The sequence below is a fragment of the Lentzea rhizosphaerae genome, assembly GCF_042649515.1.
Lineage (GTDB): Bacteria > Actinomycetota > Actinomycetes > Mycobacteriales > Pseudonocardiaceae > Lentzea > Lentzea aerocolonigenes.
This window is the reverse complement of the sequence record NZ_JBHRZI010000019.1, coordinates 56,719-237,081: the sequence shown is the minus strand read 5'-3', so window position 1 is coordinate 237,081 and position 180,363 is coordinate 56,719. Positions and strand designations below refer to the sequence as shown.

Annotated in this window: 180 protein-coding genes and 4 pseudogenes (1 of these 184 only partly in view); 84 read left to right on the top strand and 100 right to left on the bottom strand. The window is 68.4% G+C overall.

Annotated elements, in window-relative coordinates:
• Positions 1–197: hypothetical protein (locus tag ACFOWZ_RS25175; protein ID WP_382376333.1), on the bottom strand; the 197-nt coding region annotated here is incomplete at its 3' end.
• Between the two features lie 297 nt (positions 198–494).
• Positions 495–1,769, bottom strand: a complete 1,275-nt coding sequence (gene tyrS / locus ACFOWZ_RS25170; protein WP_382376332.1) for a tyrosine--tRNA ligase — start codon at positions 1,767–1,769, stop codon at positions 495–497.
• 67 nt (positions 1,770–1,836) lie between these two features.
• Here tyrS and ACFOWZ_RS25165 point away from each other — a divergent pair, with 67 nt between their 5' ends.
• Entirely contained in the window at positions 1,837–2,274 is a 438-nt protein-coding gene (locus ACFOWZ_RS25165; RefSeq protein ID WP_382376331.1) for a hypothetical protein, read from the top strand.
• On the opposite strand, the gene ACFOWZ_RS25160 is transcribed toward ACFOWZ_RS25165, so the two are convergent.
• Complete coding sequence (locus ACFOWZ_RS25160) at positions 2,258–3,556, bottom strand: SMI1/KNR4 family protein (RefSeq protein WP_382376330.1); 1,299 nt, start codon at positions 3,554–3,556, stop codon at positions 2,258–2,260. The genes ACFOWZ_RS25165 and ACFOWZ_RS25160 overlap by 17 nt on opposite strands.
• A 38-nt stretch (positions 3,557–3,594) precedes the next feature.
• Here ACFOWZ_RS25160 and ACFOWZ_RS25155 point away from each other — a divergent pair, with 38 nt between their 5' ends.
• Entirely contained in the window at positions 3,595–4,635 is a 1,041-nt protein-coding gene (locus tag ACFOWZ_RS25155) for a toll/interleukin-1 receptor domain-containing protein (protein ID WP_382376329.1), read from the top strand.
• Here ACFOWZ_RS25155 and ACFOWZ_RS25150 read toward each other — a convergent pair.
• Genes ACFOWZ_RS25150 through argC form a run of 9 tightly spaced genes read right to left on the bottom strand, consistent with a single transcriptional unit; the run spans position 4,627 to position 12,495 of the window.
• Positions 4,627–5,229: a DNA-3-methyladenine glycosylase gene (locus ACFOWZ_RS25150; RefSeq protein WP_382376328.1), complete on the bottom strand. Its 603-nt coding sequence runs from the start codon at positions 5,227–5,229 to the stop codon at positions 4,627–4,629. The two genes, ACFOWZ_RS25155 and ACFOWZ_RS25150, sit on opposite strands and share 9 nt — an antisense overlap.
• Positions 5,219–6,610, bottom strand: coding sequence for an argininosuccinate lyase (gene argH, locus ACFOWZ_RS25145; protein ID WP_382376327.1), 1,392 nt, complete (start codon positions 6,608–6,610; stop codon positions 5,219–5,221). Before argH ends, ACFOWZ_RS25150 begins: the two co-directional genes overlap by 11 nt.
• Before the next feature lie 12 nt (positions 6,611–6,622).
• Positions 6,623–6,889, bottom strand: a complete 267-nt coding sequence (locus tag ACFOWZ_RS25140) for an argininosuccinate synthase (RefSeq protein WP_382376326.1) — start codon at positions 6,887–6,889, stop codon at positions 6,623–6,625.
• Positions 6,882–7,367: an arginine repressor gene (locus ACFOWZ_RS25135; protein ID WP_030474027.1), complete on the bottom strand. Its 486-nt coding sequence runs from the start codon at positions 7,365–7,367 to the stop codon at positions 6,882–6,884. The genes ACFOWZ_RS25140 and ACFOWZ_RS25135 overlap by 8 nt, the downstream gene beginning before the upstream one ends.
• Positions 7,364–8,296 (bottom strand): ornithine carbamoyltransferase, encoded by a 933-nt coding sequence (gene argF / locus ACFOWZ_RS25130; RefSeq protein ID WP_382376325.1) that lies wholly within the window; start codon positions 8,294–8,296, stop codon positions 7,364–7,366. Before argF ends, ACFOWZ_RS25135 begins: the two co-directional genes overlap by 4 nt.
• Entirely contained in the window at positions 8,293–9,450 is a 1,158-nt protein-coding gene (locus tag ACFOWZ_RS25125) for an acetylornithine transaminase (protein WP_382376324.1), read from the bottom strand. Before ACFOWZ_RS25125 ends, argF begins: the two co-directional genes overlap by 4 nt.
• Positions 9,447–10,316 (bottom strand): acetylglutamate kinase, encoded by an 870-nt coding sequence (argB, locus tag ACFOWZ_RS25120; RefSeq protein WP_382376323.1) that lies wholly within the window; start codon positions 10,314–10,316, stop codon positions 9,447–9,449. The genes ACFOWZ_RS25125 and argB overlap by 4 nt, the downstream gene beginning before the upstream one ends.
• Positions 10,313–11,485: a bifunctional glutamate N-acetyltransferase/amino-acid acetyltransferase ArgJ gene (argJ, locus tag ACFOWZ_RS25115; protein ID WP_382376322.1), complete on the bottom strand. Its 1,173-nt coding sequence runs from the start codon at positions 11,483–11,485 to the stop codon at positions 10,313–10,315. The genes argB and argJ overlap by 4 nt, the downstream gene beginning before the upstream one ends.
• Positions 11,482–12,495, bottom strand: a complete 1,014-nt coding sequence (gene argC / locus ACFOWZ_RS25110) for an N-acetyl-gamma-glutamyl-phosphate reductase (RefSeq protein WP_382376321.1) — start codon at positions 12,493–12,495, stop codon at positions 11,482–11,484. The genes argJ and argC overlap by 4 nt, the downstream gene beginning before the upstream one ends.
• 182 nt (positions 12,496–12,677) lie before the next feature.
• Between argC and ACFOWZ_RS25105 the strand changes: the two genes are divergently transcribed.
• The 3 genes from ACFOWZ_RS25105 to ACFOWZ_RS25095 are packed head-to-tail and all read left to right on the top strand — an operon-like array spanning position 12,678 to position 16,271.
• Positions 12,678–14,168 (top strand): sensor histidine kinase, encoded by a 1,491-nt coding sequence (locus ACFOWZ_RS25105; protein WP_382376320.1) that lies wholly within the window; start codon positions 12,678–12,680, stop codon positions 14,166–14,168.
• Positions 14,165–15,619, top strand: a complete 1,455-nt coding sequence (locus tag ACFOWZ_RS25100; RefSeq protein ID WP_382376319.1) for a histidine kinase — start codon at positions 14,165–14,167, stop codon at positions 15,617–15,619. The genes ACFOWZ_RS25105 and ACFOWZ_RS25100 overlap by 4 nt, the downstream gene beginning before the upstream one ends.
• Positions 15,620–15,629: 10 nt before the next feature.
• Complete coding sequence (locus tag ACFOWZ_RS25095) at positions 15,630–16,271, top strand: response regulator (RefSeq protein WP_382376318.1); 642 nt, start codon at positions 15,630–15,632, stop codon at positions 16,269–16,271.
• On the opposite strand, the gene sthA is transcribed toward ACFOWZ_RS25095, so the two are convergent.
• A complete protein-coding gene (gene sthA / locus ACFOWZ_RS25090) occupies positions 16,258–17,673 on the bottom strand; it encodes a Si-specific NAD(P)(+) transhydrogenase (protein WP_382376317.1) in 1,416 nt (471 codons plus the stop codon). The genes ACFOWZ_RS25095 and sthA overlap by 14 nt on opposite strands.
• A gap of 83 nt (positions 17,674–17,756) precedes the next feature.
• On the opposite strand from sthA, the gene ACFOWZ_RS25085 reads away from it, so the two are divergent.
• Positions 17,757–18,809 (top strand): 2-oxoglutarate and iron-dependent oxygenase domain-containing protein, encoded by a 1,053-nt coding sequence (locus ACFOWZ_RS25085; RefSeq protein ID WP_382376316.1) that lies wholly within the window; start codon positions 17,757–17,759, stop codon positions 18,807–18,809.
• On the opposite strand, the gene ACFOWZ_RS25080 is transcribed toward ACFOWZ_RS25085, so the two are convergent.
• Positions 18,766–19,770 (bottom strand): hypothetical protein, encoded by a 1,005-nt coding sequence (locus ACFOWZ_RS25080; RefSeq protein WP_382376315.1) that lies wholly within the window; start codon positions 19,768–19,770, stop codon positions 18,766–18,768. The two genes, ACFOWZ_RS25085 and ACFOWZ_RS25080, sit on opposite strands and share 44 nt — an antisense overlap.
• Before the next feature lie 150 nt (positions 19,771–19,920).
• Here ACFOWZ_RS25080 and ACFOWZ_RS25075 point away from each other — a divergent pair, with 150 nt between their 5' ends.
• Positions 19,921–20,586 carry a DNA alkylation repair protein gene (locus ACFOWZ_RS25075; RefSeq protein WP_382376314.1) on the top strand — a complete coding sequence of 222 codons (666 nt, stop codon included), beginning with the start codon at positions 19,921–19,923 and terminating at the stop codon, positions 20,584–20,586.
• Positions 20,587–20,859: 273 nt separating this feature from the next.
• Here the strand turns inward: ACFOWZ_RS25075 and ACFOWZ_RS25070 are convergent, their stop codons facing one another.
• The 3 genes from ACFOWZ_RS25070 to pheS form a co-directional block, all read right to left on the bottom strand.
• Positions 20,860–21,357, bottom strand: a complete 498-nt coding sequence (locus tag ACFOWZ_RS25070) for a hypothetical protein (protein ID WP_382376313.1) — start codon at positions 21,355–21,357, stop codon at positions 20,860–20,862.
• A 489-nt stretch (positions 21,358–21,846) separates the two neighbouring features.
• Positions 21,847–24,324: a phenylalanine--tRNA ligase subunit beta gene (pheT, locus tag ACFOWZ_RS25065; protein ID WP_382376312.1), complete on the bottom strand. Its 2,478-nt coding sequence runs from the start codon at positions 24,322–24,324 to the stop codon at positions 21,847–21,849.
• A gap of 4 nt (positions 24,325–24,328) precedes the next feature.
• On the bottom strand, positions 24,329–25,396 hold the full coding sequence (pheS, locus tag ACFOWZ_RS25060) for a phenylalanine--tRNA ligase subunit alpha (protein ID WP_382376311.1): 1,068 nt from the start codon (positions 25,394–25,396) through the stop codon (positions 24,329–24,331).
• A 135-nt stretch (positions 25,397–25,531) separates the two neighbouring features.
• Here pheS and ACFOWZ_RS25055 point away from each other — a divergent pair, with 135 nt between their 5' ends.
• Together ACFOWZ_RS25055 and ACFOWZ_RS25050 are read left to right on the top strand one after the other, a co-directional pair.
• Positions 25,532–27,289 (top strand): HSP90 family protein, encoded by a 1,758-nt coding sequence (locus tag ACFOWZ_RS25055; protein ID WP_382376310.1) that lies wholly within the window; start codon positions 25,532–25,534, stop codon positions 27,287–27,289.
• 1 nt (position 27,290) lies between these two features.
• Positions 27,291–29,993 (top strand): hypothetical protein, encoded by a 2,703-nt coding sequence (locus ACFOWZ_RS25050; RefSeq protein WP_382376309.1) that lies wholly within the window; start codon positions 27,291–27,293, stop codon positions 29,991–29,993.
• A 57-nt stretch (positions 29,994–30,050) separates the two neighbouring features.
• Here the strand turns inward: ACFOWZ_RS25050 and ACFOWZ_RS25045 are convergent, their stop codons facing one another.
• Entirely contained in the window at positions 30,051–30,998 is a 948-nt protein-coding gene (locus tag ACFOWZ_RS25045) for a S41 family peptidase (RefSeq protein ID WP_382376308.1), read from the bottom strand.
• Between the two features lie 59 nt (positions 30,999–31,057).
• Between ACFOWZ_RS25045 and ACFOWZ_RS25040 the strand changes: the two genes are divergently transcribed.
• A complete protein-coding gene (locus ACFOWZ_RS25040; protein WP_382376307.1) occupies positions 31,058–32,209 on the top strand; it encodes a cytochrome P450 in 1,152 nt (383 codons plus the stop codon).
• Here ACFOWZ_RS25040 and ACFOWZ_RS25035 read toward each other — a convergent pair.
• From ACFOWZ_RS25035 to infC, 4 genes are all read right to left on the bottom strand, one after another.
• Positions 32,197–33,036: a TrmH family RNA methyltransferase gene (locus ACFOWZ_RS25035; protein ID WP_382376338.1), complete on the bottom strand. Its 840-nt coding sequence runs from the start codon at positions 33,034–33,036 to the stop codon at positions 32,197–32,199. The genes ACFOWZ_RS25040 and ACFOWZ_RS25035 overlap by 13 nt on opposite strands.
• Positions 33,033–33,422 (bottom strand): 50S ribosomal protein L20, encoded by a 390-nt coding sequence (gene rplT / locus ACFOWZ_RS25030; RefSeq protein ID WP_030474134.1) that lies wholly within the window; start codon positions 33,420–33,422, stop codon positions 33,033–33,035. Before rplT ends, ACFOWZ_RS25035 begins: the two co-directional genes overlap by 4 nt.
• A gap of 70 nt (positions 33,423–33,492) precedes the next feature.
• Positions 33,493–33,687 carry a 50S ribosomal protein L35 gene (gene rpmI / locus ACFOWZ_RS25025; protein WP_030474133.1) on the bottom strand — a complete coding sequence of 65 codons (195 nt, stop codon included), beginning with the start codon at positions 33,685–33,687 and terminating at the stop codon, positions 33,493–33,495.
• Positions 33,688–33,736: 49 nt separating this feature from the next.
• Positions 33,737–34,342, bottom strand: coding sequence for a translation initiation factor IF-3 (gene infC, locus ACFOWZ_RS25020; RefSeq protein ID WP_382376306.1), 606 nt, complete (start codon positions 34,340–34,342; stop codon positions 33,737–33,739).
• A 277-nt stretch (positions 34,343–34,619) separates the two neighbouring features.
• Between infC and ACFOWZ_RS25015 the strand changes: the two genes are divergently transcribed.
• Positions 34,620–34,970, top strand: a complete 351-nt coding sequence (locus tag ACFOWZ_RS25015) for a DUF1844 domain-containing protein (RefSeq protein WP_030474131.1) — start codon at positions 34,620–34,622, stop codon at positions 34,968–34,970.
• Positions 34,971–35,046: 76 nt separating this feature from the next.
• Here the strand turns inward: ACFOWZ_RS25015 and ACFOWZ_RS25010 are convergent, their stop codons facing one another.
• From ACFOWZ_RS25010 to ACFOWZ_RS24985, 6 genes are all read right to left on the bottom strand, one after another.
• Positions 35,047–35,700: a hypothetical protein gene (locus tag ACFOWZ_RS25010; RefSeq protein WP_382376305.1), complete on the bottom strand. Its 654-nt coding sequence runs from the start codon at positions 35,698–35,700 to the stop codon at positions 35,047–35,049.
• Positions 35,697–36,287, bottom strand: a complete 591-nt coding sequence (locus ACFOWZ_RS25005) for a hypothetical protein (protein WP_382376304.1) — start codon at positions 36,285–36,287, stop codon at positions 35,697–35,699. Before ACFOWZ_RS25005 ends, ACFOWZ_RS25010 begins: the two co-directional genes overlap by 4 nt.
• A 44-nt stretch (positions 36,288–36,331) precedes the next feature.
• Positions 36,332–36,880 (bottom strand): hypothetical protein, encoded by a 549-nt coding sequence (locus ACFOWZ_RS25000; RefSeq protein WP_382376303.1) that lies wholly within the window; start codon positions 36,878–36,880, stop codon positions 36,332–36,334.
• Between the two features lie 86 nt (positions 36,881–36,966).
• Positions 36,967–37,347 carry a RidA family protein gene (locus ACFOWZ_RS24995; protein WP_030474127.1) on the bottom strand — a complete coding sequence of 127 codons (381 nt, stop codon included), beginning with the start codon at positions 37,345–37,347 and terminating at the stop codon, positions 36,967–36,969.
• Positions 37,348–37,358: 11 nt separating this feature from the next.
• The gene (locus ACFOWZ_RS24990; protein ID WP_382376302.1) at positions 37,359–38,105 is read right to left on the bottom strand and encodes an IclR family transcriptional regulator; all 747 of its coding nucleotides are present in this window, start codon (positions 38,103–38,105) and stop codon (positions 37,359–37,361) included.
• Positions 38,106–39,071: a sugar kinase gene (locus ACFOWZ_RS24985; RefSeq protein WP_382376301.1), complete on the bottom strand. Its 966-nt coding sequence runs from the start codon at positions 39,069–39,071 to the stop codon at positions 38,106–38,108.
• Positions 39,072–39,156: 85 nt separating this feature from the next.
• Between ACFOWZ_RS24985 and ACFOWZ_RS24980 the strand changes: the two genes are divergently transcribed.
• The 4 genes from ACFOWZ_RS24980 (at position 39,157) to ACFOWZ_RS24965 (ending at position 45,623) form a co-directional block, all read left to right on the top strand.
• Positions 39,157–40,449, top strand: a complete 1,293-nt coding sequence (locus ACFOWZ_RS24980; RefSeq protein ID WP_382376300.1) for an amino acid deaminase — start codon at positions 39,157–39,159, stop codon at positions 40,447–40,449.
• A gap of 13 nt (positions 40,450–40,462) precedes the next feature.
• Entirely contained in the window at positions 40,463–42,046 is a 1,584-nt protein-coding gene (locus tag ACFOWZ_RS24975) for an N-acyl-D-amino-acid deacylase family protein (RefSeq protein ID WP_382376299.1), read from the top strand.
• Positions 42,043–43,440, top strand: coding sequence for a GntP family permease (locus tag ACFOWZ_RS24970; RefSeq protein WP_382376298.1), 1,398 nt, complete (start codon positions 42,043–42,045; stop codon positions 43,438–43,440). Before ACFOWZ_RS24975 ends, ACFOWZ_RS24970 begins: the two co-directional genes overlap by 4 nt.
• Before the next feature lie 98 nt (positions 43,441–43,538).
• A complete protein-coding gene (locus ACFOWZ_RS24965; RefSeq protein ID WP_382376297.1) occupies positions 43,539–45,623 on the top strand; it encodes an alpha-galactosidase in 2,085 nt (694 codons plus the stop codon).
• Between the two features lie 61 nt (positions 45,624–45,684).
• Here ACFOWZ_RS24965 and ACFOWZ_RS24960 read toward each other — a convergent pair whose 3' ends face one another.
• Positions 45,685–46,836 carry a hypothetical protein gene (locus ACFOWZ_RS24960; RefSeq protein ID WP_382376296.1) on the bottom strand — a complete coding sequence of 384 codons (1,152 nt, stop codon included), beginning with the start codon at positions 46,834–46,836 and terminating at the stop codon, positions 45,685–45,687.
• Positions 46,837–46,906: 70 nt separating this feature from the next.
• Positions 46,907–48,082: an FAD-dependent oxidoreductase gene (locus tag ACFOWZ_RS24955; protein WP_382376295.1), complete on the bottom strand. Its 1,176-nt coding sequence runs from the start codon at positions 48,080–48,082 to the stop codon at positions 46,907–46,909.
• Between the two features lie 75 nt (positions 48,083–48,157).
• Here ACFOWZ_RS24955 and ACFOWZ_RS24950 point away from each other — a divergent pair, with 75 nt between their 5' ends.
• From ACFOWZ_RS24950 to ACFOWZ_RS24940, 3 genes are all read left to right on the top strand, one after another.
• Positions 48,158–48,754 carry a TetR/AcrR family transcriptional regulator gene (locus tag ACFOWZ_RS24950; RefSeq protein ID WP_382376294.1) on the top strand — a complete coding sequence of 199 codons (597 nt, stop codon included), beginning with the start codon at positions 48,158–48,160 and terminating at the stop codon, positions 48,752–48,754.
• A gap of 79 nt (positions 48,755–48,833) precedes the next feature.
• Positions 48,834–50,027, top strand: coding sequence for a hypothetical protein (locus ACFOWZ_RS24945; RefSeq protein WP_382376293.1), 1,194 nt, complete (start codon positions 48,834–48,836; stop codon positions 50,025–50,027).
• An 11-nt stretch (positions 50,028–50,038) separates the two neighbouring features.
• Complete coding sequence (locus ACFOWZ_RS24940) at positions 50,039–50,980, top strand: hypothetical protein (RefSeq protein WP_382376292.1); 942 nt, start codon at positions 50,039–50,041, stop codon at positions 50,978–50,980.
• A gap of 16 nt (positions 50,981–50,996) precedes the next feature.
• Here ACFOWZ_RS24940 and ACFOWZ_RS24935 read toward each other — a convergent pair whose 3' ends face one another.
• From ACFOWZ_RS24935 to uvrA, 3 genes are all read right to left on the bottom strand, one after another.
• On the bottom strand, positions 50,997–51,467 hold the full coding sequence (locus ACFOWZ_RS24935; protein ID WP_382376291.1) for an SRPBCC family protein: 471 nt from the start codon (positions 51,465–51,467) through the stop codon (positions 50,997–50,999).
• 130 nt (positions 51,468–51,597) lie between these two features.
• The gene (locus tag ACFOWZ_RS24930; RefSeq protein WP_382376290.1) at positions 51,598–51,780 is read right to left on the bottom strand and encodes a hypothetical protein; all 183 of its coding nucleotides are present in this window, start codon (positions 51,778–51,780) and stop codon (positions 51,598–51,600) included.
• Positions 51,780–54,659 carry an excinuclease ABC subunit UvrA gene (gene uvrA, locus ACFOWZ_RS24925; protein ID WP_382376289.1) on the bottom strand — a complete coding sequence of 960 codons (2,880 nt, stop codon included), beginning with the start codon at positions 54,657–54,659 and terminating at the stop codon, positions 51,780–51,782. The genes ACFOWZ_RS24930 and uvrA overlap by 1 nt, the downstream gene beginning before the upstream one ends.
• A 225-nt stretch (positions 54,660–54,884) precedes the next feature.
• Here uvrA and ACFOWZ_RS24920 point away from each other — a divergent pair, with 225 nt between their 5' ends.
• Positions 54,885–55,637, top strand: a complete 753-nt coding sequence (locus tag ACFOWZ_RS24920; RefSeq protein ID WP_382376288.1) for a maleylpyruvate isomerase family mycothiol-dependent enzyme — start codon at positions 54,885–54,887, stop codon at positions 55,635–55,637.
• A gap of 47 nt (positions 55,638–55,684) precedes the next feature.
• Here the strand turns inward: ACFOWZ_RS24920 and ACFOWZ_RS24915 are convergent.
• Positions 55,685–56,644 (bottom strand): annotated as a pseudogene (locus ACFOWZ_RS24915) (acyltransferase family protein); the annotation flags it as partial.
• Positions 56,645–56,782: 138 nt separating this feature from the next.
• On the opposite strand from ACFOWZ_RS24915, the gene ACFOWZ_RS24910 reads away from it, so the two are divergent.
• The 3 genes and pseudogenes from ACFOWZ_RS24910 to ACFOWZ_RS24900 form a co-directional block, all read left to right on the top strand.
• Positions 56,783–57,460, top strand: coding sequence for an MBL fold metallo-hydrolase (locus ACFOWZ_RS24910; protein ID WP_030466496.1), 678 nt, complete (start codon positions 56,783–56,785; stop codon positions 57,458–57,460).
• Between the two features lie 212 nt (positions 57,461–57,672).
• Positions 57,673–58,923 carry an ATP-binding protein gene (locus tag ACFOWZ_RS24905; protein WP_382376287.1) on the top strand — a complete coding sequence of 417 codons (1,251 nt, stop codon included), beginning with the start codon at positions 57,673–57,675 and terminating at the stop codon, positions 58,921–58,923.
• Positions 58,924–58,960: 37 nt separating this feature from the next.
• Positions 58,961–59,152: pseudogene (locus tag ACFOWZ_RS24900) on the top strand (MBL fold metallo-hydrolase); the annotation flags it as partial.
• A 38-nt stretch (positions 59,153–59,190) separates the two neighbouring features.
• Here the strand turns inward: ACFOWZ_RS24900 and ACFOWZ_RS24895 are convergent.
• A complete protein-coding gene (locus ACFOWZ_RS24895) occupies positions 59,191–60,324 on the bottom strand; it encodes an HIRAN domain-containing protein (RefSeq protein ID WP_382376286.1) in 1,134 nt (377 codons plus the stop codon).
• A gap of 321 nt (positions 60,325–60,645) precedes the next feature.
• On the opposite strand from ACFOWZ_RS24895, the gene ACFOWZ_RS24890 reads away from it, so the two are divergent.
• From ACFOWZ_RS24890 to ACFOWZ_RS24880, 3 genes and pseudogenes are all read left to right on the top strand, one after another.
• A complete protein-coding gene (locus ACFOWZ_RS24890; RefSeq protein ID WP_382376285.1) occupies positions 60,646–61,914 on the top strand; it encodes an ATP-binding protein in 1,269 nt (422 codons plus the stop codon).
• A 40-nt stretch (positions 61,915–61,954) separates the two neighbouring features.
• A pseudogene (locus tag ACFOWZ_RS24885) lies at positions 61,955–62,095 on the top strand (MBL fold metallo-hydrolase); the annotation flags it as partial.
• Between the two features lie 104 nt (positions 62,096–62,199).
• The gene (locus ACFOWZ_RS24880) at positions 62,200–63,294 is read left to right on the top strand and encodes a beta family protein (RefSeq protein WP_382376284.1); all 1,095 of its coding nucleotides are present in this window, start codon (positions 62,200–62,202) and stop codon (positions 63,292–63,294) included.
• Between the two features lie 17 nt (positions 63,295–63,311).
• On the opposite strand, the gene ACFOWZ_RS24875 is transcribed toward ACFOWZ_RS24880, so the two are convergent.
• Positions 63,312–63,890, bottom strand: coding sequence for a DUF7711 family protein (locus ACFOWZ_RS24875; RefSeq protein WP_382376283.1), 579 nt, complete (start codon positions 63,888–63,890; stop codon positions 63,312–63,314).
• 10 nt (positions 63,891–63,900) lie between these two features.
• On the opposite strand from ACFOWZ_RS24875, the gene ACFOWZ_RS24870 reads away from it, so the two are divergent.
• From ACFOWZ_RS24870 to rnhA, 4 genes and pseudogenes are all read left to right on the top strand, one after another.
• A complete protein-coding gene (locus ACFOWZ_RS24870) occupies positions 63,901–64,848 on the top strand; it encodes an amidase family protein (protein WP_382376282.1) in 948 nt (315 codons plus the stop codon).
• A complete protein-coding gene (locus ACFOWZ_RS24865) occupies positions 64,845–65,165 on the top strand; it encodes a hypothetical protein (RefSeq protein ID WP_382376281.1) in 321 nt (106 codons plus the stop codon). The genes ACFOWZ_RS24870 and ACFOWZ_RS24865 overlap by 4 nt, the downstream gene beginning before the upstream one ends.
• 259 nt (positions 65,166–65,424) lie before the next feature.
• A complete protein-coding gene (locus ACFOWZ_RS24860; RefSeq protein WP_382376280.1) occupies positions 65,425–65,910 on the top strand; it encodes a DUF1801 domain-containing protein in 486 nt (161 codons plus the stop codon).
• Between the two features lie 11 nt (positions 65,911–65,921).
• A pseudogene (rnhA, locus tag ACFOWZ_RS24855) lies at positions 65,922–66,365 on the top strand (ribonuclease HI); the annotation flags it as partial.
• 282 nt (positions 66,366–66,647) lie between these two features.
• On the opposite strand, the gene ACFOWZ_RS24850 reads toward rnhA, so the two are convergent.
• Complete coding sequence (locus ACFOWZ_RS24850) at positions 66,648–67,439, bottom strand: helix-turn-helix transcriptional regulator (RefSeq protein WP_382376337.1); 792 nt, start codon at positions 67,437–67,439, stop codon at positions 66,648–66,650.
• Positions 67,439–68,131, bottom strand: coding sequence for an SDR family NAD(P)-dependent oxidoreductase (locus ACFOWZ_RS24845; protein WP_382376279.1), 693 nt, complete (start codon positions 68,129–68,131; stop codon positions 67,439–67,441). The genes ACFOWZ_RS24850 and ACFOWZ_RS24845 overlap by 1 nt, the downstream gene beginning before the upstream one ends.
• Before the next feature lie 102 nt (positions 68,132–68,233).
• On the opposite strand from ACFOWZ_RS24845, the gene ACFOWZ_RS24840 reads away from it, so the two are divergent.
• The gene (locus tag ACFOWZ_RS24840; protein ID WP_382376278.1) at positions 68,234–68,656 is read left to right on the top strand and encodes a PPOX class F420-dependent oxidoreductase; all 423 of its coding nucleotides are present in this window, start codon (positions 68,234–68,236) and stop codon (positions 68,654–68,656) included.
• A gap of 153 nt (positions 68,657–68,809) precedes the next feature.
• Here ACFOWZ_RS24840 and ACFOWZ_RS24835 read toward each other — a convergent pair whose 3' ends face one another.
• Entirely contained in the window at positions 68,810–68,998 is a 189-nt protein-coding gene (locus ACFOWZ_RS24835; protein WP_382376277.1) for a hypothetical protein, read from the bottom strand.
• Positions 68,995–70,131, bottom strand: coding sequence for an aminotransferase-like domain-containing protein (locus ACFOWZ_RS24830; protein WP_382376276.1), 1,137 nt, complete (start codon positions 70,129–70,131; stop codon positions 68,995–68,997). The genes ACFOWZ_RS24835 and ACFOWZ_RS24830 overlap by 4 nt, the downstream gene beginning before the upstream one ends.
• Before the next feature lie 74 nt (positions 70,132–70,205).
• Between ACFOWZ_RS24830 and ACFOWZ_RS24825 the strand changes: the two genes are divergently transcribed.
• From ACFOWZ_RS24825 to ACFOWZ_RS24815, 3 genes are all read left to right on the top strand, one after another.
• Entirely contained in the window at positions 70,206–70,664 is a 459-nt protein-coding gene (locus ACFOWZ_RS24825; protein WP_382376275.1) for a GyrI-like domain-containing protein, read from the top strand.
• Between the two features lie 426 nt (positions 70,665–71,090).
• Positions 71,091–71,402, top strand: coding sequence for an ArsR/SmtB family transcription factor (locus tag ACFOWZ_RS24820; RefSeq protein WP_382376274.1), 312 nt, complete (start codon positions 71,091–71,093; stop codon positions 71,400–71,402).
• Positions 71,403–71,405: 3 nt separating this feature from the next.
• Entirely contained in the window at positions 71,406–72,287 is an 882-nt protein-coding gene (locus ACFOWZ_RS24815) for an SRPBCC family protein (protein ID WP_382376273.1), read from the top strand.
• A gap of 1 nt (position 72,288) precedes the next feature.
• Here the strand turns inward: ACFOWZ_RS24815 and ACFOWZ_RS24810 are convergent, their stop codons facing one another.
• The 4 genes from ACFOWZ_RS24810 to ACFOWZ_RS24795 all read right to left on the bottom strand — a co-directional run bounded on the left by ACFOWZ_RS24810 (position 72,289) and on the right by ACFOWZ_RS24795 (position 76,421).
• The gene (locus tag ACFOWZ_RS24810) at positions 72,289–73,881 is read right to left on the bottom strand and encodes a TIR domain-containing protein (RefSeq protein WP_382376272.1); all 1,593 of its coding nucleotides are present in this window, start codon (positions 73,879–73,881) and stop codon (positions 72,289–72,291) included.
• Positions 73,882–74,172: 291 nt separating this feature from the next.
• A complete protein-coding gene (locus ACFOWZ_RS24805; protein WP_382376271.1) occupies positions 74,173–75,027 on the bottom strand; it encodes a helix-turn-helix domain-containing protein in 855 nt (284 codons plus the stop codon).
• 221 nt (positions 75,028–75,248) lie between these two features.
• On the bottom strand, positions 75,249–75,434 hold the full coding sequence (locus ACFOWZ_RS24800) for a DUF397 domain-containing protein (protein WP_382376270.1): 186 nt from the start codon (positions 75,432–75,434) through the stop codon (positions 75,249–75,251).
• 159 nt (positions 75,435–75,593) lie between these two features.
• Positions 75,594–76,421 carry a hypothetical protein gene (locus ACFOWZ_RS24795; RefSeq protein ID WP_382376269.1) on the bottom strand — a complete coding sequence of 276 codons (828 nt, stop codon included), beginning with the start codon at positions 76,419–76,421 and terminating at the stop codon, positions 75,594–75,596.
• 51 nt (positions 76,422–76,472) lie between these two features.
• Here ACFOWZ_RS24795 and ACFOWZ_RS24790 point away from each other — a divergent pair, with 51 nt between their 5' ends.
• Complete coding sequence (locus tag ACFOWZ_RS24790) at positions 76,473–77,207, top strand: class I SAM-dependent methyltransferase (protein ID WP_382376268.1); 735 nt, start codon at positions 76,473–76,475, stop codon at positions 77,205–77,207.
• Positions 77,208–77,210: 3 nt separating this feature from the next.
• Here ACFOWZ_RS24790 and ACFOWZ_RS24785 read toward each other — a convergent pair whose 3' ends face one another.
• Together ACFOWZ_RS24785 and ACFOWZ_RS24780 are read right to left on the bottom strand one after the other, a co-directional pair.
• Positions 77,211–77,426, bottom strand: a complete 216-nt coding sequence (locus tag ACFOWZ_RS24785) for a hypothetical protein (RefSeq protein ID WP_382376267.1) — start codon at positions 77,424–77,426, stop codon at positions 77,211–77,213.
• 31 nt (positions 77,427–77,457) lie between these two features.
• A complete protein-coding gene (locus ACFOWZ_RS24780) occupies positions 77,458–78,516 on the bottom strand; it encodes a DNA polymerase IV (RefSeq protein WP_382376266.1) in 1,059 nt (352 codons plus the stop codon).
• 10 nt (positions 78,517–78,526) lie between these two features.
• Here ACFOWZ_RS24780 and ACFOWZ_RS24775 point away from each other — a divergent pair, with 10 nt between their 5' ends.
• Positions 78,527–78,973: an NUDIX domain-containing protein gene (locus tag ACFOWZ_RS24775; RefSeq protein WP_382376265.1), complete on the top strand. Its 447-nt coding sequence runs from the start codon at positions 78,527–78,529 to the stop codon at positions 78,971–78,973.
• Here the strand turns inward: ACFOWZ_RS24775 and ACFOWZ_RS24770 are convergent.
• The 3 genes from ACFOWZ_RS24770 to ACFOWZ_RS24760 form a co-directional block, all read right to left on the bottom strand.
• Positions 78,960–80,096: an endonuclease gene (locus ACFOWZ_RS24770; protein ID WP_382376264.1), complete on the bottom strand. Its 1,137-nt coding sequence runs from the start codon at positions 80,094–80,096 to the stop codon at positions 78,960–78,962. The two genes, ACFOWZ_RS24775 and ACFOWZ_RS24770, sit on opposite strands and share 14 nt — an antisense overlap.
• Positions 80,097–80,167: 71 nt before the next feature.
• A complete protein-coding gene (locus tag ACFOWZ_RS24765; RefSeq protein WP_382376263.1) occupies positions 80,168–81,079 on the bottom strand; it encodes an NADP-dependent oxidoreductase in 912 nt (303 codons plus the stop codon).
• 81 nt (positions 81,080–81,160) lie between these two features.
• Entirely contained in the window at positions 81,161–81,664 is a 504-nt protein-coding gene (locus ACFOWZ_RS24760; RefSeq protein WP_382376262.1) for a DinB family protein, read from the bottom strand.
• 56 nt (positions 81,665–81,720) lie between these two features.
• On the opposite strand from ACFOWZ_RS24760, the gene ACFOWZ_RS24755 reads away from it, so the two are divergent.
• Genes ACFOWZ_RS24755 through ACFOWZ_RS24740 form a run of 4 tightly spaced genes read left to right on the top strand, consistent with a single transcriptional unit; the run spans position 81,721 to position 85,297 of the window.
• Complete coding sequence (locus ACFOWZ_RS24755) at positions 81,721–82,863, top strand: GNAT family N-acetyltransferase (RefSeq protein ID WP_382376261.1); 1,143 nt, start codon at positions 81,721–81,723, stop codon at positions 82,861–82,863.
• 37 nt (positions 82,864–82,900) lie between these two features.
• A complete protein-coding gene (locus ACFOWZ_RS24750; RefSeq protein ID WP_382376260.1) occupies positions 82,901–83,566 on the top strand; it encodes a YqeB family protein in 666 nt (221 codons plus the stop codon).
• Entirely contained in the window at positions 83,554–84,150 is a 597-nt protein-coding gene (locus ACFOWZ_RS24745) for a TetR/AcrR family transcriptional regulator (RefSeq protein ID WP_382376259.1), read from the top strand. The genes ACFOWZ_RS24750 and ACFOWZ_RS24745 overlap by 13 nt, the downstream gene beginning before the upstream one ends.
• Before the next feature lie 4 nt (positions 84,151–84,154).
• Positions 84,155–85,297, top strand: coding sequence for a cysteine desulfurase-like protein (locus tag ACFOWZ_RS24740; protein WP_382376258.1), 1,143 nt, complete (start codon positions 84,155–84,157; stop codon positions 85,295–85,297).
• On the opposite strand, the gene ACFOWZ_RS24735 is transcribed toward ACFOWZ_RS24740, so the two are convergent.
• The gene (locus ACFOWZ_RS24735; RefSeq protein ID WP_382376257.1) at positions 85,290–86,891 is read right to left on the bottom strand and encodes a hypothetical protein; all 1,602 of its coding nucleotides are present in this window, start codon (positions 86,889–86,891) and stop codon (positions 85,290–85,292) included. The two genes, ACFOWZ_RS24740 and ACFOWZ_RS24735, sit on opposite strands and share 8 nt — an antisense overlap.
• A gap of 97 nt (positions 86,892–86,988) precedes the next feature.
• Between ACFOWZ_RS24735 and ACFOWZ_RS24730 the strand changes: the two genes are divergently transcribed.
• Together ACFOWZ_RS24730 and ACFOWZ_RS24725 are read left to right on the top strand one after the other, a co-directional pair.
• Entirely contained in the window at positions 86,989–87,174 is a 186-nt protein-coding gene (locus tag ACFOWZ_RS24730) for a hypothetical protein (RefSeq protein WP_030466527.1), read from the top strand.
• The gene (locus ACFOWZ_RS24725; RefSeq protein ID WP_382376256.1) at positions 87,161–88,081 is read left to right on the top strand and encodes a YihY/virulence factor BrkB family protein; all 921 of its coding nucleotides are present in this window, start codon (positions 87,161–87,163) and stop codon (positions 88,079–88,081) included. The genes ACFOWZ_RS24730 and ACFOWZ_RS24725 overlap by 14 nt, the downstream gene beginning before the upstream one ends.
• Here ACFOWZ_RS24725 and ACFOWZ_RS24720 read toward each other — a convergent pair.
• From ACFOWZ_RS24720 to ACFOWZ_RS24705, 4 genes are all read right to left on the bottom strand, one after another.
• Positions 88,052–88,417, bottom strand: a complete 366-nt coding sequence (locus ACFOWZ_RS24720) for a hypothetical protein (protein ID WP_382376255.1) — start codon at positions 88,415–88,417, stop codon at positions 88,052–88,054. The genes ACFOWZ_RS24725 and ACFOWZ_RS24720 overlap by 30 nt on opposite strands.
• Before the next feature lie 63 nt (positions 88,418–88,480).
• Positions 88,481–88,717, bottom strand: a complete 237-nt coding sequence (locus ACFOWZ_RS24715) for a hypothetical protein (protein ID WP_382376254.1) — start codon at positions 88,715–88,717, stop codon at positions 88,481–88,483.
• A gap of 23 nt (positions 88,718–88,740) precedes the next feature.
• Positions 88,741–88,902, bottom strand: a complete 162-nt coding sequence (locus ACFOWZ_RS24710) for a hypothetical protein (RefSeq protein WP_382376253.1) — start codon at positions 88,900–88,902, stop codon at positions 88,741–88,743.
• 85 nt (positions 88,903–88,987) lie between these two features.
• On the bottom strand, positions 88,988–90,286 hold the full coding sequence (locus tag ACFOWZ_RS24705) for a helix-turn-helix domain-containing protein (protein ID WP_382376252.1): 1,299 nt from the start codon (positions 90,284–90,286) through the stop codon (positions 88,988–88,990).
• A gap of 88 nt (positions 90,287–90,374) precedes the next feature.
• Here ACFOWZ_RS24705 and ACFOWZ_RS24700 point away from each other — a divergent pair, with 88 nt between their 5' ends.
• The gene (locus ACFOWZ_RS24700; RefSeq protein WP_382376251.1) at positions 90,375–91,127 is read left to right on the top strand and encodes an EI24 domain-containing protein; all 753 of its coding nucleotides are present in this window, start codon (positions 90,375–90,377) and stop codon (positions 91,125–91,127) included.
• A gap of 202 nt (positions 91,128–91,329) precedes the next feature.
• On the opposite strand, the gene ACFOWZ_RS24695 is transcribed toward ACFOWZ_RS24700, so the two are convergent.
• Together ACFOWZ_RS24695 and ACFOWZ_RS24690 are read right to left on the bottom strand one after the other, a co-directional pair.
• The gene (locus ACFOWZ_RS24695) at positions 91,330–93,285 is read right to left on the bottom strand and encodes a beta-propeller domain-containing protein (protein WP_382376250.1); all 1,956 of its coding nucleotides are present in this window, start codon (positions 93,283–93,285) and stop codon (positions 91,330–91,332) included.
• 72 nt (positions 93,286–93,357) lie between these two features.
• A complete protein-coding gene (locus tag ACFOWZ_RS24690) occupies positions 93,358–94,170 on the bottom strand; it encodes a S1 family peptidase (RefSeq protein ID WP_382376249.1) in 813 nt (270 codons plus the stop codon).
• Positions 94,171–94,339: 169 nt separating this feature from the next.
• On the opposite strand from ACFOWZ_RS24690, the gene ACFOWZ_RS24685 reads away from it, so the two are divergent.
• The 7 genes from ACFOWZ_RS24685 (at position 94,340) to ACFOWZ_RS24655 (ending at position 103,806) form a co-directional block, all read left to right on the top strand.
• Positions 94,340–94,714: an FKBP-type peptidyl-prolyl cis-trans isomerase gene (locus ACFOWZ_RS24685; RefSeq protein ID WP_089950373.1), complete on the top strand. Its 375-nt coding sequence runs from the start codon at positions 94,340–94,342 to the stop codon at positions 94,712–94,714.
• A 142-nt stretch (positions 94,715–94,856) separates the two neighbouring features.
• On the top strand, positions 94,857–95,384 hold the full coding sequence (locus tag ACFOWZ_RS24680) for a YbaB/EbfC family nucleoid-associated protein (RefSeq protein ID WP_382376248.1): 528 nt from the start codon (positions 94,857–94,859) through the stop codon (positions 95,382–95,384).
• 37 nt (positions 95,385–95,421) lie between these two features.
• Complete coding sequence (locus ACFOWZ_RS24675; protein ID WP_382376247.1) at positions 95,422–95,727, top strand: type VII secretion target; 306 nt, start codon at positions 95,422–95,424, stop codon at positions 95,725–95,727.
• Positions 95,727–100,394 (top strand): hypothetical protein, encoded by a 4,668-nt coding sequence (locus ACFOWZ_RS24670; RefSeq protein WP_382376246.1) that lies wholly within the window; start codon positions 95,727–95,729, stop codon positions 100,392–100,394. The genes ACFOWZ_RS24675 and ACFOWZ_RS24670 overlap by 1 nt, the downstream gene beginning before the upstream one ends.
• A gap of 7 nt (positions 100,395–100,401) precedes the next feature.
• Positions 100,402–101,262 carry an immunity 49 family protein gene (locus ACFOWZ_RS24665; protein ID WP_382376245.1) on the top strand — a complete coding sequence of 287 codons (861 nt, stop codon included), beginning with the start codon at positions 100,402–100,404 and terminating at the stop codon, positions 101,260–101,262.
• A 685-nt stretch (positions 101,263–101,947) separates the two neighbouring features.
• A complete protein-coding gene (locus ACFOWZ_RS24660; protein ID WP_382376244.1) occupies positions 101,948–102,799 on the top strand; it encodes an immunity 49 family protein in 852 nt (283 codons plus the stop codon).
• 110 nt (positions 102,800–102,909) lie between these two features.
• Positions 102,910–103,806: a hypothetical protein gene (locus ACFOWZ_RS24655; RefSeq protein WP_382376243.1), complete on the top strand. Its 897-nt coding sequence runs from the start codon at positions 102,910–102,912 to the stop codon at positions 103,804–103,806.
• On the opposite strand, the gene ACFOWZ_RS24650 is transcribed toward ACFOWZ_RS24655, so the two are convergent.
• Complete coding sequence (locus ACFOWZ_RS24650; RefSeq protein WP_382376242.1) at positions 103,803–104,327, bottom strand: hypothetical protein; 525 nt, start codon at positions 104,325–104,327, stop codon at positions 103,803–103,805. The two genes, ACFOWZ_RS24655 and ACFOWZ_RS24650, sit on opposite strands and share 4 nt — an antisense overlap.
• A gap of 17 nt (positions 104,328–104,344) precedes the next feature.
• Between ACFOWZ_RS24650 and ACFOWZ_RS24645 the strand changes: the two genes are divergently transcribed.
• The gene (locus ACFOWZ_RS24645) at positions 104,345–104,926 is read left to right on the top strand and encodes an HdeD family acid-resistance protein (RefSeq protein ID WP_382376241.1); all 582 of its coding nucleotides are present in this window, start codon (positions 104,345–104,347) and stop codon (positions 104,924–104,926) included.
• Here ACFOWZ_RS24645 and ACFOWZ_RS24640 read toward each other — a convergent pair.
• Positions 104,868–106,037, bottom strand: coding sequence for a glycosyltransferase 87 family protein (locus ACFOWZ_RS24640; RefSeq protein WP_382376240.1), 1,170 nt, complete (start codon positions 106,035–106,037; stop codon positions 104,868–104,870). The two genes, ACFOWZ_RS24645 and ACFOWZ_RS24640, sit on opposite strands and share 59 nt — an antisense overlap.
• Before the next feature lie 156 nt (positions 106,038–106,193).
• Between ACFOWZ_RS24640 and ACFOWZ_RS24635 the strand changes: the two genes are divergently transcribed.
• From ACFOWZ_RS24635 to ACFOWZ_RS24625, 3 genes are all read left to right on the top strand, one after another.
• Positions 106,194–106,778, top strand: a complete 585-nt coding sequence (locus ACFOWZ_RS24635) for a DNA-binding protein (protein ID WP_382376239.1) — start codon at positions 106,194–106,196, stop codon at positions 106,776–106,778.
• Positions 106,779–106,806: 28 nt separating this feature from the next.
• Positions 106,807–107,463, top strand: a complete 657-nt coding sequence (locus tag ACFOWZ_RS24630) for an RES family NAD+ phosphorylase (RefSeq protein ID WP_382376238.1) — start codon at positions 106,807–106,809, stop codon at positions 107,461–107,463.
• A 65-nt stretch (positions 107,464–107,528) separates the two neighbouring features.
• Complete coding sequence (locus tag ACFOWZ_RS24625) at positions 107,529–108,893, top strand: hypothetical protein (RefSeq protein ID WP_382376237.1); 1,365 nt, start codon at positions 107,529–107,531, stop codon at positions 108,891–108,893.
• Here ACFOWZ_RS24625 and ACFOWZ_RS24620 read toward each other — a convergent pair.
• A complete protein-coding gene (locus tag ACFOWZ_RS24620) occupies positions 108,883–110,748 on the bottom strand; it encodes a S9 family peptidase (protein ID WP_382376236.1) in 1,866 nt (621 codons plus the stop codon). The genes ACFOWZ_RS24625 and ACFOWZ_RS24620 overlap by 11 nt on opposite strands.
• Positions 110,749–110,837: 89 nt before the next feature.
• On the opposite strand from ACFOWZ_RS24620, the gene ACFOWZ_RS24615 reads away from it, so the two are divergent.
• Complete coding sequence (locus ACFOWZ_RS24615) at positions 110,838–112,046, top strand: metal-dependent hydrolase family protein (RefSeq protein WP_382376235.1); 1,209 nt, start codon at positions 110,838–110,840, stop codon at positions 112,044–112,046.
• Positions 112,047–112,115: 69 nt separating this feature from the next.
• Here the strand turns inward: ACFOWZ_RS24615 and ACFOWZ_RS24610 are convergent, their stop codons facing one another.
• Entirely contained in the window at positions 112,116–113,114 is a 999-nt protein-coding gene (locus tag ACFOWZ_RS24610; RefSeq protein WP_382376336.1) for a TerC family protein, read from the bottom strand.
• 359 nt (positions 113,115–113,473) lie between these two features.
• On the opposite strand from ACFOWZ_RS24610, the gene ACFOWZ_RS24605 reads away from it, so the two are divergent.
• From ACFOWZ_RS24605 to ACFOWZ_RS24595, 3 genes are read left to right on the top strand one after another with little or no spacing between them, the layout of a single operon-like run.
• Entirely contained in the window at positions 113,474–116,305 is a 2,832-nt protein-coding gene (locus tag ACFOWZ_RS24605; protein ID WP_382376234.1) for an alpha/beta fold hydrolase, read from the top strand.
• A complete protein-coding gene (locus tag ACFOWZ_RS24600) occupies positions 116,298–116,579 on the top strand; it encodes a hypothetical protein (protein WP_382376233.1) in 282 nt (93 codons plus the stop codon). The genes ACFOWZ_RS24605 and ACFOWZ_RS24600 overlap by 8 nt, the downstream gene beginning before the upstream one ends.
• Positions 116,576–117,502, top strand: coding sequence for an ABC transporter permease (locus ACFOWZ_RS24595; protein WP_382376232.1), 927 nt, complete (start codon positions 116,576–116,578; stop codon positions 117,500–117,502). The genes ACFOWZ_RS24600 and ACFOWZ_RS24595 overlap by 4 nt, the downstream gene beginning before the upstream one ends.
• Here ACFOWZ_RS24595 and ACFOWZ_RS24590 read toward each other — a convergent pair.
• Positions 117,499–117,891: a VOC family protein gene (locus tag ACFOWZ_RS24590; RefSeq protein WP_382376231.1), complete on the bottom strand. Its 393-nt coding sequence runs from the start codon at positions 117,889–117,891 to the stop codon at positions 117,499–117,501. The two genes, ACFOWZ_RS24595 and ACFOWZ_RS24590, sit on opposite strands and share 4 nt — an antisense overlap.
• Before the next feature lie 55 nt (positions 117,892–117,946).
• On the opposite strand from ACFOWZ_RS24590, the gene ACFOWZ_RS24585 reads away from it, so the two are divergent.
• Complete coding sequence (locus tag ACFOWZ_RS24585; RefSeq protein WP_382376230.1) at positions 117,947–118,327, top strand: VOC family protein; 381 nt, start codon at positions 117,947–117,949, stop codon at positions 118,325–118,327.
• Here the strand turns inward: ACFOWZ_RS24585 and ACFOWZ_RS24580 are convergent.
• The 4 genes from ACFOWZ_RS24580 to ACFOWZ_RS24565 all read right to left on the bottom strand — a co-directional run bounded on the left by ACFOWZ_RS24580 (position 118,324) and on the right by ACFOWZ_RS24565 (position 122,859).
• Complete coding sequence (locus ACFOWZ_RS24580; protein ID WP_382376229.1) at positions 118,324–118,671, bottom strand: MmcQ/YjbR family DNA-binding protein; 348 nt, start codon at positions 118,669–118,671, stop codon at positions 118,324–118,326. The two genes, ACFOWZ_RS24585 and ACFOWZ_RS24580, sit on opposite strands and share 4 nt — an antisense overlap.
• 7 nt (positions 118,672–118,678) lie before the next feature.
• Positions 118,679–119,122 (bottom strand): MarR family winged helix-turn-helix transcriptional regulator, encoded by a 444-nt coding sequence (locus ACFOWZ_RS24575; protein WP_382376228.1) that lies wholly within the window; start codon positions 119,120–119,122, stop codon positions 118,679–118,681.
• Between the two features lie 418 nt (positions 119,123–119,540).
• The gene (uvrB, locus tag ACFOWZ_RS24570) at positions 119,541–121,703 is read right to left on the bottom strand and encodes an excinuclease ABC subunit UvrB (protein ID WP_382376227.1); all 2,163 of its coding nucleotides are present in this window, start codon (positions 121,701–121,703) and stop codon (positions 119,541–119,543) included.
• 55 nt (positions 121,704–121,758) lie between these two features.
• Positions 121,759–122,859: a DUF5685 family protein gene (locus ACFOWZ_RS24565; protein ID WP_382376226.1), complete on the bottom strand. Its 1,101-nt coding sequence runs from the start codon at positions 122,857–122,859 to the stop codon at positions 121,759–121,761.
• A 50-nt stretch (positions 122,860–122,909) separates the two neighbouring features.
• Here ACFOWZ_RS24565 and ACFOWZ_RS24560 point away from each other — a divergent pair, with 50 nt between their 5' ends.
• Together ACFOWZ_RS24560 and ACFOWZ_RS24555 are read left to right on the top strand one after the other, a co-directional pair.
• Positions 122,910–123,419, top strand: coding sequence for a DUF402 domain-containing protein (locus ACFOWZ_RS24560; RefSeq protein ID WP_030466561.1), 510 nt, complete (start codon positions 122,910–122,912; stop codon positions 123,417–123,419).
• Between the two features lie 88 nt (positions 123,420–123,507).
• Positions 123,508–124,026, top strand: coding sequence for a DUF402 domain-containing protein (locus ACFOWZ_RS24555; protein WP_382376225.1), 519 nt, complete (start codon positions 123,508–123,510; stop codon positions 124,024–124,026).
• Here the strand turns inward: ACFOWZ_RS24555 and coaE are convergent.
• From coaE to rpsA, 4 genes are all read right to left on the bottom strand, one after another.
• The gene (gene coaE / locus ACFOWZ_RS24550; RefSeq protein ID WP_382376224.1) at positions 124,002–125,150 is read right to left on the bottom strand and encodes a dephospho-CoA kinase; all 1,149 of its coding nucleotides are present in this window, start codon (positions 125,148–125,150) and stop codon (positions 124,002–124,004) included. The two genes, ACFOWZ_RS24555 and coaE, sit on opposite strands and share 25 nt — an antisense overlap.
• A gap of 10 nt (positions 125,151–125,160) precedes the next feature.
• The gene (locus ACFOWZ_RS24545; protein ID WP_382376223.1) at positions 125,161–125,778 is read right to left on the bottom strand and encodes a hypothetical protein; all 618 of its coding nucleotides are present in this window, start codon (positions 125,776–125,778) and stop codon (positions 125,161–125,163) included.
• Positions 125,779–125,943: 165 nt separating this feature from the next.
• Complete coding sequence (locus tag ACFOWZ_RS24540; RefSeq protein ID WP_382376222.1) at positions 125,944–127,140, bottom strand: RNA-guided endonuclease InsQ/TnpB family protein; 1,197 nt, start codon at positions 127,138–127,140, stop codon at positions 125,944–125,946.
• A gap of 150 nt (positions 127,141–127,290) precedes the next feature.
• Positions 127,291–128,781, bottom strand: a complete 1,491-nt coding sequence (rpsA, locus tag ACFOWZ_RS24535) for a 30S ribosomal protein S1 (protein ID WP_030466565.1) — start codon at positions 128,779–128,781, stop codon at positions 127,291–127,293.
• A gap of 179 nt (positions 128,782–128,960) precedes the next feature.
• Here rpsA and ACFOWZ_RS24530 point away from each other — a divergent pair, with 179 nt between their 5' ends.
• The 5 genes from ACFOWZ_RS24530 (at position 128,961) to ACFOWZ_RS24510 (ending at position 133,928) form a co-directional block, all read left to right on the top strand.
• Positions 128,961–129,794: a class I SAM-dependent methyltransferase gene (locus tag ACFOWZ_RS24530; RefSeq protein ID WP_382376221.1), complete on the top strand. Its 834-nt coding sequence runs from the start codon at positions 128,961–128,963 to the stop codon at positions 129,792–129,794.
• 11 nt (positions 129,795–129,805) lie between these two features.
• Positions 129,806–130,726 carry a GNAT family N-acetyltransferase gene (locus tag ACFOWZ_RS24525; RefSeq protein ID WP_382376220.1) on the top strand — a complete coding sequence of 307 codons (921 nt, stop codon included), beginning with the start codon at positions 129,806–129,808 and terminating at the stop codon, positions 130,724–130,726.
• Between the two features lie 78 nt (positions 130,727–130,804).
• Positions 130,805–131,434, top strand: coding sequence for an ATP-binding cassette domain-containing protein (locus ACFOWZ_RS24520; protein WP_382376219.1), 630 nt, complete (start codon positions 130,805–130,807; stop codon positions 131,432–131,434).
• Entirely contained in the window at positions 131,431–133,356 is a 1,926-nt protein-coding gene (locus tag ACFOWZ_RS24515) for a YhgE/Pip family protein (RefSeq protein WP_382376218.1), read from the top strand. Before ACFOWZ_RS24520 ends, ACFOWZ_RS24515 begins: the two co-directional genes overlap by 4 nt.
• Complete coding sequence (locus ACFOWZ_RS24510) at positions 133,353–133,928, top strand: TetR/AcrR family transcriptional regulator (RefSeq protein ID WP_030466570.1); 576 nt, start codon at positions 133,353–133,355, stop codon at positions 133,926–133,928. Before ACFOWZ_RS24515 ends, ACFOWZ_RS24510 begins: the two co-directional genes overlap by 4 nt.
• On the opposite strand, the gene ACFOWZ_RS24505 is transcribed toward ACFOWZ_RS24510, so the two are convergent.
• Both ACFOWZ_RS24505 and ACFOWZ_RS24500 read right to left on the bottom strand, forming a co-directional pair.
• The gene (locus ACFOWZ_RS24505) at positions 133,891–134,574 is read right to left on the bottom strand and encodes a DUF4328 domain-containing protein (protein WP_382376217.1); all 684 of its coding nucleotides are present in this window, start codon (positions 134,572–134,574) and stop codon (positions 133,891–133,893) included. The two genes, ACFOWZ_RS24510 and ACFOWZ_RS24505, sit on opposite strands and share 38 nt — an antisense overlap.
• Complete coding sequence (locus ACFOWZ_RS24500) at positions 134,571–135,152, bottom strand: DUF4328 domain-containing protein (RefSeq protein WP_382376216.1); 582 nt, start codon at positions 135,150–135,152, stop codon at positions 134,571–134,573. Before ACFOWZ_RS24500 ends, ACFOWZ_RS24505 begins: the two co-directional genes overlap by 4 nt.
• A 123-nt stretch (positions 135,153–135,275) precedes the next feature.
• On the opposite strand from ACFOWZ_RS24500, the gene ACFOWZ_RS24495 reads away from it, so the two are divergent.
• Positions 135,276–135,719: a hypothetical protein gene (locus tag ACFOWZ_RS24495; protein WP_382376215.1), complete on the top strand. Its 444-nt coding sequence runs from the start codon at positions 135,276–135,278 to the stop codon at positions 135,717–135,719.
• A 3-nt stretch (positions 135,720–135,722) separates the two neighbouring features.
• Here ACFOWZ_RS24495 and ACFOWZ_RS24490 read toward each other — a convergent pair whose 3' ends face one another.
• The 10 genes from ACFOWZ_RS24490 to ACFOWZ_RS24445 all read right to left on the bottom strand — a co-directional run bounded on the left by ACFOWZ_RS24490 (position 135,723) and on the right by ACFOWZ_RS24445 (position 143,487).
• Complete coding sequence (locus tag ACFOWZ_RS24490) at positions 135,723–136,235, bottom strand: hypothetical protein (RefSeq protein WP_382376214.1); 513 nt, start codon at positions 136,233–136,235, stop codon at positions 135,723–135,725.
• Complete coding sequence (locus tag ACFOWZ_RS24485) at positions 136,232–136,804, bottom strand: AAA family ATPase (protein WP_382376213.1); 573 nt, start codon at positions 136,802–136,804, stop codon at positions 136,232–136,234. Before ACFOWZ_RS24485 ends, ACFOWZ_RS24490 begins: the two co-directional genes overlap by 4 nt.
• Before the next feature lie 84 nt (positions 136,805–136,888).
• The gene (locus ACFOWZ_RS24480; protein ID WP_030466576.1) at positions 136,889–137,092 is read right to left on the bottom strand and encodes a cold-shock protein; all 204 of its coding nucleotides are present in this window, start codon (positions 137,090–137,092) and stop codon (positions 136,889–136,891) included.
• Positions 137,093–137,229: 137 nt separating this feature from the next.
• Positions 137,230–137,745 carry a hypothetical protein gene (locus tag ACFOWZ_RS24475; RefSeq protein ID WP_382376212.1) on the bottom strand — a complete coding sequence of 172 codons (516 nt, stop codon included), beginning with the start codon at positions 137,743–137,745 and terminating at the stop codon, positions 137,230–137,232.
• Positions 137,746–137,782: 37 nt separating this feature from the next.
• On the bottom strand, positions 137,783–138,829 hold the full coding sequence (locus ACFOWZ_RS24470; RefSeq protein ID WP_382376211.1) for a Gfo/Idh/MocA family protein: 1,047 nt from the start codon (positions 138,827–138,829) through the stop codon (positions 137,783–137,785).
• 5 nt (positions 138,830–138,834) lie between these two features.
• On the bottom strand, positions 138,835–139,305 hold the full coding sequence (locus ACFOWZ_RS24465; protein ID WP_382376210.1) for a hypothetical protein: 471 nt from the start codon (positions 139,303–139,305) through the stop codon (positions 138,835–138,837).
• Complete coding sequence (locus ACFOWZ_RS24460; RefSeq protein ID WP_382376209.1) at positions 139,302–140,129, bottom strand: carbohydrate ABC transporter permease; 828 nt, start codon at positions 140,127–140,129, stop codon at positions 139,302–139,304. Before ACFOWZ_RS24460 ends, ACFOWZ_RS24465 begins: the two co-directional genes overlap by 4 nt.
• Entirely contained in the window at positions 140,126–140,941 is an 816-nt protein-coding gene (locus ACFOWZ_RS24455) for a carbohydrate ABC transporter permease (protein ID WP_382376208.1), read from the bottom strand. Before ACFOWZ_RS24455 ends, ACFOWZ_RS24460 begins: the two co-directional genes overlap by 4 nt.
• Positions 140,941–142,209 carry an ABC transporter substrate-binding protein gene (locus ACFOWZ_RS24450; protein ID WP_382376207.1) on the bottom strand — a complete coding sequence of 423 codons (1,269 nt, stop codon included), beginning with the start codon at positions 142,207–142,209 and terminating at the stop codon, positions 140,941–140,943. Before ACFOWZ_RS24450 ends, ACFOWZ_RS24455 begins: the two co-directional genes overlap by 1 nt.
• Positions 142,210–142,221: 12 nt before the next feature.
• Complete coding sequence (locus ACFOWZ_RS24445) at positions 142,222–143,487, bottom strand: Gfo/Idh/MocA family protein (RefSeq protein WP_382376206.1); 1,266 nt, start codon at positions 143,485–143,487, stop codon at positions 142,222–142,224.
• Positions 143,488–143,600: 113 nt separating this feature from the next.
• On the opposite strand from ACFOWZ_RS24445, the gene ACFOWZ_RS24440 reads away from it, so the two are divergent.
• Both ACFOWZ_RS24440 and ACFOWZ_RS24435 read left to right on the top strand, forming a co-directional pair.
• Positions 143,601–144,512, top strand: coding sequence for a nucleoside hydrolase (locus tag ACFOWZ_RS24440; RefSeq protein WP_382376205.1), 912 nt, complete (start codon positions 143,601–143,603; stop codon positions 144,510–144,512).
• Between the two features lie 56 nt (positions 144,513–144,568).
• On the top strand, positions 144,569–145,084 hold the full coding sequence (locus tag ACFOWZ_RS24435; RefSeq protein WP_382376204.1) for a hypothetical protein: 516 nt from the start codon (positions 144,569–144,571) through the stop codon (positions 145,082–145,084).
• A gap of 70 nt (positions 145,085–145,154) precedes the next feature.
• Here ACFOWZ_RS24435 and ACFOWZ_RS24430 read toward each other — a convergent pair whose 3' ends face one another.
• Complete coding sequence (locus tag ACFOWZ_RS24430; protein ID WP_382376203.1) at positions 145,155–146,621, bottom strand: hypothetical protein; 1,467 nt, start codon at positions 146,619–146,621, stop codon at positions 145,155–145,157.
• A gap of 103 nt (positions 146,622–146,724) precedes the next feature.
• Positions 146,725–147,258, bottom strand: coding sequence for a GNAT family N-acetyltransferase (locus ACFOWZ_RS24425; RefSeq protein WP_382376202.1), 534 nt, complete (start codon positions 147,256–147,258; stop codon positions 146,725–146,727).
• Positions 147,259–147,334: 76 nt separating this feature from the next.
• Between ACFOWZ_RS24425 and ACFOWZ_RS24420 the strand changes: the two genes are divergently transcribed.
• Entirely contained in the window at positions 147,335–147,781 is a 447-nt protein-coding gene (locus tag ACFOWZ_RS24420; protein WP_382376201.1) for a winged helix-turn-helix transcriptional regulator, read from the top strand.
• A gap of 3 nt (positions 147,782–147,784) precedes the next feature.
• Here the strand turns inward: ACFOWZ_RS24420 and ACFOWZ_RS24415 are convergent, their stop codons facing one another.
• Positions 147,785–148,696, bottom strand: a complete 912-nt coding sequence (locus tag ACFOWZ_RS24415; RefSeq protein WP_382376200.1) for an Lrp/AsnC family transcriptional regulator — start codon at positions 148,694–148,696, stop codon at positions 147,785–147,787.
• 85 nt (positions 148,697–148,781) lie between these two features.
• Here ACFOWZ_RS24415 and ACFOWZ_RS24410 point away from each other — a divergent pair, with 85 nt between their 5' ends.
• Positions 148,782–149,393 (top strand): class I SAM-dependent methyltransferase, encoded by a 612-nt coding sequence (locus ACFOWZ_RS24410; protein ID WP_382376199.1) that lies wholly within the window; start codon positions 148,782–148,784, stop codon positions 149,391–149,393.
• Here the strand turns inward: ACFOWZ_RS24410 and ACFOWZ_RS24405 are convergent.
• A complete protein-coding gene (locus ACFOWZ_RS24405; RefSeq protein ID WP_382376198.1) occupies positions 149,350–149,955 on the bottom strand; it encodes a TetR/AcrR family transcriptional regulator in 606 nt (201 codons plus the stop codon). The two genes, ACFOWZ_RS24410 and ACFOWZ_RS24405, sit on opposite strands and share 44 nt — an antisense overlap.
• A 63-nt stretch (positions 149,956–150,018) precedes the next feature.
• Here ACFOWZ_RS24405 and ACFOWZ_RS24400 point away from each other — a divergent pair, with 63 nt between their 5' ends.
• Positions 150,019–150,489 (top strand): DUF1453 domain-containing protein, encoded by a 471-nt coding sequence (locus tag ACFOWZ_RS24400; protein WP_382376197.1) that lies wholly within the window; start codon positions 150,019–150,021, stop codon positions 150,487–150,489.
• Positions 150,476–151,696, top strand: a complete 1,221-nt coding sequence (locus tag ACFOWZ_RS24395; protein WP_382376196.1) for an aminotransferase class V-fold PLP-dependent enzyme — start codon at positions 150,476–150,478, stop codon at positions 151,694–151,696. The genes ACFOWZ_RS24400 and ACFOWZ_RS24395 overlap by 14 nt, the downstream gene beginning before the upstream one ends.
• Here ACFOWZ_RS24395 and ACFOWZ_RS24390 read toward each other — a convergent pair.
• The 3 genes from ACFOWZ_RS24390 to polA form a co-directional block, all read right to left on the bottom strand.
• A complete protein-coding gene (locus ACFOWZ_RS24390; protein WP_382376195.1) occupies positions 151,686–152,732 on the bottom strand; it encodes an Hsp70 family protein in 1,047 nt (348 codons plus the stop codon). The two genes, ACFOWZ_RS24395 and ACFOWZ_RS24390, sit on opposite strands and share 11 nt — an antisense overlap.
• A gap of 42 nt (positions 152,733–152,774) precedes the next feature.
• The gene (locus ACFOWZ_RS24385) at positions 152,775–153,944 is read right to left on the bottom strand and encodes a glycosyltransferase (RefSeq protein WP_382376194.1); all 1,170 of its coding nucleotides are present in this window, start codon (positions 153,942–153,944) and stop codon (positions 152,775–152,777) included.
• A 311-nt stretch (positions 153,945–154,255) separates the two neighbouring features.
• Positions 154,256–156,880, bottom strand: coding sequence for a DNA polymerase I (gene polA / locus ACFOWZ_RS24380; RefSeq protein ID WP_382376335.1), 2,625 nt, complete (start codon positions 156,878–156,880; stop codon positions 154,256–154,258).
• Between the two features lie 154 nt (positions 156,881–157,034).
• Here polA and ACFOWZ_RS24375 point away from each other — a divergent pair, with 154 nt between their 5' ends.
• Entirely contained in the window at positions 157,035–157,394 is a 360-nt protein-coding gene (locus tag ACFOWZ_RS24375) for a hotdog fold thioesterase (protein WP_382376334.1), read from the top strand.
• A 704-nt stretch (positions 157,395–158,098) separates the two neighbouring features.
• Here ACFOWZ_RS24375 and ACFOWZ_RS24370 read toward each other — a convergent pair.
• The 5 genes from ACFOWZ_RS24370 to ACFOWZ_RS24350 form a co-directional block, all read right to left on the bottom strand.
• Positions 158,099–158,815 carry an ABC transporter ATP-binding protein gene (locus ACFOWZ_RS24370; RefSeq protein ID WP_382376193.1) on the bottom strand — a complete coding sequence of 239 codons (717 nt, stop codon included), beginning with the start codon at positions 158,813–158,815 and terminating at the stop codon, positions 158,099–158,101.
• Entirely contained in the window at positions 158,812–159,633 is an 822-nt protein-coding gene (locus ACFOWZ_RS24365; protein WP_382376192.1) for an ABC transporter ATP-binding protein, read from the bottom strand. The genes ACFOWZ_RS24370 and ACFOWZ_RS24365 overlap by 4 nt, the downstream gene beginning before the upstream one ends.
• Entirely contained in the window at positions 159,630–161,366 is a 1,737-nt protein-coding gene (locus ACFOWZ_RS24360) for a branched-chain amino acid ABC transporter permease (RefSeq protein ID WP_382376190.1), read from the bottom strand. Before ACFOWZ_RS24360 ends, ACFOWZ_RS24365 begins: the two co-directional genes overlap by 4 nt.
• Complete coding sequence (locus tag ACFOWZ_RS24355) at positions 161,363–162,277, bottom strand: branched-chain amino acid ABC transporter permease (protein ID WP_382376188.1); 915 nt, start codon at positions 162,275–162,277, stop codon at positions 161,363–161,365. Before ACFOWZ_RS24355 ends, ACFOWZ_RS24360 begins: the two co-directional genes overlap by 4 nt.
• Before the next feature lie 79 nt (positions 162,278–162,356).
• Entirely contained in the window at positions 162,357–163,580 is a 1,224-nt protein-coding gene (locus tag ACFOWZ_RS24350) for a branched-chain amino acid ABC transporter substrate-binding protein (protein ID WP_382376186.1), read from the bottom strand.
• 450 nt (positions 163,581–164,030) lie between these two features.
• On the opposite strand from ACFOWZ_RS24350, the gene ACFOWZ_RS24345 reads away from it, so the two are divergent.
• Entirely contained in the window at positions 164,031–165,443 is a 1,413-nt protein-coding gene (locus tag ACFOWZ_RS24345) for a hypothetical protein (protein WP_382376184.1), read from the top strand.
• On the opposite strand, the gene ACFOWZ_RS24340 is transcribed toward ACFOWZ_RS24345, so the two are convergent.
• From ACFOWZ_RS24340 to ACFOWZ_RS24325, 4 genes are all read right to left on the bottom strand, one after another.
• Positions 165,424–166,035 carry an ANTAR domain-containing response regulator gene (locus ACFOWZ_RS24340; protein WP_030466608.1) on the bottom strand — a complete coding sequence of 204 codons (612 nt, stop codon included), beginning with the start codon at positions 166,033–166,035 and terminating at the stop codon, positions 165,424–165,426. The genes ACFOWZ_RS24345 and ACFOWZ_RS24340 overlap by 20 nt on opposite strands.
• A gap of 42 nt (positions 166,036–166,077) precedes the next feature.
• On the bottom strand, positions 166,078–166,896 hold the full coding sequence (locus ACFOWZ_RS24335) for a hypothetical protein (protein ID WP_382376182.1): 819 nt from the start codon (positions 166,894–166,896) through the stop codon (positions 166,078–166,080).
• Between the two features lie 196 nt (positions 166,897–167,092).
• Positions 167,093–167,695, bottom strand: a complete 603-nt coding sequence (locus ACFOWZ_RS24330; RefSeq protein WP_382376180.1) for a hypothetical protein — start codon at positions 167,693–167,695, stop codon at positions 167,093–167,095.
• Positions 167,692–168,048, bottom strand: a complete 357-nt coding sequence (locus tag ACFOWZ_RS24325) for a PLDc N-terminal domain-containing protein (RefSeq protein ID WP_030466611.1) — start codon at positions 168,046–168,048, stop codon at positions 167,692–167,694. The genes ACFOWZ_RS24330 and ACFOWZ_RS24325 overlap by 4 nt, the downstream gene beginning before the upstream one ends.
• Before the next feature lie 557 nt (positions 168,049–168,605).
• Between ACFOWZ_RS24325 and ACFOWZ_RS24320 the strand changes: the two genes are divergently transcribed.
• The 5 genes from ACFOWZ_RS24320 (at position 168,606) to ACFOWZ_RS24300 (ending at position 173,214) form a co-directional block, all read left to right on the top strand.
• Positions 168,606–170,192, top strand: a complete 1,587-nt coding sequence (locus ACFOWZ_RS24320; RefSeq protein ID WP_382376177.1) for a thiamine pyrophosphate-binding protein — start codon at positions 168,606–168,608, stop codon at positions 170,190–170,192.
• 28 nt (positions 170,193–170,220) lie between these two features.
• A complete protein-coding gene (locus ACFOWZ_RS24315) occupies positions 170,221–171,600 on the top strand; it encodes an ArnT family glycosyltransferase (RefSeq protein WP_382376175.1) in 1,380 nt (459 codons plus the stop codon).
• Positions 171,601–171,714: 114 nt separating this feature from the next.
• Complete coding sequence (locus ACFOWZ_RS24310) at positions 171,715–172,548, top strand: helix-turn-helix domain-containing protein (protein ID WP_382376172.1); 834 nt, start codon at positions 171,715–171,717, stop codon at positions 172,546–172,548.
• 13 nt (positions 172,549–172,561) lie between these two features.
• Entirely contained in the window at positions 172,562–172,732 is a 171-nt protein-coding gene (locus ACFOWZ_RS24305; protein ID WP_382376170.1) for a DUF397 domain-containing protein, read from the top strand.
• Complete coding sequence (locus ACFOWZ_RS24300) at positions 172,729–173,214, top strand: mycothiol transferase (protein ID WP_382376168.1); 486 nt, start codon at positions 172,729–172,731, stop codon at positions 173,212–173,214. Before ACFOWZ_RS24305 ends, ACFOWZ_RS24300 begins: the two co-directional genes overlap by 4 nt.
• 3 nt (positions 173,215–173,217) lie before the next feature.
• Here ACFOWZ_RS24300 and ACFOWZ_RS24295 read toward each other — a convergent pair whose 3' ends face one another.
• The 3 genes from ACFOWZ_RS24295 to ACFOWZ_RS24285 form a co-directional block, all read right to left on the bottom strand.
• Positions 173,218–173,856 carry a hypothetical protein gene (locus tag ACFOWZ_RS24295; RefSeq protein ID WP_382376166.1) on the bottom strand — a complete coding sequence of 213 codons (639 nt, stop codon included), beginning with the start codon at positions 173,854–173,856 and terminating at the stop codon, positions 173,218–173,220.
• Positions 173,857–173,923: 67 nt separating this feature from the next.
• Complete coding sequence (locus ACFOWZ_RS24290) at positions 173,924–174,319, bottom strand: hypothetical protein (RefSeq protein WP_382376164.1); 396 nt, start codon at positions 174,317–174,319, stop codon at positions 173,924–173,926.
• 584 nt (positions 174,320–174,903) lie between these two features.
• Positions 174,904–175,821 (bottom strand): LysR family transcriptional regulator, encoded by a 918-nt coding sequence (locus ACFOWZ_RS24285; protein ID WP_382376162.1) that lies wholly within the window; start codon positions 175,819–175,821, stop codon positions 174,904–174,906.
• Positions 175,822–175,902: 81 nt separating this feature from the next.
• Here ACFOWZ_RS24285 and ACFOWZ_RS24280 point away from each other — a divergent pair, with 81 nt between their 5' ends.
• The 5 genes in view from ACFOWZ_RS24280 to ACFOWZ_RS24260 are tightly spaced (at most 10 nt apart) and all read left to right on the top strand, a layout consistent with a single transcriptional unit that may run on beyond the window.
• Complete coding sequence (locus tag ACFOWZ_RS24280; RefSeq protein WP_382376160.1) at positions 175,903–177,387, top strand: aldehyde dehydrogenase family protein; 1,485 nt, start codon at positions 175,903–175,905, stop codon at positions 177,385–177,387.
• A complete protein-coding gene (locus tag ACFOWZ_RS24275) occupies positions 177,368–178,528 on the top strand; it encodes an NAD(P)/FAD-dependent oxidoreductase (protein WP_382376158.1) in 1,161 nt (386 codons plus the stop codon). Before ACFOWZ_RS24280 ends, ACFOWZ_RS24275 begins: the two co-directional genes overlap by 20 nt.
• Before the next feature lie 10 nt (positions 178,529–178,538).
• Complete coding sequence (locus ACFOWZ_RS24270) at positions 178,539–179,660, top strand: Glu/Leu/Phe/Val family dehydrogenase (RefSeq protein WP_382376156.1); 1,122 nt, start codon at positions 178,539–178,541, stop codon at positions 179,658–179,660.
• Positions 179,657–179,902 (top strand): hypothetical protein, encoded by a 246-nt coding sequence (locus tag ACFOWZ_RS24265; protein ID WP_382376154.1) that lies wholly within the window; start codon positions 179,657–179,659, stop codon positions 179,900–179,902. Before ACFOWZ_RS24270 ends, ACFOWZ_RS24265 begins: the two co-directional genes overlap by 4 nt.
• A protein-coding gene (locus ACFOWZ_RS24260) for a CaiB/BaiF CoA transferase family protein (protein WP_382376152.1) crosses the window boundary here: on the top strand, positions 179,899–180,363 show its start. 621 nt of this gene lie beyond the right edge of the window; 465 of the gene's 1,086 nt are visible here — the first part of the coding sequence; its start codon is at positions 179,899–179,901; the stop codon falls past the right edge of the window. Before ACFOWZ_RS24265 ends, ACFOWZ_RS24260 begins: the two co-directional genes overlap by 4 nt.

Sequence of the window (180,363 nt, the reverse complement as noted above, 5' to 3'; positions counted from 1 at the left end):
GTATTCATATTACTGGCTGTGTTTCGGCACGCTGTTGAGTTCTCAAAGAACACGCGCTCATCATCACGATCCGCCATGCAGCGGCTCGATCCGAGGCTGTGTCGTACATAAGCTTTTGGTTTGAAACTTCCGACGCCCTTGGCCTCTGAGCTCAGAAGAGCTACCGGCTGGGTCTTCATCGTTTCGCGGTCACCCACTCTACCACAGTCCGTGGAAGCTTGGTTCGTGACCTCCGCCGCACTCCGTTCCGGTGTTCCCGGCCCGTTCCGCGCTGGCAGAGAGAAAGTTACACGCACGCCAACTGGGGGTCAAATCGGGGGCAACCCAGCCACCCGCGATTAAGAAACCGCAGGTCAGCAGCCCCGTACAGGACCCTCCGACCACGCTATCGCAGGGCAGAACCCGACACACTGTGACCGCGATCACATCGAGAAAGATCGAAGGCCGCCGGCCCCGAGTGGGACCGACGGCCTTCGACGACCAGAAACAGCAGGTCAGAGCTCCACGTGGACGCCCGCGTTGTTGCGCTTGCCGCGACGGAGCACCAACCACTTGCCGTGGAGGAGGTCCGACGCGGCCGGCTTCCACTCCTCGTCGGTCACCTTCGCGTTGTTCACGTAGGCACCGCCCTCGTTGACCGTCCGGCGGGCGGCGCCCCGGCTGTCGGCCAGGCCGGACGCGATCAGCAGGTCGACGATCGTGGGCTCGTCCGCCAGCCGCACCTTGCCGGTCGGCGCCTCGGCCAGCGCGGCCTCCAGCACCGACGCGTCCAGGTCGCGCAGCTCGCCGCGGCCGAACAGCGCCGCCGACGCCAGGATCACCTGCTGCGTCGCGCGCTCCCCGTGCACCAGGTCCGTGAACTCCTGCGCGAGACGCTTCTGCGCGGCACGCAGGTGCGGCTTCTCCGCGGTCTCCTTCTCCAGCTCGTCCAGTTCCTCACGCGTGAGGAACGTGAACAGGCGCAGGTAGCGAAGCACGTCGGCGTCACCGACGTTCACGAAGTACTGGTACCAGGCGTACGGCGAGGTCATCTCCGGGTCGAGCCACACGCTGCCGCCACCGGTCGACTTGCCGAACTTGCGGCCCTCGGCATCGGTGACCAGCGGCGCCGTCAGCGCGTGGACCTGCTTGCCCTCGACCCTGCGGATGAGGTCGACACCGCCGACGATGTTGCCCCACTGGTCGGAGCCGCCGACCTGCAGCGAGGTGCCGTACCGGCGGTGCAGCTGCAGGTAGTCGTTCGACTGCAGCAGCAGGTAGCTGAACTCGGTGTACGACATGCCGTCGGACTCGAGGCGGCGCTTCACCGTCTCGCGGGACAGCATGACGTTGATCGAGAAGTGCTTGCCGACGTCGCGCAGGAACTCGAGCGCGGTGACCTGGCCGGTCCAGTTCAGGTTGTTCTCGACGATCGCGCCCGTGGGCGAGGAGTCGAACTCGACGAACCGCTCCAGCTGGCCGCGGATCCGGTCGGCCCACTCGGCGATGGTGTCGAGCGGGTTCAGCGTGCGCTCACCGGTGTCGCGCGGGTCGCCGATCATGCCCGTCGCTCCGCCCGCCAGCACGATCGGACGGTGCCCCGCCATCTGGAAGCGCTTGAGCATGAGCAGCGGGACCAGGTTGCCGGCGTGCAGCGACGGCGCCGTCGGGTCGAAACCGCAATAGAGCGTGAGCGGGCCGGCGTCCAGGTCCTTCCGGAGTGCGTCGAGGTCGGTGGACGTCGCGATCAGGCCGCGCCAGGAGAGTTCGTCAAGGATGTGCTCGCTCACGTCAGCCATTGTCGCCTACCAGGTCGAACGGGTTTCCACCCGGTGCGCGGACGGGTAACCGGCTGGCATGACGGAGCCACGTGACGAGTTGCGGCGGCCCACTGAGCGCATGCCGCGCGTGAACGAACCTGTCGTCGAAGAGGTCGTCGAGCGCGACGACACCTACCGGAGGGTGCGGACGGTGCACACCGTCTGCGCTGTCATCGACATCGTGTGCTGGACTTTCGCCATCGTGCTGTTGGTGCACGTCTTCCTGGTGGTCGCCGACGCGAACTCGGCCAACGGGTTCTTCCAGTTCGTCGCCGGCTGGGCGAACGGGATCACCCTCGGCCTGGACGGCCTGTTCACGCCGGACAGCCCGAAGGTCGCCGTTCTGCTCAACGAGAGCCTCGCCGCAGTGCTGTGGCTGCTCATCGGCATGTTGCTGACCAGCCTGATCACGCGTCTGGCGCTGCCGGTCGACCACCGGCGCGCCTGGTACCGCAGGACTACGGCCGTCCGCTGACGACCCGCCGCGGCAACGCGACGCCCAGGCTCTCGGCCCAGTCGAGGGCCTGGGCGAGCGACCGTTCGCCGGTGAGCGTCGCGGCGGCGGGACGAACGGCGCACCGCCGCCACTGCTCCGCGTTCAGCGTCAGGTGGTCCACCTGCGGCAACGACTCGACGTCCACCTCTGCGCCGGACACGTCGAGCACACGCAGCTTCGGCAACGTGGGCAGCTCAACGCGCGCACCGCTGACCGTGAGAGAGGTCAGGCGTTCGAGCGCGGGAATCTCGGTTTCGGTCGCGGTGACGTGGAGGCGTTCCAACGGAAGATCCGCCAGGCCGCCGAGTCGCAGGCGCCCTCCGCTCACCTTCAGCTCACGCAGGTCGGCCAGGCTCGCGAGCGGGCCGAGATCGGCGTCGCCGAGGTCGTACAGACCGAGTTCCCGCAGGGTCTGGAACCTCTGGGACACCTCGGCGATCACGTCGACGTCGTGGTCCTCGGCGGAGTAGTGGGCCCTCATCCAGGGGCGGTCCGGGTGCTCGGGCGACCGGTGCCACTCGGTCACGGACTCGGCGAGGAGCTCCAGCGGATTGCAGTTGAGGGACGCCACGATCACCTGACCGACGCGACCGCGCGGACCGGGAGCGAGGTCGACGCACAGCGTCACTCCGGACGGATACCGCACGATCGGCACCCACAACGGGTGGAAACCGACGAGCTGCACGGCATCCCGGGGTCCGGTGTACGGGACCGGCTCCGCCCAGTCGTCACAACTGTGCGAGAAGAAGGACTCTTCGTCGTCGAGCCGTTCTCGCCGGACCGTCAGGATCTCGTCCGCGGGCAGCAGGGTGTGGTCGCCGAACTCGGTGACACCGCTGAGGTACAGCTCGTGCACCTCGGCCGGCAGCGGCACGCCGAGCTCGGCTTCGACGGCAGCCAGCGGACCGGTGGACGTCACCTCGGTCCGCTCGTACGGCGGGATCACGTGTCGTGGCCGCGGTTCGAACACAACGCTGTACGTCGGCGGTAGGAGGCTGTCTTGCTGTTGGATGCCTTCGGTCAGGAGGGCGGTGAACGCTCCGTCCGGCTCGACCCTCATCTCGAAGACCACGGGGCCGTCCGCACCAAGTGCGACCAACGACTTCAGTTGCCGCACGCGCACGTCGTTGTCTGACGGTCCGGACGTGACGCGTCTGGACGTGAAGCCGAATTCGGAGGTGGCGCGCAGAGTCAGGTAGTCCCAGCCCGGTTCGGTTCTCGCGACCAGTTCGGCGGCCACCGCGGCCAGCTTCGTCTCCACGTGATCCCCCAGGATGTCGAAGGCCGTACCTTAGACCGGTGGCCGAGTACGAGTTCGACGTCGCTCCGTCGTTCGCCGAAGAGGACCGCGATCGGGTGCTGCCGATCGTCGACCGCCTGAAGTCGCTGGGTGTCGAGGTCTTCTACGACAAGGACCGAGAGGTCGAGATGTGGGGGCAGGACCGCATCGAGTACTTCTCCGAGACGTTCAGCCACCGTGCGAGGTTCGTGCTGCTGTTCAGTTCGCAGCACTACGTCTCGAAGTGGACGCGCCTGCAGAGCCGTGCCGCGATGGCGCGCGCGTTGGAGGAACACACCGAGTACGTGCTGCCGATCCGAATCGACGACACGCCCGTGCCCGGTCTCTTGCCCACGATCGCGTACCTCGACATGCGCGTGCACAGCGACGAGGTCATCGCACAGGCCGTTGCGCAGAAGTTGGCACAGCACCGCGCGTCGTTCACTCCTACTACGCCGATCACACCGCAGTCCGTCGCGGCGCTGGTCAGGGAGAAGCCGCGCGGGTGGGAATACCTGCTGTACGTCACCGTTGTGTCGCAAGGACTTGAGGAGCTGGAGTCGAAGTACCGCGAGCACTTCCTGCGGTACGCGCCGCGCAACGGGACCGTCGAGCACGGCAACGGGATCGACCTGATCCGCGATCGCAACGTGCTGCTGGGCGAGATCATCAAGGTCGCCGTCGAGTCGGTGTTCACGGAGGCCACGCAGGAGGCCGCGTTCGGCGCACCCGGCGTGCCGGGTGATCCCGGCCGGATCGTGCACCTCGGCGAGCTGTTCGTGCGCACGTTCGACGAGATCCTGGAGTGGGCCAGGGAGATCCACGCGACCAGCTACGCGAAGGACAGGACCCGCACGGCCGCGCGGATCCACGCGCAGTTCGCCGACCAGCAGTTGCGGGCGATGCACGCGGTGGCGCAGGACCTGCGCGGGGTGGCGGACACCCTGGTCGAACGGCTGACCGCGGGTGAACAGATCAACATGACAGTGCCGCTGGTGTTCGAGGTGGATCCCGAGCTGGAACGGCAGTTCAAGGTCGCGCTGGACGAGCTCTCACGCTGACCTGCGGCGCTTGCCGCCTCTCTTGTAGGTCGACACGGCCGGAGAGTCGACCCAGAACCGCCACGGCACGTCCATCGCCACGGCGACACCGACGCGCGGGCCCGAGAACACCTGCTCGGCGGGCTCGCCTGCGTACAGCCGCACGGGCGAGTCAGGAGACGCCAGGTCGACGCCGTTCTGCGCGCGGTCGAGCCCCAAGACCTTGCACAGCCGTGCGGGCCCTTTGGCCAGTTCGGCCGCCGAGCGCGAAGCGGGTCGTCGAGAGAAGGCAATGTCTTCACCGGAGACCACTTCCCCCGCGCGCAACAGCACCGCACCGGGCACACCGTCGGTCAGCGACACGACGTTCGCGCAGAAGTGCATGCCGTAGACGAAGTAGACGTAGAGGTGGCCGGCCGGGCCGAACATCACCTCGTTGCGCGGGGTCTTGCCGCGGTAGCAGTGCGACGCCGGGTCGTCGCCGCCCCGGTACGCCTCCACCTCGACGATGCGCACGCGCACGCCGCCCGCTTCCAGGAACGAGCCGAGGAGGAGCTGGGCCGCGTCGACCGGGTCGACCGCCAGCTCCTCCCTGGTCAGCTGCCTAGAACTCACGGGCCGCCGCGGCGCGGGCCACCAGCGCGTCCAGCTGCTCGCGGACTCGCGAAGGTGCGGTGCCGCCGTGGGCGTTCCTGGACGCGATCGAGCCCTCGACGGTCAGCACCGAACGGACCTCGGGGGTCAGCGCGGGCGAGATGGCGTGGAACTCTTCGTCGGTCAGGTCTTCCAGGCCGACGCCGCGGGACTCCGCCGCACGAACGCAGGCACCCGCGGCCTCGTGCGCGACGCGGAACGGAACGCCTTGGCGCACAAGCCATTCCGCGATGTCGGTCGCCAGCGTGAACCCGGCGGGAGCCAGCAAGGCCATGCGGTCGACGTCGAACCGGAGAGTCGCCACCATGCCCGCGAACGCCGGCAGCAGGAGCTCCAGCTGCTCGACCGAGTCGAACAGCGGCTCCTTGTCCTCCTGCAGGTCGCGGTTGTACGCCAGCGGCTGGGCCTTCAACGTCGCCAGCAGGCCCGCGAGATTGCCGATCAGGCGACCGGACTTGCCGCGCGCGAGCTCGGCGACGTCCGGGTTCTTCTTCTGCGGCATGATCGAGCTGCCCGTCGACCACGCGTCGTCCAGCACGGCGAAGCGGAACTCCGCGGTGGTCCAGATGATGATCTCTTCGGCGATGCGCGACAAGTTCACGCTGACCATCGCCAGCACGAACGCGATCTCGGCGGCGAAGTCGCGGGAGGCGGTGCCGTCGATGGAGTTCTCGACCGGCGCGTAGAAGCCCAGGTCGGCGGCCACCTTGGCGGGGTCCAGGCCCAGCGAGGACCCGGCCAGCGCGCCCGAGCCGTACGGGGAGAACGCCGCGCGCTTGTCCCAGTCGTGCAGCCGGTCGACGTCCCGCAGCAGCGAGTGCGCGTGCGCCAGCAGGTGGTGCGACAACAGCACGGGCTGGGCGGACTGCAGGTGCGTGCGGCCCGGCATGACCGCGCCGAAGTTCGTCTCGGACTGTGCGGCGAGCGCGTCCACGACGTCCAGCACTCCGGCAGCAACACGGCGGGCGGCGTCGCGCAGCCACATGCGGAACAGCGTCGCCACCTGGTCGTTGCGGGAACGGCCCGCGCGGAGCTTGCCGCCCAGCTCGGCACCGGCGCGGTCGATCAGGCCGCGCTCCAGCGCCGTGTGGACGTCCTCGTCCTCCAGCACCGGCGTGAACGCGCCCGACTCGACGTCCGCGAGCAGCTCGTCCAGCGCCTTCTGCATGCCGGCCAGCTCTTCATCCGACAGGAGACCTGCCGCGTGCAGCACACGGGCGTGCGCGCGCGAGCCGGCGATGTCGTACGGCGCCAGACGCCAGTCGAAGTGCGTCGACAGCGACAGACGGGCCATCGCCTCGGCCGGTCCCGACTCGAACCGGCCACCCCACAAAGAACTCATTGCACGCAACTCTCAGCTAGCGAAGTCGTAGAGCGATTCTTCCGAACGGGCCACGAGCCCGACCACGCGCCCCTCGTGCAGCGCCACGTCGACCTCGCCGGAGCCCGTCGCCAAAGCCATCCGCGCCACCCGTACCGCGACGGATCCCAGGTTGGACTTGACCACACCGGCGCGGAAGTTGAGCTCGCGGACGGCCTCGGCGACCGAGACCGTCTCACCGTCGACCGCCACCGGCACACCGGCGTCGAAGGTCAGCACCGCGTGCACGGGGTCATTCATCGACGGAACCGGAGGCCAGCGCGGTGATGCGGTCGGCGAGCTCGGCGCCGGTCATCGGCTCGCGGGCCACGACCAGGATCGTGTCGTCACCCGCGATCGTGCCGACGACCTCGTGCAACGCCGCGCGGTCCAGCGCGGACGCCAGGAACTGCGCGGCACCGGGCGGAGTCCGCAGCACCGCCAGGTTCCCCGAGAAGTCGGTCGACACCAGCAGCTCGCCGAGCACCCGCACGAGCCGCGTCGTCCCGCCCTGCACACCGCGCACCGGGCTGCCGTCCTCCGGGATCACGTAGACCGGCGCACCGCCGTCAGGTCCGCGCAGCTTCACCGCGCCGAGCTCGTCGAGGTCGCGCGACAACGTGGCCTGCGTGACGTCGATGCCTTCCGCCGCAAGCAGTTTCGCGAGCTCCGACTGGCTGCGGACGGCACGCTGGCTGACCATCTCGACGATGCGGCCCTGACGGGCGGTGCGGGTCATGACGGCTGCTCCAGCAACCACACGAGCAACGCCTTCTGCGCGTGCAGCCGGTTCTCGGCCTCCTGCCACACCAGCGACTGCGGACCGTCGAGCACCTCGTCGGTGATCTCCCAGCCGCGGTGTGCGGGCAGGCAGTGCAGCACGGTCGAGTCGGGCTTTCCGGTCGCGGCCAGCAGTTCCGAGTTCACCTGGTAGGGGCGGAACGGGCCGACGCGGTCCTTGCCGTCGTTCTCCTGCCCCATCGACGTCCACGTGTCGGTGACCAGCACGTCCGCGCCGTCGACCGACTCGCGCGGGTCGCTGATCAACGCCACCGAACCACCGGTCTCGGCCGCACGCTTCTTGGCGTCCTCCAGGAACTGCGGGTTCGGCACAAAAGAAGCCGGCGCGCCGATGCGGACGTGCATACCCGCCGTGGCACCGCCCAGCAGCAGCGAGTGCGACATGTTGTTGGCGCCGTCGCCCAGGTACGTCAGCGTGAGTCCGGCCAGCTTGCCGTAACGGCGGCGGATCGTCTGCAGGTCCGCGAGCACCTGGCACGGGTGGAACTCGTCGGTCAGCGCGTTCACGACGGGAATCCGCGAAACGGAAGCCATCGCTTCCATGCGGGCCTGCGCGAACGTCCGCCACACCACGGCGTCGACGTACCCGGACAGGATCCGCGAGGTGTCCTCGATCGTCTCCTCGCGGCCCAGCTGCATCGACCGGCCGTCGATGATCACGGGGTTGCCGCCGAGCTGCGCGATGCCGACCTCGAACGACAGCCTGGTGCGCGTCGAGTTCTTCTCGAAGATGACCGCGACGGACTTGGGGCCCGCCAGCGGTTTCGCGGTGAACCGGTCCGCCTTGTAGACGTCCGCGAGGTCGAGAACGGCCGCCTGCTCCTCGGTGGTCAGGTCGTCGTCGCGGAGGAAGTGCCGCAAAGTCACTGCTGCTCCTCAAAGAAAGTCGGCAGCGCGGCCACGAACGACTGCGCGTCGGATTCGTCCAGGATCAGCGGCGGCGCCAGGCGGATGACGTCGGGCTGGATCGGGTTGATCAGGTAACCGGCCTTCTGCGCGGCCGCCGCGGCCTTCGCCGAGACCGCCTCGCGCAGCGTGATGCCGAGCAGGAGGCCGGCTCCCCGCACTCCGGAGATCGCCGGGTGGTGCAACGCCTCCACGCCGGCCGCGATCTCCTTGCCCACGGCTGAGGCGTGCTCGAGCAGGCCTTCCGCGGCGATCGTGTCGAGCACCGCGAGGGCGGCCGCGCAGCACACGGGGTTGCCGCCGAACGTGGTGCCGTGGTGTCCGGGCTGGAACAACTCCGCCGCCGCACCGAACCCGATGGTCGCGCCGAGCGGCAGGCCACCGCCGATGCCCTTCGCGAGGGTCATGACGTCCGGCACGATCCCGGCCTGCTGGAACGCGAACCACGTGCCGAGGCGGCCGATGCCGGTCTGCACCTCGTCGAGGACGAACAACGCGCCGTGCTCGGACGTGATCCGGCGCGCTTCCTGGAGATAGCCCTCGGGCGGCATGACGACGCCCATCTCGCCCTGGATCGGCTCGACGATGAACGCCGCGGTGTCGTCGTCGATGGCGGCCTCGAGAGCGGCGACGTCACCGAACGGGATGTGCGAGACGCCGGGAACGAGCGGCTCGAACGGCGTCTTCTTGCCTTCCTGGCCGGTCAGCGACAGCGCGCCCATCGTGCGGCCGTGGAAGCCGCCGAGCGTCGCCACGACCTTGGTGCGGCCGGTGCGGCGCGACATCTTCAGCGCCGCCTCGTTGGCCTCGGCGCCGGAGTTGCAGAAGAACACCTTGCCCGGCACGCCGCACAGGTCGAGCAACCGCTCGGCCAACGCCAGCGCGGGCTCGTTCACGTAGAGGTTCGAGGTGTGGCCGATCGTGGAGATCTGCTTCGTGACCGCCTCGACGATCTTCGGGTGCGCGTGGCCCAGCGCGTTGACCGCGATGCCGGTCAGCAGGTCCAGGTAGCGGTTTCCGTCGGTGTCCCAGACGTACGCGCCCTCACCGCGCTCCAGGGCGAGCTGAGGTGTGCCGTAGTTGTCCATCATGGACTGTTGCCAGCGCGTGGTCATTTGTCCCCCAACACCATCGTGCCCACACCCGAGGAGGTGAAGACTTCGAGCAACACCGAGTGGGCCAGCCGCCCGTCGATCACGTGCGCCTGTGGAACTCCGCCGCGCACCGCCCGCAGGCAGGCCTCCATCTTCGGCACCATGCCGCTTTCCAGGTCCGGCAGCATCTTCTCGAGCTCGGCTGCGCGAACCTGGTTCAGCAGCGAGGACCTGTCCGGCCAGTTCGCGTAGAGGCCCTCGACGTCGGTGAGCACGACGAGCTTCTCGGCACCCAGAGCGACCGCCAGCGCACCCGCGGCGGTGTCCGCGTTCACGTTGTGCGGCACGCCGTTGATGTCCGGCGCGACCGACGACACGACGGGGATCCGGCCCGCACGGACGATGTCGAGCACCGCGTCCGGGTTGACCTCGGTGATGTCGCCGACGAGGCCGATGTCGACCTCCTCGCCGTCCACGACGGCTCCGCGGCGCGTGGCGGTGAACAGGTGCGCGTCCTCGCCGGAGATGCCGACCGCGTACGGGCCGTGCTGGTTGATCAGGCCGACGAGCTCACGTCCGACCTGCCCGACCAGAACCATCCGCACGACGTCCATGGCCTCAGGAGTCGTCACGCGCAGGCCACCGCGGAACTCGCTGTGGATGCCGAGCCTGTCCAGCATCGACTTGATCTGCGGGCCACCACCGTGCACGACGACCGGGCGCAGGCCGCACAGCCGCAGGAACACCATGTCCTCGGCGAACGCCTTCTTCAGCTCGTCGTCGACCATGGCGTTGCCGCCGTACTTGACGACGACGAGCGCGCCGCGGAAGCGCTCCAGCCATGGCAGTGCCTCGACGAGGACTGCCGCCTTTTCTTGTGCGTTCATGAGGAGTAAGCGCTGTTCTCTTCGACGTAGCCGTGGGACAGGTCCGTGGTCAGGACGGTGGCTTCCGCGTCACCGACGTTGAGGTCGATGACGATCTCGATCTCGCGGCCGGACAGGTCGGCTTCTGACCGATCGCGGTCACGGGTTCCGTTGCGGTACAACGACACGCCGTTGATCAGGATCTGCAGCACGTCCGGGTCGATCTCGGCGTCTGCGCGCCCCAGGGCCATCGCGATGCGGCCCCAGTTCGGGTCGCTGCCGAACAACGCGGTCTTGACCAGGTTGTCCTCGGCGACCGTCCGTCCGACGTGGACGGCCTCGGCCTCGGTCGCGGCCTGCTTGACGGTGATGCTGATTTCCTTCGTCACACCTTCGGCGTCGCCCTGGAGCTGCTTGACCAGGTCGGCGGAGACCTCGGTCAGCAGTGCCGCGAAGTCCTCGAACGAAGGCTCGATACCCGAAGCACCTGACGCCAAAACAAGCACCGTGTCGTTGGTGGACGTGCCGCCGTCGACGTCGAGGCGGTCGAACGTGGAGCCAGTGGCAAGACGCAACGCCTTGTCCAGCTGCTCGCCGGAGATCTTGGCGTCGGTCGTGATGACCGACAGCATCGTGGCCATGTTCGGGGCGAGCATGCCCGCGCCCTTCACGAACCCGCCGACCGACCAGCCCTGCTCCGACGCCTTCCACGACTGCTTGGGACGGCTGTCGGTGGTCATCACGCCGGTGGCGGCGTTGAGACCGGCCTCGACGGACGAGTCCAGTTCCTTCGCGGCGTTCTCGACCCCGGTCAGGACCTTGTCCATCGGCAGGCGCTCACCGATCAGACCGGTGGAGCACACCGCGACGTCGACGGCACCGACGCCGAGCACCTCGGCGACCTTCTCCGCCGTCGCGTGGGTGTCCTGGAAGCCCTCGGGACCGGTGCACGCGTTGGCACCGCCGGAGTTGAGCACGACCGCGGTGAGACGTCGGGACTGGATCACCTGCTGCGACCACAACACCGGCGCGGCCTTCACCTTGTTGGTGGTGAAGACACCGGCGGCGGCGTCCTGAGGCCCGTCGTTCACGACGAGCGTGAGATCGAGAGCACCGGATTCCTTGATCCCGGCGGCGATCCCGGCGGCCCGGAAACCCCGGGGTCCGGTGACGCCCTTGGTGCGGTTCACGGAGCGACTCCAACGGTCGAGAGGCCTGCCGTTTCCGGCAGTCCGAGAGCGAGGTTCATGCACTGGACAGCGGCACCCGCGGTGCCCTTGGCCAGGTTGTCGACGGCGGCCACGACCACGAGCCGGCCCAGGTCCTCGTCGACCGTGACTTGCATCTGAACGGCGTTCGACCCGAGAACCGCGTTCGTCGTCGGCCAGAAACCTTCGGGCAGGAGGTGCACGAACGGCTCGTTCGCGTACGCCTTCTCGTAGGCCACGCGAACGTTTGCGCTCTCTTTGAGCTGCGCTGTGCAGGTCGCGAGGATGCCCCGCGACATCGGCGCCAGCACCGGCGTGAAGCTGACCTTGATCGGACGACCGGCCGCGGCGCTCAGGTTCTGGGTGATCTCCGGTGTGTGGCGGTGCGCACCACCGACGCCGTACGCGCTGGCCGAGCCCATGACCTCGGACCCGAGCAGGTTCGGCTTCAGCGACTTGCCCGCGCCCGACGTGCCGGACACGGCGACGACGACAACCTCGTCCTCGATGAGGTCGACGGCGGGCGCCAGCGCGAGCGAGGACACCGTCGGGTAGCAGCCGGGGACGGCGACGCGGCGTGCGCCCACGAGCCTGTCCCGCTGGCCGGGAAGCTCGGGCAGCCCGTACGGCCAGGAGCCCGCGTGCTCGCCGCCGTACCACCGCTTCCAGTCGTCGGCACTGGTCAGCCTGTGGTCGGCGCCGCAGTCGATCACCACGGTGTCGTCCCCGAGTTGCTCGGCGAGCTCAGCCGAGTGACCGTGGGGAAGTGCGAGGAACACCACGTCGTGCCCCTCGAGGGTCTCGGCTGTGGTGTCTTGGAGTCGTCGGTCCGCGAGCGGCAGGAGGTGCGGCTGGTGCTTGAGCAACAGGTCGCCGGCACTGCTGTTCGCCGTCAGCGCGCCGATCTCGACGTCCGGATGAGCCAGTAGCAGGCGGAGCAGCTCGCCACCCGCGTATCCGCTGGCGCCCGCGACCGCGATCCTCACTGTCATGCGCATGATTATGCACGGTCATGCAAACTCACTCAACCGAGTTGAGTTGAGTACGCGGGGAGCTTTCGTACTCTCCTGGCGCACGGGAGGGCCCCGCGTGCGTCAAGAAGTGGACGGGTGGCTATGCGGACGCGGCCACCTGGCGCTGGGTCCCCGAGCCCGCGTTGACCAGAATGATCAGCGTGAACGTGAGGCTGCGCGACGGGCTGTGGGCGGTCTGCGCCTTCCTGTTGGCGCTGGTGACGCTGGTGACACCGCTCGGCAGACCGGTCGAGTGGTGGCTCGTCGTCGCCTCCGCCGTGTGGGCGGGGGCGCTGGTGCCCGTGAGTGCCCGGTGGCCGCGAACTGCGATCCTGCTCACCGCTCCCCTGCAGGCGGCCGGCAACCTGCTCGCGATCGCCCCGACCTCGCTCGTGATCTTCCGTGCGGGCCGCAGCCTCCGCTCGCCGCGGCAGCTGTGGGCAGCGGTGACCGGGACCGCCGTGCTGCTGGCCGGGTTCGGCGCCCTGCACACGTGGCGCGCAGGCGACGGCCTGACCGAGTTCGTCCTCGAGACGGCGTTCACGGTCCTGTTCCTGCTGGTCTTCCCCGCCGTGGCCGGAGCGCTCGTCGGGCGGCGCAAGCCGTTGACGCAGGTCCTGATGGAACGCAACGACTACTTGGAGCACGCGCGTGTGTTGACCGCGAGCACCGCTAGGTCCGACACGCGCGCACACATCGCCAGCGAGATGCACGACATGCTCAGCCACCGCCTCAGCCAGTTGACCGCGCACGCGGGCGTGCTGGAGCGCTCCGCCGCCGAGCAGGCCCCGGAGCTGCGCGAACAGGTCGAGTTGATCCGCAAGACGTCCGCGGTCGCGATGGAGGAGCTGCGCGAGATCCTCGGCGTCCTGGGAAGTTCGGTCGACGCCGACGCGGACGCCGGTACGCGCGCGGACGTCGAACGGCTCGTGGCCGCTTCTACTGCTGCGGGCGTGTCCGTCCACCTGGACTGGTCCGGCGACGACCTGGCCGATGCCGACACACGGTTGCGGAGGGCGGTGCACCGGGTCGTACGTGAGGCACTCACGAACGTGCACAAGCACGCGCCATCAGCCCGCACGCGTGTGTCCGTGCATGCCGGCGACCGCGTGCACGTCGAAGTGGTCAACGGCCGGAGCAGCGAACCTCGGGGTGGCGGCACCCGCCGCGGGCTCATCGGGCTGGAGGAACGGGTCGCGCTGATCGGCGGGACGTTCGACGCCGGGCCGTTCGCCGGCGGGTTCCGGGTGGCGGCCGACCTGCCGTCGCACCCGGTCGTGCAGGAGGAGGCGGGTGCGGCGGGTGCCGTGGCGGAGGCGCCACCACCGATCACCGCCGAGATCCTGACCGTGCCGCGCGCGGTCGGGAGCGGCTGTCTCGCCACGCTGTCCGTCGTCCCGGCGCTCGGCACCGTGCTCGTCCTGCTCGTCATCGCGATCTTCAGCAGGGGCGAGATGACCCAGCAGGAGTTCGACGCGTTCCAGGTGTCGGTCGTGCACGAGGAGGAGGTCACCGAGACGCACGGCTTCGGCGTGCCGTCGGACCACGCCGGGTGCTTCCGCTACCACGTCCGCGACGACTCCAGCCGCGACTTCGAGCTGTGCTTCGACCGCAAGGCCGTGCTGGTCGCCAAGAGGGAGCTGGCCCGATGAGGTTCGTCTGGCCCGCGTTCGCGTTCCTGGTCGGCCTGGTGCCGTTGATCGCGCCGCTGGCACCGACCCCGCACCCGTTGCTGACCGTCGCCGCCGCCGTGTGGATCGCGGTGCTCGTCTGGCTCGCGCCGCGAAAACCGACGTGGGCGCTGCTGCTCACCGCACCGCTCTTCGCCGTCAACAACCTCTGGGCGCAGGCGACGACCACGTTCGTCATCTTCGCGGCGTCCCGGCGCATCCCCCGCCTCGGCCGGCTGTGGGCGCTGCTGGGTGCGGCGATGGTGCTGCAGACCGCGTTCAGCCTCTTCTTGGTGGACCAGAGCCAGCCGCTGTGGCAGAGCCTGGTCGGCGGATTCGCCGGGGCGGCGTTCTTCGTGCTGTTCCCCGCCGTGTCCGGCATGTTGCTCGGCCGCCGCAAGCCGATGCTCAGGCTGTTGCAGGAGCGCAACGAGTACCTGGAACGCGCCCGCGCGCTGACCGCCGCGTCGGCACGGTCCGAGGAACGCGCGCACATCGCCGGCGAGATGCACGACATGCTCGGCCACCGGCTCAGCCTGATCTCCATCCACGCCGGAGCCCTCGAGCTCGCGACCGCGCGCAAAGCCCCCCAGCTGCACGACCAGGCCGAACTGATCCGCACGACGTCGTCGCTCGCGATGGCCGAACTGCGCGAGATCCTCGGCGTGCTGCGGACGAACCCCGAGCCCGAGTCGCTCGACGAGGACACCGGCACCCGTTCCGGCATCGCCGCGCTGGCCGAGAGCTCCTCGGCGTCCCTCGACTGGTCCGGCGACGACCTGCACGGCGCCGATCCGCGCACCCGGCGCGCGGTGCACCGGGTGGTCCGCGAGGCGTTGACGAACGTCCGCAAGCACGCGCCGCTCGCCCGCACCCGAGTGCAGGTCAACGTCCACGGTGGACGCGTGCGGATCCAGGTGCTCAACGGGCCTTCCCCCGCGACACCCGGCAAGGGCGCCCGGCGTGGCCTGATCGGCCTGGAGGAACGCGTCGGGCTGCTCGGCGGGTCGTTCAGCGCGGGGCCGCCGGTCGAGGGCGGGTTCAGGGTGGCCGCGGACGTGCCGCTGCACCCGTCCGTGCAGGCCGCCGCCGAGGCCAGGGAGGTGCCGCCACCGCTCGCGGCCGAGGTCCTGACCGTGCCGCGCGTGGTGGGTGGCGGGTGCCTCGGGCTCCTCGCGCTGCTGCCGATCTCCGCGGCGTTGATCGTGCTGCTGCTCTTCGCGTTGCTCAACCCGACGGAGATGAACGCGCCGTACTTCGACTCGCTGCGTGTGGGTGTCACCTCCGAGGAGGAGATCATGAACCAGTACGGCATCGGGCAGCTCGGCGTGGACGGGTGCGTGCGGTACCGGACCTCGCACAACCCCGAGCTGCTCTACAAGCTGTGCTTCCGCGACGGCAAGCTGCACTCGAAGACGCAGGAGAAGCCGTAATGTGCCCGGCGTGATCCGAGTCCTCATCGCCGACGACGAAACGCTCATGCGTGCCGGCATCCGGCTGATCCTGGAGAACGACCCCGAGATCACCGTGGTGGCCGAGGCGGGCGACGGCAAGCAGGCCGTCGAGCTCGCTTCGAAGCACTCCGTCGACGTCGCGTTGCTCGACATCCGCATGCCCGGCGGCGACGGGCTCAAGGCGGCCGAGCAGATCGCGGGCGGCACCAACGTCGTCATGCTCACGACGTTCGGAGAGGACTCCTACGTGGCGCAGGCCCTCAAGGTCGGCGCGACGGGGTTCCTGCTCAAGGACACCCCGCCGCAGGAGCTGATCAACGCCGTCCACAAGGCGGCGCGGGGCGAACCGATCCTCGCCCCGCAGATCACCAAGCGCCTGATCGAGAAGCACCTCACCGCGCCCGGCGACGGCTCGCAGGCGCGCCTCAAGATCGACGCGCTCACCGAGACCGAACGCAACGTGCTCAGGCTCGTCGGCGAAGGACTGTCCAACTCCGAGATCGGCGAACAGCTCTACATGGCGACCGGCACGGTGAAGGCGCACATCAGCCGGATCCTGCCCAAGCTGGAGTGCGCCAACCGCGTGCAGGCCGCCATCATCGCCCACGACGCGGGGCTCACCCGGTCGTGAAGCGGTCCAGTGCGCGGATCTTGTTCGTCGCGTCGAGTGCGGCGACCTTGTACGCCTCGGACAGCGTCGGGTAGTTGAAGACCGTGTCGACGAGGTAGTCGACCGTGCCGCCACAACCCATCACGGCCTGACCGATGTGCACGAGGTCCGTCGCACCGGTGCCGAACACGTGCACGCCGAGGATCTTCCGGTCCACAGTGGACACCAGCAGCTTCAACATGCCGTACGCGTCACCGACGATCTGGCCGCGGGCGAGCTCCCGGTACCGCGAAATGCCGACCTCGTAAGGAATTGCGGACGAGGTGAGCTCGGTCTCCGTCGCGCCGCAGTACGAGATCTCCGGAATCGTGTAGATGCCGATGGGCTGCAACGCCGTCAGGTCGTGCACCGGCTCGCCGAACGCGTGGTACGCGGCCAGCCGGCCCTGGTCCATCGACGTCGCGGCGAGCGCCGGAAACCCGATCACGTCACCGACGGCGTAGATGTGCTCGACCGGCGTGCGGTAGTGCTCGTCGACGGTCAACCGGCCGCGGCGGTCGGCTTCCAGACCGGCGGCGGCGAGGTCCAGCTTGTCGGTGCAGCCCTGGCGACCGGCCGAGTACATGACCGCGGCGGCGGGGATCCGCTTGCCCGACGCCAGGGTCGTGATCGTGCCAGAGTCCGACACCGAGACGTCCACGACCTTCTCGTCGAACCGGAAGGTGACGGCCTGGTCGCGCAGGTGGAACTTCAGCGACTCCACGATCTCCGGGTCGCAGAAGTCCAGCATCTTCTCGCGCTGCTCGACGACGGTGACGCGGCACCCGAGCGCGGCGAACATCGACGCGTACTCGATGCCGATCACGCCGGCGCCGACCACGACCAGCGACGACGGGATCTCCTGGAGCGCGAAGACCTCGTCCGAGTCGAGGATCCGCTCCTCGTCGAAGTCCACCGCGGACGGACGCGCGGGCGTCGTGCCGGTGGCGATGACGACGAACTCGCCGGTGATCCTGGTGTGGTCGCCGCGGTGAGTCCCTTCCACCGCAACGGTGTGCGGGTCGACGAACCGGCCGACGCCGTTCAGCAGGTCGATGCCGTTGCGGTGCAGCTGAGCGCGCACGACCTGGACCTCGCGGCCGATCACGTGCTGCGTGCGGGCCATCAGGTCGCTGATCGTGATGTCCTGCTTCACGCGGTAGCTCGCGCCGTACAGCTCGCGCTGGCTCATGCCCGTCAGGTACATGACGGCTTCGCGCAAGGTCTTCGACGGGATGGTGCCCGTGTTCGCGCAGACGCCGCCGACCATCTCCTGCTTGTCGATGATCGCCACGCGCTTGCCCAGTTTCGCACCCGCGATCGCCGCTTTCTGGCCGCCAGGACCAGAGCCGATGACGATCAGGTCGTAGTCGTACGACGTCATGACCAGCAGCCTACTAAGACGGATCCGATTCCACCCCCGAAAGAAATATGAACCCCTGACGCCGAACCAGCGTTCGTTGGGCCATGACCGAACTACGCACCTTCCGTCTGCCCGAGACCGTCACCGGTTCGGACGACGACGTCGAGCTCGGCCGCCAGCTGATCGCCGCCTGGCAGGCCGACGGGATTCTGCAGATCGCGACGGACGCGGTGCAGGACCGGAAGACCGAGGCGGCCATGGCCGCCAGCAGGAGGTTCTTCCACGACTTGACGCTCGAGGAGAAGTCACGGTTCGTGAGCGACCTGACCTACGCCGGTTACATCGCGTCCGGCGAGGAGGTCACCGACGGCGTCGCGGACTACTCGGAGATCTTCACGGTCTGCAAGGACGTTCCGCTCGACGACTCCCGCGTCGTCGACAGATGGCCGTGCCACGGACCCGTGCCGTGGCCGGACGCGCGCTACCGGGACGCCATGCGGGAGTTCATGGCGATGCTCGGTGAGGCCGGCGAGAAGATCCTGATGCTGGCCGCACTGGGCTTCGGGCACGACGCCGACGCGTTCACCAGGCTGACCGCGGACGGCTGGCACCACATGCGGGTGCTGCGCTTCCCCACCAGGTCCGGCGCCGTCGACCGCGGCATCGGCGCCCACACCGACTACGGCATGCTCGTCCTCGCCGCGCAGGACGACGTCGGTGGCCTCTACGTCCGCCCGCCGATCGAGGGCGAACAGCGGCCGCGCAACTGGCTGCCCGACGAGTCGGCGGCCGGGTGCTTCCAGGAGGCCGACGGCTGGACCTACGTCGAACCCGTGCCGCACGTCTTCACGGTGTTCCCCGGCGACGTCCTGCAGTTCCTCACCGGAGGAAGGCTGCTCTCCACACCCCACAAGGTGCTGCTGAACACCCGCGAACGGTTCACCATGGCGTACTTCCACGAGCCGAACTTCGAGGCCGTCGTGCGGCCGTTGGACGATCCGCACGGCGACGACGTCATCCACTACGGCACGCACTTCACCAACATGTTCATGCGCTGCTACCCCGACCGCGTCACCACGCGCCGCATCGTCGAGGAGGACCGGCTGACGGTGCTCAGCGAACTCCGGTCCGGGACTCGTCACTCCCGAACGGGATGATCAGGTCGAGCAGGCGGGCCGTGGCGCGGTACTCCGCGACGCGGTCCGCGAACGGCCGCTGCACGATCCGGTGCACGGTCTCCTCGGACAGCCGTTCGTAGGCGGGAACCGTGTCGTGGCTGAGGAAGTCCCAGCGCGCTTCCCGGTCCGCGTAGTTGAACGCGGGCAGCGGGCCGCCGAACAACGGCCGGTACTGCGCGGGGGTCTTGCCTCCCGGCACCGGCATCGGGCCGGCCACCGTGATCGCGTACGTGACCACCTCACCGGGCGGCAGCAGCCGAGCGCGCATCCGGTTGAACTGCTCGGCGATCACCAGGTTCTGCTCGCGCGACGAGAACTCCATGACGGCCTGCGCCGGATCCGCCCACGCGGCGGTGGTGTCGGCGTCGATGATCCCCGCGTCGCGCATCTCCTCCACGGCCTTGATCCCACCGTGCAGGTAGGCGGCGTGCATCGCGCCGAGGTCCATGAAGATGTGCTTCTGCATGGACATCAGCATCGACGAGAACCAGCGCAGCTCCGGCAGCGTGCCGAGGTCGAGCATGCCGGCAGCGAACGCTGGAGCGCCGATGTTGGCGAATCCCATCCACCGCAACGAGTCCGGGTTCTGGGTGTAGAGCTTCGCGTAGAAGTCGTAGACCGCGAAGATGGTCGCGCGGTTGGTCTCGGCGCTGCGCTGCGGGTCCCACTCGGACAGCCGCACGCCCGCGTCCTCGGCGGCGCGGACTATCCAGTACTGCCACAACAACGCCTTGAACCGCGTCGGCGGGACGCCTTTCGCGCGGTGCCGGTTCAGCGCGGCCTCGAGCACGGCCCTGTCGTACGGCAGATCGGGGTGAACGCCACCCCGCTCTTCCCCGTTTCCGTTGGACAGCGGCAGATCCAGGTAGTCCACCGTGTCCGCCTTGGTGGCACCCATGCTGGTGAGCACGAGCGCCGCCACAACCATGAGCACGCGCATGAATGCGAATGGTAGTCGGCGGAAGCATCGTTTCTGTTCACAATCCCGCGCGGGCAAAGTGATGATTGAGTTTCCCGGGATATTTGCGTCGGCAATGGGCCATCGATCTCAACGGTCGTACTCCTTTGAGCCGTACGACCTGGGTATACGGTGCGTTCTGTGACATTCGTGGAAGCGGTTCGGGCCGGTTTGCGGGAGCTGGCGGATCCGGCGAAGGCGCCGGAGATGCAGGCGTACATGAAGTCCGACATGCCGTTCCTGGGGGTGCAGAAACCGGGGCGGGTGGCATTGCTGAAGTCGCTGCCGGTGCCCAGTGATCGCGACGAGTGGCTCGACGCCGTGCAGACGTTGTGGCGGGAGGCGACGTACCGCGAGGAGCGGTACGTGGCGCTGGCGGTGAGCGGGGACCGCCGCTTCCAGTCGGTCGAGCTGATGCCGTGGTTCGACGAGATGATCGTCACCGGCGCGTGGTGGGACTACGTGGACGAGATCGCGTCGAAGCGGGTCGGGCCGTTGCTGCGGTCCACGCCGGCCGTCGTGCGGCCGCTGATGCTGAAGTGGTCGACCGACGCGGACAGGTGGCGGCGCCGGACGTCGATCATCTGCCAGCTCGGGTCGAAGGGGGCCACCGACGTGGAGCTGCTGTCCGCGACGATCGACGCGAACGTGGACGACCCGGACTTCTTCCTGCGCAAGGGGATCGGGTGGGCGCTGCGGGAGTTCGCGAAGACCGAGCCGGGATGGGTGCGGGCGTTCGTGGACGCTCGGCCGGGGCTGTCGCCGTTGTCACGACGGGAGGCGCTCAAGCACCTCTGAGCAGCCTGCCCAAGCCTGTCCGCCGGCTCCGGTCTTGGCGCGAAAAGCACGTTGCAGACAGGTGCCGGCGTGGATGAACGGCGCATTTGTCCACCTGAGGTGGACAAATGCGCCGTTCATCGCCAGCGATCGGGGGCCCGGGGAGTTGGTTGCAGCCAGGCCGGTGCCTCGTTGCAGCCAGGATTCACCAACAGCATCGTCTATCGGCCCAAACGTGCTTTTCGCGCCGAACCAGCCGACAGGGTTCCGGACGGGACTGGCTCGGCGTGGTGCTCAGCCGTGTTTCGCGCGACCCGAGTAGGTGAGCGGGAAGACGAGCTCGGCGCAGGCGGCCGGAACTTCCTTCGCGACCTGGACCTTCATGACGACCTCGACCGCGCCTCCGGCCGGGATCTCCACGATGTCCTTGAGCGGTACCACGGTCAGCACGCCGGACGGGCAGCCCTCGACGCGCTGCTGGGTGGCGTCGAGCGGCTGTCCCGGGACCGCGGACAGGCTCTCGACGATGATGTCGACGGGGTTCGGGTTGGACAGCCGCACCTTGCGTTCGCCCTCGGCGCCCGGCTTGAGCTCCACGGCCGCGCCGGAGATGTCGTTGATCTCGAACGGCTTCAGCTTCTGCATGCCGGACTCGCCACTGCTGACGGAGTACGCCATCGCTGGCGTCTTCGGGTCGGGCCACGTCAGGTGCATGGCCGCCACGACGGCCGCGCCGACCATGAGGATCGTCAACGACACGGCGATCTCAAGGCGCGGACCCAAACTACGCATGGCGCAACTCTCCAGAGTTGTTGCTCCAGGCGGTGGGTTCGCCTCTAGCTCCCCACCGGACCGGCGACCAGACTCGCCCGGTGGTTCATCGCTTCGCCCCTCGGCCCAGCGGGCCGCGTCGCCAATCTTGGAGAAGCTTCACGTACTGCGCAAGCGTCTGACGGGCGCCGATTTCCCCCTGTAATGAGGGACTTTTGGCACCTTGACAGCTACGCAGGGCTACCACCTGCTGATTTGATCCCAAATCCCGACTGCCGGGATTCGACCGATCGAGCGAACTTTCATGAACAATTGATCTGGTTGTAGCTGGCGGCCCACGCTGCTGGCTGAGACCTGGAACCCCTGTTGCGACAACACTGTGTACATAGTGACACCCGTCGCCGGAGGCCACGACACCGAGGTCGAGTTCGGATCGTGGAGCAGGGCACTCGCGGTGCGGCAAAGCCCGAGATTCGCGTGGAATCTCGGGCTTCACCAGGTGAGAACCGGTCAGGCGCGGAGTGCTGCGCCCAAACGTTCGCCGGCGGCGGCAACAGCGGCGTCGCGGGCCGAAGTCGCCTCCTCCACCGTCAAGGTGCGGTCCGGGGCGCGGAAGCGCAAGGAGTACGCGAGCGACTTCTTGCCCTCGCCCACCTGCTCGCCCGTGTACACGTCGAACAGGCGGATGTCCTCGAGCAGGTCGCCCGCGGACGCGCCGAGCACCTCGGACACCGACTGCACCGGCACGGAGGCGTCCACGACGAGCGCGACGTCCAGCAGCACCGGCGGGTACGCCGACACCATCGGGGCCGGGCGGTGGTCGTCCAGCGGGAGCGCGTCGAGGTCGAGCTCGAACGCCACGGTCCGCTTGGGCAGGCCCAGGGCCTCGATCACCTTCGGGTGCAGCTCACCGGCGTGGCCGGCGGGCCAGTCGCCGACGCGCAGCTCGGCGCAGCGGCCGGGGTGCCACGGCAGGAGGTCCGACGCGACGACGCGCAACGTCACCCCGTACGCCTGGCCCACGCGGCGGGCGGCCTCGACGGCGTCCGACCACTCGGCCACGCGGCCCTTGCCCCACCAGCCGGCCAGCTCGCGGTGACCCGTGAGCACACCGGCGACGTGCAGCGGCTGCTGCGGCAGCGCGGCCAGCATCGAGGCGACCTCGGCCTGGGTCGGCCTGCGGTCGACACCCAAAGAAGGCACCGGGACCTGCTGTGCGCGCGGCAAGGTCACCTGGGCGACGTTGTACAGCGCGACGTCCTTCGCCCCGCGGGCCAGGTTGCGCTGAAGGGTCTCCAGCAGGCCCGGCAGAAGCGTGGTGGCGAGGACGTTCTTGTCCGCCTCCAACGGGTTCAGCACGCCGACCGTGTTGCGGCGGACGTCGTCCTCGGCGAGCCCGAACGCGTCGAACACCGACGGGTCGATGAACGGGAACGGCTTCACCTCGACGAAGCCGTCCTCGGCCAGCGTGCGCCACACCGTGCGGCGACGGCGCTGCTGCTCGGTCAGGCCGCGGCCGGCGGGGGCGGGCGGCAGCACCGAGGGAATCGTGTCGTAGCCCTCGAGCCGCAGCACCTCCTCCACCAGGTCGGCGGGCTGCACGAGGTCGGCACGCCACGTCGGAGGCACGGCGGTGACGATCGTCTGGCCGTCGTCCGAGGTGGTGACGGAGACCTGGCAGCCGATCTGGCCGAGACGGCGGGCCGTGACGCCTCGCGCGTAGCGGACGCCCGCCACGCGGTCCGGCAGGTCGATCGGCATCGACACCGGCGCGGGCAGCGCGGGCACGCCGACGTCGGTGCGGCCGGGCTTGATCTGGCCCTCGGCGTAGTGGTTGAGCAGCTTCGCGGCCCGCTCCAGCGCCACCGGGGCGAGCGCCGGGTCGACCGTGCGCTCGAAGCGCTTGGCGGCCTCGGACGGCAGCTTGTGCCGGCGGACCGTGCGCGCGATGGACGCCGGGTCCCAGTTCGCGGCCTCCAGCAGGATGTCCGAGGAGTTGTCCTGGACCTCCGTGGAAGCGCCGCCCATGACACCGGCGAGCGAGATCACGCCGGAGTCGTCCGCGATCACGATGTCGTCGGGGTCGAGGGCGCGCACAGAGTCGTCCAGCGTCGTGAGCTTCTCGCCCGCGTGAGCCCGACGGACCGTGAGCGCGCCCGAGAGAGAAGCGGCGTCGAACGCGTGCAGCGGCTGGCCCAGTTCGAGCATCACGTAGTTCGTGACGTCGACCGGCAGCGAGATCGAGCGCATGCCCGCGAGCATCAGCCGGCGGCGCATCCACCACGGCGTGGGCGCGGTCGGGTCGACACCGGTGACCCGGCGGGCGACGAACCGCGAGCAGCCGGTGCGGTCCTCGATGTGGACCGGCCACACCTCGCCCTCGGCCTCGGGGATCTCGACGACACCGGGGTCGCCGAACGGCACGTCCAGCGCGCAGGCGATCTCACGCGCCAGGCCGCGGACCGAGAACGCGTAACCGCGGTCCGGGGTCGGCGCGACCTCGATGACGCTGTCGTTCAGGCCGAGCAGCTCGAGAGCGTCGTCACCCGGCTGCGCGGTGCCCGTGGGCAGCACGAGGATGCCGGAGTGGTCGTCGCCGATGCCGAGCTCGTCGGCGGCGCAGATCATGCCCTGCGACATGCGGCCGTACGTCTTGCGCTCGGAGATCGTGAAGTCACCCGGCAGGACGGCGCCGGGCAGCGCGACGACGACCGAGTCGCCCTCGACGAAGTTCGTGGCGCCGCAGATGATCTCGTTGACCTGCTCGGGGCCGACCTCGACCTTGCAGTGCCGGATCGGCTTCTTGAACTCGGTGAGCTCCTCGATCTCGACGACGCGACCGGCGACGATCGGGCCGGTCACGGGACCGAGCGGGCTCACCTCCTCGACCTCGATGCCGATGCGGGTGAACGCCTCGGCGAGCTCGTCGGGCGTGGGGACTTCGTCGAAACCGAGGTGTTCGACCAGCCAGCTGACCGGGATGCGCACCGGATCAGGCCTCCGTTCCGAATGGCTGGGTGAAGCGGACGTCGCCCTCGACCATGTCGCGCATGTCGGGCAGGCCGTTGCGGAACTGGAGCGTGCGCTCCAGGCCCATGCCGAACGCGAAGCCGGAGTACACGTCCGGGTCGACGCCGCAGGCGCGCAGGACGTTGGGGTTGACCATGCCGCAGCCGCCCCACTCGACCCAGCCCGCGCCGCCCTTCTTCTCCGGGAACCACACGTCGACCTCGGCCGACGGTTCGGTGAACGGGAAGAAGCTCGGGCGCAGGCGGGTCTTCGAGTCCTCGCCGAACATGGAGCGCGCGAAGGCGTCCAGCGTGCCCTTGAGGTGGCCCATCGTCAGGCCCTTGTCGACCGCGAGGCCCTCGACCTGGTGGAACACCGGGGTGTGGGTCGCGTCGAGCTCGTCGGTGCGGAACGTGCGCCCAGGGCACACGACGTACACCGGCAGCTCGCGGTCCAGCAGCGTGCGGGCCTGCACGGGCGAGGTGTGCGTGCGCAGGACGAGGCTGCTGTCCGACGGCGCGATGTAGAACGTGTCCTGCATCGAGCGGGCCGGGTGGTCCTTGCCGAAGTTCAGCGCGTCGAAGTTGAACCACTCGGTCTCGAGCTCGGGGCCTTCGGCGATCTCGTAGCCCATGGCCACGAAGACGTCACCGATGCGCTCGGCGAGCGTCGTGATCGGGTGGCGCGCGCCGCGCGGGAAGCGGTCCCACGGCAGCGTGACGTCGACGGACTCCTCGCGCAGCACCCGCTCGTCGCGTTCGATCTGGAGCACGGCGTGGCGCTCGTCGAACGCGGTCCTGATCGCGGACTGCGCCTCGTTCACCCGCTTGCCGGCCTCGGCCTTCGCCTTGGGAGGCAGTGCACCGATCTCGCGGCGGGCCAGCAGCACGGGCGACCGGTCACCGAGGTGGCCCGGCTTGACCGCCGCCAGGGCCTCCAGGTCGGCAGCTCCGGCGAACGCCTCGCGCGCCTTCTGCACGGCGGCGTCGAGGTGCTCGGCCGACAGCGCCGCGACCTGCTTCGGGTCGTACGGGTCGTTGGCTCCGGACATGGTTGGTGTACAGCTCCCGTCGCGGACATCTGGTAATCAACAGGCAGATCCTAGTGGGTGCGCTCTTGACCGCTCCCGGACGTTCCTTTAAAGAGCGGCACTGGCCCCTGGTCCGTCCCTAGGATGGACGGCATCATGTCGCACACCTTCCGCGTCGACCTGCGCGGCATCATCGACCTGCTCAGCCACCACCTGTACAGCAGTCCCCGCGTCTACGTGCGCGAACTGCTGCAGAACGCCGTCGACGCGATCACGGCACGGCGCGAGCTCGACCCGTCCTGCCCGGCCGAGGTCACGATCACCTGCGGCTCCACGCTGACGATCACCGACACCGGTGTCGGACTCACCGAGACCGAGGTGCACGAGCTGCTGTCGACGCTCGGGCGGACGTCCAAGCGCGATGAGCTGGGGTTCGCCCGCGAGGGGTTCCTCGGTCAGTTCGGCGTCGGCATGCTGTCGTGCTTCCTCGTGGCGTCTTCAGTGACTGTTGTCACTCGGTCCGCGCGCGGTGGTGCGGCGGTGCGCTGGCAGGCGGATTCTTCTGGGAACTATTCAGTGTCCGAAGTAGACACTGCGGACGGTGTGCCGGTCGGCACGACGGTGGTGCTGAGCGCGTCGCGCGGCAACGAGCACTGGCTCGAAGCGGACGTCGTGCGGCCGTTGGTGAGCGACTACGGCGATCTGCTGCCGGCCGTGGTCACGCTGGACGGCGCCGTGGTGACCCGCGGTGAACGACCCTGGGACGACGAGGAAGCCGATCTTTCGGCGTACTGCGAGCAGATCTTCGGGTTCACCCCGTTCGAGGCGATCCCGATCGAGGTCGAGGCGGCCGGGCTGACCGGTGTCGCGTTCGTGCTGCCGTCCGGAGTGCATCCCGGCACGCGCCAGACCCACCGCGTGTACCTGAAGCGGATGCTGGTCGGCGACAACGTCGAGGGTCTGCTGCCGGACTGGGCGTACTTCGTGCGGTGCGTGGTCGACGCGTCGTCGATCCGGCCGACGGCGTCGCGCGAGTCGCTGTACCAGGACGAGACGCTGCTGGCGGTGCGCGAGGAGCTGGGCGAGCAGATCCGCGACTGGCTGATCCGGCTGGACGCGATCGAGCCGCGCCGCGCCGGTGAGCTGCTGGCCGCGCACCACCTGGGGATCAAGTCGCTGGCGCGGTCGGACGACGAGATGCTGCGGCTGGTCGAGCGCTGGCTGCCGTTCGAGACCACCGACGGCCCGGTCCCGTTGCGGCAGTTCAAGCGCAAGCACGGCGCGATCCTCTACATCCCGGACGTCGACGAGTTCCACCAGCTCGCACCGGTCGCGGCCGCGCAGGGCCTCGGCCTGGTGAACGCCGGCTACGCCTACGACCTGGAGCTGCTGAACCGGCTGAGCGCGCTGGACGGCGCGTCCGTCGCGCGCAGGGTCGCTCCCACGGAGCTGCTGGCCGCGTTGGCCGACCCCGAACCGGACATCGAGACGGCGTTGCGGCTGCGGCTGTCCGACGGGGCTGCGGCCCTGGACCGGCACGACTGCGACGCGGTGATCCGCGACTTCGACCCGGTCTCGCTGCCCGCGCTGCTGATCACCAACGCGGAGCAGCAGCGCAAGCTCGACACCGAGCAGACCGCCGAGGAGACCACAGACCCGTTGTGGGCGGAACTGCTCGGGCAGCTGACCGCCGACTCCGGGTCCTCGCGGCCGGAGCAGCTGGTGCTCAACTGCCGCAACCCGCTCGTGCAGCGGCTGGCGCGGCTGAACGACCCCGCGCTGGTGGAGCTGACGCTGGAATCCTTGTACGTGCACGCCGTTCTGCAGGCTCGGCGGGCGATGCGACCGAAGGACACGGCGGCGCTGAACCGCTCGTTCCTGGAACTGCTGGACCGCGCCGTTGGGGGCAAGTGACATGGCCGACTTCACCGCGGAGGACGCGGAAAGAGCGTTCCTCGAGGCGTACAACATGCCGACCGGCATGCCGAAGCACGAGGCGCTGGAACGGGCGGCGCGCATGTCCGACGCGCTCGGGCACCTGCCGCTCGGGGTGTCGTGCCGGATCTCGCTGATCGACTCGGCGTACTACCTGGCGCGCTACGACCTCATGCTCGCGCCGTTCGCGTGGGCGCGGGCCGCGGAGGAGAAGGACCCGGAGGCGTTCAACGACTACGAGCGCCACTCGCTGAACTGGTCGCACAAGTGGATCGCGACCGGGCTGCGCCGGGACCCGCGGTTCTCGCTGGACCAGCTGCAGGCGGTGATCGGCCAGCTCGCCGACCGCTACGGGCGCCTGGGTTTCTCGGTGCAGCCGGTGCACGGCGCGCGGGCCGAGTACGCCTACCACGTCGGTGACATGACGGGTCTGGCCGAGCACCTCGGCAAGTACCTCGCGACCGAGTCCGGCCCGATGGCGGACTGCGACGCGTGCGTGGTCGAGGAGCAGGTCTGGATGCTGGCGCGGCTCGGCCGGCATCAGGAGGCCGCCGCGCACGGCTGGGAAGGCCTGTCGGGCAACACGAACTGCGCCACGCAGCCGCAGGGCATCCTGTCCGCGCTGCTGTGGCCGTTGCTGGAGATCGGCGACACCGAACGCGCCGCGCACGCGCACACGACCGCGTACCGGTTGATCAAGGACGACGAGATCACCTCGTACGTGCACGAGCACATCCGGTTCTGCGCGCTGACGGGCAACGTCTCCTGCGGCGAGGAGATCCTGCGGCGGTCGCTGCACAAGGTGACCGCGACCCAGCTGCCGGCCGACGAGATGTCGTTCGCCGAGTGCGCTTCCGTTCTGCTGCAGCGGATTTCTCCCGACGCGGTCTTCGAGGTGCCGTCGGTCGGCACGCTCACCGCCGCGGCGTTGCTCGACCGGCTGTCGACGCGCGCGGTGGAGCTCGCGAAGGCGTTCGACGCGCGCAACGGCACGCCGGCGTGGACCGAGCGGATCACGAGGTCGCTGGAGCAGGCCGACTACCCGCACGTCGAGCTGGCGGTCCCGTCGGCGCCGGTGGCCGCTCCCGCGGAGGAGCCGGTCGTGTTCGGCGACCCGGTGGAGATCGCCGAGGCGATGGTGACGCTGTACGAGCAGGGCGACTTCGTGAAGGCGCGGCGCATGCTCGACTCGCTGCCCGCGGACATGGACTCGTTGCTGCCGCCCGATCTCGCCGCGCACGCGGGCATCCGGCGGATGACGACGGGCCTGGTCCCGTTCGACCCGGCCGCGTTCGAGGAGCTGCTGACGGCGTTGCCCGCTGATCTGGCTCTGCGCTACCAGGCACGGCTCGCGTCAGGGCTCGAAGGCGGCCTGGAGCTCGCCGAACGGTGCCTGGCCGAGGCGACGTCGGACTACACGCGGACGGTGGCGGCACTGACGCTGGCCGAGCTGCTGGACGACGCCGGCGCGCCCGAACGGGCGTCCGCGATGATCACACTCGCGTCCTCTTTGGACGTTCCGGAGCTGCGCGGACGGGTCGCCGTCGAGGCGGCGGAACACCGGGCGCGCCAGCAGGACCTCGACGGCGCGTACGCGGACGTCCTGGCGGCCATGGCCGGTGAGCTGCCGTTGAACGCCCGGTTCGAGGGCTACCGGCTGCGGTTGCGGCTGGAGACGCTGCTGGGCCGCGTTCCTGAGGCCGTGGCGACGTCGCGGGAGTTCGTGGCGGCGTTCCCGCTGCCGGAAGCCGCGGAGGCGCGCTGGTACCAGGTCGCGTCGATCCAGGAGCTCGACCAGGAGGGCGCCTGCCTGGGCGACCTGCGCGAGGCCGTCGCGGTCTCGCGCGTGCACCTCTCCCCCGGCCACACCGCGCACTTCTGCTTCGCGCTGAGCGGCGGGTACGTGCAGACGGACCGTTTCGTCGAGGCGGCCGAGGTGCTCGAGGAGTCGTTGCGGCTCCTGCAGGACGGCCAGGAGGACCTGCGGCTGCAGGTCGTGTTCCGGCTCGGTCAGGTGTGCCGCAAGCTGGGCGAACTGCCCGCCGCCGAGCGTTACCTGCGCGAGGCGTCGGAACTGCTGCCGCCCGAGGAGGTGGGACGCAGGGCGTTCCTGCTCGACGCGCTCGCGTCCGTGCAGGGCCGCCTGGACAAGCACGACGAGGCGACGGCGTCGTGGCGCGCGGCCGCCGCGTTGTGGCAGCAGGAGGGCAACCTCACGGAGGCGATCGGCTCGTTGGTCGAACTGGCCTCGAACCTGCCCGACGACGAGGTGGTGGAAACCCGCGCCGCCGTCGACGAGGCCGAGGCACTCCTGCCGTTGCTGGACGACCCGCGCGAGGTCACGAGGCGCCAGGCGGAGATCGCCGCGATCCGCGCGTGGGTGCACGGCCAGGCAGGCGAGTTCGCGCTGGCGATGAAGCACTACCGCGACGCCGAGGCGCTGGTGGTGTCGCTGGGCGACGAGAACTGGCGGGTGTTCGTGGTGCTGCGCGCGGCACAGGTGCTGCTGGGCGCCGACGACGCCGAGGGCGCGGAGGCCGAGGCGCGCAGGGCGGCATCGCTGCTGCCCGACGACGCCCAGGTCGGGAACGTGCTGTCGGTGCTGTCGGAGGCGTTGCGGCGCCAGAACAAGCCGTCCGGCACGGATCCGCTGGTGCGCGAACTGACAGCGCGCCTGGCCTAGCGGTAAAGGTGTCTGCAAGTACCACCAACTGCGAGTTGGTGGTACTTGCAGACGCCATCAAGCAATCAGGGCTTCGGCGGCCGCTTCCGCGATCAGCCGCCGTGGGCCCTCGTCGCCGAGCGTCAGCACGTGTTCGAGCGCCTTCTTGTAGGCGACGTCGAACGCCTCGTCCGCGGGCACCGCGATGTGCGGGACCACGCCGACTCCCTCCCAGTTGGTGCCCGAGATCGGGTTGATCGCGCGGCCGTTGGGGATCGACGACTTCAGGTGCGGGCCGACGCGGTAGCGGTCGCCGGGATGAGCGCCGCCCCTGGTGGTCTCGCCGATCAGGGTGGCGCGCTCGTTCTGCTGCAGGTTGTAGCTCAGCTCCTCGGCGCCGGAGAACGTGCGGCCGCTGGTGAGCACGTAGATCGGCTTCTTGCCGCCGAACTTCGGGCCCTGGACGTGCGAGAGGGTCCAGTACTGCTCGGTCGTGTCGTCCGGGCGGCTGTAGATGTCGTTGAGGTGCACGCGCTCGTCGAACAGGTAGCTGCAGATCAGCGCCACGGTATTGGGGTCGCCGCCGCCGTTGTTGCGCAGGTCGATGATCAACGCGTCGGTGTGCGCGATGAGGTTCATGGCCGCGACGAACGCCGGCGTGGCGATCCCGGCGTCGTGCAGCAGGCGCAGGTCGAGCAGGCCGACGTTGCCCTTGAGGCGTTCGACCTTGGTGATGCCGAACGCGGCCAGCTCGGCTTCCTTCTGGTACGCGACCGGGTCCCAGGCCGTTTCCTGGCCGGTCTCGGCAACCTCGTCGTGGCTGTACAGCAGGCGCAGGTGCTTGTCCCCGTTGACCGACTGCAGGTCAGCGGTGACGCGGGCGGCGAAATCCTGATCGTCCACATCGGAATAAGCGCCCTCGTCCAGACGAGCGCGCAGGACTTTCGCGATCTCGTTGGCCGTGTCCGGGAACACGTAGTAGGAGGCGAGCTGGGAGCACAGGAGTTCGATCTCTGGTTCGCGCACCGGCACACGATACGAGACGCCCGGCGAACCGACAGCGCGTTTTCGGCGTGGGTAAAGACATGGAGCCCAACTGGCAGTTCGACCACATCGACCCGTTGCTGGCCAATCCGTTGAACGACGTCTTAGCCGGCTTGCGCGCGCAGTGTCCCGTCGTGCACTCCACCAAACACGACGGGTTCACGGCCGTGCTCACCTACGACGCGATCAGACAGGTTCTCGGCGACTACGGCACGTACAGCTCGACGGACGGCATCGCCATCCCCAAGGTCACCATGACCGGCAAACCGCCGATCGACTTCGACCCTCCGCTGCACACCTCGTACCGCAAGATCCTCCAGCGGCACTTCACACGCGCGGCGGTGGCGCAGTACGACGACGTGTTGCGCACGCTTGTACGGCAACGGATCGCCGAGTTGCTCGCACGAGGTGAAGCGGACCTGGTGCCGGAGCTCGCGCACTACCTGCCGCCGGCCGCGATCGCGTTGATCCTCGGCATGCCACCGGAGGACGGCGACAAGTTCCTCGGGTGGCTCGACCGGCTGTTCCTCGCCGCCCGCACCGGTGCGCGGGAGGACGGCGCCACAGCGTTGCGCGAGTTCCAGGACTACGTCGCCGGCCAGCTCGACCGGCAGCGAGCGGCCGGAGCGGACACGGTGGCGCTCGCGATCGCGGGTGGAACCGTCGACGGGCGGCCGCTCACCGTCGACGAGCAGATCGGCATGTTCGTCTTCCTGATCGTCGCCGGGCACGAGACGACCGTGCACGGCCTGAGCACGCTGCTCTACTTTCTCGCGACCGTCGACGGTCTGCGCTCGCGGCTGCGCGACGAACCCTCGTTGCTGCCGAAGGTGATCGACGAGTGCCTGCGCATCGAGTCGCCCGTCGTCGGGGTGGCGCGGACGGCTCGCGGCTCGGCGCTGGTGCCGGACGGGCGGGTCCTGGCGGTGATCAGCGCGGCCAACCACGACCCGGCGGTCTTCGAGCGGCCGACCGAGTTCGACTGCGAACGCGAGCGGAACCCGCACCTGGCGTTCGGCTACGGGGTGCACCGGTGCGCGGGCGAGCACCTGGCTTTCCTGGAGATGCGCATCGTCGCCGAGGAGGTGCTCAGCCTGATGCCGGACTACGAGTTCGCGCCCGGCTTCCGTCCACAGTGGAGCGGAGGGAAGCTGACCCGCGGCATCGAGTCACTTCCCGTTCAGCTGCGCTGATCCCGCGCCGAGGCGTAGAGGCACACCGCGGCGGCCGTCGCGAGGTTCAGGCTCTCCGCAGCGCCGTACAGCGGCACCTTCAGCGTGGTGTCCAGCTTCGCCACGACGTCGTCGGGCAGCCCGTGGGCCTCGCTGCCGAACACCCACGCCGTGGGCTGCTTCAGCTCGCCCCTGGCAGAGGCCTCGACGAGGTCGTCCTTCGCGTAGCCGTCGGCGGCGACGAGCTTCAACCCTGCCTGGCGGCACGCGGCGAAGACCTCGTCCGCGTCACGCGACCGCGCGATCGGCAGGTGGAACAGCGAACCCGTGGAGGCGCGCACGCACTTGCCGTTGTGCGGGTCGACGGTGTCGCCGGCGAAGATCACCGCGTCCGCACCGGCCGCGTCCGCCACGCGCGTGACGGTGCCCGCGTTGCCGGGATCGGAGACGCCGTGGAGCACGGCGACGAGACGCGGCGTGCCTCGCAGCGCCTCGCCGAGAGGCTGTGGCACGGCGTCGCAGACCGCGATGAGGCCCTGGGGCGTCACGGTTTCCGACAACGACGCGGCGGCCTTGTCGGTGACCTCGCTGATCCTGATGCCCGCGGCGGACGCGGTCTGGAGCAGCTCGGCGTTGCGTTCCGCGGCCGTGTCCGTCACGAAGAGCTCGTGGACCTGGCCGCCACGCCACGCCAGTGCCTCGCGCACGGCCTGCGCTCCCTCGACGAGGAAACGGCCTGCCTTGTCACGGCCCTGGCGGCGGGTCAGGTGGCGAGCAGCAACGACCCGAGGCGTCCGTTCGGTGAACGGAGCTGCCTCGGGTCGTTGCGCGCGTGACTGCTGGCTCAGGCCTTGTCCCCGGCCGGAGCGTTCACGTCGGTCGGGAGCGCGTTGCGCGCGATCTCGACGAGGGCCGTGAAGGCGGTGGCGTCGGTGACGGCGAGGTCCGCGAGGATCTTGCGGTCGACCTCGACGCCGCCGAGGCGCAGGCCCTGGATGAGGCGGTTGTAGGTCATGCCGTTCGCGCGGGCAGCGGCGTTGATCCGCTGGATCCACAGCTTGCGGAAGTCGCCCTTGCGCGCACGGCGGTCGCGGTACGCGTAGTTGAGCGAGTGGAGCACCTGCTCCTTGGCCTTGCGGTACAGCCTCGAGCGCTGGCCGCGGTAACCGCTGGCGAGCTCAAGGGTGGTACGGCGCTTCTTCTGGGCGTTCACAGCCCGCTTGACGCGTGCCACGGGTCCATCCTGTCGATCTCAAGGGGGCGGAGTCGGGGTCCGCCCCGAAGTTAGCTAGGGGGTCGAACGGTCAGAGACCGAGCAGCTTCTTCAAGCGCGGCGCGTCGGCGGGCGACACGACGGTCGTGCCGGCCATGCGACGCGTCTCACGGCTGGACTTGACCTCCAGGCGGTGGCGCTTGCCCGTCTTCTCACGGACGATCTTCCCGCTGCCGGTCACCCGAACTCGCTTCGAGGTGCCCTTGTGCGTCTTGTTCTTCGGCATTTCCGTCCTCGTCTCGTGCTACCCACCGGGTCGGGGGCGGGCGTGCGTCCTACTCGGCGGCGTCGTCGGTTTCGACGACGTCGTCCTGGTCCTGCTTGACCGGACGCGCCTTGATGTTCTTGTGCGGCGCCAACACCATGATCATGTTGCGGCCGTCCTGCTTCGGGTTGGACTCGACGAAGCCCAGCTCCGCGACGTCCTCCGCCAGCTTCTGCAGCAACCGGTAACCGAGCTCCGGGCGCGACTGCTCGCGGCCGCGGAACATGATGGTCACCTTGACCTTGTTCCCGTGCGACAGGAAGCGGGCCACGTGGCCCTTCTTCGTCTGGTAGTCGTGCGGGTCGATCTTCGGCCGGAGCTTCTGCTCCTTGATCACGGTCAGCTGCTGGTTACGGCGAGACTCACGAGCCTTCTGGGCGGTCTCGTACTTGAACTTGCCGTAGTCCATGAGCTTGCATACCGGAGGTCGAGCCTGCGCGGCGACCTCGACGAGGTCCAGATCCGCTTCCTGCGCGAGTCGGAGTGCGTCCTCGATGCGAACGATCCCGACCTGCTCACCGTTCGGCCCGACCAGACGGACCTCAGGCACGCGGATGCGGTCGTTGATGCGCGGCTCGGTGCTCACGGGAGCACCTCGGTTCGAGGGACTTGTCATTCACGTCCTTTAAGACTCGTTTGCGCCAAAGACAAGAGCCCCGTCGTCGATGTCGACGACAGGGCCCGCTTCCGACCGATCTCGAACCCGGCTTTCGGACACCTGCGTGTCCTGTGCCGAGGAGACCGGACCCGGCCACCTCTTGAGGCGGTGAACGCGGGTGGGAGCGGGGCTCCACTTGCCGCTCTCGCACTAACGAGAGCTGGTCGCGTCGGAAATAGTAGCAGACGGCCTCGTCAACCCCCGAATCGCGGGCCTGTGACGTCGGCTTGCTTGAATGTCAGGCGTGACCGATCCGCTTGAAGACAGTATCCGTGACCTGGGCGATGTCCCCAGCATCGAGGTGATCAGCCGGGCCGCCGTGATGCTGCTGTCCGCCTCCGCGGAACGGCTGGGCCTCGCCGACCCCGACCCCGACAACTCCCCGCGCCGCGACCTCGACGAGGCGCGCCGCCTGATCACCGGCCTGGCCGGCCTGGTCACGGCCACGTCGGAGTACCTCGGCCCGCACGCCGCCCCGCTCAAGGACGGCCTGCAGTCGGTGCAGCGCGCGTTCCGCGAGGCCTCCGCCGTGCCGGACGAGCCGGGCCAGGGTCCTGGCGAGAAGTACACCGGCCCGGTCTACTAGGGCCTGTGTCGACGTCCGGTTCGATGAGAGCCGCGCTTGAGGCCCGGCTATCGCGGATCGGACGTCGACACAGGCCCTAGTCCGCTCTGACGACGACGGGCTCCCACGGCTCCGCCCTGATCTGGAACACCGCCGAGGCGCGTTGCCCGGTGGCCGCCCGGAACGTGATGGCGGAGCCGTTGTAGAGCGGGCCCACGTCCAGGTGCTCGGCAGGGGGCTCGTCGCGCTGCGACAGCCCGAGCACCCTGCTGCCCGGCACCACGGACACCGTGAGCTGCTCGATGACGGCCGGTCCCCCGAAGTAGCTCAGCCGGAACTCGTCGGGCGCGCCGGGCGTGATCGCGAACGTCGGCATGCCCCTGCGGCTGCGTTCGGCGGCGAGGACCTCCGTGAGCTCGTTGACCTGAGCCGTCGCCTGCGCGGCGGTGAGCTGCGCCTCGTCGGCCAGCATCCGTGACGCCGTCGCCGCTTCCTCCGCCTGCGCCGCCGCCTTCCGCGCTTCCTCTGCCCCCTTCCGCGCTTCCTCCGCCGCCGTCTTGGACTGCAGCGCGCTGGAGGTGGCCTGCTCGACGGCCCTGCGCGCGGCGCCCGCCTCCTCCTGGGCCCTGGCGGCCGCCTCGTGGGCCGCGCGAGCCGCTTCCTGCGCGTTCTTCGCCTCGCGCGCCTGCCACAACGACACGGCCACCGCGCACATCGCCACCACCGCGGCGATGACTGCCAACGCGATCATGCCTTCACCCCCAACGCTGCCAGCTGCCTGCGGGCCAGTTCGTCGATGACGTCGGTGTCCCCGGTCCGCCACCCGACCGCCGGGTCGTTCGGGAACTTGGCCAGTGCCCTCGGCGAGAGGCTGGTAAGCGCTCGCAGCGCGAGCAGGTCGGGCTTGTCCCTGAGCTTCGCGGTGTTGCCGGCCTTGCGCGCGTACCGCAGGCGCAGCGGCAACCAGGTGATGAGGAGGAACAGGACCGGAACGATGATCAGAGCGGCCGCGAGCCAGAACGCGGACTCCTCCACGACGCCGATCTGCGCGTGGCCCGCGTCGGTGAGGGTCTCGCCTGCCTTGGTGCCGTTGCCGAGCGCTCCCGCGAGGTCGTTGCCGACGAGAGGAAGCCCTCGGGCCTTGTTGGCGGCGTTGGTGAAGACGTCGCGGATGTTGCCGCCCGCGTTGACCAGGCCGTCTCCCGGGGCTCTCAGCTGGAGCACCCAGTCGTGGACGGTGGTGGCCACCCAGATCCAGAGGGCCACCCAGCCGACGGCGAGGAGGTCTGCGATCAGTTGACGCGTGAGCCTGACAGGTCTGTCCGCGTACCACTTCATACGAGGATGTTGCCATGCGAAGCATTCGGCGCCGAGCGACCGGGTCAGTGCGCGGTGGTCATGAGTCTGGCCCAGTGCTCACCCGACTGCCGCCCGATCCAGCCGCCGTACAGCAGGGAGTAGCGCCGGCTCGCGACCGCCCAGAACGCGTTGACCTTCGCGACCGCCTCGTCGCGCGACAGTCCGAGGCCCTCCAGCGCGGCCGCGGTGTCGGCCATGACGCGCAAGTGGTTGTCGTCACAGGGATACAGGAACTCGGCGGGCTCGTTGCTCAGCGCCAGCAACGGTCGTTCGTCGTTCTCGAACCCGGACGCGACGGGCGTCCCGAAGGTCACGGTCGTGGTCACCGGGACGACTGCGTCGTGCGGCTCCGAGATGGAGAACAACGCCGTGGCAGGAAGATCGGACGCCGATAGACATGCTCGCGCGTACACGATCGACAGGCCCAGCAGTTCGGCCAGGTCGTCTCCGCGGAGGTCGCGGTCGGGTGCTTCGTGGACGACCGCGGCGAGCTCCTGCGGCAGTTCCGGTTCGCCCGGCCTGATCGCGTGCAGCGCGGCCCGCATCCGGAAGTTGGCCTTCTCCGATATCAACGGTGTCCTCCAACTGCCGAGGGCGCACCCCCGAGTGGAGGCACGCCCTCAGCAAAGCAGTTGGTGCCGTCACCGGCACGACCAGGTCAGTCGACGACGGCCAGCGCGTCGATCTCCACCAGCAGACCGGCCGGGAGTCCCACGTAGACGGTCGTGCGCGCGGGCGCCGGGTCCGTGACGAACTCGCCGTAGACCTCGTTGAGCTCCGCGAAGTGCGCGGTGTCGGTGAGGTAGACGCGGATCATCACCACGTCGTCGATGGACGCGCCACCGGCGGCGAGCACGGCGTTGAGGTTCGCGAACGTCTGGCGCGTCTGCTCGGCCACGGTGGTGCCGACGATCTCACCGGAGGAGGGATCGAACGCGACCTGGCCGGCCACCTGCAGGATGTTGCCCTTGCGCACACCCTGCGAGAAGCGGGCCACCGGCTGCGGAGCGTCGGCAGTCTTGATCTCAACCTTGGACAACGTGTTTCCCCTTATCTTGGAACATAACCGCATTCCACCGAAGCGGCTTCGGCGGTGGCGAGCAGGTCTGGCAGGTGGGACAGCAGGCCGTCGTAGTCGAGCAGCACCTTCGGCACGGACATCGACACGGCCGCGAGCACCTCGCCCCGCGAACCCTTGATCGGGGCGGCGATGCAGTGGATGAAGTCCTCGTGCTCGGCGTTGTCGACGGCGTACCCGTTGGCGCGCACGCGTTCCAGCTCGGCCAGGTACGCCGTCGGGCCGATGATGGTGTTCGCCGTCAGGCGCGGGAACTCCATGCCCGCCAGCACCTTCTGCAACGCCGGCGCCGGCAGGTCGGCCAGCAGGACCTTCGCCACCGCCGTGCAGTGCAACGGCGCGCGGCGGCCGATCCGCGAGTACATGCGCATCTGGTGCCTGGACTCGTACTTGTCGATGTAGATCACCTCACCGTCCTCGTAGGACGCGAGGTGGACGGTGTGCCCCAGGCGGGAGTTGAGCTCGCGCAACGCGGGCTCGGCCGCACGGCGGACGTCGCGTTCCTCCAGGGCGCGGTTGGCGAGGTCGAACAGCGCCGTGCCGAGGCGGTAGTGGTGCACGCCGTCGCGTTGCACGAACCGGTGCGACTCGAGCGTGCGCAGCAGCCGCAGCGTCGTCGACTTGTGCACGCCGATCACGCCGGACAGCTCGTCCAGCGTCTTCGGGCCCGTCGCGAGCTCGCTCACCAGCGTGAGCGCGCGGTCGAGGCTCTGGCTCATCTACACCTCCAGGCGGGCGGACGCCCAGGTCTGCGGGTCGGCGTGCAGCAGCGGATCTGTCACGTCGTCCGGCAAAGGATCTCCGACGTCCTCCGCGGTCAGCAAAGCGGACGCCGCCTGCAGGTGCCCGGCGCGCAGCCGCACCGACGGCGACTGGTCCGCCAGGGTGGCCGCGAGGAACCCCGCGGCGAACGCGTCGCCGGCGCCGACCGGTTCCACGACCTCGACCTTCAGCGCCGGTTCGAAGTGCGACGAACCCCCTTCGAGCAGGGTCGCGCCGTCTGCGCCGTGCTTGACCACCAGCGACGCCGGACCCGGCAGCAGCTGCCGCAGCCTGGCCGGATCGCCGGTGCCCCACACCAGTTCCGCCTCGTCGGAACCCGCGAGCACGACGTCGGCCATGTCCGCGAGCTCCCGCAGCACGCGCGGGTCGCGGTCGGCCCACAGCGCGGGCCGCCAGTTCAGGTCGAACGAGATCCGGAAACCTTGCCGCGGCCGGCGCAGCAGCTCGCGCATCAGCGCGAGGCACGAGTCGGACAGGGCGGCCGTGATCCCGCTGAGGTGCACCAGCTTCACCTCGCCGAGGCCCAGCCTGTCGATCATCTCGAGCCCCATCCCGGACGCCGCGGACCCGCGCCGGTAGTAGCGCACCGGGCTGCCGTGCGGTGAGGCCTCCTTGACGTAGAGGCCGGTCGGGCGGGTCGCGTCGACGCGCACCCGCGACACGTCCACGCCGAAGCTCCCGACGGTGTCGAGCACCGCCAGCCCGAACGAGTCGTCGCCGACCGCGCTGACCCACGCCGCGCCGACGCCGAGGCGCGTGAGGTGGCAGGCGACGTTGGACTCGGCGCCACCGATGGCGCGGTGCCAGGTTCGCACGAGGTGCACGGGACCGGGCTCAGCCGGAACCATCATGACCATGGTCTCGCCGAGACAAACGACACCGCCGACGTGTTCGAACCGCATGCGTGCTCCAGAGGTGTTCGTTGACGGCGGCGCACCCGAATGCTACACACTCCAGCATCACATCGCGCAATGGGAGTTGCAAAATATGCAACAACTGATGGAGATGGACCTCTCGGCCGTCGCGGACATCAGGTCGGAACGGATCAGCTGGCGGTTCAAGGGCCTGCCCTCGAGCACGTTCGGCTCGACCATCGGCGAGGTCGCCGACCGGCGGCTGGACCTCTTCGCCGACGAGTTCGTCGGCCCGCTCGTCGTGCTGGACGCGGACGCGTTGACGCACAACCTGACGACGATGGCCAAGTGGTGTGACAACCACGGCGTCAAGCTCGCGCCGCACGGCAAGACGACGATGGCGCCGCAGCTGTTCCAACGGCAGATCGAGCACGGCGTCTGGGGCATCACCGCGGCCAACGCCTCGCAGCTGCGGGTGTACCGGGCGTTCGGCGTGTCCCGGATCCTGCTGGCGAACCAGCTGCTCGACCCGGCCGCGCTGCGCTGGCTGGTGAGCGAGCTGGACCACGACTCGCGGTTCGAGTTCAGCTGCTGGGCCGACTCCGAGGCAGGCGTCGCACTGATGAGCGAGACGCTGCAGGAGCTCCAGCCGTCACGGCAGGTCGACGTGCTGGTCGAGCTCGGCGCTCCCGGCGGGCGGACCGGTGCGCGCGACCTGGAGACCGCGCTGGCCGTGGCGCGGGCGGTCGACCAGAGCCCGGTGCTGCGGCTGGCGGGTGTGGGCGGCTACGAGGGAGCGCTGGCGCACGACGCCTCCGAGTCGTCGCAGTCCGTCGTGGACCGGTATCTGACCGACCTGCGCACGTTGGTGCTGCGGCTGGCCGACGCCGGACTGCTCGACGAGCTCGACTCGGTGATCGTCACGGCGGGCGGCAGCGCGTACTTCGACCAGGTGGCGGCGACGCTGGCACAGCCCTGGCCGGTGCCGGTGACGCCGGTGTTGCGCAGCGGTGCGTACATCACGCACGACGACGGCTTCTACCGCGGCATCTCACCGTTCGCGCGGATCGGCGGCGTGGAGCCGTTCCGGTCGGCGCTGCGGGCGTGGGCCCAGGTGACGTCACGCCCGCAGCGCGACCTCGCGTTGCTGACGATCGGCAAGCGCGACGCGTCGTTCGACGAGGGCCTGCCGGAACCGCAGCTCCTCCGCCGCCGCGACGGTGCCATCGCACCGCTCACGCAGGCGAAGGTCACCGCGCTGAACGACCAGCACGCGTTCCTCTCACTCGGCGCGGAGGCCACGGTCCGCGTCGGCGACTGGGTCGGGCTCGGCCTCTCCCACCCCTGCACGGTGTTCGACAAGTGGCAGCTCATCCCGGTCGTGCAGGGCACGACCGTGGTCGACCTCATTCGCACCTACTTCTAAGGGGAGTGCACCGATGGACGACGTCGTCCTGCGCGGACCGCTGATCGCCGACGGCACGGGCAGACCCGCGTACCGCGCGGACGTGGCGATCAAGGACGGCGTCATCTCGTCCATTGGTCAGGGGGCCACGGGAACGCGAACGATCGACGCGGACGGGCTCGTGCTCGCGCCGGGGTTCATCGACATGCACTCGCACTCGGACCTGCGGATCCTGGCCGAGCCGGACCACCTGGCGAAGGTCTCGCAGGGCGTCACGACCGAGGTGCTCGGCCAGGACGGCCTGTCGTACGCGCCGGTCAACGACGAGGTGCTCGCGACGTTGCGCGGCCAGCTCGCCGGGTGGAACGACGACCCGCCGGGCTTCGACTGGAACTGGCGCTCGGTCGGTCAGTACCTCGACCGGCTCGACCAGGGCATCGCGGTCAACGCCGCGTACCTGGTGCCACAGGGGACGTTGCGGATGCTGGCCGTCGGCTGGGAGGACCGGCCCGCGACCGACGCCGAGATGCTCGTCATGAAGAACAAGCTCGCGAAGTCGTTGGTGGAAGGCGCTTTCGGCATGTCGTCCGGGCTGACCTACACGCCGGGCATGTACGCGGACACGTCCGAGCTGGTGCAGCTCTGCGAGGTCGTGGGGAACTACGGAGGGTTCTACAGCCCGCACCACCGCAGCTACGGCGCGGGCGCGTTGGAGGCGTACGCCGAGATGGTGGACGTCTCGCGGAGGTCCGGCTGCCCGTTGCACCTCGCGCACGCCACGATGAACTTCCCGGTCAACGAGGGCAGGGCGCCGGAGCTGCTGGCGTTGCTGGACGACGCGATCGCTGACGGCGCGGACATCTCGCTGGACACCTACCCGTACCTGCCGGGCGCGACCTACCTCTCGGCGCTGCTGCCGTCGTGGGCGACGGAAGGCGGGCCGGACAGCGCGCTGGCGAGGTTGTCCGATGTGGACACCCGCGAACGGATCCGCGAGGAGATCGAGGAGATCGGCTCGGACGGGTGCCACGGCGTGCCCGTCGACTGGGACTCCATCGAGATCAACGGTGTCCGCAACGAGCACAACGCGCACCTGGTCGGCACGAGCGTTCTCCAGTCAGCCGCACGGCTCGGGCGCAACCCGGCCGACCTGTACTTCGACGTGCTGGTCGACGAACGCCTGGGCACGTCGTGCCTCATGCACGTGGGCCACGAGGAGAACGTGCAGGCGATCATGAAGCATCCGGCGCACACGGGCGGCAGCGACGGGCTGCTCGTCGGCGACCGGCCGCACCCGCGCGCGTGGGGCACGTTCCCCCGCTACTTCGCGCGCTACGTCCGCGAGCTGGGAGTGCTGAGCCTGGAGGAGTGCGTCGAGCACCTCACCGGCCGTGCTGCCAAGCGTTTGCGGCTCACCGACCGAGGTCTGGTCCGCGAGGGTTTCGCGGCCGACCTGGTGCTGTTCGACGCCTCGACGATCGCCGACACGGCGACGTTCGACCAGCCTCGGCAGCAGGCCGCCGGCATCCCGTACGTGTTCTGCAACGGGGTGACGGTGATCGACGACGGAACCGCCACCGGCGCATTGCCAGGCCATTCACTCAGGAGCCGCGCGTGATCAACTGGTTGCAACACACGACACCGGGTCTGCTGACCCTAGCGGTGGTCAGCATCGCGGTGTTGCTGCTCCTCATCATCAGGTTCAAGGTCGAACCGTTCATCGCGCTGCTCGTCGTCGCGCTCGGTGTGGCCCTGGCCGCCGGCGTGCCGACGGAGACGCTGGTCGGTTCGGCCCAGAAGGCCTCGGACTCGTTGCTGGAGAAGGGCTTCGGCGGCATCCTCGGGCACATCACCGCGATCATCGGTCTCGGCACGCTGCTCGGCGCGATCCTCGAGGCGTCCGGCGGCGCGCAGGTGCTGATGGACAAGCTGATGAGCGCGTTCGGCGAGAAGCGCGCGCCCGTCGCGATCGGCCTCGCAGGTCTGATCTTCGGTGTGCCGGTCTTCTTCGACATCGGCATCTTCGTGCTGGCGCCGCTCGTCTACGTGGCGGCCAAGCGCAGCGGCAAGTCGATCGTGCTGTTCAGCATGCCGCTGCTCGCGGGCCTGTCGGTCATGCACGCGTTCATGCCGCCGCACCCCGGTCCGGTCGCCGCGGCGGGTCTGCTGAAGGTCGGCCTCGGCTGGATCATCATCATGGGCCTCGCGGTGGCGATCCCGTCGTGGTTCGTCGGCGGCGTCCTGTACTCGTACTGGATCGGCAAGCGCATCAACGTGCCGGTGCCGGACGAGATGCTGGTCGCGGCCGAGCAGGCCAAGACGGAGAACGGCGACCGGGAACCGCCGTCGCTCGGGCTGGTGCTCTCGATCATCGGCCTGCCGCTGGTGCTGATCCTGGCCGGCACGTTCGGCTCGATCCTGCTGCAGAAGGGGTCGCGGCCGTACTCGATCGCCACGTTCTTCGGCACTCCCGCCGTGGCACTGACGATCGCCGTGCTGCTCGCGTTCTGGCTGCTGGGCTTCCGGCGCGGCATGACGCGGGACAAGGTCGCGGAGATGGCGGGCGCGTCCCTGCGGCCCGTCGCGATGATCCTGCTCGTGGTCGGCGCCGGTGGCTTCTTCGGCGCCGTGCTGGCCGCGACCGGCATCGGCAAGACCCTGGCCGGCGAGCTCTCGGACCTCGGCCTGCCGGTGATCGCGCTGTCGTACGTGATCAGCTGCGTCATCCGGATCGCGCAGGGCTCGGCGACGGTCGCGATCGTGACGACCGCGGGCATCGTGGCACCGGTGCTGGCGGACCTGAACTACTCGCAGCCGCAGCTCGCCCTGATCGTGATGGCGATCGCGTCCGGTTCGATCATCGCGTCGCACGTGAACGACGGCGGGTTCTGGATCGTCTCCCGCTACTTCGGCCTTTCGGTGAAGGAAACGCTGCAGTCGTGGACGGTGCTGGAAACCATCCTCTCGGTGGTCGGTTTCGTGGTCGCGGCACTGCTCAGCCTGGTCGTATAACCGGACACAACCAAACAAGTTCGCACGCTTGACAACGTGAGCCCCGCATCACAGGATCGGCGCAATGTTCATTTGTGTTTGATGTGGACGGGACCCGCATGAACAACACGGAGGTCGTGCACCTGCACGACCGCACCTCCAGCGTGGTGATCGACGTCCGGGGCGCCGGCCTGCCGGTCATCACGCACTGGGGACGCACGCTCGGCGACGTCGGCCAGGACGCTCTGCGCGTTCTGGCCGGCGCGGTGTCGGGAGTCGTCCCGAACAGCTCACCCGACCACGCGGTCGAGGTCGCGCTGCTGCCGGACGCGGGTGCCGGGCACTCCGGTCGTCCCGGCCTGCGCGGGCACCGCGGCGGTGAGCACTTCGCGCCCGCGCTGGCGGTGACGTCGTTCTCGGTGGAGGACTCGATCTTCCGCTACGTGGCCGAGGACCCGGCGGCCGAGCTGGTCGTGACCGGCGTGGTGGAACTGGCGGCGTCCGGGATGCTCCGGCTGCGGCACACCGTGCGCAACGACGGCTCCACGCCGTACGCGCTGGAGGGCCTGGAGACCGCGCTGCCGACGCCCTCTCACGCCACCGAGCTGCTCGACTTCACCGGCCGGTGGGCTCGCGAGCGTTCGCCGCAGCGGCACCCGTTCAACTACGGCTCGTGGGTCCGCGAGAACCGCCGCGGCCGCACCGGGCCCGACGCGACCATCGGGTTGCTCGCCGGGACGCCGGGGTTCTCGTTCCGCTCCGGTGAGGTGTGGGCGCTGCACGTGGCGTGGAGCGGCAACCACGTGACGTACGCGGAGAGCTTCCCCGACTCGACGCCCGTCCTGGGCGGCGGCGAACTGCTGCTGCCGGGCGAGATCGTCCTGCAGCCGGGCGAGGAGTACGAGTCGCCGTGGCTCTACGCGGCCTACTCCAGCGAGGGCATCGACGGCATCAGCGCGGCTTTCCACCGCCAGCTGCGCGAGCGTTCCCTGCGTCCGCGTCCCGTCGTGCTCAACACGTGGGAGGCCGTCTACTTCGACCACGACCTCGCGCGGCTGACGGCGCTGGCCGACACCGCCGCCGAACTGGGCGTCGAGCGGTTCGTGCTCGACGACGGCTGGTTCCGCCACCGCCGCGACGACACCGCTGGTCTCGGCGACTGGTACGTGGACGAGACCGTGTGGCCCGACGGCCTCACCCCGTTGATCAAGCACGTCCGCTCGCTGGGCATGGAGTTCGGGCTGTGGTTCGAGCCCGAGATGATCAACACGGACTCGGATCTGTACCGCGCCCACCCGGACTGGGTGCTCGGCCCGCGTCCCGGCGTGCTGCCGCCGTCGTGGCGCAACCAGCAGGTGCTGAACATCGCGCACCCCGAGGCCTACGCGCACATCCTCGACCGCGTGTCCTCCGTGTTGTCCGACAACGACATCGCGTTCGTGAAGTGGGACCACAACCGCGATCTGATCGGCGCGCGGGTGCACGACCAGACCGAGGCGTTCTACCGGCTGCTGGACGAGCTGCGGCTGCGGCATCCGCACGTCGAGATCGAGAGCTGCTCGTCCGGCGGGTCCCGGATCGACCTCGGCGTGCTCTCGCGCACCGACCGCGTGTGGACCTCGGACTGCAACGACGCCCTGGAACGCCAGCTGATCCAGCGGTGGACCGGCGTGTTCCTGCCGCCGGAACTGATGGGCGCGCACGTCGGCCCGACGCACTCGCACACCACCGGCCGCACGCACGACCTGTCGTTCCGGGTCGCGACGGCGATGTTCGGACACTTCGGCATCGAGTGGGACATCAACTCGGCGACCGACTCCGAACGCGCGGGCCTGCAGGCGGCGATCGAGTACTACAAGGACGTGCGTTCCTTGGTGCACAGCGGGGTTTCGGTGCACTCCGACCACCCGGACCCGGCAGCGTGGGTGCACGGCGTGGTGGCTCAGGACCAGTCGGAGGCGCTGTTCTGCTACGCGCAGCTCACGACTTCGGTGCAGCACAAGCCGGTGCGGGTGCGCTTCCCCGGGCTCGACCCCGCGCGGACGTACCGGCTGACGTTCGACGCGCCCGCCGGTCTGCCGAGGCTGATCGGGCGGGGAGGGAACTGGGAACCGATCTCGCTGCCCGGCTCGATCCTCGCCGACGTAGGAATCCAGCTCCCGGTTCTTGAACCAGAACAGGCCGTTCTGCTGCGGCTGCGCTAGATCGCGATGAACGGCGCATTCGTCCACCTGACGTGAACAAATGCGCCGTTCATCCTCCCTCTTACCGGCCGGCGCGACTTCCGTCGGCCTTCGTCGCCCACCACTTGCCGCCAACGCCCTGCCCGTTGGCATCGCCGCAGACCTTGTCACCTGAGAAGAGGTACTGCGGCCATCCGGCGATGGTGAGCTGTTTCTTCCCGTCCCGCTCGATCGTCCCGACGAGGGCGGAATCCACGCCCTGCACCTGGAAACCCTCGCTGACGTAAGCGGGCGGCCATTGCACCGCGCAGTCGCCGGAGCAGTTGCTCTTCGACGGGTCCGCGGTGTCGTTGTCGAACCGGTAGAGCGTCATGCCTGCGGAGTCCGTGGCGATGACGCCCAGGTCCCCGACGGTCGCACTGGTGAGCGCGATCGCCTTGTTCTGCTGGGCCTTCTTGCCGTCGGTGGCGGTGGCGAACCACTTCGGCACCGTGACGCCCTTGGCCTCACCGGGCTTGGTGTCGTTCTTGAACGTGTACTGCGGCCAGTTCGCGACCGTGAGCTGCTTGCGGCCGTCCTTGCGGGTGATGGTGCCGAGCAGCTTCGGGTCGACGCCCTTCACGCGCGGCTGCTCGCCCTCCACGACGACCGGCGGCCAGCTCTCGGCGCACCCACCGTCGCAAAAGGACTCACCGGGCTTGTCGCCGTCGAACCGGTAGAGCGTCAGGCCTGCGTCGTTGGTCAGCACCGCGCCGAGTCCCGCGATGACCCCGGTGCGGGCGGCGAGCCGGGTGCGTTCGCCGTTCTTGCCGGTGACGAACCACTTGCCCTGCAGGCCCTGCCCCTTGGTCTGGCCGGGCTCGGCGTCCTTGGCGAACCGGTACTGCGGCATGCCGTCGACGGTGAGTTGCCGGCTGCCGTCCTTGCGGACGATGCTGCCGACCGCACCCACGCCCTCCGCCGTGAAGTTCTCGTCGGCGACGGTCGCGGGCGGCCACGCGGCGGCGCACTCACCGTCGCAAGTGGACTCGTTCGGCTTGTCGCCGTCGAACCGGTAGAGGGTGAAGCCCTTGGCGTCGGTGACAACCGGACCGAGGTCGTCGATCTCGGCGACCTTCAGCGCCACAACGCTTTCCTGCTTCTGCGCGACCGGCCTGCTCTGCGGGACAGCGGTGCAGGCGGTCAGCGGGACCAACCCCAGCGCGACGACCGCAACACCTTTGCGGATCATCATGAACCTCCTGGCTCTTGCCCTCCGACGCCAGACACACGCAGAGAACCCCAGAACGGTTCAATCTTTTTTCTCAGTCGCCCTGACCTGCGAACATGGCGCGTTTGAGGGCGGGAACGGCGCTCGCGGTCCGCAGCACGGTCTTGAAGATCGTCCGTGCGACCGGACTGCCGTCGGCGAACTGGCGGGCCGCCTTCAGCGAGGCGCGGACCGCGGTGAACCCGTAGTCGTACATCTCCTTCTCGTACCTGGCGATCGAGTCACCGCCCTCGACGATGCACCGCGCGAGCAGCTGGGCGTCCCGCAACGCGACGTTCGCCCCGATGCCCATCATCGGCGTCATCGCGTGGATCGCGTCACCGAGCAACGTGACGTTCGTGGGCTGCCAGCGCTCGATCTGCTTCGCCGACCGGATGCGCCACTCGCTGACCGTCTCGACCGGCGAGGAGGACACGACCCGTTGCAGCTCAGGGCTCCACCGCGAGATCCGGCCGAGGACCTCGCGCTGCAGGTCCACGCCGTCGTGGATCTTCATGCCCGCGGCGGCGTACGCCCACATCAGGTACGGCCGCACGTTGTCGAACAGCAGGCCGTCCGAGTCGGTCACGCCCAGTCCGTCGTGCGCGGCGAGGAACATCCCCGCCCGGCCCGTCGGGATGACCGAGTTGGCCCTGACGACCAGCTCCGACGGCAGCCAGGGGTTCTCGTCGAGGAACAGCTTCCCCGCGATCGCCGTGACGCCGACGTCCTCGGTGCCCGCGTGCGGCAGGTACTGCTTGCGCACGCGCGACCGGATCCCGTCCGCACCGACCAGCACGTCGCACTCCGCCGTGGTGCCGTCCTCGAAGTGCAGCGTGATCACGCCGTTGTCCTGCTCGTAGCGCTCGAACCGCTTGCCGAACTCGACGTCGAGCCCGTCGAGCAGCACCTGCCTGAGCGTGATGCGGCTGGCCGAGTAGTGCTGCTCCGCCTCCGGATCCAGCACCAGCAACGGCTTGAGCTGGTCCGTCACGAAGCCGAACCCGTTGCCGCCGTGCCCGGCGCTCTGCTCGAACCGCGCCCAGTTCGCCGCGGGCAGGCACTCCCGCAGCGCAGCGGCACCGTGCGGGTTGATGTGCACCCGGTACCCCTGCAGGCGGTCCGTCCGCGACAGCTCGCGCTCGTACACCGCCACGTCCACGCCGGCCTTGCGCAACCCGTGCGCCAGGCACAGCCCGCCGATTCCCCCACCGACCACTGCGATTCTCATGCCGTCAAGTTTCAACCGCGTGGTTGATTAAGTCAACCCGTTGGTTGAAACCGACCGGTCGGCTACCGTGTGGCGGTGGATCAACGCCGCTCTCCCAGCGCCTCCGAACGCAAGCGCGACCCGGAACGCACGCGGGCCCGCATCCTGGAGGCGGCCGCGGCGGAGTTCGGCGCGAAGGGCTACGCGGCCACGCGCACTTCCGACATCGCGGCGCGCGCGGGCGTTAACAAGCAGCTGATCTCGTACTACTTCGGCGGCAAAGAGGGGCTGTACAAGGAGATCGCCACGAGCTGGCACAACGACGCGGCCGAGATGGCGAGCCAGGAGCAGCCGCTGGACCAGGTGCTGGCGAACTTCGTGGCGACCACGCTGACCGACCAGGGCCGGCTGTGGGCGTGGTCGAACCTCGCCGGTGACAGCCCACCCACCGATGAAGCGTTCCTGCGCAACCAGGTCGAGCAGATGCGGGACCGACAGAAGGCGGGCGAGCTTCCCGCGGACCTGGATCCCGGCTTTCTGCTGCTGGTGCTGATGGCCGCGGCGTCCGCACCGTTGACCCTGCGGCACACCGCGAGCCAGATCACCGGAGAGGACCCGGCGACACCGGAGTTCGCGTCGAAGTACGCGGAACAGCTGGCACTGCTGGTGCGCCACCTGTCCGGCCGGAGCTGATTTCTTTCCCGGCGGAACCTGACGGAACCACTCGCCGTCTACACGCAGAACATGACGCGCAGGGTCCAGGGGGAACGCGGTGAAACGCTGGCTGGCGGCGGCAGGTGCCGTCGTTGTGGTGCTGGGACTGGTGATCGGCGGGTTGTGGGTGTACCTGACTCCTGATCACCGCACGACTTTCCTGGTCGACGCGTCCGAGTCGTCAGACTTCCGCGAGGTGGCGGACGCCGTCGGCACTGCCGCCTCGACCATGCCGGGCGACGATTCGTTGGCACTGCGCCGATTCGGTGGCTCGTGCGACGGCTCGAACACCGCCGAACTCGTCACGCCGGGTACCGGGCAAGCGGGCGAGATCGGTGACGCGGCCCGCGCGATCACGCCTGAGGGCAAGGCGACGTTGCTCAGCGGGATCCTCGCCACGATCGACGATTTCGCGCGCACGTATCCGTTCCGCGGCTCTGTCTCGAATCGCGTCGTCGTGGTCGCGCGCGGTGACGCCGACACGTGCGGCAAGAACCCCGACGAGATCCGTTCGCTCATCAAGCAACACACCGACAAAGCCGGCGCGAAGATCGACTTCCGGTTCGTCGGCCACCGGCTCACCCCGGAGCAGGCCAAGAACCTCAACGCGGTCGCGGCCGCCGTCGACGCGCAGAAGCCGCGGCTCACCAAGACTTCGGACGAGCTGGTCACGACGCTGAAGGAGATCTCGGTGCCCGCGAACCTCGCGGCCAAGGAGGTCAAGACCGCTCCGTGCGACATGGTCTCCCCCGAGTCGCTCGCGGCGAAGTACCTGCCGGAGCCCGGCCTGACGTACTTCGACGTGAAGTGCGCGCAGGACCGCTACGTGCTCGCGACGCTGAACACGCCGAAGCGCGAGGCACAGGACATGCCGGTCGTGTTCGAGTTCGAGAACGACACGTGGCAGAAGACCATGGCGCAGACCGACATGCCGTGCGGCCAGGTGCCGAAGGAGGTCTGGAAGGCGTGGAACTTCGACTGTCTCCAGGAACCGGCCGTCTGTCGTGAGGGCCAGCGGAAGGTCACCGTCCTGAGCGGCTGGATCGACTGCCCGGCCGCGGTCGACGTCGCGGACCGCTACAAGGCCGCGATCGACGCCGGTCAGGTGGCGGGCCAGCTCCTGCTCTGGGAGTCCGGCGACTGGGCCTGTTCCTGGCCGTACGAAGACGGGCTCGCACACGCGCAGGTGCCGCTGAAGTGCGCCCGGTCGAGCGACAAGGCCGTCGTCCAGATCGGTGACTACCAGCGGTGAGAAGGATCCGGATGAAGCGCTGGCTGGCGGCAGCGAGTGCCGTGGTTCTGGTGGTGGGGCTGGTGATCGGCGGGTTGTGGGTGCACCTGACTCCTGATCACCGCACGACTTTCCTGGTCGACGCGTCCGAGTCGTCCGACTTCCGCGAGGTGGCGGACGCCGTCGGAACCGCCGCCTCGACCATGCCGGGCGAGGATTCGTTGGCACTGCGCCGGTTCGGCGGCTCGTGCGACGGCTCGAACACCACTGAGCTCGTCACGCCGGGTACCGGGCAAGCGGGCGAGATCGGTGACGCGGCCCGCGCGATCACGCCTGAGGGCAAGGCGACGTTGCTCAGCGGGATCCTCGCCACGATCGACGACTTCGCGCGCACGTATCCGTTCCGCGGCTCTGTCTCGAATCGCGTCGTCGTGGTCGCGCGCGGCGGCGCCGACACGTGCGGCAAGAACCCCGACGAGATCCGTTCGCTCATCAAGCAGCACACCGACGAAGCCGGTGTGAAGATCGACTTCCGGTTCGTCGGCCACCGGCTCACCCCGGACCAGGTCAAGGTCCTCAACGCGATCGCCGCCGCCACCGACGCGCAAACTCCGCGGCTCACCAAGACCTCCGACGAGCTCGTGACGACGATGAAGGCGATCTCGGTGCCTGCCACCCTGGCGGCACAGGAGACACCCAAGCCCTGCGCGTCGGTGACCCTGGCGGTGCTCCAGGCGCTGCACCCGGTGAAGGACCAGCAGAAGCAGCCTGCGCGCCTCACCGAGCTCAACTGCCAGCAGGACCGGTTCGTGCTCGCCCAGGCGGACCTCGACCCCGGCACCGGCGTGTCGTTCCCTGTCCTGTTCGAGTTCAAGGACGAGGCGTGGCACTACGTGGACGCCAGCTACGAGATGTTCTGCGGCGACGTGCCCGCGGAGGTGTGGGCGAAGTGGGGTGTGGGCTGCGTGCGCTGATGCCGGGCTTTCGCCGCTACTGAGCCTCGCGGCGGCTCGCGGCGTTGGCCTCGAGCTGTTGCTTCAGTCCTTTGAGGCCACCGCGCATCATGAGGTCGTGGTTGCCGCGGAAGAACGGCCTGGCGATCAGCACCAGCCGTCGTAGCAAAGCCTTGTTGACCACGACCTCCTGGTCGAACAGGAGGTCCGTGCCGCCGTCCTTGCCGATGATCTCCCAGCTGGCGAAGCCTTCGAGATCACCGGTCAACGTCGCGCGCAGGAGACCGGCCTGCTGGTTCCTGATGCTGTGCTTGACCTGCACGACGAGGTCGAACGGCAGGAACGAACGGCACCGGAGCTCACCGCTCTCGTCGTCGATCTTCGTGGCCGCGCGCACCTCAGGCCACCACACCGGGTAGTTCGCGATGTCGGACAGCACCTCGTACACGGCGCACGGAGGCGCGTCGACGTGCCACACGCTGCGGAAGCGGTAGCGGTTGAGTGACACGGCCGCCATCATCCCGGATAGCTCGTTCGAGTGACAGTTTCTCGACGAAACTCACAGCGAACCGGGAAATTCCTCACGGCGTGGCATCCGGCTCAAGCGGGGTTCGAGCGTCCCACCAGGCCGTTCGTGTTCACTTGCCGGCGAGGCGGGGAAACCGTTCCAGGGTCCGCACCCAGCCGACAGCCGCGGCTCGGCGGAGTGCCTGCTCCGACGAGTCGAGCGCCTCAACGAGGCTGAAGGGTCGCGCCGTGGGCTCACCGCGCGACGCCTGAAGGATGCGCTCGCGGTGGGCCAGCGCATCGAGTGGAATCATCACCCTGCCGCCGACACCTCCTCGTTCTCGAGCACCTGCAGCAGGAACTGCCCCGTGTAGCTCTTCTCGACCGCGGCGACCTGCTCGGGTGTGCCCTCTGCCACGACCATACCGCCGCCGGAGCCACCTTCGGGACCCATGTCGACGATCCAGTCGGACGTCTTGATGACGTCGAGGTTGTGCTCGATGACGATGACGGTGTTGCCCTTGTCCACCAGGCCGTTGATGACGCCCAGCAGCTTGCGGATGTCCTCGAAGTGCAGACCCGTCGTCGGCTCGTCGAGGATGTAGACCGTCTTGCCCGTCGACCGCTTCTGCAGCTCCGACGCGAGCTTCACGCGCTGCGCCTCACCACCGGACAGCGTCGGCGCCGGCTGGCCCAGCCGCACGTAACCCAGACCGACCTCGACCAGCGTCTTCAGGTGGCGGTAGATGGCGTTGATCGGCTCGAAGAACGTGGCCGCCTCCTCGATCGGCATGTCGAGGATCTCGGAGATCGTCTTGCCCTTGTAGTGCACTTCCAGCGTCTCGCGGTTGTACCGCGCGCCCTTGCACACCTCGCAGGGGACGTAGACGTCCGGGAGGAAGTTCATCTCGATCTTGATCGTGCCGTCGCCCGCGCACGCCTCGCAGCGGCCGCCCTTGACGTTGAACGAGAACCGGCCCGGCTGGTAGCCGCGGACCTTCGCCTCGGTGGTCGCCGCGAACAGCTTGCGGACGTGGTCGAAGACGCCGGTGTAGGTGGCCGGGTTCGACCGCGGCGTGCGGCCGATCGGCGACTGGTCGACCCGCACGAGCTTGTCGACCTCGTTCAGGCCGTTGATGCGGGTGTGCCGGCCGGGGACCTGACGCGCACCGTTCAGCTTGTTCGCGAGCACCGTGGCGAGGATGTCGTTGACCAGCGTCGACTTGCCGGAGCCGGACACACCCGTCACCGACGTGAGCGTGCCGAGCGGGAACGACACGTCGATGCCGCGCAGGTTGTGCTCGCGCGCGCCGACGACCGTGAGCTGGCGCTTCTTGTCGATCTTACGGCGCTTGACGGGCATCGGGATCTGCTTGCGGCCCGACAGGTACGCGCCGGTGATCGAGTCCTTGTTCGTCAGCAGCTTCTTGTACGGGCCGCTGTGCACGACCTTGCCGCCGTGCTCACCGGCGCCGGGGCCGATGTCGACCACCCAGTCCGAGGTGCGGATGGTGTCCTCGTCGTGCTCGACGACGATCAGCGTGTTGCCGAGGTCGCGCAGCCTGGTCAGCGTCTCGATCAGCCGGTGGTTGTCGCGCTGGTGCAGGCCGATCGACGGCTCGTCCAGCACGTACAGCACGCCGACCAGGCCGGAGCCGATCTGCGTGGCGAGGCGGATGCGCTGCGCCTCACCGCCGGACAGGGTGCCGGACGCGCGGTCCAGCGACAGGTAGTCGAGGCCCACGTCGAGCAGGAAGTGCAGGCGGGCCTGGATCTCCTTGAGCACCGCGCCCGCGATCATCGACTCGCGCTTGCCGAGCTTCAGCCCGTCGAGGAAGTCCGAGCACTCCGCGACGCTCATCGCGCAGACCTCGGCGATGGACCTGTCGCCCTTCTTGCCGTGGTGCAGCGTGACCGCGAGGATCTCCGGCTTGAGCCGCGTGCCGGCACACGCGGGGCACGGGACCTCGCGCATGTAGCCCTCGTACTTCTCCCGCATGTACTCGGACTCGGTCTGCTCCTGGCGCCGTTCGAGGAACGGGATCACGCCCTCGTAGTTGGCGTAGTAGGAGCGCTCACGGCCGTAGCGGTTCTTGTAGCGGACGTGCACCTGCTCGTCGATGCCGTGCAGGATCGCCTTCTGCGCCTTGGCGGGCAGCAGCCGCCACTGCTGGTCCATGCGGAAGCCGATGGTCTCGCCGAGCGACTGGAGCAGGCGGGTGAAGTACTCGGCGGTCTGCCCGCCGGCCCACGGCGCGATGGCGCCCTCTTCGAGGGTCAGCTCGTCGTCCGGGACCACGAGCTCGGGGTCGACCTCCTTCCGCACGCCGATGCCCGTACAGACGGTGCAGGCGCCGTACGGCGAGTTGAAGGAGAACGACCGCGGCTCCAGGTCCTCGATTGCGAGCGGATGGCCGTTGGGACATGCCAGGTTTTCGGAGAAGCCCCTGATCCGCTTCGGGTCCGTCTCCGGAAGATCCACGAACTCGAGCTCGACCAGGCCGTCCGCCAGTCGCAGCGCCGTCTCGACCGAGTCGGTGAGGCGCTGCTTGGACGACGCCTTGACGGACAGCCGGTCGATGACGACCGCGATGTGGTGCTTCTCCTGCTTCTTGAGCTTGGGCACGTCGGCGAGCGCGTAGACGACGCCGTCGACCTTCGCGCGCGAGTAGCCCTGCCCCTGCAGGTTCTGGAAGAGGTCGAGGTACTCGCCCTTGCGGCCGCGGATGACCGGCGCGAGCACCTGGAACTTGGTGCCCTGCTCCATCGCGAGCACCTGGTCGACGATCTCCTGCGGCGTCTGCTTGCCGATCGCCTCACCGCACTGCGGGCAGTGCGGCTTGCCGGCGCGCGCGTAGAGCAGGCGCAGGTAGTCGTAGACCTCGGTGATGGTGCCGACGGTCGAGCGCGGGTTGCGGCTCGTGGACTTCTGGTCGATCGAGACCGCGGGCGAGAGGCCCTCGATGAAGTCGACGTCGGGCTTGTCCATCTGCCCGAGGAACTGACGCGCGTACGCCGACAGCGACTCGACGTAGCGGCGCTGGCCTTCGGCGAAGATCGTGTCGAACGCGAGGCTCGACTTGCCGGAGCCGGACAGCCCCGTGAAGACGATGAGGCTGTCCCGCGGCAGGTCGAGATCCACGCTGCGCAGGTTGTGCTCGCGGGCGCCGCGAACGACAAGACGGTCTGCCACTGGGGTCCCTTCGGCTGCGATCGGCGGGTCACTCACGCCACACTCTTCCGAACAAGCGTTCGAAGCGTACTAGCATCGTTTCGGAGGCTGCGACCGACCCGCCGACCATGCTAGGGGCGACCCCTGACAAAAACGGTTCCGGGCGCTGCCGCATTCCCCTGAGCTGGGTTTACTCCTAGGCTGGTCACTTCGATCAGAAGCCTCAACGTCGGGGAGAGGCAACACATGACCTACACGCCGTCCACGCAGCAGACGTCCGTACCTGCCCCGCGAGGTGTGCCGGACCGGCACATCAACGCGGTGCGCCAGGCTACGGACGTGCTGTACGAGGTCGTCGAGGAACTGGACGAGGCCGCGATGCGCGGCCAGAGCCTGCTCCCCGGCTGGACCCGCGGACACGTCATCACCCACCTCGCGCGCAACGCCGACGCGCTGGTGAACCTGCTCACCTGGGCGCGGACCGGGGTCGAGCACCAGGCCTACGCGTCGCGGGCGGACCGCGACGCGGACATCGAGGAGGGCTCGCGCCGGATCCTGCAGGTGATCAAGGCGGACCTGGACTCCGCCTGCCTGCGGTTCGAGGCCGCGTGCCGCGAGATGCCCGCGCACGCGTGGCGTTCCGAGGTCACCGCACCCAAGGGCCAGGCGATCCCGGCGTCCACCGTGCCGTTGTTCCGGCTGCGGGAGATCTGGATCCACCTGATCGACCTGAACGCCGGGGTCGGGTTCGACGACCTGCCCGCCGACTTCGTGGAGGAGTTCCTCGACGACGCCGTGAAGCAGTTCGAGGGCAGGGTCGAGCCGCTCAGCATCGAGGTGACCCTGCCCGACGGTGCTCAGCGCATCTGGACGGTCAACGGCCCGGCGAGCCGCAGCTCGGTGAGCGGGTCGGCGAGCGCCGTCCTCGGGTGGCTGACCGGCAGGACCGACGGCGCCGACCTGCGCGGTGAACTGCCGGAGCTGCCCGACTGGATCTGAGTCAGCAGCTTGTAGGCGGGTCGTTCGACGAACCTGGTCATCGCCCAGCCGAGCACCAGCGCCGAGGTGAAGAACCCGGCGATGAGCCACCAGGACCGCAGCCCAACGGCGTGCATGCGGTCCATCACCACGGTGCCGATCTGCTCGTGCACGAGGTAGACACCGTACGAGATGCCGGCGAGCCAGGTGATCGGCTTGGCGATGGGCTCGAAGAACACCCAATCGGGTCCAGCGGCCGCTGCGCACACCATGAGTAGCAGCACGGCGAAGCCGAGGGTCGATCCGTACTCGGTCGTGTGAATCGCCTGGGCCATCAGGGTGGCGACGAGCAGCGCCGCGAGGTGCGGGGTCTTCAGGCGGTGCTTCGACCACAGCCAGATGGCGATCCCCGCGGCGAACAACTGCGCCCTGTGCAGCGCGAAACCGTTGTAGACGATGAAGAGCGTGTGCGAGTGGTTGAGCAACGGGCGCAGCAGCAGCGGCGTGATGATGAGCGCCCACAGGAAGACACGGAGCTTCGTGCCTCTTAGGAACTTCACGAGCACCGCACCGGCGATGAACGCCGCGATCTGCACCGGCACGGTCCAGTAGGCGAAGTCGACGATGTTGACGTCCGGGAACCACTGGTTGATCAGCAGCAGGTTGTAGACGACGTCTCTGCCGTCGAGCTGGCTCCACCCCTGCGGCGCGACCCACCGCTGCACCGAGTACGTGAGCAACACCGCCGCCATGTACGCCGGCAGCAGGCGCGCGAGTCTTCTCCACAGGAACTGCGCCGGCTTCCCGCTGTTGAGCGACGCACACGCGAAGAAGGCCGAGATGACCATCAACGTGCTGGCGCCCATCGACATCGGGAACGTGAACGGCAGCGGGCCGAGATCGGGATGGCTGCTGACGCTGACGAGCGTCGCGTGGTGGAGCAACACGCACCCGATGGCGACGACGCGAAGGACGTCCCAGCTGACCCTGCGGGCCGTCCTGGGCTTTGCTCGTTGCGCTGGAATCACGAGAGGCGGGGACCTGTTCGTTGGTTCTTTCGGCGTACTCGGGGGTCGGAGCTTGATCCTTACTTACCCTACGAGTGAGACCTGTATGCAACCTGAAGGTGTGCGTCTCGCCGCATCGAGCGACTACGGTCTGCCACCGTGGACGTACTCGAGAACTACACCGGTCACGTCGATCCAGAGGGCCCCGCCGCCCGTCGCACGCTGGACGCGCTGACCATCACGAAGATCTCCGTCGGACCGATGGACAACAACGCCTACCTGCTGGTTTGCCGGTCCACGAACGAGGCGTTGCTCATCGACGCGGCCAACGACTACGAGCGCCTGTCCGACCTGCTCGGCCACATCCCCTCACGCCCGCGCCTGCGCACGATCGTGACGACGCACCAGCACGCCGATCACTGGCAGGCGTTGGGAGCACTGGCCGGCGCCCACGGTTCGAACACGGTCGCCCACGAACTGGACGCCGCCGTCCTGCCCGTCCCACCGGACGTCCAGGTGGAGCACGGCGACACCATCAACGTGGGCGAAGTCCCGTTGTCGATCATCCACCTGCGCGGCCACACCCCGGGCTCGATCGCGGTGCTCTACGACGACCCGAACGGCCACCCCCACCTCTTCACCGGAGATTCACTCTTTCCGGGGGGTGTGGGAAAGACCACGTCCGCGGACAACTTCGCGTCCCTGATCAACGACGTGGAGGACCGCCTGTTCGCCGTCCTGCCCGACGACACCTGGTTCTATCCGGGCCACGGCGACGACTCGACGCTGGGCAAGGAACGCCCCTCGTTGGCGGAGTGGCGCGCCCGCGGCTGGTGAGCTGAACAAGTCCGCGCACGCCCGCGAGCCAACGGCCAATCCTGGGACTGACCGAGAGATGCCGGGCGCTTGCACTACGGGAAGGTTCCGCCGAGCAAGCGTCCACCTCACCATCATCATGTCGACCAGATGACCACGCAGATATCGTCCAGATGACCACGTGAGCAGCGTCCAGATGACCACTGATCTTGCTTGTAGGGCACGCTGGGTCCATGTCCGCCACGCCCGACCTGGCCCCCCGCCGCGCCGAATCGTTGGTTCATGAGGCGCTTGAGGACACACGTGTTGTCCTGGTCAACGGTGCTCGGCAGGTGGGCAAGAGCACGCTGACCAGGCTCGCCACCGATCATCAGCCCACAGTGCTGCGCCTTCTCGACGACCCGGCGACGCTACGTGCCGCCAAGGACAATCCGACCGGGCTCGTCGAACACGACAATCTCATGGTCATCGACGAGATCCAGCTGGTTCCGGAGCTTCTCCAGCCGATCAAGGTGTCGGTGGATCTGAATCCCACTCCAGGCCGCTATCTCCTGACAGACTCATCACGGATCTTGGCCAGGCGAACTCTCCCGGACGCTTTGCCTGGGCGTATGGAAGTAATCGAGCTATGGCCGTTCTCGCAGGGAGAGATGCATGGATCTCCCGACCGATTTGTGGACGCTGCGTTTCGGCATGGCCCTCGGATCGACCACTCATCCGAACTGCGGCGCCGCGACTACCTGGAACGCCTCGTCGTCGGCGGCTTCCCGGAAGCCACGCGTCGCACTCCACGCCGCCGCACAGCCTTCTTCGACTCCTACCTGTCGACCTTGATCGAACGTGACGTCCTGGAACTGGCGAACATCGAGCGTCGAGGCGACTTGCTCAAGCTGATCGCCCTGCTCGCCGGGCGCGCCGGTGGCCTGCTGGAACCGACCGTTCTTGCCTCTCAGTCCGGTATCCCGCGGACCACCCTGGTTCGCTATCTGGAGTTGTTGGCGTCGGTCTTTCTCATCAAGAGCATCCCCGCGTGGTCATCCGGCCAGACACGCCGTGCCGTAGGCACGCCCAAACTTGCCTTTGTGGACACCGGAATCGCGTGTCACCTCATCGGTCAAGATCCTGTGCGGCTCGGTGAGCCAGGCGGAGCCGCAGGACCGATGATGGAGAACTTCGTCGTCATGGAACTCGCTCGCCAGCTGACCTGGTCCGAGGAACGTGGACGGCTGTACCACTACCGCACCAAGGACAAGCAGGAGGTTGATGCTGTCATCGAGACACCAGACGGCCGAGTGATCGGGGTAGAGGTCAAAGCAGGGGCGACAGTACGTACTGAAGACCTCGCCGGCTTGCGAAATCTGGCCAACCATCTGGGTGATCGATTCGTCGCCGGGTACGTGCTCTACGCCGGTCAGCAGACGTTGCCGTTCGGCGAGAAGATCAAGGCCCTGCCGCTTGACGCACTCTGGCGACTGGCCCCGTAGGAGCAGGTGCGGTGGTGCCGATGTTCACCGCCAGTGTGATTTGCTCTTTCCGGGGGGTGTGGGAAAGACCACGTCCGCGGACAACTTCGCATCCCTGATCAACGACGTGGAGGACCGCCTGTTCGCCGTCCTGCCCGACGACACCTGGTTCTATCCGGGCCACGGCGACGACTCGACGCTGGGCAAGGAACGCCCCTCACTCGCGGAGTGGCGCGCCCGCGGCTGGTGAGCCGACGCGGTGACCTGCACATGGGGCCCGGACGTGCGTCAGGCTTGCCGAACCGCAAGCTGCAGTTGCCGCACGAAGTCGCCCGGCAACGCTTCCGGCGGCGAGATGTTGAGCTTCGCCTCAACGGCCAAGGCGTTCCCCGTCAGCACGACATCGGCGTAACACGTGATCCCGGCCTCCTGCAGCGGACGCACGATCGACGACAGCTTGGCCGATGTTTGTTTCGTCAACTCGCCGATTTCCCGGCCATCGACGTAGACCACAACAACTTCGCTCTTCGATCGCGGGCCGGAACGCTCAAGAACTCGGAGACTGGCGACGACCAGAGCCTTGCCCTGCGCCTGGGCACGACTCATGAGCGGTCCCAGCACGTCCAAATGCTCACTTTCGCGAGTCAGTTGATAAGAGCGTCCCGACGGAATGAACATGTGGCGCGACCGGCTATCAACATCGTTGATCGGGAACAGGACTGATGGTTCAGCAAGATCGAGCGATACGCTGGCGATGAAGTCTCCGGGACCACGACGCCACCAGACCCGTGCACGACACTGGGCAATCTTGCCGGATTGTTCCACCGCCTGCAGAGGAGTCACGTATTCGACGGCTGATTCGCGCGGCAGGTAACCGACCAGCCGCCCCTCGATCAACACCTGGACCGCGTTGCGATCGTGGCGATTCGACGGTTCACGGCGCAACTGAGCAGTCATTTCCCGCTCACCGGTCGACGTTGCGCCGGCCAGGCCGCGCAACGCCTGGAAGTAGTGCGACTCGCCAACCACCTCTTGGCCGAACCAGCCAGAACCCCGCAGCAGGAGGGACTTTCCTGTCGAACGTTCAGCTGATGCGGGGCGAGGCTGCTGCTTCGACTCCCGCGAGGAGACTTCGGGGATGGTTGCGTCTCCCGCGCAGAATGAACGCAGCCCACGATACAGCTGCTCGAAATCCGCCTGTTGCCTACGGGTGAAGTGCAGCTGACAAGGACGTTCGTCTCGAACGACGAGATCCAGACGGCCATTCCGGAACAGGCCGGCCCTTGTCATCGAGACTGACACCAGGTCCGCGCTGGTCACCACGAGCCTGCTCCGGCCCAGCGCCACCTTCGTCAGTGCGTTCTTGGGCTGGACGACGAGCTGTTGACCATCGAAGTCGACAGAAATTCCGTACCCGTCCACCGAATACTCCTATCGGCTCACGGCGCGCTCAGTGGCACCAACTCACCCGCTAGTCGTTCTGGCAGCAGGCGGCCGTTACACATCGTCGCGGGGACCGCTGGGCAACCCACGACCGGTTCCGTCGCGCGAGATCCGTCCGGCACGGTTCGAGCCCGTGAGACCGATGACAGCGGACTCGGCGCACGGTGCGAAGATCAGCAATCTGTCGGTTCTAATGCTTGTAGAATGTCGGTCCACCTGATCGTGGTCTGTCGGCTTGAGATGCCGTGAGATGTACACTCACACGCCAGTCGCCCGTCGTTCTCACTGCTGAGAGGTCTTGTGACCGAGTCAGACCTGGTTCGCGCGTGCTCCGGCGTCGCGGAGGAGTACCTGTCGACCTTCCGTGTCGTGATACTCAACGGACCACGCCAGGCCGGCAAGACGACACTGCTCAGGCACCTGCAGCACCGCCACGGCGGAACGTTGCTCAACCTCGACGACGAACAACTCTTGCAGGCGGCGATCAGCGACCCACTGGCGTTCGCAGATACCGGCAGCGAACCGAGGCTCATCGACGAGATCCAACGAGCCGGCGACCCACTGGTGAGGGCGATCAAGGCAGAGGTGGACGCCATTCCACGACCTGGTCGCTATGTGCTCGCCGGGTCCACCCGGTTCCTGACAACCCCGAGCTTGTCCGAGTCGCTGGCGGGTCGCGGCGCTGTCGTGGACGTCTGGCCGTTCTCACAAGGCGAGTTCGAGGGAAAGTTCGAGTCGTTCATCGATATCGCGTTCGACGAAACTCGCTCGCTGAGCCACATCGCGCCCTCTCAGGTGGATCGCGCCGACTACTTCGCGCGCGTCTGCCGGGGCGGCTTCCCCGAGCCGGCACTCATGACGAGCACACGAGCACGCAGGGCTTGGTTCCGAAGCTATGTGCAAGCAATCGCCGAACGAGACATCCGCGAGATGGCCAAAATCAACGAGCCGAGCGCGATCACCGCGCTGCTGTCCTATCTCGCGTCGATCACCGCGCAGGAGCACAACAGCGTCAACACCTCCACCAAGACAGGACTTCATCGCACCACGGTGAATCGATACCTCGAACTCCTCGAAGCAGTTTTCTTGATCCACCGGCTTCCGGCCTGGTCGCGCAACCTGACTGCGCGAGTCGTAAAACACTCGAAGCTGCACCTCACCGATACGGGACTTGCCGCTTCGCTGCTGGGTGTTTCACCGGAGTCATTGGCCAAGCCGGTCGCTCCGGCCCGCGGCCCGCTGGTCGAGACATTCATCGTCAACGAGCTCGCGAAGCAAGCCACCTGGAGCGAGACGTCGGTTCGGTTGCATCACTGGCGAGTCAGCGGCGGAGCAGAAGTCGACGTGGTTTTGGAGCGAGACGACGGCCAGGTCATCGGTATCGAGTCCAAAGCAAGAGATACCGTGACCGGAGAAGACTTCCGAGGACTCGCGACGTTGCGCGACCTCCTCGGCGACCAGTTCTCCCAGGGGATCGTTCTACACACCGGCCGACAGGGGGCAATCGGCTTTGGTGACCGACTCGTGTCGCTTCCCATCGCATCACTGTGGCAGCTCAGTCACCGATGATCGCGATGTGTTGACCACTGGTGTGATCCACTCTTTCCAAGGGTGTGGGAAGACCACGTCCGCGGACAACTTCGCGTCCCTGATCAACGACGTGGAGGACCGCCTGTTCGCCGTCCTGCCCGACGACACGTGGTTCTACCCCGGCCACGGCGACGACTCGACGCTGGGCAAGGAACGCCCCTCACCCGAAGTCCCCGTTGACCCGGGATTTCACCCGTCCGGTGGGCCACGCCCCGATTCGCAGCCACGCATGATCGAAGCTGACGCTGCGGAGGGGGCTGCGCCATGTCCTTCAAGCCTTTGATCGCGATGAAGAGCAAGATGGGCGAGTTCGAATCCCTGCTCAACCTGACCGGCCGGAACAGTCCCAGGGTCGTCGTCGAAGTGCTCGACTCCGTTGCGCCCGAAGGCCGCGGGCGACTCATGAAAGCACTGGTCGACGCCTCGGTTCTCATGGCGCAACGCCTGCAACCCGTGTGGATCGACCTGCACCTGCTCAGCCCGGCGGCGGCGCTCTCCCACTGCCCCGGCGGCCCGTTCGAGCACCTCGACAACCGCATCGAGCAGGCGCTCCTGGACAGGTGGGGCATGCTCGCCCCCGACGTCCCGGCCTTGATCCCCGTCGTCTCCGATCTGGCGACGGACGACGAGCTGCGCAGGGTCGCGATGCTCCAGGAGCACCGGCCGCGACCGGTCGTGATCCGTTTTCGGCACCTCGACCTCTCCGCGGACCAGCTCGACGACCAACTCCGGCGGATCGGCCGCGGTGCGCGGATCCACGACAACCCCGTGCACGCGATCATCGACCTGGGCCACGTGGAGGCCGTTCAGCCACGACAGGCGGAGGCGGCGCTGTCGCTCGCCAGATCGCTCACCGCGCGCCTCGGCCCGTCCTCGACGACGCTGCTCGCCGGGTCGATCCCGGCCGACCGGCACGGGTTCGTGACGGCGGTCCGAGATCGGCCGGAAGTCCTGTTGTGGCGGGAGATCGCGAGCCGCATGAACGGCGCAGAACTCCACTACGGCGACTACGGCGTGGTGCACGCCCGACCTCCCGCACAGGGCAAGCCTGGACCGCGCACGATCAACCCGTACCTCTACTACACGGTGCCGAACTGCGTGATAGCGATGCGCCGGCAACTCGCCAGAGACGCCGGCAAGGTTGCGCCGGGCGCGGCCGGCGAGGCCTTCACCGACCTGGCCGACGAGCTCGTCTCCCGGCCGGAGTTCGCCGGCCGGGACTACTCCTGGGGCGACGGCGAACTGGTTGGGTGCAGCAGAACAGGCGGGAGGACAGCGAGCACGGTGTCACGATGGGTCGCGATCGCGATGTCGCACCACCTCGAGCACCTCGTCCGGCGCGCGCCGTCCGAACTGTGACCTGCGCGTCGAAACCGCTACTTCGCGTCCAGCAGGTCGAGGTACCCGCTGGTCGTGCGCCACAGCGCGTCCGAGTGCGGCGTGAGCTTGCCCGGAGCCCAGCGGCGGTCGGTGTAGTCCTGGTTCGCCCTGCGCAGGGCGGCCAGGCTCACCGCCAGCTCGTCGTCGACGCGCCGGCGGAGCTCCTCCGTCGTCGGCGCGGCCTGCCTGACCAGCTCAGCCGTGCCGTCGCCGACCGCGACCAGAGCTTCCTCGTCGATGCCGTCCGCGGCGCTCCAGATCAGCGCGGGCCGCTCGATGCGGTGGTTCCACACGGGCGCGTCCTTCGACCGCCACCGCGCCGTGAACGGGTTGCGCGAGAGCCGCGTCGAGTTGGCCCAGTGCTCGGCCCCGACCGGTTCGGTCATCCACGGCACCTCGTCGACCGGCAGGTCCGTGACCAGCGCGACCTCGATGATGTCAAGATCTTTCGGCACGTCCAGCAGATCGCCGAAGACCCACAGCTCGACCACCTGGAACCGGAAGAACGAGGCCGGCAGCTCGCCGCACTTCTCAGCGAGTTCGGCCAGGTGGTGCACAGCACGAGTCCATTTCACGGGGTGGATCATGCCTGACCTGGTTCGCGAGGCTCTGGCCCGGCTGGAGCGCGTCGAACAGGTGCTGTGCGCGTTCCACGAGGTTTTCAGCTCGTTCACGCCGGTGGACCCGTCGCTGCCGCTCGCCGGCACGCCTATCGCGGTGAAGCACGGTGAGCGCCGCAGCCATCGTGAGGCACTCATGGCGCTCGGCTGCGTTCCCATCGGTCTGACCACCACGCCCGATGGCACGACTCCCTGGCAGACGTGGGGCCGCAACTCTCGTGGCGTCACACGGAACCCATGGAACCTCGACCGCACACCGGGCGGTTCGTCGGCGGGTTCGGCGGTCGCCGTGGCCTCGGGGGTCGTGCCGCTGGCCACGGGTGTCGACGGCGCGGGGTCGATCCGCATCCCGGCCGCGTGGTGCGGCGTGTTCGGCCTGAAGACGACCTCGTCGGAAAGGGCGGCGGTCGGCGTGTTCACCCGTGACCCCACCCTGCTGGCGACCTATCTGGGCACGTCGGAGGTCAGCTCGCCCACCGCCGTCTGGTCGCCTGACCTGGGCTTCGCGGCCGTGGACGACGAACAGGCCGAGATCGCGTTCAAAGCGGCGGCACCGTTGCGGCCCCGGTCCGTCGCGCTGACGCTGCCGGACCCCGCCGCGGACTGGTTCGCGAACCGCTGCGGCCCGAACCCGGCACTGGACGAGCTGTTCGAGCACGCGGACCTGCTGCTCACGCCGACCACGCCCGGCCCGCCGCACGGCCACGACGGTCCGGGCGCGCGGATCAACACCGCGCTGACCTGGACGTTCAACCTCAGCGGTCACCCGGCGATCAGCATCCCGGCCGGCTTCGACTCCTGCGGCCTGCCGGTGGGGCTGCAGGCCGTGGCGAGGCACGGCCGGGAAGCCGACCTGGTCGCCGCCGCACGCTTGACCTCCACCGCGGTGGAGGTTGCACCCTGGCCGCCATGAACCTCGTGGTGCGCGCGGAAGAGCAGTCCCTCTGGCTGTGCTTCGAACCCTGGGCCAGCGAGTACACGCTGCTGCCCGGCGCGGCGGTCGTGATCCGGTTCAGCGACGAGATCGCTCCGGAGATCACGCACCACCGCGACGGCATGACGTTCTTCAGCGTGGGCGCGCATCCCGACCTCTACGCGGAGGACGGGACGGCGATCGAGATCTACAGCGAGTGGCTCCCGCCGTGGCCCGCCGAGCTGACGGTGGAGATGACCAGGGCGGTCATCCAGATCATGCCGGCGATCCGCAGCGAGCCGGACAACCTGAACTGAGCCGATCGGTGCAGGTGGGGGGCTGGCTGCCGCGCTAGGCCGCCACCGCCCGCACCAACCTCAACGCCACCAGTTCGTCGAGCATCGCGTCGAGCTCCTCCTGCTGCTGCAAGCTCCGCACAGGCCGCGGACGACCAGATCGCGCTCATCGAGCGGCAATTCCACAAGATCACCGACCTGGAGCAGGACCTCGTCGCGTTCGGCCGCCGACGCGATCGAGGCGTGGCAGGAGACGGGACCGCGCAAGGTGAGGCAGGTCATGGCGGCGGAGCTCGAGAAGCTCGGGTTCAAGGACCCGACGCGCGCGGCGGTTCACCTGATGATGATGTCGAGAAACGGCGAACGGCGGCGACATAGGGCTATGAACACCGACACGCGCGTTGACGACTACATCGCCGGGCTGCCCGAGTGGCAGCAGGACGTCTGCCGCGAGGTCCGCAGGCTCGTCCACGAGGCCGACCCGGACGTCGAGGAGACGATCAAGTTCACGAACCGGCCGTACTTCGTGCTGAACGGCAACATCTGCGCGTTGCTCGGCACCAAGGACCACGTGAACGTGATGCTCTACGACAAGGCGGCCGTGCCGGACCCGGAGAACATCATCACGAGCGGCCACGGGAACAAGACGGCGCGCATGACCTCCGTGTACCGCGACCAGCCGATCAACGCGCCGGCGCTGGTCGAGATGTTCCGCCACATCATCGCGAACAACCGCCGGAGGAAGAGTGTCGGACCCCGTCGGTAGCCTCATGTCGCATGGAGGTCGAGATCTACACCGACGGTGCGTGCAGCCCCAATCCCGGTCCGGGCGGCTGGGGTGCCGTGCTGCGCTACGGCGAGCACGAGAAGGACATGTACGGCGGTGACATCGGCCCCACCACGAACAACCGCATGGAACTGATGGCGCCCATCGCGGCGTTGGAGAGCCTCACGCGACCGTCCACCGTGAAGCTCTACACGGACAGCACGTACGTCCGGAACGGAATCACCTCGTGGGTGCACGGGTGGAAGACGAACGGCTGGCTCACGAAGGCCCGTGAGCCGGTCAAGAACGCCGACCTGTGGCGCCGCCTGGAAGAAGCCGCCAACAGGCACGAGGTGGAGTGGCACTGGGTGAAGGGCCACGCGGGCCACCCGGAGAACGAGCGCGCCGACCGGCTGGCCGTGCGCGGAGTGGAGGAGGTGACGGGGCGGGAAGTCACGCAGCCCCAGGCAAAACCGAAGAAGGCGGCCAAGCCGAGACAACCGCGCGAGCTGAGCGGCGAACCGTGCGGCGCGCCCACCAAGAAGGGCACGCCCTGCCCGATCACGGCCGGCGCGAACGGGCTGTGCCACGTGCACGACCCGGCGTTGCAGTGCGGTGCCCTCACGAAGAAGGGCACGCCCTGCACCATCGCGACCGGTGGCGGGCGCTGCGAGTACCACCAGGACGCGCTCGAACTGTTCACGTGACAGCGGGACGTCCCGACGACCACGCCCCGGTCAGGTGACGGCCAGCGAAGCCAGCAGTCGCAAGGCCTCCTCCGACGGACTACCAGGTGCCGCCACGTAGGTCACCAGCATCTGCCCCGCGTCCGAGGTCAACGGCTCCGCGGCCAGTTCCAGCGGCCCGAGCTGCGGGTGGTTCATGCGCTTGAACATCGGCCCGCGCTCGCGCACCGGGTGCTCGGCCCACAGCGTGCGGAACAACGGTGACACCTCGGAGATCTCCTCGACCAGTGCGAGCAGCGCCGGGTCGTCGGGGTGCACGCCGTAGTCCGCACGCAGGTAGCCGACGTTCTCGCGCGCGCAGTCCATCCAGCCGACGAACAGTTCCTGCGCGGCCGGGTCGGTGAACATGTACCGCACCATGTTCCGCTGCTCGCGGAAGTCCGTCACCAGCGCCGCGGCGAGCGGGTTCCACGCCAGCACGTCGAGGCGCCTGCCGAGGACCATCGCGGGCACGCCGTGGATCGCGTCGAGCAGCCACCGCAACGCCGGCCGCACCTCCTCCGACGGCGCCGCGACCCGCGTGGGCCGCGCGAGCCGGTACAGGTGCGTGCGCTCGGCACCGTCCAGGCCGAGCGCCTGCGCCAACGCGTCCAGGATCGAGTCGGACGCGTTCGAGGCGCGCCCTTGCTCCATGCGTGTGTAGTAGTCGACGCTGATCCCGGCCAGCTGCGCCAGTTCCTCCCGGCGCAGCCCCGGAACGCGGCGCCGGGACGCCCGTTCCGGCGGATCCAGTGCCGCGCGACGGGCGCGCAGGAACTCCCCCAGCTCGTTCACGGATCCCATCATGCCGGTATCGCCCCGACCAGACCGCCGTCGACGATGAAGTCCTGCCCCGTCACGTAGGCCGCGCGGTCGGACAGCAGGAACGAGACCACGTGCGCCACGTCCTCCGGCTCGCCCAGCCTCCCCATCGGCACCTGCCGGCGGAACGGTTCGGCGTCGTCGGTGTTGTCGCGGAACATGTCCGTCGCGATGTAGCCGGGGCTCACCGTGTTCACGCGAACGTGTGGCATCTCCGCACCGAGTGTGCGCGCCAGGCTGTGCACCGCCGCCTTGCTGGCCGTGTAGAGGGACGCACCCGCGAACCCGCGATGGACCGTCCACGACGCGTTGATCACCACCGACGCGCCGGGCTTGAGACGCGCCTGTTGCACCGTGAAGTACACGCCCTTGAAGTTCGTGGCCAGCACCCGATCGACGTCCTCTTCGGTGATCTTCACAAACTCCGCGAACACCCCGATCCCGGCGTTCGCGAACACCCCGTCGACCTCACCGACCTGCTCCGTCAACGCCTCGACGTCGGCGAGCTTCGACACGTCGGCCACCACGGTCTCGACGCCGAGTTCCTTGCGCGCCAACGCCAACCGTTCCTCCGAACGCCCGGCCAGCACGACCCGAGCGCCCTCCTCCACCAGCACCCGTGCCGTCGCCAGGCCGATGCCGCTACCGCCACCCGTGATCAGAAACGTCTTCATGGCGACCACGATCGGCCCGTCCGCGAGGCCGAACCAGACCCGCTGTTTCCTGGGTCTGCCAAGACCAGGCTGAACCACGCGAACCAGCGTAGCGTCGCCGTCATGCTTCCCGAATCCGCCAGGGCGGTGCTGGAGTCCAAGGCACTCGGCCACCTCGTCACACTCGGCCCGGACGGCTCCCCGCAGGTCACGATCGTCTGGGTGGGCCTGGACGGCGACGAGATCGTCTCCGGCCACCTCGCCGCGCACCAGAAGGTCCGCAACATCCGCAACGACGGCCGCGTGGTCCTGTCCGTCGAGACGCCCGAGATCAACGAAATGGGCCTGCAGGAGTACCTGGTCGTCTACGGCACCGCACGCATCACCGAGGGCGGGGCGCCAGAGCTGCTCCAGCGCCTCGCACACACCTACCTCGGCCCGGACGTGAAGTTCCCGCCGATGGACAACCCGCCGCCCGGCTTCGTCACGCGCATCGCGGTCGACCGCGTGGCCGGCGTCGGCCCCTGGGTTCAGCAGGGCTCGTAACGGGAGTGGACGGCGGGCTGGCCGGTGTAGTTCGGGCCGGCCGCGTCGTCCGCACCCAGGTAGACGAACGGGAGCGTCGGCTGCCCGTCGCCGGTCCAGCCGATGCGACGCCTGCGGTTTTCGTACGTGAACCCGCCTCCCGCAACGCCTTGGTCAACACGCGGCCGAACGGCGTCCCGTCCGCGCGACGCACACCGGGTCCGGCTCCCACCGCGCACCGGGCCGCAACGAGAGGTCAGCCCCCAGCTCGCGCCGGTAGCTCGCGAGGCCTCGTTCGCGGTTCATCGCGCAGTTCGCGACGACCGACGACCTCCACAACGTCTCATCGTCGAGCAGGCTCACCTCTGCACCTTCGCCAGCCGCGCCATGCCTTCCACGATCTCGGCCGGTGTGTTGGTGGTGAACGACATCCGGAACGTCGCGTGATCCGGCGTGGTCGCGAAGAACGGCGCGCCGGGCACGAAAGCCACGTCGTGGCGCAGCGCCTCCTTGAGCAGCACCGCGCTGTCCGCTTCGCCGGGCAGCCGCAGCCACACGAACATGCCGCCGTCCGGGTCGCTCCACGTTGTGCCTTCGGGGACCGTTCCAGGCAATGCGGAGATCATCGCGTCCCGGCGTGCGCCGTACTCGACGCACAAGCGGGCGACGTGTGCGTCGAGATCGTTGTGCTCCAGGTACACCGCGGCGGCCGCCTGGTCCACAGTGGACGTGTGCAGGTCGGCGGCCTGCTTCACGATCACCAGCGTGCGGAGCAGGTCCGCGGGTGCACGCAGCCAGCCCAGGCGCATGCCGGGAGCGCCGATCTTCGAGAAGCTGCCGAGATAAACGGTTCTGTCGCTGATGGAAGCGAGCGGGGCGACCGCCGAGCCCCGGTAGCGGAGCTCGCCGTAAGGGTCGTCCTCGACGACCCACAGGTCGTGTTCCGCGGCGATCTCGGCGATCTCCACGCGGCGTTCGGCTGAAAGAGTTCGCCCGGTCGGGTTTGCGAACGTCGGCACCAGGTAGAGCAGGCTGGGCTTCTCCGAGGCCACGACGGACCGCAGCGAGGACGGATCCAGGCCGTCGGCGTCGCTGGCGACGGGCACGATGCGCGCGCCGGCCATCTGGAAGCACTGCAGCGCGGCCAGGTACGTAGGTTCCTCCACCGCCACCACGGCACCCGGTGCCAGCAGCGCGGTGGCCACCAGGGTCAGGGCCTGCTGCGAGCCGGTGGTGACCAGGACGTCCGATGTGGGCAGTCCACGACCCGTCAGACGGTCGGAGACCAGCGCCCGAAGGGCCGGGTTTCCTTCTGTGGGCGCGTATTGCAGCACTGACCGGTCCCGCAACGCGAGGTCGTAGGCGGCGCGCACACCGTCCAGGTCGAACAGTTCGGGGGCGGGAAGCCCGCCGGCGAAGGAGATCACCTCGGGACGCGAAGTCAGCGCGAGCAGGTCGCGCACCGGGGAGCTGGCCACGGAGAGGGTGCGGTGCATGGGTTTCACGTTAATCGGGAGCGCCTCCAGTCAGACGCGGATTTTCTGTCGGTGCCCGTGGCTACCGTGACGACATGGACATCGAGACACGCGCAGCCCACCCCTACGCCGCAGTCAGGGCCACGGTGACGACGGAGACGTTCGCCAAGATCGCCGACCGCCTGCCCGAGGTCGTGCAGTGGCTGGCCGATCGCGAGTTACCCGTTCTCGGCGCGCCGTTCCTGCGGTACTTACGCGTGACCGGCGAGGAGTTCGAGGTCGAGGCGGGCATCCCCACCATCGCGGAGGTGCCCGCCGACGGCGACGTGTTCACCTCAACGCTGCCCGCCGGCCAGTACGCGATAGCGCTGCACGAGGGCAGTCCGGACGGCCTGGCCGCCGTCACCGACCGGATGCTCGCCGGCACTGCGCGGTTCGACCGGGACGGAGACAGGTGGGGCGCGCGCCTCGAGACGTACTTCACCGACCCGGCGGTGCAGCCGGACCCGAGCAAGTGGACCACGGAGGTGGCAATCCGCCTGGCCGACTCGTAGAGCACGCGAGGTGAGGTGGCGCGAGGGGTACGCGACCATCGCAGCCCGGTGCCGGTGCCGCTAAGCAGCGCCGTGCCGGCCAGCAGCGTCATAGGCGGGCAGGGCCTGGCCAATGCTCGCCTCCACGACCTTGCCCACCCGGCGCGACCTTGCCCACCGGCGTGACCTTGCCCACCGACGCGGCATTGTTTCCTGGCGCGGCATTGCTTCCTGGCGCGGCATTGCTTCCTGGCGCGGCATTGCTTCCTGGCGCGGCATTGCCTACCGGTGCGGCATTGCCTACCGGTGCGGCGCGGTCCGCTGGCATGGCACGGTCCGCTGACATGGCGCCGCCCTCCGCGTAGCGCCCCGCAGCCGATCACCCACCACCCACCACCAAGGCAGCAGCACTCGACACCTATATGCCTATCGAGCTATATTACCCACATGGCATCTACGTTCGCCGTCCTGGCGGATCCGAGCCGCCGGGAGATCCTCGAACTCCTGCGTGACCGCGAGCGCCCGGTCGGCTACCTGGTCGATCGGATGACGCTCACCCAGCCGACCGTCTCGAAGCACCTCAAGGTGCTGAGGGAAGCCGGTCTGGTCGAGGTGCGCACCGACGCCCAGCGGCGCTGGTACCGGCTCTCGCCCGGGCCGCTCGCGGAGATCGACGCCTGGCTCGCGCCCTACCGGCGGATGTGGGAGAGGAGCCTGGACGCGCTCGAACGACGACTCGACGAGATCGAAGGGGACTGACCCGTGGACGTCGAACTGCGGATGATCGAGGGCAAGCCCGTCCTGCGCTTCGAGCGCAGGCTGCGGCACTCGCCGGAGAAGGTCTGGCGGGTCGTCACCGATCCGGCCGAGATGAAGCACTGGTTCCCGGCCGAGGTCGAGATCGACGGCCGGAAGATGCGCTTCACGTTCCCCGAGGCGGCGCCAGTCGACTCCGACGGCGGCGAGGGCGAGCTGCTCGAGTCCGATCCGCCGAAGGTGTTCGCGTTCCGGTGGATCAACGACGTGCTGCGCTTCGAGATCCTGCCCGACGAGGGCGGCTGCCTGCTGGTCCTCACGGCGGTGGTCACGAACAGGCTGTCGGCCGGCCGCGACGCACCTGGCTGGATCACTTGCCTGGACGCGCTGGTCGCTCACGCGGACGGCACGAGGTTCGAGCCGCCGGCGGAGTGGCTTCCGCGCATCGAGCACTACGTCAGGGAGTTCGGCCTCGACGAGGGCGTCGACACCCCCGCGGGCGTGAAGTTCGTGCGCGAGCTCGTCTGGAAGCCGCTCGACGACGTGTGGCAGGTCCTCACCGAAGGCACCGAAGGCGAAGTCCCGCAACGGGCGGTCCACCCCGGTCTCACGCCGGGCGCGCTCATCAGGTCCGAGCCGCCGCGCCTGTTGGAGTACGAGTGGCTCCAGGACGGCGAGCCGAAGGGCGTGGTGCGCTGGGAGTTCGAGCACGTCCCGTTGCAGGGCACCACGGTCACGCTGGTCCAGGAGAACGCCCACGGCCCCGAAGCCCTGGCCGCGTGGCACGTGCACCTGGAGCTGTTCTTCGCCGCCACGCAGGGCGAGATCCGCTGCCCCTGGCCCGCCGACCGGGAGGAGGAACTCGCCAAGCGCTACGCCGAGAAGTGACTCACGCGTACCGCACGCGCTCGACCAGGAAGCGCCAGTCCGGAGGACATCGGCGCCCGAAACGCCGTGCGCTCGCCCGTTCGTACTCCAGCACGGCTCTGCGCAGGGTCCGGGGGTCCGCGGTCAGGTCCTCGAGCTCGTCGATGTCGGCGGCGGTGAGCCTGACCTCGGTGACCCTCGCCGGGTCGAGCCGGGCGATCGACCACCAGCAGGTGGCCGCGGCGTAGTCGTAGCCCAGACCGCGGAACTTCTCCTCTGCCACCAGGAGGTCGCGGACGGCGCTCGCCCTGTCGCGGCTGCCGAGCGAGAGTTCCGCACGGACCTGGTGCGACCTCGCCACCGCTTCCGGATACGCGTCGGCCTCGATGACGCCGGTGACGAACTCCTTGCCCTCGTTGTACTTGCGCGCGGCGTGACACAGGCGTGCGCGCAACACCATCAGCCACGAGTACCGCTCACCACCGGGTGTCAGCAGGACTTCGGCGGTCATCGCCTTCTTCACCGCGACGGTGAGGTTCGCCCGGTCACCCGTCAGCTGGAAACGCGCCAGCCACCACTCCGCGCTCAGGGAGGCGCACATCCCCGCCTCCTCGCTCGCGCGGCCGGAGATCGTGCAGAACCGCTCGATCGCCTGCAGCAGAAGCAGTTCGCTCTTGCGCAGGTAGAAGTCACGATCGAACGCCACGCCCTCAGCCGCCATGCGCAGGAACACCGTTGCGTGGCAGAGGATTCCGCGCGCCGCCGTGTACAGGTCGCGGTACTTCTCCGCGATCTTCGTGCCGTCCTCCGCGGCTGCGGCGGCCCGCACCAACCGGTGCTCGCGCAACAGGTACCACGCCTGCCCCTCGATGAGGATCTTCGCCTCCAGCGCCCCCTCACCGCGCAGGCGCTCGGTCGCGGACAGCGTGCGCAGGCACATCTCGGACGTGCGCCGCACCAGGTCCACGTCGCCGTGTGCCTTGGCAGCACCCACCACCGAGTCGAACGACCTCGCGAGCTCGATGTCCCCCTCGCCGATCTCGACCAGCCGCAACGCCAGCGCGTGTGCCGCCGGCTCGGCTGGATCGAGATCTTCCAGGTCCCGCAACAGTTCCCGCACGCTCGGCGACGCCGTGGTCGATTCCACGCTCATCGTCACACCACCTTCCCCACCCCCCGCGCCCGAGAGCGCCTTCACCAGCACCTCGAGCCCGGCTCCGGTGACCGGGTCGAAGGTGTGAATCACCAGCGACTGCAACACCGCGGGCAACTGGTTCTTGTCGAACCGCGGCGGCACCACCGGCACGACACCGCACCGGTAGGCCTCGTCGTGGTGGTAGAGCTTGTGCCGCAACAACCTCGCCTCGTACCTGATGCCCTTGCGCTCGACGAAACCGTTGGACTCCAAGGCCCTCAGGTAGTCCGGCGAGACGACCACGAGCACGGTGCGGTCGCGGAACCCCTCTTCCATCCACGACGTGATGGCCAACGGCTGGACGGCGGGCAGATCACCGTCCCACCACACGTCGAACCCCCGTGACCGCAAGCCGGCCACCAGCGCGGAGGCGGCAGAACCGCCGTCGCTGTTGCTGTAACTAATGAAGAGGCCGTTCATCGCCACTCCCCCGCGTCGCGGCGATCCAGCGGGGGGACGAGGTGGGTCGTCTGGTGCTCATGCGGGCCTCCTGGTGGGCGGGGGGTGACCTGCGGCCACCGATCACTCTGGATCGATGAGGCGAGGCCATCGCGCCGGAAGGGCCCTGATGGCGGAAGTCAGAACCGGTCGAACGTCATACGCTGACGACGGCGTTGTCCACTCGCCTCACTTTGCGCTGTGGTGCGGGATAGCGGCGTTGCCACCGGACGGGTGTCTGTTGGCGCAGGCACCCGTCCGACTTCGAGCTGGTCAGCCTCCTAGGTGTTTGAGCCGCTCATCGATGACGCGCGGCGTTTCGCTGGCGGGCAGTGCGAACTTCTCGAGCTGGAAGAAGTACGTGAGGTACTCCCGCACGACTTCCGAGTCGACCTGGAGCAGCGACGGGCGGTACAGCTCTTCCAGGAACAACGAGTAGTCCTCCTCGTCCTCGCTGATCTCGAGGATGGAGAAGGACCCCTTCATGGCGGGGTGCGTACCCGCGGAGAACGGGACGACCTGAACGGACATCTGGTCGGTCGCGGCCAGCTCCTTGATGTGGAGGAGCTGTTCGCGCATCACCTCGTCACCACCGATCACCCGGTGGAACGCCGACTCGTCGACGATGAAGAACATGTCCGGCCCCTCGGGGCCGATCAGGTTCTGCCGGTGCATTCGGATGTCGACACCCCGTTGCACGGCATCAGGATCTTCGCCACCCGCTTTGACGATCGCGGTCGCGTAGCCGCGCGTTTGCAACATGCCCGGGATGATCGAGGTCTGGACGTACCTGCAACGGATCGCTACCGACTCGAGTTCGATGAACTGGGCGAACCCCTTGGGCAGGCCCCGGTACCTCGCCATCCAGGCAGGTCGCTTGGTCGCACGAGCGAGGTCGACCAGCTCATCGACACGCGTCGGCTCGGTGATCCCGTAGTGGTGCAACAGCGCCCTCAGATCGGTGACCGAGATGCCGCTCTTGCCTTGTTCAATCCGGATGACCTTCGAAGTGGACCAGTCGAGCGCTTCCGCGACGGAGTCCTGGGTGAGCTTCCGGGCCTCTCGGGCCTGCTTCAACTCACTCAGCAGTTTCCGCTGCTGTGCAGCGGGGTTTCCCTTACCGGTCACGGCGTAGCGCTCCCTCTCCGGCACACGCGGCGTTCGTGCCTGCCACCATTTTGCCACCTGGCAAGTTGAGTGCAAGTAGTCTGACTGCAATCAAAGTGAACGTCCTTAAATTGACATGTTTTACACCGCCAGGCGTCAAGACACCACATGCAGAGTCGAACATGGTCAAGACAGACTTGAGCGAGTTCGCTCGATCGAGCGAACTCGCTGATGGCACACGCTCAAGACGAAGAGACCGTCACCACGAAGGCGGACCATGCGAGTGCAGAGAAGCCGAGCTGAGGGCCGGACCGATCCTTGCTGTCACGAACCAGAACGGTCTTCTGCAGGTCAACGGCGAACTCGACGCACGCCTCGCCGCCGCCACCGCTGTAGGAGCTTCGGATCCACCTGAGCTCTGCCGCCATCGCCGTCCTCCTCGCAGGTCCCCGACAGCCGACGAGGCCACCTCTGAGGTTAGGTACAACAAGTTGATCGACACACCGCCAGAGGTGCCCAGCGCAGTAGACAGAAAGGTGTCATTTCAAGGACACGCCACGCGCGGAACCTGTTGGCATCACATGGAATCAGAGCGTGGCGAAGCGGTCAACGCCCACACCGCTGATCAACAACCGCTCCTTGCGGTTGCCCGTCAGCCGCTGCGTCCAGTCGACGAACCCGCCGTCGCCGATTTCCACGCCGTCGCGGAAAACCTTGAAGCACAAGCCCTTGTAGTACCCGGTGCGACGAGAAGCATCGGACGGCAGGTCACCGCGCACCACCTCGAACCGAGGATCCAGCACGGTCACACGGACCTCGACGTCCCCGCACGCCTCTCGCAAGAACGCGATGTGCTCAGCAAAGTGCTGGCGCTCAAAGGCCAGCGACCCCCGGTCACGCCCCGCGGACACCAGCGCGAACAACGTGAAGTGGGCGAACCTCCCGGCACCGCTGAACAACTGCGCCCGCACCACGCGTTGCACCGCCGCCAGCCGCACGTCGTCCGGGCCAGCCTGCCTGCGCACCGCGGCTTCCAGCGCCAGCGCGTTCGTCGGGTCGGCGGCCACCTCCGTGCCGCGGATCGTCGACAGCACGTTGTTCTGGTCCATCTCCGCCACCGCCGAGCAGGTTCCCAGCGGTGCCACAGGAGCGAGGCCCAGCACGGAGAACGACGGTGGCAACGCGGCCAGCAGCCGGTCCTCCGCGGCCCGCAGCACTCCGAACGGCACCTCGGAGGGTGCCACGAAACGGTCGGATCGGTACTGCCGCAACACGTCCGGCCCGGACAACGCGTCCGCGCGCCGTCGCATCAACGCGAGCAGCACGCTGGTGAGGTCGCTGCCCGGCAGACTCGCGAGCCGGTCCAGCGCCTCTTCTCCGCCCAACGCGCGCAGCACTCGCTCCAAGACACCCATGTCCACCATGGTCCGCATCCGGGCGAGCGGATTTCTGGCTAGGGTCGGATCATGACTGACGCCACGCCAGAGGGCGAACTCTGGGGCCGGCGGGCCGCGCAGCGAGCCGCGCTCGGCGCGAAGATGTCCATGCCCGCGTGGAAGACCGCCGTCGAACGCACGAACATCGGGGAAGGCACCGAAGTCCTCGACCTGGCGTGCGGCAGCGGCGAGTTCTGCGCTCTGGCAACGGAAGCGGGGGCGCACGCCACCGGGATCGACGCGTCGCACGAGATGATCAGGCTGGCCCGACTCGCCGCGCCCGCGGCGGAGTTCCACGTGCGTGCTCTGGGGCGGTTGCCTTGGGAGGACGGCACGTTCGACGTCGTGACCGGGTTCAACGCGCTGTTCTTCGCACCTGACCCCGAAGCCGCGTTCGCGGAGGCCGTAAGGGTCAGCAAGGACTACGTGGTCGTGTGCGACTGGCACCCCGAGCACACGAGCGCCATCCTCGCCGTCGGGTGGGCGATCAGGGGCCCCAGCGGTCGCCGTCGCCCCGAGATGCCGGAACCGCACGAGAACCTGACGATCGACATTCCTCAGCACTATCCGGATGAGGACACGATGCTGCGAGGCTTCCTGAGCACAGGCGGCTACCAGCGCATGATCGAGAGCGAGGGTGAAGAAAGCGTCGCGGAGAAGATCAAGGCCGCGACAGAACAGTACCGAACCCCAGACGGCGGCTATCAGCTCGAGAACAAGTACCTGATGTCAATCTTCCGCAAGAACGAGATCCCCGGGAATTGAGAATCAGGCGGCGTCGAGCAACGCGTGGCCGGCGCTGGTCAGCGCGGCGGGGCCGGGACGGGTGCTGATCAGGCCCGCAGAGGTCAGGCGCAGGCCGACGAACTGGTCGGCGCAGCACAGGCCGTCGACGAGGAGGGAGCTTCCGGCGATCTCGCACCTGCCGTCGGCAACTGCTCTGAGAACTGCGCGGTCGCGGTGTGTGAGCGATGAGGCGGTCATCTTCTTCTCCTAGCGGTAAAGCGTGTACTTACTAGTACGTCGAAGAAGAAGCACTCGGTTCGACAGGATCCTCAGAGAATTCCGCGCGTACCCCCAAAAGACGTACCGCGCGGCCGTGCTCGAAGCGGTCGAGCACCTCCAGGGCGGCCGCTGCCAGCTCCGAAGCCGAGGACGTCGGCGCAGGCAGCTTCATCGCACGCACCTTGGTGAAGAACGGCACGAAGCGCACCTTCACGCCGACGCGCACCGCAGGGCGCCCCTCGGCGACCACGTCCGCGGCGACCTGGTGGGCCAGTGCGACGACCTCGCGCCGGATGTCCTCCAACGACGCGAGGTCCTTCTGGAACGTCTTCTCGTGGCTACGCGACTTCACGACCCACGGCGTCGCGCTCACCACCGTGTCACCGGCCCCCAGGGCCACGCTGCGGAAGTACGGGCCCATCCGCGGCCCGAACCGCTCGGCCAGCGCGTCGACGGACGCCGACGCCAGGTCGGTGACGGTCGAGATGCCCAGCTCGGAGAGCTTGCGCTCGGTCCTGCTGCCGATCCCCCACAGCGCCGACGTCGGCCGGTGCCCCATCACCTCGACCCAGTTCTCGCGGGTGAGCTGGAAGACGCCGGCGGGCTTGCCGAACTCGGTCGCGATCTTGGCGCGCAGCTTGTTGTCGCCGATGCCCACCGAGCAGTGCAACCCGGTCGCGTCCAGCACCGCCGCCTGCAGCGACCGGGCCAGCTCGAAAGGATCATCACAGGACGCACCGACGAACGCCTCGTCCCAGCCCATCACCTCGACGACCACCGGGAACGACCGCAGCACGGCCATCACGTCGGCGGAAGCCGCCTCGTACAACGCGTGGTCGGCGGGCAGGAACACGGCGTCCGGCAGCTTCTTGAACGCCGTCCGCAGCGGCATCCCGGACCGCACGCCGAACTCGCGCGCCTCGTAGGACGCCGTGGCCACGACGGCGCGTTCGGTCGGGTCGCCGTTGCCACCCACCACCACGGGCTTGCCGCGCAACGACGGATCGCGCAGGACCTCGACCGCCGCGATGAACTGGTCGAGGTCCACGTGCAGGACCCAGTCCGCCATGCTGGACAGTATGAAACGGTCCGCCGGAATCCTGCTCTTCAGACGAACCGAACAGCTGGAGGTACTTCTCGGACACATGGGCGGCCCGTTCTGGGCCCGCAAGGACGCCGGCGCGTGGTCGGTGCCGAAGGGCGAGTACACCGACGAGGAGGTGCCGGAGGCGGCCGCGCGCCGCGAGTTCGAGGAGGAGCTCGGGCTGCCGGTGCCGGAAGGCGAGCTGATCCCGCTCGGCGAGGCCAAGGGTTCCGGCAAGGTCATCACGGTGTGGGCGCTCGAAGGCGACCTCGACCCGGAGACGGTCACGCCCGGCACGTTCGAGCTGGAGTGGCCGCCGAAGTCGGGGCAGCGCAAGACGTTCCCCGAGGTCGACCGGGTGGAGTGGTTCAGCGTGGAAGAGGCGAGCGCGAAGATCGTCTCCGCGCAACGCCCCTTCCTCGAACGGCTCACGGCCAGATAGCGGCGACCCACTCCGGGTGGTCGATGAACGGGTTGCGGTTGCCCTGGTAGCTGTCGTGGATCACCTGGTTGCGCCGCTTCTCGAACGCGTCCGGCGGGTCCGCCTGGCTCCACTGCTTCAGGACCGAGAGCTTGCCGTGGTACGGCGCGGTCCCGTTGTTGACGGAGTTGTTGAGCTCCAGGTTCGGGAAGCCGTCGGTGCCCTCGTAGCGCACGGCCATGTAGAAGATCATGCGCGCGACGTCACCCTTCACGGCGCTGCGCGGCTCGAACGAGTCGCCGTCGTACTTGCTCTCCGAAGCTTCCGGAACCGCCGAGCCGCCCAGGTCGAAGTCCAGGTTGCCGCGGGTCGCGTTCACGTTCACGTCCTCCGGCCGCAGGTGGTGGAGGTCGGTGCCGGGACCGGTGGCGGTGCCGAAGTCACCGTGCGACTTGGCCCAGACGTGCTCGCGGTTCCAGTTGTCGTTGCCGCCGCCGTTCAACGACTTCGACCGCGAGATGCCGCTGTACAGCAGGATCACGTTGTTCGAGTTCGCCGGGTCCTGGTCGGTGACCTTCAGCGCGTTCCAGACCTGGTCGTAGCTGAGCTTGGTCTGCTTGCTGATGATGGTGTTCAACGCGGTCTTCAACGCCGCACCGCTCTTGCCGCAGGCCCCCGTGTAGTAGGTCTCGCAGGTCGCGGGTGTCGACGACGTCGGCGGCGGTGTTGTCGAGCCGGCGAACGCGAACGCCGTGGACGAGGTCAGACCGGGGTGCGAGAAGTACGCGCTCAGGGTGCCCGTCACGTCGATCTGCTTGCCCAGCAACGACGGGTTCGACTTCATGCCCCAGGACGCGCGGAACGCCGACGGGATCTGCACGTAGATCATGCTCGGCGGGTTCGTCGCGCCGGCCGCGTCGGACAACGCGAGCGCGTAGTCGTTCGGGTAGTTCGACGTGACGACCGTGTTCGTGGCGGTGGGCTGGCCGACGACGTACCCCCTGACCGTCTTGACCGTCCCGTCCTGCTGGCCGATCGCCTGGGCCACGGTCAGCGGCCCTTCTGCGGAAGCGGCGGTCGCCCCGTACAGGCCGACCGCCGCCAACAAACCGATGACTAACGCCAGTGGGTTCCACCGGACCATGAGCACTCCCCGATCGTGTGAATGTTGTGCACACGATCGGTGGACATGGTCAACGCGCGGTTAACGCTTGATCACGGCACCAGGACGACCTTGCCCGTGGTCCTCCTCGACTCGACGAGCTCGTGCGCCTTCGCGGCGTCCGCGAGCGGCACGACGTGGTCGAGCTGCACCCTGAGCTGCGGCAACGCGGCGAGATCGGCACCGGAAGCGGAGACGCTGCCGAAGAGTTCGAACCGGATGCCGAGGTCCGCAGCTCGGTCAACGTCAAAACCCGGATTGCCGGGAATGATCGACACGAGCACGCCACCGGGCTTGAGCACCGCGGCGGAACGCTCCGCGTACTCCCCGCCGATCGTGTCGAACACGACGTCGACGGGGTCGATCTCGGTGAAGTCCTCGTGCCGGTAGTCGACGAGCTCGTCCGCGCCGAGCGAGCGCAGGAAGTCGTGCTTGGCCGCCGACGCCGTGCCGACCACGTACGCGCCACGCGCCTTCGCGATCTGCACCGCCACGTGCCCGACACCTCCGGCAGCGGCGTGGATCAGCACGCGCTGGCCCGCGGACAGCCCGCCCCTGCCGACGAGCGCCTGCCACGCCGTCAGCGCCACCAGCGGCACCGCGCCCGCCTCCTCGACGGTCAGGTGAGCGGGCCGGAGCACCAGGTCGGCGGCGTTCGCCACGACGTACTCGGCGTAACCGCCACCCGCGCCGGGGAACGGGAGCAGTCCGTACACCTCGTCACCGGCCGCGAACTGCACGCCCTCGCCGGCCTGCTCGACGGTGCCCGCGACGTCCCAGCCCAGCGTGAACGGCGGCTCCCCGAGCGCGGGGAACGCACCGGCGCGGATGTGCGTGTCGACCGGGTTCACCCCGGCCGCCCCCACCTTGACCAGCACCTGGCCGGCGCCGGGCACCGGCTTCGCCACCTCCGCGACCTCCAGCACGGACGCGTCGCCAACGGTCTTCTGCGTGATGACTCGCATGATGATCCCCTTCGAAATGATCTCGATGGACACCATCTTGAAGTTAGCGCCAACTTTTAGAAAGTAGACACTTTGAAGTGACTAACTCTCCCTCAGGTACAGGTCGCGCAACAGCGCGATCTCCGCGGCGTGGTGGATGACCTCCCGGTTGATGTGCAGCACCAGGGTCGCCATCGGCTCCTCCGCGAACGGTCCTTCCGCCGGGCCCACCGGAAGCGAGAGGTCCGCCTTGCGCGCGCCTTCCGTCCACGCCTCGTAGGCGTCGTCGAGCTGCTTCAACGCCTCGTCCGCGGTCATCGCGTACCGCCACGTCGCGTGGTCGGCCGGCGGTCCGCCGAAATGCGATGCCGTGCGCATGTTGAACACGCCCACGATGAGGTGCGCCATCCGCCACGCGATCGTGGTGACGGGCGCGGGCTCGGGTGCCGGGTACTGCCAGTCGATCGAGTTGTCCCGGTGCACGGTCCACACGTCCGGCACGGGTTCCCAGAAGTACTCGTCGTCGGTCAGCCCTTCCAGCCGCGGCCTGGCCTGCATCCGCCAGTGGAAGTCGAGCTGGTCCGTCAGCTGCTTGTTCCAGTCCATGCGGACGACGGTAAAACCGTTTGCGGACAACTACCGCCCTGGAAACACTCGGCCGGGTGGACATTCGCACCTCGCGCCCGGAAGACCTGCCCCAGATCGAGAAGCTCGTCGTCTCACGGATGGACCCCAGCGACGGCGTGGACGCCCGCCTGCTGATGACCGACCCGGACGCGGGCTGCGACTGGGTCGGGGTGGCCGCCGACGGAGACCGGATCGTCTCCACCCTCACGCTGATGGACGAGGTCGTGACGCTCGACGGTGTCGACCTTCCCGCCGGCCAGATCGAACAGGTCGCCACCGACACCGAGTACGAGGGCAGAGGCCTGGTGCGGCAGCTGATGGGCTGGGCGCACGACAGGTCCGCCGAACGCGGTCACCTGCTCCAGTTCGTGATGGGCGTCCCGTACTTCTACCGCCAGTTCGGCTACACCTACTCGATCCCGATCAAGCAGACCCGCCCGCTCGTCGAGAAACCCGAAGCCGTTGCGGGACACACGATCCGGCGCGCGACCGAGGCCGACATCCCTGTGCTCCAACGACTCCAGGACGACGCCCAGCGGAGCGCGGACCTGCGCGTCGGCCACAGCACGCCGTGCTGGCGGTGGCTGATCAACCGCACCGGATCGGTCACCTGGATCGTCGACCGCGACGGCACCCCGGTCGCCACGGGCCGCAGCACACCGGAAGAAGAAGGCGACGTCGTGCTCGGCGAGATCGCCGGCGTCGACGACGACGCCGTGAAGGCGTTGCTGGCACTGACGAATCCGGCCGAGGTCGTGGAACGGCACCCGGCACTGGAAGGCCACCTGGAGGCCAGGCGACCGGGGCTCGAGCAGTACCTGGTGCGCATCCCCGACGTCCCGGCGCTGTTCGAGCACCTGCGCCCGGTCTTCACACGGCGCTTGCGCGGCCACGAACCCGACGACGTCCTGCTCGGCTTCTACCGCACGCACGTCCGCTTCCGCTGGGACGGTGAGGAGATCGGCCCGTTCGAGTGGGGCGGGGTGTTGCAGGGCCCCGGCGTGGAGGGCGGGGCGGGGATCGCGCCCGATTTGCTCGCGCCACTGCTGTTCGGCCCGCACGGCATCGACGGGCTGCGCCGGATCTTCCCCGACGTCTACCCCGGCCCGAAGTTCAAGCTGATGAACAGGCTGTTCCCGCCGGTCACGAGCGATCTGCTCACCTTCTACCTGCCATAACGACAATAAACCGAGCGCTCGGTCTAGTATTGGCCGCATGACGACGGTGCAGGAGACCGCGGCGGTCCGGTACGGCATCTGGGTGCTCTGCCCTGCCGTGGGAGCGGCGGCGGTGTGGGGGCTCAAGCTGGCGGCCGCGTGGATCACGACGCTGAGGTGGTTCCCGTTCCAGGGCGTGTTCGCGCTGGTCACGGACATCCCGGAGCCGTGGGTCACGATCGCGGCACTCGGCATCGGCGCGGTCGCCGGTGCTGTGCTCGCGTTGCTGTGGGCCGCGGAGATGATGTCGGTCGACGTCGCGCCCGACCGGGTCGTGCTGCGCAAGGACGACCTGGTCTTCGACTTCGGCCGCGCGCAGGTCGAGTCGGCGTTCGTCGACGGCAAGCAGCTCGTGCTGCTCTCCCCCGGCGGCACCGAACTCGCCCGCGAGACCAGCGATCTCAGCAGGACCAGACTCGAGCAGGCCTTCACCGGCCAGGGCTACCGGTGGCGGGACGCGGACCCGTTCGCGAGCGAGTTCAGGATGTGGGTCGAGCACGCGCCCGAGCTGCCGGCGGAGGTGAACGCGCTGTTCACCGCCCGCAGGAAGGCCATCTCGTCCTACGAGCACGAGGAGGCCGCAGAATTGGCGCGGGAGATCCGCAAACGCGGCGTCTCCGTGCGGGACGAGAAGAAGAGGCAGTACTACAGGTGCGAACGGTAGACCCGGTCAAGCACGCCGAGAAGAAGCGGCACATCACCGACACCGCCGCGGGGTTGTTCGCGCAGAAGGGCTTCGACCGCACGACCGTCGCGGACATCTGCAAGGCCGCCGACATCAGCACGGGCAGCCTCTTCCACTACTTCCCCACCAAGCGGGCCATCTTCCTGGAGATCTTCGAGCAGGACGGCAGGGACAACGCGGCGATGTTCGCGAAGGCCCGCGAGCTCAGCCCGTGGGACGGCGTGCTGATGGTGGTCGACCACCTGTGCGTGCCCGCGCTGGACCGGACCGTGGCCGGGCTGGTGCTGGAGGTCGTCGCGCAGGCGAGCCGCGACCGGGAGCTGTGGGACCTCGTGGCCCGCAACGAACAGGTGGTGCGCGACGAGCTGGCCACACTGCTCCAGCAGGCGCACGAGACCGGCCAGATCGCACTCCCGGTGAGCGCGGTGACGGCGGCGACCTGGACGCAGGGCCTGGTCGACGGACTCTTCGGCAGGCTGGTCGACCCGGACTTCGACGCAACCGTTCAGGTGAGCACCCTCCGGTTGATCCTTTCCCGATTCGTGGGTGCTCAAGCACCATGAGGGCATGGCTTACGACGTCGCGGCCGTTCGCGCCCACTTCCCGGCGTTGCGCGAGGGTGCCGCGCACTTCGACGGACCCGGCGGCGCGCAGGTGCCCGACGTCGTCGGCGAGGCCGTCAGGGCGACGCTGACCTCGGCGATCGCCAACCGGGGCTCCGTCACGGCCGCCGAACGCAAGGCGGAGGAGGTCGTGCGGACCGCGCGCCGCACGTTGGCCGAGTTCCTCAACGCGGGCAGCATCGTGTTCGGGCGCAGCATGACCCAGCTGACCTACGACTTCTCCCGCACGCTCTCGAAGAACTGGCGGCCGGGCGACGAGATCGTCGTGACCAGGCTCGACCACGACGCCAACGTGCGGCCGTGGGTGCAGGCGGCCGAGGCGGCACGGGCGACGGTCCGGTGGGCGTCGTTCGACCGCACGACCGGCGAGCTGCCCGTCGAGTCGGTGACGAAGCTGCTGTCCGACCGCACCCGTGTCGTGGCGATCACCGCCGCGTCGAACCTGCTCGGCACCCGTCCGGACGTGGCCGAGATCTCGAGGGCCGCGCACGAGATGGCGGCGTTCGTCTACGTCGACGGCGTGCACTACACGCCGCACGTGCCGGTGGACGTCGAGGCGATGGACGCGGACTTCTTCGTGTGCTCGCCGTACAAGTTCCTCGGCCCGCACCTCGGCGTGCTGGCGGCGGCCCCGGAGCTGCTGGAGACGTTGCGGCCGGACAAGCTGCTGCCGTCGACGAACGCCGTGCCGGAGCGGTTCGAGCTGGGCACGCTGCCGTACGAGCTGCTGGCGGGAACGACCGCCGCCGTGGAGTTCATGCGAGGGCTCGACGGGCTGGAGGAGCACGAGCTCGCGTTGCGCCACCAGCTGGAGAACGGCCTGCAGGAGCTCGGCGTCCGCATCTACAGCAAGGCCTCCTCGCGCACGCCGACGGTGTTGTTCTCGGTCGACGGGCTGGAGCCCGCCGAGGTCTACCGCAGGCTCGGCGCCGAGGGCGTGAACGCGCCGGCGGGCCACTTCTACGCCATCGAGGCCTCGCGCTGGCTCGGTCTGGGCGACAAGGGTGCCGTGCGTGCGGGCATCGCTCCGTACACCGATGAGTCCGATGTGGACCGTCTGCTCAAGGCCGTCGCACGCCTCAGATGAGCACCCACAGCACCGCGTAGGCGAAACCGACAAGGACGCTGATGTTGAGCTTGCGGGTCACCCGCTCTCCGGGGTGGTCGGCGATCAACGACCGGGCGCGCGCCCACATCAGCTTCTCACCGGCCTGCTCGTCCGGCAGGTGCGGTGTCGTGAGCACGTCGCCGTGCGGGCCGAACGCGAGCATGAGCTGGGGCCCGCTCCGGCGCACCCCGTGCAACTGCGCCCATGGCACGCGGTAGGTCCAGATGCTGGTGTAGAGAACGACCGAGTTGTGATCCAGTCGCAGCATCGGCTGGAACCTCGTGACCGCCGACAGCACGCACTGCACGCCGACGAACCCGAGCACGATGAGGTCCGGGTAGTACTTCAGGGCGATCAGCGCACCGGCGGCGCCGAGCAGCAGGAGCACGCCCTCGGTTCGCCTGCGGTCGCCCGGCCACACCGCGGACGGAAGCTCGACCGGCGTGCCCGCGGTGACCGGTTCGCCCGGCAGGTGTGCACTGTGGACGGTGTGGCGCGGGCGGACCCTGCTCAGCGTGCTGGTCGCGACCACCTCGCCCTCGATCACGAGCGCGACCTGGCCGCCGTGGTGCCACTCGCCCGCGACGAGGATCTCCACGGGGTCGAGCTGCACCGGCGGGTCCTCCTCACCGCGCCAGACCCGTCCGAACTGGTCGGTGTCGTGGTAGAGCGGCTCCGCCAGGCCGAGGTCGGCGAGCGTGGCGACCGTCGCGATGGCGACCTTGTTGTGCCGCAACATGATCCGGCGCGAGCCCACCGGGTGCGCCTGCACCCTGATCGCCTTCACCGGTCCCGTCCACAACGCGCGGCGGCGGCGTTCCCGCGCGGCGAACACGATCGCGAGGAACACGGCGGCGCCGCCCAGCGTCAGCCACCACGTGACGTCCTCCGGCTCGTTCACCATCCGCACCCACGTGCCGTCCGCGAGCACCGGCACCGCGTCGCCGACCTGGTAGGTCTCCGGCGCGAGCGGCTCGAAGCTCGCCCGCTGGCGGTCCGGCAGCTCCACCCACACCTCGTAGGTGTTCTTGACCTCGACGACCTCGGCCTCGACCCTGCTGGCCTTCGCGACGTGCTGCTCGATCTCGCCGTTGATGATGTTGTACTGCACGAACGTCAGGAACCCGAAGACGACCAGCAGAACCGCGATGATCCGGAGAACTCCGCGTTGTGGCGGCATGTCCGGCAACGTGACGAGCGTCGCGCCCGCGGCCTCGTGCTGGTCCGCGCGCGACCTGATGGTCCACGCCGCCACCACGGCACACGCACCGGCGTGCAGGCCGAACGCGACGTTTGCCGCCGCACTGCCGTCGAGCACGATGTCCAACGCACCGAACAGCACGCCCATCGCACAGCCGGTGAGCACACGCCCGAACAACAACAGCAACGGCGTTGCCAGCAACGGCACCACAGCGAGAGAGAACAACGGATCCGGCACGCACGGTTGTGCGGCCGTGCACGGTGCATCGTTCGCGCTCGCGGCGAAGTAGAACGCGACGATCCACCCGCCGACGAGCCCGACCTTGGTCACCCACCACGGAACCGCGGCCGCTTGCCAGCGCTGGACGTCCACAGAGGGATCATGGCACGTCCGTTGCTCCAAACGGCGCGGTTCGCCACTAACGAAACGGGTATCCGCAGGTCAACTATCCATCACGGAGGTGGACACAATGCTGGCCATCATCGCCGCGATCTCGTTCGGCCTCGCGCTCATCCTGGATCTCGCGAAGGTCGCACTCGGTGACGTGATCACCGTCAACACGCTCGTCGTGCTCGGGTTGCTGCTGCTCGCCCTGCACCTGGCCGGTGTGGGTTCCAGCACTCGTTCGTGGAGCTGGCGCCGTGCCCGCAGGTAACACCCTCGAGAGCCCCGCCAAGTTGCCGAAGGGCGCTTGGTGGGGCGTTCTCAAACGGACGGTCAAAGAGTTCAACGACGACAACCTGACGGACTGGGCCGGCGCACTCACCTACTACGCGGTGCTGTCGTTGTTCCCGGGCATCATCGTGCTGACGTCCGTGCTCGCGCTGCTCGGCGACACGACGACGCAGGAGCTGATGAAGTACGTCGACCAGGTGGCTCCCGGCCAGGCCGGTGAGCTGGTGAAGTCGTCGATCGAGGAACTGCAGAAGAGCCAGAACGCCGCCGGACTGCTCGGCATCATCGGTCTGCTGACCGCGTTCTGGACCGCGTCGGGCTACCTCGGCGCGTTCATGCGCGCGTGCAACGCCGTCTACGACGTGGAGGAAGGCCGCCCGTTCTGGAAGACGGTGCCGCTGCGGCTCGCGCTGACGCTGGGTTCGGTCGTACTGGTGTCGCTCACACTCGGCGCGCTCGTGCTGACCGGCGGTGTCGCCGACGCGGTCGGCAACGCCATCGGGCTCGGTGACACGGTCGTCACCGTGTGGGACTTCGTGAAGTGGCCGGTCATCCTGCTGCTCGTGGCGCTGGCGTTCGCGGTGCTCTACTGGGCGGCGCCGAACGTGCGGCAGCCGGGCTTCCGCTGGGTCACGCCGGGCAGTCTGCTCGCGATCGTGCTGTGGGCGCTGGCGACCGTCGGCTTCGCGATCTACGTGGCGAACTTCGCGTCCTACAACAAGACCTACGGTTCGCTCGGCGGCGTGATCGTCTTCCTGGTGTGGCTGTGGATCTCCAACATCGCCGTGCTGCTCGGCGCGGAGTTCGACGCGGAACTGGAGCGCGGCAGGCAGCTGGCGCAGGGCGAGAAGGACCCCTCACCCGAGCCGCGTGATCTCCCGGGGTAGCTCGGCCCTGGTCGCCGTCCAGACACCGTCCGGCCCCGGCTCGATGCGCTCGGTCGCGTCACCGGGCACGAGCACCCACAGCTGGTCCTGCTCGGACAACCACACCACGCCGATGCCGTCGGCCCGCGAGCTCGCGGCGTACTCGTACGACTTGCGGAAGACGTCGCCGCCGTCGCGGTCGGTCACCCGCACCTCGCTCGCGCTCTCGGCGTGCGCCACGAACTTCCCGCTCGGCGACGACTTGGGCGCGCCGGGCCGGGCGAACCTGTCCTCGCGATCGCTGCCGCAGCCGGTGAGGACGAGGAGAAGAGCGGCCAGCGCCGCCAGGGTCCTCATGACAGGCCGATGCGGGAATTGCCGTGCGTCATGCCGCCAAAGGTAGCCAGGGCCTGCGTCGCCTCACCAGTCGCCGGGTGGTTCTTCGCCGCGCGGCGCGGGAACGCGGAACAAGCAGCCAACGCACGGCATGCCGGACGGCTGGGCGAGCAGCTCCGCCTCACCGCGGTGGATCAGCTCACCGCAGTACGCGGTCAGAGCAACGGGCGTGCTGTCGTCGTCGGGCACGGGTACGAGGTGACACGTGCGTTGTGTCTCTCCGACGACACCCGCACGCTTGCGGACCAGCAAGACAGGCATGCGCGCTTCCGTTCGTTGAGTGCTCATGCCTTCACCTCAGCGTCGTCCACCACACACACGACGGCGTGCGGGGTGGCGTAGAACTTGAGCCGGTACGGGCCCGAGTTCCGCTCTGCCACTGCCGCGCAGAACCTCTCGGCGGTGACCTCATCCGATCGCGGCGTTCGTTCGGCCAGGTCGATCACACCTAGATCGTGCGGGCCGGGACGGGAAATGGGGAGGGTCTCATACGATTTCCGGGTCCCGTATGCGGAATTCGCATATGGCGGCTCAGCGCAGGTGAGTGACCTCGGCCGCGAGCTCGGCGATCGCCGGCGTTCGCGTCCACGGGTCGAGCTTGTCCAGCTCGTTCACGATCAGCTGGGAGCCGGTCGCACGCGCCAGCTCCAGCGCCGCGAAGCCCCAGTCGACGGCCTGGTCGACGTCACCGCTGGCAGCGTGCGCATAGGCGAGTTTTGCCGTGTGCACTCCCTGCTCCCACTGGCAGACGGCGCCCCACCGCGGTATGAGGTCGTTGTAGGCATCGATGGCACGACGGTGGTCGGCGAGGTCGACCATGCTCGCGGCGCGCTGCATCTGCACGTGCAGCTCGGTGAAGCAGTACCCGATGGAGTACTCGTCGGACTGCGGCCGTTCCACGCCCTGCACCAGCGACTGCGCCAGGTCGAACCGCGGCATGCACGCGTCCAGACCTGCGCGCGCGAGACCACGTGCTTCCTGACGCAACGCCATCGCGCGCACGATCGCGCTCACGCCGGTCTCGCGCTGGGCGGCGCGCGCCAGGCCGATTACGCGGTCGTCGTCGCCGTCGACCTCCGCGAGCTGGCTCATCCGCACGTAGCAGTACGCGACGACGTCCCTGTCGTCTGCGGCCTGGCCCTGCTCCAGCGCCCGCGACGTCCACACGCCGGCGTTGCGCAGGTCGCCGATCTCCTCGTACAACCAACCGTAGAACTCCGCATACATCGCACCCGTGCCGAGCAACCGCCGACGAACGTCGCCACGCGCGTTGCGGCGCAACGCGTCGATGAAGTCGTACATGTTGCGAACGGCGGGCAGCAGCGCACCGGTGCCACGCCAGTTGTGCGCGTCGTTCACGATGCGCCGCAGCACGAGCAGCTGGCTCACGGCGTTGTCGGTCAGCTCGCCGGTGCCGTTCGCCGTGCCGAAGACGGCGGAGGCGCACAACGCCATCAGCGCCTTGCCCTCCATGCCCAGGACCAGGTCTTTCGGCATGTTCTCGAGCCCGTGCACCGGCACCGTCCGGTCGCTGAGCCCGAGCAGGTGCGCGGGGATGCCGAGCAGCCGCTGCAGCGTCCGGAGCACGCGCATGTCGTAGGCGATGTTGCTGCCCGATTCCAGGCGGGAGATCGCCGACTGGGAGAAGCCCGCCAGCGTGCCGAGCTCGTCCTGGCGCAGGCCGTGCGCCTTGCGCGCGAGGGCGACCACGGCACCGGGTGACTCCGCGGCGACCGCGTCCCGCACCTCCTTCGACTCCCAGATGGCGGGCGGCAGCACCGGCAGCGGCCCGTCCGGGACGACGACGGCGTTCTTAGCTGGGTTGTTCAACCTCAACGCCTCCCGCACTCCAGGCTCGCATCATGCCCGTCCCGGCGAAAATGCGCTCCCCCTCATCTCAACTGGGTATCCTGCGCGCGTGATCAAGGACTTCGGTGCCGGTGTCTCGCTCCTGCTGCGCGGGTTCAAGCTGGTCTTCAGCGTGCCCAAGCGCGTGCTCGTCGGGGCGTTGCCCGCGGTCATCACCGCCGTGCTCATGATCACCGGCTGGACGTTGCTGTTCCTGCACATCGACTCGATCGCCGACTGGCTCACCGGTTTCGCGGACTCGTGGAACGACACCACGGAGCGCGTCGTCGAGGTCGCCGTCGGAATTTCGGTGATCGCGATCGTCCTCGGCCTGAGCGTGCTGCTGTTCACCGCGATCACGATCATGATCGGCGGCCCGTTCTACGAGTACATCGCCGAGGAGGTCGAGGACGAGCTCGGCGGCGTGCCCGAGGCGGAGCAGGTCGGCTGGTGGCGCGCGTTCCTGGTGGGGCTGCGCAGCACGATCCTGCTGGTCGGGACGTCGATCCTGTTCGCGATCCCCCTGTTCCTCTGCGGGTTCATCCCGGTCGTCGGGCAGACCGTCGTGCCGGTGCTCGCGGTGTGCATCAACGGGTACTTGCTCGGCATCGAGCTGACCGGCATCCCGTTCACCCGCCGCGGCAGGACGTTCAAGCAGCGCAGGCAGATCCTCGCGACGCGGCGGGCGATGGTACTCGGGTTCGCGGTGCCCGCCTACCTGCTGTGCCTGATCCCGCTGGCCGCGATGGTCGTCATTCCGGCGGCGATGGCAGGCGGAACGGTGCTCTCGAACCGCCTGCTCACCGGTGACCGCGCCGCCTAGAACGGGCTGCCAAGAGTCCGTCCGCTACTGCTCCTGTTTGGCGCGAAAAGCACGTTCGGGCCATCTATCGGCCCCAATGTCACGTTCGCGCCAAACGGGCCTGGGGAGCGAACGTGACGTTCGGGCGATCTAGCGGCCCGAACGTGCTTTTCGCGCCAAAACCGGGGCAGCGACGGTGCGGACAGGAGTTTTGGCCAGGGGCTCAGAACGGCAGCCAGGCCTGCTGCGCCAGGCCGTTGCGGGCGTTGATCTGCACCCCCGCGTTGGAGACGGACCACAGCTGGTCGCCGATCACGACGGTGCGCCTGGCGCCGCCGTACTGGTTCTGGCTCTGCGGTTCGACGATCTTGCCGGCCTCGCGGAGCTGGTTGCCCTCGACGCGCAGCACCAGCGAGGAGACCTCGTGGTTCGTCTTGTAGGTCGACACCGGGATCACCAGCGTGCCGTCCTGCGGCCAGTAGAGGAACGCGTGCGGGTCGAACTGGGCCTCCGAGCTCGAGTTCGGCAGGTGGTACTGCGCGAGCCGTTGCGGTGACGCGGGATTGCTCACGTCGAACAACGACACCTGCGTGCCCGTGGTGCGGCCCTGCTCCGTCGCCTCCTGGCCGACACCGATCAGCTTTCCGTCGCCCGCGGGGTGCAGGTAGGCGGAGTATCCGGTGATCTTCAGCTCGCCCGTCACCCTGGGCTGCTTGGGATCGCTGAGGTCCAGCGTGTACAGCGGGTCGGTCTGGCGGAACGTGACGACGTAGCCCGTCTTGCCGATGAAGCGGACGCTGTAGATCCGCTCGCCCTTGCCGAGGCCACCGACCTCGCCGGCCTTCGCCAGCTTGTTGCCGTCCCTGCGCAACGTCGTGACGAAGCTTTCCGACGGCGGCTGTTGTTGCTGCTGCGGAACGATGTCCGTTGGCATGCGCCAGCAGCAGCGCGTCTCGGTGCCCGTGGTCGTGGCGACGCGGAGGACACCCTCGTGCTCGGACAACGAGTACTGGTTCAGCAGAGTGCCGTTGACGTCACCGGACGCGACGTGCTTGGGCGGTCCCGCCTGGCTGATGTCGAACTGGTGGATCGCCGTGGTGATCGGGCGCTGAACCGGTGGCCTGCCGGGAAGTTCGGGCAGGAGGCGGTGGTCGTCGGCGATGTAGAGGTTCGTACCGGTGCCGTAGACGGTGTCGCCGTCGGCCACGATCGAGACCGGCTGGCCGGTGCCGAGCTGACCGGAGAGCTGGAACGTCAGGACGGTCAGCATCGACGTCGCGGACGGCGCGGAGGGGCGGCTGACGTTGGCGCAGTCGACCAGGGTCCCGCTCGACTTCGCGCCGTTCTCGTTGAGCTCGTAGCGCGGCAGCCAGGACGAGATGGGCTCGTTCTGGAGGATCTCCTTGTTGCGGCGCAACGCTCCCGCTTCGTTGGTCGTCTGGTCCGGGTACACCCACGAGATGCGCGGCTGCGAGCGGACGACGACGCGGGCGGTGCCGCCGACCTGGCGGGCGTCGAGGTAGAAGCCGTCGGTCTTGAGGCTGCTGATCTCCTTCTGCGCCTTGAGGTCCACGAGAACCAGCTCGGTGCCGGCCTCCGGCGCGAACGACGGCCGGTCAGGAGGCAGCATCTTCTCCATGATCGGCACGGGGTTCTCGGTGACGACCAGTGCGCGGTCGCCGGAGACCAGCAGCTGACTCGCCCGGCGCTCGCCGAGGTCGACGACGCCGGTGATCGCCTTGCTCGCGACGTCGATGACGCGCAGCTTCCCGTCGGCGATCGAGAAGACGCGTTTTCCGTCCGTCTTCACGATGTCCGGCTCGTCGACGCCCTGTTCGTGGACGTTCGTCGTCGAGTGGTCCTGCTGCTGCGACGGCTGCGCGGGCGGCGTGGCGTTGTTCGCCTGAGGCATGCTCTTCGCGACGCCCCCGGTGTCGGTCGCCATGCCTTCGGCGTAGAGGACGTTGCTTCCTCCGAGGCCGTACGCGCTGACGTACGGGGCCAGGGCGCGGCGCAGTTCGGTGACCGCGTTGTCGCACGAGTCGAACGCGACGAGACGCACCGGACCGTAGTCGACGATCGGTGCTGGTGCGGGGATTTCGTCCCGCACCGCGGAGCTGACACTCACTCCGGCTACGGCCAGCACGGCGGCGCCGGCCAACAGCTTTCTGCCGTTCATGCCACCAGGACGGAAGCAGGGCCAGAAAGGGTTGCCCCGCCGTTGCGACAACCCTTCCCGGATTTTTCGGCCTTACGAGTTGATCTGCTGCTGGATCTGCGTCGCGTACGTGGAGACGCGGGCGTAGACACCGGGGTAGCCGGCGGCCGCGCAGCCCTCGCCCCACGACGTGATGCCGATCAGCTTGCCGCCCGCCACGAGCGGGCCACCGGAGTCGCCCTGGCAGGTGTCGGTGCCGCCCTGGGTGTAGCCGGCGCACACCATGGCCGTGGCGTTGAAGTCGCTGCCGTACGCGCTCGAGCAGGTTGCGCTGCTGGTCAGCGGCACGGTGGCCTTGAGCAGGTAGCGCGAGGCCGAACCGCCGGAGCTCGTCGTTCCCCAGCCGAGGATCGTCGAGCTGGTGCCCGCCGCGTACAGTGCGCTGTCCGCGCTGGTCGCGAACTTGATCGGGGTCTGCGACAGGTTGCGGTCGAGCGTGAGCACCGAGACGTCGTAGCCGCGGGTCACGTCGGTGTAGCTCGGGTGGATCCAGATCTTCGTGACGCGGGCGACGGTGCCCGCGGTGGAGCTCTTGTCGTCGCGGCCGGCCACGACGCGGACCGCGGACGCCGCGTCGCCCACGGTGCAGTGCGCCGCGGTGACGACCTTGTTGGGGGCGACGAGCGTGCCGCCGCAGTACTGGGAGCCGCTGCTCGTGGCCAGGTAGACGACCCAGGGGTAGGTGGACGTGCTCGCGCGCGTGCCGCCGACGATCTGGGCTCCGAACTCGCCGTCAGGGGTCGGCGCCGGAGCTGCTTCGGCCACGCTGACGCACGCCATCGACAGCGTCGCTGCCGCCAATGCCGCGCCGAGCCATGACCGGAGGCGGTGCAGGGTTGCCGCCATGATCATCTCCTTCTTCTGTTGTGGTCCCCCGGATGCAGGGCCGGGGTCCATATAGATCAACACGGTATTTCGAGACGGGGTAGGGCTGGTCTTCGTAGGCCATTCGGCCGCCCTCGCGCGCGCGTGATTGGATCGAGCGCGAACAATCCCGTTCCGAGAGGAAGTTGTCATGGCCCCCACGAAGCCCGAGGTCGACCCGCACGACGGCCCGGCGCCCGCCGACCTGCTGATCGAGGACATCACCGTCGGCGACGGTCCGGAGGCCACGGCCGGCCAGTTCGTGTCCGTGCACTACGTCGGTGTCTCGCACTCGACCGGTGAGCAGTTCGACGCGTCCTGGGACCGGGGCGAGGCGTTCCAGTTCCCGCTCGGTGGCGGCCGCGTCATCGCCGGCTGGGACCAGGGTGTGCAGGGCATGAAGGTCGGCGGCCGCCGCAAGCTGGTCATCCCGCCGCACCTGGGCTACGGCGCGCGCGGCGCCGGTGGCGTGATCAAGCCGAACGAGACGCTGATCTTCGTCGTCGACCTGCTGGGCGTGAACTGAAACACTGACCGTGCGGCGTTCCACTGATCCGATCGGTGGAACGCCGTTGGTCTGTGCGGCCGATTTGATCCTGGGGTGGAACGGGATCGGATGCGGCTGCGTCATCCTTTGAGTCCGCCGTCGTTCAGGGAGGGAAACACCGGTGCCCGAGGACATCGCCGGTTCCGAGCAGATGCTCGCGAACTGGAACCAGAACATCCAGGAACGTGCCGCCCGCTACCAGGAGATGGCGACGCGCGTCCAGGGGATGACGATCTCCGAGCGGTCATCGGACGGTTCCGTCGAGCTCACGATCTCCTCCAACGGGATCCTGCAGAACCTCGTGATCAACGAGTCGGCCGCGGGCAGGCGCATGGCCGAGATCAGCGGCGAGATCATGAAGCTGCTGCAGCGCGCGCAGTCCCGGATTCCCGAGCTGCTGCAGGAAGCCATGGCCGAGACCATCGGCACGCAGGACGAGACGGCCAACGTGTTGTTCAACGAGGCCAAGAAGAACTTCCCGGCGCCACCTCCCGAGGAGCCGGCCCGCACGCCGTACGACCGCAACGAGATCAACTTCCGCGTGGAGGACGACGCGCCGCCTGCCAGGCCGGCGTCACCGCCTCCGCCGCGTCGCCGTCGGCCGTCGGACGATGACGACGACTTCGGCGGGGAATCCGTCCTCAGCTGATCTTCTTCTGTCCGCTGCTCGAACTTGAGGGGGTTCGATGACTTCCGGTGGTTTCCACGTCACTTCGGACGTGCTGGAAGCGCACGCCAAGGCCTTGGAGGGCCTGCACGGGCGGTTGCAGGGCGCAGTGGACGCGGCGAACACCGTGTCGATGCCGACCGACGCGTACGGGATCATCTGCCAGCCGTTCCGCATGCTGCTCGACCCCGTTGAGCAGTGGGGCATGAACGCGCTGAAGGGCGTCGCCGAGGCGATGGACTCCACCGCGAAGAAGATCAGTGAGACGGCGAAGGACTACCAGGCGGTCGAGGACCAGATCACCAAGACGATGAAGGGCTTCTGATGTCCTCCCCGAACCCGTTGGTGGCGAAGGCCCCCGCAGAGCCGTCCGGTTTCTTCAACGCAGGCACCGGTGACAACGGCTGGGCGACGGGTTTCTCGATCGCCGACTCCGCGGTGGACGCCTACAAGGGCATCTCCGAGGGCAGCTGGATCGAGGGCGGCCTCGGCGTGGTCGGCCTGGTGGCCGACGCGGCCTCGATGGCGATCGACCCGTTCGGCACGCTGCTGTCGTCCGCGGCGTCGTTCCTGATGGAGCACATGCAGCCGTTGAAGGAGGCGCTGGACTGGCTGGCGGGCGACCCGCCGGTGATCCAGTCGTACTCCACGACGTGGAACAACGTCTCGCAGGAGCTCGGGAAGATCGCGGGCGACTACAAGGCCGCCGTCGACGGCACGGCCGAGTGGACGGGCGCGGCGGGCGACGCCTACCGCAAGGCCGCGGGCGAGCAGCTGGACGCCTTGTCCGGCGCGGCGTCCACCGCGGGTTCGGTCGGCACGGTCGTCGGCGTGATGGGCATGGTCGTCGGGTTCGTGCGCGAGATGGTGCGCGACCTGATCGCGGACCTGGTCGCGAAGCTGATCACATGGGTGCTGGAGGCCGTGTTCACGCTGGGCTTCGGCACGCCGGTGATCGTGGCGCAGGCCGTGACGGCGATCTCGAAGTGGGCCACGCGCATCGGTGAGCTGATCCAGAAGCTCATCAAGACCATCAAGAAGGTCTCGCCGCTGCTGGGCCGTCTGGTCGAGATCTTCACGAAGATCATGAAGGTCGTCGGCAAGCTGGTCGGCAAGGTGACCGGTCTCGACGTGATCTCCACGAAGTCCATCAAGCCCGGCGGGTTGTTCCACCGCACCGACGCTCCGGACCTGTCGCCCTCGGGTGGGCACGGTTCACCCTCGTCGTCTTCGTCCTCTCCGGACAGTTCACCGTCCTCTCCGGACAGCTCGCCTTCTTCTCCATCGTCCTCTCCGGACAGTTCGCCGTCGTCGCCGTCTTCTTCATCGCCGTCTTCTTCATCGCCGTCGACGTCGTCCCCTTCGTCGTCCCCCGACGCGCCTTCGCCTTCGCGCACTCCGGACAGCTCGTCACCGTCGTCTTCGTCGCCGTCGTCTTCTTCGTCGCCGTCGTCGTCGCGAACCCCCGACAGCTCTCCGACCCCGGACACCCCGTCGCGAACCCCGGACAGCTCGTCCCCGGACACCCCGTCCCGCACGCCGGACAGCTCCTCCCGCACACCGGACAACGGCTCGTCCCCGTCGCGAACCCCGGACAGCTCCCCGTCACCCGCGCACACGTCCTCCACCCCCGACACTCCGACCGCGCCCCGCAACACGGGCCAGACGGTCCAGTCGTCCGTGGCACCCCCGGAGGCCCCGTCCCGAGCGGACGTCCCAACCGCCCCCTCCCGCACCCCCGACAGCTCCCCGTCGCCCACGCCGTCCCAGTCGGGCCCGATGGGCGGCGGCACCCCGAACGCCGGCAACAACGCCCCCTCCGCCCCCGCAGCGTCCCGCCCCACAACCGGCGGCCAGGGCTGGACCGGCACCCCAGGCAGCCGAGGCGACCTGGGCTCCAGCGCCCCACCCCCACGCTCCCCAGACCTCTCGACGTCGGCCTCCCGAGCAGACGCCCCCGCCCGCCCGATGCAATCCCCGTCGCCAACCCCGTCGATGCCGTCCTCGCCGTCGACCGGCATGCCCTCCAGCGGCATGCCCTCCAACGGCGCACCGTCAGGCGGAATGCCGGGCGGTGGAATGCCGTCGGGCGGAGCCCCGCACACCCCTTCCACCGGCGCGCCACACGGCCCGTCCGCAGGCAGCCCGTCCGCAGGCTCCCCGTCGGCCGGCCGCCCCGACGCAACCCCGCCCAGCCGCGCGACCACGCCGTCCGCAGCACCCCCGCACGCCCCGTCGGCCCCGAACATGCCCCCGGCAGGCGCCCCACACGCCCCATCGATGGGCGCACCCTCCGCAGGAGCCCCGCACGCCCCGTCATCGGGAGCCCCGTCAGCACCGCGCACCGACGCTCCGATGCGCCCGCAGTCGTCGGCACCAACAGCACCCAACGCACCGCACAGCCCCAACACCCCCTCGGCACCGTCGGCCCGCACGGACGCCCCGCAGGCCCCGCCGCGCCCGAACGCCCCGCAGGGCGGCCCTTCCAACCCAACCGCGCCCTCACGCCCCGACGCGCCCCACGGCGGCCCCTCGGCCCCGTCACGGCCAGATGCACCACACAGCGGCCCCAACGGCCCAGCGCGCCCCGCCACACCAAACGCCCCAAACGCCCCACACGCGCCGAACGGACCGCACGGCGGTCCAACCGCGCCCTCACGACCCGACGCGCCGCACGGCGGCCCCAACGCGCCGTCCCGCCCCGACGCCCCGCACGCGCCGAACAACGCACCGCACAACGGTCCCAGCGCGCCCTCGCGACCCGACGCACCACACGGCGGCCCCAACGGTCCCTCCCGACCGGATGCCCCCTCACGCCCGGACGCGCCCCACGGCGGGACCGCACCGTCACGTGCCGACGCGCCCCACGCGCCCAACACGCCGCACGGTGGCCCCAACGCGCCGTCCCGCCCGGACGCTCCCCACCGCCCCGACGCACCCCACGGTGGCCCGAACCGTCCCGACGCCCCGAACCGTCCCGACACGCCCCACCGGCCCGACTCCCCGTCCCGCCCGGACGGCAGCGGCCCAGGCAACCGTCCCGACGGCTCACGGCCCGACAGCTCGCGACCGGACGGCTCCCGTCCGAACAGCCCCACCAGCCCGGACGGCGCCCGCCCCCGCGGCACCGGCACGGCCGAGGCCCCGCACCGAGCCCCGGACACGACCCGCCCGGAGGCCGTGACCCCGCACCGGCCGGACGCACCGCACCGGCCCGACGCACCGCACAGCCCCAATGCGCCCCACAGCCCGGACGCGCCCCACCGGCCCGACGCCGACGCGCCCCACCACGGCCCGGACGCCGACAAGCCGCACGACAACACCCCCGACAAGCCCCACGACCCCGACAGCCCGAACAACCACGACCAGGACGCCCCGGCGGACCGTCCGTCCCCCGACGAGGCGCACCAGCGTCACGCCGAGACGACCCCGGCCGGCGTGAGCCACCACGGTGGCGACACCGACATGGGCGACCTTCCCCACCGGGTGCCCAACGACCCGCGCTACTTCACCGCGGACGTCCACATCACCCCGGACGGCAGGGCTCGCATCGGCGGGCACGACTACACGCCGGCCGAGTACGCGGACATGTTGCGGCGCGCCGGGTACGACGGCAGCAGGCCGGTTCGCCTGATCGGGTGTGACGCGGGCAGCAACGACTTCGCCAAGCAGCTGTCCAAGCACCTCGACGCACCGGTCCTCGCGCCGACCAAGCCCGCCTGGACCGACGCCAACGGACGCGTCTTCACGACCGACGCCGAGATCCGGCCCGACGGCACCCGCGAGCCGAGGATCCCGCCGAACGGCGAGTGGGAGACCCACCACCCGGACGGCAGCACGACCAAGGCCGGCGACGACGGGTTCGCTCCCGGCACCCACGACAAGGACAAGGATCTCGACCCGAGCGACGCCAAGGACCGCGGCAGCGGCCGTCACATCGATCCCGAGCCCGTGGAGATCGAGACGCGACAGCCCAAGGCGTCGATGGAAGAGAAGGTCAACGACCCGAAGTACCGCGAGAAGTACTACGACGCGCCGGACTCGGAAGGCCGCGTCAAGCGCAAGGACCAGGACATCACGGACGCCAACGGCGATCCGGTCCCGCCCGTGCGCAAGCAGGGCGACCAGTACGTGCTGTCCGAGGACCAGACGCCGATCCCGCCGGACTACCACAAGGGCAAGGTCGACAGCTCCCGCGGCGACGACGTCGACCCGGAGCTGAAGCGGGAGAACCAGGACCTCGTCGACGAACGCCGGTCGGAGAACCAGAAGCAGAAGGACGCCGACGAGGGTTCGCCCGAGGAGAAGGCCGCCCAGGCGCGTCTCACCAAGCTCGGCGAGGAGCTCGGCGACCGGGCGGGCATGCACTCGACGCCCGAGATCTACCCCGGTCCTCCGCCGCCCACCCGCCTCGACCCGGGCCTGCCCGGCAGCGGCCGGTTCGACCAGGTGTGGGAGACCTCCGACGGCAGGCTCGTCGTGGTCGAGGCGAAGGGCCCGAGCGCCGGCCTGGGCAACGCGCTCAACGGCGACAACGTCCTCGTCAAGCAGGGGCACGACACCTACTTCGACAAGATCGCCAAGGAGATGGAGAACCGCGAGCTCACTCCCAAGGCCGAGAAGAAGATGCGCGCCGAGCTCGAGGCACAGGGCATGAGCAAGACGGACGTGGACAAGGCCGTCGACGACCTCAAGGCCGCGTACCTGAAGGAGAACGAGCTGGGTGAGCGCCTGCGCCTCGCCGCCAACGACCCGAATCACCCCGGCGTCGAGTACGTTATGACGCAGGCCAAGGTCAAGGAGATGGGCGTCGACGACTACCTGCAGAAGTACCACGCGGATGACGTCAAGGACCTGACGCCCGAGCAGCTCGACGCGTACAAGCGCGAGCACGGGTACGCCGACAAGTACCCGGACGGACGTGTGGACGTCTACGACGGCTACGAGACGAAGCACTTCAAGATGAAGTGGCAGTCGAAACCCGAGGAGTGAGCACCAAGTGGTCGAGGTCAGCCGACACGAGGTCGATCCGGACTGGTCAGCCCGGTCGCAGGCGAAGATCGAACGGCGGATCGAGGAGACGGTCGACGCTCTTCCGAACAGCCGGACCACGGCGCTGAGCGGGTTGATGATGGACGCGCTCAGCCACTTCGGCCACCGGTGTGCGATCGATCCGAAGGGCAGCAACGGCGACACCTGGGACAGCCTGTGCTTCGCCGCGGACGTCGGCGCCGCGATCTACGCAGTGGCCGCGGCCCAAGAGGGCACGACTGTCGAGATCACGTTGCAGGGCAAGCAGATCCCGCTCACCGCGACCGGTCCCGTGTACTTCGCGTCCGGTGGTACCTGGCTCACCGCGAACTACCTGGCGGCCGTCGCCAGGGACGTCGCGAAGACGCAGCTGCTCAGCGAGGTGCCGCTGGACGTCCTGCGCGCGTCCGGCAGCGAGGAGCCCGAGTACGTCTTCCTCATGGTCGACATGTTCCAGAAGTTCAACCTCCAGCAGCACGGCGTGCACGAGGCCCTGAACGCCGCGCTCAAGGCGACCGCCCCGGACGAGGTCGACCCTGTGCACCGCGAGCACGTGCGTGTCGTCGCGTTCCCGCAGCTGAACATGTTCCACAACATCATCAACGCCGGCCGCGAGGAGCAGTTCAACCAGTCGCTCGCGGAAGCGCTGGAGCTGCACAAGGAGTTCTGGTCCACAGAGGACAACGAGGAGTCCCCGAACGGGTACGTCGCGATCGGCCCGCTCGGGCTGACGAGCGTGGCGCACGACGCCGGCATCCCGATCGAGGTCAGCTCGGAGTACCTGCCCCAGTACCTGTACAACGGCTCGTGGACTCGCGAAGGACTCTGACGGGACCCCGAACCGCGCGACCGGCCCGCGCTGGCGGCGGACGCCCGATAAGGCCAGCGAGGTTTGCACGGGGAGAGGGGCGTCGCGCGGGCTACGACGGCAGCAAGCCCGTCCGGCTCATCGGGTGCGACGCCGCCAGCAACGACTTCGCCGAGCAGCTGTCCAAGCACCTCGACGCCCCGGTCCTCGCCCCACCAAGCCGGCCTGGACCGACGCCAACGGACGCGTCTTCACCAGCGACACCAAGCACCACCACCCCCAAATGCCGACACCGACACCGACGGTGCGGTCGACCGCGGTGACAGCGGCTCGGGTGGCGACGAGGTCGACTGGCGCGACACGCCCAAGGGCTCCCAGGAGCGTTCCGAGGCGATCGGGGCGCAGACCAAGGCGTCGGAGGACTTCGGCGAGCAGGTGTCGGTGCACGCGCTCAGGGACCGCGTCCACGGGCAGTTCGCCCACGCGTTCCCCGACGCGGAGGTGGACTTCCGCACCCCACCTATTTCGCCGATGCGCTGGAAGCGATGAAGAAACGTGGTGGAGACGAAGCACTCCTCGCGGAAGAACTGCGAAAGCAGAAGGACGGCCGGCTCGACGACGTCGAAATGCGCGCGCAAACGTACCGTCCGTACGAGAGCCACGATTACAAGCCGCGTCTGCCACTGAGGTGAGGATCGACAACGCGATGGAGACCATCCCCAGGCACGACATCGATGCGGATTTCGCCCGCAAGCAGGTGGACACCCTCCAGCTGCTGATCGAGTCGGCGATGGAGGACGTCGTCGCCGACGGTGACGAAGACGCCCTCTCCGCGGTGCGCAGTCGCGCGATCATGCGCTTCCAGTACCTGACGGTGCTCGACCCCACCGCGGGCAGGGAGGAGACGTGGCGCGCCGCCGTGTTCGCCTCGCAGGTTGCGAACTCGGTGTTCACCCGCACCTCCAAGCGCGACGAGACGGTCGAGCACCAACTCGGCGAGCAGACCGTGACGCTGCCGGTGGTCGGTCCCAACTGGCACGCGACTCCGGTCGACTGGATGACCGCGGCCTGGCTCGCCGTGATCACCCGCAGCGAGGAGCGGATCCAGGAACTGTGCTCCACCGGCAAGTACACGTTGCGCGGCAGCGGAGCGAAGGTGGAGGACTACCTCCACCCGTGGATCGAGACGCTGCAACGGTTTCTGAGCGGTGAACCGGTCTCGCCGGCGCTGCTCGAATCCGTGCTCGACCTGAGCGATCCGGAAAACGCGATTTACGCGAGCCGCGAATACATGCTGCTGGTCGCGTACCCGCCGGTGAACATCCTGTACCGCATTCTTCGCGGAACGGCCGCGCAGTTCACCGAGGCGTTGACGCAGGCGACCACCGCGCACCGCGATTACTGGAGTCAGGCGGAGCTCGCCGACGACCCCGCCGGCTTCGTCGCGCTGCCGGTTCTCGCCATGGCGATCCGCGGCCGCGACAACGGTTTTCCGATCGAGGTCGAGTCCGACTACCTGCCCGAAAATCTGGTGAACGCCACCTGGTCGAACCGCTGACGACACTCCTCGGGGTGTTGCGAACGGCACGGGATGTGTGACTGTCCCGCGCGCGTGGCGGAGGCCCGATAAGATCAGCGGGCTTTCACGGGGAGAGGGGCGAGGACCACATGAGCCAGCCGGCGACACCGCTGAGCGAGCAGGATCAGCAGCAGCTGGTGCGGCAGATCGGCCGTGCCATGCTGCCGGCCGTACCGCAGGGCTGGCAGCGCATCCGGGCCGAGTACCGCGCGGCGGGACGGCACATCGAGGTCGACCTCGCGTTCGCCGGCCCGGACGGGCAGCTGCGTCCGGTGCGGCCGCCGATGGACGTCGTGCAGATGTTCGGCCAGCTGCGCGCGGGCATGTACCACCCGGACCGAGGCACGTGGCTGAACGCGCTGTACGAGATCGAGGCGCCGGCCGCGTTCACCGTCGACTTCAACGCCGAGGACGAGCCGCGGTGGCGCAACCAGCCGCCGCCCATCGGTTTCCGCGACGAGCTGCAGACGTTCCCCCGGCCGGACAGGCTGATCCCGGACTGGTGGCGTCAGCGCGTCGGCCTGCCGCCGCTGCCGGCGCCGGAGCCCGAACCGCAGCAGGAGTACCAGGTCCCGCCGCAGGACCAGCAGGTCCAGCAGGCCCAGTCGCAGCCGGGTGAGCTGCGAACGGCGCGGGTGTACGACGGCAAGAACGACGACGGCCGCATCGTCGTCAACCGTCAGCCGATCGACCCGCAGCTGGTCGACAACCTGCTCGCGTACCTCGAGTCGGCGCCGGTGGTGCTGGCCGCGCGCAGCTACGACCTCGACGAGTTCTCGCAGAGCGGCGAGCAGGACGTGCCGCTCAACTTCCGCACCGACGGCACCTGGATCTGGGCCGGCGCCGTGCCGCACTACCTGCGCAAGTACGGCCTCCCGCCGGAGCCCGAGCTGGTGGCGCACGCGGCCGCCCGCGGTTTCCAGGTCGGTGAGGTCACCGAGCAGACGCAGGACCGCGCGGTGTCGATCATCACGGGTCAGGGTTAGTCACCGAGAGAACGCAGGTACGCCTCTCCCCGCGGGGAGAGGCGATACCCCACCCGCAGCGACTCGGTGAGCCCTTTCGCCTTGAGCCTGCGAACAGCCGCCTTGAACGACGCCTTCTCGCGGCCCACGCTCGAAGCGAGGTCCTGGGCCCTCACACCGGGGTTCGCCGCGATCAACCGCAGCATCGCCACCGCCATCCCGCCGAGCTCCAGTCCGTCCACATCGGACGACGATCGCAGCTCGGCACGCGGGTCCTCACCGGCGAAGTGCAGGCTGATGCGGTGAAGCGCGCCCTCACGTCCGTCCAATGAGGACATGAGGGCCTTGACGGTCGGATATCCCGCCGCGTTCGCCTCCGCCCGCGTCACCCGCGAGACGACGTCCACGGCGTCGATCGCCAGCACTCCCTGCGACGTCCGCAAGGTCCCGCCGGCCCGCACCGTCGGCCGCTTCCACCGCCGGTACTGCAGCGTGATCTTTCCGGCACGAATCCGCTCCCAGTCAGCCACTCGGATCAGCACCGGACGAGGGTCTCAGGTTGCCGACCGCACCAACAGTGGAGAACATCCTCGACATGCAACGGTGGTGGCTCTTCACGGTGCGCGGAGTGTTCGCTGTCCTGTTCGGCCTGGCCGCCCTGATCTGGCCCGGCCTCACGCTGCTGGCGCTGATCATCCTCTGGGGCGCGTACGCGTTCTTCGACGGCGCGATGATGCTGTACCTGACACTCACCCACAAGGAGTGGCCCGCACGCTGGGCGCTTGGCCTGATCGGTGCGTTGGGCCTGGTCACGGGCTTGATCGCCCTGTTCTGGCCGGGCATCACGGCGACCGCGCTGCTGCTCCTCATCGCCGCGTGGGCACTCGTCACGGGCGTGCTGCAGATCGTCGACGCCATCCGCCTGCGCAAGGTGATGACCAACGAGTGGTTCTACGTCGTCACCGGAGCGCTGACGGTGCTGCTCGGCATCATCCTCGTGGTCAACCCGGCCGCGGGCGCGATGGCGTTCGTGATCACCATCGGCGTCTTCGCGATCCTGTGGGGCGTGGTGCTGGTGCTGTTCAGCCTGCGGTTGAAGCAGCTCGGCGACGTTCTCGCACCACGCGTACCGCAAGCGTGACCAGCACGGCGACCCCGACGAACACGTAGAGGTTGCCGATCACCTGCTGCCACCACTGCCAGTGCTGCTCGACGTCGTTGTCGCGCGGGAACAGCCAGTGCGGGCCGATCGCGAACACCGCCACGACCACCCACGGCGCCCAGTGACGGCGCAACACCGGCCGTGACAGCAACACGAGCGCGGGCGCGATCCACACCCAGTGGTGCCCCCACGACACGGGTGAGATCAGCAGACCACCGACCGCCACGACGAAGAAGGACTCGACCTCGCCCAGACGCGACGCCAACCACCACACCGTCGCCACGACCAGAAGCGCGAACACGACCCACACGGCGACCTGCGGCCCGTTCTCCAGTCCGAAGCGCGCCAACGTGCCGCGGATGGCCTGGTTCGAGGCGTAGGTCAGGCGGCCGACCCTGCCCGGGTCCAGCAGCGCGTGCGTCCAGTACTCGCGCGCGTCGCCGAACGAGATGAGGAACCCCAACAGCACGAAGAAGAAGAACGAGCCGATGGACACGAACACGGGCTTCCACTGCCGTCGCGCCACGAAGAACAACGCGAAGAACGCCGGTGTCAGCTTGATCGCGGCGGCCAGTCCGATCAGCGCGCCGCGCGGCCACCAGCGGGTGCGTTCGAGCAGGCAGTCGGCCATCACCAGCACGCCGAGCAGCAGGTTGATCTGCCCGAACCACAGCGTCTCGCGCAGCGGGTCGAAGATCGACGACACCGCGGCCGCGCCCAGGCCCCACTTCACGGCCTCGGGCCCCCAGCCCAGCACGCGCGACGCCGCGATCAGGCACAACGCCGTCAACGCGGCCAGGTTCGCCGCCGCCACCACGAGGATCGCGACGACCAGCGGCACCAGCGCCAGCACGCTGAAGATCACCGCGGCGATCGGCGGATACGTGAAGGGCAGGTCGGGACCGCCGAGCGGTTTGGCGAAGCCCTCGACGTAGAGGGGGAGGTCCCGCAGGAACGCCGCACCGCCGTTGCGGTAGACGCGCAGGTCGAGCGACCACCCCGGCGGGCGGAGCATCACGTAGGCCAGCGTGGCGACCATGACGGCGGCCCACGCCACCACGACCCGCTTGGCGGAGCGGTCCAGCTGCATCGGGGAATGGTATCGATGTGCCAGATGAGGCCCACGTCACCGGCCTGAACCAGCGGATCTCACGTAGCGTCGTCGCGTGGACGCACACCGTCGAACGTTTCCCCTTAAGCCGTTCGTAGGGCGCACAGATGCGCACGCACGGGATATTCTGTGCGCATGAGTCCCGCGCTGGAAACAGTGCTGGCCAAGGCCGGCCTGCAGGTGAGCCCAGACGAGTTCCTCGACCTCGTGTCCGACGCGGCACGCAGGCTCGCCCCGCCACACCCGGAGCCGGCCACCTACTTCACCCCCGACCAGCAGGCGGCGCTCACCGACGTGGGCCTCGACCTGTCCCCGGCGGGTCCCGGCGACGCCCGCCCGCGCACCCGCACGGTCGTGGCGCACGCCGTGCTGCGCGACTCGGCGCTGACCGTCGCCGAGGCCGCGCGTCAGCTCCAGGTCGACACGAGCCGCATCCGGCACCGGCTCGGCGTCGGCAGGCTCGTGGGCTGGAAGGACAGGGGCAGCTGGCGGCTGCCCGCGTGGCAGTTCGCGGGCAGCGGCGTGCTGCCGGGCCTGGAAACCGTGCTGGCGGAGATCCCGTCAGACCAACCGGCACTGGTCGTCGCCGCGTTCATGACCACTCTCCAGGAGGACCTCCTCGTCGACGGCGAGCCCGCGACGCCGCGCGACTGGCTCCTCGCAGGAGGAGACCCGCGCCGCGTCGCCGACCTGGCCTCCGTGCTCGGCACCCCCGCCTGAGCGCTCCCGAACACCCGACAGGACCCGAATGTCACGGCTTCCGCAGCCGCCTGCCCCTGCCGTGCTCCAGGCACACCTGCGCCGCACCGAGGACGTGGTGGCGGTGCACCGGGCCACCCGCCTGGTGCGCGTGTTCACGGCGAAGGGCTCCCACCCGCAGCGCTGGAACACGTTCCGCTTCACCGGCCCGCTCCCCCACGCCCGCTTCGACGCGCAACAACCCGCCGACGACGGCAGGCCGGTGCAGGACCACGAGAACGGCGTCCTCTACTTCGGACTGTCCGTGCGCACGTCCATCGCCGAGGTCTTCCAGGCCACGTCGATCGTCGACCGCCGCACCCGCAGCCCGTTCCTCGTGGTGCTGCGCCCCCGCCGGACGCTGCGCCTGCTGGACCTGGGCGGCCTGTGGCCCACCCGAGTAGGCGCCTCGCAGGAGATCTCCACGGGCCCCAAGCTGGTGACGCAGGCGTGGTCGCGGGCGATCCGGGCGGCGTACCCGGAGCTCGACGGCCTCTGGTACCGCTCGTCCATGGACTCCGGTGACCCGGCCATCTGCCTGTGGGACCCGCCGGGCGCCTCGGGCCTCCCGGCCGCTCCGGACGTGCTGCTACCGCTCGATCACCCCGGGTTGGACCTGCCGCTGGCGCGGGTGTGCGAGGAGCTCAACTACACGCTGCTCGGGTGACGTCGTCGGTCCACTCGGGACTGATGACCCTGTGCGCCGAACGGACGCGTGCCTAGCCTGAACGGATGCGGTTCGCGATCGCCGGGGGTGGTGTCGCCGGGCTGGCCGCCGGCCTGGCGGTGGCGCGTGCCGGGCACTCCGCGGTCGTGGTCGAGCGCGACCACGTGACGGCGCACGGAGGGCCGGAAGACGCGTTCGACGTGGTGCGCAAGGGCATCCCGCACTTCCAGCAGCCGCACACCTTCCTGCCGCGCGGCCGCAAGGTGCTGCGCGAGCTCGCGCCGGACGTCATCGCCACGCTGCTCGACGCGGGCGCGGAGGAACAGGACCTGGCCGCCAAGCTGTCGGGCCCGCGGCAGCCGGGCGACGAGGACCTGGTCTACCTGTGGGTGCGCCGCCCGGTGGTCGAGTGGGCGTTGCGGCGCGCGGCCGAGGCCGAACCCGGCGTGCGGCTGGTCTCCGGCAGGCAGATCGCCTGCCTGGTCCCCGGCGCGAGCGGGTTCCACCTCGACAACGGCGAGGAGATCTGCGCGGACGTCGTGGTAGACGCGCTCGGCCGGTACCGCTGCCCGCCCGGCTGGCCGCGTGCCTCGGCTCAGCCCAGCGAGTGCGGCGCCATCTACTACTGCCGCTACTTCGCGCTCGTCCCCGGCGCAGAACACGTGACGGGCCCGTGGCTGCTCAACCCGCGCGGCGACCTCGGGTACATGGGGTTCAACACGTTCCGCGGCGACAACCGGACCTTCGCGGTGATCATGCTGGTGCCGACTACGGACCACGACCTGCGGATCCTGCGGGACAACCGCGCGTGGATGGCGGCGGCCAGGACCATCACGCCGCTCGACGTGATGACCTCACCGGACCACGCCGTGCCCATCACCGACGTCATGCCGATGGGCGGTCTGGCCAACATCGACCGCACCACCGGACCAGGCGTGCCAGGACTCGTGCCGGTCGGCGACGCGTTGTGCCACACCGATCCCGCGTTCGCCTACGGACTGTCGTTCGCACTGGTGCACGCCCAGGCCCTGGGCCGCGCCAGCGCCGCACACACGTCACCGGCGGACCTCACGGCGGCCTACCTCGCCGACGTGGGCCCGGAAGCCCGCGAACGCCACACGTTCGCCCTGGAAACCGACGCGGCGCGCACACTCGCGTGGAGCGGCGCGCCGGTCGACATCGGCCACCGCGACGGCTGCTACCCGCTGTTCGCCTTCGGGGCAGCGCTGGCCGCGGCACCGCACGACGACCACGTGCTGCGCCGGACCGTCGGCCGCGTCGGGCTGCTCGACCGGGTTCCGGTCTTCGACACCGACAGCGACCTGCACGACCGCATCGAACGGATCTGGGCGGGGCTGACCCGCACGCCGTGCGGGCCGCCGCGGGAGGAGCTGCTGCGAACCGTCAACGCCGAGCTGGTCAGCTCTTGAGGTAGCGGCCCCACCACTCCAGCACCGCGTCGAAGCGCTGCCTGCGGTGCCGCGGCTGCCCCGACCGGGTCAGCTCGTGCCCCTCGCCGGGGAAGATCAGCATCTCCGCCTCGACCCCGCGCCGCTTCAGCGCCACGAACATGCGCTGGGCCTGTTCGAGCGGGCAGCGCCAGTCCTGCTCCGAGTGCACGACCGCGAACGGCAGGTTGATCTTCTCGGCGTAGGTCAGCGGCGACATCGCCCGCTGCGCCTCGGGATCGGTGCCGCAGTAGGCGTCGGCGAAGAAGTAGCCGATGTCCGACGAGCCGGAGAAGGAGTCCCACGCGTTCACCGCGCGCTCGCTCCACGCCGCCTTGAAGCGCTCGCCGTGGTGCGCGGACAGCCACGACGTCATGAAGCCGCCGTAGGAGCCGCCCATCACGCCGACGCGGTCGGCGTCGCAGTCCGGGCGGGCCAGTGCGACGTCCAAAAGGGACAGCACGTCGTCCACGTCGACGGAGCCGAACTTGCCGATCACCGCCTGGCCGTGGGCCTGGCCGTAGCCCGCGGAACCACGCGGGTTCGGCAGCACGACGGCGTAACCCGCGGTGGCGTAGACCTGGGCCTCGTCGAAGAAACCCCAGCTGTGGTACATGAACGGGCCGCCGTGCACCGCCAGGACGACCGGGTGCGGGCCGTCGCCGTCCGGCAGCACCAGCCAGCCGTGCACCGGGTAGCCGTCCGAGGCCGAGCCCGTGATCTCCACGACCCGGCGCGCCGACGGCACCGACGCGAACGACGTGCGCACACCGGTTCCGACGAACTCGACCTGGCCGGGGCTGTCCGGAGTGGACACCACGGCGACGAGCGTCGAACCGTCCGTGGCGAAGGAGCGCACCGCGGCTTCGGCGCCCGCGAGCACCTCGCCGGGGCCGCCGTCGAACGGAATCCGCTGCAGCTCCAGCGCGCCGCGGTTGCGCACGACGAGCAGCACGCCCTCGGCGTCGGCCACCGGCTGGCCGGAAAGTCGTTCCACGTCAACGGTTTCGACGTCGGTGAGCCGCACGGGCTCCGCGGAACCGTCCAGCGGTGCCTTCCACAGGCCCTGGTTGCGCGCCACCGCGTCGATGCCGGTGAACTCCGTGCCCAGCCAGTACAGCGAGGAGCCGGCGACGAACGGCATCGAGATCTCGCCGGCACCGCGCACGCGCAGCGAGACCTCGCCGCCGGCGAGCGGCACCTCGTACAGGTCGCAGTGCAGCGTCTCGACCACGCCGAGATCGCGTGGCGCCACGAAGACCAGCGTCGAGTCGTCGATCCACGCCGGGTCGGAGACGTCGTGCGAGCCGTCGGTCAGCTCGGAGACCTCACCGTCCAGGTCCACGACGTGCAGGCGCGGGCGGCGGTCGGAGAGGAAGCCGACGTCGTCGACGCGGTAGTCGAGGCGCGTGATGCGGCGCGGCGCCTCGGACTCGGGGCCGTCGTCGGTCGTGCCGTAGCGGCCGTGCTCCGGCACGCGGGCCACGAAGGCGATCCGGGACGAGTCGGGCGACCACACCGGCGCACCCGCGCCGAGCGGGAGGTCGGTCAGCTTGCGGGGCTCGCCACCGTCCACCGGAACGACGAAGAGCTGCGGCTTCGACTTTCCGCTCACACGCAGAAACGCGACCAGCCGGCCGTCGGGAGAAATGCGCTGCGCATTGTCACGATCACCGTGTGTCCACGGAGTTGTCGTGCCATCCGGGAACACCCGGTGCAGGCCGCCCCGGTACGTGTTCGCTTCGAGATCGGGCGTGGTGATGCTGACCAGTACCAGGTCTCCGGTCACGGCGACGGTGCCGGGCGTGGTGAGCAGCTGCAGGTCTTCTGGGCGCACGGGCAGGACGCTAACAGAACTTGTTAGCAAAGCTCAGAGTCGTTTGTTGACCGATCACAAAAATTGACTCGCGGCATAGATTTCCGCGTATGACGCGCATCGTGTTCTCTGGGGGCAGGGTCTTCACCGGCAGGGCGGCCGAGCCCGGTGACGTGGTGGTCGAGGGCGACCGCATCGTCGACGTGGGCATCGGACTCGACGGCGACACCGTCATCGACGCGACCGGCCACACGATCCTGCCGGGACTGTTCGACTGCCACGTGCACTTCATGTTCAGCGGCGCCGACCTCGTGCGGTCGCTGAACACGCCGTTCTCGCTGCCGTTCTACGAGGCCATCGGGAACATGAAGGCGACCCTGCAGTGCGGCATCACCACCGTCCGCGACGCGCTCGGCGCCGACCTCGGTGTCGCGGAGGCGGTCCGCCGCGGCCTGATCCAGGGTCCGCGCATGCAGATCGCGGTCAACATGGTGTCGCAGACAGGCGGCCACAACGACGACTGGATGCAGTGCGGCGCGCACATCTCCCCACCGCTGCACCCCGGCCTGCCCAACACCGTCGCGGACGGTCCCGAGGAGCTGCGCAAGGTCATCCGCACGCTGGTCCGCCACGGCGCCGACATCATCAAGATCGCGTCCAGCGGTGGCGTGATGTCACCGCGCAGCAACCCCCGTCACGCGCACTTCCGCGACGAGGAGATCGCGATGATCGTGCAGGAGGCGAACGCGGCGGGCATCGCGGTCATGTCGCACGCGATGAGCGGCGACGGCATTCTCACGGCCGTGCGCAACGGCGTTCGTTCGATCGAGCACGGCGTCTTCCTCACCGACGAGGGTGTCGAGGAGATGCTCAAGAACGGCACCTGGCTCGTACCGACACTGATGGCGCCGCGCATGGTGCTCGACCAGGCCGCGGCGGGCGTGGCGATCTCCGACGTGATCCTGGACAAGGCGAAAGCCGTTGTCGCGCAGCACTTCCAGGCGTTCCAGAAGGCCCACCAGGCCGGGGTGAAGATCGCGATGGGCACCGACTCCGGGGTCGGGCCGCACGGCGACAACCTGAACGAGCTCACGCTCATGGTCGAGTACGGCATGTCGCCCGCCGAGGCGATCTACGCGACCACCACGTCGGCGGCGGAGCTGATGCGCCTCGGAAACGAACTCGGCGAGCTCGCACCGGGCAAGCTCGCCGATCTCGTTCTCGTGGAGGGTGACGCCGAGCAGCACGTGAAGGCAGGCACCCTCAAGCAGTCCATTCGCGCCGTATACCAGAACGGCACCCAACAAGTCCACACTTAAAATTCACGCGGGGACCCTACGTACCCTCCTGCGGCACGAAAGGCCCCCGCGTGACTCAAAAATCACCCGTTAGTGGTTGGCGCCCACGTGCTTCGCGGCCTCGGGGTCGCGCCTCACCTTGAGGAGGCTGGCGATCGTCGTGATCGCCAGCACGCCGACGATCACCGACAGCGAGACCTCGATGCCGATCGTCGGCACGTGGAACGGCTCGCCGCCGTTGAGGAACGGCAGGTTGTTGGTGTGCAACGCTTCCAGGATCAGCTTGACGCCGATGAAGCCGAGGATCACCGACAGGCCGATCGACAGGTAGACGAGCTTCGCGAGCAGGCCGCCGAGCAGGAAGTACAGCTGGCGCAGGCCCATCAGCGCGAACGCGTTGGCCGTGAACACCAGGAACGGCTCCTTGGTGAGGCCGAAGATCGCGGGGATCGAGTCGAGCGCGAAGAGCAGGTCGGTGGAGCCGATCGCGACCATCACGATGAACATCGGGGTCACGAAGCGCTTGCCGTCGATCTTGATGAAGGACTTGGAGCCGTGGAAGTCGTCGGTCACCGGGAAAACCTTGCGCACCATGCGCAGCATCAGGTTCTCCTTGTACTCCTCTTCCTCGTCGTGGTTCTCCCGCGCCAGCTGCCAGCCGGTGTAGATGAGGAACGCGCCGAAGATGAAGAAGACCCAGCTGAACTGACTGATGAGCGCCGCGCCGGCCGCGATGAAGATGCCGCGCATGACGAGCGCGAGCAGGATGCCGATCAGCAGCACCTTGTGCTGGTGGATCGCCGGCACCTTGAACGTCGTCATGATGATCAAGAAGATGAACAGGTTGTCGACGCTCAGCGAGTACTCCGTGATGTACCCGGCGAAGAACTCCGTCGCGTACTGACCACCGGAGAAGTACCAGATGCCGAGCCCGAAGAGGGCGGCCACGGCCACGTAGAAGACCACCCAGCGGGCGGCTTCACCGATCGTCACCTCATGGGGCTTTCGATCGACGATGACGAGGTCGACAGCGAGCAGAACGAGCAGACCACCGATCGTCGCGATCCACATCCATGCGGGGACGTTCACAACCCAACCTCCGGGATTCTCGGGCGCACGCCAAATAAACCCGGAGGTCTCCTCCGCCGCCGAGATGATCTCTCGAACGACCGACGGCACCGGAAGCCCCACGCCGAGCTCCGTACTGACGACACCGCCGCTTAGGGAGTACTCCCCTCCATGCTGCGTGAACATTGTGCTCCACGAAGTCCTGTTAGCGCCACACAGGGTGAGCAGACCCACGCAACCAGGTGCAACGGGAATACGGAGCGTGTCGTTCGGGTTTCAACAGTTCGCTACCTGAAGCCCGGCTGAAGATCCACTCTTGCTGAGACCGGCAGCGGATCCCGGCAGGTCGTTCTCAGCAAAACTCGCATATCGTCATCAGCGTGTCCCGCCTCTCCCGCATTCGCGGCAGGTGGTCAATCCCCGCAGCGGTCGTCGTGCTCGCCCTCGTCGCAGGTGGCGTGTACTTCACCCGATCCTCGGATGACCCCGCGCCCGTGACGTTCAGAGAAGCGATCATCGATGCACCCGAAGCGCCCGACAGCGCCCAGACGGTGAACATCGAGACGCGGCTCTACCTCCCCCAGCAGACACCCGCGCCCGCGATCATGCTCGCGCACGGTTTCGGCGGCAGCCTGCGCAGCGTGCACACCCAGGCCGAGGAGTTCGCCCGGCGCGGTTTCGTCGTCCTGACGTGGTCCGCACGCGGTTTCGGCCGCAGCACCGGCCAGATCGCGCTGAACTCGATCGACCGCGAGGTCCGCGACGCCCAGAAGCTCCTCGACTTCCTCGGCACCCGCGACGAGGTGCAGAAGGACGGTGCCGGCGACCCGCGCGTGGGCGTGACAGGCGCGTCGTACGGCGGTGCGTTGTCGCTGCTGCTCGCAGGCGTCGACAAGCGTGTCGACACTCTTGTCCCCGTCATCACCTACAACGACCTCGCGCAGGCGCTGCTGCCGAACTCGGCACTGGCGACCCCGCGCACGGACACCACCCCGGCCGCCACCGCGTTCAGCGAGGACGGCGTCTTCAAGCGCTCGTGGGCGGGCATCTTCTTCTCCGCGGGCCTGACGTCGATCGACCTGTCGTCGCCCACGGGCGACGCCCCCGAGATCGGCCAGACCGAGGCGAACCAGACCGCCGTGCAGCAGCCGGGCGGGAACTCGGGAGCAGCGGGTCAGCCACCCACGCCTTCTCTGGGCGCGTGCGGACGCTTCACTCCCGCGGTGTGCGCCGCCTACACGGAGGTCGCCACGACGGGCCGCGCCTCGCAGCAGACGCTGGAGCTGCTGCGCAAGTCGTCGCCGGTCGCCGTGACCGACCAGATCAAGCAGCCGACGATGCTGGTGCAGGGCGAGCAGGACACCCTGTTCGGCCTCGACCAGTCCGACGCGACCGCGCGCCAGATCGCTGCGGCCGGCGGCAAGGTGAAGATGGTCTGGTACGCGGGCGGCCACGACGGCGGCAACCCCGGCACGGCCCTGCGCGGCGAGATCGCCGACTGGATGGCGTTCCACCTGCAGGGCAAGGGAACCGACCCCGGCACCGGCTTCGAGTACTCGGTGCAGGGAGCGTTCCGCTCGTCCGGCGCACCTTCGCTGCGCACGGTCGTCGCGCCCTCCTACCCCGGGCTTTCCTCGGGTTCCTCGTCGGAGCGCAAGACGCTGAAGCTGAGCGGCCGCGAGCAGGTCGCGGTGAACCCGGCCGGCGGCAACCCGGCCGCGATCAGCAACCTGCCGGGCCTGGGCTCCGCGCTGTCCCGGTCGTCGGCGATCTCGTCCCGGCTGTCGATCGACCTGCCGGGCCAGGCCGCGGTGTTCACGTCGGACGCGCTGGACTCCCAGCTGCTGCTGACAGGTTCGTCGACGGTCCGGTTGCGCGTCGCCCGAGGTGACCAGTCGTCCGGCGAAGCGATCCTGTTCGCAAAGCTCTACGACGTCTCGGCCGACGGCACGCGCGTGCTGCCGGGCTCGGCGGTGGCCCCGTTCCGCGTGGCGCTGCCCCCGGACGGCTCGGCCGCCGAGGTGACCGTGACGCTGCCTCCCACCGTGCGCCCGGTCGAGAGCGAGCACAAGCTGGCTCTGGTCGTGTCGACGACGGACCAGGCGTTCGCGAACGCCGAGCAGCCCGCCGCGTACCGCATCTCGCTGGCCTCAGACGAGCTCTCGGTGCCGGTCGTGCCCGGTCGCAACGTGACGACCGGCTTCCCGGTCAGCGCCCTGTGGGGCATCGTGATCGCGCTGCTGGTGCTGATCGCCGCCGGCATCATCGCGATGTTCCGCCGCCGCATGGCGCAGGACTCGGACCCGGAACTGTCCGAGGTGCCGCTGGTCATCTCCGGCCTGACCAAGTCCTACCCCGGCGGCCTGACCGCGGTGAAGGACCTGTCGTTCCGCGTGGAGCACGGCCAGGTCCTCGGCCTGCTGGGCCCCAACGGCGCCGGCAAGACCACGACCCTGCGCATGGTGATGGGTCTGATCCACCCGTCCGAGGGCCACATCAGGGTCTTCGGCCACAAGGTGACGCCAGGCGCGCCCGTGCTGTCGCGCATCGGCTCGTTCGTCGAGGGTTCGGGCTTCCTGCCGCACCTGTCCGGCGCCGCGAACCTGAAGCTGTACTGGGCCGCCACGGGCAGGCCGTTGGAAGAGGCCCACGTCGAGGAGGCCCTGGAGATCGCGGGCCTCGGCGACGCGGTGCACCGCCGAGTGCGCACGTACAGCCAGGGCATGCGTCAGCGCCTCGCGATCGCCCAGGCCATGCTGGGCCTCCCGGACCTGCTGATCCTCGACGAGCCGACCAACGGCCTCGACCCGCCCCAGATCCACCAGATGCGCGAGGTCCTGCGCCGCTACGCCGCGGCGGGCCGCACGGTGCTGGTCTCGTCGCACCTGCTGGCCGAGGTGGAGCAGACCTGCTCGCACGTGGTCGTGATGCACAAGGGCCAACTCGTCGCAGCCGGCGAGGTGGCGGACATCGCGGCAGGCGGCGGCGAAGCGACGTTCCGCGTCGACTCCCCGTCGAAGGCAGCCGACGTCCTGCGAGGCCTCGAAGGCGTGCACGACGTGCACGAGGACGAGGGAGCAGTGCACGCCTCGATGAACGGCGTCCCGCGCGCCGCCGCCCTCTCGGCGCTGGTCGCCGCGGGCGTGGCGGTGGACCAGGCGGGTCCGCGACGCAGGCTGGAAGACGCGTTCTTGGAGCTGGTCGGTGAATGACTTCCTGATGGCAGCGGCGTCCGCCACGGCGGGCGCCCCGGACACGGCAGCGCTCGAAGCGCTGGAGAACGCGGGTCTCGGCGCCGCACTGGCCCAAGCCGAGGCAGAGGTCCCCTCGTCGAGCGAGCAGACGTCGCTCACCGGCCAAGGGGGTCCCCTTGACTCAATTGTCCCAGCCGGCACCGACAATTCCGGCGCACCCGCGATGAAGCCCGTCCTCACCGCGAACCCCAACCGCACGAAGGCACCCATCCGGCAGGAGGTGAACCGGTGAACGAGCACGACGTCCACACCGACCCCGGCGCGATCACCGAGCTCACCGACGCCGCCGCCCACCAGCGCACCGAGGTGGCACCCGACGGCTCGACGGTCGGGTACAAGGCGCGTCGCACCCTCCGCATCCGGGTGGAGATCCAACGGCAGATCCGGCGCCGCAGGACCCAGCTCGTGCTGGGCTTCCTGGTGCTGCTGCCGTTCATCCTCGCGCTGAGCTTCGAGCTCGGGCAGGCGAGCCCGAACCGCCGTTCGGGCGGCTTCGTGGACCTCGCCACCGCCAGCGGCATCAACTTCGTGGTGCTGACGCTGTTCGTGAGCGGCAGCTTCCTGCTGCCGATGATCGTGGCGCTGTTCTTCGGCGACACGATCGCGTCCGAGGCGTCGTGGTCGAGCCTCAAGTACCTGCTGGCGGCGCCGGTTCCGCGCCACCGTCTGCTGCGGCAGAAGGCCATCGCGTCCGGCCTGCTCAGCCTCTTCGCCCTCGCCCTGCTTCCCGCGGTGGCGCTGGCGGTCGGCGTCGTCTGGTACGGCGCAGGCGAGGTCGTGAGCCCGACCGGCGAGGCGGCACCGTTCGCGGACGGCGTGCTCGGCGTCGCGCTGGCGGTCTGCTACATCGCGATCAACCTGTTCTGGGTCGCGGGCCTCGCGCTTTACCTGTCCGTGTCCACCGACGCACCGCTCGGCGCGGTCGGTGGCGCGGTGCTCGTGTCGATCCTGTCGCAGATCCTCGACCAGATTCAGCCGCTCGAGGATCTGCGCAACTACCTGCCGACGCACTACGCGATGGCCTGGGTCGACCTGCTCTCGACCGATGTGGACTGGTCGGAGATGACGCGCGGAACGTTCTCCGCACTCGTCTACGGCGGCATCTTCACGTTGCTCGCGGCACGCAGGTTCAAGACCAAGGACATCACGAGCTAGCTGACGCAGAACTCGTTGCCCTCGGGGTCGAGCATCACGACCCAGTGGCCCGTCTGGTCGTTGTGCTCACGCACCCGCGTGGCGCCCAGCGAAACCAGGCGGTCCACCGAGTCGAGGCCCGCCCGGATGTCGAGGTGCATCCGGTTCTTCGCCGTCTTGCCCTCCGGCACGCGCTGGAAGAGGAACCGCGGCCCCTTGCCGTCCGGGTCGACGAGCGCCGCGTAGTCGTCCACCGAGTCGAACGGGATGTTGTTCTTGACGGCGAACTCCTCCCACGTGGCGAAGCCGGGAGGCGGCGGCTGCGTCACGTAGCCGAGTGCCTGCGCCCAGAAGTCGGCGAGCTTCGGAGGGTTGTTCGCGTCGAAGGAGACCTGGAATTCGATTGCCATGAGAGCACCGTAGGAGCCAATGCGGACAACCACTGTCCGGAGTAGCGTCCCGCTCATGTCACGTCCTGTGCACTTCGAGATCCACGCCGCAGATCCCGATCGCGCGCGGCGCTTCTACACCTCGGTCTTCGGCTGGAAGATCGAACAGTGGGGCGACATCCCCTACTGGGTCATCACCACCGGCGACGACGACCAGCCCGGCGTGAACGGCGGCCTGCTGCCACGCCGCGGCCCCGACCCCGCACCGGACGCACCGGTGCACGGTTTCGTCATGACGATCAGCGTGCCCGACATCGACGCCACCATCGCGGCCATCGACATCAACGGCGGCACAGTGGCCCTGCCCAAGGACAAGATGCCCGGCGTGGGCCTTCTCGCCTACTACAAGGACACCGAAGGCAACATCTTCGGCATCCTGCAACCAGAAGAGAGCTAAACCGGCCTCTTCCGCTTCGGCAACCGCGCGACGACGGCCTCGTAGGACCCGTCAACGAGTTCCAACAGGTCGTCGTCGGGCACCGATCCCTTGAGCGCAACGGTGTTCCACCCATAACGCCCGACATACCCACTAATGGTGATGTCACCGGGAAACCGCTCCCGCCAAGGCGCAGCAGCCTCAGCATCTGCCCCGCACTTGAGCCCAACGGTGTGCGCGTCCAACCCGATGAACGCAAACGCCTTGCCGCCGACCTTGCACACCAGCTCGGCGTCGCCCCACGGATACGTCTCCTCCGCGCCAGGCTTGCCCGCGCAGTAGGCGATCAACTCGTCCAGTGTCACAACAGAATTATCGCGCGCCGAAGACAGCAACAAAACGACCAAGCAACTGCGCGAACACAACCCGCTCCTCATCAGTCCAGTCAGCCATGGCAGCAGCACAAGCAGCCTGCCGAGCCCGGTGCAACTCAGCCGAGGTGGCCCGCCCCCGAGGAGTGCGAACGAGCAACACCCGCCGCCCATCCGCCTTGTCGGCAACCCGAGCCACCAACCCGGAATCAACAGCACTGGTGACGAGCTTGCTGGCACGCGGCTGATCAACGTGCAAAGCCGACGCCACACTGGAAACCGTAGCCTGCACCCCAGCCCGCTCAGCCGCCTCGACAACGTCCAACACGTCAAAAGCCGGCACAGCCAGCTCCGCGAGCGCACGACGCGACTGACTGCGCCGCATGGCGATCAGCGCCTGCTCCACCGCTTGTAGGTGGGAGTCCACATCCACCCGTGAGATCATGGCCGTCCTGCGCCGTGACGAAAGGTGTCAGCCGACATCTCACCCCAGAGAGCGATTTACGCGGCAAACACAAATCGTTATCAGCCCAAGAGATTACAGGCCGCACACCCCGATTTCACGGTGAGCAACAGGCACCCACAGGCAGCCTCCACAGTGGACACCACGCCAAATCAAGCCGATGGCGAAGCCGAGGCGAGAAACCCACCCGACCACGCGCCCTGGCGGTGTGGCGTGCCATCAACCCGCAGACGGCGCTGGAGGGCTCTTTTGGGAGTGTCGGGAGTCTGAGGGCAGAGCCCTCAGACCAAGCACCCAACCGGCACGGCAGCAGGCAAGAAGACCAGCTACGAACAACAAACCGCCAGCCGCCACCGAACCAGGGAGACGGCCTACGAAACCGACGCGACTCTAAGCAACCTCACTTAACCCCAGCCGCATCCATCCCCCGCAACTCCTTCTTCAAATCCTGAATCTCATCCCTCAACCGAGCCGCCAACTCGAACTGCAGATCCCGAGCCGCGTTCATCATCTGATCCGTCAACGACTGCACCAGATCCGCCAGCTCCGACCGAGCCATCCCAGCCCGCTCATGCGAAGCGACAACCCCGGAAGACCGTCCACCCTCCCCGGTAGCCCTCTTCCCCCGAGACTGGTTCCGCCCAGACCCACCAACCGGAACCTCGTCCTCGATCTCGGAGTACACAGCCTCCAAAATGTCGGTGATCTTCTTCCGCAACGGCTGCGGATCGATCCCCCGCTCCGTGTTGTACGCGATCTGCTTGGCCCGCCGCCGGTTCGTCTCGTCGATCGCGTGCTGCATCGAGTCCGTGATCTTGTCCGCGTACATGTGAACTTCACCGGACACGTTGCGAGCAGCACGACCAATCGTCTGCACCAACGAAGTTCCCGACCGGAGGAACCCCTCCTTGTCCGCGTCGAGGATCGCCACCAACGACACCTCGGGCAGGTCGAGGCCCTCCCGCAGCAGGTTGATGCCGATCAGCACGTCGAACTCGCCGAGCCGCAGCTGCCGCAGCAGCTCCACGCGGCGCAGCGTGTCGACCTCGGAGTGCAGGTACCGGACCCGGATGCCCAGTTCCAGCAGGTAATCGGTGAGGTCCTCGGCCATCTTCTTCGTCAGCGTCGTGACCAGGACCCGCTCGTCCCGCTCGGCGCGTTCCCGGATCGAGTGCACCAGGTCGTCGATCTGGCCCTCGGTCGGCTTCACCACGACCTCGGGGTCGACCAGGCCGGTCGGGCGGATGACCTGCTCGACGAACTCGCCGCCGGCCTGGCCCATCTCGTACGGGCCCGGAGTCGCCGACAGGTACACGACCTGGCCGATCCGGTCCGCGAACTCCTCCCACGTCAGCGGGCGGTTGTCGAGCGCCGACGGCAGGCGGAAGCCGTGCTCCACCAGGTTGCGCTTGCGGGAGGCGTCGCCTTCGTACATGCCGCCGATCTGCGGGACCGTCACGTGTGACTCGTCGATGACCATCAGGAAGTCGTCGGGGAAGTAGTCGAGCAGCGTCGCCGGCGCCGTGCCGGGGCCGCGGCCGTCGATGTGGCGTGAGTAGTTCTCGATGCCGTTGCAGAAGCCGACCTGGCGCATCATCTCGATGTCGTACTGGGTGCGCATGCGCAGGCGCTGGGCCTCCAGCAGCTTGCCCTGGCGCTCCATCTGGGCGAGCGTCGCCTCCAGCTCCGCCTCGATGTCGCGGATCGCGCGCTCCATGCGCTCCGGGCCCGCGACGTAGTGCGTGGCCGGGAAGATCCGCAGGTCGTTGACCTCCTTCACCACGTCACCGGTCAGCGGGTGGAGGTAGTACAGCTTGTCGATCTCGTCGCCGAAGAACTCGACACGGACGGCGAGCTCCTCGTAGGACGGGATGATCTCGACCGTGTCGCCCCGCACGCGGAAGGTGCCGCGGGTGAACGACATGTCGTTGCGGGTGTACTGGACGTCGACCAGCAGGCGCAGGAACGCGTCGCGGTCGACCTCCACGCCGACCTCGAGCGGGATCGAGCGGTCGAGGTACGACTGGGGCGTGCCCAGGCCGTAGATGCACGACACCGAGGCGACCACGATGACGTCGCGCCGCGTCAGCAGCGACATGGTGGCGGAGTGGCGCAGGCGTTCGACGTCCTCGTTGATCGAGGAGTCCTTCTCGATGTACGTGTCCGTCTGCGGGATGTACGCCTCGGGCTGGTAGTAGTCGTAGTAGCTGACGAAGTACTCGACCGCGTTGTGCGGGAAGAGCTCCTTCAGCTCGTTCGCCAGCTGCGCGGCCAGCGTCTTGTTCGGCGCCATCACCAGGGTGGGGCGTTGCAGCCGTTCGACGAGCCAGGCCGTGGTGGCCGACTTGCCGGTACCCGTGGCGCCGAGCAGCACCACGTCGCGCTCGCCGGTGCGCACGCGGCGTTCGAGCTCGTCGATGGCGGCCGGCTGGTCGCCCGCCGGCTGGTACTCGCTGACGACGCGGAACTGCCCGTCGGTGCGGACGATCTCGCCGACGGGGCGGTGCTCGGAGTGCGCCCTGACGGTGCTCTCCTCTGGCGGAAGCTCGGTTGCGAATGCCACGGGAAGCACGTTACGCCGGGGGTCTGACAATTTCAGATCGGGCCTGGTCAGAGCCCTAATCGCACGGGCAGCAGCAGTCACACTTGCAGCAGTCGCCGCAGCCGCAGTCACCGCAGTCGGGGTCGCAGCCGTCACGCCGCTTGTCGCTCCACGGACCTGGGAACGGGTCGCGGCAGCAGAACTGGCAGGTCCCGCACATGTACAGGAACGCACCGCACCCGGCGAAGCACCCGCGTGGCTGCGGCTGCCAGTTCAGGGTCGGGTACGCCCACAGCCCGCTGCCGGGATCGGACCAGGTCGGCTTGTCCCGGTGCCGGCGCCTGCCGAACACCCGGATGATCGACTCCTCCAGCTCGTGCACGAGCAGCTTGTGCACGAGCCGCGAGTCGGTGAACTCCACCTCGTCCAGCGCCAGCCTGATGCCCGTCACCGCGTCCAGGCACAGCCGATGCGCGTCCTCCACGGACGTTCCGGTGGCGAGCAACGGGTTCCACGCGCCGGACGCGCGGTCCTCCTCCAGGTCCTCCGCCCCGTCGATCAGGTGCGCGACCCGCCCGAACAGCCGACCGACCTCGCGCAACGGCTCCACGTTCTGGGGCTTGCCGGCGATGATCGCGGTCTGGGCGACGGCGAACCCGGTCGCGGTCTCCGTCGGCTCGGTCACCACCAGCACCGAACTGCCCAGCCCCGCCGCCGCCTCGATCTCGGGCTGCCTGCGCACCGCGTCGACCATCACCGAGGCGTCGAACCCCAGGTCCGACGCCGTCCCGAGCCCCTTGGCCGCCCACCGCCGTGCAACCGCGCGCCCCGCCCAGCCGACCTTCCCGGCGAGCCCGTCCCCGTCGTCCACGTGATCGTCGATCTTCAACGACGCCAGCACCAGCGACACCGACGCCGCCAGCCGCGCCCCGGACCCGATGGCGACGTCCGCGGACTTCATGCCGCGCAACGCACACGGTCCCGCGGACCGGCGCGAGACACCGCTCTGGGCCTCGACCATCGCCGAGATCAGCAGTCCGTCGTAGTTGGTGACGACACGAGCGAGGTGACCGTGCTCGTCGCGCAACGACAGGCACATCCCGCACAAGTGGGCGAGCCACGCGGACCGCAGCTCAGCGCCCATTCTGTTGCGGCAAGGGCGGATGATCCCGAACATGCGCGGCATCCTAAGTGGCCGGACGCCCCAACGATGGCAGTATCGCTGACGTGGCACACATCCATCCGCCGAAGATCGAGTACTTCGACCTGGACGCCAAGAGCAACACCGATCCCAAGGGGCAGCTGAGGAGCGTCGACGAGTACCGCCTCACCCCGACAGGCCTCTACATGTTCCGGCCGCTCGCGGGCCACCCGAAGATCAGCCACTTCGAGAGCTGGTTCCTGCCGAAGCTCAACATCCGGGTCACGCGCCAGTCCTGGCACCCCGGACACCAGCTCGACTTCGACTTCTACGTCGACGTCGTGGAGATCAACGCCATCGGCAGCGTCTGGAAGACCACCGACCTGTACCTCGACCTGATCGTCCGGACGGGTCACAGCGTCACCGTTCTGGACACCGACGAGCTGATCGCCGCAGTCCAGCACAACCTGATCACCGCGGAACGCGCGCAGTGGGCGTTGGAAACCACCTACTCGGCGGTGTCCGGCATTTCAGCGCACGGTCACGATGTCGTGAGATGGCTCGCCGCATCGGGGTGTCCGACTGCCTGGCGGTAGTACACAGAGTGTGTTCGTCATCTGACCGTGACGTAACGAATCGACCCGGCGTGTAACTGCGAGCACTTATTTGACTACCCTCGGCGTCGTGGGAGCGGTCACTACACCTCAGCTGGTCGATGTCGTCGACACCATTTCGGGCGTGCGAACTTATTCGTCCGGTGGCACGCGCACCCTCAGTTCGTGCGACGTGGAACGCTGGGGTCTGCGGATCGAGCATCCCACCCCGGAAGACCCGTTCTCCGACGCCGAGGTCACCTGGCTGCTGCCCGATCTGGGTCTGCGCCTCACGACCTACCGCCCGCGCTCCCGGCACGCCCGCAGCGGCCCGAGCGTGCTGTCCGCGGTCCGCGTCGAACGCGACCACCGGCACTGGCAGACCACGGACCTGTTGCTGGGCCTGGCAGTTCCCGGCGGCACCACGGCCCGCATCGTGCGCAGCGAGGAGTTCGCCGCCGCCGTCGCGGGCCGCGTCCTGCGACCGGGTGACGCCGACCAGGCCCTGCGCACGGTCCACCGCACCCTCGAAGAGCTCAGCAACGTCAACCACAACCTCACCTCGTGGCTGACGTGGCAGGGCATCTACGACGCCTGGCCTCCCCTGTAGGCCTTCACCCGCTCGACGGCCGTCTCCATCCACGGTTCCTTCGCCTCCCCGTAGGCCAGAGCGCCGGTGTCGGCCGCGAACCGCTGGGACAGCTCGAGCTTGAGGTTCGCGTACTCGTCCCGTGCCTGCGCGTCGTGCCGCAGCCAGTCGCGGAAGTCGATCGCCCACCGCCAGTTCGGCGCCCCCTCGACGCGCAGGTGCAGGTTCACCCGCCGCCCGGGATCAGCCCCGGCGTGCAACCGCTTGCTCCAGTCGCCCTCACCACGAGGCGTGTCCTCGTACGGCCCGACGTACGGAAAGCCGGCCTGACCCAGCGCCTCCCGCAACGAGTCCGCGGTCTCCATGTCCTCGACGGCGAGCTGGAAGTCGAGCACGTCCTTGGCCGCGAGCCCAGGAACAGCGGTCGACCCGATGTGCTCGACGTGCCGCCCACCAGCCGCCAGACTGATCCGCCGAGCAATCCGCCGTGCCTGAGCAGGCCACCGCTCGTCGTACGGCACCACGATCGGCGACCCGGACGCGTACGACTGCGTCCGCACGTTCTTCTCGAACCCGACGAGCCGATCCCACAACACCGTGACGTCAGGAACCTCGCCGCTGTTGTCGAGCCACACGTCGGCAACGGCCCGACGCTGCTCATCGGTGGCCTGAGCGGCAATCCGGTTCTCGGCGTCCTGCCGATCCATGCCCCGGCTGCTCACCAACCGCTGAAGACGAGTCTCGGCATCCGCGTATACAACGATCACGAGGTGGTACGCCGCCGCCATGTCCCGCTCCACCAACAACGGGATGTCGTGCACGACGATCGCGTCCTCAGGCGCCTCGGCCATCCGCTGCCCGGTGAGCGCCCCGATCCGGGGATGCGTGATCCCGTTGAGCGTCTGCCGAGCCTCCTCGGTGGCGAACGCCTTGGCAGCCAACGCGGCCCGGTTCAACGTGCCGTCACCGTTCAGGACGTCGTCCCCGAACGCCTTGACGACCTCCTTGAGCCCGTCGGAACCAGGCTCCAACACCTCACGAGCAAGCTGGTCCGCGTCGATGACAACGGCCCCCCGCTCAGCCAGCAGCCGCGCAACCGTCGACTTGCCGGACCCGATCCCCCCGGTCAACCCCACCCTGAGCATGCCGGTCAGGTTAGACGGGAGGCGTCATCGCCTGCTGAGCGAGTACCGGCAAAATCGCCACGAGCTTGGCCTGGGGAATGAAGCCGTTCCGGTTCCGCACGACAAAGGTCGACTTCCCGAGGGACCCGATCAACAACTGCTCGTCCTTCCCCTCGACCAACGTCCCCTTCTGCTTCCCGACGTCAACCTCGGTGATCTTCGCCCCGTCCCCCCGCTCAGCCTCGATGCTCTCGGTGACCCGCGTCCGAGCCGTCAACTCGTCCGTGTAGGTCGAAAGCCCGATGACGATCTTCGCGGCCCCCAGGTCCTGCTTGGGCGGAATGCCGTAGTAACAGTCGATCTTCCCGGTCCGCCCGATCCCGGGCTCCTTGATGCCGATGATGATCCGAGGCTCACCGGGCAACTCCTGCCCGAGCGTCGCGTTCATGACCTCGACAGGCACCACGAGCTCGCAGTCGTCCGGCAGGGCCCGATCAACCATCACCGGAACCCGCGAAGGCGTGGTCTGCGGCGTGATCTTCGGAATCTGAGGCGGCGGCGCCTGAGTCTGCGGAGCCACAGAAGAGCAGGCCCCGGAAACCGCCAGCGCACCCGCGCTCAGCGCCACGAAGAACTTGTTCCCACGCATAGGTTTGTCAACCTACACAACGGACTCAGCCCTCCACCACAGAGTCAACCTCTCGGCCCTGAAGGCGCCCTGAAGGGCTGAACTTGCGCTCGGTTCCTTCAAGCCGAGTCGCGTTCCTCGTCCACCACTGGCTGTGGTGTGCGGGCCGCATCTACTGGCAACTGCTCAGGCAGCCGCAGGTAAGGGCACGTTGACGAGTACCCACACGCGCCGTGCCCGATCACGGATGTTCACGGCGGCGACGAAGTCGGCGGGTCCAGCGAGACCACACCGGCGACACGAGAACAAGTCCCTGACGGGACGGTTGGAGCGGGACGTGTGCTTGCACCTCGGGCACATCTGCGAGGTGTAGCGGGCGTCCACCAGCAGCACCGGCACACCGGCCCGACGGGCCTTGTAGGTGAGGTGCTGTTCGAGTTGGTGGAACGGCCAGGAGGACTGGGTGGCTCGCTGGTGCCGGTGCAGCCGTACCCGGTCGCGGATGCCCCGGAGGTCCTCCAGAGCGATACCGCGGCCGGTGCGTTGGGCAACAGCCACAATGTCCTTGGCAATACGGTGGTTGACGTGCGTCGCGTGACGAGCTTCCCGGCGGGCTCGCTTCTTCAGACGACGCGTGGCGGACTTGGTGCGCCTGGCCTGCAACTCGGCGCGCAGACGGGCGTGCCAGCGGCGATGGCGTCGCAGACCGCGCCCCTGAAAGTTGTCCAGGTCCGACGTGGTGGCCAGGTTGGTGATACCTCGGTCCACACCGATCCAGTCGGCAGGCTCGAACGCCTCAGGCTCGGCCACCTCGCAGGTGGCGATCAGGAACCACATACCGTCACGGAATAGCAGATCCGATTCGCCCCGGCGATGCGCACGCAGCGTCGTCAACTGGTCTGGCGAGCAGGTGAACCGGATGCCCTTCAACCGCCCGGCCGTGGTCCAGATCGACACCGTGCCCGCGTCTGAGCACCATGACAGGCACCGGTCGTCGAACGGTTGCGCAGCTGTTTGCCGAAACTCGATCGGCTTCGACTCGGCCTTGAGACGACGCTGAGACTTCTCGTCGCCAAGGTTTCCCGCCCGGATGCCAGCCTGCAGGGCGGTGTAGGCATCGACGACCTTCTTCACCACCCGCACCGCGGGCTGCGCCGACAGACCGAACCGACCCTTGATCTCGCGGTAGCACAGCTTCTGCAACTCGTTACGGGACTTCACGTCCCGCTCGAACGCCACCCGCGACGTGTAATCCGCAGCCGCATTGCAGGCACGCAGTGTCGCCGCCAGCGCCGCCGCCTCGACGGACGTCGGCAGCAGCTTCACCTGCACTACCAACTTCACACAGACGACCATATCGAACACATGTTCAGGCGCTTCCACCGCACCGGCTCCTCGGACTCCAACGGCCGGGCTTCCGTCGAAAACCATCAGGTGAACAGGTGGCGGGGTTGCGGTCTGACCCTGCTGGATCAGAAAACGCCAAAGGCCCCCGCACCGAAGCGCGGGGGCCTTCAACGACTAGCTACAGGCTCACATACCGCCCGACAGCTTCTCCCGAAGCGCGGCCAGCTGCTCGTCCGACGCGAGCGTGCCACCCGACTGGGCCGGCGCACCGACGGAAGCGGAAGGAGCGTCGCCACCCGAGGTGTAGTTGCCCGCACCCTCGGCCGAAGCCTCTTCCTCGGCCTCGGCGGCCTTGCGGATCTGCTTCATGTGGGCCTCGTAACGAGTGTGCGCCTCGGCGTACTGGCGCTCCCACTCCTCACGCTGCTTGTCGAAGCCGTCCTGCCACTCCTGGGTCTCCGGGTCGAAGCCCTCGGGGTAGATGTAGTTGCCCTGGTCGTCGTACTCGGCGGCCATGCCGTACTGGGTCGGGTCGAACTCGGTGTCGACCGTGAAGCCCTCGTTGGCCTGCTTGAGCGACAGCGAGATGCGGCGACGGTCGAGGTCGATGTCGATGACCTTGACCATGACGTCGTCGCCGACCTGGACGACCTGCTCCGGGATCTCGACGTGGCGCTCGGCCAGCTCGGAGATGTGGACCAGGCCCTCGATGCCCTCGTCCACGCGGACGAACGCACCGAACGGAACCAGCTTGGTGACCTTGCCCGGCACGATCTGGCCGATCGCGTGGGTGCGGGCGAACTGGCGCCACGGGTCTTCCTGGGTCGCCTTCAGCGACAGGGAGACGCGCTCGCGCTCCATGTCGACGTCGAGGACCTCGACGGTGACTTCCTGGCCGACCTCGACAACCTCGGACGGGTGGTCGATGTGCTTCCAGGACAGCTCCGAGACGTGGACGAGACCGTCGACGCCACCCAGGTCCACGAAGGCACCGAAGTTGACGATCGAGGACACGACGCCCTTGCGGACCTGGCCCTTCTGCAGCTGGTTGAGGAACTCGCTGCGGACCTCGGACTGGGTCTGCTCGAGCCACGCGCGGCGGGACAGGACCACGTTGTTGCGGTTCTTGTCCAGCTCGATGATCTTCGCCTCGAGCTCGCGGCCGACGTACGGCTGCAGGTCGCGGACGCGACGCATCTCGACGAGCGAGGCGGGGAGGAAGCCGCGGAGGCCGATGTCGAGGATGAGACCACCCTTGACGACCTCGATGACCGTGCCCTTGACGGGCTCGTCCTTCTCCTTGAGGGCCTCGATGGTGCCCCAGGCGCGCTCGTACTGGGCGCGCTTCTTCGACAGGATCAGGCGGCCTTCCTTGTCCTCCTTCTGGAGAACAAGGGCCTCGACCTCGTCACCGACGCTGACAACCTCGGCGGGATCGACGTCGTGCTTGATCGACAGTTCACGCGAGGGGATGACGCCCTCGGTCTTGTAGCCGATGTCGAGCAGGACCTCGTCCCGGTCGACCTTGACGATGGTGCCCTCAACGATGTCGCCGTCGTTGAAGTACTTGATCGTCTTGTCGATAGCTGCGAGGAAGTCCTCCTCCGTCCCGATGTCGTTGATCGCGACCTGCTTGGGCGCAGCGGCAACGGGGGCGGTGGTGGTGTCGGTGGACATTAGGTAGGTGGCTCCGGTACGGATTGGCATCGATTGTCTGGTAGTGGTGCGCGCGCAGCGTCGCAGCGACCTGGAATCCGGCGGAACTGGATCATGGGCAGCACTAACCCACTACGCACGCGATATCGTACGCGGCCGCGAGACGCGCAAGCAAACCAGCCCCCATGTGAAGGAGCAGTGTGTCCAACCAGCACGCGAGTGCCGAACAGGCGCTCGGCACGGCCGGCATCGTCAAGCGCGGGGCGGACGCCGCCGAGTCACGTCTGGCGAACCGCATCTGGTGGGACGCGGACGCTGACGACTACCACGACACGCACGGCGACTTCCTGGGCGCGGCGGACTTCGTCTGGTGTCCGGAGGGCCTGCGCGAGGAGGAGGTCGCGTTCCTCGGTGACGTCGCAGGTCAGAGCGTTCTCGAGGTCGGCTGCGGCAGTGCCCCGTGCGCGCGCTGGCTCAAGGCCAACGGCGCCGAGGTCACGGCTCTCGACATCTCCGCGGGCATGCTGCGGCACGCGCGCGAGAACAACGAGAAGACCGGCATCCACGTCCCGCTCGTCCAGGCCAGCGCCGACCAGCTGCCGTTCGGGACGGGCACCTTCGACGCCGCCTGCTCGGCGTTCGGCGCCGTCCCGTTCGTGGCGGACGTCCAGGAGGTCTTCGCCGAGGTCGCCCGCGTGCTCAAGCCCGGCGCGAGGTGGGTGTTCGCGGTCAACCACCCGATGCGGTGGATCTTCCCGGACGACCCGGGCCCGCTCGGCCTCACGGTCACCCAGTCGTACTTCGACCGGACTCCCTACGTGGAGGTCGACGAGGAGGGCCGCGCCACCTACGTCGAGCACCACCGCACGCTCGGCGACTACGTCAGGGCGCTCACGAACACCGGTTTCGTCGTCGAGGACCTGGTCGAGCCCGAGTGGCCGCAGGGGCACACCCGCGTCTGGGGACAGTGGAGCCCGCTGCGCGGCAAGCTCTTCCCCGGCACCGCGATCTTCCGCACGCGCCTGACGTCGTAGTCTTCACGTTCATGACCTCGGCACGCGGACTGGTGGCGGCCCAGTCAGCGCGTTTCGCGTCGCTGGACCCGTTGCTCCCGCCCGCCGCCGAACCACCGGCGGACGGCCACGTCATCACGGCCGCGCTCGCGGACGGCACGCGCGTCGCCGGCGTCGTCAGTCACCAGTGCTTCGAACCCCGCTCGACGACGAGGCTGTGGTCGGCGGCCGAGGTGTGGGAGCTGATGCCTCTCGTAGGCACCACTCAAGGCATGGACGCGCTCCTCATGCGGTGGCGTCAGCTTCTCGACACACAAGAGATAGGTGAGGACACGGCGTGCGTCGTGCACTGGCCGAGCCGTGACACGAGGGCCGCACGCGCGTTTCTCGACCACGGCCTGGTGCCGCTGTCCGTGCTCGGCATCAGGCTGCGCACGCCACAACAGCAACTCCCCCGCACGCTCACGATCCGCCGTGCGACCCCGCACGACCTGGAGTCGGTGCTGGAGCTGTCGCTGGCGGAGCTGGAGTACTCGTCGTTCGTCGGCTCCACGATCGTGCGCCCGGAGGCAGCGGCCCTCAAACGACGTGCGCTCGCCGACCGCCTGGCCAAGGCGAGCCCGATCTGGCTCGCCGAACGCGACGGCATCGCGGTGGCGCTGGCCGAGTGCGCGATCGTGTCGTCGGAACCGGGCACGAGCGCGGCGGCGAGGCTGCCGCGCGGTCGCTGGGGCTATGTGAACTGCGTCTCCGTGCTGCCCGGAGCCCGCGGCACGGGCATCGGCCAGCAGCTCGTCGCCCACGCCCACCAGGAACTCCACCGGATGGGCACGGTCGGCACGTACCTCTACTACAACCCGCCGAACCCGCTGAGCTCGGTGTTCTGGCCTCGTCAGGGCTACCGGCCGCTGTGGACCGTCTGGGAAGTACGCCCCGCCTCCGCCCTCAGGTGACCTATGTCCGAGTTGCCAGCTGACCAAGACTGCGCGAGAATTTGTACTGACCGGTCAGTTTAAACGGAAGGTAAAGCCGTGGAGATCCGCGCAGAACGCGCAGGCGTCATCGGGGCACATGGTCCTCTGCTCCGGCCGACCTCGCTGGTCGTGAAGCCGGGCGAACTGACGCTGGTCGCGGGCGAGCCCGGCACCGGTCACACGGCGCTCGGCCTGCTGCTCTCCGGCCGCATGAAGCCCTCCACCGGCTCGGTGTCACCGGACGCGAAGACGCTGCGCAAGCAGGTCGTGCTCGTCGACGCCCCCGAGGTGAACGAGCCGGAGGACGCGCTCAGCCTGGCCGCCGTCGTCGGTGAGGAACTCGCGATGAACGGCAAGCCCTCCGGCAAGAAGGCGGTGCACGACTGGTTGGTGGAGCACGCCGCCGACGAGCACGCGTCCAAGCGTTTCGAGCACGTGCCTGCGCAGACGCGTTGTGCCGTGATGCTCGAACTGGCCTCCGCACGTCCCGGCGCCACGGCCCTCGTCCTCGACTGCCCGGACCGCCACCACCCCAACCCGCGCGAGTGGTTCGCCCTGGCGAACGACTACGTGACCCCCGAACGGTCCGTGGTCGTCCTGTGCTCGAACTCCTCCGCCCACATCCTCGACATCCCGCACGCGCGCCTTGGTGAGGACAACGACACCAAGATGGAGATCACCGCATGAGCGCCCTTCGCATGGCCTTCAACGAACTTCGCCGGATCACCTCCGGCACGCTGCCCAAGCTCGCCGTCGTGGCACTGGCGCTCGTGCCCCTGCTGTACGCGTCGCTCTACCTGTACGCCAACAAGGACCCGTACGCGAACCTCAACCAGGTCCCCGCCGCGCTGGTCGTGAAGGACAAGGGCGCCAAGGACCTCAACGCCGGCAAGGAGGTCGCGGACGAGCTGCTCAACGGCAAGAAGTTCAACTGGCACGTCGTGGACAACCCCGCCGACGCCGACGAGGGCGTGCGCAAGGGCACGTACATCTTCGCGCTGACGCTGCCGGAGGACTTCTCCGAGGCGCTCACGTCCGCGGAGCAGAACAAGCCGCGCCAGGGTGTGCTGACGCTGACGACCAACGACGCCAACAACTACCTGGGCAGCACGATCGCGAACCAGGTCGTCTCCGAGGTGCGCCGCGCGGTCACCGCGAAGGTCTCCGCCGGGGCCGCCGACAAGCTGCTGCTCGGCTTCTCCACGATCCGCCAGGAGACGACCAAGGCGGCCGACGGCGCCACGCAGCTCGCGGACGGCAACGCCCAGCTGCGCGACAAGCTGGGCGAGCTCGACAAGGGCGTCCAGGAGCTCCACACCGGGTCGGTGACGGCCGCGAACGGCGCCGCGCAGCTGCGTGACGGCCTGCACGAGCTGCGTTCGCAGACCGCGCCGCTGCCCGACGGTGCGAAGAAGATCGCCGACGGCGCCCGCCAGGTCGCGGACGGCAACGAGACCGCCGCGCGCCAGGCGGAGGAGTACGCGCAGAAGGCCCAGGCCCTCGTCGGTGTGCTCGACCAGGCGAACGGCGACATCGCGACCCGTCTGCGCGCCCTGGGCTTCACCGAGGACCAGGTGCAGCGCGTGATGTCCACGATCGGCCAGGTCCGCAAGCCCGTCGACGACGCCAACGGCAAGGTCCAGGGAGCCGCGGGTGACCTGCGCAGGCTCGCGAACGGCGCGGACCAGGTGGCCGACGGTGCCGAGCAGCTCTCGTCGAAGATGCCCGGCCTGGTCGCCGGCATCGGCAAGCTCGACGACGGCGCGACGAAGCTCGCCGACGGCAACGTCCAGATCCGCGACGGCCTGAAGAAGGCCTCGGACGGAACGCCCCAGCTCCGCGACGGCGCGGTCAAGCTCGCCGACGGCTCCGCGCAGCTGCGCGACGGCCTGACCGGTGGCGTGAACAAGATCCCGAACGCGGACGACCCGACGCGCGCCGCGATCGCGCAGGCCATCGGCGACCCCGTGGCGGTGAAGGGCCTGTCCCAGACGAAGGCCGCCACGTACGGCGCCGGTCTGGCCCCGTTCTTCCTGGGCCTCGCGACGTGGATCGGCGCGTTCGTGCTCTTCCTGCTGCTGCGCCCGCTCTCACGCCGTGCGCTGGCCGCTGGTCAGTCGGCGTTGCGTGTCGCGTTGGGCGGCTGGCTGCCAGGCGCGCTGCTCGGCATCGTGCAGGTGCTCGTGATGTTCTCGGTCGTACGGTTCGTGGTCGACATCGTGCCGTCGAACCCCTTCGGCACGTTCGCATTCCTCGTGCTGATGTCACTGACGTTCGTGGCGATCCTGCACGCGCTGAACGCCGCCTTCGGTGCCGTCGGCAAGTTCCTCGGCCTGATCCTGCTGATCCTTCAGCTGGTCAGCGCGGGTGGCACGTTCCCGTGGCAGACGATCCCGGTGCCGCTCTACCCGCTGCACTACGGCCTGCCGATGGGCTATGCGGTCGACGGCCTGCGCCACCTCATGTACGGCGGTGACCTGGGCAGCGTGGGTCACGACGCTTTGATCCTTCTCGCCTGGCTGGTCGGAGCCCTAGCCTTGTCGTCCGTGACGGCCTACAAGCAGCGGGTGTGGACGGCGTCGAAGCTGAAGCCGGAGCTGGTGCTGTGAGCGCGAGAACGACGGCGACGAAGCAGAAGCTCTTCGACGCGGCGTTGAAGCTGGTCGGCGAACGGGGCGCGGCCTCGGTGACGGTCGACGAGATCGCCGCGGAGGCGGGCGTCGCCAAGGGCACGATCTACTACAACTTCGCCTCGAAGGACGCGCTGGTCGAGGCCCTGCTGCGGCACGGGGTGGAGATCCTCGCGGGCCGGCTGCGGTCCGCGGAGGGCTCGGAGGACTCGCTGGAGGCGCTGGTCGACGAGATGCTCGGCTTCTGGGCCGAGTACCCGGCGTTCGGCCAGCTCCTCGTCTCCGAGCTGTGGCGCACCCCCGGCCAGTGGCACGGCACTCTCTCGTTGCTGCGCGACGACATCGTGTCGATCGTGCGCGGTCACATGAAGCGCCTGTCCGACGCGGGCCGCCTCCCGGAAGGGGTCGAGGTCGGCACCGCGTCGGCGGCGTTGTTCGGCACGCTGCTCGTGATCGCGCTGGACTGGCAGGTGTTCCAGCCGGAGCGGTCACGGGCCGAGGTGCGCGATTCGGTCATGCACCTGGTACGTGGACTTGGACCGGCCCGCTGAACTCCTGCGGCCGCGTCACGTCCTGGAGGTCGGTCAGCCTCTTGATCAGCACGACGGCCAGCGCGGCGGCGACGATCGTCACGACCGCCGTCACCCACGTCCAGGTGGCGACGGTGGCCATGTCCGTGTCGCGCAGCCAGAGCCGGGTGACCACCCGGTTGCCCCACGACATCAGCAGGAACGCGGTCCACCAGATGGCGAGGAAGCCGTTCTTGTCGCGCGCCTGGAGCGGCCGGTCCTGCTGGGCGGGGTCGAAGGAGCGCCACACGTCCTGGACGATCTGAAACGGGAACCAGAGCGCGACGATCGGCGTGATCCACGACCCGATGGCCCAGCCACGGCCGCGCCGGTGCTCCGAGGCGTAGGTGACGCGCTCGGCGTTGCGGCGTGACCGGTAGATCCACACGATGAACGTCACGCCCGCCGCGATCGTCACGAGCACGCCCGGAATGCTGACCGCCAGGTTGAGGTTGTTGGCGGCTTCCAGGTCGTCCATCGTGCCGATGCCGTCGATCTGGTCCTGCACGACTTTCACGAACGTCTGCGTGGTGATCGCGTCCGCGACGGCGTGGACGGCGGTGAGTCCGATGAGGACGGACGCGGCGATGCCGATGCCGCGCACCGGCCTGAACGGTTCGGTGATCATGATTCCCCCACGGGCACGAGTTCCTGCATGTCGGTGACGCGCTTGATCATCCGAGCGGCGAGCACGGCCGCGCCGACCAGGCCCAGAGCGGAGACCGTGTACAGCAACGCCATGTCGTCCACGGCGCTGCGGCCGGCCACCACGCCGAGCGCGTTCGAGGAGATGTAGGTGATCCACCACGCGGTGACCAGGCCGCTCTTCGGACGCTTCTGCAGCCCCACCATCGGCTGGGTGCGGTCCGATCCCCGCCAGATGTCCTGCATCACCGCGTACGGGATGAACAGGTTCGCGAACGGGATGAGCCACCCCACGACGATCCACATGTTCGTGTAGCGGTGCTGGTGCCTGGACGTGATCACGTCGGAGTTGAGGCGGGCCTGGCGCATCCAGGCGATGAACAGCACCCCCGCCACGACCTGCACGAACATCGCGATCCAGGTCGCGGACAAGATCGACTCCACGTCCACGGGCGTCCACAGCATCGCGGCCGAGACGACCTGTGTTCCCGCCGAGAACGCGATCGTTCCCGTCGCCGCCGTGCCGATTCCGCGCACGGGTCTGACAACCTCTGAGCTCAAGTGAATTCCCCCAGGTGAAAGCGCACGTCCCCCGACGTCGGCGCGGAGCGTACATGCTCAACGCCCGATCGAGCGATGTGTTTGGTCGTGCGGGGCGAAAACACCGCCGGTACGAACGAAGACATGCCGAAACCGCTCAGCATCCTCGTCGCTCTGCTCGCCTGCACCGCGCTCACGGCACCTCCGGCCCTCGCCGAGCCCGTGACCGCCACCGCCGACTTCCAGGAGGGCCTGTTCTCCCCCGTCGACGGCGTCCTCGACTTCGAGGAGACGACCGACGGCATCAAGGTCACCGGCAAGTTCCAGAAGGGCTTCTCCTCCGACCGGCCTGCCGACTACCAGCTCCAGGTCCTCGACAACGCGGTCGTGATCGTGGACTTCAGCAAGGACTTCCAGGAGGTCGCCGAGATCGAGACCGCGGAGGTCGCGGCGTTCGAGTTCACCACGAAGACCAAGCAGAAGATCGCCGACATCCGCAACGAGGACGTCGTGGTCCGCCAGCTCGTGGACGTGGCGGCCGGCATCAAGGTCCAGGCGGAGATCGGCCGGGCGAAGATCGTCAAATGACGCTCAGCGGGCGTCCTCGTGGTGCAGCGAGGGCGCCCGCCCGTTCAACGCCCGTTCGACGGCGTCCATCACCGCACGACTCGTGCGCTGCGCGGCGTCGTGGGTGAAGTGTCCGAGCAACACCTGCTGCGTCGGGTTCGGCAGCACCGGATCCGGCACCGGCGCGCACGTGTGCACCTCCACCACCGGTGCACCATCTGCCAGAAGGTGCTGAACGGCCTGGAGCACTCCCACGCGGTAGCTGCCGTGCACCCACGCCACCAGCAGGTTCACCTCACGGCCCTGCAGCTCGTCCTGGACCTCCGCCGCGAGCTCGTGCGGCTTGGTCCAGTCGGCTCTGATCCACGTCGGCCGGTGCCCGTGCGAGATCGACGCGCGCGCGGCGCGTCCAGGACCGTCGTCGGCCATCAGCGGTTGGGTCCGCGACGGCAGCACGACCTGCCACCCGCGTTCCACGAGCTGCCGCGCACATCCGGCCAGCATTCCGGTCCCGCCGAGCACCAGTGCCGTTCTCACCGCGCACGCTCCTGTCCGACCGAGGCCAGCGGGCCTGCCAGCCACCGCTCCACCTGCCCCTGCCCGGACAGCCGCACGACCACGACCTCGTCGACCAGGGCGAGCACCCTGGCCCGGTTGCGCCGGTAGGTCTTCCAGCCCCATCGCAGGATGTGCTCGGAGTCCGTGAACACCGACCACAGCGACGGTTCCTGGTTACCGTTCCACAACTCCACCCCGCGCGCCCGGCGCCGGACGGTGCGGCTGACCAGGCGGCCCATCACCGTGGCGAACGGATGATCAAGCCACACCACCGTGTCGGCCCGCGCGAGCAACGCGCGCCGCACCTCGTTGTACTGGTACTCGGTGACCCACCGGTCCTGCTGCGCGAAGGCCGCGACCTCGGCGCGGAACTCCGGCCGGGGCGTCCACTGCGGCCCCCAGTAGAGGCTGTCGAGCTCGATCCGCCGCAGGTCGCGCTGCTGAGCGATGCGCAGGCAGAGCGTCGACTTGCCGGATCCCGTGTTGCCGGCGACGAGGATGCGCCGGGGCACGTGCGGCAGCGGATCAGCTGGTCCGAGCAACGGCATCGGCCCAGGCTAGCCAAAAGCAAAAGATCGAAAAACGACCGCAGGGCCCCCGGAACACCGGAGGCCCTGCGGTTCGGAACAACGTCAGAGAGCGGTGACGTTCGTCGCCTGCGGGCCCTTCTGGCCCTGCGTGATGTCGAACGAGACGCGCTGGTTCTCCTCGAGGCTGCGGTAGCCGCCGCCGTTGAGGGCCGAGTAGTGGACGAAGACGTCAGCGCCGCCGTCCTCGGGGGCGATGAAGCCGAAGCCCTTTTCGGCGTTGAACCACTTGACGGTGCCGTTAGCCATGTACTGCTCCTTCAATTGCTGAAGAGCGGACCGCACTGTGCGGACGCTCCAGTGGTTGGTCTTGAGCAGGCAACCCAACCGTGAAGAAGGAGAAGCGAACACAGAACTGCAACCGATAGAGCAGTCTACCCCACGGCTCACCGGTACTTGCGCTGCGGCGCCGCGAACCGCTGTTGCATGAGCGACACCCGGAAGATCAGGAAGCACGCGAGCCCGGCCGCCACGATCGCGCACAGCGTCGACAGGGTCGAAAACACCACGTAGGCGGGGGTGTCCAGCAGCAGCGACTCGAGCACGTCGCACGCCACCATCGCGAGGAACGCGTACTGCCACGGCTTGATCAACGGGCTGGCCACGCGCTGCTCGAACGGCACCTCGCGCTGCGCCGGGTCGCTCGCCTTCCACACCTGCGACATCATCCGCACGCCGTGCAGCGCGATCGCCTCGGCGTTGTGGGTGGCGAAGCGGAACCACAGCAGGAACGCCACGGCCGCGGGCGCGATCAGCACGATGGCGAGGAAGCTCCACGACGACGACCCGCCCTGCCAGTCGTTGACCGTGCCCCAGACGGACTCGGCGGCGACCAGGGCGATCAGGCCCATGCTCACGTAACCGGTCAGCCGGACGTCCCTCAGGTCGATGTAGGTGTCCAACGCAACAACCCCCGAACACAGCGGACTCGGCGGGAGACTACCGGCCGAAACCGCAGCCCAGCTCGCCGAACGTCGCGACCTTCTCCGCCGCGCGCACGACGACCTCGTCGACGCCGTCGAGCACCACCCTGTCGCCGACGCGGCGGGCGGGCAGCAGCGGCACGTGCGCCTTGCCGCACTGCTCGACGACCGACGTGAACGCCCGTGCGGCGGCCAGCGGTGCCACGAGGGGCTCGCCGGTCTGCCGGTGCCGGATCAGGTTCTCCAGGAGGTCGACGGACGGTGGCACGGCCATGGTGTGGTCGTTGACCTTCAGGCGGTCGTCGTCGTACCACCACACGGCCTGCCCCAACGTTCCATGGACCAGCACGATCGGTGGCAACGATGTCGTCGCACAGAGCGTCGTCGCGACTACGACCGGTGGCGCACCATCAGCCGTGACACGCACACACGCCGTGTCGTCCGCACTGATCGTGTCGCGGCAGCGGAACAGTTCCAGCTCGACGCCGATGTCCGATCGTTCTTCCACATCGGCGAGCAAGAGAACGTTCTGCAGAGCGTGCGCGAACGGATTGACGAGCGTTCCGTCCTCACCCTGCCGTCCGGCCCATACAGCGCGTTCGTAGTACGCGTCCGTGCGCACCCAACGGCCAGCGGCGCCGATACCCGAGATGTCGCCCAACGCGCCGGAGCCGATCAACGAGCAAAGGCGCCGGTACGACCCCTTCCCCTGCGACTGGAACCCGACCTGGCACACCAGCCCGCGCTTCTCCGCCGCGGCGGAGATCTCCTCGAAGTCGGCCGTCGACAGCAGCGCCGGCTTCTCCACCAGCACGTCACAGCCCAGGTCGAACGCGCCGAGCACGAGTTCCCGGTGCGTCGAGGGCGGTGAGGAGATCACCACGACCTCCGGGTGCAGCTCGGCGGCCAGCGACGGCAGGTCGGGGTAGGACGGCACCGGCACGTCGACGTCCGCCACGTCGACCACACCGACGAAGGTCGCCACACCGTCGTGACCGAGCCGGAGCAGGTTCTCCACGTGCCGCGCCCCATGCCCGCGAGCCCCGACCAGCGCAACACGCATCGTCCTCACCCTTCTCGGGTGCCCTCCGCCGCCAGCGCCAGCGGTCCGGCGATCACCAGCACCAGCGGAGGCAGGGCCCACACCAGCACAGCGGCGACCACCAACGCGGCCATCAGCATCGGCCGAGGTGCTTCGAATTTCAATGCGCCGCGCCAACGACGACCTGGTTGCGCCAGCATCCAGGCACCGATTGCCGCCGAAGCGGTCAGCACCGCCACCCGAACGGGCAAGGGCGCCGGCAGCACCGTCACCACCACCACGACGTCGATCACGAGCACCAAGCCCAACACCGCGAACGCGATCCCCGGCACCCACCGCACGCGCAACACCGACCAGAACCGCCCCACCGGGAGCTCGCACCGCACCACCTCGCGGGCCGCACCGAACGCCGAGAACGCGGTCACCACCGGCAGCGAGGCCACGAACACGAACAACCCGAGCAGCAAGGTGTCCGCCAGCACCTCGACGCGGCTCATCCCTTCAGCCCCGTCGTGGTCACCCCGGCGACCAGGAACCGCTGGAACGCCAGGAAGAACAGTCCGATCGGCACCAGCGACAGCACCGACATCGCGAACATCGGCCCGTACGAGGACGACGACGTCTGGTCGATGAACAGCCGCAGCCCCATCGGGATCGTGTAGTTCTCCGTCGACGACAGGTAGATCAGCTGCGAGAAGAAGTCGTTCCAGGTCCAGATGAACGTGAAGATCGCGGTGGTGACCATCGCGGGTCGAGAGAGCGGTAGCACCACGTACCGGTAGTTGCGGACAGGACCGCAGCCATCGATCTTCGCGGCGTCGTCCAGCTCGTGCGGGATGCCGCGCATGAACTGCACCATCAGGAACACGAAGAACGCGTCGGTCGCCAGCAGCTTCGGCAGGATCAACGGCACGAACGTGTCGACCATCCCCAGCTGCTGGAACACGACGTACTGCGGGATGAGCGTGACGTGCGCGGGCAGCATGATCGTGACCAGCGCGAACGCGAACAGGGGGCCGCTGAGCCGGAACCGCAGCCGTGCGAACGCGTACGCCGCCAACGAGCACGACACGACGTTGCCGATCACCGCACCGGTGGCGACGATCGTCGAGTTGCCCAGGAACGTCCAGAACGACTCACCGCCAGCGCCCTCCAACGCGCGCGCATAGCCGTCAGCCGTCACACGGCCGGGGAACAGCGCACGCAGGTTCGACACCAGATCCTCGACCGGAGTGAGCGAGGCCGAGACCAGCCAGACGATCGGGTACAGCACCAACGCCAGTGCGGCCAGGCACAGCACGAACACCGCGGCGCGCCTCATCGCCCGTCTCCGTAGAACACCCAGTACCGGGAGGTGCGGAACAGCACCGCGGTGATCAGCGCGATCGCCACCAGCAGCACCCAGGCCATGGCGGAGGCGTAACCCATGCGGAACTCGGTGAACCCGCGTTCGTACAGGTAGAGCGTGTAGAACAACGTCGAGTCGGCCGGTCCGCCCCGCCCTCCGCTCACCACGAACGCCTGCGTGAACGCCTGGAACGCGTGGATCGTCTCCAGCACCACGTTGAAGAACAGCACGGGCGACAACATCGGCAACGTGATCGACCACAACCGGCGCCACCACCCCGCGCCGTCGACCGCGGCCGCGTCGACCAGGTCGCGCGGGATCTGCTGCAACCCGGCCAGGAAGATCACCATCGGGGCGCCGAACTGCCACGCGGACAACAGCACGATGGTGACCAGCGCGTGGTCCGGCGTGTCGACCCAGGTGTCGAAGATCGCCCGCCACGCCAGCGCCAGCCCGACCGACGCGCCGAGCAGCGAAGGCGCGTAGAAGGCCGAACGGAAGAACGCCTGTCCCTTGCCGCGCAACGCGTTCAGCAACAAAGCGACGGCGAGGGCCAGTACCAGCTTCAACGGCACCGACCACGCGACGTACCTCAGCGTCACGCCGACCGAGTGCAGGTAGCGCGGGTCGTCGCCGAACAGCCTGGCGTAGTTGTCGAGGCCGACCCACCTCGGTTCGTTGAACAGGTCGTAGTCGGTGAACGACAGGTAGAGCGAGACGACCATCGGCGCGACGGTGAGACCGATGGCGCCGAGCAACCACGGTCCCAAGAACAGGTACGGCACTACTTCAGCGCTTCTTCCGCGTCACGCCAGAACTCGTCCAACGCCTGGTCGATCGTCTTCTTCCCGAAGACGACCTCTTCGTGCTTGCGCTGCATCAGCTTGTAGATGGCGCCGTCACCCTTCGGCGGTGCGGCTGGTGCGTCACCCAGTTTCGCGTCGACCGACTTCTCGTACTCGAAGACGACCTTGTTGGCGCCGCTGAGGTTCTGCGCCACGGCCTCGCGAATCTTCAGGTTCGCCGGCAGGCCGCGGTTCGCGCCGAGGATCTTGCCCGCGTCCGGGTCGTTGAGCAGGAAGTCGATCAGCTTGACCGCCGCGTCCTTGTTCTTGGTGCGGGCGGACGCGCTGATGAGCTGCGACGGTTTGCGGTACGAGCCCAACGTTTCCCCGCTGTCGCTGGGGTACGGCCCGAGCTTGAGCTCGTCCGGTCGCACCGCGTTGTAGCCGCTGTAGAGGCTGTCGTAGCTGTGCTCGGACGCGGAGAGCTTCTTGCCCAGCGGGGTCTGCTCGGCGCCGGCGTTCAGCGTGGTCACCAGTTCGGCGGGCGTGGTCGCCCCCGCGTCGCGGAAGTCCTTGGACAGCTGCCAGAACGCCTTCAGGTCGTCCTTGGTGTAGCCGAGCTTCCCGTTGTCGTAGAGGGCTTTGCCGCGCTGCCGCAGCCAGGTCTCGAAGACGTCCTCGGTGCCCCCGAAGTCCGTCGAGCCCGCGATCTTGCCGCCGGTGCTCGCCTGGATCCTCCCCGCGATCTCCCGGTAGTCGGCCCAGGTCCAGCCGATCTTCGGTTCCGCGACACCGGCGGTGGCGAAGAGCTTCGGGTCGTAGACGATGGTGGTGGCGTTCTGCGCCAACGGCAGCGCGGCCTGCTTGCCGTTCAGCTTGCCGCTGCCGACGAAGCCCTGGTTCCAATCCGCGGTGCGGATCTGCTTGCCGACGTACGGGGTGAGGTCGAGCAGCACGTTGCGGCCCGCGTACTCGTTGAGGTAGCGGTAGTCCATCTGGATCACGTCCGGCGCGTTGCCGCCCGCGATCTCCGTGGAGAGCTTCTCGAAGTAGTTCTGGAAGTTCTGGAACGACGTCGAGACCTTCACGTCCGGGTTGCGGCTCTCGAACAGCCGCACCGCCTCGTTGGTCACCTTGGCTCGGTCGTCGTTGCCCCACCAGATGAAGCGGATCTCGGCCTGGCCGCTACCGCCTCCGCTTCCCGAACCGCACGCGCTCGCCGCCAGCACCGTGCACAGCATGAAGCCCACAGTCTTGTGCGCTTTCACGGACTTCCCCTCTCATCGCAGATCGATCACGTCGACGACGTGGACCGGTTCCCCGGTCTCGAAGCTGCGGTTGGCGGCGAAACCGGTCAGCAGCGAAAGGGTGCCGTCGTAGTGTGTTGCCTTGCGTCCCAACGGGTCTTCCTGCCCGGGCGGGCCGTACAGCGCGTCGACCATGCGTTGGTCAGCGCCGCCGTGGCCGTCCCGGTCGTACTCCAGCGGGATGTCCTCCCGCTCCTCGAACAGCCGGTGCACGGAGAGCTTCGCCCACCCCTGCTCGGGGTTGGCGCTGACGCCGTGCACGGCCGGGTTCTGGCTCGACACCCAGGAGTTCTCGACGACTTCGAGCTCGAGACGCCCCTTGCTGCCGTTGACCATCAGCCGGTAGCCCTCCCACGGCGAGTAGGCCGTGAGGTGGTACGTCAGGTTCGCGCCGCTGGCGTAGCGGACGAGGACCGACATGTCGTCCTCAATGGACACGCCGGGTTCGAACGGGTTCTGGTCGCGGCGATAGCCGTCCTCGTGCCGTGCGTCGAGGTACAGCTTCTTCAGCCAGTCGTTCTGCTTCAGGTCGATGGCGAACCTGTCGTCGTGCGTGTACCCGTGACGTTCGCCGTTTTCGTCGCCGTAGAAGAACAACCGGCCGTGCGCGTACACCGTCTCGGGAACACTGCCCACCCACCAGTTGAGCAGGTCGAAGTGGTGCGTCGCCTTGTGCACCATGAGTCCGCCGGAGTTGGCCTTGTCGCGGTGCCAGCGCCGGAAGTAGTCGGCGCCGTGCCTGGTGTCGAGCAGCCACTCGAAGTGCACGGACCCGATCTCGCCGACAGCGCCTTCGGAGAGCAGCGCGCGCACCTTCTCGTGGATCGGGTTGTAGCGGTAGTTGAACGTGACAGTGACGTTGCCGTCGTTGCGATGCACGGCATCCAGGATCTTGCGCGCCGACGGCACGTCAGTGGTCATCGGTTTCTCGGTCACGACGTCACGTCCGGCGTCCAACGCCTCGACGATGTACGTGTCGTGGTACCGGTCAACGGTGGTCACGACGACGACGTCGACCCGTTGCTCGTCGAGCATCTTGAGGAAGTCCGCCGCGTCGTACACGGGGACCGGCCCGACCCCCAGATCGGCGAGCCGGTCGTTGTGGACGTTCATCCGGGCGCGGTTCACGTCGGCGAACGCGACGAGCTCACAGGTGGCCGCGTGCTCGACGGCGATCGCGTGGACGTGCCGCTCGGCCCGCGCCCCCGTGCCGACCACCGCGTAGCGCCTGCGAGCCATCCGCGCCTCCCTGCAAACGTTTTCTCCACGCTAGCCGCAGCGGCCCTGACCTCGTCAAGAGGTGACGAAAACCTTTTCGCTCTTTTCATGGACGTGAACGGCAGGATGGCCTCATGCCGACCCCGACCCCTGTGGTGCTCGACTGCGACCCCGGCCACGACGACGCGATCGCCATCCTGCTCGCGGCCGGATCACCGGAGATCGACCTGCGCGCGATCACCACCGTCGCCGCGAACCAGACGCTCGACAAGGTCACCCTGAACGCCCGGCGGATCTGCTCCGCCGCCGGAATTCCGGTGCCGATCGCCCGCGGTTGCGCACAGCCTTTGGTACGCCCCCTGTACGTGGCGGAGGACATCCACGGTGCGTCCGGAATGGACGGTCCGTCGTTCGGTTCGATCTCCGTCGACGTGGTCGAGGAGCACGCGATCGACGTGATGCACGCGAACATGCCGTGCACGTTGGTCGCGACGGGCGCGCTGACGAACGTGGCGATGTACCTGCAGCGCTACGGAACCTCCGCGGTGCGCGAGATCGTGCTGATGGGCGGGTCGACCGAGCGCGGCAACACCACGCCGTACGCGGAGTTCAACATCTACGTCGACCCGGAGGCCGCCGCGATCGTCTTCGCCAGCGGAGTGCCGGTCACGATGATCGGGCTCAACGTCACGCACCAGGCACTGGTCACCGCGGAGGTGGTGGCGCGGCTGAACGAGCTGGGGCCGCTCGGCCGGACGTGCGGGGAGCTGATGACGTTCTTCGCGGCCACCTACCGCGAGGTGTTCGGCTTCGAGGCACCGCCGTTGCACGACCCGGTGGCGGTCGCTCGGGTGATCGACCCGTCGCTGGTGACGTGCGTCGAGGCGTTCGTGGGGATCGAGACGACCGGGACGCTCACGCGCGGCGCGACGGTGGTGGATCTGCACGGCCGGTTGGGCCGGACGCCGAACGCCAGGGTGGCGGTGGGCCTGGACGTGGACCGGTTCTTCGACCTGGTCGTGGACGCGGTGGGCCACCTCACGTAACGACGTTGACCGGCTGGCGATGATAGGCGCAGGGGGCCACTTTCTTGGGGGGAACCATGACCAACCCTGTTTTCGACCCGCAGCAGCCTGCGGACACCTCGGTTCAGCCCGAGATCGCACCGGCAGGGCCCGAGTACGAGGTGTACACGCCGCCTCCGGCCTTCACGCCGCAGCCGGAGCAGCCCGCCGTGGTCGCACCGGTTCCGCCGAAGCCGAAGCGGACCGGCATCATCGTGCTCTCGATCTTCATGGTGCTGCTGTTCGGCGCAGCGGCCACGTTCGGTGCGCTCTTCTTCGTCGAGAAGAAGCACACCGCCGACCTCTCCACGCAGATCGAAGGCAAGAACCGGGAGATCGCCGATCTCACGAAGAAGGCCAAGGAGAGCAAGGACGACGCCGTCCGGGCCGCTGACCTGCAGAAGCAGGCCGAGACCGCGCAGAAGAAGGCCGAGGCGGACGCGGCGACGTCGCAGCAGTGCCGTGACGCGGCACGTGCGCTGAGGGCGGCCGCCATCGCGAACGACCAGGGCAAGGGCGAAACCGCGGCGAGGGACGTCTTCACCCACTGCTGACGCCGACGAAAAAGGGGCCGCGGCTTTTCGCCGCGGCTCCTGGGTACACCCTTGTAGACTGGTTACTCGTTCAGGACACAGTCCGATCGCTGAGCAGCGCCCACTGGCTCCAGCCCGCCTTCTCCTTGAAGAACCGGCGGATCAGCTTCCCGTCGTCCGTGCGGGCGAAGACCTCGATGGTCTTGGTCTGCGCGTGGTACATCGCGCTCGGCGCCTCGGCGATCTTGGTGGTGCCGAGCTTGGCCCACGCGGTCCAGCCGCCGTCGGTCGCGCGCGAGTGCTCGACGATGCCGCCCTCACCGAGCTGCAGCACGTCGATCGAGCCGGTCGTCGAGTTGTACACCGCCGACGGTGCGCCGGTGCCCTTGCCGCCCAACGACTTCCACACGCCCGCCGCGTACTGCTCGACGCTGCCGGTCGCGGTGCGGACGAAGACCTGGTCGACGGCGACGCTCGGGTCGCTGACGATCAACGCGCCGCCCTGGTCCTGCCACTTCTCGCCGTCCCACTTGACGAGCTTGTCGTCGGCGGAACGGGCGTAGAGGTCCTTGTCCGCGACGGCCGGGCTGCCCTGGATCTTGACCTCGCCCAGCGGCGCCCACTTGTCCGTGAAGCGCAGCAGCACGCCGTCCGCGCCCCTGGCCAGCACCTCGACGGCCTTGGACTTGTCGTTCCACTGCAGCACCGGGTCGCCCGCGACGGCCGTGTCGCCGAGCGAGAGCCACTTGCCGTCGACGCGGCGGTAGACCTTGCCGTCCGTGCCGCGCGCGAACACCTCGACGATCTTCGTCTCGGGGTTCATCAGCGCGACCGGGTCGCCGGCGAAGAGCTCGGCACCGAGCTGCTGCCAGCCGTTCCACCGGCTCGTCTTGTGGAAGTTCGTGATGATCGTGCCGTCCGCGGCACGCGCGTAGATCTCGAGCTGCTGCTCGCCGGTGTTCGAGATCTGCGGGCCGGCCTCGACGACCGGCTTGTCCGTCACCGGGGTGTCGCTGGAGGTGTTGCCGGACGCGTCGACGATGCCGTTGTAGCGCAGCGGCACGTACTGGCGCGCGGTGGCGGCGGACCACACCCGCTGCACGGGAACGGAGCCGTCCGGGCCGGCCTGCTCGCGCACGATCGGCCGCGTCTTGGCCGCGTCGGCCCAGCCGACGAACAGCGCGACGTGGTTCAGGCGGTCGTTGAGCGCGTCACCAGGGCGGAGGTCCTCCCAGTCGATGCGGTGCGCGACCTGCTCGAGGATGTGCGTGGTGTACGAGATGCGCAGACCCCAGGCCATCGAGATGAACCCGGAGCAGTCCGTGCGGTAGGCGCCGTACTTGTTGTTGAAGCAGGCGCTCTGGCTGTACGGCACGCGAGCGCTGATCCACGTGCGGGAACGTGCCAGGACCTCGCTGCGGGTGATCTTCGAGTTCGCCTCGTACGTCCCGCAGATGCCCCCACCCTCGGCAGCCGCGACCGCGACGTCCGGCATGGCCAGCGTCGAGCCGAACGTGATGGCCGCCGCGGCGACTGCCAACATCCCCCACGATCTCATGCCGAGCACCGTAGCAAGGCGATGTGAAGTTTTGGTCCAGTCGAAGGTCCCATGTTCCTACACATCGCACCGTGTCCTCGTGGCATTACCCGTCCGGGCCCGGTCAACCGTGAAGAGCTCCCGGCCCGAACCCGCTGAGGCCGTTCACCAGATCGGCGTCGGTGATCTCGGCGGTGACCCACGCGAGCGGGTAGCGCAGCTGGATCGTGTCCTCTTCTTTGATCAGGCGCACGCCCGGCAGCACCTTGCGCACCAGCGCGAGCATGCCCTGGTTGTCCGGGAGGACGTCGCCGTGCAGTTCGGCGACGCCCAGCCGGGCCGCCACCGCCGTCAGCTCCTCCAGCAACCGGCGTCCGACGCCCCGGCGTTGCCACAGGTCGACCACCGCGACCGCGATCTCCGCGCCGCACTCGCTGGTCTTGATCATGCGGGCGATGCCGACCGGGTCGCCGCCGATCCGGGCGCACACGGCCGCGTGCCGCTCGCCGTCCACGTCGGTCAGCACGCGGCGCGCGGACGCCGTCAGCCGTGGCGTCGGCGAGTGAAACCGCAGGTAGCGGCTTCGCGCGGACAGTCCTTCGAACACCGCGTCGACAGCTTCCGGCGCGGTGTCGCGGTTGAGCTCGGTGACGCGCATGAGGATCGACCCCCTGAGTTCGGAATCCGAACTGTAGCTGAGTTCGAAAAACGAACGCAAGGGATATCCTTGGGTCATGTCGTACGCGAGTTTCGCCAGCATGCCGTGCACGCTGAGCCGCCCCGCGGCTCTGTTGGGCGAACGCTGGACGCTGCTGCTGCTCCGCCAGATCTTCCTGGGGACCCGCCGCTTCGAGGACTTCCAGTCCACGATGGAGATCTCGCGGAGCGTTCTGACAGACCGGCTCAACGTGCTGCTGCAGGAGGGCGTGCTGAAGCGCGTGCCCTATCAGGAAGACGGCCGCACACGGCACGAGTACCGCCTCACGGAGAAGGGGCGCGACCTCTACCCGGTGATGATGGCGCTGCGCACGTGGGGTGAGAAGTGGATGGCTCCCGAAGAAGAGGAGTCGTTCCACCTGCACCACCGCGGCTGCGGCGGGGGTGTGCGGGCGAAGGTGGAGTGCACCGAGTGCGGCGCCGAACTGACGGCGCGGGACGTGCAGGTCACACCCAAGCAGTGAGGGTCACGCGCGTTTGAGCGTGCGGAGGACCGGAGCGGACTCGAGCTCCCCCACACCTTCGAGGACGCCGACGCGTTCGGTCAGGTACCGGTAGAGATCACCGCTGCTGCGGCACGTGACGCTGGCGACCAGGTTCGCCGGACCCGTGGTCGCGGCGGCGAAGTACACCTCGGAATGGCCCGCGAGCGCCGCCCCGGCCTCGGCGAGGTGCCGCGGCCGCACGCGCATCCACAACCTGGCCTGCGTGGCGAAACCGAGGAGCGCGGGATCGGCGTCCAGTTGCAGCTCCAGGACTCCGGTTCGCCTGAGGTGCTCGACGCGGCGGCGTGCGGTCGACTCGGAGGTGCCGGCTTTCGTGGCCAGCTCGGCGAAACCGGCGCGGCCGTCCGCTTGCAGGACTTTGAGGAATGCCTCGTCCAGCGCCGTGAGTTCGCTTGGGGGCTCATGGGGGTGTTCTGGCTGTAGGGCGGCCACTTCTTCTTCGGTGAGACACGCGATCCCACGCCACGTGCCTGGTGATGCAAAGCCACGGAGGATGTTGTGCGCGCTCACGTCGACGAGCCGCCGTGGGAGGCGGTCGAGCAGGAGTTCGTCGGGGCTTTCCACCTGCTGGAGGCAGGAGATCTCGGTGCCGCCGGACATCAGGTGCACCCAGAACGTGTCGTTCCGCCTGGCGAGCGCCTGTGCCAGCACCGGTCCGGCGTCCGGAGTGCAGCGCAGTCTGAGCGTCCACGCGTGGTGGCCGAGCCGGAACCGGTTGAGCGCGCCGCGCACCCTGATGCCGCGCTCCTTGAGCCGCTGACAGCGGCGGGCGGCGGTGTGTTCGGAGATGCCGAGGACGCCGGCGATCTTCGCGAACGGCGCGCGGCCGTCGATCTGGAGCGCGTGGACCAGTCTGAGATCGATGGATTCCACCAGGTTGACGCTAGTTCGTGGCGGATTCCTTCGCATGTTCAATGCCGACCGCTGGATCCAAGTCAGTCCACTCAGGCTAGGTCGCATGGATTTCGAGGGGTTCTACCAGGGCGGGCAGTTGGTCGACGGGATGCCGAACGCCGGGTTGCCGTGGGACATCGGGGCGCCGCAACCCGTGGTCGTCGCCTGGGAAACGACCGGACGGTTCCGCGGGCACGTGCTCGACGCGGGCTGCGGCACCGGGGACAACGCGCTCTTCCTGGCGTCGCGCGGACACCAGGTCACGGCGGTCGACATCGCGCCGACCGCGATCGAGACGGCTCGTGCGCGCGGCGATGACGTCGAGTGGGTGGTGGGCGACGCGGCGGCGTTCACCGGCGAGTTCGGCACGGTGCTGGCGAGCGCGTTGTTCCACTGCCTGCCACCGGATCAGCGGCCAGGACTGCTGGCGTCGTTGCGGAAGGCGGCCGTCGACGGCGCGTTCCTCAACCTGACCTCGCTCGCGGTCGAGGGCGGGCCGTTCGAGGTGGGCGAAGCCGAACTGCGGTCGGCGCTCGAGAACGCCGAGTGGGAGATCACCCGGTTCGAGCGCGACGTGATCACCGTGGCCGGTGTCGACGGTCTGCCCGTGCTGCCGGTGTGGGTCGTGGAGGCTACCGCAGCGAGTCGAGGTGCTTGCGCAGCAACGACAACGTGAGCTCCGGCGTCATCCGGCCGGGGTGCAGCACCCCGTCGACGGTGAGGCCGTTGAGCAACGACGCCAGCCGTTCGGTCTCCAGCGCGACGTCGAGCGACGCCGCGACAGTCCCCGAGTCGCGCATCACGGTGAGCACGCGGCGGCAGAGCGCGCGCAGGCCGTCGAAGAGCTGTTCGGCGCGGGGCAGCAGGGAGGGGCGAGTGCGCGCGGCGGTCGCGAAGGCCAGCCACAGCACGGCTTCGTCACGCCGGCGTTCGTCGAGCGGGAGGACCTCGGAGAGCACGCGCTCGCCGGGTCGTCGCAGGTCGCCCTTGCGGTCTCCGAGCGACTGCACGTGGGCGAAGATCCGCTGGTCGATCGAGTGGATCAACGCCTCGGCCGCAAAGATGATCATGTCGTCGTGGCTGTCGAAGTAGTGCCGGATCGAGCCGATCGCGAGCCCGGCCTCCTCCGCGACGTTGCGCAGGGACGCCTGTTCGACGCCGTCCCGCACGACCACCCGGAACACCGCCTCGGCGACGGCTTGGCGACGGGCGACGGGATCGACGACTCGCGGTGACACCTCCCTTTTCTAGCATGACCCTGCTAGTTTAAGTAGCAGGGTCATGCCACTAAGGGGGATGGAATGACATACGCGCTGATCGCGGCGGGTGTGCTGTACGTGCTCGTGCGCAGGTTCATGGGGGAACCGCTCAACGCCAGGGACCTGTTGGCGCCGCCGGTGTTCCTGCTGTTCTTCGGCATCCGGGCCGTGGACGAGTTCCAGCTCATCTACGTGGTGCCGCTCGCCGCCGGTTTCGCCTTCGGCGCGTTGCGGGGCATGACGATCAAGCTGTTCGAACGCGACGGCCACCTGTGGCAGCGCTACACGCCGTGGACGCTGGTCGTGTGGCTGACGTCGCTGAGCGCGAGCCTCGGGCTCGGGTTGCTGATCGGTGGGCACGCGCCGACCCAGTTGTCGATCGGGGTGAGCATGCTCGGCGAGCTGTGCGCGCTCGGCGCCAAGGCGCTGAACACCGGAATCCCTTTCGCTCCGGAGAAAACGCTGCGCAATCCCGTGCAGGAGCGGTTCCATGGGAGGCATGGAACGTCGTGACTTCCTCGTCGGGGCCGGGCTGCTGGCCGTCGCGCCGACCGCCGCCGCGTCGGCCGCACAGGGACTGGACTGGGACGCCGTCCGCCGCGAGTTCCGGCTGGAGGAGTCACTGACCAACCTGGGGCTGTTCTACCTGGCGTCGAACCCGCGAGAGGTGCGGGACGCGGTCGACGAGTTCAAGCGCAGGCTCGACGCCAACTCGCACGACCTGATCCCCGACCAGGCTCAGGAGGTCGCCGTCGCGCTCGGGCAGTACGTCGGCGGCGGCCCGGACGACATCGCGTTCGTGCCCAACACGACCATCGGGCTGTCGATCGTCTACGGCGGCCTGAAACTCCGCCCGGACCAGGAGCTGCTGCTCAGCGACCAGGACCACGCGTGGCACCAGCAGGCGGCGCGGCTGGCAGCGGAACGCGTGGGCGCGAAGGTCAGGATCGGCACGCTCTTCGAGAGCTCCGCGAAGGTGACCGAGGACGAGGTCGCGACCCGGCTGCGCAACTCGATCACGCCGCAGACCCGTGCCGTCGGCATCACGTGGGTGCAGTCGAGCACCGGCGTGAAGATGCCCGTACGGGCGTGCGCGCAGGTCGTCGCCGACGCGAACAAGGGACGCAAACAGGAAGACCGGTGTCTTCTCGTCGTCGACGGCGTGCACGGACTGGCGGCGGTCGACGACGACGCGGCACGCCTCGGCGCTGATGTTTTCGTTGCAGGCACGCACAAGTGGCTGTCCGGGCCGCGCGGCACCGGCATGGTCTGGGTGAACCCCCAGGTGAGCAACCAGATCGTGCCGCTGCTGCCGAGCCTGAGCAACCGCAGCGAGACGGCGGCGCTCGGGCCGGGCGGCTTCCACGCGTTCGAGCACTACTACGCGGTGAAGACGGCCGTGCAGTTCCACCAGCGCCTCGGCAGAAGTCGTGTGACGGCACGGATCACCGAGCTGGCGACGAGGTTCAAGGACGGTCTGGCCGACATCCCCGGCGTCGTGATCCACACGCCGCGCGACCCCGCGATGTCCGCTGGGCTGGTGTGCTTCGACGTCACCGGCGTGACGGGCGATCAGGTCGTGGGATGGCTTGCGGAGAAACACATCCAGATCACCACCGCGGCCTATCGCATCCCGTACGCGCGCGTCGGCACGTCAATTCTCAACACACACGAGGAAGTCGACAGGACGTTGAAGGAGATCCGCGCGCTCACTCGTTGATCCGGGGCAGTTCGGCCGTTCCTGGCGGTTCGAGCTGAACGCTGGTGTTCTCCATCATCACCTGTGGCCGGTTCATCGCCTCGTGCGCGGCCCATCCGCCCAAGACGACGACCACGAGCAGTGCCGCCGCAACGAACGGTGTGGTGGGTATGTGCCGTTTCGGCTTCTCTTCTTCTCGTTGCACGGGTATCTCGACAACCGGCTCTTCTGCCGGTTCGGGTTCCAACTGCCTGGCCTCGATGAGAGCGCCTGTCGCCGCCGCACCGACGGGCGCTCTCATCACCGGAATCCTGAGCCGTTCCGTGATCTCCTTCGCCACCAGGGGAATCCGCGACGACCCGCCGACGAGCAGGACGACGTCGGGACCCGTGCTGTTCGCCACCCGTTCGAGTGCGTCGACGGCCAGCTCGACCGACGGACGGACGATCGCCTCGAACTCCAGCCTGCTCAGCCGCACCTCGCGCACCTCACCGGCCACGACGTACGGAATCCGCACCTCGGGATAGCTCCCCAGCAGCTCCTTCGCCTCGACACAGCTCTGCACGAGCTCCCGGCTGTGCACCCCGACCTTCGCGATCACGTGCTCCGCCACCAGGTCGTCGAGGTCGAACCCGCCGATCTCGACCCGCTCGGTCCGCCCCGCCAGCAGGAACACCCCCTGCTTGCGCACCACCGCGACGTCACACCCGGTGGCCCCGAAGTCGAACACCGCGACCGTGCTGTGCTCCGGCATCCGCGCGTCGGCGTCGAACGCGATGGCCGCGGCGTGCGGTGCCGGCACGAACAACACGTCGGCCCGCCCCTCGTCGATGAGGTCGTTGCGGAGCTGTTCGAGGTGCTCGTGCGGCCAGCTCGGGGAACAGGTCATGGCGACGCGGCTCGGCGGCTCCCCGTTCCGGTGCGCGAGGTCGTCGAGGACGTTCGCGATCTCCCTGGCCACCGAGGTGGTGCGGCGCTGGTTGCTGCTCGTGACACCGTGGTCGGTGGCGACCGTGGTGCCTGCGGCTCCGAGATCGAGCCCAACCTGGTACGGCATAGCGGGTCTCCCTCTTGCGCGGACACCCACAACACGTACGTCTCAGCTGGCGCGGTTCAACTCCATCAGACGCTGCGCGGCCACCCGCGCACCGTCCGTGCGCACGAGAGTCGCCACCTTGGCGGCCTGTTCGGCGAGCTGGAGCACGTCACCCAGCACCTCGGTCGTCACGGCCTGCGCCGACCGTCCGATGCCCAGGCGTTCGACCTGCTCGCCCCAGTAGTACTGGTCGTACATGTGGGGCAGCACGATCTGCGGTGCACCCGCCGCCGCAGCGGTCGTGGTGGTGCCGGCACCGCCGTGGTGCACGACCACGGCGACACGGCGGAACAGCGCCTGCTGGTTGACCTCACCGATCGCGATGCAGTCGGGAGCGTGGTCGCTGAGTCTCAGATCGGCCCAACCTCGTTGCAGGACAACGCGTTTGCCGAGCACGCGAGCCGACTCGATCGCGGTCGCCGCCGCGTCCTGAGCGCCGCGCATGCTGCCCAGCCCGAAGTAGACGGGCGGCTCGCCGTCGTCGAGGAACGCGTCCAGTGCCGGGCTGAGCGGTCGTTGGTCGTCGGCCAGCCAGGCACCGGTCTGGACGAGCTCGCCGGGACCCGGCCACGGCCCCAGCACCGGATCCGCGGCGAGCCACGGCGCGTCACCGAAGATGTGGTCGCGAACGTCGTCGATCGGCGCCAGACCGAGCTGCGCACGTTCGGCGTTGAGGGTCTCGCGCGAGTGTGCGAAGAAATGGCGTTGCTGGTCCCACTGCGCGAGGTTTTCCTCGGGCGTTCCGTTCACCGGAACACGGCCCAACATCGCGGGTGGCGCGTGATGCGGTGAGGGCAAAGTGTTCGCGCAGAAGCTCGCGTACACGTAGTGGGCGTCGATGCTTTCCGCCACGGAACGCGTGGCGTGCTGCAACGCACCCCCTGCCACCAGGACGTCCGCACCTTCCGCTGCCTGCTTGACGACCCGGAACTGCTCCCGCACCGACTCCTCGGCCAGCCTGCCCAGGTCTTCCGGCTTCAGCTTGACCGCCGTGACGGTGCGCAGGGTCGGGCCCGCCGGGGTGAACTCGACGCCGTTGCTCGTCACGAGGTCCTCGAAGTCCGGCGGCGCGACGACCTTCACCTCGTTGCCGAGCTCTTTCAGCTGGACGGCCAGTGCGGTGACCGGCTGCGCCTCTCCCCGTGAACCGATCGTGGACACCAGAAATCGCATGGTGAATTCCCCTCAATCCCCTGGTCAGGCCACGAATTGTGCTGGCAACCCCTGGTCTTGCGGCAAGTCCCCCGGTGCGTTATAAGTTCCAATGGGGGAAAGAATTCACTTTGTTTCTGGCGCCTTCGCGCTGACACACAACAGCCCGCCGTGCGATCGACGGCGGGCTGTCGCTTGTCGTGCTAGCGCCTGTATCGAAGTCCGCACCGAGCCCCTGCTGTTTGGCGCGAAAAGCACGTTCGGGCCGATAGATGGCCCGAACGTGCTTTTCNCGCCAAAATATGTCGGGTAGGCCTGATTCGATACAGGCACTAGTGAGCGGCGTCGTCCCACGAGCGGCCCACGCCGACCGAGACCTCCAGGGGGACCTGGAGCGGGTAGGCGTTGCCCATCTGGTCGCGGACCAGGGCCTCCACCGCCTCGCGCTCGCCGTCCGCGATCTCCAGGACCAGTTCGTCGTGGACCTGGAGCAGCATGCGCGAGCGCAGGCCGGACGACTCCAGCGCACGGAACACACCCAGCATGGCCACCTTGATGATGTCCGCGGCGCTGCCCTGGATCGGGGCGTTGAGCGCCATGCGTTCGGCCATCTCGCGGCGCTGGCGGTTGTCGGAGGTGAGGTCCGGCAGGTAGCGGCGGCGGCCGAGGACCGTTTCGGTGTAGCCGTCCTTGCGGGCCTTCTCCACGATCTCGTTGAGGTAGTCGCGGACGCCGCCGAAGCGCGAGAAGTACGCCTCCATCTGCTCGCGGGCCTCTTCGGTCGGGATGCGGAGCTGCTGCGACAGACCGAACACCGACAGGCCGTACGCGAGGCCGTACGACATGGCCTTGATGCGGCGGCGCATCTCGCCCGTCACCTCGGAGGTGGGGATCGAGAACGCCTGCGACGCCACGTAGGTGTGCAGGTCCTCGCCGCTGTTGAAGGCCGCGATCAGGCCCTCGTCGCCGGACAGGGTGGCCATGATCCGCATCTCGATCTGGCTGTAGTCCGCGGTCATCAGCTCGGAGTAGCCCTCGCCGACGACGAACGCCTGGCGGATGCGGCGGCCCTCGTCCGTGCGGATCGGGATGTTCTGCAGGTTCGGGTCCGTCGAGGACAGGCGGCCCGTCGCGGCGATGGTCTGGTGGAACGTCGTGTGGATGCGGCCGTCGTCCGCCACCGACTTCAGCAGGCCGTCCACAGTGGACTTCAGGCGCGTGACGTCGCGGTGCGACAGCAGGTGCTGCAGGAACGGGTGCTCGGTCTGCTCGAACAGGTTCTGCAGAGCGTCCGCGTCCGTGGTGTACCCGGTCTTGGTCTTCTTCGTCTTCGGCATCTTCAGCTCGTCGAAGAGGACCGTCTGCAGCTGCTTCGGGCTGCCGAGGTTGATCTCCTTGCCGATCACCGAGTACGCGTCCTGCGCCGCCTGCTTCACGCCGGCGGCGAAGTGCGCCTCCAGCTCCGAGAGGTGCTCGACGTCGATGGCGATGCCGACGGCCTCCACCTCGTCGAGCACGTTCATCAGCGGCAGTTCGAGGTTCGCCAGCAGGTCGGCGCCGCCGATGGTGACGAGCTCGGTGTCCAGGCGGTCGGCGAGCTCGGCCACGGCACGCGCGCGCAGGATCGTGCTGGTCACGACCTTCTGCGCCTCCTCCGACTCGTCGGTGAGCAGCGACAGCTGGCCGTCGCCGGACTCCTCGGCGCGCAGCTCGCGCTTCAGGTAGCGCAGCGCCAGGTCGTCCAGGGCGAACGACCGCTGACCCGGACGCACCAGGTACGCGGCCAGCGCCGTGTCCGAGGTCAGGCCGCGCAGCTTCCACCCGCGGGCGCGCACGCGGCGCAACGGCAGCTTCAGGTCGTGGCCCGCCTTGGCCACGCTCTCGTCGGCCAGCCACGCGACCAGCGCCTGCTCGTCCGCCTCGTTCAGCTCGGAGACGTCGACGTAACCGCCCTCACCGGTGGCGGTGCAGAGCGCGACGCCCTCCAGGTCGTTCGTGATGCGCAGGGCCACGCCCACCCGCGTCTTGCGCGCGTTCGCGTCCAGCCACTTGGCCAGCGTGCCGGCGGGGATCGCGCCGCCGGAGACCTCGAAGCCCTCCTCGGCCTCGGGCTCGGCGGTCGAGAGGGTCTGGAACAGCCGGTCGCGCAGGACGCGGAACTCCAGCTCGTCGAACAACCGGTGCACGGCGTCGCGGTCCCACGCCTGGGCCTCGAGACCGTCGATGGTGTACGGCAGCTCGACGTCCTTCACCAGCTCCGTGAGCTGGCGGTTCATGATGATGTTCGCCAGGTTGCCGCGCAGGGCCTCGCCGACCTTGCCCGGCACCTCGTCGATGCGGTCGACCAGCTCGTTCAGCCCGCCGAACTGGTTGAGCAGCTTGATGATCGTCTTCGGGCCCACGCCCGGCGTGTTGGGCAGGTTGTCCGACGAGTCGCCGCGCACCGCCGCGTAGTCCGCGTACTGCTCGGGACGCACGCCGTGCTTCTCCTCGACGTACGCCGGGTTGAACCGCCCCATCTCCGAGACGCCCTTGACCGGGTACAGCACCGTGACCTTGTCGTTGACCAGCTGGAACGCGTCGCGGTCGCCGGTGACGATCTCCACCTCGAAGCCCTGCTCCACCGCCTGGGTGGTCAGGGTCGCGATGATGTCGTCCGCCTCGTAGTTCTCCTTCTCCATCGTGGCGATCCGGAGCGTGGCGAGCACGTCCTGGATCAGCGAGACCTGGCTGCGGAACTCGTCCGGCGTCTTGGAGCGACCGGCCTTGTACTCGGGGTACTGCTCGGAGCGGAACGTCTTGCGCGACACGTCGAACGCCACCGCCACGTGCGTGGGCTTCTCGTCCCGCAGGATGTTGATGAGCATGGACGTGAACCCGTACACGGCGTTCGTGACCTGGCCCGTCTTCGTCACGAAGTTCTCGGCGGGCAGGGCGTAGAACGCTCGGTAGGCCATCGAGTGACCGTCGATGAGCAGGAGCCGCTTCACGTCTGAGGGAGTCACGGGCCCGAGTCTAGGGTGGAGGTCTGACAGTTTTGCTCGAACCCTTGGAGCCCGCGTGACCCCCGACCTGCCAGTGGACTTCGCCGACGAGCAGTTGCACGTCCGGATGGGCATCGAAATCACCCAATGGGATGTCCAGGAGATGATCGGCACCATGCCGGTCAAGGGCAACCGCCAGCCGTTCGGACTGCTCCACGGCGGAGCGAACGCCGTTCTCGCCGAACAGCTGGGCTCCCTCGGCTCCGCGATGCACGCGTCGCAGTTCGGCTCCATCGCCGTCGGCCTCGAGCTGTCCTGCACCCACCACCGAGCCGCGCTCGAGGGCCTCGTCACGGGTGTGGCCCGCCCGATCCACCTCGGCCGCAGCACGACGACGTACGAGATCGTCGTGACGGACGAGGAGGGCAGGCGCACCTGCACGGCCCGCCTCACGTGCATCCTGCGCCCGAAGCCGCCGGGTGCGTGAAAACGAGCGACTTGCTGAGGTTCTCCGCATCCCAACTGTGCGGGTCAGCCCCACTGACGCGCCATGATCGCCACGGCATCGTGGTGGCATGACCTTCCCGACTCGACCGACCGCAGCCGTCCTGGACGGACTTCCCGACGTGGTTCCGGTGTCCACGACGGACACCGGCTGGTCGTGCTGCTGCAGCTGTTGCCGCTGACCTCGTCGACCTGCCGCAACACAACCAGGCGCCGACGAGCACGCCCGGCCAGGTCCTTCTCGCTCCGAACCCGCTCAGGCACGGGCCTCCCCCGATTCACGAGTCCAAGTGGGCTGCCAAGGAGTCCTGTCCGCTGCTGCTCCTGTTTGGCGCGAAAAGCACGTTCGGGCCATCTATCGGCCCCAATGTCACGTTCGCGCCAAACGGGCCTGGGGAGCGAACGTGACGTTCGGGCGATCTAGCGGCCCGAACGTGCTTTTCGCGCCAAAACCGGGGCAGCGACGGTGCGGACGGGGGTTCTGGCCGGGGGCTCAGGGCCGTCACCAATCCCAGTCAGTTCTGGAGGTGGTCGGTCGCCTACCCTCGGTCAACGCCACCTCCATCGGCGTTCGGCTCGGGCGTGGACCGCACACCGAGGCGGCCGACCCTCACCGAGTTCGACCGCAGGTGAACGAAAGGCGGGGCGGAGGACAAGCCCTCCGCCCCGCCTCCCACAACCGAATACCTAGTGAGCCTCACCCAGGTACGCGTCGCGCACCCTCTGGTCGGCCAGCAGCTCACGCCCCGGACCGTCCAAAGTGGTCTTGCCGAGGTCGATCACGTAACCGTGGTCGGACAAGGCCAGCGCGGCCAAGGCGTTCTGCTCCACCAGGAGGATGGTGGTGCCGAGCGACTGCAGCTCCTTGATGGTGTCGAAGATCCGCTGCGTCATGATCGGCGAGAGACCCATCGAGGGCTCGTCGAGCATCAGCAGGCGGGGCTTGGACATCATCGCGCGACCGATGGCCAGCATCTGCTGCTCACCACCGGAGAAGAGCCCGGCCTTGTTGTGCCGCCGCTCCCCGAGGACGGGGAACAGCTCGTACACGCGGTCCATGTCGGCCTGCACGCCGTCGTCCTTGCGGACGTACGCACCGAGCTGCAGGTTCTCCTCCACGGTCATCCGCGGGAAGAGCCGGCGGCCCTCGGGGCAGTGGGCGATGCCCTCACCGAGGATCGCGTGCGCCGGGTCGTTGTGGATCGGCTTGCCCTGGAACAGGATCTCGCCGGACGCCGGCCGCAGCAGACCAGAGATGGTGCGCAGGGTCGTGGTCTTGCCCGCACCGTTCGAGCCGATCAGCGACACGATCTGGCCGGCCTCGACGGTGAACGAGATGTCGCGGACGGCCTCGATGGCGCCGTAGGCGACCGAGAGGTTGCGGACTTCGAGCAGCGCGGTCATGCCTGCTCCTCCTCAGCAGAAGCAGCGGCGGCCTCGACCTCGTGCTGGACTTCCTCCGGCGGCTTGCCGAGGTAGGCCTCGACCACCCGCGGGTCCGCCCGCACGACCTCGGGGCTGCCTTCGACGAGCAGCTCGCCCTGCACGAGCACGGAAACCGAGTCGCACAGCCCGAAGATGAACTTGATGTCGTGCTCGATGACGACGACGGACACGCCCGTCTCGCGGATGCGGAAGATCAGCTGCTGCGTCGCTTCCGTCTCCTGCGGGTTCATACCCGCCGTGGGCTCGTCCAGCAGCAACACCGCCGGGTCCGTCGCCAACGCGCGCGCGATCTCCAGACGGCGCTGGTCGCCGTACGGGAGGTTGCGCGAGAGCTCGTCGTCCAGGTTGCTCAGGCCGACGAACTCGAGCAGTTCCCGCGACCGATCGCGGGCCGCCTTCTCACCGCGGTGGTAGGCGGGGCCGTGGAACAGCGAGGCCAGCGGGCCCTGCTTCATCCGCACGTGGCGTCCGACCATGACGTTCTCCAGCACGGTCATGCTGGGGAACAGCCGGATGTTCTGGAACGTGCGGGCCACGCCCGCGTCCGTCACCTTGGCCGGGTCGCCCGGCAGGACGTTGCCCTTGAGCAGCACCTGACCGGTGGTCGGCGTGTACAGACCCGTCAGGCAGTTGAAGAACGTGGTCTTCCCCGCACCGTTCGGGCCGATCAGGCCGACGATCTTGCCTTCGTCGAGCGTCAGCGTGACGCCCTTCAACGCCTTGAGGCCACCGAAGACCATCGAGACGTCACGCGCCTCCAAAACCGGCGTGCTCATGCCTTCTTCGCCTCCACGTGCGCCTCTTCGGCGTTCTCATCGGCGCGCTCGATCATCTCAGCGCGCCTGTGCGCATCGGGGATCAGGCCGACCGGCCGGAACCGCATGATCAGGATCAGCGCGAGGCCGAAGATCATCAGGCGGTAGTCCTCGAAGTCGCGCAGCTTCTCGGGCAGCACGAACAGCAGTGCCGCACCGAGCACGGCGCCCGGGATCGAGCCCATGCCGCCGAGGATGACCGCGGCGAGGAGCGTGACCGACTCGAGGAACTTGAACGACTCGTAGGACACGGTGCCGTTCTTGTGCGCGAACACCGCACCCGCGACGCCCGCGAGCATGGCACCGATGAGGAACGCGAGGATCTTCATCTTGCCGGTGCGGATGCCCATCGCGCGGGCGGCGTCCTCGTCCTCGCGGATCGCGATCCAAGCGCGGCCGATGCGGCTGAACTTGAGGTTCGCGAACACCGCCATCGTCGCCGCGACGAGCAGCACGATGAGGATGTAGTAGAGGACACCGGCGGGCAGCTTCACCGCGCCGATCGAGATCGACTTGTTGAACTCGGCGCCGAACAGCGACAGCGGCGGGATGCCGGGGATGGCGTTGGAGCCGTTGGTGATGCCACCGATGTTGTTCTGCGCGGAGCGGGTGAAGATCTCACCGAACGCCAGCGTCACGATGGCCAGGTAGTCACCGCGGACCCGCAGCGTCGGCGAACCGACGATCGCGCCGAAGATGCCGGCCACGACGGCCGCGATCACCGCGGCGACGGGGAACGGCAGGGTGATGCCGAAGTGTGCCGTGGCGGCACCGGAGAAGTTCGCTGCCACGAGGGCACCGATGCCCATGAACGCGACGTACCCGAGGTCGAGCAGACCCGCGAGACCGACGACGATGTTCAGGCCGATCGCGGTGGCGGCGTAGATGCCGATGTTCGCCGCGACCGTCATCCAGTACTCGTTGCCGGCGTCGGTGAACGGCAGCAGCAGTGCGCACGCCGCCAGCACGATCACGCTGAACACGCGGTGCTGCTCGGACAGCGCCGACAGCCAGCGGATGAACCCGACACCGCTCAGCGCGCCGAGCACACCGGCGGCGAACCCGAGGAACGACAGGAAGATCGCACCCGCGTAGGGGTTCGAGGCGCCGACGCCACCGGTGGTCAGCATCGCGGCGACGGCGTAGAGCACCGCCGCGAACGACACCAGCAACACCAGGTACGCGACCGGCGTGGAGACCTTGATCTTCCACTCGCCCACCGGCTCGATGCCGATGCCGTATCCCGCCAGGATCGTCAGCACACCGGCCACGAGGCCGACGATGCTGCCGAACGCCACAGCGCCGTCGAGGGCCGTGATGGCGCCGAGGCCACCGCCCTTGACCGTGATGTACGCGGCGTTGACGAACGAGACGAGGGTGAGACCCCAGCCGAGTGCACGGACGACCCTGCCCTTGGACGGAGTCGGCGCGAACGCCGCGACCAGGATGAGGACACCGAGCAGCAGGACGTGCCACCGGAAGCCGGTGACGGCGAACGGCGCGTCGAAGAACTGCAGCGTCGACTTGTCCGGCCAGTTGCCGTCGTTGAGGCTGAACGTGACCCACGGCAGCAGTGCCGCGACGATGCCCAGGACACCACCGGCGGCCGCGAACGGCTTGCCCAGCGGCGCGAGTGCGGAACGCTTCTCCACGGGAGTCGTCGTGTCCGGAGTGGACACAGTGCTCGTGCTCATGCGCGCACCCTTTCCGGCTCACCGAACAGACCCTGCGGGCGGAAGACGAGCACGAGGATCAGCACGACGAAGATCCACACGTAGTCGTACTGGGTGCCGCCCGGCATGTACTGACCGGCCAGGGTCTTGATCAGACCGATGATGAACGCGCCGATGACCGCGCCGCGGATGCTGCCGACGCCGCCCAGGACGGCCGCCGTGAAGGCGAAGATGCCGTTCTGGAAGCCCATGTCGATGTTGATGTTGTTCAGGTACCCGCCGAACATGACGCCCGCGACACCGGCGAGCACGGCACCGAAGATGAACGTCAGCACGATCACGCGGTCGGGGTTGACACCCATCAGCTTCGCGGTGTCGGGGTCCTGCGCGGTCGCGCGCATCGCCCGGCCCATCCGCGACTTGTTGATGTAGGTCTGCAGGATGACCGAGAGGCCTACCGACAGTCCGACGAGCAACACACCGGTCCACGCGATGTTGACCGAGCCGAGCGACAGGCCGCCCTCCGGGAAGACCTTCGGGTAGGGCAGGTTCGACGTGGCGTTGGGGTACCACACGCGCACGGCTTCCTGCAGGAACACCGACACGCCGAGCGCTGTGATCAGCGGGGCCAGCCGGGGCGCGTTGCGCAGTGGCCGGTACGCGAACCGTTCCATGATCACGGCGACGACGACCGCCACCACGATGCCGCCGACGAACATGAGCGGCAGGGCCACGGCAGGCGACTTCTTGAGATCGTCAGGAAGAAGCGTGAACGTGGCAAGGCCTCCGTACGAGGCCACCATGAAAACCTCGCCGTGGGCGAAGTTGATCAGCTGGATGATGCCGTACACCATGGTGTACCCGAGAGCGATCAGGGCGATCAACGCGCCCTGGATCACCCCGTTGGCCAGCTGTTGGAGCAGGACTGACACGACTACCTCCGTAAACGACGGGGGCGAGCAAACAACGCCCGCCCCCGCCGTGGCTTCAATCAGATGACCAGGTAGCCGATCAGCCGGTGAACTCGCCGGTCTGAACGTCCTTCCACTTGCCAGAGGTGACCGAGTAGACGGTCAGCACCTTGTTCGTGCTGTCGCCGTACTGGTCGAACTTGATCTCACCGGTGGCGCCGGAGCCGCTGTAGGAGCCGACGTTGGTCAGCATCGCGTCGCGCTTCGACTCGTCCCAGGCACCGCCGTCGACGGTCTTGGCCAGGGCACCGATGATCGCGTTCGTGGAGTCGTAGGAGAACGCACCGTAGGCGGCGTAGTCCTCCTTGCCGAACTTCTTCTTGTACGCGTCGACGAACGCCTTGGCCGTGGCCAGGGACTCGGTCGGCGCGCCGACGGAGGTGGCGAGGTCGCCCTCCTTGCCGCCGAGCTCGATGAACTTGCCGTCGAAGATGCCGTCGCCGCCCATCAGCGGAACGTTCAGGCCCGCGCTGGCCATCTGCTTGGACAGCGGACCGGCGGCCGGGTACTCACCGCCGTAGTAGACGGCGTCCGGGGCGAGCGCCTTGACCTTGGCGATGACGCCGGAGAAGTCGGTGTCCTTCTCGCCGACGGTCTCCTGGCCGACGATCGTGCCGCCCTTCTTGGCGACCTGCTTCGACAGCTCGGCCGCGAGGCCCGCACCGTAGGTCTTGCCGTCGGTGATGATGGCGATCTTCTTCTTGCCGGCCTTCTCGACGAGGTAGTTGGCCGCGTACGGGCCCTGCAGGTCGTCGGTGGCGCAGACGCGGAAGTAGTTGTCGAACTGGCGCTTCGGGGCGGTCAGGAAGTCGTTGCCCCTGGTCAGCGTCGGGTTCGTGTTGGCGGGCGACACCTGGGGGATCTTCTTGTCCCGCAGGATCGGCTGCACCGTCTGGGCGACCGACGAGTTCAGCGTGCCGACGACGCCGACGACGTTCGGGTCGGTCGACAGCTTGGTGGCCGCCTGGGCGCCCTTGGCGGGGTTCGCCTCGTCGTCCTGGGCGGACACGGTCAGCTTGTAGCCCTTGACCGTGCACTTCTGGTTGGCCTCGTCCACGGCGAGCTCGGCGGACTGCTTGATGCCGATGCCGAGAGCGGACAGGTTGCCGGACAGCGGGGCGACTACACCGACGGTCAAGGTGCCCTTCGACGTGTCGCAGCTGCCCCCCGCGGTGCCGCCTTCTTCCTTGTTCGAGCCACAGGCTGCGACGACGAGCAGCGTGGCGCCGACAATCGCAGCGGACTTCACAGAGTGCTTACGCACGTGATGTCCCTCCTATATCCCTGCTCCCGGCGACGCGAGTTCTCCGCGCACCGCTCCTGCACCCTCTCCTGAGGGATGGCCGGAACCTAGGCGATGACTGTGACCCCAGTCATCCATGCCAATGGGCTCGTGACCATAACGCAACGCGGCGTTATGTTTTACTTAGGGAAAGTTACATAACGTAACCCGCGTTCACTCTTTGGACGGCTGCCATAACCTCGACGTATGACTCCGCGTCGTCGAGTGATCGCAGTGGTGGGTGCAGCCGCGGTGCTCATCGCGGCGGTGCTGGTGCTCCGGCAGGCCGACGACACGCCGAAAAAGCCCAGCTCAGAACCCGTTCGACTGACACAGTACGCCGCGGATTCCGTCACGTTGCCCACTCGACCTGCGGCTCCCGAGCCGCCGTCCTCCGCTTGGAGCAGTGACGGGAGGGTCCAATGGACGCCCGTGACCGGGGCGTCCGGGTACGAGGTCAACGGCCGGGTCGTCGCGTCACCGGAGGTCTCAGGTTCAGGACGCCCCGAAGTGCGCGCCGTGGACGCGTTCGGTCAGCGGTCGTTGCCGGTCAGGGCCGAGGAACGTCCCAGCGACGACTCCTGGCGCCGGGCGTACACCGGGTGGCTGGACGACTTCGACAGCACGTTCCTGGAGCGCCGCTACCACCTCAGCGGGCGGCGGGGCTGCGTGAACCCCGGCTCGGGCTCGGCAGGCCGCCTGGTGATCGACATGCCGTGCGGCAACGACACCGCCGTCTTGCGCGCGCGGCCGCTTCTCCAGCTGAAGGACGCGGACGAACTCGGCAGGGTGGCCGTCGTGACGGACGCGGCCGGACCTCGCGGAAAGCTCGTGCTCGATCTCGTGCCCGGCACACCGGATCGCGTCGGGCCCATTCCTCCTGCTGATGCCGTGCGCGTGGTGGTGGACGATTCAGTTTCGCCGGGCACGCGCGGTGCGGGCGTTCTGCATCGATTCGAAGTAGTACTCACACGCGATGGTGTGCGCGTTCTGCAAGACGGCGCGCAGATTGCCATGTCGGATGTCGTGCCGAAGTGGCGCGAAGCGAGCGTGCTGATCGGTGTGACTCCCCCGCCGAGCTATCCGGGACGGGTGGTGATCGACACGATCGCCTTCAGCGGTTCGCTCCCGCCGCCGGACGAGGTGACCGAAACGCAGGTCATCGCGGGGACGTTGCGGGTGCTGGAGCCCGACGAGGAGGCGCCGGGCATAGGCACGGCGCGTGCACCGTTGCGTGGGGTCCCCTCAGCGCGATTGCGGGCAACGGTCCGGATCGGCGACGGCGGCGACCTGAACGGCCTGGTCGCGCAGCTCGGTTCGGCCCGGCTGCCGATGCGGCCGGTGGTGGACGGCTGGTCCGCGGCCGAGGACAGCGAGCTGACCGTGGCCGGCGACGTGCCGGCCGAACTGCTCGCGCCGGACGGACCGGACGCGCTGACGCCGTTCGTGCTGCGGATGCCCGGCGCGTCGCAGGCCCAGGTGCTGGAGAGCTACCTGGAGGTGCCGGGGCCGTCGCCGGTGAAGCTGCCGAACGCCCCGGACGAGCCCGCGCCCGTTCTGCCCGTCATGACGGCTGAGTTCGCCGCTGTGACGCCGAACGAGGCGATGCTGGTGATCACCCTCGACGCCGCCTCCGCGCGATCAGTGGCGCCTGTGGCGGGCTTCGAGGTGTACATCGACAGCGGTCACGTGGCGACCGTGCCGATGCCCGGCGGCGTCGGCGGCAGGCACGAGCTGCTCATCTCCCTCAAGGGCAGCCACAACGTCGAAGTCCGCCTGCGCCCCGAGGATCCGGGGCGGCAGACGGACTCCGTGTGGCTCGAACTCAGCCGAAGTTCTCGATGACGGCCTCTGCGACGGCCTTCATCGTGGTGCGGCGGTCCATCGCGGTGCGCTGCACCCACCGGAACGCCTCCGGCTCGCTCAGTCCCTGCTTGGTCATGAGAATGCCCTTGGCGCGTTCCACGACCTTGCGCGTCTCCAGGCGCTCGGTGAGCCCGGCGACCTCCTGCTCGAGTGCGGCCAGCTCGTTGAACCGGCTGATCGCCAGCTCGATCGCGGGCACCAGGTCCCGCTTGGCGAACGGCTTGACCAGGTAGGCCATCGCACCCGCGTCACGGGCGCGTTCGACCAGGTCGCGCTGGCTGAACGCGGTGAGGATGACGACCGGTGCGATGCGGTTGCCCGCGATGTGCTGCGCCGCCTCGATCCCGTCGACCTTGGGCATCTTCACGTCGAGGATCACCAGGTCGGGGTTGAGCTCGGTCGCGAGCTTGATGGCCTCTTCACCATCTGCGGCCTCACCCGCCACGTCGTAGCCCTCTTCGCGCAGCATCTCGACGAGGTCGAGACGGATCAGCGCCTCGTCCTCGGCGACGAGGACGCGCGGGGCCTTGCGCGTGGCTTCGGCTTGGGCCTCGGCAGCCTGCTGGGTCACCGGGGTCCTCCTGACGATCGTTCCTGCGGGCGAAAGCGCAGTCTACCGGCGGTCCGGCCGCTGATCAGGCTCAGCAGCCGTGACGGCAGACACGAACTCCTCGGGCCACGGATAGGTCCGCATGCCCTCCTCGACGTCCTCGGCGGGTGCGTCGATGCGGCGGAGCGTGATCTCGCGGGTGGTGCCGAAGTCCCGGTGACCGAGCCGGTCGCGGATCTCCGCCTCGGCAGGACCTCCGGCCCACTCGACGAACCACGTCTCGCCCAGGGGAAGTGCTCGCAGCCAGCTCGCTTCATGCCACAGGTGTACCCGGCGGAGGAGAGCGCTCCCAGTGGCCGCTTCGGCCGTCGGCGCATCGTCCCCACCGCCGTCGGTGTACTCGAGGCCGCGGAAGTCGTGCATCCAGCGCACGTAACGCAGGCCGAGGTCCCACGCCCGCTCGTCGACCCCGACGAGGACGACGCCGGCATCACCGGTGGTCAGCTCGGCCGACCGCCGGTACTGCCGGTGCGTCAGACCCGCGACGCCCAGGCCCGAACCGGCCTCGGTGCGCGGCAGCAGTTCGAACAGCAGCGGGCCGAGCGCCCTGCCGGTCAGGTGCAGCTTGAGGGTCTCCCCCGGTTCCACAGTCCGGAACGCGTGGGCGGGCCTGATGATGCTCGCGGGCGGCATCAGCTGGAGCACGCTGGCCGCGGTGCACGCCGCGACCAGGACCTTGGCCTCCAGCTGGTGCTGAGCTTCGGTGGTCGCGTCGGGCAGTGGTTCCCCTCCGCGGACGGCAGGGACCGCCTGGGACAGGTTCTCGCCCGTGTAGATGCGCCGCAGATCGGCGAGCTGGTCCGTGGTGGACAGACGTGCCATGACAGCAGTCCTCGTTTCCGCCGCCCGGCTCGGCACGACAAGGACGCATGTGCACGCGTCTACGTGGTCGGTTCGCTTCGGTGAGCAGGAGTTGCTGAACACTGCGGCGGAGAGTGCCGCTCACTGCCGGGGAGCGGCTCCAGCCTCACGTCTGCTCGGACGCCGCTGACCACGTTACCGAACCGCGCACCTGGTTTTAGTCGGCGCCGACGATCAGCTTGTACTTCACGTCGACGTCCTTGCCGTCGGCCGAACCGCGGATGTGCAGCTCGTGCTCGCCGGACGCGGGCGGGTTGATCCACGCGTACAGCCCGCAGCCGACCGAGTTGATCCTGCCGACCTGGTTGCCGAACGGGTTGCCCGCGCGCGCCTCGTAGGTGAACGGCGTGGCCGACACCCTCGTCAGCGCCTGCGTGGAACCGTCCAGCAGCACCTCGCCCTGGGCGCTCTTCATGAACCTCTCGCAGCCGGCGACGTCGCTCGCGAGGTTCACGACGGGGGCGAGCAGCGGCTTGGAGGCGGGGACCCGGCACTGCCGCTCCACCGGCCCGTCGCCGAGCGAACCGGCGAGCAGCCAGACCTCGACGGGCTGGTCCCGCATGCAGAACCGCCCGGAGGTGTCGGAGACGGGGTTGCTGTTCGCGGGCTGGGAAGCCCACGTCCACCAGCGCGCCTGGAACTCACCCGGCGCCAGTTTGTCCGAAGTGGACGTCTGCGGTGCGGTGGGTGGGGCCGCCATCTGGGCGTTGCCGCCGCAGCCGGCGAGCAGAACAACTAAGAACAGCAGGACTATCCTCACTGGTTCTCGCGTCCCTTGCGTCGTTGTTCCTCCGCGCGCTCACGGCAGCGGCGCAGGAACTCCTCGTCGTCGTCAGGATTGGTGGCCGCGAACCGCCCCGGCCGGTTGTACTCGGGAAAAGCAGAAGCATCACGTTCGAATACACCGAGGCGCGCACGTCCGGTCCCCACCACCGGACGACCCGCCACGAACCACGCGATCGAGCCAACCAACGGGAACAGCAAGACCAGGAGAAGCCACAACAACTTCGGCAGGTTGCGCACGGAACCTTCGTCGGTCGTGATCACGTCCACGACTGCGAAGATCGTCAGGCACAACATCACCACTCCGAACAGCCCACCGAAGTACAGCATCTCCAACCCCCCAGGTCGTGCGGTCGCGCACATCGTGGCACAAGGGGCCACGCCGTGAACATGGTTCAACCCTCAATCATCTGCACAGCAATTCACACAGTTGTAAATCCACAGGAAACAAAACTTGTTGATTCGTGTTGAACCACCCGTTTCCGCCCGCCTTTCCAACACTGGACCGACCGGACGGTCTGCCAGCTCGCTGTAGTGATACACGACGTGGAATTGACCTAGCCACAGTGGGTGGACCATCGACGGCGGGCACTTCGCGGTGCTCGGCTGAACAGGTTCGCCGGTGTGGGCTGACCCGCGCAATCAATTCACCCCAGAGGGTGAAACAGAGCGGGGACGAGGCCGAATTACTCGCAGGGCGGCGCGCCACCTCCGGATTCCACTTCCTCGATTCCGTACCCGGCCCGATCGAACACCCGGCGCTTTCCGTCACGTCGTTCCGACCCGGGTACCGGAACGTTCACACCAGCCGTGGCGCACGTGAGGCTCAGCACCAGACCTGCTGCACGGCCGTTGCCGCCGCCGTAAGCACGCCTTAGCGTCGGCGCATGCCAAGGGGTGCCGAGGGTCTGCTGGAAGTGCTTGCCGCGCACGGCGTGGAGGTGGTGTTCGGCCTGCCCGGCGTGCACAACCTCGCCGTCTGGGAGGCCCTGCAGAAGCATCCCGGCATCCGCATGATCGGCGTGCGTCACGAGCAGACAGCGGTCTACGCGGCAGACGGCTACGCACGGGCCACTGGCAAGCTCGGCGTCGCGGTCGTGACGACGGGGCCCGGTGCGGCGAACACGCTAGGTGCCACCGGTGAGGCGTGGGCGTCGGGCAGCCCGGTGCTGGTGATCGCCACGGACGTTCCCAGCACGTTGCGGCAGCCCGGGGTCTACCGGGGCGTGCTGCACGAGACGCGGGACCAGCGCGCGATGTTCGGGCCGGTCACCAAGGCGTCGTTCGACGTCCCCTCCGCGCAGGAGCTGGGCGCGTACGCGGACAAGGCGATCCAGCAAGCCGTGCAGAGCCCGCACGGGCCCGTCTACCTCGGCGTGCCGACGGACTTCCTCTCCGCCGAGGTTCCGCACCACACCCCGTTGAAGAACGAACAGGCTCACGCAGTCCCGGACCTCACCGAAGCGGTCGAGCTGATCAGTCAGGCGTCGAGGCCGTTGATCTGGGCCGGCGGCGGCGCGGCGCGATCGGGAGCCGGTGCCGCCGTTGGTGCGCTGGCGGACAAGTTGAGTGCGCCGATCGTCACCACCTACGGCGCACGCGGATTGACCGACAGCCGTTTCGTCGTGCGGGGGCCGGTGCACGCCCCGCCCGTCGGGAAGCTCTGGGACTCCGCCGACCTCGTGATCGCGATCGGCACGGACTTCGACGGGATGATGACGCAGAACTGGTTGCAGCCCAAGCCTCACACCCTGCTGGCCGTCAACGTCGACAAGGCCGACGCCAACAAGAACTATCCCGCGGACGTCACGGTCGAAGGCGACGCGGCCGCCGTCACCGCGGCGCTCGTGGCGATGGTCGGCGAGAAGGACGCCGCTGTCCACGTCGGCGCGGTCAACGCCGAGGTGCGGGCGCTGGCGGAAGCGGACTCCCCCGAGGCCGTGAAGCTGTTGCGGGCGCTCGAAGGCACCGAAGCCACGATCGTCGCCGACATGTGCATCCCCGGCTACTGGATCGGCGGCTTCCACCACGTCACCAGGGAACGCGGTCTCGCTTACCCGGTCGGCTGGGGCACGCTGGGGTTCGGGTTCCCGGCGGCGATCGGCGCGGCCGTCGAGCACCGGACGATCGCCGTGGTGGGCGACGGCGGTTTCCTGTTCGCGTGCGGGGACCTCGCGACGCTCAGGCAGGAGAACCTGCCGCTGACGATCGTGCTCGTCGACGACGGCGGCTACGGGATGCTGCGCTACGACCAGCAGGTCGCGAACCACGCCATCAGCGGGGTGGACCTCACGCGGCCGGACTTCGCCAAGCTCGCCGAGAGCTTCGGCATCCCGGCCGTCACCCTCGAAGGCTTCGGTGGACTGCGGGACGCGCTGGACGACGTCGAGGGACCGGCCATGATCGTGGTCAACGCGAACCTCAAGCCGCCGATCAACACCTCACCCCGCTGGTACCGCAAAAACACCACGTGATCATCGGCCCGATCGGTACCTTCCGCCCATGAGACGTGGGCTGGGGATCGTGCTCGCCGTGCAGGCGGTGGTGCTGACCGCGTTGTCGGGACGGTACGGCTTCCACCGGGACGAGCTGTACTTCATCGCGGCCGGAAAGCACCCCGCGTGGGGTTACGTGGACCAGCCGCCGATCACACCGATCCTCGCCCGCCTGAGCACGTCGTTGTTCGGCGAGGCCCCGGTCGGCCTCCGCGTGGTCGCGACTCTCCTGGCGCTGGCCATCACCGTCGTGGTCGCTCTGATCGCCCGGGAACTGGGCGGTGGTGAGGTCCTGGCGGCCACCGCGTCGGCGACGTCGACCTTCGTGCTCGCTGTGAGCCACATGCTGTCCACCGCCACCGTCGACCTGCTGATCTGGGTCCTCATCGGCTACTTCGCGGTCAGGCTGCTGAAGACGAGGGACGGCCGTTGGTGGCTGGCCCTGGGCGCGACGGTCGGCGTGGGCCTGGCCAACAAGTGGCTGCTGCTGTTGTTGTTGGCGGCCATGGCGATCGCCCTGGTCGCGGTCGGACCGCGCGACGTCCTGCGCACGTGGTGGCTGCCCGCCGGAGCCGCCCTGAGCCTGGTGATCGCCGCACCGGTGGTGATCTGGCAGGCGCTGCACGACTTCCCGTTGCTCACGGTGGCCCGCGGCATCAGCGCGGACGACGGCACCGAGAACCGCATCATGTTCATCCCCATGCAATTCCTCATGCTCTCGCCGTTGCTGGTGCCGGTGTGGGTGATCGGCTTCCGGAACCTGTGGCGCGACAGGACCTTCCGCGCGCTGGCCCTCGCCTACCCCGTGCTGTGCGCGCTGTGCCTGGCGACGGGCGGCAAGCCCTACTACGCGGTGCCGCTCCTGCTCGTGCTGGTGGCCGCAGGTGCCCGCCAGACCCAGGAATGGCTCCTGCGCCGCAAGGCGATCGGCGGTGTGCTCGTGGCGTTGAGCGTCGTGCCGGCGTTGGTCGGCTCGCTCCCCATCCTGCCCGCGAGCGCCCTGGCACCGGTCATCGCCATCAACCCCGAACAGGGCGAGCAGGTCGGCTGGCCCGAGCTCGCGAGCACGGTCGAGAAGGCGTGGCAGGACAACGGCCGCCCCGTCGTGATCACCCGCAACTACGGCCAGGCCGGCGCGATCTCGGCGTACACGCAGATCCCCGTCTACTCCGGCCACATGTCCTTCTACGACTGGGGACCGCCTCAGACGCAGGACAAGAACGTGTTGCTCGTCGGCTTCGGCACGTTGCCGTTCGACGGGTGCAAGCGCGTTGCCCAGCACCACAACATCATCGAGAACGAAGAAGACGGCACGGAGATATGGTCGTGCACGGCACCAACGGGCACATGGCAAGAAATCTGGCCGAGGCTGCGTCACTACTACTGAAGACAACAACACTGACCACATAGGACATTGGAAGTCTTCCAACACCGACGCCCCTTCGGCTGAATTTGGCCGAACCTGTTGGAATCACTCGATGTTTGGCTCTAGCTTCATTTCATGCCAAAGAGAGACTCCACGGTACGTGGGCGGGAGTTTGGCGCGGGCGTGCGCGAAGCCCTCCGCAAGGCAGGCCTGACCGGACGTGGCGCGTGCGAGATCCTCGGCTGGGATCCCGCGAAGCTGTCCGACATGCTGAACGGCAAAGGAGGCGTGACCGAGGGCGACGTCCAGCGCCTGCTCGGCCTGTGCCGGACGCCGTTGGACGAGGCCAGCCACCTGGTGACGCTGTTCCACGAAACGACCCGTTCAGGCTGGCTCCAGATACACGGTGAAAGACAGCCGATCCTTCCCCGCACACTGGGTGAACACGAGGCCGTCGCGACCCAGATCATCTGCTGGAGCATGAACCTCGTTCCCGGACCGCTCCAGTTGCCCGACTACTTCCGCGCGCTGATCGCAAGCAATCCGAACACTCCCCAAGAGGAGGCAGACGATCGCGTCGCGGCTCGGGTTGCACGCCAACAACAACTCATCAAGCGTCGATGCGGCATGACATTCTACATCCACGAGCAGGCACTGCGTCTCCCGGTTGGTAACGCCGAAGTCATGTCCGATCAGCTGCACCACCTCATAACCATGGGAGCCCGCTCTTACGTCACCTACCGAATCCTGCGCACGTCGACCGGGGCGCACGCAGGTCTGGCAGGGTCGTTCACGCTCATGAAGTTCGACAAGCTGGAACCGGTCGTATTCATCGATGCGGAGAACCACGCGGTGTTCTTGGACGACAAGGACTCCACCAAGGCCTACATGAAGATTCTGAGCTCACTCGACGAGGCCGCGTTGGATGCGGAACAATCCAAGGAGCTGATCGAACGCATCACTTCGTGAGGGGACACGTCAGATGACCGAGTGGCGAAAGAGCACCTACAGCGTCAACGGCACGGACTGCGTGGAGATCGGCCGCGGCGTCGGCGTGCGCGACAGCAAGGCGCCCGCCGCCCACCTCGCGATCGGAACGACCGCGTGGGTCGCGTTCCTCAACGCCACCAAGGCTGACAAACTCACGCGGTGACCCGAACCTGGCCCACCAAGCTCGCGAAGGACGAAGGCGTACTCGCCTGGGAGTTCCTGGACTTCCTGCGCAAGACCGCCGTCATGAAGGTCGACGGGCTGACCCGCGACCAGGCCGCGGCGGCGCCAATCGCCACCTCTCCGAAGCTCACCGCTCTCGGCGTGCTCAAGCACCTGGTGGCCGTGGAACGGTACTGGCTGTGCATCGCGGGCGCGGGCCTCGACCTGCCGTCGTTGTGGCAGGGCGATCCGGACCCGTCGTGGGACCTCACCGAGGACGACACGCCTGAGTCGCTGATCCAGGCGTACCAAGCGGAATGGGTCAACGCCGAGGCTCTCGCACACCGCGACCCCGACGACACCGCGGCGGACGACGAGCGCACCGTGCGGTGGATCCTGGCCCACGTGGCGCAGGAAACCGCGCGCCACGTGGGCCATCTGGATCTGCTCCGCGAACTGGCAGACGGTCAGACCGGCGAATGACGCCTACATCCGCACCGGGTCCCGCCCGGTGATGGCCCTGGCGGCCGAGACCCACCGAGGCGGCGGATCGGAGTCGGGCGAACCCACGCACTGCAGGGCGAACACCACGACCACGCTGCCGTCGTCGAGCACGAGCTCCATGCCGTACGAGCCCTGCCGTGCGCTCGTCACCGCCGAACGCGGGAACAGCCTGCTCTGCCACGGGTTCGTGACGCGGACCAAGTTCCCGCCGAGGTCGAGCCTCGACCGGAACGCCGCCCACGCCGCGAACCCGAGGGCCAGGTAGAGGAACATCAAGGCGGTCAACTCCACCAAGGGCAGACCGCCGGTCCATTCCGGGTTGAGCAACTGCGGCTGGAACACGAACGGCAGCCCCGCCAGTGGCACGGCCACGGCGACCAGCCGGACCCACAGACGGACGCGCCAGACCTGGCGATCCGCGGCGGGCCCTTCGGACGGCGAGCCGTCAACGAGCTTCCGCTCGAACGGCTGGTCCTTGCGCGCCCACCCCACCCACAGCAGCTGTCCGCCGAACAACGCGACGAACACCATCACCGAGCGTTCCGGTACCGGCAGCGCGTCGTACGCCTTGATACAGCCGAACAGGAAGGCCGCGAAGACGAGCACTCGCAGCACCGTCATCCTTGGTAGCAAGGCTCTGTACCTCCAACTCCGATGCTGCGACCACGTTACCAACGGTTACCAGCTGTTACCCCCGCCAGGGCTTCCACCACGGTGCTTTACGGTGCTTGTGCGTCTGTCCCCTGAGGTTGCGCTGCCAGATTTGCGGGATGCCCTTGGCATGCCTGGCCAGCAGTGCGTGCTTTCCGGGATACCGGCGGGCGACGTACCGCGCCGCCCCAGCGATTCCCTTGCCGGTGAACGCACCAAAAGCGGTGTCGGTCGCGGCCTCACCCCAGTTCCAGCTGGATTTTCCCGCGTTCATGACCGCGTACGAGGCAAACCCGGCTGCCGCACCCACTGCGACGCCGCAGACGATCGAGATGCCGCAGGCCACTCCACCGGCAACGCCGGCGGCCATGATCGCGTACTTGCCGACCAGGCGGATGTTGTCCTCGTGCCGGTGCCAGGTTCGCCTGGCCATACCAGCCGCCTTCCGGCCGCAGTCGGGGTGTCCGCGACGAGGGTCGTGTCGACCGGGCGCCAGTTGCCGAGTGCGTCCTTGACGTTGCGCGGCTCGGTCGACTGCTTGATCGTCCGCGTGCCGTCCGGGTTCTCGTACTCGTCGACGAACGTCGAGCTGGAGACCACTTTGGACGCTGCGGGTCGAAGCTGCTCCTGCCGGTGCCCATCAGCGGCGTGAAGTCCGCCTTCGGATCGGCCGGCTGGATCGGCGGTTGCTTGACCTCGGCACCCTTGAGCACCGGGAGAGCGGTCGGATCGACCGCAGTGGACTTCGGCGGAGGCGCCGCGAACGCGGGTACCTGCGCCAGTGACATCGTCAGAGATGCTACGAGGGCAGCAGCGCCGCATCGCGACGCGTCATCAGGTGTGTCCCCCAGGCTTCACGGGGAGAGACGTGAGCTTCCGCCGCCCACACGCCCCCCAGCGTTGACGGGCGGAAGCATGCCCAATACGGACATAACAGAGCAATGAGCTATTTGGGCTAACTCGCTCACAGTAGACATGAGATCACACTCTGCGTATCACTTCTCACCCAGACGTCCGTCACGGCGGATTCAGGTAGCCGCCCACAGCGTCTTGGCAGACTTCACGAAGAGCGTTCACCGCGTCACGCAGCAACGGGTTCGTGTTCGCGGTGCGGTGGACGACGTGCACATGACGACGCAACGGCTTTTGCCGCAAGGGCATCACATGCGTGCCGGGTAGCGCTTTGTAACCCAGGGCGGGCACCAGCGCGACGCCGACGCCGGCCGCCACGAGCGACTGCACGACCTCGTAGTCGTTGCTGCGGAAGGCAATTCGCGGAGCGAAGCCGGACGCCGCGCACAACCGCGTGAGGCAGGTGGCCCCAGAAGTGCCGTCGCGGGAAGCGATCCAGCGCTCGTCTTTGAGATCTTCGAGTTTGACGTTGCTCTTCGCGGCCGGGTGCTCGGCCGGAACCATCACGAGGAGCGACTCGTCCAGCAACGGCACCACGGTCAGCTCCTCCGGCCACATCCGCGGGACGAGGTCGTAGGCGTAGACCAGCGCGAGGTCGAGCTCACCGGTCAGCACGAGCGGCAGCACGTCGTCCGGCTCTGCCTCGTCCAGGAGGATCTCCGCGTCCGGCAGGTCCGCCGACAGCTTCGCCAGCGCCTTCGGCACGACCCGCGAGCTCGCGGTGGGGAACGTGCCGATCCGCAGCCGCCCCCGCAGGCCCTGCACCATCGCCTTCACCTCGTGCTCGAGGCCGTCGAACGCCGCCAGCAGCTCGCCACCGCGGTCGGCGATCAGCAGCGCCGCACTGGCAGGCCTGATCGAGTGCGCCTCACGTTCGAAGAGCGTCACGCCGACGGCGCGTTCGAACGCCGAGATCTGCTGGGACACGGCCGACGACGTGTAGCCCAGGCGGCGGGCGGCCTCGGCGAACGACCCCGTCTTCACGACCTCGACGAGGGTCCGGAGGTGGACCGGGTTCAGCACCAGGACAGCTTATGCTCGACCTCGCGAGGTTTCATTCTGCATCCCCTGGCGGAACCACCGGGTAACGACAAGGGTGGGTGCATGCCCTACGTCTCCACGAACCCGTCGAACACCTCCGACGTGGTCACCGAGATCGAGCTCGGGACCAGCCGCACCTTCGTCGACGCGGCACAGCGCGCGAAGGCGGCACAGCGCGCGTGGGCTCGCGTGCCCGCGCCAGTGCGTGGACAGGTCATCGGCAACATCGGCAGGCTCGTCGAGGCGAACTTCGAGCCCCTCGCCGAGCTGGTGACCCGCGAGATCGGCAAGCCGATCGCGGAGGCACGCGGCGAGGTGCAGGAGATCGTGGACACCTGCAACTTCTTCGTCGGCGAAGGCAGGCGCCTCTACGGGCAGACGGTGCCGTCCGAGATGCCCGACAAGCAGCTCTTCACGTTCCGCAACCCGGTCGGCGTCGCGGCGATCATCACCGCCGGCAACTTCCCGGTCGCCGTGCCGTCCTGGTACATCATCCCGGCGCTGCTGTGCGGCAACTCGGTCGTGTGGAAGCCCGCCGAGTACTCCGCCGCGTCGGCCCAGGCCTTCTACGACGTGTTCCAGGCGGCCGGAATCCCGTCCGGCGTGTTCGAGATCGTCTTCGCCGAGGGCTCGGAGACGTTCAACGGCCTGGAGCAGGCCCTGCAGCAGGGCCTCGTCGACAAGGTGGGCTTCACCGGTTCCAGCGAGGTCGGCGTGCGGATCGGCGAACTGTGCGGACGCCACCTCCAGACACCGTGCCTGGAGCTGGGCGGCAAGAACCCGATGGTCGTCACCGAGAACGCGGACCTCGACCTGGCCGTGCAGGGCGCACTGTTCGCAGGCTTCGGCTCCGCGGGCCAGCGGTGCACCTCGCTCGGCACGGCGATCGTGCACGAGTCGGTGTACGACGAGTTCCTGTCCCGGTTCGTCGAGGCCGTCGCCGGCGCCACCGTGGGCGATCCGACTGGCGATGTCCTCTACGGACCGTTGCTGGACGAGAAGTTCGCACTGGCGTACGAGAAGTACCTCGGCTGGATCGGCGAGCACCACACGGTGCACGGCCCGACCGGCCGCATCACGGCTGCCAGTCCGCGCAACGGTTTCACTGGTGAGAACGGCTTCTTCTACCACCCCGCAATCGTTTCCGGTGTGCGTGCCGACGACGAACTGTTCCTCCAGGAGACGTTCGGCCCGATCGTCGGCGTCATGAAGTACTCGGACCTGGACGAGGCGATCGAGCTGGGCAACAAGCCGGGCTACGGCCTGTCGTGCTCGATCTACACCACGGACCCGGACAAGGCCTTCCGGTTCCGCGCCGGCATCTCCGCCGGCATGGTGAGCGTGAACAACTCGACGTCCGGGGCCGAGGCGCACCTGCCGTTCGGCGGGAACGGCAAGAGCGGCAACGGCTCCCGGCAGTCGGGCGTGTGGGTGCTCGACCAGTTCACCCGCTGGCAGTCCATGAACTGGGACTACTCCGGGAAGCTGCAGAAGGCGCAGATGGACACGCTCGCGATCGAGGCCGACCTTGACTTCCGCCTCGCCTGAGCTGCCCAGCCAGGCAGAGGTCGTCGTCATCGGCGGCGGGGTGATCGGCACATCCATTGCCTTTCACCTCGCCGAGGCAGGCGTCCGGGATGTCGTGGTCGTGGAGAGGGATGAGCTGGGTTCCGGCTCCACCTGCAAGGCAGCGGGTGGAGTGCGCGCCCAGTTCTCCGACGAGCTGAACATCAGGCTCGGCGCCCGATCACTCGAAGCGTTCCAACGCTTTCCGCAGCGGCCCGGGCAGGAGATCGATCTGCACCAGGTCGGCTATCTGTTCCTCCTTTCGTCTCGGGAACACGTCACGGCGTTCGAGCGCAACGTCGACCTCCAGAACTCCCTCGGCGTGCGCAGTCGCATGCTGACTGTCGAGGAAGCACGACGGATGTCGCCGTTGATCGAAACGGACGGTCTGCTCGCGGCGACCTTCTCCCCGGACGACGGACACTGCACGCCTGAGTCCGTAGTCCTCGGTTACGCCACCGCGGCCCGCCGATCCGGGGTCCGTTTCCACACCAGAACCACCGTGAGATCGATCGTAGGGACGGGGTCCGACACTTTTCGCGTGCAGACCGACCGCGGCACCGTTTCGGCGGGGAATGTCGTCTGCGCGGCCGGGGCCTGGTCGCGGTCGATCGGCGAGATGGTGGGCGTTGACCTGCCGGTTTCTCCCCTGCGGCGGCAGGTCATGTTCACCGAACCCATGCCGGAGCTACACGATCGGGTGACTCCCTTCACCATCGACTTCGGCAGCACCTTCTACTTCCACCGCGAGGGCCCCGGGCTGTTGTTCGGCATGTCCGACCCGGAGGAGACACCGGGCTTCAAGCTGGACGTCTCCGACGAGTGGCTGCCGCGGCTCACCGAGGCGATCGGAAGGCGCGCGCCGAAGCTGCTCGACGTGGGCGTGCGCAACGGCTGGGCCGGGCTCTACGAGATGACGCCGGACCACAACGCGCTGATCGGTTCGACCGGCCGGTTCTTCTACGCCACGGGTTTCTCCGGGCACGGCTTCCTGCAGGGACCCGCGATCGGCGAGGTCGTGCGCGACCTCGTGCTGGACCGCGAGCCCTTCGTCGACGTGTCCAGTTTGGACGCCTCCCGCTTCGCCGCCGACCGTGCGCGGCCGGAGCTCAACTGCGTGTGAGGGAATGCTGATGGACGTTCTCGAGCTCATGGACGAGTGGGGACCGGAGAAGGTCGTCTGCGTGTCCGACCGGCGGACCGGGATGAGAGGTGTGCTCGTCATCGACAACACCGCGCGCGGCATGGGCAAGGGCGGCACGCGGATGAGCCCGAACGTGACGGTCGCCGAGATCGCGCGCCTCGCGCGCGTGATGACGTGGAAGTGGGCGGGGGTCGACCTGTTCTTCGGCGGCGCCAAGGCGGGAATCGCGTTCGATCCTTCCTCTCACGGCAAGGAAGCGGTGCTGCGGGCGTTCGCGCGCAAGCTCTCCAACGAGGTGCCGCGCGAGTACGTGCTCGGCCTCGACATGGGCCTCACCGAACGGGACGCCGCGATCGTCCAGGACGAACTGTCGGACCGCGGCGCTATGATGGGCGCACCGGCTCAACTCGGCGGTCTTCCGTACGACGAGCTGGGCGTCACCGGGTTCGGCGTGGCCGAGGTGGCGGACGAACTGATGGCCCTGCGCGGCAAACGCGTGGCCGTGCAAGGGTTCGGCGCGGTCGGTGCCGCAGCGGCGAAGCGGTTCGCCGAACTGGGCGCCGTGGTCGTCGCCGTGTCGTCGGTGCACGGGGCGTTGGTGGATGCCGACGGCCTGGACGTCGCACGACTGCTGAAGCTGCGAGAAGAATTCAGTGATCTCGCGGTCGAGGAGTACGGCGGTGTCCTCTCCGAGCTCGGTGCCGAACTCAGAGCACCGTGCGACGTGCTGGTGCCGGCGGCGCTGCAGGACGTGATCGACGCGGACCTCGCGGGCGAGCTCGACACCACCCTGGTGGTGGAGGGCGCTAACCTGCCGACTTCCGCTGCGGCACAGGAGGTTCTCGCGGCGCGCGGGATCACGGTCGTGCCGGACTTCATCGCGAACGCCGGCGGCGTGGTCGCGGCGGCGTTCGGGATGGACGCGCGGTACTCACCGTTCCCGGTGAACCCCGCGACGGTGCTGGACGTCGTGTCCTCGAAGCTGAGGGCGAACGCGGCGCACGTCATCGCCGAGGCGAGAAGCCGTGGCACGACAACACATGTGGCCGCACGTGCGCTGGCGCAGGAACGGGTGCTGGCCGCGATGAAGCTCAAGGGGCGAGTCGCATGAGCTCGCTCGAAGGGATGGTGATCGCAGACTTCAGCCGGATGCTGACCGCCGGGCACGTCGTCACCGAGGTCGGAAACCGCGGCACGGCAACACACACAGCTGCACGCGCCTCAGCCGAGCCGCTCCCGGCGAACCCCGCCACGATGCTGGCCGCCGCGTCGGAAAAGCCGAGGACGAACGTGGCCCACGCCGTCGCCAAGGCCACAACCCTGAACACGACGCCAAAGGGGCGAGTCGCATGAGCTCGCTCCAAGGAGTGGTGATCGCGGACTTCAGCCGAGTGCTGGCCGCGCCGTACGCGACCATGATGCTCGGCGACCTCGGTGCCGAGGTCGTCAAGGTCGAGCAACCCGGCCGGGGCGACGAGACCCGTTCGTGGGGTCCGCCGCACTACGAGGACGAGGCGACGTACTTCCTGTCCGTCAACAGGAACAAGACGTCCGTGCAGATCGACCTGTCCACCGAGGCGGGCCGGGAGCAGGCGCGCGAGCTGATCGCGCGGGCGGACGTCGTGGTCGAGAACTTCAAACCGGGCACGATGAAGAAGTTCGGGCTGGACTACGAGTCGTTGGGGCGTGACGACCTCGTGTACTGCTCGATCTCCGGGTTCGGCTCCGGCAAGGGCGCCGATCTGGCCGGTTACGACCTGCTCGTGCAGGCCGTGGGCGGGTTGATGAGCGTGACCGGGCCGGGTCCGGACGAG

What these genes read in the sequence shown, in the direction of transcription:
- ACFOWZ_RS25165 (WP_382376331.1), top strand. Translation starts at nt 1,837, where the DNA reads ATGACGGAGCCACGTGACGAGTTGCGGCGGCCCACTGAGCGCATGCCG.
- argH (WP_382376327.1), bottom strand. Translation starts at nt 6,610, where the DNA reads ATGAGTTCTTTGTGGGGTGGCCGGTTCGAGTCGGGACCGGCCGAGGCG.
- ACFOWZ_RS25140 (WP_382376326.1), bottom strand. Translation starts at nt 6,889, where the DNA reads ATGAATGACCCCGTGCACGCGGTGCTGACCTTCGACGCCGGTGTGCCG.
- ACFOWZ_RS25135 (WP_030474027.1), bottom strand. Translation starts at nt 7,367, where the DNA reads ATGACCCGCACCGCCCGTCAGGGCCGCATCGTCGAGATGGTCAGCCAG.
- ACFOWZ_RS25125 (WP_382376324.1), bottom strand. Translation starts at nt 9,450, where the DNA reads ATGACCACGCGCTGGCAACAGTCCATGATGGACAACTACGGCACACCT.
- argB (WP_382376323.1), bottom strand. Translation starts at nt 10,316, where the DNA reads ATGAACGCACAAGAAAAGGCGGCAGTCCTCGTCGAGGCACTGCCATGG.
- argC (WP_382376321.1), bottom strand. Translation starts at nt 12,495, where the DNA reads ATGACAGTGAGGATCGCGGTCGCGGGCGCCAGCGGATACGCGGGTGGC.
- ACFOWZ_RS25100 (WP_382376319.1), top strand. Translation starts at nt 14,165, where the DNA reads ATGAGGTTCGTCTGGCCCGCGTTCGCGTTCCTGGTCGGCCTGGTGCCG.
- sthA (WP_382376317.1), bottom strand. Translation starts at nt 17,673, where the DNA reads ATGACGTCGTACGACTACGACCTGATCGTCATCGGCTCTGGTCCTGGC.
- ACFOWZ_RS25085 (WP_382376316.1), top strand. Translation starts at nt 17,757, where the DNA reads ATGACCGAACTACGCACCTTCCGTCTGCCCGAGACCGTCACCGGTTCG.
- ACFOWZ_RS25080 (WP_382376315.1), bottom strand. Translation starts at nt 19,770, where the DNA reads ATGCGCGTGCTCATGGTTGTGGCGGCGCTCGTGCTCACCAGCATGGGT.
- ACFOWZ_RS25070 (WP_382376313.1), bottom strand. Translation starts at nt 21,357, where the DNA reads ATGCGTAGTTTGGGTCCGCGCCTTGAGATCGCCGTGTCGTTGACGATC.
- pheS (WP_382376311.1), bottom strand. Translation starts at nt 25,396, where the DNA reads ATGTCCGGAGCCAACGACCCGTACGACCCGAAGCAGGTCGCGGCGCTG.
- ACFOWZ_RS25055 (WP_382376310.1), top strand. Translation starts at nt 25,532, where the DNA reads ATGTCGCACACCTTCCGCGTCGACCTGCGCGGCATCATCGACCTGCTC.
- ACFOWZ_RS25050 (WP_382376309.1), top strand. Translation starts at nt 27,291, where the DNA reads ATGGCCGACTTCACCGCGGAGGACGCGGAAAGAGCGTTCCTCGAGGCG.
- ACFOWZ_RS25040 (WP_382376307.1), top strand. Translation starts at nt 31,058, where the DNA reads ATGGAGCCCAACTGGCAGTTCGACCACATCGACCCGTTGCTGGCCAAT.
- rpmI (WP_030474133.1), bottom strand. Translation starts at nt 33,687, where the DNA reads ATGCCGAAGAACAAGACGCACAAGGGCACCTCGAAGCGAGTTCGGGTG.
- infC (WP_382376306.1), bottom strand. Translation starts at nt 34,342, where the DNA reads ATGACAAGTCCCTCGAACCGAGGTGCTCCCGTGAGCACCGAGCCGCGC.
- ACFOWZ_RS25015 (WP_030474131.1), top strand. Translation starts at nt 34,620, where the DNA reads ATGTCAGGCGTGACCGATCCGCTTGAAGACAGTATCCGTGACCTGGGC.
- ACFOWZ_RS25010 (WP_382376305.1), bottom strand. Translation starts at nt 35,700, where the DNA reads ATGATCGCGTTGGCAGTCATCGCCGCGGTGGTGGCGATGTGCGCGGTG.
- ACFOWZ_RS25005 (WP_382376304.1), bottom strand. Translation starts at nt 36,287, where the DNA reads ATGAAGTGGTACGCGGACAGACCTGTCAGGCTCACGCGTCAACTGATC.
- ACFOWZ_RS24990 (WP_382376302.1), bottom strand. Translation starts at nt 38,105, where the DNA reads ATGAGCCAGAGCCTCGACCGCGCGCTCACGCTGGTGAGCGAGCTCGCG.
- ACFOWZ_RS24985 (WP_382376301.1), bottom strand. Translation starts at nt 39,071, where the DNA reads ATGCGGTTCGAACACGTCGGCGGTGTCGTTTGTCTCGGCGAGACCATG.
- ACFOWZ_RS24980 (WP_382376300.1), top strand. Translation starts at nt 39,157, where the DNA reads ATGCAACAACTGATGGAGATGGACCTCTCGGCCGTCGCGGACATCAGG.
- ACFOWZ_RS24975 (WP_382376299.1), top strand. Translation starts at nt 40,463, where the DNA reads ATGGACGACGTCGTCCTGCGCGGACCGCTGATCGCCGACGGCACGGGC.
- ACFOWZ_RS24965 (WP_382376297.1), top strand. Translation starts at nt 43,539, where the DNA reads ATGAACAACACGGAGGTCGTGCACCTGCACGACCGCACCTCCAGCGTG.
- ACFOWZ_RS24960 (WP_382376296.1), bottom strand. Translation starts at nt 46,836, where the DNA reads ATGATGATCCGCAAAGGTGTTGCGGTCGTCGCGCTGGGGTTGGTCCCG.
- ACFOWZ_RS24955 (WP_382376295.1), bottom strand. Translation starts at nt 48,082, where the DNA reads ATGAGAATCGCAGTGGTCGGTGGGGGAATCGGCGGGCTGTGCCTGGCG.
- ACFOWZ_RS24940 (WP_382376292.1), top strand. Translation starts at nt 50,039, where the DNA reads ATGAAGCGCTGGCTGGCGGCAGCGAGTGCCGTGGTTCTGGTGGTGGGG.
- ACFOWZ_RS24930 (WP_382376290.1), bottom strand. Translation starts at nt 51,780, where the DNA reads ATGATTCCACTCGATGCGCTGGCCCACCGCGAGCGCATCCTTCAGGCG.
- ACFOWZ_RS24920 (WP_382376288.1), top strand. Translation starts at nt 54,885, where the DNA reads ATGACCTACACGCCGTCCACGCAGCAGACGTCCGTACCTGCCCCGCGA.
- ACFOWZ_RS24905 (WP_382376287.1), top strand. Translation starts at nt 57,673, where the DNA reads ATGTCCGCCACGCCCGACCTGGCCCCCCGCCGCGCCGAATCGTTGGTT.
- ACFOWZ_RS24880 (WP_382376284.1), top strand. Translation starts at nt 62,200, where the DNA reads ATGTCCTTCAAGCCTTTGATCGCGATGAAGAGCAAGATGGGCGAGTTC.
- ACFOWZ_RS24870 (WP_382376282.1), top strand. Translation starts at nt 63,901, where the DNA reads ATGCCTGACCTGGTTCGCGAGGCTCTGGCCCGGCTGGAGCGCGTCGAA.
- ACFOWZ_RS24865 (WP_382376281.1), top strand. Translation starts at nt 64,845, where the DNA reads ATGAACCTCGTGGTGCGCGCGGAAGAGCAGTCCCTCTGGCTGTGCTTC.
- ACFOWZ_RS24860 (WP_382376280.1), top strand. Translation starts at nt 65,425, where the DNA reads ATGGCGGCGGAGCTCGAGAAGCTCGGGTTCAAGGACCCGACGCGCGCG.
- ACFOWZ_RS24850 (WP_382376337.1), bottom strand. Translation starts at nt 67,439, where the DNA reads ATGGGATCCGTGAACGAGCTGGGGGAGTTCCTGCGCGCCCGTCGCGCG.
- ACFOWZ_RS24845 (WP_382376279.1), bottom strand. Translation starts at nt 68,131, where the DNA reads ATGAAGACGTTTCTGATCACGGGTGGCGGTAGCGGCATCGGCCTGGCG.
- ACFOWZ_RS24840 (WP_382376278.1), top strand. Translation starts at nt 68,234, where the DNA reads ATGCTTCCCGAATCCGCCAGGGCGGTGCTGGAGTCCAAGGCACTCGGC.
- ACFOWZ_RS24830 (WP_382376276.1), bottom strand. Translation starts at nt 70,131, where the DNA reads ATGCACCGCACCCTCTCCGTGGCCAGCTCCCCGGTGCGCGACCTGCTC.
- ACFOWZ_RS24825 (WP_382376275.1), top strand. Translation starts at nt 70,206, where the DNA reads ATGGACATCGAGACACGCGCAGCCCACCCCTACGCCGCAGTCAGGGCC.
- ACFOWZ_RS24820 (WP_382376274.1), top strand. Translation starts at nt 71,091, where the DNA reads ATGGCATCTACGTTCGCCGTCCTGGCGGATCCGAGCCGCCGGGAGATC.
- ACFOWZ_RS24810 (WP_382376272.1), bottom strand. Translation starts at nt 73,881, where the DNA reads ATGAACGGCCTCTTCATTAGTTACAGCAACAGCGACGGCGGTTCTGCC.
- ACFOWZ_RS24800 (WP_382376270.1), bottom strand. Translation starts at nt 75,434, where the DNA reads ATGGCGGCAGAGCTCAGGTGGATCCGAAGCTCCTACAGCGGTGGCGGC.
- ACFOWZ_RS24795 (WP_382376269.1), bottom strand. Translation starts at nt 76,421, where the DNA reads ATGGGTGTCTTGGAGCGAGTGCTGCGCGCGTTGGGCGGAGAAGAGGCG.
- ACFOWZ_RS24790 (WP_382376268.1), top strand. Translation starts at nt 76,473, where the DNA reads ATGACTGACGCCACGCCAGAGGGCGAACTCTGGGGCCGGCGGGCCGCG.
- ACFOWZ_RS24785 (WP_382376267.1), bottom strand. Translation starts at nt 77,426, where the DNA reads ATGACCGCCTCATCGCTCACACACCGCGACCGCGCAGTTCTCAGAGCA.
- ACFOWZ_RS24780 (WP_382376266.1), bottom strand. Translation starts at nt 78,516, where the DNA reads ATGGCGGACTGGGTCCTGCACGTGGACCTCGACCAGTTCATCGCGGCG.
- ACFOWZ_RS24775 (WP_382376265.1), top strand. Translation starts at nt 78,527, where the DNA reads ATGAAACGGTCCGCCGGAATCCTGCTCTTCAGACGAACCGAACAGCTG.
- ACFOWZ_RS24770 (WP_382376264.1), bottom strand. Translation starts at nt 80,096, where the DNA reads ATGGTCCGGTGGAACCCACTGGCGTTAGTCATCGGTTTGTTGGCGGCG.
- ACFOWZ_RS24765 (WP_382376263.1), bottom strand. Translation starts at nt 81,079, where the DNA reads ATGCGAGTCATCACGCAGAAGACCGTTGGCGACGCGTCCGTGCTGGAG.
- ACFOWZ_RS24760 (WP_382376262.1), bottom strand. Translation starts at nt 81,664, where the DNA reads ATGGACTGGAACAAGCAGCTGACGGACCAGCTCGACTTCCACTGGCGG.
- ACFOWZ_RS24750 (WP_382376260.1), top strand. Translation starts at nt 82,901, where the DNA reads ATGACGACGGTGCAGGAGACCGCGGCGGTCCGGTACGGCATCTGGGTG.
- ACFOWZ_RS24740 (WP_382376258.1), top strand. Translation starts at nt 84,155, where the DNA reads ATGGCTTACGACGTCGCGGCCGTTCGCGCCCACTTCCCGGCGTTGCGC.
- ACFOWZ_RS24730 (WP_030466527.1), top strand. Translation starts at nt 86,989, where the DNA reads ATGCTGGCCATCATCGCCGCGATCTCGTTCGGCCTCGCGCTCATCCTG.
- ACFOWZ_RS24720 (WP_382376255.1), bottom strand. Translation starts at nt 88,417, where the DNA reads ATGAGGACCCTGGCGGCGCTGGCCGCTCTTCTCCTCGTCCTCACCGGC.
- ACFOWZ_RS24715 (WP_382376254.1), bottom strand. Translation starts at nt 88,717, where the DNA reads ATGCCTGTCTTGCTGGTCCGCAAGCGTGCGGGTGTCGTCGGAGAGACA.
- ACFOWZ_RS24695 (WP_382376250.1), bottom strand. Translation starts at nt 93,285, where the DNA reads ATGAACGGCAGAAAGCTGTTGGCCGGCGCCGCCGTGCTGGCCGTAGCC.
- ACFOWZ_RS24690 (WP_382376249.1), bottom strand. Translation starts at nt 94,170, where the DNA reads ATGGCGGCAACCCTGCACCGCCTCCGGTCATGGCTCGGCGCGGCATTG.
- ACFOWZ_RS24685 (WP_089950373.1), top strand. Translation starts at nt 94,340, where the DNA reads ATGGCCCCCACGAAGCCCGAGGTCGACCCGCACGACGGCCCGGCGCCC.
- ACFOWZ_RS24675 (WP_382376247.1), top strand. Translation starts at nt 95,422, where the DNA reads ATGACTTCCGGTGGTTTCCACGTCACTTCGGACGTGCTGGAAGCGCAC.
- ACFOWZ_RS24670 (WP_382376246.1), top strand. Translation starts at nt 95,727, where the DNA reads ATGTCCTCCCCGAACCCGTTGGTGGCGAAGGCCCCCGCAGAGCCGTCC.
- ACFOWZ_RS24660 (WP_382376244.1), top strand. Translation starts at nt 101,948, where the DNA reads ATGGAGACCATCCCCAGGCACGACATCGATGCGGATTTCGCCCGCAAG.
- ACFOWZ_RS24655 (WP_382376243.1), top strand. Translation starts at nt 102,910, where the DNA reads ATGAGCCAGCCGGCGACACCGCTGAGCGAGCAGGATCAGCAGCAGCTG.
- ACFOWZ_RS24640 (WP_382376240.1), bottom strand. Translation starts at nt 106,037, where the DNA reads ATGCAGCTGGACCGCTCCGCCAAGCGGGTCGTGGTGGCGTGGGCCGCC.
- ACFOWZ_RS24635 (WP_382376239.1), top strand. Translation starts at nt 106,194, where the DNA reads ATGAGTCCCGCGCTGGAAACAGTGCTGGCCAAGGCCGGCCTGCAGGTG.
- ACFOWZ_RS24630 (WP_382376238.1), top strand. Translation starts at nt 106,807, where the DNA reads ATGTCACGGCTTCCGCAGCCGCCTGCCCCTGCCGTGCTCCAGGCACAC.
- ACFOWZ_RS24625 (WP_382376237.1), top strand. Translation starts at nt 107,529, where the DNA reads ATGCGGTTCGCGATCGCCGGGGGTGGTGTCGCCGGGCTGGCCGCCGGC.
- ACFOWZ_RS24615 (WP_382376235.1), top strand. Translation starts at nt 110,838, where the DNA reads ATGACGCGCATCGTGTTCTCTGGGGGCAGGGTCTTCACCGGCAGGGCG.
- ACFOWZ_RS24590 (WP_382376231.1), bottom strand. Translation starts at nt 117,891, where the DNA reads ATGGCAATCGAATTCCAGGTCTCCTTCGACGCGAACAACCCTCCGAAG.
- ACFOWZ_RS24585 (WP_382376230.1), top strand. Translation starts at nt 117,947, where the DNA reads ATGTCACGTCCTGTGCACTTCGAGATCCACGCCGCAGATCCCGATCGC.
- ACFOWZ_RS24575 (WP_382376228.1), bottom strand. Translation starts at nt 119,122, where the DNA reads ATGATCTCACGGGTGGATGTGGACTCCCACCTACAAGCGGTGGAGCAG.
- ACFOWZ_RS24565 (WP_382376226.1), bottom strand. Translation starts at nt 122,859, where the DNA reads ATGTTCGGGATCATCCGCCCTTGCCGCAACAGAATGGGCGCTGAGCTG.
- coaE (WP_382376224.1), bottom strand. Translation starts at nt 125,150, where the DNA reads ATGCTCAGGGTGGGGTTGACCGGGGGGATCGGGTCCGGCAAGTCGACG.
- ACFOWZ_RS24545 (WP_382376223.1), bottom strand. Translation starts at nt 125,778, where the DNA reads ATGCGTGGGAACAAGTTCTTCGTGGCGCTGAGCGCGGGTGCGCTGGCG.
- rpsA (WP_030466565.1), bottom strand. Translation starts at nt 128,781, where the DNA reads ATGTCCACCGACACCACCACCGCCCCCGTTGCCGCTGCGCCCAAGCAG.
- ACFOWZ_RS24525 (WP_382376220.1), top strand. Translation starts at nt 129,806, where the DNA reads ATGACCTCGGCACGCGGACTGGTGGCGGCCCAGTCAGCGCGTTTCGCG.
- ACFOWZ_RS24515 (WP_382376218.1), top strand. Translation starts at nt 131,431, where the DNA reads ATGAGCGCCCTTCGCATGGCCTTCAACGAACTTCGCCGGATCACCTCC.
- ACFOWZ_RS24505 (WP_382376217.1), bottom strand. Translation starts at nt 134,574, where the DNA reads ATGATCACCGAACCGTTCAGGCCGGTGCGCGGCATCGGCATCGCCGCG.
- ACFOWZ_RS24495 (WP_382376215.1), top strand. Translation starts at nt 135,276, where the DNA reads ATGCCGAAACCGCTCAGCATCCTCGTCGCTCTGCTCGCCTGCACCGCG.
- ACFOWZ_RS24485 (WP_382376213.1), bottom strand. Translation starts at nt 136,804, where the DNA reads ATGCCGTTGCTCGGACCAGCTGATCCGCTGCCGCACGTGCCCCGGCGC.
- ACFOWZ_RS24480 (WP_030466576.1), bottom strand. Translation starts at nt 137,092, where the DNA reads ATGGCTAACGGCACCGTCAAGTGGTTCAACGCCGAAAAGGGCTTCGGC.
- ACFOWZ_RS24470 (WP_382376211.1), bottom strand. Translation starts at nt 138,829, where the DNA reads ATGCGTGTTGCGCTGGTCGGGGCTCGCGGGCATGGGGCGCGGCACGTG.
- ACFOWZ_RS24465 (WP_382376210.1), bottom strand. Translation starts at nt 139,305, where the DNA reads ATGAGCCGCGTCGAGGTGCTGGCGGACACCTTGCTGCTCGGGTTGTTC.
- ACFOWZ_RS24460 (WP_382376209.1), bottom strand. Translation starts at nt 140,129, where the DNA reads ATGAGGCGCGCCGCGGTGTTCGTGCTGTGCCTGGCCGCACTGGCGTTG.
- ACFOWZ_RS24445 (WP_382376206.1), bottom strand. Translation starts at nt 143,487, where the DNA reads ATGGCTCGCAGGCGCTACGCGGTGGTCGGCACGGGGGCGCGGGCCGAG.
- ACFOWZ_RS24440 (WP_382376205.1), top strand. Translation starts at nt 143,601, where the DNA reads ATGCCGACCCCGACCCCTGTGGTGCTCGACTGCGACCCCGGCCACGAC.
- ACFOWZ_RS24435 (WP_382376204.1), top strand. Translation starts at nt 144,569, where the DNA reads ATGACCAACCCTGTTTTCGACCCGCAGCAGCCTGCGGACACCTCGGTT.
- ACFOWZ_RS24430 (WP_382376203.1), bottom strand. Translation starts at nt 146,621, where the DNA reads ATGAGATCGTGGGGGATGTTGGCAGTCGCCGCGGCGGCCATCACGTTC.
- ACFOWZ_RS24425 (WP_382376202.1), bottom strand. Translation starts at nt 147,258, where the DNA reads ATGCGCGTCACCGAGCTCAACCGCGACACCGCGCCGGAAGCTGTCGAC.
- ACFOWZ_RS24420 (WP_382376201.1), top strand. Translation starts at nt 147,335, where the DNA reads ATGTCGTACGCGAGTTTCGCCAGCATGCCGTGCACGCTGAGCCGCCCC.
- ACFOWZ_RS24410 (WP_382376199.1), top strand. Translation starts at nt 148,782, where the DNA reads ATGGATTTCGAGGGGTTCTACCAGGGCGGGCAGTTGGTCGACGGGATG.
- ACFOWZ_RS24400 (WP_382376197.1), top strand. Translation starts at nt 150,019, where the DNA reads ATGACATACGCGCTGATCGCGGCGGGTGTGCTGTACGTGCTCGTGCGC.
- ACFOWZ_RS24395 (WP_382376196.1), top strand. Translation starts at nt 150,476, where the DNA reads ATGGAACGTCGTGACTTCCTCGTCGGGGCCGGGCTGCTGGCCGTCGCG.
- ACFOWZ_RS24390 (WP_382376195.1), bottom strand. Translation starts at nt 152,732, where the DNA reads ATGCCGTACCAGGTTGGGCTCGATCTCGGAGCCGCAGGCACCACGGTC.
- ACFOWZ_RS24385 (WP_382376194.1), bottom strand. Translation starts at nt 153,944, where the DNA reads ATGCGATTTCTGGTGTCCACGATCGGTTCACGGGGAGAGGCGCAGCCG.
- polA (WP_382376335.1), bottom strand. Translation starts at nt 156,880, where the DNA reads ATGGCCTACCGAGCGTTCTACGCCCTGCCCGCCGAGAACTTCGTGACG.
- ACFOWZ_RS24375 (WP_382376334.1), top strand. Translation starts at nt 157,035, where the DNA reads ATGGGCATCGAAATCACCCAATGGGATGTCCAGGAGATGATCGGCACC.
- ACFOWZ_RS24370 (WP_382376193.1), bottom strand. Translation starts at nt 158,815, where the DNA reads ATGACCGCGCTGCTCGAAGTCCGCAACCTCTCGGTCGCCTACGGCGCC.
- ACFOWZ_RS24365 (WP_382376192.1), bottom strand. Translation starts at nt 159,633, where the DNA reads ATGAGCACGCCGGTTTTGGAGGCGCGTGACGTCTCGATGGTCTTCGGT.
- ACFOWZ_RS24360 (WP_382376190.1), bottom strand. Translation starts at nt 161,366, where the DNA reads ATGAGCACGAGCACTGTGTCCACTCCGGACACGACGACTCCCGTGGAG.
- ACFOWZ_RS24335 (WP_382376182.1), bottom strand. Translation starts at nt 166,896, where the DNA reads ATGGCACGTCTGTCCACCACGGACCAGCTCGCCGATCTGCGGCGCATC.
- ACFOWZ_RS24325 (WP_030466611.1), bottom strand. Translation starts at nt 168,048, where the DNA reads ATGCTGTACTTCGGTGGGCTGTTCGGAGTGGTGATGTTGTGCCTGACG.
- ACFOWZ_RS24320 (WP_382376177.1), top strand. Translation starts at nt 168,606, where the DNA reads ATGCCAAGGGGTGCCGAGGGTCTGCTGGAAGTGCTTGCCGCGCACGGC.
- ACFOWZ_RS24315 (WP_382376175.1), top strand. Translation starts at nt 170,221, where the DNA reads ATGAGACGTGGGCTGGGGATCGTGCTCGCCGTGCAGGCGGTGGTGCTG.
- ACFOWZ_RS24310 (WP_382376172.1), top strand. Translation starts at nt 171,715, where the DNA reads ATGCCAAAGAGAGACTCCACGGTACGTGGGCGGGAGTTTGGCGCGGGC.
- ACFOWZ_RS24305 (WP_382376170.1), top strand. Translation starts at nt 172,562, where the DNA reads ATGACCGAGTGGCGAAAGAGCACCTACAGCGTCAACGGCACGGACTGC.
- ACFOWZ_RS24295 (WP_382376166.1), bottom strand. Translation starts at nt 173,856, where the DNA reads ATGACGGTGCTGCGAGTGCTCGTCTTCGCGGCCTTCCTGTTCGGCTGT.
- ACFOWZ_RS24290 (WP_382376164.1), bottom strand. Translation starts at nt 174,319, where the DNA reads ATGGCCAGGCGAACCTGGCACCGGCACGAGGACAACATCCGCCTGGTC.
- ACFOWZ_RS24280 (WP_382376160.1), top strand. Translation starts at nt 175,903, where the DNA reads ATGCCCTACGTCTCCACGAACCCGTCGAACACCTCCGACGTGGTCACC.
- ACFOWZ_RS24270 (WP_382376156.1), top strand. Translation starts at nt 178,539, where the DNA reads ATGGACGTTCTCGAGCTCATGGACGAGTGGGGACCGGAGAAGGTCGTC.
- ACFOWZ_RS24265 (WP_382376154.1), top strand. Translation starts at nt 179,657, where the DNA reads ATGAGCTCGCTCGAAGGGATGGTGATCGCAGACTTCAGCCGGATGCTG.